This window comes from Sphingomonas rosea (assembly GCF_039538065.1).
In the GTDB taxonomy this organism is placed as follows: Bacteria; Pseudomonadota; Alphaproteobacteria; order Sphingomonadales; family Sphingomonadaceae; genus Sphingomicrobium; species Sphingomicrobium rosea.
The window spans coordinates 330,537-560,519 of sequence record NZ_BAABBR010000001.1 but is presented as its reverse complement, the minus strand read 5'-3'; the positions used below and the strand labels follow the sequence as shown (position 1 = coordinate 560,519).

Here is a 229,983-nt window from a genome sequence, read left to right as displayed (position 1 = left end):
GCGCCTCACCGTCCTTCTCGATCCCGGCAGCTTCGAGGAGGTCGACGCCTTCGTCGAACATAATGCGACCGAGTTCGGCATGGCCGACCAGCGCTTTCCCGGCGACGGCGTGGTCACGGGCAGCGGCACGATCAACGGCCGGCTTGTTTACGTCTTCGCGCAGGACTTCACCGTGTTCGGCGGCTCGCTGTCGGAACGCCACGCGCAAAAGATCTGCAAGATCATGGACGCGGCGATGAAGGTCGGCGCGCCGGTGATCGGCCTCAACGATTCGGGCGGCGCGCGCATCCAGGAGGGCGTCGCCAGCCTCGCCGGCTATGCCGAGGTGTTCCAGCGCAACGTGCTTGCCAGCGGCGTCGTGCCGCAGCTCAGCCTCATCATGGGCCCGTGCGCGGGCGGGGCGGTCTATTCGCCGGCGATGACCGACTTCATCTTCATGGTGAAGGATTCGAGCTACATGTTCGTCACCGGACCCGACGTCGTGAAAACCGTCACCAACGAGGTCGTCACGCAGGAAGAACTCGGCGGGGCGATCACGCACACGACCAAGAGCAGTGTCGCCGATCTCGCCTTCGAGAACGACATCGACGCGCTGCTGGGCGTGCGCGAATTCTTCGACTTCCTGCCCTTGTCGAACCGCGTTCCCGTCCCCGAGCGGCCGACCGAGGATGCGTGGGACCGCGAGGACGGCAGCCTCGACACCTTGATCCCGCCCTCGGCCAACCAGCCCTACGACATGCACGAGCTGATCCGGAAGGTCGCCGACGAGGGCGATTTCTTCGAGCTCCAGCCCGCGCACGCCGCCAACATCATCATCGGCTTCTGCCGGATCGAGGGACGCACCGTCGGGGTCGTCGCCAACCAGCCGACCGTGCTGGCCGGCGTCCTCGACATCAACTCGTCCAAGAAGGCCGCGCGCTTCGTCCGCTTCTGCGACGCGTTCGAGATTCCGATCCTGACCTTCGTCGACGTGCCGGGCTTTCTCCCCGGCGTCGGCCAGGAACATAACGGCATCATCAAGCATGGCGCGAAGCTGCTGTTCGCCTACGCCGAGGCGACCGTGCCGAAGATCACCGTCATCACTCGAAAAGCCTATGGCGGCGCCTATGACGTCATGGCTTCGAAGCATCTGCGCGGCGACTTGAACTATGCCTGGCCGACCGCCGAGATCGCGGTGATGGGGGCCAAGGGCGCGGTCGAGATCATCTTCCGCAAGGACATCGGCGACGCCGGGGCGATCGCGCAGCGCACCAAGGAATATGAAGAGCGTTTCGCCAATCCGTTCGTAGCGGCGAGCATGGGCTTCATCGACGACGTCATCCAGCCGCGCGAGACCCGTCGGAAAGTGGCGCTGGGCCTCCGCAAGCTGCGGGACAAGCAGCTCGAGAACCCGTGGAAGAAGCACGATAACATCCCGTTGTGACTTCCATTAGCCTTTGTCTCGCTGGAGCAGTGGTCATTCTCGTCAGCACGTTTGAACTTGTATGCCTCGTGTCAGGAAGACGCGCTCGCATGCGAGTTTCGTCATTTGTCTTTCGTGAGGTTCGGCGATCGATCGCTGTTGCGGTTAACGCCGTTCTGATTGCCGTTGGCTTCGGTCTGCTAATTGCGGGACTATATCTATGAAACTCGGACGCCTGAATCATGTCGGGATCGCGACCCCGTCGATCGAGCGGAGCCTCGACATGTATCGCCGCGTCTTCGGCGCGGAGCCTGTTTCGCCGGCGTTCGACCTTCCCGCGCAGGGGGTGAAGGTGTGCTTCGTCGATGCGCCCAACATGCAGGTGGAACTGATCGAGCCGCTCGGCCCCGACAGCCCGATCGCGAAATTCCTCGAGAAGAACCCCGAAGGCGGCCAGCATCACGTCTGCTTCGAGGTCCCCGACATCGAGGCCGCGCGCGCGCATTTCGACGGGCTCGGCACCCGCATCCTCGGCCCCACCCGGATCGGCGCGCACGGAACGCCGATCTTCTTTCTCCACCCCAAGGACATGGGCGGGGTCCTGACCGAGATCATGGAAAGCCCGCGTCAGGCGCATTGAGCGGGGTTTTCCGTGCCATCGCTTGGGTCTAGTGCGCGGGCCATGTCGAACGAACGCCAAGACGCCTGGAAGACCCTCGCCGCCAAGGAATCGCGTGGGCAGGACCTCAGCCGCACCACGCCCGAGGGCATCACCTTGAAGACCGTTTACGGTCCCGAGGATGCGGCTGGGATCGATCCCGGCTACCCTGGCGTGGCGCCCTATACCCGCGGGCCTTATGCGACGATGTATGCCGGCCGGCCGTGGACCATCCGGCAATATGCGGGCTTCTCGACCGCCGAGGAATCGAACGCTTTCTACCGTCGCAACCTCGCCGCGGGCCAGAAGGGGCTCTCCGTCGCTTTCGATCTCGCCACCCACCGCGGCTACGACAGCGACCACCCGCGCGTCACCGGCGACGTCGGCAAGGCGGGCGTCGCGATCGACAGCGTCGAGGACATGAAGCTGCTGTTCGACGGCATCCCGCTCGGCGAGATGTCGGTGTCGATGACCATGAACGGCGCGGTGTTGCCCGTGCTCGCCTTCTTCATCGTCGCGGGCGAGGAGCAGGGCGTCGACCGGGCCGCGCTGACGGGCACGATCCAGAACGACATCCTCAAGGAGTTCGCGGTCCGCAACACCTACATCTATCCGCCCGAACCCTCGATGCGCATCGTCAGCGACATCATCGCCTTCACCAGCCGCGCGATGCCCAAGTTCAACTCCATCTCCATCTCGGGCTATCACATGCACGAGGCCGGGGCGACGGCGGTGCAGGAGCTCGCCTTCACGCTCGCCGACGGGATGGAATATGTCCGCGCCGCGGTGGCGAACGGGCTCGACGTCGACGCCTTCGCGCCGCGCCTGTCCTTCTTCTGGGGCATCGGCATGAACCTCTTCATGGAGGTCGCCAAGATGCGCGCCGCGCGGACCCTGTGGGGCCGGATCATGACCGACCTCGGCGCCAAGTCCGAAAAGTCCAAGCTGCTGCGCACGCACTGCCAGACGAGCGGCGTGTCGCTGACCGAACAGGATCCCTACAACAACATCGTCCGGACGACGATCGAGGCGCTGGCGGCGGTGCTGGGCGGGACCCAGTCGCTCCACACCAACAGCTTCGACGAGGCGATTGCGCTGCCGACCGACTTCTCCGCCCGGATCGCGCGCAACACCCAGCTCATCCTCGCCGAGGAAAGCGGAGTCACCGCAGTCGCCGATCCGCTCGGCGGAAGCTGGTACGTCGAGGCGCTGACCCGCGAACTCGAGGACAAGGCCTGGGCGCTGATCGAGGAAGTCGAAGGCCTCGGCGGGATGACCAAGGCGGTGCAGTCGGGTCTCCCGAAGCGCCGGATCGAGGAGGCCGCTGCCGGTCGCCAGGCCAAGGTCGATACGGGCGAGACGGTGATCGTCGGCGTCAATCGGTACCGCCTCTCGGAAGAAGCCGAGCTCGACATCCTCGAAGTCGACAACGCCAAGGTCCGCGCCGGACAGATCGAGCGGCTGGCGACACTGCGTGCGACACGCGACGAGGGCCGGGTGCAGGCGGCGCTGGAAGCACTCGAAACGGGGGCGCGCGGCGGCGCCAATCTCCTCGAACTCAGCGTCGAGGCGGCCCGCGTTCGCGCGACCCTCGGTGAGATTTCGGATGCGCTTGAGCGGGCGTTCGGTCGCTATGCCACCAAGCCCGAGCCCGTGTCGGGTATCTATGGGCAGCGTGCCGACCAGCGCTGGGAAGAGGCCAAGCAGGGGACCGTGACCGTCACCCAGCGGCTCGGCCGCAAGCCGCGCATGCTGGTCGCCAAGATGGGGCAAGACGGCCACGACCGCGGCGCCAATCTCGTCAGCTCGGCCTTCGGTGACCTCGGCTTCGAGATCGTCCCCGGACCACTCTTCCAGACCCCGCGCGAGGCGGCCGAACTGGCGATCGAGTCGCAAGTCGACGTGGTCGGGGCGTCGAGCCTCGCGGCCGGCCACAAGACGCTCATTCCCGAGCTGATCGGCCACCTCCGCGACATGGGCCGCGCCGACATCAAGGTGATCGCGGGCGGCGTCATCCCCGCGCAGGACTATGCCGAACTCCGCGCCGCGGGCGTCCAGGCGATCTTCGGTCCCGGCACCAATCTCGCCGACGCGGCCGACGAAGTGCTCCGCCTCCTCGGCCACAACAAGCCGCCGCTGGGCGAAGCCGCCGAATGATCTTGCCCGCTTCCCCGGCGCCCGCCATCACTGGGCGCGGGGGGACGGATGATCGACGAGGATGAGACCAGAGAGCACCGGGGCGGCGACGCGGCCGGCCACCCGCTCCATTACGACTTCGCCAAGTTCCTGACGACGTTGTCGCTACTGGCGCTCGGCGGCGTGCTGACGCTGGCGCAGACGGCAAACAAGCTGGTCGCCAAGCCGCCGCTCATCGGCTTCGTCGCCGGCTGCGTCGCGCTTGCCGGCGTGTTCGCCGTCTCGGCCGCGGCACGGGTAGCGGAGGTTGCCACCACCGCGGGACGGCGGCAGATGTCGCCGCGCATCATGCTCAAGACCGCCATCCTGTTTCTGGGGATGGGCGCGGGCGGGTTTCTCGTCCTGTGGTGGAAGAGCATCGGGGGATGAATGAGATGATCAGGGATCTCGATCCGGAGGCGCCGCCGCTCGGCACCGGCCAGAAGGAACAGTCGCTGTTTGCGACCTACGACTTCTGCAAGCATCTTTCCGGCCTCGCGCTGGTGGCGGTGGGCGGCATGCTCGCCCTCGCGCAGGCGGTCGGAGCCAAGCCCAATGCGACGCTGCTTGTGCCCGTGGCGATCATGAGCGCGGTCGCCTTCCTGTGCCTGCTGTTCATGGCGATCACCGCCGGAACGCAGATTCTCGGGCGAACCGAGCGGACGTCGGTCAAACTGGCCTTCGGCATGGTCATGATCAACGTCATGCTCTTCTCGGCCTCGGTTAGCGCGTTCGTGACCGGTTTCCTCAAGAACCTGACGCACTGACCGGCGCCGCTTCTCAAGCCTTCGCTCGGGCGCTAGGCACCGGACCCATGTTCTCCAAGATCCTCATCGCCAATCGCGGCGAAATCGCGTGCCGGGTCATCAAGACGGCGCGGGCCATGGGCATCAAGACCGTCGCGGTCTATTCGGACGCCGACGCCCGCGCGCCCTTTGTGAAGATGGCGGACGAGGCGGTGCACATCGGCCCGCCGCCCGCGGCGCAGTCCTACCTCCTCGCCGACAAGATCATCGAGGCGTGCAAGGCGACCGGCGCCGAGGCCGTCCACCCGGGCTATGGCTTCCTCTCGGAGCGCACCAGCTTCGCCGAAGCGCTGGCGGCCGAGGGCATCGCCTTCATCGGACCGCCGGTGAAGGCCATCGCCGCGATGGGCGACAAGATCGAATCGAAGAAGCTCGCCAAGGCGGCGGGCGTCAACGTCGTTCCGGGCTTCGTCGGCGAGATCGCGGATACCGAGCATGCGGTGCGGATCGCCGGCGACATCGGCTATCCGGTGATGATGAAGGCCTCGGCCGGCGGCGGCGGCAAGGGCATGCGCCTTGCCTATTCCGAACAGGACGTCCGCGAAGGCTTCGAGGCGACCAAGCGCGAGGGGCTGAACAGTTTCGGCGACGACCGCGTCTTCATCGAGAAGTTCATCGAAGACCCGCGCCACATCGAGATCCAGATCCTCGGCGACCAGCACGGCAACATCCTTTATTTGAACGAGCGCGAATGCTCGATCCAGCGCCGCCACCAGAAAGTGGTCGAGGAAGCGCCGTCGCCCTTCGTCACGCCCGAGATGCGCAAGGCGATGGGCGAGCAGTGCGTCGCGCTGGCCCGCGCGGTCGGCTATTACAGCGCGGGCACGGTCGAGCTGATCGTCTCGGGCAAGGACCCGAGCGGCAAGAGCTTCTACTTCCTCGAGATGAACACCCGGCTCCAGGTCGAGCATCCGGTCACCGAGGCGATCACCGGCATCGATCTCGTCGAGCAGATGATCCGCGTCGCCGCCGGCGAGAAATTGCCGTTCACGCAGGCCGACATCGGCATCGACGGCTGGGCGATCGAGAACCGGGTCTATGCCGAGGATCCCTATCGCGGCTTCCTCCCCTCGACCGGGCGCCTGGTCCACTACCAGCCGCCCGTACCGGGCTGGACCGATGACGGCACCGCCAACGGCCGCCGCGGCCTCGACGGCGTGCGCGTCGACGACGGCGTGTTCGAGGGCGGCGAAGTGTCGATGTTCTACGATCCGATGATCGCCAAGCTCGTCACCTGGGCTCCGACCCGCGACGAAGCGGCGAACAAGCAGGTCGAGGCGCTCGACGCCTTCCGGATCGAAGGGCTCGGCCACAACGTCGATTTCCTCTCGGCGATCATGCAGCACCCGCGCTTCCGCTCGGGTGACCTGACCACCGGCTTCATCGCCGAGGAATATCCCGACGGTTTCCAGGGCGCGCCGCTCGACGAGGCGCTGACCGGCGACCTTGCCGCCATCGCCGCCTTCATCGCCACGGTTCACGAGACCCGTGCGGCGCAGATCGACCAGCAATTGAGCCGTCCCGCAGCCGCGGCGCGCGACCATGTCGTTCGGCTCGACGGCGGGGCCGAGCACCGGGTTAGCTTCACGCTCGACAAGGTGGTGGTCGATGGCGGCGAGCCGCGGACCTTCGAGGCCGACTATCAGCCGGGCCAGCGGCAGGTGAGCGCGCGGATCGGTACCCACAGCCGCACCGTGCAGGTGGTCCGGCAGGGCCGTAGCTGGCGGATGACGACGCGCGGGGCGAGCCACAAGGTCACGGTCATGACCCCCGAGGTCGCGGCCCTTGCGCGCCACATGATCGAGAAGATCCCGCCCGATCTCTCGCGCTTCCTCCTCGCACCGATGCCGGGCCTCCTGACCCGCCTCGACGTCAAGCCGGGCGACAAGGTCGAGGCCGGCCAGCCGATCGCGGTGATGGAGGCGATGAAGATGGAGAACATCCTTCGCGCCGAGAAGGCCGCGACGGTTAAGGCGACGCCCGCCGGGGCCGGCGAAAGCCTCGCGGTCGACCAGGTCATCGTCGAGTTCGAGTGAGCGGGGCGGGGGGCTCGCGCTTCCGGAGGCCCGGCCCCGAGTGGGTCTTCCTCCTCGTTGCGGGGCTGACCGGGCTTGCCCTCATCTTCCTCATCACTCCGCTCGCCGGCGGGAACGAGGTACCGAATTTCCAGCGCGCGGTCGGCATCGCCAACGGCGAATGGCGAGTGCGGCCGGTGATGGTGCCGGGTGGTGTCGCCGATTTCCTCGACGCGGGCGCGGCTCGCTTTTCGGAAGGGGCGAAGCCGCCCTACCGATTGTCGGTGGACGAATGGCAACGGCTGCGGGACCAGCCGCTCGGCGCGGATCGCCCGAAGCTGCTTGAGCCCAATGCCATCGCGGTGCTTCATCCGGTCGCCTATTTGCCGCAGATCCCGGTGATCGCCGCGGCGCAGGCGATGGGGGCCAATCCGCTCGGCATCTTCCTCGCGGGTCGGCTCGCAGGACTGCTCGCGGCGCTGGGACTGACCTTCGCGGCGATCCGGATCGTCCCGTTCCACAAGGCCAGCCTCGCCGCGCTCGCCCTGCTGCCGCCGATGGTCTTTCAGCGCAGCACCTTCGATGCCGACCAGTTCAACACCGCGCTGGCCTTGTTCTTCACCGCCTCCGTGCTGCGCGCGATCGCTGCGGATCGAAAGTTCAGTGGCCGCGACTTGAGCCTGATCGTCGGGAGCGCTTTCCTGCTGGCGCAAGCGAAGTCGGCCTATCTGCTGATGCCGCTTCTCGTGCTGGCAATCCCTGCCGAGCGCTTCGCCAGTGCCGGGCAGCGGCGGGTCGTGACCACCCTGGCGACACTTCCCGGGGCCCTTCTCAGCATCGGCTGGATGCTGCTCCTCAAGCTCCAGGCCTTCAGCGCTGCTCGTTACGAAACCTGGTCCGGCATGGTCGAGCCTGACCGGCAACTGGCGATGATCCTCCACGCGCCCTTGGGTTATGCCGCGACCCTGCTCCGGACAATCTTCACGACCGACTTCATTCCGCGCTCGATCCTCGAGATGGCGGGGACCTTCGGGCCGCCGGTGACGATGCAGCCCTTGTGGCTGGTCGCCGTCCTGGTGTTGGCCGTCGTCCTGCTGCTGTCGGAGAGGGCGCTGGACCACTCGCCGGCGCTCCGCCGTTTCCGCCAGATGAGCGCGGGGATCGCGGTGCTGACGGTCGCGCTGATCTTGAGCCTTCTCTATCTCCAGTGGACGCGGGTCGGCGGGCCGGTGGTCGACGGCTGGAGCGGACGCTATCTTTTCCCGCTTGGGCTGGCCCTGCTGGTCCTGTGTCCGCGCCCGAAGGCGGGCTTGTTCGGCGGTCGGCCGGAGCGCTGGCTCGGCGTCTTCGCGGCAATATGCGCCTTGAGCCTGATGGTGACGGTCGTCGCCACCTACCGCTAGTTCAGGCGCTCGTCCCGCCGTCGATCGTGACGCAGGCCCCGTTGACGCCGCTCGCCGCCGGATCGAGCAACTGCATGATCGCGTGGGTGACTTCGTCGACCGTGATGAGGCGGCCGTTGGCGTTGGTCCTCGCCAGCCACGCGCGGGCCTCGTCGATGCTCTTGCCGGTCGCCTTCGAAATCCGCGCGGCGCTGTCGTCGACCATGGGCGTGTCGACGAAGCTCGGGCAGATGGCGTTGACGGTGAGGCCGGTCCTGGCGAACTCGAGCGCGAGGCTCTTCGCCAGCCCGATCGCGCCATGCTTCGAGGCGACATAGGGCGCGGCCATCGCGGCTCCCTTGAGGCCCGCGACCGAGGCCACGATCACCAGCCGCTTGCCCGGCGCCTGCAGGTCCGGGAGCGCCAGCTGCGCCCCGTCGAAGAGCGCGGTGAGGTTGGTTCCGATGATCGCGTCCCACGCCTCGCGCCTGGTGCGAAGGAAAGGCCGGCTGTCGCCGATACCGGCGTTGAGGAGGACGAAGTCGAACGGTCCGTGCGCGTCGCGGGCCGCCGCGAAGGCCGCGGTCTGGGCTTCGGGATCGGTGACGTCGCAGGCGAAGGCGCGGCCGCCGGTCTCCTGCGCCACTGCTTCGATGAGGTCGCCTCGGCGTCCGAGAAGCGAGACTTTCGCCCCGGCCTTGGCCAGGGCCCGCGCCGCGCCGGCGCCGATTCCGGTGCCGCCGCCGGTGATGAGTGCATGCTTGCCAGTCGCCCAGGTCATGGGGAGCACCCTAGCCGGCGCGGGCGCAAAGGAAAGGGCGACCCGGTCGCCCGGGCCGCCCTTCCTTTACTGCCTTGCGGTTTACCTGACGCCGATCGTGTCGGCCGGGGCCGTCGGGTCGCCCGCGACGGTGCCGCCGCTGCGGATTGCGCCCGTCAGCAGGAGGCCGGCGAGGTGCGGGGTCGCCATCGAGGTGCCGCTGATCGTGTTGTAGCCGCCATTGAGCCAGGTCGACTTCACGCCGACGCCGGGCTCGGCGTAATCGATCGGCGGATTGCCATAGTTCGAGAAGGTCGCCCATTTGTCGCCGCTCGAGAAGGCCGAGACGGTGAAGATGTTCGGCCCGTTGGCGCGGCCCGGCGACGAGGTGTTGGCGTCGCTGCTCTCGTTGCCGGCGGCAAGCGCGAAGCGGACCCCTCCCGCCGAGGCATTGATGACCGCCTGGTCGAGCGCGGCCGAGACGCCGCCGCCGAGGCTCATGTTGGCGACGTCGCCCGGGCGGCCGTTCTGCGCGACATAGTCGACGCCCGCGATCACGCCCGAGTTCGAGCCCGAGCCACGGCGGTCGAGCACGCGCACGGCGACGACCTTGGCGCAGGGCGCGACGCCGATCACGCCGATGGTGTTGTCGCAGGCCGCAATGGTGCCCGAGACGTGGGTACCGTGGCCATTCTGGTCGACCGGCGAGGTGTCACGCAGGAAGCTCTTCGAGCGGGCGGTGTCGACGTTGAGGTCGGGGTGGGTGAAGTCGATGCCGGTGTCGATCACCCAGGCGGTGGCGTAGGTGCCCGGCGCGCCGCCGTTGACGCGGGCGATGCCCCATGGGGTTTCCTGCGGCGGCTGGGTCGCGGCGGCGCTGACGCCGCCCTGGCCCTGCACGGTCGGGCCCGCCGTCACGACCTGGTCCTGCTCGCAATATTCGATGTTCGGGTTGTTCTTCTTCATGTTCTCGACGGCCTGCGCCGGAAGATCGGCTGCGAAGCCGCGGATCGCCACCGAGTATACGTGCTTGACGCGCGCGCCGACACTCTGCGCCGAACGGTTGGCTTCGGCCTGGACGTTCCCCCGGTTCACTTCACGCGCCTTGAAGACGCAGATGTAGCTGCCTTCGATCTTGTCGCCGGGACGCTCGGCCGCAGCCGGCGTCGCGACGAGCGCCGCGGGAATCACGGCGGCAGCGGTCAGGAAAAGACTCTTCATGGTCTGGTTTGCCCCTTCTTCAATTCAAATGCGGCCGGCGCCAAAACTGACGCGGACATGAACAGGCTACGCATGATTCGAAGGCTGTCCAGAAGAAAAATCCAGCTAATTCAACGCATTAACAAGGATCAGGTAGGGCGAGTCGAATTGCTCGCGGCCGGTGGTCCGGCCGTGGAGCGGGCAGGCGTTGCGAGCGTGGTTGCGCTAGCGGCCGGCACCTCCCGTAAGGCCCGGAACGGCGGGCGAGGGCGCGGGCTGGAGCGGCGCTTCGTTGCGGCGATGCCGGACGATCCGCGGCGTGATGACGATGTAGAGCTCGGTCTTGGCGCGGGTTGACCGCTCGTTGCGGAAGATCGTGCCGACCACGGGGATGTCGCCGAGGATCGGGACCCGCCCCTTGGTCTTCAGATTGTTCTCCTGGGTCAGCCCGCCGATGACGAAGGTCTCACCGTCGCGCACGCTGGCGCTGGTCTCGGCTTCGCGCTGGCTGATCGTGGGGTAGCCCTGGCTGTAGCCGGTGACCGAGGAGACCACGCCATAGATCTGGCTGGTGACGAAGCCGTCGCTCGACACCCGCGGCGCGATCTGCAGCGTCACCCCGACGTTGACGTATTGCACCTGCTGGCTGACCCCGTTGACGCCCGACAAGGTGATCGAAGTCAGGATCGGCAGGGCGTCGCCCGTGATGATCTTGGCCGCCGAGCCCGACTGGGCGGCGATCCGCGGCCGCGACACGATCCTGCCCTCGCCCTTCTGCACCTGCGCGTAGATGGCGGCCTGAAGGACGCCCGACCTGAACGGGGTCAGCGGATCGTTGCCGAAGCTGGTGTTGCTGCCGAGCGTGATCGTGCCGACCGCGATCTGGCCGTCGCGGTTCGCGATGTCGAGCCCGAGGTTGCGCGCGCCCGTCTCGGTCAGTTCGACGAATTGAGTTTCGAGGATGACCGAGTCGACCGGAATGTCGATCGCGGCGATCTGCGCCTTGATCCGGGCGATCCGGTCCGGCGTGCCGGTGATCCAGACGGCGTTGAGGCGTCGGTCGATGGCGAGACCACGGCCGGCGAAGCTCTGCCCGAGCGGCTGCGCGGTGGTCTGCTGCTGGTTGTTGTTGTTCTGATACTGATACTGGCTGTTGGCATTGGCGATCGAGCCGAAACCCGGCTCGCGCCGGATGAAGACATTGTTCGGCTGGATCGTCTCGCCCTCGACGAGGAGGCCGATGACCTCGCTGACATCCGCATATTTGAGCGGCACCAGTTCGAAGCTGTCACCCTCCACGCCCGGTTCGACGTACGCGGGAAGAGCGGTGGCGGGCGAGACCGCTTCACCTTCGGAACCGATCGGACGCGCGCCGATCGCCTCGTCGCCGGACAGTCGCTGGACGATCACCTGCAGCGTCTTGTCGCCGGCGGGCTGGACGCTGACCTGTGCCGGCGCCGCCGTGTCGAAGCGCCAGAGGAGGCCGGTCTCGCTGGTCTCGAAGGTCGCGGCGCGGACGATGCCACGATAATTGTCGCGCGGCTTGACCCGGGGCGCGCGGAGCGTCGCGCGCATCAGCAATTCGGGCCGCGTCGGATTGTTGTTGAGCGGCGCGGTCTGCGGCTCCTGCGGCGAGAAGCGGATCAGGAAGGAGGCGCGATTGTCGTCGCCCGTGACGAACTTCACTTCCTCGACGACCGAGGGGACCGGCTGGGCGTTGAGCGCGCTGCTGGCCGAGAAGAAAAGCAGGGCAAGACCAAGGCGCGCCGAAGCGCGTCGCGTCGTGATCAGTTCTCTACTCCCACCCCGGGCGCCGACAAGCGCGAGAAAAACGATGCAAGCCGAGGAGGTTACGGTTTTACCCTAACGATGCAAGCGGTTTTAGGTCGTTGAATTGCAACGCTTGGTCGATACCGGTTCGGCCTTTGCCAACGCCTCGGGCTTGTGCCACGGGAGCGGCGAAATCGGTTAACAGGAGCGCGCCGAAGCCCATGAAGACCAGAGCCGCCGTCGCTTTCGCCCCCAAGCAGCCGCTCGAGATCGTCGAGGTCGACCTCGAAGGCCCGAAGGCCGGCGAGGTGCTCGTCGAGATCATGGCCACCGGCATCTGCCACACCGACGCGTACACCCTCGACGGGTTGGACAGCGAAGGCATCTTCCCCTCGATCCTCGGCCACGAGGGCGCGGGCATCGTCCGCGAGGTGGGCGCAGGGGTCACGTCGGTGAAGCCCGGCGACCACGTCATTCCCTTGTACACGCCCGAATGCCGCCAGTGTAAGTCGTGCCTCAGCGGCAAGACCAACCTTTGCACCGCAATCCGCGCGACACAGGGCAAGGGGCTGATGCCCGACGGAACCACGCGCTTCAGCTACAAGGGCGCGCCGATTTTCCATTACATGGGCTGCTCGACCTTCTCGAACTTCACCGTGCTGCCCGAAATCGCGGTCGCGAAAATCCGCGAGGACGCGCCGTTCCAGACGAGCTGCTACATCGGTTGCGGGGTCACCACCGGGGTCGGCGCGGTCGTCAACACCGCCAAGGTCCAGGTCGGCGACAATGTCGTGGTGTTCGGGCTCGGCGGCATCGGCCTCAACGTCGTGCAGGGCGCGCGGCTCGCCGGCGCCAACCGGATCATCGGCGTCGATCTCAATCCCGACCGCGAGGAATGGGGCCGCCAGTTCGGCATGACCCACTTCCTCAACACGCGCGGCATGAGCCGGGACGAGATCGTGGCCAAGGTTGTCGAACTGACCGACGGCGGCGCCGACTTCACCTTCGACTGCACCGGCAACACCGAAGTGATGCGCACGGCGCTCGAAGCCTGCCATCGCGGCTGGGGCACGAGCATCATCATCGGGGTCGCCGAAGCCGGCAAGGAGATCGCCACCCGTCCGTTCCAGCTGGTCACCGGGCGCAACTGGCGCGGCACGGCGTTCGGCGGGGCCAAGGGCCGGACCGACGTGCCCAAGATCGTCGACTGGTACATGGACGGCAAGATCGCGATCGACCCGATGATCACGCACGTGCTGACACTCGACGAGATCAACAAGGGCTTCGACCTGATGCACAAGGGCGAGAGCATTCGCGCCGTCGTGGTTTATTAAAAGGAGGGCATTGCCATGTTCAGTCACGTCATGATCGGCTCGAACGACATCGAGCGCTCGAAGAAATTCTACGATGCCCTGTTCACCGCGATCGGCGGCCGCGAGGGCCGGGTCGATCCCAAGGGCCGGGTCATGTACCTGAAGGACGGCGGCATCTTCATCATCACCAAGCCGATCGACGGCCAGCCCGCCACTCACGGCAACGGCTGCACCCTCGGCTTCAAGGTCGACAATCCCGAGCAGGCGCATGCCTGGCACGAGGCGGGTATTGCTGCCGGCGGCACCCCGATCGAGGACGATCCCGGAATTCGCTCGGGCATGGGGGTCGACCTCTATCTCGCCTATCTGCGCGATCCCGACGGCAACAAGATCTGCGCCATGCACCGGATGCCGCAGACCGCCTGATGCTCGAGGTCGTCAGCGAAGCCCGAAGCCACGGCGGCCGTCAGCTCGTCCTGCGGCACGGCAGCCGGGCAACGGGCACGCCCATGACCTTCTCGCTGTTCCTGCCGCCGCAGGCGGAGCAGGGGCGGGTGCCGCTGGTAACCTATCTGTCGGGGCTGACCTGCACCCACGCCAATGTCACCGACAAGGGCGAGTATCGCGCGGCCTGCGCCGCGCATGGCCTCGCCTTCCTCGCGCCCGACACTTCCCCGCGCGGGGAAGGGGTGCATGACGAGGAAGGCTGGGACATCGGGCTCGGCGCGGGCTTCTACGTCGATGCGACCCAGGCGCCCTGGTCGGCCAACTATCGGATGTGGACCTACGTCACCGAGGAGCTTCCGGCGCTGATCGCGGCGGATTTTCCCATACTCGACATGGGACGACAGGCGATCACCGGCCACAGCATGGGCGGGCATGGCGCGCTCACCGTCGCGCTCCGCCATCCCGGCCGGTTCCGCGCGGTCTCGGCCTTCGCGCCGATCGTCGCCCCCTCCGAGGTGCCGTGGGGCGAGAAGGCCTTTTCGCGCTACCTCGGCGACGATCGGGCGAGCTGGGCCCGCCACGATGCGGTCGCCTTGCTCAAAAGCGGCGCACGAACGGCCGACATTCTGATCGATATCGGAACCGGCGACCCGTTTTTCGCCGAGCAATTGACCCCGGAACGGATTGAAAGGGCCGCCGCGGCGGCGGGCCAGCCGCTCAGCCTCCGACGGCAAGAGGGCTACGATCACAGTTACTTCTTCATCTCGACCTTCATGGCCGAGCATCTCGCCTGGATGACCGAGCGGCTACGCTGAGGTTTCCGGCCCGGATCGGATTAACCTTGCGTGCAAATATGTATCGTATTCGCCACACTAATCTGCTTTGTATTCGGAGCCGAAACAAGAGCGGATGCTGCCTCGTTAGGGAGCACCGGAACATCAAGGGCGCGCGTTCAGCGTCCGTCACAGGGGAGTCAAACGTGACAAATAACACAAAGCTCAAGCTTTTGGGCACCGCTTCGGTTGCCGCAGCGGCCTTTGTCCTGCCGTCGGCCGCGGCCGCGCAGAGCACGACCTGCACGCTCGCCACGGGCACCACTTACAACTGCGTCAACGGCACGACCGCCGTTTCCACCGTCAACGTGACCAGCGGCACCTTCTCCGCCACGGCTCCCCTGACCATCAGCAGCTCGACGGGTAACATCGTCGCGACCGCGACCCCGGTGTCCGGCGGCGTCATCCAGAACGTCGACAACATCAGCACTCAGAACGGTCTGACGCTCAGCAACACCTTCGCCGGCGGCAGCATCCAGCTCAACGCGGCGAACCAGGCCTTCCTGACCTCGGGCATCGATGTCGATGCGATCGATTTCTCCGCCAACGGCGGCCCGGTCACAATCACGACCGGCAACATCACCACCACCGGTGACAACAGCTACGGCGTGATCGGCAGCGGTGGCACGACCACGGCCATCACCACCGGCAACATCTCGACCACCGGCGGCACTGCCTCGCTCGCGGCGTCGGTCGACGGGACGGGCGCGATCACCTTCACCAGCGGCACGGTCAACAGCGCCGGCGGCGGCCTGGTCCTCACCAGCAGCGGCGGCCCTGTCACCCTCACCAGCGGTGCGATCAGCGCCAACTACCAGGGCGCCTATCTGACCGGCACCGGCGTGAGCTTCACCGGCAACGGCGTCACCACGACCAACGGCGATGCCGTGTTCGCGGGCGCGACCACCGGCAACGTCGTGCTGCGCACGGGCGCGGTCAGCGCTGCCAACTCGACCGCGACCCAGAAGGTCGCGATCAACGCCGCCACCACCACCGGCAACATCGACATCGGCACCTGCCCGACCGTCACCACCACGGGCGACCTCACCCCGGGCATCGTTGCCAATTCGAGCAGCGGCAACATCGTCATCAACTGCGGCACCATCAGCACGACGGGCGCCAGCAGCCAGGGCGTGCTCGTTGGCAACAACGCGCAGACCACCGGTACGGTCGGCGTGACCGTCGGCGGCGTCACCACCACTGGCGCCAATTCGAGCGCGATCCAGATCAACTCGGCCGGTCCGGTCACCGTCGCCAACACCGGCACGATCAACGTCAGCGGCGACAACAGCCTCGGCATCGACGTCGCCACCACCGGCACGGGCGCCGTGAACGTCACCACCGGTGTCGTCACCTCGACCGCCGCCAATGTCGCCGCCTCGCCGAGCTTCGGCGCGGTTCGGGTCGTCGCCGCCGGCGCTGCGCCGGTGTCGGTCACCGCCAACGGCAACATCTCGTCGACCAACGGTTCGGGCATCTGGGCCCAGACCGCCGGCGCCGCGACCGTCACGGTCAACTCGGGCGTCACCGTCTCGGCTCCGACCGCCGTCACGCTCGGCGGGACCACCGGCAACACGCTGATCGTCAACGGCACGATCCAGAGCACCACGGCCGGCAACCCCGCCTATGTGGTCGCCGGTTCGGGTCCGCTCGCGCTGACCATCGGCGCGACCGGCACGATCGCGGGTCCGCTCGCCTTCACCGCCGGGAACGACAGCTTCACCAACAACCGCACTGCCGGCTACACCCAGTCGGGCGCGCTCTCGTTCGGTGACGGCAACGACACTTTCACCAACACCACGACCTTCACGCAGAACGCCGCGATCAACTTCGGCATCGGCAACGACGCGCTGGTGAACTCGGGCGTGCTCAACCTCAACGGCACCACCGACTTCGGCGCCGGCACCGACAGCTTCACCAACAATGCCGGCGGGACCGTCAACACCACCGGCGCGTTGACCCTGCTCGGTCTCGAGACGCTGACCAACGCGGGCACGTTCAACAAGACGCAGGCCGTGACCTTCGACGCCGGCAACACCGCCGTCACCAACAGCGGCACGTTCAACCTGACGGGCACGATGGACTTCGGTGCGGGCACCGACAGCTTCACCAACGCGGCTGGCGGAACGGTCAACACCACCGGCGCGACGACCCTGCTGGGCCTCGAGACGCTGACCAATGCCGGCACCTTCAACCAGACGGCGGCGCTGACGTTCGACGGCGGCAACACCACCGTCAACAACAGCGGCATCCGCAACACCGTCGGCGTGACCGACTATGGCGCGGGCACCGACGCCTTCAACAACAGCGGCACGGTCAACGTGTTCGGTGGCGCGGCAAGCTTCGTCGGGCTGGAGGCGTTCAACAACCAGGCGACCGGCCTCATCGACCTGCGCGACGGGGCGGCCAACGACACCTTCACCATCGGCGGCAACTATGTCGCGACGGCGGGCGCGCGTCTCGGCATCGACGTCGTGGGCGTGAACAACCTGCTGACCTCGGACCGCCTGATCATCAACGGCACCACGACCGGCACCACCTCGGTGCTCGCCAACGTGACCAACCCGGTGATCGATCCGATCGGGACCCTGGTGGTCGATTCGCTCAACAACGACATCACCGCCGGTGCCTTCACGCTCGGTGGCACGACCGGCATCGGCCTGATCAACTACGGTCTCGAGACCCGCAGCGGCGACGTCTATTTCGTCGCCCGCCCGGGCCTGGCCGTGGCCGACCAGCTGATCGCCAGCCGTCTCGCCAACGACATCTGGTACCAGTCGGCCGACGCCTACAACGCCTACGCGCTGAGCCGCCGCGTCGACTACGGCAACGAGCGCAAGCACCCGCTCGGCATCTGGGCGCAGCTCTACTCGTCGCGTGACCGTTCGGGCGACCAGGATCGGACCATTTCGGCGTTCAGCACCACGCTGACCACCGATGGCCGCTTCAAGACCCACCGGCGCGGCGCGCAGGGCGGTCTCGACATCGGCCTGCCGAACCTGCTCGTCGGCGTCACCGCCGGTTACGAGCATGCTCGCGGCGACAGCGCCTATGCGACTGCTCTGGAAGCCGAGGGCTACAACTACGGCGCCTATGCGCAGTTCGGCGCGAAGCAGGGGCCGTATGCCGGTGTCCTCCTGAAGCGTGACACCTACGACCTGACGATCACCAACAACGTCCTCGGGATCGCGTTTAGCCGTCCGAAGGGCCGCAGCACGGGTATCGATGGCGAGGCGGGCTTCCGCTTCGGCAACCCGAACGGCGTCAACTTCGACGCGGGCGCCGGCCTCAGCTACGTCCGCTCGCGGGTCGACGACTACAGCTTCGGCGGCGTCTTCTTCGACAACCGGACCAACACCAGCACCCGTGGCCGCCTCCAGGCGCGCGCGACCTTCGCTGGCGTGATCGCTCCGTTCGTCGACGGCAAGGTGTTCCACGAGTTCAGCGATCCGGCCGACCTGCGCGTCGCCTCGGGCTCGCTGAGCTCGGACTTCGCCGACTCGAAGCGCGGCACCTGGGGTCGTGTCGAAGCCGGTATCGGCGGCGGCGCGGGCGGTGGTCCGCTGCTCTCGGCCTGGGTCGACTTCGGCGACGTCAAGGGCTGGGGCCTGCGCGGCGGTTTCCGCTTCTAAGGTTCGGCTCACGCCAAAAAGGAAGGGCGCCGGGAGCAATCCCGGCGCCCTTTCTCATGCGCGTCGACTTCAGGAAGTTGGGCTCAGGGCGCCCAGTGAATGTCGATCGGCTGCTCGGCCTCGGCCAGCAGGCGCCCGATCGGAAGCCGGCTCGACTGCCCGTCGGCGATCGCCTGCTCGAGCAGTTCCTTTTTTTCCGCGCCCTGGATGGTGATGATCAGCGTCCGGGCCGACAGCAAAGCGGCGCGAGTCAGGGTCACGCGGGGCACCGGCGCTTCGGCCGGGAGCGGGTCGGGACGAACGCCGACCGCGCGGCGGGCGTTGGGGGCGTCGAGCGCCTTCTGCATGTCCGGGCCGGCAAAGATCGAGGCGGTATGTCCGTCGGCGCCCATGCCCAGCCAGACGAGATCCGGCGGCCAAGGCAAATCCTGAAGCCGCGCGTCGGCGATGTTGCCGGCCGCGTCGACATCGTCATTCTCGCCACCGATCGGGATGACGCGGGCACCGGCGCGCATGAAGCGCTGGGCCAGCATGCGCGCGTTGCTCAGCTCGTGATCGACCGCGACCAGCCGCTCGTCGGTCGGGACGATAGTCACCTTCTTCCACGGCAGCTTGGCCTTGATCATCTTGTCGAAGATCGGGAGCGGGGTCTTGCCGCCCGGAAGCGCCAGCAGCGAGGCATCGCGCGCGTCGATCGCGCTCTCGATGATGAACCCGACGTCGCCCGACACCGCGTCGGCCATCTCCTCGACGCTGTCATATTCCCACCATTCCGCTTCGATCATCAGCTGCTCCTCGTGCTTGCACGCGCCCTTCGGCCTGTGGAGGGGCGCGGTCAATGGCGGGAGGGGGTCAGATCCGCGTGCCGGTGAGCTTTTGCCGGATCATGCCCGCAAGGAAGGTCGCGTTGCCAAGGAGATAGCGTCCGGCGAGGCGGCGCGGCTCCTGCGCCAGGCGATAGGCCCATTCGAGCCGCATGCGCCGGATCATCGACGGAGCCCGCGGCACCTTGGCGGCGACGAAATCGAGCAAGGCGCCGACGCAGATGATCGGGCGGCTGATCTTGGCGGCGGTTCGCGCGGCCCACAATTCCTGCCGCGGCTGGCCCATGGCGGAAAGCACGAGGTCGGCGCCCGAGGCAGTGATGTCGGCCGCCAGCGCAGCTTCCTCGTCCGGACCGAAGAAGCCGTCGCGGGTGCCGGCAATGGTGAGGTGGGGATATCGTTCCTGCAGCACGTGCCCGGCCTCGGCCGCGACGCCCGGCTTGCTGCCGACGAGGAACAGCGACAGCCGCCGCTTGGCCGCGCCGAGGAGGTGCGGGGTAAAATCGGTCCCGTTGAGGTTGTCGGGAAAGGCGGTGCCGAACAGGCTGCGGCTGGCCCAATCGACCCCCACGCCATCATTGAGGACGAGGAATTCCTTGAGCTGACGCCGGAAGTCGCTGTCGCGGCGGGCGAGATTGACCGTGTGCGCGTTGCAGAAGGTGACGAGCGCGGGTTCGCGCTTGTCGATCGCGTCGAGGATCCGGCTCACCGCCGTGTCGCGGTCCATGACGCTGACCTCGACCGTCCCGATGCGCCGCGACGTGTCGCCGAGGACCTTGCGATAGACGTCCTCGAACCGCGGCATTGCCGAGTCCCAGTTAAACGGGGCGACGCGATCGTGCACGTCCGCGACGCTGACCTCGTCACGGAAGGTGGCGAGCGCTTGCGGCAACCTGGCATAGGAGGCCGGCCAGCTTGCCGGTGCCTGGAAGTCGACCATCTGGCCGTAGCCGAGGCGGCCGAGCGTGTCGGCGAAGGGCGGGATTTCGCTCAGCAGCGGGAACAGGCCCGCGCTCGCTCCCTCGACCGCTGCGAGGCCGAAGCCTTCATAGCTCGACGCGCAGGCGTAGATGCCGCAGCGCCCGATCAGTTCCCGCAACGCATCGTTGCTCGGGGTGATGTGAAGCTCGAATCGGTCCGCGACTCCAAGCGCTTCCGCCCGGCGCCGGAGATCCTCGGGTTCGACGCCCATCGGCTTCCCGGCGATGATCAGCCGCGAGTCGTGCTGCTCCTTGGCGAACCCGGCGAACCATTCGATCAGCCGGATCACCTCCTTGTTGGGGGCGAGGCGGCCGAAATAAATGATGTTGTTGCTCGTGCGGCTGGCGAGCCCGGCGAATTTTTCAACATCGACGGGGTTGGGGATCAGCACCAGGCGGTCGCCGGCGACGGGTGCGAAGGTTCGCTCGTCCTCGGCGCTGCATGCGATCACCGCGCCATATTGCGACAGGGCGGCACGGGTCACCGTCTTCAGGTAGATCTGCTTCAACTGCCGCGCGAAGCTGGTGTGGAAGAAGCCGCCGTGCGTCGTCAGCACCAGCTTCTTGCCATGCGCGATCCGCGTCAGCGCCAGATAGTCCGAGAGGAAATCCACGCCGTGGACGTGAATGATGTCCGCGCCGCGAAGCAGTCGGACGACCGAGGGAGCGACCGGATACCGCCGCGATCCGCGGAAGGGCACACGGTGGATATCGATCCCGCACCATTGCTCCTGCGCGGCCAGCACCTGGTTGTCGGGATCCGCGAAAATGCGGTTGAGCGTGGCCACGCGCACCTGATGGCCGGCCGCGACCTGGCGCAGCGCAAGCTGCTCCACGAAGTTCTCCATCCCGCCCACACCCGGATGGAACTGACGAACGACGTGAACGATCTTCAATGATCCAACCTTGCTTGGGCAACGAAATCGCCCCTACCAGCGTAAGGGCGGCGCACGCCAACTACTCTCCGCGAGGAGATATGTTGCGTCTGACCGATTTGGGCACACGATTCCGGGAATGAACAGGACAGAATCGCGGCCATGAACTTTTTCACGAATGTCCTCAAACACGCTTCGCAGTCGGTTGTTTCCGGCCTCGTCGGCGCCATCGGCTCATTTGCCGCTTCTATCATCATCGCCCGGCTGCTCGGAGTCGAGGGAACCGCGACCGTGGCGATGGCGCTGTGGCTGGTCTTTCTGACGACGACCCTTGCCGACCTCGGGATCAGCGGAACGCTGGCGCGCTTCGCGGCCGAATGCCCGCATGATGACGAGGAAGCTGCCGCACGCCTCATCGCCGGCTACATGATCCGCCTGTTTCTCCTGGCGATCGCCGGCGGGCTGGTGCTCACGGCGGGCATCCTCTGGTTCTACTGGAACGACATTCTCGCCAAATATGCGAGCGGACCGGGGCAGGCCTATGCTTTCTGCGCGCTCGTCCTCGTCTGCTTCGTCATTCACATGCTCTATGCCTTCGCCTACCAGTTCCTGCGCGGGATCAGGGCATTCCGGTCGATTACCCTTTATTCCCTCATAGGAACGGTGCTTCAGATCGGCGGCGCGGTGGGCGGAAGCCTGCTTTATGGCGCGAACGGCGGCTTCGTCGGCTACATCGTCTTCAGCGTGCCGATGATCCTGGGCCTGTCCAAGGTCCGCTGGGTCGGGCGCGTCGCGCCCCCCGCCGAGGCCCCGGCAATCCGGCGCTATGCCGCCAGTTTCTACCTTGCCAGCCTGTTCTCGCCCCTGCTGTGGGTCCGGGCCGATACCCTGATCGTCGACCAAATGGTCGGCGCGGAGGCGGTGGGTCTGTTCACTGCGGCCGGTACCATCGCGGCGCTCCTGCTCCAGATCTGCATGATGATCTGCAATGCGCTCCTGCCCAATATCGTCCATGCCGCCGCCAACCAGTCGACCGACTTCGCGGAGGCCAGCCGCTCGGCCGTGCGCCTCGCCTTGTCGCTGCTTCTTCCGGCGTGCCTGATCGCGGCGGTGGCGGCACCCGAAGCCGTGACGGCGCTTTATGGCCAAGCCTTCGCCGGTGGCCGGCTCGCCGCCTCGATCCTCTGCCTCGCCGGACTGGGCTCGGCGCTGACCCTTGCCGTGGGCAGCGTCCTCAATGCCGGCGACCATAATTCGACCTTGGCCCGCAACGGGATCATCGGCGCGGTGCTGACGATTGCCTGCGGTGTCGCGCTCGCGGCCTATCTCGGTCTCGTCGGCGCGGCGCTCGGACGCCTCATCGCCCAGGGGATCGTGGGACTGCTCAATGCGCGGTCGGCAAACCGCAAGGTGCCGGGTCTCGTCACCTGGGGATGGATGACGAGGATCATGCTCGCGGGCGGCGTGGGCGCGCTGGTGACCGAGGCGCTCGGCTGGTGGCTGGGCGAGGGGCTCGCCATCCTGCTCCTCTCGCTCGCCGCCGGCGGTGTCGCCTATCTCGTCGCCGCCGCATTGCTTCTTCCGCTGGGCGAAGATCAGCGGGCGCGCCTGCGTCCGGGTGCCGCGCGTCTCCCGGCGCCGCTTCGCGGCATGGCGGCATGGCTGCTTCGTCCTGCTTCGGGACAGTGATCGGCGGAACAGCGCGGGCCCCGGCTCGTTACGGCACCGGAAGGCAGGGGAAGCCACGGATGGGAAGTTTCATGTTCAACGTCACTCGTGCGGCCCCGCTGGCCGCGTTGGTCGCTCTCGCGGGCTGCGCCGCCGGCACCCCTGAACTCGGTCGCGGCAGCACTGCCGTCACCGTCAGCCAGGCGCTTCCGGCGCCGGGCATCCAGACCAACGAGCAGGATTTCTCCAATTACCGGATCGGTCCGTCCGACCAGCTCGTGGTCGAAGTGTTCGGTGCGCCCGAGCTTCGCCGCGAAGGCGAGGTGGACGCCGCCGGCAACCTGTCGCTGCCGCTCGTCGGCAATGTCGTCGCGGGCGGCAAGACGCCGACCGAAGTGGCGAGCGTCATCGCCGGGCAGCTGCGTGGCCGTTACATCCGTGACCCGCAGGTCACCGTGAACATCAAGAAGGCGGTTGGCCTCACCGTCACCGTCGATGGCGCGGTTCGCGACCCCGGCAACTATCCGGTCGTCGGCCGCATGACCCTTCAGCAGGCGATCGCCTCGGCCAAGGGCGCGGACGACATCGCCAACCTCGACAATGTCGTGATCTTCCGCCGCGTGGGATCGCAGCAGATGGCCGCGCTGTTCAGCCTGCGCCAGATTCGCGCCGGCCGCGTCGCCGATCCGCAGGTCTATGGCCGCGACGTCGTGGTGGTGGGCGAGAATGCGACCCGCCGCTTCCTCAAGAATCTCAGTCAGGTGCCGTTGGGATCGTTCATTCCCTTCGTCCTCTGACCGCTACCGCCCTCTCAATCTTCAATAGTGCCGCCCCGATCCGAAAGCCGAGGGCGCCAAGGAGTGTTCACTCGTGACCAGCATTCGTCCCGTCATTCTGTCTGGGGGATCCGGGACCCGGCTCTGGCCGCTCTCGCGGGAAAGCTTTCCCAAGCAGCTCCTGCCGATTTCCTCGGCCAGGACCATGCTGCAGGAGACTGCGCTCCGGGTCGTCAACGCCGACTATCGTGCCCCGATCGTCATCGCGGGTGAGGACCATCGCTTCTTCATCCAGCGCCAGCTCGAACAGGCGGGCGTCGACGTCGACGCCATCCTTCTCGAGCCCAAGGGCCGAAACACCGCCGCCGCGGCTTTGCTGGCGGCGATGTGGTCGCTGTCGCGCGGCGAGGACGATCTCTTGCTCCTGCTCCCGTCCGACCATGTGATCGAGGACCATGAGGCGTTCGCGCGTGCCGTCCAGGGGGGCATCGCCGCCGCCGAGCAGGGCGGGATCGTCACCTTCGGCGCCCGCCCGACCGAGGCAAACACGCAATATGGCTATATCGAAGTGAGCGATGCGGTCGGCGTCGGCGCGGCCCACCCGGTCAAGCGCTTCATCGAGAAGCCCGATCGCGCCGCCGCCGAAGACTATGTCAATCGCGGCGGCCATTATTGGAACAGCGGCATCTTCCTGTTCAAGGCCTCGGCACTCGCCGAAGAAGCCGGCCGGCATCTGCCCGACCTCGTTTCGGCGATCTCGGAGTCGCTCGACCAGCAGAGCACCGATGGCAAGTTCGTCCGCCCCGAGCGCAGCGCCTTCGAGCGGGCTCCCAGCATCTCGATCGACTACGGGATCATGGAGAAGACCGACCGCGCCTACGTCGTGCCGGTCGACATGGCCTGGTCCGATGTCGGGTCGTGGGGCGCTGTCTGGCAGATCGCCGAGAAGGACGCGAACGGCAACGCGCTCAAGGGCGAGATCATCGCCATCGACACGAGGGATTCGATCATTCGCGCCGAGGGGACCGTTACGGTCGCCGCCGTCGGCCTCGAGCGGATGGTGGTGGTCGCCGTGCGCGACGCCGTCTTCATCGCGCCCATCGAACGCGCGGCCGAAGTGCGTGAGGTGGTCGAACGGCTCCGCAAGGAGAAAACCCAGCTCGCCATCCTCCCGTCGCGCGTCGAACGTCCGTGGGGCAGCTACGAGACCAAGGACATTGGCGCGCGCTTCCAGATCAAGCACATCCTGGTCGCGCCGGGCGAAACGCTCTCGCTCCAGATGCACTATCATCGTTCGGAGCATTGGGTCGTGGTCTCCGGCACCGCCGAGGTGACCGTCGGCGACGAGGTGAAGCTCCTTCAGGAAAACCAGTCGACCTACATCCCCGCCGGCACGACGCACCGCCTCGCCAATCCGGGCAAGGTGCCGCTCGAGCTCGTCGAGGTGCAGTGCGGTCCCTATCTCGGCGAGGACGACATCGTCCGCATCGACGACCAGTACGGACGCGCCTGACCGGCTAGCGCCGACGCGGGATCCGGCCCCAGACGTGGGACGATTCCACTTCAGTGGCGACGGCATTGCCGTTCTGGTCACGCGCCGGCGCGAAGACCAGTCGCTGCTGTAGAAGGGCGCAGGTCGTGGAATCGAGCGCGCCATTGCCGCTCGTCCGCACCACCCGGCAGCTGCTCGCGCGGCCGTTGGCGCCGATGGCAAGGCGAACCCCGACAGTCCCCTGGAAGCGGCCGCCCTGGTTGTCGCCATCGACCAGGCCCCCTGACAGCAGGCGCGGACCCGCGCTGCGATCGACCGGTGCCGGTGGTGGCGGCGGCGGGGCTGGCGTCGGATCGGGGGTCGGTTCTTCGGTCGTGGTCGCGGTGTCGCTCGGAGGGCTGGGTTCGACCGCGTCCGAGGTCGGCTCGGCGGCCCTTGGCGATGGTGCAGCCGACTGGGTCTCGCGCGGGATGGTCGAGCGGACGACCGGCGGGATGACTTCCGCCGTCTCGGTGCCAGCCTGCGCTTCCTCGGGTTTCAGCTGGCGCGCAACAGGATCGGGTAGGGCCGCGACGATCTTGTCGTAGATGTTCGGCTGGGGGTCGGCCGTCGCAACTTCGGTCGAGGCCGGGGGTCCGGCTTGCCCACTTCCGTCATTCCGTTGGGCGACCTGCCTGTCCGTGCCGAACAGCCCGGCCGCCCACGCGCCGGCGACGAGCAGCAGCAAGGCGAGGACCGAGGCGAACGCCATGAGCCCAGTCCTGCGGCGCTGCGGGCGCTCGGCCACCAGCGCTTCGTGATCCTCGTCGGCGGGGGAGGGGGGTGGGGGCGTTTCGACTGGCCGTTCTTCGACCTCCGTCGGATCTGCCCTCGGCCCGCCGTCGAGCGAAGCATCGTACTCACGCCGACGCTCCGGATTGCTGAGCGCGCGATAGGCGAGGTTCAGCCGGCGGGTCTCCTCGCCCGATCCCGGCACGTCGCGAATGGCGAGAATGCGCGCGCGATAGGCGGCGGTCAGCTCGTCGGCCGACGCGTCGCGCCCGACCTGCAGCACTTCATAATAATCGAGGGGCCGGTCTCGGGTCGCCATGCGAGCCAAACGCACCGTCGGCCAGATGGGTGCGAAAGGGGGGCAGGCCCGGACCGGATGGATCCGGCCTGCCCCGAGCGCGCTAGAGGATGAACATGCTCGTATTGAGATTGTGCAATCCCGTCAGCGCCACGGTGAAATCGGCAACGCCGTCACCGTTCACGTCGCCCTCGACATAGGTGTTCGCCACATCGCTCGTCATGTGGAGTTCGCCGCCATTGCCGGTGAACGCCTTGGCGCCGAGCCAGACGAAATCCTGGTCCCCGGCAATTCCCGGCCTGGCGTCGATGAACGAGAAATCGAGCCGGTCTTCCTTGCCGTTGAAGTCGACGACCCGGTCGCCGTTGGCGTTGCCGATCGAATCGAACACGAAGACGTCGCGCCCCATTCCGCCGATCAGCCGGTCGCTGCCCCAGCCGCCGGTCAGCCAGTCGTTGCCCGAACCGCCGTCGAGCACGTTGGCCTCGCCATTGGCGGTGATGTTGTCGGCAAAGCGCGACCCGACGATATTCTCGACGTCGACGAGGACATCGCCCTGCGCGTCGCCGCCCTGCTGGCTCGCCCAGTAGAGGTTGACGCGGACCGCGCCACTCGAGTTGGCGTAGGAGACGGTGTCGACCCCTTCGCCGCCGCCCAGCGTATCCGCTCCGCCCCGGCCATCGAGGAAGTCGTCGCCCGCACCGCCGCGCAGGATATCGGCGAGGGCGCCGCCACGGAGGCTGTCCTTGAAGGCGCTGCCAATGACGTGCTCGATACCGATCAGCACGTCGCCCTGTGCGTCGCCGCTGAGCTGCGTCGGGCGCTGGAGGTCGATGTCGACGGCCGAAGAGCTGTCCTCATAGCTTGCCGTGTCGACGCCATTGCCGCCGTCGAGCCGGTCGGCGCCGCCGCGTCCCGCCAGCCAGTCGTCGCCATTGCCACCCGACAGGTTGTTGACGAGGGCGTCGCCGAGCAGGCGGTCGTGGAGGGCGGAGCCGGTGACATGCTCGATATTGGCGAGCACATCGCCTTCGGCATCGCCGCCAATCTGCAGCCAGCGCTTGAAGTCGATGTCGACTGCGAATGGCGAGGCGCTGTAATCGGCCCGGTCCGACCCGGGGCCACCGTCGACGACATCACCGCTGGGACTGCCGACGAGGACGTCGTCGCCTTCCTTCGCTTCCATGACGTCGATGGCGGCCGTTCCCTTGAGCGTCTCGGCCACGCCGGTTCCGATCACCTGGTTGTGATAGACGGGCTCGGGGGCCGCGGCGGGAGCCGGCGCCGGGACTGGCGCGGGCGCGGGCGCGGGCGCGGGCGTCGGGGTCGGCTCGGGTGCAGGCGCAGGGGCCGGCGTCGGCGAACTCGTCGTCGGCCAGCTCCAGGTATAGGGCGTGAAATAGTCTTTGAGCGCGGTGAAATAGTTGCTGTCGGCCTGCCCCGGCGCGCCCATGAACATCGAATAGCTGCTCGGCCACCAAGTGCCGCCGCCCCACGCCGTGCCGACGAGGCCGTTGGCATTCATGTAGGCGACCGCGTTCTTGGTCACTTCGAGCCAGCGCGGGTCGTTGCTCGGTGCGCCGAACTCGCCGATCATGCCCTTGAGGCCATTGGCGTTGAGCCAGTCGACGAAGGGCTTCAGCCGATCGACGCCGACCGTCGGATAGGCGCCTTCCTGATCGTAGCTTCCCGAATAGGTGCCGCTGCTGTCGCGGTCGAAATACTGGTGGGCCTGATAGATCAGGCGGCCGGCGGGGTCGTTGATGAAGAAGTCGGCATTATACTGCTGCCAGCTATGGGCGCCCGACCAGGCATTGCCCTCGACATAGACGTTGTGAACGGTGTCGACCGTGCGGATGGCGTTGACCGCGGTCTGGGCGGCATCCTTCCACGCGGTGGCGGTCGGCATGTCGTGGGGCTCGTTCATCAGGTCGTAGCCGACCAGCGAGCTGTAACCCTTCACTTCGGACGCGAGCTTGGCCCAGAAATCGGCGAACTGCGCTGCGCTCGGCCCGTTCGAGGCGCCGATCGCATTGCCATAGTAACGCCCGTAGTTGTGGAGGTCGATGATGACATCCATGCCGAGCGTCGCGGCGTTGCTGAGCAGCGTCTTGAGGAGCCCGAGTTCGGTCGTGCTGAGCGCCCCCCAGGCATTGGGCTGCATCCGTTCCCAGCTAAAGGGAATGCGGACGAGATCCACGCCACGTGCTTGATAATATTGGAGTTCGGACAGCGTCGGCCAGTGATACTGGCTATCGTTGTTGCCGCCGATGCCGCCGCCGAACTCGGCGCCCGAAATGTTTATGCCGATCACTACGCTTCCCCCCCGGGGTAAAGGCCTGCTGGCCCACGACCGGCGATGGTGCGGTCGTGAGGTAGGCGTAGTTTTGCGGCGAACTTCTTAAGGAAGGCCTACGGTGACGCGGTTTTTGACCCTAATCGATGGCGCCTATTCGGTTGGAACGGTGCCGGGGCCAATTAATAACTTGAGGCGGCCCAGTAATTAACGGTTAACAGGGCGCGGTAACTTGCGCCTCTACTTTGTAGCGCACCCGTAACGAAATCGGTTGCGATGGCGAGAATGCCGGTTTCTCGCCAAATCCGTGGCGTTCGCTGCCATCCTGGCCTTGAATGATCACACTTCTTTAACCTTGATCGCGTCAAGGAAGAGTCATAAACTTTCACTGTCCGCCAAATGGTCAGTGTTCATGCGGTGGACTGGAGGGGGTGGAACGATGAAGCACGAGCAGATCGTCGGCGTCGAGGATCAGGTACCTGCCACGTTTGTCCGGACATTTTTCGCCTGTTGCGTCGCGGGTGTCGCGCTCTGGGCGGCCATCATTGCGATGATGTTCTGAGGCAACACTGCCGTCCCAATCCGGGATTCAGTTAAATTAAAGTTTAGCTAAACGAGAAACTTCAGTCGCTTTCGGCGGTTGGACCCACTCTGAAGCGACCGGCAAAGTCGCGTGCCGAATGAGTGGGCGTCAATGAATCTCGAACGAAGCGCATGGAGCCTCACGGAGGCAGCCAAGCACCCCCAGATTGCCGCCCGCCGGCCGCTTCGCGTGCAGCTGTACGCGACCTTGCTGATTCTCGACCTCGCCGTCGTCTCCGCAGCGGTGATCGGTGGCGCACTGCTTCGCTTCGGTGAAGTGATGCCCGACGGCTGGCGTGGTGTGTCGGGCGCGATCCTCGCGCTTTACGCGATCACGGCGGTCGGCCTCGGCGCCTACACCCTCGACGTGCTTCGCAACCCGATGAGCGGCATTGCCCGCGCCACCGGTGCATGGATGCTCGCCTTCGCGCTGCTCTTCCTGCTCTCCTATTTTCTCAAGGTCGATCAGCGGCTGTCGCGCATGATGACGGGCTCGACCTTCGTCATCGGCTTCGCTGCCCTTTGTGCGGTTCGCCAGCTTGCCGGCGACACCATCCGCCGCCGCCTGCAGAACCGCTTCACCAACGACATCCTGCTCGTCGATGGTCCGATGCAAAAGGCGCCCCCGGGCGTGCTGGCGCTCAACGCGGCAGAAGTCGGTATCCGCCCCGACCCGTCGGACGCGGCGATGCTGATCGGCCTCAGCGACATCCTCAAGGGTGCCGACCGCGTCGTCATCTCGTGCAGCCGCGGGACGGCCGGCCGCTGGGCGCAGATGCTCAAGGGCAGCAACATCCAGGGCGAGATCCTCACTCGCGACTATGACGACCTCGCCCCGCTCGGGGTGGCCGAGCTCGAGGGACACACCACGCTGGTCGTCTCGGCCGGGCCGCTCAACTTCCGCCAGCGCGTCGCCAAGCGTGCATTCGACCTCGCGCTCACCGTGCCGGCGCTGATCGTGCTGGCGCCCGTCCTCCTGCTCGTGGCGCTCGCCATCAAGCTCGACAGTCGCGGGCCGATCTTCTTCCGCCAGCCGCGTGTCGGCCATGGCAACCTCATCTTCAAGATCTACAAGTTCCGCAGCATGCGCAGCGAGCGCACCGACGTCGCCGGCAATCGCTCGGCCAGCCGTGACGACGATCGCGTCACCGTCGTCGGTCGCTTCCTCCGCAAGACCAGCATCGACGAGCTGCCCCAGCTCATCAACGTGCTTCTGGGGAGCATGAGCATCGTCGGGCCTCGCCCCCACGCGCTCGGCAGCCTCGCCGGCGACCAGCTCTTCTGGCACATCGACGAGCGTTACTGGCACCGTCATGCGCTCAAGCCCGGGATCACCGGCCTCGCCCAGGTCCGTGGCTTCCGCGGCGCGACCCACACCCGCGAACACCTGACTTCGCGTCTCCAGGCCGACCTCGAATATGTCTCGGGCTGGTCGCTGTGGCGCGACATCTCGATCGTGCTGCGGACAGCCAAGGTGCTGGTGCACCCCGACGCCTATTGAGGATGACGCGCCGCATGGCCGTTCCCTCCACGATCGCCGCGGCGCTCCTCGCGGCCGCCGTCTTCCTGCCATCCGGCTCGCTCGATCGGGCGCAGGTCAACGAGCCGCCCCGCTTTCGCGGCGTGAATCTGGCGTCGGCCGAGTTCGCGCCCGAAAAGCTCCCGGGCGTTGCGGGCAAGGATTACATCTACCCGAACAAGGCGACGGCTGCGCCCTTCGCCGCCATGGGCATGACCAGTATCCGCCTCCCGATCCTGTGGGAGCGGATCCAGCCGAAACCTTTCGCCTCGCTCGACGAGGCCGAACTCGCCCGCCTCGACGCGAGCCTCGCCGACCTGACCGGCTTCCGCCAGGTCATCATCGGCATCCATAATTATGGCCGCTACCATGGCCAGCCGCTGCAGTCGGCCGATGCGCTCGCCGATCTGTGGACCCGCCTTGCGACCCGCTACAAGGACCGGCCGCAGATCGCCTTCGGGATGATGAACGAGCCGCATGACATCAGGGCGACGCGGTGGCGGACGGTGGCCGAGGGCACGCTCGCGGCGATCCGCCGGACCGGCGCGAAGAATCTCGTCCTCGTTCCCGGCGCCAACTGGACCGGCGGGCATAGCTGGTTCGGCGGCGGCGACGGCCCAAACAGCGAGGCCATGGCCGGCCTTGCCGACCCCGCCAACAACTTCGCCTACGAGATCCACCAGTATCTCGACGACGACAGCTCGGGCTCGAAGCCCGGGTGCAGGGGGAAGCGCATCGGCCGTGAACGGCTCGAGCGTGTCACCGGCTGGTTGCGCGATCGCGGAGCGCATGCCGTGCTCGGCGAATTCGGCGGGGACAGCAGTCCGACGTGCCTCGCCGCTCTGGACGATCTCCTCGTTTATCTTCGCGACAATGGCGACGTCTGGATTGGCTGGAACTACTGGGCGGCGGGAGACTGGTGGGGCGATTATCCGCTCAGCATCCAGCCCAAGGACGGCAAGGAACGGCCGCAGGCGACTGTCCTGCGCAAGTACCTCTAGGCGGTCGCGGGCGCGGCCACGGCCTTGGTCGCCCGCGCTTCCTCCCGCAGGAAACCGACCAGAAGCCACAGCAATGCGGCGGTCTTGATCGAGAAAACCGAGGTGCCGCTCACCGTCAGGTTGAGGAACAGGTAGAGCCCGCTCATCAGCGACGCGCGCCGCTGCGCCGCGCCTTCACCGGCACTGATGAATGACAGGAACAGCCACAGCACGATCATGCCGATCAGCGATGAGGCGTAGATGACGAAGGTGTAGCCGCTGTCGAGGAAATTGGCCGCTTCCCCCGCCCGGGCGCCGATCAGCGCGCTCGCGTCGAGTCCCTTCAGGGTTCGCACCGTGAGGCTGAGCCGCCCGACCAGATCGTCCTCGCGCGACGGCGGCGCGACGAGGTCCACCACCACCGCGGCGGCCAGCACCATCGGCACCAAGAGCAACGTCACGATCGAGGGCAGCTTGGGCGCGACATAATAGACGATGGGCGCGACCAGCGCGATCGCGAGCGCGGTGCGGCTGTTGTTGGTCACGAGGATCATCGCGATCAGCAGCGGGTAGGCGAGCTTCACCTTCCACGACAATCGCGGCCACATCACCACCAGGAAAATCGTCAGGACGGTCGCGAAATTGGCAAGGCTGACCTGCTCGAGGAACAGCGACGAGGTGCGGTGCCCGACGAGATTGAGGATCGAGAAGCGGTCATCGAAGCCCAGCGCATTGGCGAACAGGCCGATCTCGTCGAGTTCGAAACGGCTGATCCCGCGGGTGACCTCGAAATAGCGCCCCGGCTCGAGCAGCGCAGCATAGCTTTTGACGTCGATGCACTCGAGCAGGAGGATGACGAAGACGAGCGCCGCGGCGATGGCGAAGACCCGTCGCACCGCGAGTTCGTCCACGCGCGCGCCGAGCATCACGAACAGGCCGATGATGGCGGCGTTGCGGGCCATGTCGGGAAAGGGGAGGCCGCTCATCAGCGACACGGCAAGCGCGTCGAGGACGAAGAAGCCGATCAGCAGCAGGGCCGGAGTATCGATCGGCCGGAAGCCCGAACGGAGTAGGGCGAGGCCGGCGCCGCCCAATACGAGGAACTCGGCTCCCGCGACCATCGCCTTGTTGATCGGCATGCCGCGCGCGCCGAGGAAGGCCAGCAGCGCATTGTAAAGGAGACCGCCGAGCACCAGCCAGATTGCGGCGATGTTGATCGTCGCGACCGGAACCGACTCCGCAACCGCCGCCGGCGGCACCGGGCGCCCGGTGGTCAGGTGCGGGTGCGTCCCACCGAGCCGCTGGAGCGGCGGCAGGCCGGATCGCGGCTGGGCGTTGGTGAGCCTCACCTCAATTAAGCGAGGCCGAGTGCCCCGGGGTTCCTTGGCGCATCAGGCCACCATCAGGATCGCCGGCTCGGCGACGCCTTCGCTGCGCAGCGTGTCGACGATGGCGGTCAGTTCGCGCATCGAGGAGACATGCTCCTTGACGGCGATCACGACATTGTCGGCGCCGGCGCTGATCCGGCCGACCAGCGACGGGGCCGGATTGCCGCAATCGACGACGATATAGTCGAAGCTCGAGGCCAGCGGCTCGAGGCGGTGGAAGATCTGCTCGCGGGTGACCAGGCTCGACCAGTTGCCTGTGTCGGGACCGATGGTGATCGCGGCGAGGTTGGGAACCGGGGTCGCCTGCGGCACCGAATGCGGCGGGTTGGGCGACGACAGCAGCGTTGACAGCCCGCGGCTGGTCGACAGGCCGAAGGTCCGATGCACGCCGGGATTACGGAAATTGGCGTCCACCAGCAGCACCCGGTAACCCGACCGCGCCGCCGTCATCGCGATGTTGCTCGCGAGGAAGGACGCTTCGGTCTCGGTGTGCACGCCGGTGATGGCAAGCCGCTGCGGGGTCCGCTGGATCGCCTGGCCGTGCGCCAGGTTGTTCAGCAGGTCGCGCAATTGCGCGGCAAGCTCGGGATCGAGCTGCGGCCCCTCATAATAAGCGTTTCGGCCCGGCTCCGACCGGACCTCGCCGTCGATCGTCGCCGGAAGGGTGTCGCGGGCGCCGTCGAGCGGCGGCTTTTCGAGTGTCGAGAGACGCATCAGGCCGCCTGTCCTTCGAGAAGCAACGGACCGTCGCCGTCGCGGTTGGCAATGGTGCGCTGGCCGACCGGCAGCGCGATGCGGCCGACCACCGGGGCCCCGAGCAGGCGCTCGATCCCGCCGCGGCTGCGGACCCGCGGATCGCGATATTCGAGCCAGATGGCCCCGGCCGCGCCGAGCAGCGCGCCGAGCATCGTCGCAAGCGCGAGCGTCAGCGGAACGTTGGGTGAGCTCGGAACGATCGGCGCGGTCGCGGTGTCGAGCACCTGTACACCGGTCAGCGGAACCGCGCTCTGCAGTCGCATCCGCGTAAGGCGCGTGTTGAGGTCGTTGAAGGTCTTCTGCGCCGCAGCGAACTCGTTCTGGAGACGCTGGAACTGCGCGAGGTTGTTCGACTGGCCGGCAACGCGGGCACGCTGCTGCGCGGCAAGGTTGCGCAGACGCGCTTCGCTGGCGGCAGCGGCAGCGCGTTCGGCGGCCGCTTCGGCGCCGCGCGCCGAACTCAAGGCGCCGGCGGTCTGCGAGACCTGCGAGTTGAGCTGCGACTGGAGCGTGCCGAGCTCGGCTCGAGTCTTCTTTACGTCCGGATATTCCGGCCCGAAGACCGACTCGAGCTGCGACAGCTGGGCGCTCTTCTCGGCGACCGAGGCTCGAAGACGCTGGATGCCTTCGCTCTTCTCGGCGTCGCCGCGACCCTGCGCGCCTTCGAACGCCGACTGGCGGGCGGCGGCGGCACGGGCTTCGGCGGTGGCAAGCTGGGTCGAGACGTCGGCCATGGCATTGCCTTCGCTCGTCAGGTCGCCGTTGTTCACGATTCCGGTCGCCTTGGTGAAGGCGGCGAGCTCGTCCTGCTTCTTGACCACGTCGGTGCGCGCGGTCTGGAGGCTGTTCTCGAGCCAGGTGGCATAGGCCTTGGCCGGCTCGGTCCGCAGCTTGTACTGCGAATCCACCGACGCACGGGCGAACCCGTTGGCAATCTTGGCGGCGTCCTGCGGATTGCGGGCCTTGGCCTGGATCAGCAGCACGTTGGTGTCACGGCCGGGTTCGACGGTCAGCGACTTGCGCATCTCGTCGCTGATCCACGCCGCATAGGGCTGCTTCTCGTCGGTCTCCTTGCGCCACTTGGCCTGATATTCGGCTTCCTTGGCGACACCCGAGATGAGGGCGGCCTGGCCGGCCACGTGAGGCGAACGGACGAGGTCGGCCTGCGTCGCGACGATCTGGCGATTGTCGGGTGCAGAACCGCCCGCCTTGTCGTCGCTCAGCGGATCGGGCGCGCCGGTATCGAGCAGCAGGCTCGAAGTCGCGGTGTAGGTCCGCGGCGCGACCAGGATGTAGAGCAGGGACAGCACGAGCAGGACGCCGGTCGCGAAGGCGACGAGCTTCCAGCGGTAGCGGATCGCATCGATCCAGTCGTAGAAACTAAGCACGGGCACCGCCGGTCAAGCGAGGGGCGCTCGGCTGCCGGACCTGGCTGAGCGCGAGCAGGAATTGCGGCGCGGTCGCGTCGCGGAAGGTGGCGTGGCCGTCGATCATCTGCACCGTGGGCGCGAGGTCGGCGATCACCGCCGGCGGCTCGCCCGAAGGACGGCCCTGAAGTTTCCAGTCGCGCGCGAAATCGTCGTCGGCATTGTGCCAGGCAACGCGCCGGGCGAATTCGGTCAGCGTCCCCGCAGCGCCGAAGCGGCCCTGCATGATGTCACGGAAGACCTGCGCGTCCTCGGGATTGAGCATCGACCACTCCTCGAACGCCTCGTCGAGGCCGCTTTCGACATGCTCGAGCTCGATCGCATTCGAGCTGGCGGCGAGCGCATTGAGCGCACCGTGCATGCCGAAGAGGCGCGCGTGATAGGGCGAACCGCAGGCCACTTCGCGAATGAGCTCCCGGCTCGAATCGCTGAAGGCGAGATTGCAGCGCTCGGCGCAGCTGTCGAGGAGGTCGTCGATCGCTTCGCCCGAAAGCGGCGCGGTCGAGACGCGGGTGATGTGGCGCATCATCGAGGGGTGGGCCCGGACGATGTCGGCAAAGGCCGAGTTGCCGCCGACCAGCACGAAGCGGACGGGCAGACGCGCATCGGACACCAGCTTCAGGAGCGAGCTGATCTTGTCGTGCATCTCGGGGTCGGTGATCCGGTCGAATTCATCGAGCACCACCACCAGCTGCGAATATTTGAGCATCGAGAGGACGCCCGTCGCCTGATAGGGACTGCTGTCCGCGCCGAAGCTGATCACGCGCTGCTCGAACAGCTCGACCATCGAGGGGTCGACCATCGCCGGCGGTATCTGCTCCAGATAGGAGCGGATAAGCTCGCCAAAGCTCGTGCCGTCGTCGCACGCCGAATAGAGCACCACCACGCCTTCGCGGTCGGCATATTGGCCGAACACCCGCACCAGCGACGTCTTGCCCGAGCCACGTGGGCCCGAGACGATGCCGTGGTTGCGGCGATGGAGAACGCCGCTCAGCAGGCCCTTCACTTCCTGGTCGCGACCGCGCAGATCCTCGGGCTGCCCAACCGGCTGCGAGACGTCGAAGGCCATGTAGACCTGGTCGAGCGCGGTGGTGTCGAGGTGCCGGGGAATGGAAAGCAGGGGCATCATCGCCTCATAGGCGCGATGCTCCGGCTCCCGGTCGCCATCGCGCAACATCAGGCCATCACGCGGTTCGTCGAACGCGGGCGACGAATTCGCCCGGCTCCGGCCGCCAATTTGCTCAGCCGCGAACTGACTGACGCTTTCATACCAACCCATCGGGAGCTTTCCATGGACAAAGGGCGTGCATCGCGATCAATGACGCCTGGTTCCAAACGCGGAGCCGTTAAATTTAGTTCCACCTACGAAAGGTTTCGGGAGTCCCGATGAGGGGCAGTTGAACCGGGCTCGGCGTTGCGGGTTGTCGACGCAAGTAACCGGTGATGGCGTGCCTCGATGGCCACGATGACGATGCGAAAGACCATAGGTAAGGAGGGCGGGGGCCCCGTCGGCCTGGCGGGCGTGTCGACGCGCGTCGTTCAGGTCATTCACTCGCCAGATCCGGGCGGTGTGCTCGCGCTTGCCGACAGCGTCGCGGCCGGCCTTGCTAGGCATGGCTTCGCTTCCGAGACCATCTTCATGACTCCGCGGCCCGGCATGTCGTTCGCCGAGAAGCTCAAGGGCGCGGCAAGCCTCGCAAGGCGCCTGATGCGTGAGCCCGGTACGGCGGTGATCGCCTATCAGGCCGGGCCCTCGATCGTCGCCTCGCTGGCCGGTCTCCTCGTCGGACGCCGCCGCACCATCATTCATCAGACCACCGTTCCCTCGGCGACCAAGGCGCCGGTCCGATGGACGAGCGCGCTTCTCGGCACCCTCGGGCTTTATCCGGTCAACGTCGTCAACACCGCGTACACCGGTGACCAGTTCGGCCGTTATCCGGAGGCCTATCGTCGCCGGATCAAGCTGATCGAGCATGGGGTGGAGCGGCCGACGGTGCGGCAGACCCGCAGCCAGACGCTGGCGAAGCACGCCATCCCCGACGACCGCCGCATCCTTCTCAACACCGCCAGGCTCGACGACCAGAAGAACCAGAGCGTGCTGGTGCGCGCGCTGGTCGCGCTCCGCGATTGCCGGCTGGTGGTGGCTGGGGACGGGCAGGACCGCGCGGCGATCGAAGCACTGGCGGAAAGCCTCGGGGTCGCCGACCGCCTGCATTTGCTCGGCGCGCTGCCCCACGTCGAGGCGCTCGAGCTTTACGGTGCGGCCGACCTCTTTGTCTTCCCCTCGGTCCACGAGACCTTCGGCATTTCGGCGGTGGAAGCCGCGTTGCTCGGCCTGCCGACGCTCGTCGCCGACATCGCCGTCCTGCGCGAGGTGTTGACGATCGCGGGCCATTCGCCCGTCACCTTCCTCGATCCCGATGATAGCGATGCCTGGGCGCGCGCCATCCGCAAGCGGATCGATGCGCCGCTTGCCAGGACCGAGCTCGACCGGTTCGCGGCCGCCTTGGGCGAGCGATACGCACCCGCCCGCATGATCGATGCCTATGTCGCGCTTCTCAAGGGCGAGCGCTGAGCGACACTTGCGCCGTTCGCGGCGATGGCTTCGGGCGCTTCCTCGTCCTCGCGGATCGACCGGCCGAGCATGAACCAGAGCAGCGCCGCGGTCTTGATCGAGAAGATCGACCAGCTGACGGTGAGGTTGAGCGCAACGTAGATCGCGATGGCGAGATGCATGTAACGACCCTCGACCGTCCGCAATTCGCGCCGGAACAGCAGGATCCAGATCGTCGCCGCCACGGGTAGCGAATGGACCATGATGAGGTACCCGAAGCCCGCATCTTCGGCGGCCTTGAGCTTGTCGAGCGCAAGCCCCGCCCAGTTCGCGAGCGTAAAGTCGTGGAACAGCTCGACCGCATGCGCGATCCGGCCCCCGAATGTGTCGAGCCCCGTTTCGAGCCCGAGCAGTACCACCGCCAGGACCATGGCCGCGATCACGACCGGGGCGACGAAGACCGGGGCGAGGCGGGGAATGAAGCGCTTGACCGGCAAGGCGGCGAGGATCGCGAGGCAGGCCACGGTCGCCATCCGGCTGTCGCTTCCGACCAGCAGGAAGAGGGTTCCGGCCACCGCCACCCACGCCATCGTCCGCGGGATCTGCCGCCACCAGCCCGCGAGCCATATGGTCGCGATCACCACGTAATTGCCGAGCGACACCGGTTCGAGGAACACCGAGGACAGGCGGTGGAGGGCGAGATCGGGGAAGAGGAAGCGCGCCTCGGGCCGCACCGCACTGAGGTAAAGCCCGCTGTCGACCCACCAGTCCTGGCTGTCGCTTCCGCGCGTGTGGGCGAAATAGTCGGCGATCGAGAAGACCCGGACGAACCCCTGGACGTCGAGCGCTTCCCACAGGGCGAAAGCGACGATCACCATGTGCAGCCAGAACAGGCGCGGGTGAAAGCCCTCGGTCCGGCTATGAAGACCGAGCAGCACGAAGATCGGCATGATCGCGACGTCGCGCAGATATTTGGGGTCGATCTGCTGGCGGAGGATCGCGAAGAACAGCCAGCTGATCACCATCAGCAGCAGGAGCGCGTCAAATCGTCCCGGCGCTCGACCCGGCCGGGTGAAGGGCAGGAAGAAGGCGGCGGCCAGGATCGCGGCCTCGGCGGCCATCACCGGGAGCGGGCTCAGCCGGAGGGCATTGGTGTCGACGAAGCAGAGCAGGAGGTTGAACAGCGCCGCCGCCCACAGGATCTGCATCTCGGGCATCGCGCCTTTGGTCTGCTCGGCAGGCAAGGGAGAGGAAGCCGCGATCGGCGGCTGATCGATCCGGACCGCTTTCAGTGGCGCTCGCGTGAGCACCTCAGTCGCGCCGTCCCGGCACCGCGGCCGTCCCCGGTCGGTCCGCCAGCATCGCCAGGATGAAGCCGAAGGAGCGGATGAAATAACGGTGGAACAGGCGCCGCGGCTCGGTTCCGAAGCGCCACATCCATTCCATGCCCACCCGCCGCATGAAAAGCGGTGAGCGCTGCTTCAATCCGGTCGCGAACTCGATCGCGGCGCCGACGCACAGGATGAAGGCGTCGCCGAGCGCGGCGCGATGCTCGTACGCCCAGATTTCGGACTTGGGCGCGCCGAGGCCGAGGATGATGTGGGTCGGCGCCTTGGCGCGGATCCGGGCGGTCAGCGCCTCGTTATACGCCGCGTCCTTCTCGAACCCGAAGCGCGGGACCTCGATGGTCAGCGTCGTCTCGTCATAGCCGCGCTCTGCGAGGCGGCGCGTCATGCGTGCAGCCGCTTCCTCGTTGGCGACCAGCATGTAGAGCCGGTGCTGCGCGGGATCCCAACGATCGATCAGCGAAGCGAAGAGGTCCGCGCCGGTCACTCGGCCGGGCAGCGGAATGCCGCTCGCCCGGGCGTAGAGATAGACGGGCGCGCCATCGACCGTGATGCGCCACGCACTGTCATAGGCCTCGCGGAACCGCTGGTCGGTGCGCAGGGTGACGACGTGGTCGACATTGACCGTGGCGAGGAGCTTTGCGCCATCGGGAGCGCGCGGCGTCGCCAGTAACTCCTCGATGAGTTGCTCGCGATCGAGCAGGCTCAGTTCGAGCCCGAAGATGCGCGGCGGTTGCCCGGCGCTATCGCGGCCCTTCGCGGGCTCACCCTGTGTCAACGACGAAGCCTCGGGCTGGCGATGTGGCAGGGACGCGACGATGCACTCACCGACTCGCGGGCAGTGCCAGACGCCTGTTCCTCAGCCATGGTCAGAAGCATGATGTGATCACTCAGGCCCTACAAGCCGCCGAATGCCGGTTCGGTTCCGATGTGGCCCAAGGCGGCACTCGGACAAGGTCGTTCTAGCGACCCGGCTGTCAATGGTCGAGCAAGCGGCGTGGCCCCGGAACCAGATCGGATCCGGTCGCCACGCCCGCGTTGCTGCTTCTCGGATTACAGGAACAGGTCGCTCGCGCTGAGGTGGGTGACGCCCATGACCTCGATGGTGAAGTCGGCCACCCCGTCGCCGTTCGTGTCGCCCGCGACGTAATGATGCCCGCCGGCGTCATACTGGCGGAGTTGCCCGGCCTGGCTGCCGAACGCGGCCTCGTCGATCCAGGTGAACTTCTGGACGCCGGTCGCCAGCGTGCTCGCATCGAACTTCGTGAAGTCGAGCTTGTCGGCCCCGACAGTGAAATCGAGCACCTTCTGCCCGTTGGCGGTCGCCGACGTGTCGAACACGAACGTGTCGTTGCCGAGGCCACCGACGAGCTGGTCGCCGCCGCCGCCACCGTTGATCACGTCGTTGCCGCCAAGGCCGAAGATGGTCTCCTTGGCACCGCTGCCGGTGATCGTCTCGGCGAGATCGGTCCCCTTGAGGACGAGGGTCGAGGCGCTCGTCGCCGTGTCGTCGTTGACGATGGTGGCATAGGCCTGGCCATTGGCGATGGTGGCATTCGAGCCGCCCGACAGGACCAGGCGGAAGCTCTCGTTATACTCGACGAGTGCGTCGTCGATCACCGCGACCTTGACGATCGCGGTCGCCTGGCCGGCCGCGAAGGTGATCGTCCCGGCGGCGGCAACATAATCGAGGCCGGCCTGCGCCGATCCGTCGGCGGTGGCGTAGTTGACCGTCGAAGCCGCCGACAGGTCGCCCGATCGCGTGAGCGTGAAGGTCAGCAGGCCTTCGCTCTCGCCCACACCCGAACCATCGACCGAAATGCTCGGCGCGATTCCGGTCGGCGGCGGCGGGGCGACGTCGTCGCTGACGATCGTCCCGACCCCCTGCGCGTCGGCGATCGTGATGTTGCTCCCGCCGGCGAGGTTTAGGAGCAAGGTCTCGTTGCCCTCGACCAGGGTGTCGTTGACGAGGTTGATCGTCACCGTCGCGGTTGCCGCGCCGGCGGCGAACGAAGCCGTGCCGCTCCTGGCGACATAGTCCGAGCCGGCCAACGCCGTTCCGTCCGCAGTCGCGAAATTGACCGAGGACGCCGCCGAAAGGTCGCCGGTCCGGGTCAACGTGAAGGTAAGGGTGCCGTTCGCCTCGTTGGCGGTGACATCGTTGACCGCGACGCTCGGCTTCACCGGCGCGGGGGCGAGATCGTCGCTGACGATGGTGCCGACCGCCTGGTTGTCGGCGATCGTGGCGTTGCTCCCGCCAGTGAGGTTGAGGAGCAACGTCTCGTTGCCCTCGACCAGCGTGTCGTTGACGAGGGTCACCGTCACGGTCGCGGTGGCCGCGCCGGCGGCGAAGGACACCGTGCCGCTCTTGGCGACATAGTCCGAGCCCGCGATCGCGCTGCCGTCGGCGGTGGCGAAATTCACCGAGGAGGCGCCAGACAGGTCGCCCGAGCGGGTCAGGGTGAAGGTGATCGCCCCGGTCGCCTCGTTGGCGGTGACGTCGGCGATCGCCACCTGCGGCGCGGCCGGCGAAGGCGGCGTGTTGACCGTGTCGTCGCTGATGATGGTCCCGTAGGCCATCACGTCCTTCAGCGTGGCGTTGCTCGCCCCCGACAGGAGCAGCCGCATGCTCTCGTTATATTCGACCAGCGTGTCGTCGATGATCGCGATCTTCACCGTGGCGCTCGCCTGGCCGGCGGCAAAGGTCACCGTCCCTGTCGAGGCGACATAATCCTGGCCCGCCTGCGCCGAGCCGTCGGCGGTCGCGAAATTGACCGAGGAGGCTGCCGACAGATCGCCCGAACGAGTGAGGGTGAACGTGATGAATCCGCCATTTTCATAAGCGCCCTGCGATTCCAGCGCGATCACCGGCGCGACGCCCGTGGAGGGAGGCGGAGGCGGAGGCGGAGGAGGCGTCGTCCCGCCGAACGGATCCTGATACTTGGTGAAGTAATTTTCGAGCAGGTTCATGTACGCCGAATCCGCCGTGCCGGGCGCGGCGGTGAACAGCTTGTAGTTGGTCGCGAACCATGTCCCGCCGCCCCAGGCGATGCCCTCGAGGCCCTGGGCGTTCATGTAATCGAGCGTGATCTTCTGCACTTCGAGCCAGCGGGGATCGTCGCTCGGCACGCCGAACTCGCCGACCTGCCCCTTGAGGCCGTTGGCGTTGAGCCAGTCGACGAAGGGCTTCAGCCGGTCGACACCGATCGTCGGATAGGCATGCTCCTGATCATAGCTGCCGTTGTAGAAGCCCTGATTGTAATTGTCGTAATAGCTGTGGGCGACGTAGATCATCTTCCCCGTGGGGTCGTTGATGATCATGTTGGCGTTGTTGTCGAGCCAGGTGTGGGCCGACGACCAGCCGTCGCCTTCCATGTAGATGATGTTGCTGGTGTCGACCGAGCGGATCGCGTCGGTCGCCGCCTGTGCCGCCGTCTTCCAGGTGGTCGGGGTCGGCATGTCGTGCGGCTCGTTCATCAGGTCGTAGCCGGCGAGCGCCGGATAGTCCTTGAACTCGGTCGCCATCGCCTTCCAGAAGGCGGCGAACTGCTCGACCGTCGGGCCGCCGGGGGCGCCGATGGGAATGCCGTTATACCGGCCGTAGCTGTGGAGATCGATGATCACGTCCATGCCGAGCGAGGCGGCGTTGACCATCATCTGCTTCAACAAGGCGATGTCGCCGCTGAGGTCGAGCGGCCCGCCGAGGCTGTCCTGCAGGCGCTCCCACACGACCGGCACGCGGATGAGGTCCACGCCCTTGGCATTGTAGAACTGCAGGTCGCTGAGGCTTGGGTAATGGTAGGTGGAGTCGGCTGTGCCTCCGGTTCCGTTGAATTCGCCGCCGGAGATATTGAGCCCTATCGTCATTACGCCTCCACAGACAGGCACCGCGGAAGCGATGCGAGGATCGGGCCGACGTCGTCACGTGAGGAGGGGCATGGCAGCAGCAGCGAGGCGTGCGGTCCGATTGCCCTCGACGTCGCTTCGCGCACACCCGATGGTTAACGAAACGCTAAACGGACAATCACTGCTGTAGTTGCGTTATTTCGCCTGTGTATCGCTTGAGGACGGAAAACTGTGGCGGCGAAGAGACATGGAATTGATCGCAAAGGATTTTCCCGGCCCATCGGAAAACGGGCCGGGAATCGCCATCAGAAAATAAACCCGCCGATCCCGCCGATGCGATCGACCTGGATGGTGAAGTCGGCCCAGCCATCGCCGTTCACGTCGCCGGCGACGAGCGTGTGGCCATTCTCCTCATAGACCCGAAGCTCGCCCGCATTGTGGGTGAAGCCGTTCGAGCCGATGTTGCGGAAGGCTTGGTCGCCGCCCGAATTGGTGTTGGCGTCGATCCGGCTGAGGTCGATCCGGTCGTCCCAGTTCCAGTCGGCAATGCGGTCGCCATTGGCCTGGTCGGCCGAGGCGAAGCTGAACGTGTCCGCACCATTGCCGCCGATCAGCACGTCGGCGCCGCCGCCGCCGTCGAGCCAGTCGTTGCCGTCGTTCCCGATCAGGGTGTTGCTGTTCCAGTCGCCGTGGAGTCGATCGTCGTTGCGGCTGCCGGCGACCTGCTCGATCCCCGACAGGCGGTCGCCATGCGCGTCGCCGTAAAGCTGGGAGGCGCGCTCGAGGTCGACGTCGACCGCCGCGCCCGACCAGTGATAGCTGACGATGTCGATACCGCTGCCCCCGTTGAGCGTGTCGGCACCGCCATTGCCGTTGAACCAGTCGTTCCCGCCGGTGCCGCCGTTCCAGTCATTGCCGGGCGTCCCGTTGATAACGTTATAGGCATTCTGGTCGAGCCCCGTGGGTCCGCTCACGACAGGCGCAGGCGCCGGTGCGGGTGCGGGGGCAGGCGCGGGCGCTAGAGTGACCGAGGTCGTCGGCGCGACATAAGCCGTCGCATCGGTATATTTGTCGAAATAGCCCTTGAGCATCTCGAAATAGTTGGTCTGTCCCTTGTCGGGGCTGCCCATGAACATCGAATAGTCCGACGGCCACCAGCTGCCGCCGCCCCACGCCGTCGCGGTCAGGCCGTTGGCCTTCATGTAGTCGACCGCGCGCTTCTCGAGCTCGATCCAGCGCCAGTCGTTGCTGGGTGCGCCGAACTCGCCGATGTAGCCCTTGAGATTATGCTCCTTCAGCCAATCGACGAAGGGGCGAAGCCGGTCGACGCCGGCGTCGGCATAGGCGCCCTCCTGGTCGTAATTGCCGCGATAGGTGCCCGAGGAATCGCGGTCGAAATACTGGTGGGCCTCGTAAATGACGTTGTTGGCGGGGTCGTTGAGGATGAAGTCCCCGTTGATGGCCTTCCAGCTGTGCGCGCCCGACCAGCCGTCGCCATTGACGTAGATGGCCTCGCTCGAATCGACCTTGCGGATCGCATCGACCGCGCTCTGCGCGGCCTGCTTCCACACCCAGTTGTTCGGCATGTCGTGCGGCTCGTTCATGATGCCGTAGCCGACGATCGCCGGAATGCCCTTGAGTTCGCTCGCGAGCTTTTGCCAGAAATCGGCGAACTGCCACGGCTGCACCGCCCAGCTGCCGATCGGATTGCCGTTGTACCGGCCGTAATTGTGCAGATCGATGATGACCTTGACGCCCGCGGTCTGCGCGTCGGCGAGAAACTGCTTCATATGCGCCAGCTCGGTCTGGCTGAGCCCCCCGCCCAGCGTCGGCTGCATCCGCTCCCAGCTGAAGGGAAGGCGGATGAGGCCGACACCCTTGTCGGCATAGAACTTGATCTCGTTTAGGTCAGGATAGTGGTAGTCGACACCATAAGTGCTCCCGCGGCCGAATTCGGCCCCGGATAGGTTGATACCGATCATTGGATTCCCCGCCGCAGATAGTCGATATGTCTGAAAAGCTCCGCCAGCCCGCTTGCCTGACGAGCGTCCGGACTAGATGTCCACCTTGGCCGAGGATAGAAGTCGATACCATGTTGTCGCCGAAGCGTTCATGGAATTAGTCCAACCGTTGCAACCACTTGGTCGGAGCCGAAACGATCTCGTCACGGTCGAGATTGGCGCAGCTCCGTCATCCGGCTCCTGATGCGCCTTCCTGCCGTCGAACCAGTCGGTCGAACAGCCACACCAGCGCCATCGTCGCGCCCGTCAGCGGATAGATGACGCCGAGCACGGCAGCCGTGGCCGCGGCGGCCCCGGTCCGGGCCCCGGCCCTGGGCGCCGGCGGGAGCGTCAGCTTATCCCCGGTCCGGCGCTTCCACCACAGGATGGGCGCCGAAACGCACAGGATCAGCAGGGCGAGGCACCCGGCCAGCATGATCCAGCGATTGGCCGGGCCATATTCCTGGCCCTGATGCGTGGCGATGCCCCATTCGATGAGCTGCGCGCCCCTCCCGAACCCGGCGTAGCCCGCGTCCTGGAGCACCCTGCCGCTGCTCGGTTCGACATAGATGGCGCGGCCGTCCTCCGCCCGCGCGGCCACCTTGCTGAAGCCATAGGGCTGGCCGGACGCCGCCGGGAGGGTGATGGTGAGAGGCGCGGTGAGGCCGCGGCCGGTCGCCAGCCGCAGCGCGCGGTCGACGCCGATGTCCGCCGTCCCGCTCGCCATCGGCCTCGGTCCCGCCTGCAGCGCCCAAGGCAGCGCGTCCTTCTGCGCCGCCGCGCTGCCATGCCCGCCATGGCCGGCACCGTTCTCGAGCTCCCACGGCTGCGGGCCCGGCGCCTTGGGCCGACCGAGGCCATGCGCGGTGACGAGCCGCTGGACCTGCGCGCCCCAGACGACCGACCACGGCATGCCCGTGACCGCGAGGAACAGCACGATCCCGCCCGCCAGGAATCCGGTGGTGGCGTGGAGGTCGCGCCAGAAGCGGCGGCTGCGGGTCGGTCCCCTGAGCGCGATCGCCCGGTTCGCGCCCCGCGGCCACCAGAGCACGAGGCCCGTCACCACGAGCACGATCGCCCAGCCCGCGGCGATCTCGATCAGCGCGTTGCCGACCGGGCCGGTGATGACGAGGCTGTGGAGGTCGCGGACATTCTTCATGATCCCTCCCGCCGCGACCGTTCCCAACACGGCGCCGCTGCCCGGATCGACGAAAGCGGTGCGCGCCGCTCCCCCGACCTCAACCCGCATCCGCCAGGTTTCCCTCGGCGTCCCGGGCAGCTCGACCTGGGTCACCTTGCCCCCTGTCTGCCGTTCGGTCTCGGCGATGAGCCGCGAAATGGCCATGGGCGTGGCGGGGGCGGGCAGCGTGACCCACCCGCCGTAAACCGCCCGCTCGATCTCGGGCTTGAACAGATAAAGGCCGCCGGTCACCGCCAGCCACGCGAGAAAGGGGAGGACGAGCACCCCCGCATAGAAATGCCACCGCCAGAATGCGCGATAGAGGTCGGTGCTCATCGTGCGCCTCCGCTGAGGCGCGTGCGCAGGCCAAGAAACACGGCGCGGCGCTCGACGGGGTAGAAGATCGCGCTTCCCGGGTTCCACGAAATGACCGCCCCGACATCGCCCGCCGCCTTGCGGTTGGCGAGATTGCGGAGGTCGGCGAAGACCTCGCTCCGGCCGTCGATCGCCATCGATCCCGTCAGCCCGAGGAGCGCATAGCCGCCCGTCCGGAAGCTGTTGCGATAGTCGGCGAAGGCACCCTGCGGCACCCACTCGACCGACGGCGCCACGCCCCACTTCTCGGGTCCGAACCGCAGGTCGGTCCGAAGCAGGTGCTTGGGAATGACCGGCAGGCGATTGTCGCCATATTGCCGGTCGCGGTCGAAGCGGAAGTCGTTGAACTGATAGGTGGCGCGCAGCCTCGCCCAGGAGGCGAGCGGTGCCTCGAGTCCGGCCTCGATACCCTGATGGATGGTCCGCCCGGCATTGAAGGTCGATGCCGGAATGTCGGCGCTGACCGTGAACTGCAGCAGCTCGTCCCGGACCCGCGCCCGGTAGAGGCTTACATCGAGCCTCACGTCGCCGATCGACCCGCGCGCGCCGACGTCCGCCGTCCAGGCATGTTGCGCCCGCAGGGGCACGAAAGCGGCGACCTGCGCGAGCTCGATGAAGCCGGGAAGTTCGTGGCTTCGGCTGAGGTTCGCGAACAGCTGCATCCGCTTGCCGGTTTCCCAGAGGAGCCCGAGGCGCGGCGAGAATTGTTCGAAGCGCGCCGACCCGGTCACGGCGATCGGGATCCGCTGCTCCTGCCGGCGCTTGCCATCGGTATAGACCCCGCCGGCGATCGCAGTCAGACCCGCGCCAAGCCCCAGACGTCCCTCGCCATAAACGTCGATCGTCCGCGCCGTCTGGTCGGCCACGAACGTCCGGGCGCCGCTTTTGCCGTCGAGATTGACGAAGCGCTTCGAATCGACTGTCCCGAACCGCGCGGTCACGCCGCCGAGCAGTTGCAGGACGCCGCGCGTCCAGCCGATCCGCCCGAACAATCCGCGATCGACCGAATCCTGTTCGACGACCTGGAAGATCGGGTGGTGGAGGCGCTTCCAGTTGGCGAAGACGCCGCCCTCGAGGTCGACGCTCCCGAGCCGGACCGTTGTCCGGTTCTGCACGCGCAGCGAATCGATGTCGCGGGCCTGGTCGCCGACAAGGCTGCCCGTTTCCGGACGGCTCCGGACGATGTCGTAGGTCAGCGCCCCGGGCAGCTCCTGCCGAAGCCGGTTCGCGCCGACATAAAAGCGGGTCTGCACGGTCGCCGCGGGCTGCCAGCCTAGATTGCCGTTGAATCGTAGCCCCGCGCGCCGGGCATGCGCGCGGTCGCCGTCGCTGCGGTCGCCGTTCACCGCGAGCCAGCCATCGACCTCCTTCCCGGCAACGCCGACCGAAACGAGCCCACGGACCGTGTCGAACGACCCGCCGTCGGCCCGGACCCGGACCCCGGGCGAGGTCCGGCCGGTCGGGGTCACGCCGTTGATGGCGCCGCCGAGCGTCGTTCCGCCGAAGCGGAAGGCGCTGGCGCCGCGATAGACTTCGAGCCGGTCGAGGATCGTCGGATCGAGCTCCTGGAAATCGCCATTGTCGTCGGCGAGGTTGATCGGAATGCCGTCCTGCAGCAGCGTCAGCCCGCGCATGTGATAGCCTCGGCTGATGCCCGAGCCGCGGATCGACAGCCGTACCTCCTGGCCGAACCGGGGCTGCGCATAGACGCCGGACGAGAAGGCCAGCGCGTCGCGCAGCGAGACCGCCGCCTTGTTCCTATATTCCTCGGCGGTGACGAGGTCGGTGCCGCCTGGACGGCCCGTCAGTTCCGACGCGCCTTCGGGAAGCCGCGTGCCGGTGACGACGATCGAGGGGGGCGCCGTCTCGTCGACGGACGCGCCCGGGACCAGCGCCGCGGCGCCAGCCAATAAGGTGATGAGCATGGTTTTTCCTGACTGATGGGGAAAGCCGGCAGGCGAGCCGCCGGCGGACAGGTCAGGGGTGCGCGGGTGGTCCGGTGCTGGGGGGCGGCGGCGCGGCGAGGCCTTGGCCGATGCGGGCGAGATCGACGCTTGCCGCGATCACGGCGACGACCGGCGCCACAGCCAGCATCGGGCCTTGAGTGGGAAGCGGGGCGGTCAGCGCCGAGGCGGCGAAGGTGCAAGGCGCCGAATGATCGGCCTTCTCGCGCTCGTCGCCCGACGGGTGGCCACCGCCATGGCTCGCCGCCATCTTGTGCCCTTCGCCCGGTCCGTGCCGGCCGGCATCGTGAGAGGGCGCTGCCGGCGCTTCCTGCCAGCCCGAACAGAGGACGAGGCGAATGCCGTCCGCATCGATCGCCGGCATCCAGCCCGCGGGCACCAGCGCGCGCATCAGCAGGCCGAGGCCGAGCAGCGCGAGCCACAGACCCCGAAGGTCGATCATGCGGACAGCCCTCGTCACCGGGACGCCATTAGCGCGCCCATGGCCGTGACGCCATGAGACCGATTGACCAGGGGTGGTTGGAAAGCAGCGCCGATGCCGCAAAGCCAGGATGGTGACCCAGCCACTGTGCTGCGAACCGGTCTCCCTGTTAAACAGGCAATTACAGGGAAAAAGTTCGAAACTGCGCTTAAAGCAGGCTCTCAAGACAGATCATCGGCGACGATGTAAGGAAGGAAAAAGGCATTTTTCGGCCAACCATGCGTGCCGGAGAAAAGCCATTCCCTGCTATTCGCCAAAACAAGCATCTAATTCGATGAAACAGGAGCATTATTCGCACTGAGCAGGGCGGTTGAACGCCGAAACAGGCCATTTTGCGAGGCTCCGACCGAGTGGGCTTGCCAACCCGCGAAATCCTCGTTTTCCATCACGATGACTTAGTTGCCCGTTCGTGTTATGTTCCGCTTATGAAGCAGAACGCAACGGCAACGGCGGATACCGATCGTCAGCTGGCGATTATTTATCAAGCGACCAGTTCCCTGCAACCTGATCCGCGTAATGCGCGAACGCATCCCAAGCGGCAGATCACGCAATTGGTGAAATCCATTCAGCAGTTTGGCTTCACCAATCCAGTGCTCGTGGACGAAGCCGGGTTTCTTATCGCCGGCCATGGCCGGCTGAGGGCGGCACAAGAGCTTGGCCTAGCGGAGGTGCCATCGATCACCCTCGGGGGTCTTTCCGAGGCTCAGAAGAAGGCGTTGCGGTTAGCAGACAACAAGATCGCTCTGAATGCCGGCTGGGATTTAGAGATTCTACGACTTGAACTGACTGATCTTGGCAATCTGGACATCGACTTCGACCTGGGCCTCACCGGCTTTGCGAGTGGCGAAATCGACGTCATTCTGAAGGCCGCGAACGATCCAGACGATGAGTGTATTCCGGCCGTACCAGCGGAGCCGCGGACGCGGCCAGGGGACGTGTGGGTGTTGGGTGAGCATCGCATCGGCTGTGGCGACGGCCGCGATCTGGAGTTTCTGAAGCGGCTGATAGGGGAGGGGGCCGCGATCGATGCGGCGTTTTTGGATCCGCCGTACAACGTCAAGATCAATGGGCACGCGAACGCCAAGGGGCGACACCGCGAGTTTGCAATGGCCTCAGGCGAGATGAGCGATGCGGCTTTCCGACAGTTCCTCGAGGAGACGCTCGGAGCGGCCGCAGTGGTTTCGCGGCCAGGCGCTGTTCACTTTGTCTGCATGGACTGGCGCCATCTTGATGACGTCTCGGTGGTGGGACGCTCGGTTTACGGCGAGCTTCTGAACATCTGCGTCTGGAACAAGAGCAACGCAGGAATGGGTTCTCTCTACCGCTCAAAGCACGAGATGGTGTTCGTCTATCGCGTGGGCGATGTGCCCCACGCCAACATGGTCGAGCTCGGCCGGCATGGTCGCAATCGAACCAATGTCTGGGACTATCCGTCAGTTAACTCCATGGCTGGTAGCCGGCGCGAGGACTTGGCGCTGCATCCAACGGTCAAGCCGGTGGCGATGGTGACGGACGCCTACCAGGATGTGACCAAGCGCGGCGACCTGGTGTTCGACATATTCCTTGGGTCCGGTACGTCGCTGATCGCTGCTGAACGGTGCGGGCGACGCTTCCGCGGGTGCGACATCGATCCCGCGTACGTTGACGTCGCCGTTGAGCGTTGGGCGCAGGCAACCGGAGGAACGCCAAAGCTGGAGCGAGCCCAGTGAGTGGCAGGTTTGTCAAAGGACAGAGCGGCAATCCTGGCGGACGTCCCAAGAAGCGGCGCCCGCACGTTTCAGCCTTCGACATCATCTTCGATAAGACGCTGACAGTGATGAAGAACGGTGTCGAGCGTGAGCTTACTCTCGACGAGGCGCTACAACAGCAGACTTACCAGGCGGCGCTCAAGGGCAGCAGAATGGCGGTGCGAGCCGTCTTGAAGATGATCGAAAAGCGTGAAGAAGCTTTGGCAAAGAAGGTCGTCCCTTTAGGGGCGCCGGCCTACAAGTTTCGTCACGAACAGGATCCCCGGAATGCTGATGACGCCATGTTGCTCCTTGGAATCACTGTGCCCGACCCGTCTTGGTCGGGAGATTGCCAGAACGGCACTCGCATGAAGCTGGCGACGTGGGCCGCTCAAGCCGCCTTGAGCCGTCCTGGGCGCCGGCAGCTTACAGAAAAGGATCGGGACGAGATCAAGCGAACGACGCTGAACGCGTCAGATCTTAAGTGGCCGCGTCAGCGTGGGCAAAGCTGATGGAGAACGAGCCAGAGCAGGTTGGTTACGGCAGGCCACCCACCGCGACGCGCTTCCAAAAGGGGCAGAGTGGCAATCCGCGCGGACGACCTCGCAAAGCCAGCGGCAGTGACATCCCGTACGACAGTCTGCTTGGACAGATGGTGACCATTCGCGAGGATGGACGGCAGCGGCGGGTAACTGCCGCCGAGGCCTTTTTGCTTCACCTCACCAAGAAGGGGTTGTCTGGCGACAGTGCGGCTGCCCGAGCGTCTCTCGCCGCGATCGAGAATGCACGATCAAGACGCGGGGCGGAGGAGTTGCAACAGATCAAAATCATTTGGAAAGGCGTTTCTCCGGGCTCCGTCGGCTGCAGTATCGAACCGCTGGGCATTGCAACGAAGCTGAATCGCTATTCTGAGGTGAATGCACGCATCCTGCTCAAGCCGTGGATCGTGCAGCTCGCACTCGATAGGATGCAGGGAGGTGAGCTATCTGCCGACGACCAAATGGCCGTAATGAAAGTCACGCAAAAGCCGGAAAAGGTTGAATGGCCAAGCTGGTGGTCAATGAGGGCACAGTGTCACCAGTTAAGTCGTTGAGACCAACAGGGTCTGGCCGATATTGGCGCCGACGTCGATGAAGGCGCCGGCGCGCTGCTTGAGCACGCGTTTGATGGCCCGCGTCTTCCACTCGGATTCCCAGCTGACGAGCCCGCGCGTTTGCCAGCTGACGTTCGTGACGCGAAGATCGCGCTGGCCCACCCTGACCCCATAGGACGGTCGCGCCATCAACCAGGAGCGGGTCCAGAGCCCGATTGCCTTCGTCCGATTCCCAACGCTACCCCCTGACCACTGCCAGCTGATGCCGACGATCAGCTATTGTTGGGCGATGGGCGGTCGGCTTGGCAAGCAGCGAGCAAGACCTACCTACCCATAGCGGCAGGCGCGGCCGACCTTGCCGCCATTGTCGTAGCGCGGGATGTAGCGAACGCCTGGCACGCGCAGCATCCGGCAGTTGAGGTTCGTGGGGCCCGCCCAGGCCACTGCCAGCAGCCGGCGGTAGCGATCTCGGCCGACCGGTTCGAGCCGCACCGGGCCGAGGCGTAACGCGACGCGCATGGTGAGCTTCGCCCTCGTCGCGGCCGCGCTGTCACAGACGTGATCGCCGAAGCCCTCGCGGCAGGGCCGGCTGTCACTCCGATCGGGCGCATCGATGCCGAGCAGCCGTACTTCCCCCACGTTCGCACAGCGGATGCTGTCTCCGTCGATGACCTGGGGAGCGATGCAGACAATGGTAGCGGGAACGTCAGGTCTCCTAGAATGTCATTCTCGATGCTCTTCCGCCCGAATATTTCGCCCGTGTCGGCCGACACGACGAAGGTAAGGGCGATCAGGATCCGGCTCCGGGAAGCCGAGTATGGCGCGCTGCTGACGCCAATCGGCGGGCAGTGGCGAATAAAGAAGTTTGTGTTCTGTGAGGTCTTCAGGCTGGCGGCCATCGATGATGGCGGCTTTGATGTCCGGCGCAAGGTAGTTGAGCCGCAGCAGACGCGAATATTTGCTTGGCCCAAGTTTCAGCGCCGCCGCGTGTTTCTCGAGATCCCGTGCTGGATCGCTCAGGAGGCCGACCTGCGCCTTGGCGGCCGTGTCCAGCAGCCTCACTAGGTGGGCCGAGCGGTTCGCGCCAGGCACGCATTCATACGGCAAGCTGAGCTTCACTCGATGGGGTGCGAGAACCGCATCAACTTGAATGAGGTGCAGGTCTTCCGGCGATCGCGACATCTCCCGTACGGTTCGGAATAGGCCGATGCCGCTCCAATTCAGGAAAGCATCAAGCGTTCGAAGCGATACCCAGATCCGGACTTCGCGCTTGGCGATCTCGACGCGGCTGAGCAGCGCTTCGAAAACGTGCCGGAGTTCTGCGCCCTTGAAGTCGACCAACCGCGAGGCGGCGACGGGTCCCTTTTGCTGCATCGCAAAGGCCAATTCCGGATCGGCGTAGGCGCGGATGACCGCGACCCGCAACTGCTCCTGATCGTTGAGGAACGCGATGATCGCCGCCTTCACCAGATTCTCGAGTTCGGGCGCCCTGACCCTGACTCGATCTTGCCGCCCGCCCTTGCGAAAACGACGGCTATCGCTCTCATAGTAGCGCTGCGGCCACCGATGGGTCCCGCGAAGCCGCGGGGCCAGCACGCGATCGGTATCGTCAAAGGCGAGCCCGGCCAGGACGTGCAGGCTGAGGTCGGCCTTTCCGCTCTTCTTCGACCGACTGGCAAGCACGTCCTGGATCGCCGTCCAGCGGTCGAGCGAGACGTAGGGCTCGTGATCACCCCGGATCAGCTTCCCTTCCACGCACTGGTATCCGGCGTAGAGCGGGTTCGAAAACATCCGGCAGGCAGAGCCGCCGTACCAGAGCGGACGACGTTCCCCCCGTTGCCGATCGGCGCGAAGTGTCGCACCCAGCCCCTCGTCCTCGAGCGCGCGAAGAAGTCCTCGGATGCTCGGATAATCGTCAAAGCGAGCCCATGCCTCGCGGACAAGCCGCTCTTCGCAGGCCTCAATCGCCAGCCGACCCTTGTGCTTCTTGTAACCGATGGGCGCGGCGCCGCCGATGAAGAGGCCGCTTCGGCGCATCGTGTTCTTCTTGTCGCGGATCCGGTCTCCCATCATCTCCCGCTCGAACTGCGCGAAGGTGAGCAGGATGTTGAGCACCATGCGACCCATGCTGTCGGTGGTGTCGAACGACTGGGTGACGCTGACGAAGGATATGCCGAAATGCTGGAAGGCATCCATCAGGCGAACAAAGTCGGCGAGCGAGCGGGTCAGCCGGTCGATCTTGTAGAAGACGATTGCGTCGATCCGCCCTTCGCGAGCATCGGTTAGCAGGCGGTGTAGCGCTGGCCGTTCGAGGTTGCCGCCCGTGAAGCCTTCATCGTCGTAATGCTGTGGCAGCTCGATCCAGCCCTTGTGAGCTTGGCACTTGATATACGCCACGCAGACCGCCCGCTGCCCTGCCAGTGAGGTCATTTCCTGACCAGTCGGACTTTCCGTACTCTTTCTGGTGTAAATGGCGCAGCGAGTGATGGTTCGTGGTGCGCTCTCGTGTCGCATGGCATGGTCCTCCCGGACGCCTGCGGAGAGGGACCGCTCGCAAGTTTGGAAGAGGCCGGGCGGGCGCTGGCACGGCAACCCGCCCGGGCCTCACCAGCCCCCTCGGGTTGGTTCGAAATTGCGGCTACGTACAGCAGGCCCGTGAGCGAGAATGCTCCCGATCACCGCAACAACGCAAGCGCAATCGTTTCGGCTCAGGGTGTAGAAATTCGGCATGAACTCTTCGGCTTGGAGTCTCGATGTTGCCCACCTGCGGTGGTGGTGCCCTAAGACAAGGCAATTAAGGCGCAAGGAACGTTGCGATCGCGAGAATAGAGACGTTGCCTGCCAAAACCAGCGGTGCCACCGTACCGTCGGCGGCTCGGTGCCCCCCAGTCAAGTCGCCGGGTCGCCGACACGTCCTTTCGGCCTATTGTCAGCTTCTCGACATAGGCTCAATTGGGCGCATGGGCGGTGACGTTGAATGGTTGCGTGATCAGATCAAGCGATGCCACCGCCTCGCGCGTGAGTGCAATGACGAAAAAACGAGCGCAGCTATCCGAATCTTGTGCGCCCAATATGAGGCCTGTTTGCAGGTGCTTGAGGCACCTGCGATTCCGGCGTGCCCAACATCGGAACGGAGTTCGGCTACGGGCGGCAATGCCGAAGAGGGTTGGCAACCCGGCGTTTAAACTCGGAACGCCGGGCCACCGGGCGCAGTAGTGCCCAACGAAAGTTGGCCGCAAGCTGAACGGGCGGGCCGGTGCATACGGTCATGACATGGTATGCGAAGCGCGGTCAGGAGCGGATCGGGTTGGGCGCTTGCCTAGCGTTCCCCGGTTTGTCACGGACTCGCTATCTCTGAAGGAAGGGCGCATAATTTGCGCAGCGCATACTGTTCTTTCAGCAAGTTTGCGCACGAGAGACGAATGCGAGGTTCCGCTGTCACGAGGGAGAGATGTATGCCTTCGGAAGATATCGCGTATTATCAGCAACGTGCCTCGGTGGAACGTGACCGCGCCAAGTCCGCGCCGACCGCCGAAATCGCCGCCATTCACGAGCAGCTATCAGCGCACTACGAGAATGTCATCGCGTCTTTGAGACGCGGAGCGGAAAGCTCAGACGTCGTCGATCCGTTTGATTTTGAGGGGTCGCGGCAAATTCGACCTGGTAGTGGCTCATGAGTCATCGCTCACGATGTCCTTAGGCCGCTGGCTATTCGTAGATGAAAAAATTTCCTGACGACGCGAATTTGCACGATGCTCTGGCGTACCTTCGCGCGGCCATAGTCTTACTTGACCGTGAAGGATTGCAGATGGCTGCATCGCGATTGGCCATGGCCATCGATGAAGTCGAAGATGCAATGGCCGAAGCGCTACTGAAGCGCGAGCGTTCGGGATCCTCAGATTAAATTAAGAGATGCCACAGCTGATACGATCCTAATAGGTACAGTGGGGTCTCTTGCAGCACGACATTCTTATCGGACTAGATCGAACCGCGACGAAGGTCTGTATTGCGACTGGTGGCGTCGTCACCGAACTGCTTTGCGCCCGAGTACTTGGCCGGGCTCAGCGACCCGAGTGGGGTTTATGTCGTCGGAAGATCGTTCGATCCTTGATTTGCGATTAGCCCGCCTCGCCAAGCAGTATCGTGAGGAGGCGAGGCGTGCGGCCGACCCCGCTACCGCGGCTCGCCTGACCGACTTGGCGGATTCGTATGATCGGGCAGCTCGCGAGTATCATTCGCTACCCGACGGGTCATCGTCTCAATCAGCCTGAGGTAATGGTCGGCTAAAGCCTCGTGCTTGAGCGCGATGGCACGAGTAGGAGCTGTCAGGGCCCGACTGCTCTCAATCAGCACGAGTTGGCGATATTGGGCAATCTTATCATCGGACATGCGCTCGGCCTTCGCTGCAAAGCATGCTTCAAAAGATCAGCCACGACGCGCAAAAAAATGGCTAACCGCTCTTGATGTAATGGCTAACCTCTCCAGCTCATGGCGAATTTCCGCCATTTCTGAAGGGTAGTGGAGGCCCGAGCCGGTGTGCCACAATCGCGCAATTACAGACACTTACCGTGGCTAACACTTTGACGGCGACTGATGCATTTTCAGTAGCTTACTATCGGCAATGGCTAACCTAAAACGGCCGTTTAGGATGCATCGACGGCGTACCAGCGCACCCGAAACGGGCGGATTGCTCTCCGATTTGCGGCGTACCGAAACGCGGATCCCTCGTTCAAGAACCCGTCTGCGAGTTCGATGCAGTGAGCGGCTTGCTCTCCGGAGAGTTTCGTTGTCGCAGGTAGATCGAGAGAACAACGAGGACGGCAGTGGAGAGAAACTCGCTCTGCCAATTCTGGAACGATTCGAACCACAACTGAGGGTCGCGCAAGTACGCGAGGGCGCTGACAGCCGCGTCGCCATGCTCGCGAGCCTTGTCCGCTGCAACCTTCGCGCTGTTGGTCCAATGGAGAATGAACGATAGGAGGAAAAGCACGAACAAGGCGGTGCCCAGACTGTGGGCATAGATCCATCGCATGACTGGGCCGCGGCGAAGGATCCTCGGCGCGTCTTGATTCTGCGCAATTTCCTGCAGCGAGCCATCGCGATCGGGTTTGTCCGGATCCCTCGATTCCGACGATCCACGCTGCACCAGGATGCTGGTGAGTACGACATACACGGACATCTGAAGGAACTCGCTTTCCCAATTCTCGAAGACCGAGGACTGGAATGTGGCGCTGCCAAGATACTCCCAGGCGCTCGATACCTGTCGGCCATGGCTTCGCAATTCCTCGTTCTCGACCGTCCAGCCCGAGAGCCACTGGCCGATTATGCTGACGAGAAAAAGCGCGAGTAAGATGATCGTTAAGCCATGATCGGAAATCCAACGCTTCACGATGTGCTCCCATGTCGCCAACTGGCGATGTCGGCACTTGAGCTTCCCCGGGTTCGCGGTCAACGCGCTTGGTATCCCGTCGGCGCGCGCCTACGCGGTGAAAGAGCGCTGCCGGGGGAGGCGATCAAATGGATGTTCATCTCAAACGGCTGACCAGTCGTTTCGAAATCAATGCCGAGGAAGAGCGTGTTATTCGCAGTCTTCCCGACGCGGTGCTTGAATGCGCCGCCGATGAGACAATCGTGCTAGCCGGGGTCGCTCAGAGCTATAGCCGGATCCTGCTTTCCGGTGTGACGGGTCGCCACAAAGGGCTGAAAAACGGATCACGCCAAATCACCGAACTCAATTTTGCCGGTGATCCCATCGACGTGCACAGCTTCACGCTGAAGCGTCTTGACCACGATATCGTCAGTTTTTCGCAATGCACCTTTGCGCGCATTCCCCATCAGAAGCTCTGGGAAATGACCGAGCGATATCCAAGGCTGGCACTCATCTATTGGTTCGGTACGAACCTCGATGCGGCAATCCACCGGGAGTGGGAATTGTCGCTCGGGAAGCGGAGGGCGATTGTTCGCATGGCGCATATGTACTGCGAACTGAACGCCCGGCTTCAGATCGTCGGGTTGAGCGACGGCCGACAATTCCGTTTGCCGCTCAATCAGGCCGAGCTGGGTGAGTGCTTGGGAACGACTGTTGTGCATACCAACCGCACGCTTCGGCAATTGCGTGAGTGCGGATTATGCGACCATCGCGGTGACATCGTGACGATCCATGATCTGGCGAAACTCAGTGCCTTGGCTGAGTTCGACCCTGCATATCTCTATCTCGAGAAGCAGACGATCTGACCATTTTCTCCGATAAGTCTCGAGGTCTCAATTCCAAGGCTTAACTTGGTTTAATGCGCCAAATGCATTGATGGGGTTGGACGCCAGCCGGCTGAACTTTTTCAGAGGGCGCGATGATCGACGACGAAACCTCATACTTTCGACTTCGTGCGGCCGAGGAAGTCCGGATGGCCGAGAAAGCGAAATGCCCTGAAGCTGAAGCGGCACACTGGAAAATGGCACTCAGATATGCCGAGAAAGCAAACCTCGTCGATACGAAGTTAAATACTCTGCTGCTGGAACACGGCGACAACGCTGCGCTCTACGCGCAGGCTCGCGCCCAAGCAGCTCGAGACTTGGGCCTGGAGGCCGACGCACGCGAGTGGCACCAAATTTTTCACGATCTCGAAGTGCTGCGGAAAACTGACTCCGAAATCTTCAGTGGGAACGACAAGCCCACTACCGGACGCGTTTGATAGGTTTTGAGGGTGCGCGCGTGAAGGGCCTCGGCTATTTGATATCAACGCTCAGTGTCTGTCTACTAGGGATAGTTTCGTGGCAAGGCGACCAACCTTTGTGGAAATCTTTAGTCCTGATCGCAGGCATGACTGCATCGATTGCTGGAATGATCCTGCGCTTCCTCTCTCACCGTAAGGACCGAGCGGCGATAGCCTTTGCCCAACGTGAAGCCGCGCAATCATCGTTCCGGCGATCCGGGGCCGGACCACCACATCGGAACGGTGACGACAGGACGAATATCTAGATCACGATTTGTGCTCGGGTTTTCCCTTGCGGCTGGTCTTGGCCATCTTCTCAAGCTCGTTCTCGCTCATCGACGAGGCCATCGACTTCGACGCACCTCGAAGCTTGCTCTTCGGTGTGTCGCCCCGCTTCGCCGAAAGAGCCGCACCGGCGGCTTTCTGTTGAGCTGCTGATTTAGCTGGCATGAGCGATCTCCTCACGTAAACAGCGGCAAAACGCTCCAATGAGGGTTTGGTTCGAGGTGTTGCTAAGTGCGAGTTGGCTACGAATGTCCGCTTCCCACCCATTCGCGACATTCCGTCCGAACGTCTGGGTTCGACCCATTGCGGACATTCGACCGCGCTGTAGCCTAAGCAGATGGACTGGGAAACGAAGCTGCTGAGTGACATAGAGTCAGGCTCCCTGCGCCCTCGGACGCACGAAGTCGCTCGCCGCTTGGCCCGCCATCAGAACTTCGGCGGTGAGTTGGGCAAGGAAGTTGTCGCGGCCTTTGATCAAGGCAGGGCAGCGGGGGACGAGCGCCTCCTTGGCACGCTTTGGCAAAGAATTGAGTCCTTACCTTTAAGCGAGCAAGGGTCGCAAAGGACACTTTTGTCGCTGCTACGACCTGATGAGCCGCTGGATAGCCACTTGGCTGAATACCTCATTGGATGGGCGAGCGACGAAAACGTCCCGCCGAGCGAAATCGAAGCGGCCTTCCGCTAATGTCTGCTTTCCACCCAAAGCGACATTCGAGCTTGCTCAGGAAATGATCATAACCTGCTCATGACAGCGGCTCGCGCTTCAGTCATTTGGTCCCCGCACTTCGCAGGAGACCTGGTTGCCAACCCGTCCTTCGCCGCTCTGGTGGCTCACCGGCTTTCTTGTGACCGGCTTTCCGGTCCTGAACTTCATCTACTGGCCTCAAGTTTTGAAGTCTGGTGTGTTGCCGCCTGATGGTGACAGTATCGGCATCCCGATGTTCGGCAGCATTCTTACCGCGCTGATCGCATCGCCGATGGTCTTCGGCGTCACTTGGCTTTGCTTGCGACGCTACAATCCCGCCGGCCAGCTGTGGTCATGGCGGAAGGATCGGCCCGTTCGTTCGGTTGTAGCCACGGTGCTGTTCGGTGCGGCGTCGCTCGCATTTACCGCTGGTATATTGGAAAGCCTTTGGCGTCCGTCACCGTGGTATGAATATCTCTGGCCTATCTACATCGCTGGGTGGCTGCCGTGGTTCGTCGGCCTCAGAGCGGCGCTGATAGAGCAACTCGATTACGAACCCACCTATTCGGAACGGTAGGTCCGCTTTCCACCCATTTACGACATTTCGCCGAATGTCTGACTTCGACCCATTGCGGACATTCGGCCGCAATGCGAAGTTGGCACGTATGCGCATCTCAGACCTTCGTATGGGTGACGTTTATCGCCACAAGGAAAGCGCTGCTGGGAACATCCTTGCTCAAGTAGGCGAAGGTGGAGACGTGGGCTTCTTCAGAGCGCAGTCGACTACCTCTCTTGCCGAGCAACAGCCGCTATTTCGTTTGGTGATGAACCAACCCGACTTCAGGCGGCACTGGCAGAGACAAGGTAGCTTTCCCGCGCACGAGTCTATGCGCCACCTCGCGTGGTATGGTGATGCGGACATTGGTTCCGAGGTTAGATACAGGGTTCGCCTCGACAACATCGAGATGAGAACGGAAGTCGACGATATGGCGTTCGAGAGGCTGGAGCGATTAGCTGTTTGGGAGACGGCTCACGTTCTGGAGCGTTTGACCCGCCTTATACCGTCACCTTGAATGTCCGCCTCCCACCCATTCGCGACATTCCGTCCGAACGTCTGGGTTCGACCCATTGCGGACAGAGGCGGCTACCGTCAGACTACCCTGAGTGAGACGAGTGACCGCCTTAGCTTTGCAGGCGTCGGCCATCGCCAACGGTTTGCTGTTACTCAGTGCCATTGCATTGTTGTTGATGCAGCCCGAAGGCGCGACCCTTAATTCGAGATGGTTTGGCCTGCAGGTGCTTGTCGCTCTTGCACTGGTCTGGACCTTAGTGCTCACCTCCTTCGTCATCTTAGCGGAGTTACTCCAAAAGCGCGCGGGGTGGTCGCCCGTCGCGACCGTCGTGACGACCATTGCGGTCGACTTCGCGGTGGTCTGGCTGTTGAGCGGCGGGACTGCACCCTGGTCCACTAACCCCTACACCCTCTGGAGGGATGCCTGGACGATCGGTTGGTTGCTAGCCAGCAGTTTGCTCGCCACCGGGCTCTTCAGTTTTCTTTCAGGGCTCGGAGGGAAGGAAGAGCCGCACTGAAGATAGTGCCCCATAGGCCATTGCAATGCTGGATTGAACGTCCGCCTTCCACCCATTGTGGTCATTGGCGGTTAGACTAGCCTGGTGGGGAGGAGGTGTTGATGCGCCCGAGAGTTGCTTCGTTCTTGATCACGGCGTCACTCTTCGTGCCTGCGAACGCAATGGCATGCGAGTATGACCCGTTCCTGTTCCGCTTGCCTGGCGAAACGGTTGCCGACGCAGAGCAGCGCTCAGAGGCAATCATGTCCGAGGACAAGATTGTCAGACGCTACAATCGGGAGGCTGCTGCGTTCGATAACGCGAGCAAGGTCTATTTAGGCAGGGTCACATCCGTTGGCCCCGGTGGACAGGAAAGGTGGGGTCTCAGCGATCAATTTGTGACGATCCGATTGGTCGCCTCCCTGAAGGGCGAAGCGCCCAAACAGCAAAGGCTAGCTGGGGAGAAGGCGGGCAGCCTCTGCAAGGATCGCGGCGACGGCTTGGGCGCATTTTCAAAAGTCGGCGACCTCATCGTCGTCTTCGAAGGCCTTGCCCGGTCCGATGAGCGCCCTCGCGGAATCGACAGTATTCCCGCTAAGTTGATCCGAACCGTTCCGCTTCTCGACGAGCTAAGAGAGCACGGGACAGATCTCGAATGACGCAGCTCTCGCAATGTCCGCTTTCCACCCATTTACGACATTTCGCCGAATGTCTGACTTCGACCCTTTCCGGACGCTCGGTCGGCGGACCTGGCGCCATCTCGTGAATGTCTGCTTGTGGTGGTTTGCGGAACGTCTGCTTTCCGGCGAGCACAGGCGGTGAGCCGACATTCGTTTAGGTAGAGCGAGCCGGCCGCTTAGAGCCCATTGCTGACATTCAGCGCTGTGATCGTCGATCCCGCAAGCGGCCGTCGGTCCAAGCCGGCCGCCGCGCTGGCCTGCCGAGTTCAGGCGAGGCCGTTCAGATAATCGGCGCGCGCCATCTGGCCCGCGGGCCAGATGGCTGCATCGATCAGCGCCATCGTGACGCGCCGCGCCAGCTGGCGCGCAAGTGTGCGATCCTTACTTGGCACCAGTCCCTCGATCGAGCGGCCATGCACAAATACGCTGCGCGTCTCGAACAGGTCGGCAAAGTCGCTGCCAGCCTTCGGGTCGCCGAGAAGCGCTTCGACGCGCTTCGCCAATCGGTCGCTCGGCGACATGCGCTTCCTTTTGGGTCTGCCGGCCTGGTTTAAATCGGATCGCAATCCGAGCGCCGCCTCGATCATCGTCATGTGCGCCATGATCTGGTCCATGCTTTCGCTGAATGCCGCGCGGACCAGGAAATGCTGCCGTGGCGGAGACATGCAACGGCAGATTTGATCAAGAGGAAAGGCAAGCCCTAATCGAGCAGGCGGAGATGATGCTGGTTCGTGCGCCTGTCCTGGCCGTGACTGCACTCATGGCCTTGCTTGCGCTCGGTGAGGAGCCGCGGGTGCTCGAGCTTGCCTATTCTTATTATCTGGGCCGCGGCACGCAGATGACGCCCTTGTGGAGCAATGCCGACGACGCCCGCATTTCCGATCCAATATCGGCGAAATACCCAGCTATTATTCCTACTTTGCGCCCGTGAACTGCGAGCATTGCCGGGGTTCGACGGCCTCTGCCGCGACCTCGGATTTTTGACCTACTGGCAGGAGGCGGGGTTACAACCCGACTTCCGCACCTGGGCGCGGTTAGCCTCAGCCCGCGTCGGACGATTGGCCGGACAGAGGTTGCGCGAGATGAGGGAGGATAGAGTCAGGCGCTCGACCTTGATGTCATCGCCGCCAAAATGCCGCCACACAGAGCGGTTCATCGGAGGCGCGAAGCCATCGTATCAGATCAAGTAATCCGTCCGAGGGATCAGCCAGTCGTGCTCGTAAGTGTTGAATTCGTAGCGCGGCAGATGCCCACCAGGCCAGGTCTGCTGCGACGGCAGCGATTGTTCTTCCCAGCCTTCCGCGGTGATCGCCCTGCCCATGATCGAGCCCTGTCCGCTGACCGCGAACACAAAGTCGGTAACATCGAGAAGGTGACCGTCCGCAACCGTCACGTTGATCGCAAGGTCCGCCGTCGCATCGCCGTCGAAGTAGAGTTCGACGAGCGCATTGTTGCCGGTCTGGACCGCGCGGACTTGGTGGGCGCCGCTGGCCGCGTCGGTGCCAACGAAAGTGAAACTTCCAAGCGCGCTGAAGTCGATCCGGTCGCCCAAACGGAAATCGCGGAGGCTGTCGCGGTCGTCCACCGCCGATTGGTTGAGCGACGTGTAAACGAAGGTGTCGTTGCCAAGCCCGCCGTAGACCTCGTCACCATTCTGGCTGCCGAGGATCCGATCGTCGCCTGCGCCTGAGAAGATGCGGAAGCGACCGTCGGCTTCTGCCGAGCCGTCGAAAACCAGCGTTTCGCCCGCCTGCAGCGTGTTGGCCGACACGACCAGCCTCTGACCGGCGGCGACGTTGCCGTCGTTCATGGTGAGGTCGTAGCCGGCCACTCCGCCGGCGGCACCGAAGCGGTTGTCCGAAGCGCTCAGCAGGACGATGAACTCGACATTGGTCATCTGCGCCGCGCCGAACACCAGCGAACTGCCGCCGGTGAAATTCCCCTGGAAGCCGATCTGGTCGAACAGGCTGCCGCCGCCGTTCACCGTGTCGGATGCGCCGAAGCGGTTCTGGCCGAAGAAGAAGCCGTCCCCGCCCGGACCCGACCCGCCGGTCAGCGTGTCGACGCCGAAGCCGCCGTAGAGGGTGAAGGTGCCGTCGGTCTCGGCCGAGCCGTTGAAGGTGAAATCCTCTCCAGCCCGGAGCTCGTTCGCCTGGAAGATCAGGTTCTTGCCGGCCGCGACCGCCGTGTCGGGCGCGGTGATGGTGTAGTCGTAGAGGTTGTTCGCCGTGTCGCCGAAGCGCGTGTCGCTGCCCGACAGGAGCACGACGAGCTCGACCCCGCTCAGGCCGCCGAGCGTCACCCCGCCGGCATAATTGCCCTGCAGCCCGATCTGGTCGAGCACGCCGTCGCCGCCGTCGACGGTGTCGGCACCGGTATAGGCCGCGCCGAACAGGAAACCGTCGTTCCCGGTCCCGCCCGCGACATTGTCGTCGCCGCCCCGGGTCAGGTCGAAGAAGTCACTTCCGTCCGTCCCGGTGATCGTGTCGTTGCCGCTGCTGCCGGTGATCCTGCCGTCGGGCGCCAGGGTGATGGTGACCGTGTCGGTGTCGGACTTCGCCGCATACTGGCTGGTGATCGTCAGCGTGTCGGTGCCGTTAAAGTTGAGGTTGCCGCGATAGGCGAGGCTGTCGAGCGCGGCGTTGATGGCGGCGCCCGATCCGCTGACCGACAGCGAGCCGGTGCCGTTGGCGCCGCCGACAAAGGTCAGGCCGCTCGTGTTCGTCAGCGTCAGCGTGCCCGAGGTCACCGACAGGGTCACCGTCATGGTGACCCCGGGATCGGTTACCCGAAGGCCGTTGGCGCTTCCCGACGAGAAATAGAGGTAGGTGTCCTCGACCCCGTTCTGTGCGCCGGGAACGCTGTTGTAGAGGTTTGGCGCATAGTCGAAGACGAAGAAGTTCTTCGGATCCGAGCCGACCCCGATCGGATTGGTGTTGACGACGAGGCGGGTCCCGCCGGGGGTTCCGTCGGTGACCCAGGTCTCGGTCCCGACAACGCCGTTATTGGCGCCGAAGTAGAGCTGGTTGCCGACGATGTAGAAATTGTAGGGCGAAGCGCTGTCGATCCCGGGATTGATTTCCTTGAGCTTGACCGTTCCGGCGGTGGTGCCGTCGGTCACCCACAGTTCCGACCCCGAGGCGCTGTCAGTCGCGTTGAAGTAGAACTTGCCCTGGAAGGTGATGCCGTTGGTGAAATAGCCACTGGCCGTGTTTCGGTTGATGTCGAGGACCATCTGCGTGCCCGCCGCGGTCCCGTCGGTAACCCACAATTCCGATCCGCCGCTCACGGTCGTCCCGGAGAAGTAAATCTTCCCCTCCGATGGGATCGCCCAGTTCGGGTTGCCGAAGGTCGAGAGGGAATTGCTGAAGCTGGCGAGCAGCACGGTTCCGGCCGCCGTCCCGTCCGTCGCCCACAGTGCCGAACCGGAGCCCTGGGCCGCGCGGAACACGACGAGGTTGCCGACCTGAAGGAAATCGACCGGATTGGAGCTTCCCGTCCCGACGTTAATGTCCTTGAGCAGGGTCGTGCCGGCGACCGTGCCGTCGGTGATCCACAATTCCTTGCCCGTGGTCCCGTCGCTCGCGCCGAACAGGATCTTGCCATTCAGGGTCGCGGCGGAATTGAGCACGCCCTGGTTGGTGTTCGCATAGACGAACGACTTCAGGAGCACGGTTCCGGCGCCGGTCCCGTCGCTGCTCCACAGCTGGTAGTTGCCGGACTGGTCCTGGAACTCGAACACCAGTTTGTCGCCAAGCACGCGCGGCGGCGTCCCGACATAGGCGTAGGTACCGGGAAGCGTCTTCAGGATGCTGGTTCCGGCGCTGGTCCCGTCGGTCAGCCAAAGGTCGGTGCCGTTCGCCGCATTGGTGGCGGTGAAGGCGAGCTTGCTTCCCCACACGGTAAAATTGGCGGGATTGCCGTTCCCGGCCCCCGCCAGCGTGTCCTTGAGCAGGCTGGTGCCGGCGAGCGTTCCGTCGGAGATCCAGATTTCGCTGCCGCTCGCCGCATCCGTCGCCGCGAATACCAGCTTCGACCCGAATTGGACGATCTGCGTCCCGACATTGGCCTTGAGCATCACCGTGCCCGCCGCCGTTCCGTCGGTCTTCCACAGGTCGGTCAGCGTGTTCGGCCGCGACAGGAAGATCAGTTCCGAACCGAATACCTTGAAGTTCGACAGGTTCGCACTGCCGGCGCCCGGAACCATATCCTTGACGAGCTTGGTGCCCGCGACCGTCCCGTCGGTGATCCAGAGCTCGCGGCCGGTCGCCGCTTCCTCGCGCTCGAAGACGAACTTGTTCGTGCCCGGCAGCAGCGCGCCGTTGAGGTTCGCCGAGCTGTTCTGGCCGTACATGCGGTCGACCAGGCGGACGCTTCCGCCCGGTGTGCCGTCCGTCGCCCACAGCTCAGCCGCGGTCCCGAAGGTCGCGGTGAAGAGGTAGATATTGCCGATCTGTCCGCCCGCCCGGGGATTGGAGCCGATGTCGGTCGTCTTGTTAAGGTCGACGATGGACGTGCCCGCGACCGTGCCGTCCGAGATCCACAGTTCCGGACCCTGAAGCCCGTCGTCGGCCGTGAACAGGATCTTGCCGTCCATCACCGACAGTTCGGGGACCGGGGTCGTATTCGTTCCGTTCGTCCGCGCGAAGTCCTTGAGGAAGACCGTGCCGGCGGCCGTCCCGTCCGTGCTCCACAGGTCCCAGGCGCCGTCGCTGCCCTGGTTGAAGAAATAGGCCTTGGAGCCGACGACGGTGATCGGGGAAATGTCGGAATAGGGGCTGTCGTCCCCGCTCGCCAAATCCTTCAGCCGGACCGTCCCGGCGGCCGTTCCGTCGGTCGCCCAGATTTCGACCCCGATGGTCGGCTCGTAGGCGGTGAAGAGAAGCTTGGTGCCGAGCTGGATAAAGCCCTTGGGCTCGGACGAGCCACCGGCGGCGGTGTTGATGTTTTTGAGCAGGACCGTCCCGGCGGCGGTGCCGTCGGTGATCCACAGCTCGATTCCGTTGGTGCCGTCCGACGCCGCAAATACCGCCTTCGAACCCAGCGGGGTCAGGTAGTTGGCGACGGACGAGGCCGCTCCCGGCGAAATGTCCTTGAGGAGCACGGTGCCGGCGGCGGTACCGTCGGTGACCCACAATTCCTCGGCGTTCGTCCCGTTGTTGGCGACGAACAGGACCTTGGACCCCATGATCAGGAAGTCGTTGGCATAGGAAGACGAGGTGCCCGCGTAGATGTCCTTGAGGAGGATGGTCCCGGCCGCGGTGCCGTCGGTGATCCACAGTTCCTCGCCCTGCGTGGCGGTGGCCGCCTTGAACAGGATCTTGTTGCCGAACTTGAAGAAATCGTTCGGGTAGGAGCTGGCCGTCCCGGCGTTGATGTCCTTGAGAATCCCGGTTCCGGCCACCGTCCCGTCCGAAACCCACAGCTCGTAGCCGCTGGTCGCACTCGAGACCGCGAAGACGGCCTTGGTGCCGATGACCATCGGCTCGGTGTAGAAGCCGAAGCCGCTGATCGTCGTCGACAGGGCCTGGGTCCCGGACGTGGTGCCGTCGGTGATCCACAGCTGGTTGTCGGCGATGAACAGGAGTTTCGATCCGAACGGCTCGAAATTGGTGATGCTGCCCGGATACCCCGACCCGCTGACGGTGTCCTTGACCAGCACGGTTCCCGCTTCGGTCCCGTCGGTCGACCACAATTCCCGCCCGTTCGTGGCGTCCAACGCCCAGAACAGCACCTTGTTGCCGTAGGTGTAGAGATAGCTTGGGTTGGAACTGTTGCTGCCCGTATAAATGTCCTTGAGGAGCCGCGTACCCTCCGGCGTCCCGTCGGTAACCCAAAGTTCGCGGCCGTTCGTGCCGTCGTTCGCCATGAAGACGACGAGGTTGCCGAGGCTGACGTAAAGGCCGAGCTGCGGATCGAGCGTCCCGGGCAGGTCGAGGATCGCCTTGGTCCCGGCCTGTGTCCCGTCGGTGATGTAGAGGACCGGACCCGACGCGCCATCGTTGGCGGTGAACAATGTGCGCTTAACCATGCGATCCCCCCTTTCGCTCATGCTGGGACGATCCTTCAGCGCCACACAGCCACATGCCACGAACATCCATTGACTTGATTCAGAGACGGCAGATTAATTTCTGGCAGTTGCAGAGCAATGAAGCGTCTTGGGTAATCTCAAGTTTACGCTCTTTTCCAGACAATTGTGGGATTGGCGCAACGCTTATGAGGTTTCGGCAGCGAGCGTCCAGCCGTCGCAGGCAAGCACGAATGCAGCAAGAGCGACCGCCCGCGGCCATTCGATCCGGTAAAGCCGCTCGTCCGCCGCGGTGGGTCTGGTGATCGCGCGGAGGCGCCTCAGCGCATCGTCGAGCGCATCGATATCGAGGACCGCACTGAGCTCATCATGATCGCGGCACCCGGCAATCAGCGCCGCAAAGCCGTCTGCGTGTCGCTGGCACCGGCTGATCCAGTCGGCGCTCTGATAGCCTCGGCGGCGCTCCCTCATCACCGCCAGCGGGAGGAGGTCCCCTGCTATGGACCGTGCCAAGCCACGCGGACCGAGCGCGGCGAGCTGATCCTCCGGCAATCGAAGCGAGAATTCGACCAGTCGGCGATCAGCGAAGGGATCGACCGGCCGCAGCCGCCAATGTTCGCGCACGCCGTGCAATAAGGCACCCGGGTTCATGCCCCGCAGATGATAAAGCCGGCGTGCCGGGCCGTCGGCCGGAACGGGCCCGGCCGGGTCTGGCAGTGCGGCGTCGTCCCGCAGGAACCACTTTGCCGGGCGGGACTGCCCACTCACCAATGCCCGCAATCGTCGCCATGGACCACGCGCGAGCGATCGCGCGCTTGCTGACATGCTGAAGGTGTAATTGCCGGTTTGAGCGATCAATAGCCGGTCGGCGCCTACAACACTCGCCTCATCTTGGAGGGACGCAAAAAGGCCCTGGTTGTGGGGGTTAGGCAGGGGCTGGTGATAACGGCTTGGCGCTCCGATCATGGCCGCGACAGGGTCTCCGCGAGCGCGAACGCAGCGATGTTCGACCGCACGAAGCGAGCCCGCCACGGCCGCGGCGAGGACCCCTTCGTTGACCAGCCTGATGTCGCCTACGGGAAGCAGCGCAGGGTCGGGCACGCCCGTCAGTGCGACGTGCCGACTTCCCGCGGCCCGAACATTCGCTGCGATTGCCGTTACAACACTGCTGTCGAGGCCTGCCGACAAGTGGGTCGCTAACACCCGACCGCCGCCCGCCATGGCCGCGACAACGGACTGTTCGAGGAGGCTTCGGTACTCGCGAACCATCGCCTTGGCGGAGGTAAAGCGAAGCGGCGTTTGGTCCGGGTTCCACCAGCGGTAGTGGCTCACCTGCCCTTCGGCGATCGTGACGATCTCACCCGGCCGAACCTGCTCGACGCCCTGGAAAAAGGACCTTCCGAGGTTAGTCCGGAACGAGAGGTCTGCGACTAGTGCTTCAAGATCCGGCCGACGATAGGCCTCATCGAGCCGCCCGAAGACGTCGCTTCGCGTGGCGAAGGCCGCTCCCTCCGCGCCGCGCACGAAATAAAGCGGCTCGAAGCCAAGCGGATCGCGGACGAGCGACAGCTCACGGGCCTCATCGTCCCACACAGCGATGGCGCTCGCGACTTGCGCAAGATTGAGAACCGCGGGCCCGTGAGCGGCCCAGTGGGCGATAAGTCGGTCGCTGAGCGAAAGATCACCGCTTATTCCCGCAAGATCTCCTCGCTGCTCTACGATCCGCGACCAGAGCGTCGAGCAGGCCATGGCACACATGCCCGAGCCGGAGCGAACCAAAACACCATATGAAGGCTCATTCGCAACGAGTTTTCGGGCTACAGCCTCGGCCCGCTGGCGGGTCCAGGTGACTGCTCCGATCATTCCTGAAAGGTAGACTGGAGTTGAAAGTCTAGCTGCCCTTAGCGAATTGGCCTTCGGGCGCATTCGGGTTCGGCCCAGCTTCCGCGCCCCCGGCAATCATTCGACGCAAGGTCGGCTTCACCCACGGCAACCGCCTATTCAGTCCAGTTACGCTCGAACGCATCTTCTCATTGGTCAACGCCTGTGCCTCCGTCGTGCTTATCGTTCACTCCCAGTTCGCGAGGATAGCGTGACATAAGTTCGACGCCAATAACTTCCGATCAATCTGACGCAAACTCGGCAATCGCCAATGTCCGCTTTCCGCCCTAAGCAGACGTTCCGCTTACGAGCTTATCCCATTAATGCCTGTATGGTGCTCAGGCGACTTGAGCCGTCAGGGTGTCAGCGGCTGTAGCCCCTTCGATAAGTTCCGCTGAAAGATGCGCTACGACGCCAGCCGGATCGAAGATTAGGGAGACCGCTGCTCCTAATTCATGGGCGAGACTACCTTCGATCATACGGGTGCCGAAGCCACGTCTACGCGGCTTCGCGACAAACGGGCCACCGCGCTCGCGCCATATCAGCTTTAGCACCTTGCCCTTTTCACTTGGCTCTACAGTCCAACGCACCTCAACTGTGCCGCCGGGCACAGACAAAGCGCCGTATTTCAATGCGTTGGTCGCGAGCTCATGCAGTCCAAGCGTAAGAGAGGTCGTCGTCTGTGAGCGAAGCGTGACGGATGGGCCGTGTAAAGTGATTTGATCCGCCTGCGGGGCAAGAGGGTAAAGAGTTGAGGAGATCAAGTCGCTTAGGTCTGCGCTCTGGACCTCGTTCAAGAGCCGCTGGTGCGCTGCCGCCAACGCGCTGATGCGACCTACCAGCTGCAAGCGGGCGGTCTCAACGTCTCTTTCGCGTCCGGAAAGAGTTAGGTTGATCAGGGCAGAAACCACGGTGAAGGTATTCTTCAGCCGGTGGCTTGACTCATTTGCGAGCAACTTTTCGTGCTCACGTGATTCCTGAAGCGAATGGATAAGCCTGAGATTCTCAAAGGCCGTGGACGCAGCTCTCCCGAGCGCTTCCAGAATTGCAACTTTGTCGGGCTTAGGAGCATCGGTGTTGCGCCAATACGCTCCTAAGGCCGCAATCGCTTCCGGCTTGCCGATTGGAACCATGACGGCGCTCCGGACGAACGTTTCTGCGTAAGCTTCTTTCGGTATACGAGAATCTACAAAGACGTCCGGAACGATCGCTGTTTGGCCCCGCATCATGACCCAGCCAGAAAGGCACTCGTGTAGGGAGAACTCGCGGCCTTGCCATAAAGGTGAAATTGCGTCCTCCGCAACGTAGCGGCAGGATTCACCATCACGAAGGATGATCGCAACTCCGTCAGCTTCGATGAGGTCTCGCGTGAGCGACCTTAGCACCGAAACAAGTGACTCGGTCGTGCGACTTGCCGCCAACTGCTCAATTGCGGCAGCAAGCCTTAGAGTTCTGTCCTGCTGTGACATTCGAGCGCCTCGGCATGCGGGAGCGCTAAGTCTCTCAGTCGGCACCGCGCATGGGCAGATCGAGGCCGATACGCCCTCCTACACTAACAGATGTAGACATACGAATCAAATAACTCAGATTAGGAGATGGCTTGGCTCGGCCCTTCAAGGTCTGCTACGCGACTTACAACGCCCGCTTTCCTTGGCTTTGCTCGCGCGAGGTGACCTGTCAGAAGGTTTCCTACTCACAGCCTTGTGGAGAAGCGCGTGAGGTTATCAATGCTCATCCTCCTGACGGAGGACGAAGCCCTAGTGTCTATATCCGTGCAGAAGGCGCTTGAAGACGCGGGTTTTTCCGTAAGATCCGTGTCGAGCGGTGAAGAAGCAGTAGCGGTCCTAGACGCAGAACACGCCGACTTCCGCGGCATAATCACTGATATTCGCCTTGGCAGCGAGATTGATGGCTGGGACGTCGCGCGCCATGCCCGAGAACTCATCCCCGATGTGCCAGTCGTTTACATGTCTGGAGACAGTGCTCACGAACATACGAGTAAGGGCGTCCCGCAGAGTGTGATGCTTCAAAAGCCATTCGTGCTGGCGCAGGTCATTACGGCCATCTCCTCACTCCTGAACTCGGCCACACCACAGCAGATGCTCGTATCTCCCACGCAGCCGTCTTGACTGCGAATTCCGCCCCACCAAGCGCAGATTTCGCCGAACGTCCGCATTCGACCTGCTGTGGAGTTCGGCCCAACGTCCGCTTTCGACCCATTGCGGACATTCCGCAGGACAGTAAGCTTGCGACATGCGGTTGCGGCGGCTCTTTGTGCTTTGTTTGATCGTGCTGACACCCGCGTGCAAATCAAACAACCAACTTGCTGACGGCTGCTATTATGCGCGTGGCAGACCCGTTTTCACAGTGAGTGGTGAGAGGGGGCGAGTCCTCATTCCCGGTAACATCAAGACCTTCAAGATCGTTCGGCACGGGAACGGGAGGGTGACCTTCTCGCCGGGAATGCTGTTCGACGGCAGGGGTGAAGGCCCGTCCCAAGCAGTTGCCTTCCCCGATGCACCTCCACTTTCGATGAAAGCGGGCACTGCCGTTCCCACCGTGGAGATGCATTGGACCGCCTACGGGGACGAAAGTGTGTCCCTTGGTAAGCCGTGTCTGTAGCGGCTCTGCGAACGTCCGCTTTCCACCCATGTCAGACATTCCGCTGGTTGCGGCCCTGGGCGACCGCAGGTGGTGGAAAGCGGAAAGACAGCTTGCAGGTGAGCACCGGCGAACAGCGGACGTTTGAGGTATTCGCTTGGCGCTGGCTCAGCGCACCCTCAAAGGTCGTTTTGTCGCTTCACCGGGTTTGGAGAAACGAAGTAAAGAAACAGCCCAGACCCTACTGCTCTTGTGAGATCTCAGCCCGCTGAACCGAGTTGCGCAACGTGGCGGCAAGGTCTTCGGGATTGAAGGGCTTATTCAAGATGGCAACGTCCGTCGGCCGTTCCTTGATCTCTTCGGCATCTGCATAGCCCGTTATCAGGACGGCGGGCAGGTTTGGCAGCAATTGCCGGGCCTTTACCAGCAAGTCCGTGCCGCTGAGCTGCGGCATGGCATAATCGCTCAGCAGAACATCAATCGTCTGTCCGTCAGCAGCCAAGATCATGAGGGCTTCCGCTCCGGTCGACGCTTCCTTGATGTCATGACCAAGCTCGCGCAGCAGCGCTGCCGTGGTCTCACGCACCTCGGGGTGATCATCGACAAGCAGTATCGAAAGCTTGCGCCTGTCTTCGACCATCTTGGGCGGCTTGGAGGTGGCGGTATCTTCTTCGATCGATGATGTTTGCGGTAGCCATACGGTGGCCTTCGTTCCTGACTTCCCTTCGCTTGCGATCGAGAAGGTGCCTCCGGATTGCCGTGCAAAGCCATAAACCATGCTGAGGCCCAGACCCGTGCCCTTGCCGACAGGCTTGGTTGTGAAGAAAGGTTCCAGCACCTTGTCCGCGATCTCCGCCGGAATACCGGTTCCCTGATCGGCGACTTCAAGCCTGACGTATGTTCCGGGCTCAAGGTTCAGCTTGTTTCCACGGGCAATGTCCTGCGTGTCCGCTGAAATGGTGATGGTTCCACCGTCCGGCATGGCGTCGCGGGCATTGATGACAAGGTTCATCAGCGCCAGTTCAAGCTGCGAACGGTCGGCGAAGGCACACCAGCTGTCCTCGGGCAGGTGCCAGTCGAGCTCGACCAGGCCACCAAGGGTATGGCTGAGAAGGTCGTTCACTTCCTTGTGCAAGGAGGCAATATCGACAGGCGTAGGCTGCAGCTGTTGCTGACGGGCGAAGGCAAGCAGGCGCCGGACAAGCTCGGATCCTTGGTCTGCAGCACGCTTCGTCATGCTGAGGATCTTCAGGTGCTCTTCACTAAGGTTCGCACGCCGCTCAATGAGGCCGATGCCGCCAAGCACTGCCGCCAGCAGGTTGTTGAAGTCGTGAGCGATGCCTCCGGTGAGCTTGCCGATGGCATCCATCTTCTGGGCATGGACCAACTGACTTTCGAGCGCGCGACGCTCGGTCACATCGGTCAGGGTGCCGGCATACTCAAGCGGCACCCCTTCAGGATCACTCAGCAGCACGGCCTGATCGTGAAAATACTTGTAACTGCCGTTAGCGCAGCGCCAGCGATATTCCACCGATAACTTGCTCGTGTGCGCGCGCTCCTCAAGCGCGCGCAGGACGCGCTCCCGATCTTCTTCGTGCAGCCGGTCGCCCCACAGCGTAGGCTCCTGGAGCACCTCGGCGAAGGGGTAGCCGGTGATCGTCTGAAAGTTGCCGCTTACGAAGGTTGGGCAGCGCACGTCACATGTCAGCGGTTCGAGATAGAGCACGATTGGCAGAGACTCGATAATGGCGGCCTGTCGCTGTTCGGCGCGCCTGAGGTCCTGCTCTGCTCGAAGCAGCTCGGCATTGGCGCGCAGGTTGGCGTCGAGCAGTTCCTGTTCCTGCTGAGCCTTGCGCTCGATTTCGCGGGTCTTGGCAAACAAGTCGACGAACACAGCGACCTTGGAGCGAAGCACCATCGGATCGACCGGTTTGAACACATAGTCGACGGCGCCCATCGAGTAGCCGCGGAGGAGGTGCTCCGTTTCCTTGTTCACCGCCGACAGGAAGACGATCGGTATGCGCTTTGTCTGGTCGCGGCTGCGAATGATCTGGGCGGTTTCGTAACCATCCATCCCGGGCATGTAGACGTCGAGCAATATGACCGCGAAGTCGCCCTTGAGAAGGTGGCGGAGCGCCTCCTCACCGGACCGAGCAACGACGATGTCCCCGACGTCTTCAAGCACCGTTTCGATGGCGAGCAGATTGCGCTCGTCATCGTCGACGACGAGCACGCGCGGACGCTCCACGTCGCCGCTTAGGTTTGGCGCAGTAGCTTCCGCGTCGGCCCTGTTTACAGCATTCTGAAGGTTCAAGTTCACTCAGCCGCCTCGACAATCTCTTTGCCACCTGGCGCATCTTCGCGGCCGCGAGCAACCCACACGCGCAGCAAGGCAAGCAGGAGTTCTATGTCCACCGGCTTGGCGATGTAGTCGGACGCCCCCGCATCTAGACACTTTTGCCGATCGCCTTTCATTGCCTTGGCAGTCACTGCAATCAGCGGCACGTCGGCGAGCTGCGGACGGGCACGGATCTGCTGCATCGTCTCGTAACCGTCCATCTCGGGCATCATGATGTCGATGAGAGCTGCATCGATGTCGGGCGTACGCTCCAGTATGGCGATACCCTCCTTACCGCGCTCCGCATGCAGCACCTTCACCCCATGGCTTTCAAGCACGCTGGTAAGGGAGAAGATGTTGCGAATGTCGTCATCGACGATGAGCATCTTCGTACCGGCGAGCTGGGGACCTTCGACGGACGCGTGCCGATCATTGCTTAAGGAAGCAGCGCGTTTTTTGTGCCTCTTCGCCTTGGCGAGTAGGTTGCGGAATACCTCGCTAAGTTCGTCTTGATTGGCAGGCTTTTCCGTCACGCCGACAGCGCCCAGCGACTTGGCGGCATCGCGACGGTCTGCGCCGGAAATAACGTGGATGGGCAGGTCACGGGTTTCGGGATCGTGCTTCAAGAGATCGAGGAGCACGAAGCCGTCGATGTCGCTAAGGCCAAGGTCCAGCGTGATTGCGTTGGGCTTCAGCTTGCGAGCCATCGCCAGCGTCCCTGCACCGGCAGTGGAGACCACACCTTTGAGGCCACTCTCCCGGGCGAGGTCAAGCAGGATGGCGGCAAAGGTGGGATCATCCTCGACGATTAGCACGAAAGGATTATTGCCGAGCGCGTCGCGATCGTCCTGCACCTCGAAGCTTGCCGGGAGGGCCGTCGGTATGTTCGCTCCGCTATTTTCGTAACGAGCGCTGCTGCCGCCCTGAGTTGAAGGCAGCTGAGTTGCCGTAAGCGGTACGAAGAGGGTGAAGGTCGAACCCTCGTTCGGCTTGGAGCGCACCTGCAACTCGCCCCCGAGCAGGCGTGCGATCTCGCGGCTGATCGACAGGCCTAGGCCCGTGCCGCCATACTTGCGGCTGGTAGTGCCATCTGCTTGCTGGAAAGCCTCAAAGATCAGTTTCTGCTTATCGTCTGGGATGCCGATGCCGCTATCAGTGACGGCAATCTCGATTGCCCGCTCACCCTGGCGCAGAACCGGATGGTTGGGGCTCCACCCACTCGTGGCTGCACGTACATCCAGGGTGACGCTCCCGCGCGCCGTGAACTTGAACGCATTGGACAGGAGATTGAGGACGATCTGCTGAAGCCGCTTTTCATCGGTCCGGATCGCTTCAGGCAGCGAGGCATCGAAATTGACGTTGAAATCGAGGTTCTTGTCGGCCGCCAATTGACGGAAAGTGCGCTCCATATGCTGCTTGAGGCTCGACATCGGCAATTCGCCGACTTCGATGCTGACCGTGCCGGACTCAATCTTAGAGAGATCGAGAATGTCGTTGATAAGGCTCAGCAAGTCCGAACCCGCCGAGTGGATGGTGCGGGCAAATTCGACCTGCTTGTCGTTGAGATTACCCTGCTGATTGTCGGTCAGCAGCTTGGAGAGGATCAGCAGCGAATTGAGCGGCGTCCGCAGCTCATGGCTCATATTCGCCAGGAACTCAGATTTGTACTTGGAAGTCAGAGCTAGCTGCTCAGCCTTCTCCTCGATCGCACGGCGGGCCATGTCAATTTCGATATTCTTGGCCTCAACCTGCTTCTTCTCATTCTCAAGCAGCTGCGCCTTCTCCTGCAGCTCCTCATTCGTGGCGTGCAGCTCCTCCTGCTTGGTAGTGAGCTCGGTTTGGCGCGCCTGAAGCTCCTGGGTCAGCAGCTGCGACTGCTTTAGCAAACCTTCGGTGCGCATGGTCGCGGCAATCGTGTTGAGCACGATGCCGACTGATTCCATCAGCTGGTCAAGGAAGCTCTGGTGAGTCTCGTTGAATTCGTTGAACGAGGCAAGTTCGATCACTGCCTTGACGTCGTCCTCAAACAAGGCCGGCAAGATGTTGACGTTCGCTGGTGTCGCATGACCCAGGCCGGAGCCGATGCGGATGAAGTCGGGCGGCACGTTCTTGAGCAGGATCGGTCGCTTGTCCGCCGCCGCCTGACCGACCAGACCTTCGCGGAGGTTGAACTCCTTGCGCAAGTGGTCCGGTCCTTCCGCGCCATAGCTGGCGACCAGCTCGAGCTTGATTTCCTCTTCCTCACGCTTGGCGACGTAGAACACGCCGTACTGCGCGTTCACCAGCGGGGCTAGTTCGGACATGATGAGGTTCGAAACCGTCGCCATGTCGCGCTCGCCTTGCAGCATGCGGCTGAAGCGTGCCAAGTTGGTCTTGAGCCAGTCCTGCTCCGCATTCTTCAAGGTCTGTTCCTTGAGGTTGCGGATCATCTCGTTGATGTTGTCCTTCAGCGCGGCCATCTCGCCCGAGGCCTCCACCGCGATGGAGCGCGACAAGTCGCCCTTGGTCACGGCCGTCGCCACGTCCGCGATCGAGCGCACCTGGTTGGTCAGGTTAGCGGCGAGCTGGTTCACGTTATCGGTAAGGTCGCGCCACAGGCCGGCAGCGCCCGGGACGCGCGCCTGACCGCCGAGCTTGCCTTCGATGCCGACCTCGCGGGCCATGTTAGTCACCTGGTCCGCAAAGGTCGCCAGCGTGTCGATCATGAAGTTGATCGTTTCCGCCAGCGCAGCGATTTCGCCCTTGGCGTCCACCGTCAGCTTGCGCTTGAGGTTACCTTGGGCGACCGCGGTCACAACGTCCGCGATACCGCGGACCTGGTTAGTGAGGTTGGTCGCCATAAGGTTGACGTTGTCCGTTAGATCCTTCCAGGTCCCGCCGACACCAGGCACCTGCGCCTGACCGCCAAGTTTGCCCTCCGTACCTACTTCACGCGCCACGCGGGTCACTTCCGAAGCGAAGCCGTTAAGCTGGTCGACCATGACGTTAATGGTGTTCTTGAGAGCAAGGATTTCGCCCTTCACGTCCACCGTAATTTTGCGGGAAAGATCGCCGCGGGCCACGGCGGTGGTCACGTCGGCGATGTTGCGGACCTGGCCGGTGAGGTTGTCGGCCATGAGGTTCACGTTGTCGGTGAGATCCTTCCACGTGCCGGCGACGCCGCGCACCTGCGCCTGACCGCCAAGCTTCCCTTCGGTGCCCACTTCACGCGCCACGCGGGTCACTTCGGAGGCAAAGGAGTTCAGCTGGTCCACCATGGTGTTGATCGTGTTCTTCAGCTCGAGGATCTCGCCCTTCACATCGACAGTGATCTTCTTGGACAGGTCACCGAGCGCGACGGCGGTGGTCACTTCCGCGATGTTGCGGACCTGACCGGTGAGGTTCGCGGCCATGGCGTTCACGTTGTCGGTAAGGTCTTTCCACGTGCCGCCCACGCCCGGCACTTGCGCCTGGCCGCCGAGCTTACCTTCCGTGCCGACTTCGCGGGCAACGCGGGTCACTTCGGAGGCGAAGCCGTTGAGCTGGTCGACCATCACGTTGATGGTGTCCTTGAGCTCAAGGATTTCGCCCTTCACGTCGACGGTGATCTTCTTGGACAAGTCGCCACGTGCCACGGCGGTCGTCACTTCGGCGATGTTGCGGACCTGCCCGGTAAGATTGCCGGCCATGAGGTTCACGCTGTCGGTAAGATCGGCCCAGGTGCCGGCGACACCCTCCACCTGCGCCTGCCCGCCAAGCTTGCCCTCTGAGCCGACTTCGCGGGCCACGCGGGTCACTTCGGACGCGAACGAGTTTAGCTGATCCACCATGGTATTGATGGTGTTCTTCAGCTCCAGGATCTCGCCCTTCACGTCGACGGTGATCTTCTTGGACAAATCACCCTTGGCCACGGCGGTCGTCACTTCGGCGATGTTGCGAACTTGGCCTGTAAGATTGCCGGCCATGAGATTGACGCTATCCGTCAAGTCAGCCCAGGTTCCGCCGACGCCCGGCACCTGCGCCTGGCCGCCGAGCTTGCCTTCCGAACCCACCTCACGCGCGACGCGGGTCACTTCCGAAGCGAAGCCGTTAAGCTGGTCGACCATGACGTTGATGGTGTTTTTGAGTTCAAGGATTTCGCCGCGCACGTCGACGGTGATCTTCTTCGACAAGTCACCTCGCGCCACGGCGGTGGTCACCTCGGCAATGTTGCGCACCTGGCCCGTAAGGTTCGCGGCCATTAGGTTCACATTGTTGGTGAGGTCGGCCCAGGTCCCCGCGACACCCGGTACCTGCGCCTGACCGCCGAGCTTGCCTTCCGTACCCACCTCACGCGCCACGCGGGTAACTTCCGAGGCGAAGCCGTTCAGCTGGTCGACCATGGTGTTGATGGTGTTCTTAAGCTCGAGAATTTCACCACGCACGTCGACGGTGATTTTCTTGGAGAGATCGCCCTTCGCGACGGCGGTCGTCACCTCGGCGATGTTGCGAACCTGGCCGGTCAGATTGTCCGCCATCAGGTTTACGTTGTCGGTAAGATCCTTCCAAGTGCCGGCGACGCCTTCCACGCGTGCCTGCCCGCCCAGCTTGCCTTCGGTGCCGACCTCACGCGCCACGCGCGTCACTTCGGAGGCAAAGCCGTTGAGCTGATCTACCATCGTGTTGATGGTGTTCTTCAGCTCCAGAATCTCGCCCTTCACCTCCACGGTAATCTTCTTGGACAAGTCGCCGCGAGCCACGGCGGTGGTCACCTCGGCGATGTTACGCACCTGGCCCGTCAGGTTGGTCGCCATAGCGTTCACATTTTCGGTAAGGTCCTTCCAGGTGCCGGCGACGCCGCGAACATTTGCCTGCCCGCCAAGTTTACCTTCTGTGCCTACCTCACGGGCAACGCGGGTCACCTCGGCAGAGAAGGATCCCAACTGCTCGACCATGGTGTTCACGACCTTGCCGATGCGCAGGAACTCGCCGCGCAGCGGGCGGCCGTCGATCTCAACCGTCATGGTCTGCGACAGGTCGCCCTTGGCTACCGCGCCGATGACGCGGGACACCTCGGCGGTCGGTTGGACCATGTCCTCGATCAGTTCGTTGACCGAGCTAATTGCCGTATCCCAGCCGCCGCGGGCGTTCTTGACACGGCCGCGCTGATTGATTTTGCCTTCCTTACCGACGACCTGCGACAGACGCTGGAATTCCTGCGCCATCTCCTGGTTCAGGGTGACGACCTCGTTGAACAGCGACGCGATCTCCGCGTCCGCTCCGTCGGCGTCCTCGGGCATGCGGACAGTGAAATCGCCGCGTCGGAGCGCTCGCAGGGCGGTGACGAGTTGGCGGCGATCGAGAAAGTCGCGAGGGGCTTGAACGTTCACACTCTACTCCGTCGGCGCTGCTCCCCCACCCAGTTTAAGGCAGCCCCCCGGCTGCCGGAGCCGACTACATAGCATCAAGTTCTCTCTACGCCGCGTTAAAGAAAGTTAGGCCTCAAACTTCGTCGCGAAAGCTTGGCGAACGATCGCTCCTCAATGAACGAATTTCGCCTTACGGGTGGTCGCAACGGCAGTCTGAGTGGCCACGAGTGGCACCGTGGAGATGTCGCTCGCAGGGCGACGGAAGTGTCGTCTCCCCTAAAGCGCTTGCACGGCATCAAGCATCTGATCCGCGGCAACTGTTATGCGGTCGGCACCTTGCAAGCGTCGGCTGGGCTAGCGTGCCGCACTATGCCGAGCTGGCCGCGGGCGATCACCTGCTGGTGCTTTGTCATTATCCCTTCCGGAGCAAGAATGACCAGTATCGCCCTCCATCAACCTGCACCGGCATTGCCATGGCAACCAGCAAAGAGCTGTACAGTGGCCTTGCTGGCCCGAGCTCGCCCCGATGAACAAACGTCCGCTTTAGCGCAGCAGTCATCCGCACCTAAGCGTCTGAGTGGGTCCTTGCGGACCTACACCGACCCCGATGAACCAGCGTCCGTTCACGGTCAGCGACGATCGAAGCTTGAGTGTCTGGGAGTGGGTCTTTCCGGACATCCCGAGCAGAACCTACTCGACTGCTGGTCGGAAAGGAGCATGGGTGCTTGCGTGAGTCGCGGCGCTGGATCGGCGCCGCTGCCCTGACCGGCTGACCGGCGGGGCTGTGAGTGGTGGAAGCGGCGTGTGGCCGCTTCGGACCGAAAGGCACTCACATGACCAAGACAGAGGCCCAAACTACCCGACAGAGCCACCGACCGGCGGAAAGTCGTGCCAAATCCCAAATCGTAACAAATGAACCGACGAAGGTGCTTTCAAAACAGGTGGGCTTGGCGGCGCTCTTGCTGCGCGACGAGGGCGCCACGCTTGACCAGATGATCGAGACGACCGGCTGGCTCCCGCACACCACGCGCGCTGCCATGACGGGCCTTCGCAAAAAGGGCTACGTGATCGACAGCGACAAGGTCGATGGGGTGCGCACCTACCGTGCGGTGGCACCAGAATGACCAGTATCGATGAACAGGTCGCCGCGCTGCCCAAGCTTGGCAGGGCAGGGCTCCAGCAGCGGTGGCAAGAGGTCTACAAAAGCGCGCCTCCAGCGGCCTTTACGCCCGACCTCCTGGCCCGCGGCATTGCGCATTGGCTACAAGAGAAAGCTATCGGACGACTAGATCCAGCGCTCGCGCGGCAGCTCAAGACAAACGGCGAGGGCCGGGGTGGCGCGCGGCCAAAGCTGCGACCAGGCAATCGCCTCGTTCGCCGCTGGCGGGGCCGCACTTACGTCGTGGACGTTGTGGAAGAAGGCTATCGCTACGACGAACAGACCTATGGCTCGCTGAGCGAGATCGCGACCCTGATCACAGGCACGCGCTGGTCTGGCCCACGCTTCTTCGGCTTGCCCAAATGAGCAAGGTACGCTGCGCAATCTACACCCGCAAGTCGAGCGACGAAGGGCTGGAGCAGGAGTTCAACAGCCTCGACGCGCAGTACGACAGCTGCAGGGCATACATCCTCAGCCAGAAACATGAAGGCTGGTCGGTCGCCCGCGAGCGCTACGATGATGGCGGCTTTTCAGGCGGCAGCATGGAGCGTCCAGGGCTTAAGGGGCTGCTGGCCGACATCGTCGCCGGCAAGATCGATGTTGTCGTCATCTACAAGATCGACCGGCTCACGCGCAGCCTCGCTGACTTTGCCCGCATCATCGAGGTGATGGAGAAGCATGGCGCCAGCTTCGTCAGCGTCACGCAGTCGTTCAACACCAAAACCAGCATGGGCCGGCTGATGCTTCATGTCCTGCTGTCATTCGCGCAGTTTGAGCGGGAAGTCGGCGCAGAGCGCGTGCGAGACAAGATTGCTGCGTCCAAGGCCAAAGGCATGTGGATGGGCGGCACAGTGCCGCTTGGCTACGATGCCGTCGATCGAAAGCTGGTTATCAACGACGCTGAGGCCGCGACCGTTCAGGCGATCTTCGATGCCTTCGTCGAGCTCGGGTCCGTGCAGGCGACGGTGTACTGGTCACGAGGGCAGGGGCTCACGACAAAGCTCCGCCAGCGCAGCGGCGAGGCGATTGGCGGGACGCCGTTCCACTACGGCGCGCTGCGCTGCTTGCTGAGCAACCGCACCTACATCGGCGAGGTCGAGCACAAGGGTAAGGTTTACCCAGGTCAGCACGAAGCTATTCTTGATCGCGCGCTATTCGAACGTGCTTTGGCGATCCTAGCGACCCGCAGCACGGATAAAATGCGCCGACCGAAGCTGGCCTCGGCCAGCTTGCTTCAGAGAATGATCTTCGATCAGCACGGCCGCAAGATGGGACCGGCGCACACCTGCCGAAATGGGCAGCGCTTTCGCTACTACGTGACGCACGGCAAGCAGATCAAGAAAGGCGGGCCTGCCGCCTACCGTGTTGCTGCCGCGCCGATCGAAAAACATTGCGCTGCCCTCCTATCGGAGCATCTTACGGCCAACGTCACCTCGGTCGAAAGTGAGGGAGCAGCCAAGCTCGGCGGCACGCCCGCTAAAGAGCTGAAGATGACTTTCCTTCGACATCTTCGCCGGGTCGTGATCGGAGATGCTGAATTATCCCTCGAGCTGACCGACGGTGCCACGATAAATCGTGCGCTCGACCGCGTGCGGCACGGCAATGATGCCAAGCTCCTAATTGGCGGCATCCCAGCCTCGACGCCCCCGGCAAGCAATCCGCAGCTCATCATCCTCCTGAAGGATGCGGCTCGTGCTCAGGCGTTCGCGCTGGCCAGGCCTAAGCTCCCGCTCGATCAGCTTGCTGCAAAATTTGGGAGATCGTCCGAGCGCTTCAAACGTCTAATCCGGCTAAGCTATCTCTCGCCAAAGATTGTCGCGACTATCGTGCAGGAACGGCAGCCGCTTGGATTGACCGGCCGACATCTGCAGAACCTCGATGGTCTGCCGCTCTGCTGGCGCGCGCAAGAAGAGATGTTGCTCGACTGAGCCCCACCGAGTTTCAAGACATGCCGTTGCCTCGCCGGAGAAAAAACCGGCAGTCGGGCCTGCTCAGGGCCGGCAGCAAAATCTCTCGAAGTCGGAAGTCGGAAATCGCCGCCGAACAACGGCACTTTTCCGCCACCGTCACGCCACGTACAAAAACGAAAAAGCCAATGTTTACAGAGACTTGGTCGGTGGTGACCCCTACGGGACTCGAACCCGTGTTTCAGCCGTGAAAGGGCCGCGTCCTAACCACTAGACGAAGGGGCCATGCCTGGCGCGGCGTCCCTTTGGCGAAAAGGGCGGCGGGGGTCAAGCGAGTGCGGCATCCTCGAGATGCATTTCGGCCTGGTTGCCGCCGTTCCACGTGTCGCGATGCACCGTCCCGGCCAGCCACAGGGCCCGATCTCCCGGCATGGCGAGCAGCGACTGGCCGAGCGGCGTGTCGGCGGCGCGGAAGGCGATCCACTTGAACCGCGCCCCGTCCGCGCCCGTGGCGATGCCGCGGACGTGACCGTTCCCGACCACACCCACCTGGAGCAGTCGCGATTCGCCCGCCGCGACCCGCGGCTGCGGCCAGCCCACGCCATAGGGCCCGGCCTGGTCGAGCGCGTCGCACAGGCCCGCCTGCACCCCGCGCGGCGCGCAGAGCGTGTCGATGATCATCGCCCGGTTGGCCGTCGCCGCCGCGACGTCCGCCGCCAGCCGCTCGGACAGATAGTCGCGCAAGCTCCCGACGCCGCCCGGCGCGACCGTCACGCCCGCCGCCATCGCATGCCCGCCGCCGCCGACCAGCCGGCCCTCGTCCTTGGCCGCGAGCACCGCCGCGCCGAGATCGACCCCGGTGATCGAGCGCCCCGATCCCTTGCCGATCCCGTCCTCGCCGATCGCGATCACCAGCGCCGGCCGCTCGTGCCGTTCCTTGAGCCGGCCCGCGACGATCCCGATCACGCCCGGGTGCCAGCCCTCGGCCGCGACCGTGATCACCGGCTGCCCTGACTGCGCCTCGGCCGCTTCCATCGCCTGGTCGAGCACGACCTGCTCGATCGCCCGCCGCTCTTCGTTCAGCCGGTCGAGCTCCTGCGCAATTTCGCGCGCCTCCTCGGGGTCGGTGGTCGTCAGCAGCGTGACGCCAAGGTCCGCGCGCCCGACGCGGCCGCCGGCATTGATTCGCGGCCCGAGTGCAAATCCCAGGTCGCGGCACGAGGGTGCGGTCTTGAGGCGCGCCGCCTCGGCTAGCGCCTGGAGCCCGAGGTTCTGCCCCTTGGCCATGACCTTGAGTCCCTGGGCAACAAACGCCCGATTGAGCCCGTGGAGCTTCGCCACGTCGGCCACCGTCCCAAGCGCGACGAGGTCGAGGAGGTCGATCACCCGCGGCTCGGCTCGGCCGGCGAAGAAACCGCCCGCGCGCAGCGTCCGAACCAGCGCCACGCCCAGCAGGAACGCCATGCCCACCGCCGCGAGGTGGCCGTGCGCCAGCCCGGTCTCGCCCTCGTCGAGCCGGTTGGGATTGACCAGGGCATAAGCGAGCGGAAGCGCCGCCGCGCACTGGTGATGGTCGACCACCACCACGTCGAGCCCCACGGCCTTGGCCCCGGCGAGCGGCTCGAACGCCTGCGCCCCGCAATCGACCGTGATGATCAGCCCGGCGCCCTGCGCCTTGAGGCCGAGCAGCGCGGGCAGGTTGGGGCCATAACCCTCGGCCTGGCGGTCGGGGATGTAGACGAGGGGATCGCTGCCGAGCTGTCGCAGCAGCAGCGTCAGCAGCGCGCTGCTGGTCGCCCCGTCGACGTCATAGTCGCCGAAGATCGCGATCCGCTCACCCGAGAGCACCGCCGCGGCCACCCGCTCGGCCGCCTGGTCCATGTCGCGAAACAGGCTCGGGTCGGGCAGCAGGTCGCGGATCGTGGGCGACCGGTAGCGGTCGAGTTCGTGCGGCGCGACCCCGCGGCCGAGCAGCAGCTCGTCGACAAGGGCCTCGCCCCATTTCTCGTCGGATTGCGGCCGGCGCCAGCGCCACGGCTGGCCCGACAGCGACCGTTCCACCCCAAGCGCTGCACTCATGGTGCGGGCGATAGCAGCCGGCGATGCAAAAGACTCGCGTCATTTCGCGGGAGCGAGGGAAGATGGTGCCCGCCCGCCGAGCCCCCCGCGACGGCGATGGTCAAAGCCGCGATCCCGAACCGGCGGCCGAGCGCATTTTCGGTGAGGTCGACCGTCTGGATGTTGGCGAGCGGGAGGATCAGCAGCCGGCGCCGCCACCATCCGGTCCGGATCAGCAGCCGCTCGGCCTCGAGCGCATAGGCCGTCCGCTTCCAGTCGAGCCAGCGCAGCGGTGCCAGCAGGAGGAGCAGGGGAAAGACCGGCAGCAGCGCCACGCAGAAGCTCGTCACATGCGCGCGGTCGACCATCCGCCACGCGGTTTCGGGTCCGGGCGCCTCCCAGCCGAGCGCGTGCAGCACCGGCGCCAGTTCGTCGGGGCGTGCAAGGGGCGCCAGCACATGGTCCTCGCGCTGCTTGCCCTCGCTGGCGTCGCTCGCAAGGCTTTCTACCGCCAGCCGGACCCAGCCCAGCCGCTCGCGCACCGGGCCAGTCGCGATGACCCCGGCCTGGATCCGCCGCAGCGGCAAGGACACATCGGTCCTGGTCAGAAGCCCCCGCCGCCGCCGGAAGGAGCGGCCGGTCAGGGTCAGCGTGAAGCCCCACTCGCGAAGCCCGGTGCGAATGACACCCGTCGCCAGCCCCGCCACCCCGACGATCACGAGGCCGCCGAGTATCGCGCCGATCCGGTGGTCGAGCAGCCATCCGCCCTCGGCCAGGATCGGCTCCCAGAACTTGCGCCGGAAGGGGTCGAAGTCGATCACGTTGCCGATCGTCTGCGTCGCGCCGAACAGCGCCGCGAACAGCGCGAGGCTGAAACTCAGGAGGCCGAGCGTCAGGACGCGGCACGCGTCCATCGCGAACAGCGGCGGCGGCTCGGCCATCGCCTGCGTTTCCACCGCCGCGACCGCTCCGGTCCGCCGCGCCCGGACCAGCTCGCGGAGCGCCTCGGCCCGCGCGAGGGAAATGGCCTCGAGGTCGCCCTCGTCCTTGCCTGCGGTCGAGCTTCCCGTTTCAAGCGTCACGCGCGCCACGCCCGCCAGACGGTGCACCGGCGACTGGCTGATGCTGACGTCCTGGATCCGGTCGTAGGGAATGGTCCGGTGGGTCCGGCTGAGGATCCCGCTGTCGATCCGGATCGCGTCCGCGCCCACCCGGAAGGAGAAACGCCACCAGTGGAGGAGCAGCCCCGCAAGCGTCACCCCCGCGATCCCGCCGAGCATCATCAGCGCGACGAACGTCTGCCCCTTGAAGGCGAAATAGCCACCGGCCGCGATCCCGCCGAACAGGTTGCGGACCGCCTTGCCGAGCCCGCTGAGGAGCGCGATCGGGTGGAGATGCTCGGGGGTCGCCTCGTCCGCGCTCACGACGCGTCGGGGTCCGCCTGGATGTGCCCGCGGATGACCCCCGCCAGTTCGCCCGCACGTTCGGGGCTGAGGCCGGGGAGGGTGACGACGCTGTTATGCGTGCCCGCGGTATGGACGACGAGCGTCGCCGTGCCGAACAGCCGGTCGAGCGGCCCGCGCGCGACGTCGAGATGCTGGACCCGCGCCAGCGGCACGATCGTGTCGGTGTGGAAGAGATAACCCCGCACCACCCGCAACAGCCTGGGCTCGAGCGCGAAACCGAGCCGCCGCCACGACCGCCCCGGCAGCACGCCGACCATGACCACCGCGAGCAGCATCGCGACGACCGGCACCACGACCGCCAGCGGATGGCGCTCGAACAGCACGAGCCACAGCACAAACGCGCCCACCACCAGCGGCACCGCCGCCAGCGCCCGCTGCACGCGCAGCACGCCCAGATAGCCGCGCTCGACCGGCTCGATCCCATCCCCCGCTGTCATAGGCAGACAATACAGCGGGAGCGGGCGGCGTCAAACGTCCTTGCGATGCTCGCCCGAGATCCGGCGCACGGTGCCGCTCGAGGCGCGCATCACGATGCTTTCGGTGGTGATCATGCTCTTGCGGCGCTTGACGCCCTTCAAGAGCGAGCCGTCGGTGACGCCGGTCGCGGCGAAGATGCAGTCGCCCTTGGCCATGTCGTCGAGCTTGTAGATCCGGTCGAGGTCCTCGATCCCCCAGCGGTGCGCGCGGGCGCGCTCGTCGTCGTTGCGGAACAGGAGCTTGCCCTCGATCTGCCCGCCGACGCAGCGCAACGCCGCGGCCGCCAGCACACCCTCGGGCGCGCCGCCCGAACCCATGTAGATGTCGACCGTGGTCTCGGGGTCGGTGGTCGCGATCACGCCCGCGACGTCGCCGTCGGGGATGAGCATGATGCCGCAGCCGATCGCGCGCAGCTCGGCGATGATCTCGGCGTGGCGCGGCCGGTCGAGGACGCAGGCGATGATCTCGTGCGGTTCGACGCCCTTGGCCGCGGCGAGGCTGCGGACATTCTCGGTCGGCGAGCGCTCGAGGCTGACCGTCCCCGGCGCATAGCCCGGCCCGATCGCCAGCTTCTGCATGTAGACGTCGGGCGCGTTGAGCAGGCACCCGGCCTCCGCGATCGCCAGCACCGCCAGCGAATTGGGGCCGGCCTTGGCGGTGATGGTGGTGCCTTCCAGCGGGTCGAGCGCGATGTCGATCTTGGGACCCGTGCCCTGCTCGGACCCGACCTTTTCGCCGATGAACAGCATCGGCGCCTCGTCGCGCTCGCCCTCGCCGATCACCACGGTGCCGTCCATCGGCAGCTCGTTCAGCGCCGCGCGCATCGCTTCCACGGCAGCGGCGTCGGCGGCCTTCTCGTCGCCGCGCCCGACCAGCGCGGAGGCGGCGATGGCGGCGGCCTCGGTCACCCGGACCATCTCGAGAACGAGCACTCGGTCGAGCACGTGGCTGGCATTGATCACGGGCGTGTCTTCCTGTTGTTGATGTGAGGCGGCTCTAGAAGGGAGCGGCTACCCGGGCAACCAAGGAGGCCGCGCAACGATCCGCGCCCCCGCGTCGTTACGCGCCCATGCGCTTCATTCTTCCCCTGCTTGCCCTTGGTACCGCGGCCTGTGGCGGCGACGACAAGGTCGCCGCCAACGAGGCGATGCCGTCGCTGACGACGATGACCGAGCAGCCGGGCGACTGGTCGGCGCTCGCCGGCATGGTCGGCCGCCGCCCCGCCGAAAGCGGCCTTGTCGACAACAACAGCCCGATCAGCGTCGACCTCAACGCCCGCCTCGGCCGCGACGCCGCGGCCTTCCGTAACGCGATGATGCCCGCCGGCCCGCTCGAGCGTCAGGGAGACCTGATGATCGCACGCGCGCCCGACGCCTGGCTCGTCATCCAGCCTGGCGAACATGCCTTCCGCGCGGCGCTCCGCAAGGGGAGCGGCTGGCAGGAATGGCAGACCCCGGGCGCGAGCGTCCCGGCGATCTAGCCCGCCACCATCACTCGTCGCCGGCGGCCTCGTCGACCTCGACCTCGTGCGCCAGCAGCGCCTTGCGCACCCGGATGGCGCGCGCCGCGACCCGCGTCTCGACCAGGAAGATGCCGAGCCCCAGGGCCAGCGTCACCATCGAGCCGATGAACAGGAGCGCGATCGCGGTCCCGACATGAAGGTTGATGAGCGCCGCCGCGAACAGCAGCACCACGACCGCACAGACCAGCACCGCCGAGGCGACCGTCGCGGTGATCGCGCTGCTCACCAGCCGCATCCGCCGGTCGACCGTCCGAAGTTCGCGGATCAGCCGGTCATGCTCGCTGCCGCGGCTGGCGAGGATCAGGGGCTCGAGCGCGCGGCCACGGTCGACGATCCGCGCCAGTCGCGAGGCGCAGACGTTGAGGAACGCCCCGACGCCCGCGAGCAGGAACACCGGCGCCACGGCCAGCTGGATGATCTTGGCGATCGCCGTCGCGCTCGCATCGGTGTCGATCATGCCTTGGCTCCCGCCGCGCGGCACCGGTCGGAGCAGAATTTCACCTGCTCCCAGTCGCGCTCCCACTTCTTGCGCCACGCGAAGGGCAACCCGCAACTCGCGCAGGTCTTGGTCGGCAGGTCGGCCTTCTTGCGCATCTTGGGCATGGCCGCCTTCATGGGTAGCGCCGCCGCGCTAGTCAAACAGCGCGAACACCCGGCCTTGTCATTCCGGCGCCGCCACCCCTAGTCCTTTCCCATGTCATCCATCACCGCAAAGGCGAGCGATTTCGCCCCTCTCGCCGCCATCGCCGTCGTCGCCCTCCAGTTCGCGGGCATGTCGTGGTGGGGGCTGTCGGCGCTGGTGCTGGTCGCGACCGTGCTCGCCGCGGTCCATCATGCCGAGGTGGTGGCCGAGCGGGTGGGGGAGCCGTTCGGCACCCTGATCCTCGCGCTGTCGGTGACGGTGATCGAGACCGGCCTCATCGTCAGCCTGATGCTCGCCGCGCCCGAGGCCTCGACCGCGCTCGCCCGCGACACGGTGATCGCGGCCAGCATGATCATCCTCAACCTGCTGCTCGGCCTCTGCCTCGTCGCCGCCGGCCGCCGCAAGAGCGAGGTGCGCTTCATCCGCACCGGGGCCAATGCCGCCTTGAGCACCATCGCGGCGCTCCTTGTCCTGACGCTCGTGCTTCCGAACTTCACCACCAGCGCGCCCGGCCCGGTCTATAACGCGACCCAGCTCGGCTTCGTCGCGGCGGGCGCGCTGATCCTCTACCTGACCTTCGTCTTCGCCCAGACCGTCCGTCACCGCGATTATTTCGTCCGCCCCGAGGTCGCTACGCCAGAGGACGACCATGGCCCCTCGCGCCGCGCCGCGCAGCGCTCGATGCTGCTCCTGCTCGTCTGCCTCGTCGCGGTGGTGCTCCTCGCCAAGGGCCTGTCGAAGCCGCTCGAGACCACGATCGCCGCCGCCGGCCTTCCGCGCAGCCTCGTCGGCATCGTCATCGCCGGCATCGTTCTCCTGCCCGAGGGCATCGCGGCGGTGAAGGCCGCGCGGCTCGGCCGGCTCCAGACCAGCCTCAACCTCGCGCTGGGCTCGGCACTCGCCACCATCGGCCTCACCATTCCCGCGGTCGCGGTGGTCGCCTATTTCCTCGACCTGCCGCTCGCTCTCGGCCTCCAGCCGCTGGGGATCGTGCTCCTCGCGCTGACCCTGTTCGTCTCGAGCCTCAGCCTCGCGCGCGGACGGGTGACGGTGCTCCACGGCGCCGTCCACCTCGTCATCTTCGCCGCCTACCTCCTGGTGACGATCATTCCCTAGCTCTTGAGGAGCTTCTTGATCCCGCGCGCGGCCTGGCGGAGGCGCTGCTCGTTCTCGACCATCGCGATCCGGACGAAGCCTTCGCCTTCCTCGCCGAAGCCCACGCCCGGCGCGACCGCGACCCCCGCCTCGGCGAGCAGCTTCTTGGAGAATTCCATGCTGCCCATCGCCTGGAAGCGCTCGGGGATCGGCGCCCAGGCGAACATGCTGGCTTGCGGCACCGGGATCTCCCAGCCGGCCCGCCCGAAGCTTTCGACCAGCACGTCGCGACGCTTCCTGTAGAGCGCGCGGGTCTCCGCGACGCAGTCCTGCGGCCCGTTCAAGGCCGCCACCGCCGCCGCCTGGATCGGCGTGAACGCGCCATAATCGAGATAGCTCTTCACCCGCGTCAGCGCCGCGATCAGCTCCCGGTTTCCGACCGCGAAGCCGATTCGCCACCCGGCCATCGAATAGGTCTTGCTCATGCTGGTGAACTCGACCGCCACCTCCTTCGCGCCCTCGACGGCGAGGATCGACGGCGTCGGCTCCTCGCCGAAATAGATCTCGGCATAGGCGAGGTCGGAGATGATCCAGATCTGGTGTTCGCGCGCGAAGGCGACGAGTTGCTCGTAGAAGGCCTTGTCGGCGACATAAGCGGTGGGATTGCTCGGATAGCCGATCACCAGCGCCTTGGGGCGCGGCACCGTGTAGCGCATCGCCAGCCGAAGCCGCTCGAAGAAGTCGGGCCCGGGCGCGGCGGGAATCGAGCGGATCGCCGCCCCCGCGATGATGAAGCCGAAGCTGTGGATCGGGTAGGAGGGATTGGGGGCGAGGATGACGTCGCCCGGCGCGGTGATCGCCTGCGCGAGGTTCGCCAGCCCTTCCTTCGACCCCAGCGTGACGATGATTTCGCTCTCGGGATCCAGTTCCACCCCGAACCGCCGCTGGTAATAAGCCGCCTGCGCCTTCCGCAGCCCCGGAATGCCCTTCGAGGCCGAATAGCCGTGCGCATCGGGCTTGGCCGCCACTTCCGCCAGCTTGGCGATGACGTGCGCCGGGGGCGGGCTGTCGGGATTGCCCATGCCGAGGTCGATCACGTCCTCGCCCTTCGCCCGCATCGCCGCGCGCATCCCGTTCACTTCGGCGAAGACGTAGGGCGGCAGCCGCTCGATGCGATAGAAGTCGGTGTGCATGCGCCGACTGTGCCGTCTCGTGGCAGCACCGGCAACAAGAAGCTCGCCGCGATCATTCCAGCGGCGTTATTATTGCTAACTTTTCATTAACTTAATACGAAAAACGGGCGTATAGTGCCATTTGCCGGATCCGAATCGTCCGGCAGACAAGGGAATTGATCATGCGTCTGTTGCTTGCCGCGTCGGCCCTCCTGACCGGCACCGTCGTCCTGCCTCTCACCGCCAGCCTCGCCAAGCCGAGCACCGGGGTCGCCCAGCCGACCAAGGCCGACACCTGCCTCGCCATGGAGCGCGCCAGCCGCAACAGCACCGGCGGCGACCGCGCGGCCGGGCAGTTCGGCAAGGACCAGCGCGAATTCGTCGCGCTGTTCAACGACCCCGACGGCTTCACCCCCAACTGGCCGATCGTCGGCAAGACCTACTACAGCTACGGCGAGTGGCTGAACGACTCGAAGCTCTACGGCTGCTGAGCCCGCGTCAGTCCCGATAGGCGGGCAGGCTCCATCCGCGCGCGATCGCCAGACCGCGCAGGGCGAAGCCTGCCACCGCCGCGATCAGCGCCGCCGGCCAGCCGGTCAGGCCGAGCATCGCGAACCCGACCAGCAGGCCGGCGCTCAGCGCCGCCGCGGTGACATAGAGTTCGGGCCGCATCAGGATCGACGGCTCGCCCGCCAGCACGTCGCGGATGATCCCGCCCGCGCATGCGGTCAGCACCCCCATGGCGAAGGCCGGCACCGGCGCGATCCCATAGACCAGCGCCTTGGCCGCCCCGTAGGTCGCATAAGCGCCGAGCCCCAGCGCATCGAACCACAGCAGCGCCTGCCCCGCGAACCAGCGCCGGCTCGTCAGCCAGACCAGCCCCGCCGCGCCGATGCAAATCAGCAGCACGAGGTTCCTGTGCACCCAGAAGACCGGCGCCGCGATCAGCAGGTCGCGGATCGTCCCGCCGCCAACCCCCGTCACCACCGCGAAGAAGACAAAGGTCACCAGCGTCTGCTTCTTCTCCGCCGCGAGCAGCGCGCCCGACACCGCGAACACCGCAATCCCGAAGATGTCGAGCGCCTGCATCGCCATCGGCAGCGTCGGAGTGGGAAGGTCGGGAGTCATCGATCGCCTCATGCCCCGCCGCCACCGTGCAAGTCGAGCCACTACGTCGGTCAGCCCGGGCGCCGCTCGGCACGAACGGACCTGGCACTGTCGATCAACCCCTGTCCTACAGCCCCCACTTTGTGCCATGCTCGCCCGCGTGACGAGTGACCGCCTCATCTTGCCGCTCGCGGTCCCGGGACGCGAGCCGGAACGACTCGGCGACCCTGGGACATTCGAGACCTTGTTCAGGAAACGACCCGCCGACCCTGTGACCGTTTTGACCGTCGCGGGGGAAAATCGGACGCGGTCCGCATGACCACCGATGCCCCCACCGCCGCCTTCCCGACGCTCGAGGACTGGCAGCACTGGACCCTCGTCATGGGCCTCGCGCAGCAGATGCTGCTCGAGAGCTGGGCCGACAGCTGGAAGGCAGGCACTCCGGCGCCGGGCCTCAAGATGCCCCAGGCGCCCGATCCGATGGCGCTGATGAGCGCGGGCGCCGACGCGTGGAGCAAGGGGCTCGAGGCATGGGGCCAGATGCTCGGCAGCATGGCTGAGGCCGGCTTGGCGAAGGACAAGCGCTTCGCCGCGCCCGAATGGCGCGACCATCCGGTCTACGACACCATCCGCCAATCCTACCTCGCCATCTCCGACCAGCTGATGAAGTCGGTCGATCAGGCCGACGGACTGGACGAGGAGGCCCGCCAGCGGCTGCGCTTCGTGACCAAAGGCGTGATCGACGCGATGAGCCCGTCGAACTTCGCGCTGACCAATCCCGAGGTCCTGAAGGCAACGCTGGAGTCGCGTGGCGAGAACCTTTTGAACGGCCTCCGCCACATGCTCGACGACATGAAGGCGGGCCAGCTCAGCCAGGTGCCGAAGGGCGCCTATGAGGTCGGCCGCAACCTTGCGACCACGCCCGGCAAGGTCGTCCACGAGACCCCGCTCTACCAGCTCATCCACTATGCCCCGACCACGAAGTCGGTGCTCGAAACGCCGCTCGTCGTCTTTCCGCCGTGGATCAACCGCTATTACATCCTCGACCTGACGCCCGAGAAGAGCTTCGTCCGCTGGTGCGTCGACAACGGCATCTCGCTGTTCATGGTCAGCTGGAAGTCCGCCGACGAGACGCTCCGCGACATCACGCTCGACGATTACGTCCTGCGCGGCCAGGTCGATGCGATCGACACCGTCCGCGACCTTCTCGGCGTCGAGGCGGTCCACACCATCGGCTATTGCGTCGCCGGAACCACGCTTGCCGCGACGCTGGCGCTGCTCGCGGCGCGGGGCGAGGCGGCCAAGGTCGCCTCGGCCACCTACTTCACCGCGCAGGTCGATTTCAGCGAGGCGGGCGACCTCAAACTGTTCCTCGGCGACGAGACGATGGCGCTGCTCGGCCAGCTATCGGCCGAGACCGGCCTCATCGACGGCCGGGTCATGGCCGCGACCTTCAACCAGCTGCGCGGCCGCGACCTCGTCTGGAACTACGTCGTCAACAACTACCTGCTGGGCAAGGAACCGCCGCCCTTCGACCTGCTCCACTGGAACGGCGACGTCACCAACCTGCCGGCAGGCTGGCACCGCGACTATCTCGAGACGCTCTACAAGGCGAACAAGCTGGTCGAGGCGGGCGGGATCGTCGTCGACGGCACGCCGATCGACCTGAGCCGGATCGAGACCCCGCTCTATATCCAGGCCGGCCGCGAGGATCACATCGCTCCGCCGCAAAGCGTGTGGAAGATCATGGACCACGTGCCGGGCGACAAGCGGTTCGTGCTCGCCGGCTCGGGGCACATCGCCGGGGTCGTCAATCCGCCGAGCGCGGGCAAATACCAGCACTGGATCAACGAGGGCGATCCCAAGACCCTCGAGCAGTTCGTCGAGGGCGCGACCGAAGTGAAGGGAAGCTGGTGGCCCGACTGGCTCGCCTGGCTCCGCCGGCAGGCCCCGGCCGAGGTCCCCGCGACCGGCGCCCGCGTGCCCGGCAAGGGCAAGCGCAAGGCGATCGAGGATGCTCCCGGCCGCTACGTCCGGACCCGCTAGGGGTTTAGATGATCCCGCCGCCCAGCATCAGGCGGAGGGCGCCGACCACGATCACGAAGATGCACAGGTTGCGACCCGCCTTGGATGTCCCGCTCATCGCGCCGAGCCCGGCACCGATCACGGCCAGCGGCAGGATCAGCCAGTTGGCCCAGCCGAGGAGCGGCAGGAAGGCGAAGGCGGTCATCACCAGGGCGACAAGACCGATCAGGATCGAAACGAGGTTCAGCATGAAGCGGATGTCGGGAGCGGGGCCCCGCTTGTCCAGTGCCGGCCTCAGTCGTTGGTCGAAGGGGCCCGCCGGTTGAAGGCACTGCTGAGGTAGAGCAGCGCCGCGGTCCAGATGAACCCGAACGCCCAGGCATGCGCCGTCGTGAACGGCTCGCCGTAGAGGAACACCGCGACCAGGAACTGGAGCGTCGGGGCGATGAACTGGAGGATTCCGAGCGTCGAATAAGGCAGCCGCCGCGCCGCCGCGGTGAACAAGAGGAGGGGGATAGTCGAGGCGACCCCGGTGAAGACCAGCAGGATCGTGTCGGTCTGGTCGAGGCCCCAGACCGGCGCGGTGCCGAGGCTCGCCCAGCCGAGCCACAGAACCGCGGGGACGAACAGGATCAGGGTCTCGACCGTCAGCCCCGCCGTCGCGTCGACATGCGCCACTTTCCGCAGGAGGCCGTAGAGCGCGAAGCTCACGCACAGCGTCAGGCTGATCCACAGATGCGCCAGCGCTCCGACCGCGAGGATCGACACCCCGACCGCCGCGATGGCGACCGCCAGCCACTGCCGCCGGCTCAGGGGCTCGCCGAGGACGAAGCGGCCGAGCAGGATGTTCGCCAGCGGGTTGAGGTAATAGCCGAGGCTCCCTGCAAGGATATGCCCGCTGTTCACCGCATAGACGTAGATCAGCCAGTTGATCCCGATCAGCACGCTGGTCGCAGCCAGCAGCTTGAGGCTCGCCCGGTTGCGCAGCGCCGCGCCGACCTCGCTCCACGCCCGGCTGACGGTGAGCAGCGCGCCGAGGATGAGGAGCGACCAGACGATCCGGTGCGCGACGATCGCCACCGCCGGCACGCCGGCCAGCAGCTTGAAGTAGATCGGGAGCAGCCCCCACAGCGCATAGGCGCCGATTCCCAGCCCGAGGCCGGTGCGGGTCTTGTCGGCGGTCGGGGCGGCGGGAGCGTCCATCCGTCGCGCCTTGGCCGCGCAGGGCCAGGGCTGCAACCATTTGTTAACTACTTTCCCCCTTTGTCCAGATGTGCGGGGCGTGACGCTGTGCTAGCATGAGGCCGACGATGCGAACCTTGCCGCTCACTCTTCTTCTGCTCGGTCTCACCGGCTGCGCGACCTTCGACAAACCCAAGCCGCCGCCGCGTCCCGCCGTGGTCGCTTTGCCGCCGACCAAGGCCGACGTCTGGCAAGGGGTGGCGAGCGCGGCCGACATCGACCGGCTCAACCGCCTGCCCATGGCCTGGACCGACGGCCTCAAGGAAGCCCGCCTGCGCTTCGCCGGTGCGGTCCGGGGCGAGGGCGATCTGCTTCGCCCGGCCGCCGGCCTGGCCCGCCCGGCGCCCAGTCCCGGAAGCTACAATTGCCGCTTGGTGCGGCTCGGCAAGACCGATGCCCGCTCACCCGCCTTCGTCAGCTTCAAGCCCTTCTTCTGCTACGTCGACGTCGAGAACGACCTGCTGACCTTCGTCAAGCAGACCGGTTCCGAACGGCCGGCGGGGCGCCTGTGGGACGACGACAATCCGCGTCGCCTCGTCTTTCTCGGCACCGTGGCGCTCGGCAGCGAACCACAGAACAAGCCCTACGGCACTGATCAGCGGCGCGACATCGCGGGGGTGCTCGAACGGATCGGACCGATGCGCTTCCGGCTTCTCATGCCTTGGTCGCGCTCGGGCTCGAAGCTCGACATCTATGAGCTGACGCCGGTCGCGGAGCAGCCCGCGGGGTGAGCATCGCCGACTGGCAGGAGGTTCGCGCGCACCTCGTGAGCGCCGCCTCGGCCGGTCATCCGCTCACCTATTCCGAACTCCTCGAACGCCTCGGACACCGGTTCACCCGGCCCAAGATGCGGGCGCTGTGCCAGACCCTGACCAAGGTCGACGAGGACGCCGAGGCGAGCGGCGAGCCTGAACTGGCGGTGCTGGTCGTGCGTCAGTCCGACGGCCTGCCCGGCCAGGGCTGGTGGACCGGAAGCTGGGAGAAGCACCGCTTCACCGGCGACTGGACCGGTCCCGCGGCGCGCGAGCTGATCGACCGGCTCCAGCGTCAGGCCTTCGCCTACTGGGCCGAGCGCTAGCCCGCGCTCTTGCGCTCGATCGTCGCGCCGACCGCCGACAGCTTTTCCTCGAGCCGCTCGTAGCCGCGATCGAGGTGGTAGACGCGAAGCACCTCGGTCTCGCCTTCGGCGGCGAGGCCGGCGAGGACCAGGCTCATCGAAGCGCGCAGATCGGTCGCCATGACTTGGGCGCCGGTCAGCTTGGGCACGCCATGAACGATCGCCGAGCGACCGCGCACGTCGATGTTGGCTCCCATGCGGCGAAGCTCGGGCACGTGCATGTAGCGGTTCTCGAAGATCGTCTCCTCGAGAAAGCTCTCGCCGTTGGTGCGGCAGAGCATTGCCATGAACTGCGCCTGCATGTCGGTGGCGAAGCCGGGGAAGGGGGCGGTTGAAATGGCGAGCGGCTTCAGCGGGCCGTCGGCGGTGACCTTGATGCCCTTGTCGTGGATCTCGATCACGAGCCCGCACTGGGCAAGCGCGTTGGTGGTCGCGAGCATGTCCTCGGGACGCGCGCCAATGAGGTCGAGGCTGCCGCCGGTGATTCCGGCCGCGCAGGCATAGCTGCCGGCTTCGATCCGGTCGGGCATGACGGCGTAGGTGCAGCCGTGCAGCGCATCGACGCCGTCGATGATGAGGTGCGAGGAGCCGATCCCGCTGATTTTCGCGCCCATCGCGACGAGCAGGTTGCAGAGGTCGACAATCTCGGGTTCGCGCGCGGCGTTGAACAACTGGGTGCGGCCGTTCGCGGTCGCGGCGGCCATCAGCGCGTTCTCGGTCGCGCCGACGGAAACCACGGGGAAGCTGTAGTCGCCGCCCGAAATGCGGCCCTTGGGCGCGCTCGCCTTCACAAAGCCGGCGGCAATCTCGATTTCGGCGCCCATCGCCTCGAGCGCGCGCAGGTGGAGGTCGATCGGCCGGTCACCGATCGCGCAGCCGCCGGGCAGCGAGACGGTCGCCTCGCCTTCGCGGGCGAGCAAGGGCCCGAGTACCAGGATGGAGGCGCGCATCCGGCGAACCATGTCGTAGGGTGCAACGGTCGAGGCGATCTCGCCCGCCTGGAGCGTCATGCGCCGGCCGAACTCGCCCTTCTTGACGCCCTCGATCTTGGTCGAGACGCCAAGGCCGTTGAGCAGGTGTCCGAAGCTGTCGACGTCGGCGAGACGCGGCAGGTTGGTGAGCGTCAGCTTGTCGGCCGTGAGCAGCGCGCACGGAAGCAAGGTGAGGGCACTGTTCTTCGCGCCCGAGATGGGGATGGCGCCTTCGAGGCGCTTGCCGCCCTGGATGAGGATGGAGTCCATCGGCGGCGTTTAGAATATCGCTCCGCCGGCGCAAGTGGGGCCGGCGCGGCGGCCGGTCAGGCCTTTTCGAGCGTGCACTGCAGCGGGTGCTGATTCTCGCGCGCGAAGTCGGTGACCTGGCTGACCTTGGTCTCGGCGACCTCGTAGGTGAAGACGCCGCAGACACCCACGCCCTGCTGGTGCACCTGCAGCATCACGCGAGTCGCGTCGTCGATGCCCATGTTGAAGAAGCGCTGCAGGCACAGGACGACGAATTCCATCGGCGTGTAGTCGTCATTCAGCATCAGCACCTTGTAGTTGCTGGGCTTGCGGGTGCGCGGCCGGGTGCGGGTGACGACCCCGCGCTCGATCTCCTCGATGCCGTCGCCCTTGCCGGGGCGGTCATCTTCACCGGCCATGATGATGCGTTGAATCATTGGACCCTAGATAGGGGAGGGGGCGGGGGGTTGCCAAGGAGGCCCTGCGACCACGTGCCATCTCAAAACGATGGCGGCCGCCACCCTGATACGCAGGGGGCGGCCGCGCTGAAGCCTGACAGGAGGAGGGTTATCAGGCAGTCAGTTCGTTGATCTTGTCGGCCGCGACGGCGGCACGGTTCGAGAGCGGCTGGATCGCTTCGCCGGCGAGCTTGACCGAGGCTTCGGTCAGCTGGCTGAAGTTGGCGACCAGACGGTCGAAGTTCTGCTTGGCGATCTCGCCCTGCAGCTGGAAGAATTCGCTCGGGCTGGTGGCCTGCGCGAGGTTCTTGAGCTCGGCGACGTTCTGCTCGAGGCCCGAACGGGCCCGGCTGATGGCGTCCTCGCCGACGCTCTTGGCGCCGGTGGCGGCGATCTTGCCGGCCTCGACGACCGCCTCGACGTTCGCGCGGGTCAGCTCGGCGAGCTCTTCGGCGGCGCGGCGGCTCTTCTCGATCGCTTCCTGGCCACGGCTGCCGGCCTCGGCGAACATGGTCTGGAAACGGTCGGCGCCCGGAAGCGCGGCGAAGGGCTGGAAGTTGGTCCAGTTCATGTTGTCGAAGTTCACGTTGCTATCCCCTTGTTCGATGGCCGGCTCGTCGCGCACGGGCGCGGGCCGCTTGGTGTTCGTCGTGCCGGCGGCCTTGCGGGCCCGCGGCTTGCGCTCGGTCTTGACCCGGCGCGCATTGACCTTCATGACGGCCTCGAGCACCGCCGGCTCCATCGCCTCGGCAGGCGCTTCGGTAACTTCGGTCTCGATCGTGGCGATCTCTTCGGTCATCATCTCTGTCCTTGTTGCAGTGCACAATATAGTGCGATGCACAATAAATCAAGACCTCTTCGCACTTGCAGCATTGACGCTGCGGCCAGCTCGGCGGCAAGAGCGCGCATGGACCATGCTCTGCGCACCCGCCGCGGCCTTCTCGTCGTGCTCTCCTCGCCCTCGGGCGCGGGCAAATCCACCATCGGCCGCAAGCTGATGGAGGAAGATCCGACGATCACCATGTCGATCAGCGCGACCACCCGGCCGATGCGGCCGGGCGAGGTGGCGGACGTCGACTATCATTTCGTCGACGAGGCGCAGTTCCAGGAGCTGGTCGATACCGACGAGCTGGCCGAATGGGCCTATGTCTTCGGGTATCGCTACGGCAGCCCCAAGGAGCCGATCAAGGATGCGCTGAAGGCGGGCCGCGACACGCTCTTCGACATCGACTGGCAGGGCACGCAGCAGCTCGAATATGCCTTTCGCACCGATCTCGTGCGAATCTTCATTTTGCCGCCTTCGATGGCCGAGCTCGAGCGCCGGCTGACTGGGCGCGGGACCGACGGCGAGGACGTGATCGACTATCGCATGAAGCGCGCGGCAGCCGAGATCGGGCACTGGGCGGAATATGATTATGTCCTCATCAATGAGGACGTCGACCAGTGCACCAAGAAGGTGCAGGCGATCGTCGCGGCCGAGCGGCTGCGGCGCGAACGCCAGCCCTATCTCCTCGATTTCGTCCGCAACCTCGTCGAGAAGCCGAACTAGACGAGGAGCGACAGGAAACGGGCGCCGGCGCGGAAGTCGGCCTCGCGCAGGGCGAGCGCCTTTTCGGCCTCGGCGTCGCTGCCCCATTGCTCAAGCTGCCAGCGGTCCTCGAGGCTGACCGCCTCCCACGCCACATCGACCGACACCGCGCCTTCGAGCAGGGCGAGCCCGGCGACCAGCGATCCGCCGATCGTCACCAGCGGCGACAGGCCGGCGAGCGTGAAGCGATCGAGCGCGGCGACGGCGTGGCCGAGCCGGTCGAGCGTCGCTGGTGGCTGGTCGACCGGCGAAATGCCCTCGGTCACGACGAAGTCGACGTCGTATCGCCGCCGCGCCCATTGCAGCAGCGGGTCCCACGCCTCGGCTTGTCTGGCGACGAGGGCGGCAGGCCGCTCGGCACGATAGCAGAGGAGATCGCTCGCCGCGTAGCGGGCGAGGCCGGCGGCGAAAGCGTCATGCCCGGGACCCACGCGGTCGAGCGCGGCATTGGCGAGCCCGGTCAGCGGCATGGAACGCGGATCGACCGTCTCGCCCGCCTCCTGCCACTCGGCCGCGACCGCCTCGGCGAGGCGCCGGTTCGGCAGGGTGAGAAATTCGCGCGCCGGGGTGCGCAGGGGACGGGCGTCGAGCGTGATCTGCCACGCGCCATCCACCTCGGCGGTGTGGGCCTCCTTCCAGAAGCGCTTCACCGCCGGTCGCCTTTCTCCCACGCCTGGCGCAGCAGCACCGGCCCGAGCAGCGCTTCGACCAGCCCCGCGCCAATCACCACCATGCCGAGCCCCAGCGCGCCGCCCGGCTCGACGAGGTCGCTGAAGACGATTCCCATGCCGAGCAGGAACATCGCGAGGCCCGACAGGCGAAGCAGCGCGAAGATGCGGAAACGCTTGGCCCAGAGGGCGTCCTGCTCCTGGCTCATGCGGCAATCCTGACGAGGTTTTCGGCGATGTCGAACACGTCGGCGGGTGCGGCCGCGAGCGCGTCGGCACCCGAACCATTCAATTCGTCGCGGTCGTGATAGCCCCACAGCGCGCCGATCGCGTGCATGCCGGCGGACTTGGCCATGCCCATGTCCCACGCCGTGTCGCCGATGACGACGCACTGCTCGGGTACCGCGCCGCAGTCGGCCATGGCGGTGAGCGCCATCGACGGGTGCGGCTTCGAGGGATGGCGGTCGGCGGTCTGGAGCGACAAAAAGCGGGCGTGGAGACCGTGCGCGGTGAGGCAGTGCCGAAGCCCGCGGTCGGACTTGCCGGTGGCCACCGCAAGAAGCCAGCCGGCGGCTTCGAGGCGGTCGAGCAACGACAGGATTCCGTCGAACAGGGGCTCGTCGACCTGCTGCTGGCCGCGAAGCGTGACGAAGGACTGGCGATAGGTTTCGGCCATGGCGCTGTGCTGCGCGTCGTCGAGCCCCGGCGCCAATTCGGCCATGGCTTCGACCAGCGACAGGCCGATCACGCGCTGCGCCCGCTGGCGCGGCGGAAGCTCGAGGCCGTGCGCGTCGAACGCCATGCCGAGGGCGCGGTGTATGGTCCCGCCCGAATCGACGAGGGTCCCGTCGCAGTCGAAGATGGCGCAGCGAATCATCGGCGGCCCTTGGGCGGCGCCTTGCCGCGCGACGGTTTGCCGGGAACGGGGGCGCCGCGACCACGCCGCTCGCCCTTGCGCTCCTTGCGCGCGGTCTTGGCGGCAGCCGCGACGCGGCGGGCCTTGACCACCGGGTCCTTGGCGGGGTCGGGCCGGTCGAGCGGCATATTGTCGCCGTCGCGCACCTCGAAACCGAGGGTCGCGAGGCTCTCGGCGAAGTGGGCGGGAAGTTCGGCCGAGACGTCGATGTCCTTGCCGCCCGGTGCATCGATCTTGAGCCGGCGCGCGTGGAGGTGGAGCTTGCGGCTGATCCCACCGGTCAGGAAGGCGTCGGCCCCGCCATATTTGGCGTCGCCGACGATCGGGTGGCCGAGATGTGCCATGTGCGCGCGCAGCTGGTGCGTGCGACCCGTCAGCGGTTGCAGCTCGACCCAGGCGGCGCGGGTGCCGGCGCGGTCGACCACGCGCCAGCGGGTCCGCGCGGCCTGCCCTTCCTCGGAGACGTGCATCTTCTCGCCGCCGGTGCCGGGCTGCTTGGCGAGCGGCGCGTCGATCAGGCCCTCGTCCTGGCCGAGGTCGCCGACCACGATCGCCCAATAGACCTTGCGCGCCGTCCGGCCGGAGAAGCTTTTGGAGAAGAAGGCCGCCGACCGCGCCGAGCGCGCAACCAGCAGGACCCCGCTGGTGTCCTTGTCGAGCCGGTGGACGAGTTTGGGCCGGTTGCCTTCCTCGTCGGCAAGCCCGTCGAGGAGCCGATCGAGATGCTGATCGGTCTTGGTTCCGCCTTGGGTCGCGAGGCCGGGGGGCTTGTTGAGGACTAAGGCGTCGGGCGTCGTCTCGATCACCATCTCCTGAACGAAGTTGCGCTCGTCGTCGGTGAGCGGCTCGAGCACGCGCTGCGGCCGGGCGGCGCGCTGCGGGGTCGCGTCGGCCGAGGGAATGCGGATGACCTGGCCGGCCTCGATCCGGTCGCCCGGCGTGGCCTTCTCGCCATTGACGCGAAGCTGGCCGGTGCGGGCCCAGCGCGAGACGAGGTTGAAGCTGACTTCCTCGCCCATGTGACGCTTGAACCAGCGATCGAGGCGAATGCCGTCGTCGTCGGGAGCGACGGTGAAGGTGCGGGTTTGGGCCGGGGACATGGTCCGCCCCCTAGCCGCTCGGGCTAGAGCGTGTCGAGGAGGTGGAGCACCAGGCCCACCAGCCCGCCGACGATGGTGCCGTTGATCCGGATGTACTGGAGGTCGCGGCCGACCGCGGATTCGAGCCGTTCCGTGACCGTCCGAGCGTCCCACCCGCGGATGGTTTCGCTGACGAGGCCGACCATCGACCCGCCATAGCTTGCGGCCATGCCGGCGACGGCGCGGCGGACGAACTGGTTGACGGCCTTGCGGATCCGGGGGTCGCCCTCGAGGGTGGCGCCCGCCGAGCGCATGATCTCGCCCATCCGGCCCGCCATCACCGCGTCGGGGTCGCGCGCGCCGGCAATGAGGGCGGCGCGGGCCCGTTGCCACAGCCGGTCGAGCCACTGCGCGACCGAGCGATTGGCGAGGAGCTCCTCCTTCCAGGCCTCGACCCGGGCGCGGGTCTCGGGCTTGTGCTGGAGGTCCTGCGCCAGCTGGGCGAGCGCCTCGGCCATCTTCGCGCGGACCGGATGATCGGGGTCCTCGCTCATGTCGACGGTGAGCTTGCGCAGCCCGTCGAGAATCGCGTCGGCGAGCTTTTCGTCGAGCGCGGCGAGGCGGAGCACCCAGCTCGCCTTCTTGCGGACCATCTCGCGGATCAGCGGCTCGTTCGCCTCGAGCGCGCGGGCGAGGGTGCGGATTCCCGCCTCAAGCATCGGAACGTGGCGATTGTCCTCGATCGCCGAGGCGAGCGCCGCGCCGAGGAGGGGCGAGACCTCGGTCCGGGCGATGCGCTGGGCGATGGCGCCCTTGACGATCCCGCCCAGCCGCTCGTCATCAAGGCCTTCGAGAACGTCGGCGATCAGCCGCGAGGCGCCCCGCCGGATACGGTTGCCCTCGCCGCTCGGGGTGCGGAGGAACCGGCCCGCCGCGCCCGCGACGTCGATGTTCCGCATCCGCCGCGCCACCACGCGGGCGACGAGGAAATTGTCGCGGATGAAATTGGCGAGGGTGAGCCCGATCCGGTCCTTGTTGCGCGGGATGATCGCGGTGTGCGGGATCGGCAGGCCGAGCGGGTGGCGGAAGAGGGCGGTGACCGCGAACCAGTCGGCCAAGCCGCCGACCATTGCCGCCTCGGCAAACGCCTTGACGAACGACAGCCCCGGATAGCGCGCTTCATAGGCGCGCGTGAGGAGATAGGTCGCGGCCATCACGACCAAGAGGCCGGTCGCGACGACCTTCATGCCGGCGGCGCCCGGCTGGGCGGGGTTGAAGCGGGTGAGCGGTCCGGAACGTGTCATCCGAACCGCTCAATAGACGAACCCTCGATCAGGTTCACTCCGCCGGCTGCGGCATGGCCCCGGGTGCACGCGGTTCATCGACAGCATCGGGCACCTCGTGCGCGGTGGCGCGCAGCGACTTGCCGAACTTGCGGCCGATCCAGGTCTCGATGTCGATCGCGAGGCTGAAATAGGCCGGGACAAGGAGCAGCGTCAGGAAGGTCGACATGAGGAGGCCGCCGATCACGGTGACGCCCATCGGCGCGCGCCAGCTGCCGTCACCGGTCAGGCTCAACGCGATCGGGATCATGCCGGCAACCATGGCGACGGTGGTCATGACGATCGGCTGGGCGCGCTTGTGCCCGGCCTCGATGATCGCCTCGTCCTTGGTCATGCCATGGTCCATCATCTCGACCGCGAAGTCGACCAGCAGGATCGAGTTCTTGGCGACGATGCCGAACAGCATCAGCAGGCCGATGAACACCGGCAGGCTGAGCGGCTGGCCCGTGACCTTGAGCGCAATCACCGCGCCGAGCGGCGCGAGCAACAGCGACCCCAGGTTGACCAGCGGCGCGAGGAAGCGGCGATAGAGCAGCACCAGCACCGCGAAGACGAGCGCGATTCCGGCCATCACCGCGAGGACGAAGTTCTGGATGAGCTCGCTCTGCCACTTCTGGTCGCCAAGCGTCAGTCGCTGCACGCCCGGCGGCAGGTTCTTGACCGACGGCAGCTGCTCGATCTGCTTCCAGGCATCGCTGCTGACGGTGCCGGGGGTGAGGTCCGCGCCGATGCCGATGCGATACATCTGGTTGGTGCGGTTCACCGTCACCGGGCCCGAGCCGAACGAGATTTCGGCGACCGACTTCAACGGCACCGAGCCGCCGCTGGCGGTCGGCACCGGCAGATTCTCGAGGGTTGCGATGTCGCGGCGTTGAGACTTGTCGAGGCTGACGATGATCGGGACCTGGCGATCGGACAGCGAGAAGCGCGCGCTGTTCTGGTCGATGTCGCCGATGGTCGCGATGCGGATGGTCTGGGCCAGCGCCTGGGTGCTCACGCCGAGGTCGGCGGCAAGATCGAAGCGCGGCTTGATCCGGATTTCCGGCCGGACCACGTCGCCGTTGACGCGCGGAGCGACCAGCACCGGGACCGACTGCATCTCTTCCGAAATCCGGTTCGCGGCATCGGCGATCTTCAGCGGGTCGTCACCGCCCAGATAAAGGGTGATCGGCCGGCCGCCGCCGCCGGGGCCGCCACTGTTCTGGCTGAGGATGTTGACGCGCGCGTCGGCGATCGCCCCGAGCTGCGGGGCGAGCTCGCGCTCGATCTCGAAGCTCTTCTTGGTGCGGTCCTTCTTGTAGATGATGTTGACGAAGGCCGACGAGGTGAAGCTGCGCTGGAAAACGCGGTCGACGTTCGGATTGGCCGTGACGATCTCGCTGACGCGCTTGGTGATCGCCTTGGTCTGGTCGAGCGTGGTGCCCGGCGCGAGGCTGATCCGGACGGTGCTGTTGGGCACGTCGAGCTGCGGCTGGAAGGTCATCTTCAGCGTCGAGAGGCCGAAGCCGGTCGCGATCATGATGAGGAAGCCGACGCCGATCATCCACACGCGGTGGTCCTTGAAGCGGGCGAGGCGCTGCACAAAGAAGCCGCGCCGTTCCTTGCGCGCTTCCGCGACCTTGCTGTCGTCGATCGTCCAGCGGAGCGCGCTCAGGTAGCGATGCATCCACTTGCCCGAGGCATGCTCCTGGATCCCGCCGCTGCGCAGGAAATAGGCGGCCATGAGCGGGGTAATCATGCGCGCGACGAGCAGGCTCATGAAGACCGCGAGCACGACGGTGTAACCGAAGTTGCGGAAGAACTGGCCCGAGATGCCGGGCATGAGCGCGACGGGCAGGAACACCGCGACGATCGACATGGTGGTGGCAAGCACGGCGAGGCCGATCTCGTCCGCCGCGTCGATCGAGGCCTGGTAGGCGCTCTTGCCCATGCGCATGTGCCGGACGATGTTCTCGATCTCGACGATCGCGTCGTCGACCAGGACGCCCGCGACCAGCGCCAGCGCGAGCAGCGAGAGGAAGTTCAGGTTGATGGACATGAGGTCCATGAACCAGAAGGCCGGGATCGCCGAGAGCGGGATCGCGATCGCGCTGATGACGGTCGCGCGCACGTCGCGAAGGAACAGGAACACCACCAGCACCGCGAGGACGGCGCCCTCGATCAGCGCGTCGATCGAGCTGTGATACTGCCCCTTGGTGTAGTCGACCGTGTTGCTGATCTCGATGAAGCGGATCCGCGGATCCTCCTTCTCGATCTTGCGCAGTTCGGCCCAGGTGTTGTCGTAGGCGGTGACGTCCGAGGCGCCCTTGGCGCGGGCGACGTTGAAGCTGACCACGGGACGCCCGCCGAGCTCGGTCGCCGAGCGCGGTTCGGCCGAGCTGTCGCGGACCTGTGCGATGTCGCCGAGGCGCACGAAGCGTCCGCCGGGGAGCGAGATGTTGGTGTTGGCAAGCGCGACCGCGCTCTTGGCATTGCCGAGGACGCGCACCGTCTGTTCCGAGCCGGCGATCTCGGCGCGTCCGCCCGGCGCATCGACGTTGATCGAACGCAGCTGCTGGTTGACCTGCGCCGCGGTGATCCCCTGCGACTGCAACGACGCGGGGTCGAGGATGACGCGGATCTGGCGGTCGACGCCGCCCTCGCGGCTGACCTGCGCAACGCCGCTCTGGGCGAGCAAGCGGCGCGAGACCGTGCTGTCGACGTACCAGCTCAGGTCCTCGAGGCTCATGTCGGTCGCCTCGACCGCGATGAACACGAAGCCGTCGCCGCCGATATTCACGCGGCTGACCTGCGGCTCGAGGATGCCGTCGGGAAGATCGCCGCGAATCTGGTCGACCGCGGCTTTGATGTCGTTGACCGCGCGGTCGGTCGGCGTGCCGATCTTGAACTGGATGAAGGTGTTGCTGTTGCCCTCACGAACGTCCGAATTGATCTCGTCGACGCCATCGACCCCGCGCACCGCGGCCTCGACCTTCTGCGTGACCTGGTTGACCATCTCGGACGGGGCGGCGCCCGGCTGCGAGATGCTCACGTTCGCCGCCGGGAAATCGATGTCCGGGTTGTTCGTGATTTCCATCGTCGCGAACGAGTAGATGCCGACCAGCAGCAGCGCGATGAAGAGCACGATCGGCGGCACCGGGTTGCGGATGCACCAGGCCGAGATGTTGCGGAAACTCATGGGTCTATGCCTGTCCTAGGGTCGCCTAGTTGGCGGCGGCCTGCCGCTTCGGATTGATCTTCTGGCCGGGGTTCAGGAAGGGTCCGGCCGAAAGCACGACCATTTCCTGGCCGCTGAGACCGGCAACGATACTCGCGCCATTCTCGTCGACCACGCCGATCTTCACGCCGCGGCGCTCGACCTCGTTCTTGGCGTTGACGACATAGACGTAATTGCCGTCGCCGTCCGACTGGACCGCGCTCTGCGGCAGCAGCGGCGCGGTGGTTGCGCCCGCCGAGATGCGCGCTTCGGCGAACCCGCCCGGACGAATGCCCTGCGAATAGGGGATGGCGATTCGCACTTCGCCCTGGCGCGACTGGGGATCGATGGTCGGCGCCACCTGCCACACGCGGCCGGTGATGCTGCTGGTCATGCCGATCGGGGTGACGCTGACGGGCATGCCGACCCGGATCGCGGCGAGGTCCTGCTGCGAGAGCCCTGCGCGCATCTCCATTTCGCCACCGGCGGCGAGGCGGAACAGGCCCTGGCTGCCCGCGCCGATCACCTGCCCGACCTCGAGGTTGCGCTGGAGGATCAGGCCGGCGCTCGGCGCACGGATGTCGAGGAGACCGATGCCCGCGCGGGTTGCGCCGAGCTGCGCCTGGGCGACGCGGACCTGCGCCTGCGCCTGGTCGCGCGCGGCCTTCTTGCGGTCGAGATCGGCCTTGGAGACGAAGCCCCGGCCGACCAGCGCCGCCGAGCGGTCATATTCGTTCTGCGCGAGCGCGGCATTGGCGCGGGCCGATTCGACCGCCGCGGCGAGCTGCGCGCTGGTCTGGACCTGGACCGAACGGTCGACGGTCGCGAGCGTCTGGCCCTGGCGGACCCAGGTGCCGGCATCGACGAGGACGGCAGTCACGCGGCCACCCTGGCCCGCGGCGCCGACCGGCTGGTCGCGGCGGGCGGCGAGCGCGCCGGTAGCGGTGATGATCTTGGCGACCTGGCTCTGACCCGGGACGATCACGGTCACGGTCGGGACATTGCCCGCGCCACCCTTGCCGGCAGCCGCCGCGGTATCCGCCGCAGGCGTCGCCTCGTTGTTCGCGCGGTTGAACAGGAACCAGGCGAGCGCGAGCACCAGCACGATGCCGACGATCGCCAGGATCATGTTCCGGCGCCGCCGGGCACCGTCCACCACCACGATCGTGTCATCCCGCTCAAGCCGGGTTTCGCGATTCATTCCTGTTACCTTTTCCATCTCGTGAGGCCGTCCATCGGCGGCAAGCTGTATTAGACCAATAGGTCACCAGTCGCAACCCAAGGCGACCTTCCGACCAACGGCAAGGCGCATTCGACCAACGGCTTTGCTGCCTCCGCCAAAAGGCGATTGCGGTGAGCGCGAAATGCGCGATAGCCTTGGCGTCCACAACGGGAGAGAGTGTTTCATGCTGGCAGATTATGGCTGGTTCGCCTGGATCATCATCGGCTTCCTCGCCGGCGGGATCGCCAAGTTCCTCATGCCCGGCAAGGATCCGGGTGGTTGCATCGTCACCATCCTGCTCGGGATCGGCGGCGCGATGCTGGCCGGTTTCCTCGGCCGTGCGCTCGGTTTCTACCGTGACATCGGCGATGGTGCCGGCTTCGTCGCCGCAATCATCGGCGCGGTGCTGATCCTGTTCCTTTACCGCCTGCTGCTCCGCCGCCGCTGAGCTTGCGGCGTTGAAGCTTCTGCACGCCGATCGCGGCGCCGAGGCACAAGAAGGTCCCGAGGAGGGACAGGAGCATGCCCGGGAAGGAAAAGCCGGTCGCCTCGAGGCGGCCGGCGAGTACCGGCGTGATCAACAGGGCACCGAGCACGGCCCCGGCGGCGCCAAGCCCGACGATCGCGAGGATTTCGCGCGGGGTCTCGGTGCGGAGAATGACGCTTGCGAGCCAGCCGAGGACGGCGCCGGCAAGGATCAGGGCGATCCAGGTGAAGGGCATGGGACGCCCATAAGCCAAGGGGCCGCCCGCTCCAAGAGCGGACGGCCCCTCATGCCCGTGACTTGGTGTGCGGTTTAGCGCACGCGGCCGCGACGGACGAGGTTCACGATCGCGAGCAGGACGATGGCGCCCAGCAGCGAATAGAGGAAGCTCTCGATGGTCAGGCCGTTGTTGAGGCTCGCGCTACCGCCGAGCAGGAAGCCCGCGATGGCGGCGCCGACGATGCCGACGATGATGTTCAGGAAAATGCCCTGCTGACCGTCGGTCCGCATGACGATGCTCGCGAGCCAACCGCAGACGCCGCCGACGATAAGCCAGATAATGAGACCCATGTGCGTTCCCTCCTGTATTTCGTTCCGGCTGAAGCTGCCGGACGTTTCTTGCGGCAACAAGACGCGTCTACCGCGCTCTTGTTCCGAGGGGGGAACGGCAATCTGCTGTATCGGTTCCGTAACGAGGGCCGCCGGCCTGTTTGAGACCGGCGGGTTGAGAAGGGGTCAGTAGCGCTGCTGGCGCTCGTAGACCTGGCGGTAGTGCTGGATCCGGGTGACGCGCAGCCCGGGCATGCCGCTGCGGTCGACCGCACGCTGCCACGACGCGAATTCCTCGAGGCTGAGGCCATAGCGTTCGCACGCCTCGTCGACGCTCAGCAGCCCGCCGGCGACGGCCGCCACGACCTCGGCCTTGCGGCGGACCACCCAGCGGGTGGTCGAGGGCGCGGGAAGCGAGTCCAAGGTCAGCGGCTCGCCGAGCGGGCCGATCACCTGATGCGGACGGAACTTCTGATTTTCTAGCATTGCTTCCTCAGGCGGATCTGGGTGGCGTCGATGTGATGGCCCTCGTTTACCGAAGCCTCTCTCAAGCAATTGTTTCGTCCGCTGGTAAACGGATTCGTCACCATCGCCGGACTGCTCGCGAACGCGCCCCCGAGAACCGCCTCGGCCGTGTCGCGACCGGTCAGCAGGGCGACGACCGCCGCGAGGCGATCGCCCGCCCCGCCGTTCGGTCCGAGAGTGGCAAGCACCACGCCGAGTTCGTCGGCCCGAAAGGCCGCCGCCGGTATGAAATGCCCCTTATGCTCCACCAATCTCCGGCCTTCCTTGTTTCGACCCCACGAAGCAGCACTAGCGAAAGAGGGTGAATGCCGGGTAAAGATGCCCCGGTGACCTTTTCCGCGTTCCAGATCGACAAGCCGGCGTCTTCGGCGAGGATCGTCGTCGCCATGTCCGGCGGCGTGGATTCGTCGGTCGCCGCCATGCTCGCCGCGCGCACCGGGGCAGAGGTGGTCGGAGTGACACTCCAGCTCTACGATCATGGCGAGGCGGTGAAGCGGTCGGGTGCCTGCTGCGCCGGCCAGGACATCTATGACGCCGCGCAGGTCTGCGAGAAGCTCGGCATCGCGCATTACGTGCTCGACTATGAGTCGCGCTTCCGGTCGGGCGTCATCGAGCGCTTCGCCGACGATTATGCCCGCGGCCGCACGCCGGTGCCTTGTTCGCTGTGCAACCAGGGCGTGAAATTCACCGACCTCCACGCCTTCGCCCGGGAACTCGGCGCCGACGCGCTGGTCACCGGCCACTACGTCCGCCGTGTCGTCCGCGCCGGCAAGGCCGAGCTTCACAAGGGCCGCGACGCCGCCCGCGACCAGAGCTACTTCCTCTACGGCACCACCGCCGAGCAACTCGACCTGCTCCGCTTCCCGATCGGCGAATTGCCCAAGAGCGAGGTTCGGGCGCTCGCCGCCCAAGCCGGCCTCGTCGTCGCTGCCAAGCCCGACAGCCAGGACATCTGCTTCGTGCCCGACGGCGATTATGCCGGGCTGGTCAAGCGCCTTCGGCCCGAGACCGAGGCGCCGGGTGACATCGTCGATCTCGGCGGGCGCCTGCTCGGCCGCCATCCCGGCGTCGTCCACTATACTGTCGGGCAGCGCCGCGGACTCGAACTCGGCGGTCAGGCAGAGCCGCTCTACGTCGTCCGGATCGAGCCCGACGCGCGCCGGCTGGTGGTCGGGCCCAAGGCCGCGCTGGCAGTGAGCGAGGCGAGCGTGTCGGACTGGAACTGGCTCGGCGAGGATCAGAGCAAGGTCGAGGTGAAGGTGCGGTCGCTCAGCCGACCCGTCCCCGCGACCCGCGAGGGCGACCGGATCCGCTTCCACCAGCCCGAGTTCGGGGTCGCGCCCGGCCAGGCCGCGGTTCTCTACGACGGGGATCGCCTGCTTGGCGGCGGATGGATCGAAGAGACGGTCGCCGCGGCGCATCTGCCCTACAGCGACGTCGCCTGAGGTGCCGCAGCCGCGCAGCGCCGGAGTCTTGCTCTATCGCCGTCGCGGTCAGCGCATCGAAGTCCTGCTCGGTCATCCCGGCGGTCCCTATTGGGCGCGCAAGGATGAAGGTGCCTGGATGGTCCCGAAGGGCGCGATCGAAAGCGGCGAAGCGGCGCTCGATGCGGCGATCCGTGAATTCGGCGAGGAAGTCGGCCCAGTCCCGCCCGGCAATCCGGTACCGCTCCACACCGTGCGCCAGAATGGCGGCAAGCTGGTCGAGGTATTCGCGCTCGAAGGCGACTTCGATCCGTCCGCGCTCGTCAGCAACGATTTCGAGCTCGAGTGGCCGCCGAAATCCGGGCAGATGAAGCGCTTTCCCGAACTCGACCGGATCGAATGGATGGAGCTCGCCGAGGCCCACCGCCGAATCCTCAAGAGCCAGCAGCCCCTGCTCGACGCGCTCGGCGAAATGCTCTCGGGCTAAAGCTGGAAGCTGCCCTCGATCACCGTTCGGCCCATGCCGTCGAGGAGCACGCGGTCCCCCGCCAGCGTGCATTCGAGCCGCCCGCCGCGCTTGCCTACCTGCGCCGCCGAAAAGTGTGTCCGCCCAAGCCGCTCGGCCCAGAAGGGCACGAGGGCGGTATGCGCCGAGCCCGTCACCGGATCCTCGTCAATCCCGTGATAGGCGGCGAATACCCGGCTCGCGATCGCGGTCTCGTCGCCCGGGGCGGTCACCATCACCAGCCGGTCGATGGCCTTGAGCGCCGCAAAGTCCGGCCGCACCGCGCGGACCGCCGCCTCGTCCTCGAGCAGCACCAGCGCCGCGCCATTGTTGCGGTTGCCGAAATAGACCGGTCCCTCGCAACCGAGCGCGGCCAGCACCCCGGCGCCATCGCCTTCAGCTACGTCCGCCGCGGGCAGACTCAGGCGAAGAAGCTCTCCCGCGCGCTCGACGCTGAGCACGCCCGAACGCGTCTGGAAGCGGACCTTCTCGCCGGTGAGGAGGATGTGACCCGCCGCCAGCGTCGCATGGCCGCACATGTCGACTTCGACCGTGGGCGTGAACCAGCGCAGGTGATAATCGGCCTCGCCATCCTCGATCGCCACCGTGAAGGCGGTCTCGCTGAGGTTGTTCTCGGCCGCGATCGCCTGCAGCGTCTCATCGGGCAGCCAATCGGTCAGCGGCATCACCGCCGCCGGATTGCCGGTCAGCGGGGCAGGGGCGAAGGCATCGACCTGGAAAAAGGGAATGATCATCGCCGCTCCGTCAGATGATGGGGCAGCATGCCCTCGCGGTCGGTATGCCCCTCGGGATCGAGGTGAAGCAGGATCTCGGTGCCGGGGAAGCGCCGCTGCAGGTCCTCTTCGACCCGGTCGAGCTTGTCGTGCGCCTGGCGGACGGTCCAGTCCTCGGGTACCCAGACGTGGAACTGGATGAAGTCGTGGACACCCGAGGTCCGAGTGCGGACGTCGTGAATGCCCTTGAGCTCGGGATAGTCGCCGCAGGCCGCGAGGAAGGCTTCGCGCTTCTCGACCGGCCATTCGGCGTCCATCAGCTGGTCGACACTGTCGCCCGCCGCCTGCCAGGCGCCCCACAGCAGCCACCCCGCGATCGCGACACCGAACGCCGCATCGGCCCCGGGCACACGCAGGAAATGGTCGATGATCAGGGCGGCGATCACCGCGCCGTTGAGATAAAGGTCGGAGCTGTAGTGGAGGTTGTCGGTCTTGATCGCGACCGAGCCGGTCCGGGCGATCACCCGGCGCTGGTACGAGAGCAGCAAGAGCGTGCTGGCGATCGCGAAGATGGAGACTCCGATGCCGATCTCCGGATTGGCGGTTTCGGCGCCGTGAATGAGCCGGTCGATCGCGCGCCAGCCGATGCCGAGCGCGCTGATGGTGATGAGCACGACCTGGCCAAGCGCCACCAGGGCCTCGGCCTTGCCGTGCCCGAAGCGGTGGTCATGATCGGCCGGCAGCGCGGCGATCCGAACGCCGACCAACGTCATGATGCTTGCGATGAGGTCGAGCCCGGTATCGGCGAGGCTTCCGAGCATCGCCGTGGAATCGGTCGCGATCGCCGCCCAGCTCTTCGCGATGAGCAGGGTCAGCGCCATCACGACGCTGGCGATGGCCGCCCGCTGCGACAGGCGTGCGCGCTCGGGTCCGGTCACTCTCACGGGTAGAGCAGTCCTTCGTTCCAGCTGCCGTCGGCCTGCCGAACGAACAGGCGTCGGTGATGGAGCCGGAACTCTCCATCCTCCCAGAATTCGATCCGGTCGGGGACCAGCCGGAAGCCCGACCAATGCGGCGGGCGACCGACCTCGCCCTCCTCGCCGAAGCGCGCCTTGGTCTCGGCGATGCGGTCGAGGAAGGTCTCGCGGCGGTCGAGGGGGCGCGACTGGTCGCTCGCCCACGCACCGATCCGGCTGTTGCGCGACCGGCTCTGGAAATAGGCGTCGGCGTCGGCGTCGCTGACCTGCACCAGAGGGCCCTCGGCCCGGACCTGCTTGCGCAAGCTCTTCCAGTGAATGCAGAGCGCGCCATGCGGGTTGGCGGCGATCTCCTGCCCCTTGCGGCTTTCGAGATTGGTGAAGAAGCCGAAGCCCTCGGGCCCGTGGCGGCGCATCAGCACCATCCGGACCGAGGGACGGCCGTCGGGGGTCGCGGTGGCAAGCGCCATGGCGTCGGGATCGTTGATCTCCTCCGCCTCCGCGAGGGCCATCCATTCGGCGAACAGGGCGAAGGGGTCGGTGCCGGGCATGGCCGCGCCTCTATCCCCTCGGCGCCTTGGCAGGCAAGCGATGCGACCATAGCTAGCGCGCCAACCACTTTGCTCTATGAGGAGCCATGGACCTTTACGCACGACTGGGAGTGAAGAAGGGGGCCAGCGACGCCGAGATCAAGAAGGCGTATCGCAGCCTCGCCAAGCAACTTCACCCCGACAAGAACAAGGACAATCCCAAGGCCGCCGAGCGCTTCAGCCAGGTGACCGCGGCCTATGACCTGCTGTCCGACAGCACCAAGCGCGCCCGCTATGACCGCGGCGAGATCGACGAGGACGGCAATCCCAAGATGTCGTTCGGGAGCGGCTTCGGTGGCGGTGGCGGGAGCTACGGCGGCCGGCCGGGCGCGGGGCCGGCGGGCTTCGAGGGCTTCGGCAATGCCGGCGGCGGTGGCGGTCCCGACCTCTCCGACCTGTTCGAGGGCCTATTCGGCGGCGGCGGCGCGCGCCGCGGCGCCAATCCGGGCGGGGGATCCTTCGCGGGCGGCGGACGCGCGCGGGCTTCGGTCAAGGGCGCGGACGTCGCCTATCGCCTGACGGTACCCTTCATCGACGCCGCGACCTTGAGCCCGCAGCGGGTGACGCTCGCCGATGGCGCGACGGTCGAGATCAAGCTCCCCAAGGGCGTCGAGGACGGCACCAAGATCCGCCTCACCGGCAAGGGCGAGAAGGGGCCGGGCGGCTCGGGCGACGCGATCGTCACCATCGCCCTCGAACCCCACCGCTTCTTCACCCGCGACGGGAGCAACGTCCGGCTCGACCTTCCGGTCAGCCTCAAGGAGGCGGTGCTCGGCGGCAAGGTCAAGGTGCCGACCCCCGACGGTGCCGTCATGCTCAGCGTTCCCAAGGGCGCGAGCTCGGGCAAGGTCTTGCGGATCAAGGGCCGCGGCTTCAGCGACAAGGCCGGCAACCGCGGCGATCTCCTCGTCACCCTGATGGTCGATCTTCCCGCGGCCGACCCCGCGCTCGAACAGTTTGCGTCCTCCTGGTCCGGTGCCGACGGCAACCCGAGGGCGGGACTCGGCGTCTAGACGGACGCATGCTGGAGATTTCACCCCAGAGCCCGGAAGCGCGGCGCAAGCGACTGGCCCGGCTCAAGGCGCGTTTTGGCGAGCAGGTGATGGACCGGGTCCGTCCCGGCACCCGCCCGTTCGCGATCCTCAAGCGGGTCGCGATCGGGGTCTACACCGACGGCTTCATCCACGCCGGCAACCTCGCCTACCTCAGCCTGCTCTCGATGTTCCCCTTCTTCATCCTGGCCGCCGCCATCGCGCAGCTGCTGGGCTCGAGCGACGGCGCGGCGCAGGTGGTCTTCAACGTCCTGCGCTCGCTCCCGCCCGACATTGCCGAGGTGGTGCGCGCGCCGGTCAACGAGGTGCTCACCGCCCGCCAGGGCCCGCTCCTGTGGTTCGGCGCGCTGGTCGGGCTGTGGACCGCGTCGAGCTTCATCGAGACCATCCGCGACATCCTGCGTCGCGCCTACGGGGTCAAATATAGCGCGCCCTTCTGGGAATATCGGCTGATCTCGATCCTGTTCATGCTCGGGCTGGTGCTGCTCCTGATGATCGCGCTTGCCAGCACGGTCATGCTGAGCTCGCTCGAGGCGCTGATCGTCCACCTCGTTCCGGCCTTCGCGCCGGTCTTCGACAGCTACGTCCTCGTGAAGCTCGTCCCGGCGGTCACCCTCTATTTCACCATCTACCTCATCTTCACGGTGCTGACCCCGGCGCGCTACCGCAAGATCAGCTGCCGCAAGTGGCCGGGCGCGCTGCTCGTCACCGGCTGGTGGGTGATGACCGCGGTGCTGCTGCCCAAGGCCATCGCGCTCGCCGGCGGCTACAGCCTCACCTACGGCAGCCTCGCCGGGGTCATGATCACCCTGCTGTTCTTCTTCGTCGTCGGGCTGGGGGTGACGATGGGCGCCGAACTCAATGCGGCACTGGCGGAAACCGGACCGACCGCGCTAGAGGGCGAGCAATACAAGGGCCCGCATGCCGGCGACCTCGAGGTCGAGGAACCGGCGCCGGGCGAAAAAGTCAGCAAGAGTAGCGGGGAGAGCCAGGCGGCATGACGGGTTTGATGGCGGGCAAGAAGGGGCTGATCATGGGCCTCGCCAACGATCGCAGCCTGGCGTGGGGAATCGCCAAGCAGCTGAGCGAGCAAGGCGCGGAGCTCGCCTTTTCCTACCAGGGCGAAGCACTCGAGAAGCGCGTTCGCCCGCTCGCCGAAAGCCTCGGCAGCGACTTCCTCGTCGACTGCGACGTCGGCGACATGGACGCGCTCGACCGCACCTTCGCCGAGATCGAGCAGCGCTGGGGCGGGCTCGACTTCCTCGTCCACGCCATCGGCTTTTCGGACAAGAACGAGCTTCGCGGGCGGTTCGTCGACACCACGCTCGACAACTTCCTGCTGACCATGAACATCTCGGTCTACAGCTTCGTCGCGGTGTCGCAGCGCGCGGCCCGGCTGATGAAGCCCGGCGGAAGCCTCGTCACGCTGACCTATTACGGCGCCGAGAAGGTCATCCCGCATTATAACGTCATGGGCGTCGCCAAGGCCGCGCTCGAGACCGCGACCAAATATCTCGCCGCCGACCTCGGCAAGGACGGGATCCGGGTCAATGCGATCAGCGCGGGCCCGATCAAGACGCTGGCCGCGAGCGGGATCGGCGACTTCCGCTACATCCTGAAGTGGAACGAGCTGAACAGCCCGCTGCGCCGCAACGTCACCATCGAGGACGTCGGCGGCGCCGGCCTCTACTTGCTGAGCGACCTCGCGGCGGGCGTGACGGGCGAGATCCACCATGTCGACGCGGGCTATAACGTGGTCGGCATGAAGGCCGAGGACGCGCCCGACATCGCCACGGTCTGAGCCCCGGCCCCAGCGCGGGCGGGCGGGCGCGACGTTGTCGAAGTGGACAGTGTCCGGGGGGTCCGCGCAGCGCGGAACTTCACGATCATCGCGCATATGCGCCATGGTGCACGCGGGCAAAAATCGGCCCCGGGTAGAAGAACGGACGGTCGAAAGAGCGGGAAGCGGCGAACCGCTGCGGTTAGTCAAGCAGGTGAAATCCTACTTGGCAAGGGCGAGCGGATGCTTTGGTTGACCCGCACCGGGCGCTGACTACACTGGTCCCTTGCCCAAGAGCTTCCTCCTTGCAGTTGGCATCCTGATCCTCAGCGGATGCGCCGACAGCTGCGCCAACGCGATCGTCAGTCGCGCCGATTCTCCGGACGGCCGGCACAGTGCCGTGCTTTTCCAGCGGGATTGTGGGGCGACCACCGGCTTCTCCACCCAGGTCTCGATCCTGGAGCGAGGGGCCGAGCCGAAGGGCGGCGGCAATGTCTTCGTCGCGGATGACGATCACGGCGCGGCGGCGGGCGGCGATTGGGGAGGCCCATGGGCCGAGATGCGCTGGCTCGCGCCCGACCGCCTGCGCATTCGATATGCGGCGAAGTCGCGCCTGTTCGCGCGAAAGGACGAGGTCTCGGGCGTCCGGATCAGCTACCGGCAGGTGACCCGCTGAGTGTGAGCTGTGGGTAGTGAGCGCAATGTCTGCAATGGGTGGATAGCGGACGCTTGCACAGTTACCCTTCGGAGCATGCGTCGTCACTTTCTCGCCGTAGCATTCCTGCTCTCGCTTTCGAGCTGCGGTAGTGCCGCACCGCCCCCACCGAAGCGTCCGGCCTTGTCGGCAATTCTTAAGGAAACGAAATTCCTCCCGGTTGGCGATGACTACACGGGCGCGGACAGACCAGAAGACCGCCGCCCATTACAAGATGCTGTGGATTCCGCGATAAGGGACATCAGCGGCCTTCCCGAACCGCTTGATGCCGATGCGGTTCGAAGTCGCCTATCGACACTGCTTCAGAAGACTGACCTTTACGCTACTGAGGACCGAGACGAGGTCGGACGCTATGTCATCCGTATATGGCGGGCAGCCGGTCTGAAGGGCGACAGCGGTCTTTTCCCGGTCGGTGACGAACGAGCGCTGGCTCGGCCCTAATGAATGCCTGCAATGGGTGGAAAGCGGACAATTACGAGCGCTCGAAGCGCCCATGATGATAAGTCCACCGAACTGCTTGTGGCGACCTACTGGTTTCCTGACCGGCCGCGTTTGTGGGCCGCATGTATGTGATCACGCTGAGACTTGGGGTCGTGATCAGCGAGGGCACTCCGCGACTGCCGGTTTCGAAGAGTTTAGCAACGCCAGCGGGCGTCACTTTCCACACCCGAACCATGTAGCAGCAGCCCGTCGCCCAAGCTGAATAGATGAGGCCGTCGCGGTCTATGTCGACCAGCCCCATTGGAGCGTCGCCAACTGGCACGGCATAATGCATGGGTCGAGCGCATCGGGTGATGCAGTCCACTTTCAGTAGGTAGCCCGCGCTCCGGTCCTCAACGACCCGCACGATTGCTTCGGAGCCATCGCCTACGCCGACTCGCAGCGACGCAGCAACGACCTGTGCAGCAATGATAACGGCGACAGTCATCGGCTTAACTTACTAGCCGCGCTAATGTCCGCAATGGGTCGATGGCGGACATTCGGCGCCATGCGGGGGGCCGAAGACCGGCAGCAACCGTAACGTTGCAGGAACGACTTGGCGGGGTTGGCTCCTTGTCGTAGGTCAGTGATCTCGGTTTCACAGGTTGCGTCGTCATGCGTCAGCGTTTGGTCGATCGGTTGGGCGGTTCTCCGGACCTGACCTTGGGCTGGCAGCTTCTCAGCGGCTCGGTCGTGGGCCTCGCGGCGGCCGCGCTCCGGTTGAGCCTGCCGCTCGCGCCGTTCCAGATCCCGACGCTGCCGACGGTCGCGGCGCTGGCGGTCGTGACCTGCTTCGTGGGTCCCGGGGCGGGGCTGGCGACGGCGGTGGTCGGCGGCGGGCTCAGCCTCGCAGGCATTTATGGCGGCGGGCCGTGGGAAGCGATGGTCGTGCCCGCTTTGTCCTTCACGGTCATCGCGACCACCATCATCGTCACCGCGAGCCTTTATCGCGCGAGCGAGCGGCAGCGGTACCGGCGCGAGCTTGCCGAAGCGCGAAGGGCGGCCGAGGATGCGGTGATCTTCGCGCGCGAGCTCGGGCACCGGCTCAAGAATGCGCTGACGGTGGTGCAGAGCATCGCCCTCCAGACGATCGGGCACGAGGACCCGCGCGCGGTCCAGTTCGCCGAGCGGCTGCGGACGCTGGCCGACGCCAACGCGCTCCTGAGCGAGCATGTCAGCCGGCCGGTCGCCTGCGTGCGCGAAGTGGTGCGGGCCGCGCTCGCCCCGTTCCCGGTCGGCGAGCGGCTGATCACCGAGGTGGTCGCGGCGCCCTTGCCCGACGAACAGGTGGTGTCGATGGCGCTGGCGCTGCACGAGCTGGCCACCAACGCGATGAAATACGGGGCGTGGTCGAACGATCGCGGGCTGGTCCACCTCCTGGTCGAGGAAGCGCCCGAGGGCGGGCTTGCCATGACCTGGACCGAGCGCGGGGGCCCGAGCGTGACCGAGCCGACCCGGCGCGGCTTCGGGAGCCGGCTGCTCGGGCGGGCGGGGCAGGGGAGCGCGTTCCGCTTCCAGCCCGAGGGGCTGCAGTTCAGGACCCGGCTCCAGCGCGCCTGAGGGTGCGCGTTAACCGCGCATATTGTGCCAGGCTTAAGGCTGAGGCAGCATAGGGCTTGTCGAGGCGTGCCGCGGGGGCCGCCGAAAACGGGGGAAAATTCGTGTCGTTTCGTGCTCTTCTGGCGGCTTGCGCCATTGTCGCGGTTCCTGTCTCGGCCGCATCGGCTGCGACTCCCAAGAAGCCGGCGCCGGCCTCTTCGTCCAAGAAGTCGACCGTCAGCGTGGCCAAGCCGGACATGGATCCGATGGTCGCGTTCGCGATGATGAACAAGATCATGGACAAGTTCTTCCCGGCCGGCCCCGAGCCCGAGCCCGCGCGGCTCGCGGCGGCGCGCGAGATGACCCTGCGGATGTTCCCCAAGGGGGCTTATGCGGGCGCGATGACGAGCTTCGCCAACACCATGGCCGACCGCGTGCTGGCGATGAGCGAAGCTGACTTCGCCGATCTCGTGCCCGAGACGGCGGCGAAGAAGGGCGACAAGCCCAAGACTCCGCCGAGCACGTTGTCGCTGCGCCAGACGATGAGCGCCAAGGACCCGACGTTCGACGCCAAGGTCGCGGCGGGCAAGGCGTTCGCCAGCGCGATGTTCACCAAGTTCGGCGACGTGATGGAGCCCAAGTTCCGCGAGGGCATGGCCCGCAGCATGGCGCGCAAGTTCGATGCCCGGCAGATCGCCGAGATCAACGCCTTCCTCGCGACTCCGACGGGCGCGGCCTATGGACAGCAGATGCTCGGCATGTGGTTCGAGCCCGACGTGATGCGCGGGACGATGCAGGCTTTCCCCGAAATGCTGAAGATGATGCCCGACATGGCCAAGGACATGGAGCAGCTCGGCAAGCAGATGGCGCCCGCCGACAAGGCGGCAGCGCCGGCCAAGGCCGACTGACCGGCGCGGCGGACGCTTGGGTCTTGCCCGGCGTCCGCCCCTCCGCGAGGGTGGCGGCATGAGCGACGCCGACCCCTCCGCCGACCACCGTCCGATCTCGCGCCGCTCGCTTGCCGTGGCGGCCTTTTCGACGATCGTCGAATGGTATGACTTCACGCTCTACCTCTATTTCGCGACGGTGCTGGCGCGGCTGTTCTACGGCGGCACCGAGGCGGCGCTGTCCTTCACGCTCGGGAGCTTCGCGCTTGCCTATCTGATGCGGCCGCTGGGCGCGGTGGTGTTCGGGCATGTCGGGGACCGGCACGGGCGGCGCGCGATGCTCTTGTGGTCGGTGGCGCTGATGACCGCGGCGATGCTGGCGACGGCATTGCTTCCGACCCAGGCGAGCATCGGGGTCGCGGCGGGCTGGCTGCTGTTCCTGCTGCGCTGCGTGATGGGGTTCTCGGTCGGCGGCGAATATAGCGGGGTGGTCGCCTACCTCCTCGAGGGAGCCAGGCCTGAGCGGCGCGGGCTGGTCGCGAGCCTCGCTTCGGCGGCGAGCGAGGTCGGGGCGCTGCTTGCGGTCGGGGTGTCGGCGCTGACGGTCGCCTCGATGAGCGAGGCGGACCTCGCTGCCTGGGGCTGGCGGATTCCGTTCTTCGTGGGGGCGGCGCTGGCGGGCAGCGTGTGGATCGCGCGCTCGCACATGGAAGAATCGCCCGAATATGAGCGGCAGGTCGCGGCCGAGACGGTGCCCGAGGCCCCTTGGCGGCACGCATTGGCGAACCACAAGCTCGGCATCTTCCGCGCTTTCTGCATCTCGGCGCTGGGCTCGATCACTTATTATGTCGGGATCACCTACGTGCCCGCGTTCCTGACGACCGCGGGGCGGCTGAGCGAGGCGGACAGCCTGTGGCTCGGGACTGCGGCGGCCGTGGCAGTGATCGCCGTGACGCCGCTGACCGGCATGCTGTCGGACCGGATCGGAAGGAAGCCGGTGCTGGTCGCGGTGGCGATCGCCTCGGCGGTGCTTCCAATCACGCTCTTCTCGGCCATGGCGGGCGGGAGCCACGGGGCGGCGCTGGCGGGCGCGCTCGTCCTCGCCTGCGTGGCCGGCGCGATGAGCGCGGTCGGCGCGGTCGCCACCGCCGAGCAGTTCCCGGGCGAGGGGCGGGTGACGGGGCTCGCCTTCGGCGCGACCGGCGCGACCGCCATCTTCGGCGGAGTGACTCCGTGGCTGGCGCAGCGGCTGGTCGAGCAGACGGGAACCCCGAGCGTGCCGGGGATCATGATCGCCGCGGTCGCGCTCGGGGTGCTTCCGGTCTTCCTGACGCTGCGCGAGACGGCGCCCGCGCGGCGCTAGGCGCTAGCCCGCAAAGGGATCGCGAACGAGGATGGTGTCGTCGCGCTCGGGACTGGTCGAGACGAGCGCCACCGGGCAGCGGATGAGTTCCTCGATCCGGCGGATGTACTTGATCGCCTGCGCCGGAAGATCGGCCCAGCTGCGCGCGCCCGCGGTGCTCTCGGACCAGCCGGGCATTTCCTCGTAGATCGGCGTGACGCGGGCCTGGTCGGCGGCGTGCGGGGGCAGATAGTCGAAGCGCTTGCCGCCGACCTCGTAGCCGACGCAGATCTTCACCGTCTCGAGCCCGTCAAGGACGTCGATCTTGGTGAGCGCGATGCCGGTAATCCCGCTGACCGCGGCGGCCTGACGGACGAGCACGCTGTCGAACCAGCCGCAGCGGCGCTGGCGCCCGGTGACGGTGCCGAATTCGCGGCCGCGCTCGCCGAGGCGCTGGCCGATTGCGTCGGAGAGCTCGGTCGGGAAGGGACCCGAGCCGACGCGGGTCGTGTAGGCCTTGACGATTCCGAGCACGAAGCCCGCCGCGCCGGGGCCCATGCCGCTGCCGCTGCCGGTGGTGCCGGCGACGGTGTTCGACGAGGTGACGAACGGATAGGTGCCGTGGTCGACGTCGAGCAGCACGCCCTGCGCGCCCTCGAACAGGATCCGGCGGCCCTTGCGGCGAGCTTCGTCGAGATCGACCCACACCGGCCGCGCGAATTGCAGCACGAAATCGGCGATGTCGGCGAGGTCGGCCTTGAGGCGCGCGCGGTCGACCGGCGGCTGGTCGAAGCCGGCCCGGAGCGCGTCGTGATGCGCGCAGAGGCGATCGAGAAGGGGGTCCAGCTCATCGAGATGGGCGAGGTCGCAGACGCGGATCGCGCGGCGACCGACCTTGTCCTCGTAGGCCGGGCCGATACCGCGGCGGGTGGTGCCGATCTTGCCCGCGCCGCTGGCGTCCTCGCGCAGCGCGTCGAGGTCGCGGTGGATGGGGAGGATCAGCGGGCAGGTCTCGGCGAGGCGCAGCACGTCGGGCTCGATCCGGACGCCCTGACCGCGCAGCTTCTCGACTTCTTCGCGCAGCCACCAGGGGTCGAGGACGACGCCATTGCCGATGATCGACAGGGTGCCGGTGACGATTCCGCTGGGCAGGAGCGAGAGCTTGTAGACCTTCTCGCCGACGACGAGCGTGTGCCCGGCATTGTGACCGCCCTGGAAGCGGACCACGCAGTCGGCCTGGCTGGCGAGCCAGTCGACGATCTTGCCCTTGCCCTCGTCACCCCATTGGGCACCGATGACGGTAACGTTACCCATCCGAAACCTTTCATGAACGAGGCGATCAGCCGCAATTCAGCCGCGCTCCTATTGTTTGCGAGGCCTGGGGTCCAGCTTGAGGGGTCAAGACAATGGGGATTTCGAGAACAAAGGCCGGGGCGGCGATCCTGGCGACGAGCGCGCTGATCGCGAGCCACGGGGCGTGGGCGCAGATGGCGGGGCGGCTGCCGGCCGAGTGCCGGACGCCCGAGCTTCGCCAGTGCCTTCTGGCGGGGGACAATCGCCGGGCCTGCCTGATGGCGGCGATGCAGAAGATGCCGGACAATTGCCGCAAGGCGATGAGCGACGGCGCGGCCGCTCGATCACCGCTGCCCGCAGGGTGGCGCGAGCTGAGCTATGGCAGCGACTCGCGGCAGACGCTCGACCTCGTCATGCCCGCGAGCGTGGGCGGCAAGGCGCCGGCGATCCTGTTCGTCCATGGCGGCGGCTGGTCGATCGGCGACAAACGGAACGGCGGCGACACCAAGGGCAAGCATTATACGGCGGCCGGCTGGGCCTTCGCGTCGACCAACTACCGCTTGGTGCCGCAGGCGACCGTCGAACAGCAGGCGGCCGACGTGGCGGCGGCGATCGCGCTGCTGCGCCGGCAGCCGGGGATCGATCCCGACCGGATCGTGATCATGGGGCATAGCGCGGGCGCGCATCTCGCGGCGCTGGTGGCGACCGACCCGACCTATCTCAAGGCCGCCGGGGTGCCGATGGGCGCGGTGCGCGGGGTCGTGCTCCTCGATGGGGCGGGCTACGACATCGCCGCGCAGATGGCCGCGCCGCGCAATCCGGTCGAGACGATGTACGTCCAGGCCTTCGGGACCGATCGTGGGCGCCAGCAGGCCCTTTCCCCGACCTTCCATGCGGGCGCGCCCAATGCGGCGAACTGGCTGATCCTGCCGGTCGCGCGGCGGGCCGATTCGGTCGCGCAGAGCCAGCAGCTCGCGGCGGCGCTGCGGAAAGCGGGGGCGGCGGCGACGGTCGCCCCGCAGGAAGGCAAGAGCCACGCCACCATCAACCGCGAGATGGGCACGCCCGGCGACGCGGCGACCGCCGCGGTCGATGCGTTCCTGACGCGGCTGCGCTGAGCGAAACCTTGTTGGCCGGTCGGGGCGGGTGCATGGCGCGGGAATGAGTCATGCAGTGAGCCAGTGGGTCGAGCATTACGGCCTGCTCGGCGTGTTCCTGGCGGCGTTCATCGAGGGCGAGATCGGAGTCGTGCTGGGCGGCGCGATGGCGCATCTCGGCAAGTTGAGCGGGGTGCACGTCATCCTCGTCGCCTGGGTGGCGGCGGTGGTGTCGGCGCAGCTGTTCTTCACCGTCGGCCGCTCGCAGCGCGACAGCGCCTGGGTCCACAAGCTCACCGACAAGCGCGCCTTCGCGCTCGCGATCCGCTGGATCGACCGGCACCCGCGCCTGTTCTGCCTCGGCTATCGCTTCGTCTACGGGATGCGCGTGGTGGGGCCGGTGGCGATCAGCCAGAGCCACCTGTCGGGCCGGACCTTCTTCCTGTTCAACCTCGGCACCGCGCTCGTCTGGGCGAGTTTCGGGGCGGGGCTTGGCTGGCTGTTCGGACCCGAACTCGCGCATGTGGTGCGCAGCTGGCTGACGCTGCCCCACTTCATCGTGGCGAGCCTGGTGGCGCTCGGCCTGTTCGTGGGGGTGATCGGCTGGCGCGGACGGCGAAGCGCCCGCGCCGCCGACCCCGCACCCTAGAAGCGCAGCGGCACCACCTCGCGAACGCCCTCGAGCGCACAAAGCTGGTCGACGACGGGCGCGGGGACCGGATCGTCGATCGCGACCAGCGCGACCGCTTCGCCGCCCGCGGCCCGGCGGCCGAGGTTGAAGGTCGCGATGTTGAGGCCGGCGGACCCGAGCGTCGTCCCGAGCTTGCCGATGAAGCCCGGCGCGTCGTTGTTGACGATGTAGAGCATGTTGCCGTTGAGCTCGGCCTCGACCGCCACGCCGAAGATGTCGACGAGGCGCGGCGCCGAATTGCCGAACAGCGTGCCCGCAACGCAGCGGTCGCCGCTGGGCGTGGTGGCGGTGACGCGCACGAGGGTCTGGTAGTCGCCCTCGCGTTCGTGCCGGACCTCGCGCACGTCGAGCCCGCGCTCCTTCGCGAGGACAGGCGCGTTCACCATGTTCACGGTCTGCGAATAGGTGCCCATGAGGCCAGCGAGGACCGCGCCGGTGATCGGCTTCTGGTTGAGGGCCGCGGCCGCGCCCTCGACCTCGATCGACACGCCCGTGACCTGGTCGCCGAGGACCTGGCCGAGCAGGCGGCCGAGCTTGTCGGCGAGCGCCATGTAGGGCTTGAGGCGCGGGGCTTCCTCGGCCGAGAGCGAGGGCATGTTGATGGCGTTGGTGACGCCGCCCAGCAGCAGGAAGTCGCTCATCTGCTCGGCGACCTGGATCGCGACATTGACCTGCGCTTCGGTGGTCGAGGCGCCGAGGTGCGGGGTCGAGATGAAGCCCGGCGTTCCGAACAGCGGGCTGTCGGTGGCGGGCTCGGTCTCGAACACGTCGAGGGCGGCACCGGCGACCTGGCCCGAATCGAGCGCGTCCTTGAGCGCGGCTTCGTCGATCAGGCCGCCGCGCGCGCAGTTGATGATCCGAACGCCCTTCTTGGTCTTGGCGAGCGCCTCGCGGCTGAGGATCCCGCGGGTCTGGTCGGTCAGCGGCGTATGGAGGGTGATGAAGTCGGCGCGCTTCAGCAGCTCGTCGAGTTCGACCTTCTCGATTCCGAGTTCGAGCGCGCGCTCGGGCGAGAGGAAGGGGTCGAAAGCGATGACCTTCATCTTGAGGCCCAATGCGCGGCTGGCGACGATCGAGCCGATGTTGCCCGCGCCGATGAGGCCGAGCGTCTTGGCGGTCAGCTCGACCCCCATGAAGCGGTTCTTCTCCCACTTGCCGGCCTGGGTCGAGGCGTCGGCCTCGGGCAGCTGGCGGGCGAGCGCGAACATCAGGGCGATGGCGTGTTCGGCGGTGGTGATCGAATTGCCGAAGGGCGTGTTCATGACGACGATGCCGCGGGCCGTGGCGGCGGGGATGTCGACATTGTCGACGCCGATGCCGGCGCGGCCGATGACCTTGAGGTTGGTCGCATGCTCGAGGAGCTTGGGCGTGGCCTTGGTCGAGGAACGGATGGCGAGCCCGTCATAGTCGCCGATGATCGCGGCGAGTTCGTCGGGGGTCTTGCCGGTGATTTCGTCGACCTGGATTCCGCGCTCGCGGAAGATGGCGGCGGCGCGGGGGTCCATCTTGTCGGAGATGAGGACTTTGGGCTGGGTCATGTTGCTGCTCCGTACTCCGGCGATGGCCGGAGCCTGATTCACTGGGGAAGAAGGCACTGGGCTCCGGCGTTCACCGGCGCGCTCGGGGTCAGGCGGTCTGGGCGTAGGCCCAGTCGAGCCACGGCCCGAGCTTCTCGATGTCGCTGGTGTCGACGGTCGCGCCGCACCAGATGCGCAGCCCCGGCGGGGCGTCGCGATAGCCGGCGATGTCGAAGGCGGCGCCCTGCTCCTCGAGGAGCGCGGCCATCTTCTTGATCCGGGCTTCGTCCGCGCCCTCGACCGTCAGGCAGACGCTGGTCTTCGAGCGGCTGGCGGGGTCGGCGGCGAGGTGGCCGAGCCACGGGCGAGCGTCGACGATGGCATCGAGCGCGGCGGCATTGGCGTTCGAGCGGGCGATCATGCCCGGGCCGCCGCCGATCGACTTGGCCCATTCGAGGCTGACGATCGCGTCCTCGACCGCGAGCATCGAGGGGGTGTTGATCGTCTCGCCCTTGAAGATGCCCTCGCTGAGCTTGCCCTTGGAGACGAGGCGGAAGAGCTTGGGGAGGGGCCAGGCGGGGGTGTAGCTCTCGAGCCGCTCGACCGCGCGCGGGCCGAGGATGAGAACGCCGTGCGCGCCCTCGCCGCCGAGCACCTTCTGCCAGGAGAAGGTCGCGACATCGATCTTGTCCCACGGAATGTCGTAGGCGAACACCGCGCTGGTCGCGTCGGCGAAGGACAGGCCTTCGCGGTCTTGCGGGATCCACTCGCCATCGGGAACCCGGACGCCGCTGGTGGTGCCGTTCCAGGTGAACAGGACGTCGTTCGACCAGTCGACCTGGCCGAGGTCGGGAAGCTGGCCGTAGTCGGCGCGGATGATCGCCGGATCGAGCTTCAGCTGCTTGACCGCGTCGGTGACCCAGCCCTCGCCGAAGCTTTCCCAGGCGAGCGTCGTGACCGGCCGGGCGCCGAGCATCGTCCACATCGCCATTTCATAGGCGCCGGTGTCCGAGCCAGGGACGATCCCGATGCGGTGGGTGTCGGGCAGGCCGAGCAGTTCGCGCATGAGGTCGATGCAGGTTTGCAGGCGCTGCTTGCCGAGCTTCGAGCGGTGCGAGCGGCCAAGGCTGTCGGTGGCGAGAAGCGCGGGCGACCAGCCGGGCGGCTTGGCGCAGGGGCCCGAGGAAAAGTGCGGGCGCGCCGGGCGCACCTCGGGCATCGGGGTCGTGGCATTGGTCATTTCTGACTCTCCTTACAGAGAGCACGCGCCGCGTTGGGACGGCGTGGCCCGCCGACGGCTCTACAGGCTGCGGCTCGCCATGCAAGGCCGGTGATTCTGTCGATCGGTCCATGGCGGCAGGCCACTACGGGCTAACTGATGTAAGCGGTTTGGCTCAACTCATCGCTTCATCGTCGCGACTCGTCCCTTCGCGGGAACGAAAAGGTTGAATTCGTTAACCCTAGAGGGTCTTTTCCTGGCTGTCCGATCACGGCGAGGGGCAAAATCGCCGCGATCCGGGCAGGGGCTGGGGAGCTCCTGACAATCTGGCCGTCGCACGCAGCGAGTGATTTTGCTGCGCGGGGCGGCCTGTAACGTGAACGGTTTTGGGAGCTCGGCTCGAACATGGCGCATGCACTGGTGACATCGCAATTGCTGCGAAGCCGCGACCTGTTCGTGCACGATGGCACCAAACTCCGCCGAATCCGCCTTTCCGCTCCCGTCCAGCTCTTCTTCCTTTCCATCGCCATCACCCTCTTCGCGCTGTCGGCCTTCGCCGCGGCGCATTTTGTTGGGGATGAGAAGGCCACGATCGTGGTCAGCGATTCCGACCAGCTCCAGAAGCTTGCCGCCGCCGCCGAGCAGCGCGCGCACGCGATCGAGGAGCGCCAGCGCCTGCTCGCCGCGATGATCGCGGGCGGTGACGTCGACCCCTCGAAGCTTCCCGAGACGAGCGCGCTCCAGCCGTTGCCGCAGGCGATCGCCGCGCCGCTCGACGCCGCCGAAGCCAAGCTGTCGGCGCAGGAAGGAGCAGCCGCCGACCGCCTCGAAGCGCAATATGCGATGACCGCCGCCGAGCTTCGCAAGCGCGGCCTGTCGCCGCAGCGCATCGCGGTGGGTGGTCCGTTCGAGCCCGTCGCCAAGAGCGATCCGACCTTCAAGGCGCTGTTCAACAGCTGGAAGAAGCTCGACAGCCTGCAGGACGGCGTGATCGCGGTCCCGTCGGACAAGCCGGTCAAGACCGCCGACTTCACCTCGAGCTTCGGCGTCCGCAACGATCCGTTCGGCCGCGGCGCCGCGATGCATGCCGGGATCGACCTCGCCGGTCCGCTCGGGACGCCGATCTATGCCACCGCCGACGGCACCGTCGTCGCCGCGGGCTACAACAACGGCGGCTACGGCAACCTCATCAAGATCGACCACGGGCGCGGCATCGAGACCCGCTACGGCCACCTTTCGGCGATCGGCGTCCGCCCCGGCGACCGGATCACCCGCGGCCAGCTGATCGGCCGCATGGGCTCGACCGGCCGCTCGACCGGCAGCCACCTCCATTACGAAGTCCGGATCGACGGCCGCGCGGTCAACCCGATCCCCTTCATGCGCTCGAACGACTACCTGATCGCGCTGAAGAACCGGAACAGCCACAGCATGGACCAGATCGCCCTCGGCGGTCCGGGCGCCCGCTCGCGCTAAGCCATCGCCTTGAGGGTGCGTGCGCCGCGCCCTACATATCCCTCGTGACCAACCTGACCCTGACCGAAGCCGCGGCGCGCCGCGTCGCACAGATCGCCGAGAAGCAGGCCAGGCCGGCCGTGCTCCGGCTCGCCGTCGATGGCGGGGGTTGCGCGGGCTTCACCTACCGCTTCGCGCTGGGCGAGCCCGAGGACGGGGACACCGCAACCGAGACCGCTGGCGTGCGGCTGGTGGTCGATCCCGTCAGCCTCGACCTGCTCGAGGGGAGCGAGGTCGATTATGTCGAGGACCTCGGCGGCGCGGCGTTCAAGGTGAAGAACCCCAATGCCGCGAGCGGCTGCGGCTGCGGGTCGAGCTTCGGGATCTGACGCGCTGGCGGGATGACGCCGGCGGGACGGGCCGCTAAGTCCGCGCCATGAAGATCGCGACCTTCAACATCAACGGGATCCGCGCCCGCCTGCCGCGGCTGCTCGAGTGGCTCGAAAAGGAGCAGCCCGACGTCGCCTGCCTGCAGGAGCTGAAATGCGCCGACGAAGCGCTGCCGGTGCTCGACATCGAGGGCGCGGGCTATCGCGCGGTCTGGCACGGGCAGAAGGGCTTCAACGGGGTCGCGATCCTGGTCCGGGACAAGTCGCCAGACCTGCGGCGGGTCGGGCTGCCGGGCGATCCCGACGACAGCCACAGCCGCTACATCGAGGCCGAGGTGGACGGGGTCGTCATCGCGTCGATCTACCTTCCCAACGGCAATCCGGTGGGCACCGAGAAATTCGATTACAAGCTGCGCTGGATGGAGCGGCTGCGCGAACATGCGGCGGGGCTGCTCGCCGAGGAGCGGCCGGTGGTGCTGGCGGGCGATTTCAACATCATCCCCGAGGACCGCGATACTTTCTCGGTCTCGGCGATGGCGGGTGACGCGCTGACCCAGCCCGAAAGCCGCGCCGCGTGGCGGCGGATCGTCAACCAGGGCTGGACCGATTCGGTCCGTGCGCTGCACCCGGCCGACGACAAGCTCTACACCTTCTGGGACTATACCGCGGGCTGCTGGCAGCGCGACGCGGGTTTCCGCATCGACCACCTGCTCTGCTCGCCACAGGTGACCGACCGGCTGACCGGCGCGGGAATCGACCGCTGGGCACGCGGGCAGGAGAAGTCGAGCGACCACACGCCGGTGTGGATCAGCCTCGGCTAGAGCGCCTTTTCGTAGATGCGGTAGGTCTTGTTGACCTCGGCGCCCGGGAGCTGGGCGATCGACAGCATGCCCTGATTGTCCTCGAGCACCCAGCCGAATTCGCCATGCGTCGCGCCATAGGGGCCGGTGCTGGCGACGCGGTTGCGCTCGATCATCATGAAGGCGAGCTGGGCCGAGAGGCGGCCGCCCTGATATTTCTTCGCGACGCCCATCAGCGGCACGCGCATGCGCTTCACCTTCGGCTTGCGCATCCGCCAGAGCAATTTGACGAAGCCGAAGGGGAACAGCTCGCCGTTGAGGTCGCGGGTGAGTTCGTTGAGGTCGGGAATGGTGATCATGAAGGCGGCGGGCTCGAACACCCCGGCGTCGTTCTTGACCTCGGCGATGCAGACGAGGTCCTCGTAGATGATCGGCTTCAGTTTCTTGCCGGCATAGGCGATCTCGGCCTCGGTCAGGGGCACGAACCCCCAATTGTCCGACCAGGCGTCGTTGAGGAGCTCAAGGATGGTGCGCGAGTCCTCGGCGTAGCGCTTCTTGTCGACCGCGCGGATGCGGATCCGGCCCGAGCGATTGCCGGCGTCGATCAGGCGCTGGATCATCGGGATCATCTTGGCGCGGATGTCGAGCTCGTAGGTGACGAGGTCCTTGGCCTTTTCATAGCCCGCGCCCTCGACGATCGCCTGGTAGGATGGGCGGTGGTGTCCCATCATCGCGGTCGGCGATTCCTCGAAGCCCTGGACGAGGAGGCCCGGCTCGTCCCAGATCGACAGGCTGAGGGGGCCGAGCGAGCGGGTCATCTGGCGGTCGCGGAGCCATTGTTCGGCGGTGGCGATGAGCTTCGGCCCGGCTTCGGTTTCGCCGTCGAGGAGTTCGAACATGCCCCAGTTGCCGGTACCCGCGCCCATATGCTCGAGGACGAGACGGTCGACCTGCGCCGAGATCCGCCCCACGGCCTTGCCCTTGCGTTCGGCCAGCCAGAGCGCGGCCTCGGCATGCTCGAACCAGGGGTTCTTGCCGGGCGTGATCAGCCCCAGCATTTCGTCCTTGAGGGGCGGCACCCAATAGGGATCGTCCTTGTAGACGTCCCAGACGAGGTCGACGAAGCGCTTGCGGTCGGCCTTGGTGAGGACCGGCCGGATGACGAGATCGGACATTATTTGAGCAGTCCTCCGAGGATGCCGCGGAGGAGCTTGTTGCCGAGCTGGCGACCGACCGAGCTGGCGGCCGAGCGGGCGGCGCTCTGCACGGCCTTGTCGAACATGGTGGGGCGGGCGGCCTCGCGAGCCTGGCGCTCGGCTTCGCGGCGGGCGGCGGCCTCTGCCTTTTCGGCCTCGCGCTGCTGGCGTGCTTCCTCGCGCTGGCGAAGCGCATCGGCCTGCGCCTGCTCGCGGGCGAGACGGGCCTGTTCCTTGGCGGCGAGCGCGTCGGCCTTGGCCTGCTCCTTCTCGGCCTGGGCGGCGGCCGCAGCGGCCGCGGCTTCGCCGGCCTTGCCCTTGAGGATCTCCTCGGCGCTCTCGCGGTCGATCAGCGTGTCGTACTTGTTGCCGATCGCGTCAGTGGTGATGAAGATCTGGCGTTCCTCGGGCGTGATCGGGCCGACGCGGGTGGCGGGCGGCTTGATCAGCACGCGCTCGACCGGCGAGGGGCTGCCGTCGGGCAGCAGCAGGGAGACGAGGGCCTCGCCGACCTTGAGTTCCGTGATCGCGCTGGCGACGTCGATCTCGGGATTGGGCCGGAAGGTCTCGGCCGCGCTCTTGACCGCCGCCTGGTCGCGCGGGGTGAAGGCGCGCAGCGCGTGCTGGACGCGGTTGCCGAGCTGACCCGCGACCGTGTCGGGAATGTCGATCGGGTTCTGCGTGATGAAATAGACGCCGACGCCCTTGGAGCGGATCAGGCGGACGACCTGCTCGACCTTCTCGAGCAGCGCGGGGGGCGCGTCGTCGAACAGGAGGTGGGCCTCGTCGAAGAAGAAGCAGAGCTTGGGCTGGTCCTGGTCGCCGACCTCGGGGAGGAGCTCGAACAGCTCGGACAGCAGCCAGAGGAGAAAGGTCGAATAAAGGCGCGGGCTCGCCATCAGCTTGTCGGCGGCGAGGATGTTGACGACGCCGCGGCCGCTCTCGTCGATCTTGAGGAAGTCCTCGAGGGCAAGCGCAGGCTCGCCGAAGAAATGGTCGCCGCCCTGGCTGCGAAGCTGGAGCAGGTTGCGCTGGATGGCGCCGATGGTGGGCTTGGCGACATTGCCATATTCGAGCGTCAGCTCGTCGGCGCGCTCGCCGCAGGCGACCAGCATGGCCTGAAGGTCGTCGAGGTCGAGAAGGAGGAGGCCCTCCTTGTCGGCGACGTGGAAGGCGATGTTGAGCACGCCTTCCTGGACGTCGTTGAGGTTCATCAGCCGGGCGAGGAGCAGCGGCCCCATTTCGCTGACCGTGGTCCGGATCGGGTGGCCGGACTGGCCGAACAGGTCCCAGAACTGGACCGGGCAATCGCGATACTGCCAGTCGGTGATGCCAAGCTCGGCGGCGCGCTGGCTGAAGATTTCGTGGGTCTTGGCGGTCGGCGAACCGGCACAGGAGAGGCCGGCAAGGTCGCCCTTCACGTCGGCGACGAAAGTCGGCACGCCGGCGGCGGCAAAGCCTTCGACCAGGCCCTGGAGGGTGACGGTCTTGCCGGTGCCGGTGGCGCCCGCGATCAGGCCATGGCGGTTGGCCCGCTTGAGTTCGAGCTGCTGAGGGTTGGTGCCGCCGCTGCGTGCGCCGATGTAAATGCTACCCAATGCCGTCTCCCGTCACTCGCGTCGGCGCGGAGCCTAGCGAGGGACGGGAGGATAGGCGAGAGGTCAGCCGGCGATATCGACGCCGATGAAATATTCGGGCGCCGCACCGCGTTTGACGAGGAGCAGGACGGCGCTGCGGCCAGCCTTGCGGGCCGCGTCGACCACTGCAGCGACCTGCGCCGAGCTGGCGACGGCCTGACGGTTGACCGAGATGATCACGTCGCCGCGCTTCAGGCCCTTTTCGGCCGCGTCGCTGTTCGGGTTGACGTTGGTGATGACCACGCCGCGGGTCGAGGCCGGGACCTGCACCGCACGCGCGATGTCGGGGGTCAGCGGCTGGATCGAAAGGCCGAGCGCCTGGCCGGCGGGGACGGCCGGCTGGCTCTGGTCGTTGGGATCGAACGGATTCTGGTCGGGCGCAGTGCCGCCGGCACCGATCTTGGCCAGTTCCTCGTCGGTCGGGCGCTGGGCGACCACCGCGTTCAGGGTCTGGCGGCGACCGTCGCGGACCACCTCGATAGGCACGCGCTGGCCCGGGGTGACCAGCGAGATGAGGTAGGAAGCGGTCTCGTCCGGAGTGACGGGGCGACCGCCGACCGTGAGGATGACGTCGCCCTGCTGGATGCCCGCGCGCTGTGCCGGCTGGCCGGGGACGACCGAACGGACGAGCTCGCCCTGGTTCTTGGGAATGCCGAGCGCCGCGGCGTCGCTTTCCTCGATGCCCTGGAGGCTGATGCCGAGATAGCCGCGCTGCGGGCGCTGGCCCTTGCGCAGGCTCTCGATCACCGGCTTGGCGAGCTCGGCGGGGATGGCGAGGCCGATGCCGACGCTGGCGCCGGTCGGGCTGATCAGCGCCGAGTTGATGCCGATGACGTTGCCATTGAGGTCGAACATCGGGCCCCCGGAATTGCCCATGTTGATGCTGGCATCGGTCTGGATGTAGCGGTCGTAGGCGCCGGCCCCGGTGATGCCGCGGTGCAGCGCCGAGATGATGCCCGCGGTGACGGTGCCGCCGAGGCCATAGGGATTGCCGATCGCCATCACCCAGTCGCCGACCCGGGCGCGCTGGCTGTCGCCCCAGTTGACGTAGGGGAAGTTCGACCCCTCGACCTTGAGGAGCGCGAGGTCGGACGAGGGATCGCGGCCGATGATCCGGGCCGGAAGCTCGCGCCGGTCGGACAGGATCACGGTGACGCTGTCGACCGTGCCGGTGCCGTTGGCACCCTGGATGAGGTGGTTGTTGGTGACGACATAGCCGTCGGCCGAGATGATGAAGCCCGAGCCGAGCGAGCCGGTCGTGCGGCTGGTCGCGCCGGGGCTGTCGGGACTGTCGCCGCCCTGGCCGGGCTGGCCGAAGCGGCGGAGGAAGTCGGCGAGCGGATCGCTCTGCCCGCCGCGGACGGGGACGCGCTGCTTGGTCTGGATGTTGACCACCGCCGGCTGGAGCTTGGCGGCGAGGTCCGCGAAGGACATGGGTGCGCCCGTCGGCGGCATGGCAGCCGGCGAATTCTGGGCGACCTGTGCACCGACGGGTCCGGTTGCGACCGAGAAGGCGCTTCCGCCGATCAGCAGGGCTGCCGCAACACCGTAGGCATAGCGCACTTTGGAAAACTCCCTCGTCGACTTCATAAGATCAGAACTTCCTTTAAGCGAAGAGCCCCAGCCCGATGTGCTAGGTCAAGCGCCTGAACGCATATTGAACCGGATCAGCGCCCACCCCCATTGGTGAACTGCCGCAGGAATTCATTCTGCGGAGAGAGGATCAGGTTCGTCGGACGGTCCTTGCCACCGTCGACGAAGGTCCGCTGATAGGCCTGCATCGCGCGGTAGAAGTCGTAGAACACCGGGTCCTTGCCGAAGCTGGCGGCGTAGGTCTGGGCGGCCTGGGCATCGGCTTCCGCGCGGATGATCTGGGCCTGCTTGGCACCCTCGGCGCGGATCGAGCGGGCCTCCTGCTCGCGGGCGGTCCGCATCCGGTCATAGGCGCTCTGCAGCGGGCTTCCGTCGGGAAGGTCGGCGCGCTTGATGCGAACGTCGATGATCTGGACGCCATATTGGCGGGCGATCTTGTCGAGGCGGCTGCGGATATTCTCCATCGCGCCCTGACGCTCGGGGCTCAGGAGGTCGGCGAAGGGCCGGCGACCGAGCTCGTTACGGAGCTCCGAACCGAGGATCGGACGAAGCGCCTCGCCGACCCGATCTTCCGAGCGGGCGGAGACATACATGCGCAGCGGATCGACCACGCGGTAGCGGGCGAAGGCATCGACCTCGAGCCGGAGCTGGTCGGTCGAGAGCACCATCTGCCGGTCCATGTCGACGTCGCGCACGCGCTTGTCGATCCACACGATGTCGTCGACGAACGGGATTCGGAAGGCGAGGCCGGCACCCGGGGCGCCGATCGGCTGGCCGGGCTTGTAGCGGTTGTAGATGCGGTCGGGCTTGCCGAAGCGGACGATCAGCGCCTGCCGGGTCTCGGGCACGATGCTGACGCTCGACAGCAAGGTGAAGAGAAGGAGGAGGGCGACCACGATCGTGGCGATCGGGCGGCGGGTGGCGAAGCTCATCGGCCGGCTCCCTGGGTGGCGGTGCCCTGGGCGGGCGGATCCTGCAGCGCGGCGGCCGGCGGCCGGGTCTGCTGGAGCGGCAGGTAGGGGGTCACGCCCGGAGCCTCGACGATGGTCTTGTCGACACTCTGGAGGACGCGCTCCATCGTCTCGTAATACATGCGGCGGCGGGTGACGTCGGGCGAGAGCCTGTACTGCTCGTAGACCTTGTCGAAGGCGGTCGCCTCACCCTGGCTGAGCTGGCGCAGCTGGAGCGCATAGGCCCGGGCCTGGTTGATGTCGCTCTGCGCCGCCTGCTGGGCCGCACTGACCGCCTTGAAGGCGTCATTGACCGCGGCGGGCGGGTCGGCCTGCTTGATCGCGACGCCCTGGATGACGACGCCCGAGCGGTAGGCGTTGAGGACGGTCTGCATGTTCTCCTGGACCCGCGCCTCGATGTCGGCACGGCCTTCGCCGATCGCCTCGTTCAAGGTGGTGGCCGAGAGGGCCGCGCGCATGGCGCTTTCGGCGACCTGCTGGATGGTCTGCTCGGGGTTCTGCAGCTCGAACAGGAAGAGCTCGGGGTCACGCACGTTCCAGCGAACCGAATAAGCGATGTCGATGACGTTCTGGTCGCCGGTCAGCATCAGCGTCTCGGACGACACCGAGCCGAGGTCGATGTTGCGGATGTTCTCGACATCGACCTTGCGGACGCGCTCGATCGGGCTCGGAAGGGTGAAGCTCACACCCGGACCCAGCGTGCGGCTGTAGCGGCCGAACTGGGTGACGACGCCGCGTTCTTCGGGCGCGATGCTGTGGATCGAGGTGAAGATCAGCCAGAGGAGGACAAAGGCGCCGACGAACCAGGCGATCAGCGAACCGCTCGGTGGACGGCGACCGATTCCGGCGCCGCCATTGCCGCCGCCGCCACCGCCGAAGCGCGCGCGGCTGCGGGCGATGAGGTCGTCGAGGCCGCCGATCTGGCGATTGCCGCCGCCGGGCGTGAAGGTACCGGGCGATGCCCATGGGCTCGACGGCCCGCTCGGCGGCGGTGCCTTCTCGCCTTCGGATGGCGTCTCGCCACCGCTCGGACCCCAAGGTCCCTTGTTATCCGCCAACAAGCCGCGCGTGTGCACCGGCCACCCCGGGATCATTCTCATGCACACCGATATAGATGCAGGGGCGGCATTTAACAGTGGGGGTGAAACAATGGCCCTTGTGCGGTGTGCGCTTGGGCGTAGGGCAGCGCCGTCATGACCATCGAGACTTCCCTGTTCGGCGCCGATGCCCCGCGCCTGCGTGCCGTCCGCCAGGAGGGCGGCAAGCTCCGCCTCATCGCCGATGCGACCGGGCTCGACGAGGCGGGGCAGGACGACCTCAAGGCGCGACTGACGGCGCTGGCCGAGGCGCAGCCGGGCGTCGACGAGGTGCTCGTCGCGCTGACCGCGGGCAAGGCGGCGGGGCCGAAGCTCATCGCGGTCGGGTCGGGCAAGGGCGGGGTCGGCAAGTCGACCGTGTCGGCCAACCTCGCGATCGCGCTGGCTCGTCTCGGCCACAAGGTCGGGATCATCGACGCCGACATCTACGGTCCCTCGCAGCCCACCCTCCTCGGAACGAGCGAGCGCCCCGAAGCAAGGGACAAGCAATTGATCCCGGTCTCGGCGCAGGGAGTGAAACTCCTGTCGGTCGGGCAGCTCGTCAGTCCGGGCCATGCGCTCGCCTGGCGGGGGCCGATGGCGTCGGGCGCGCTGACCCAGCTGATCGAGGGCGACTGGACGGGGACGGAATATATCATCGTCGATCTTCCGCCCGGCACCGGCGACGTCCAGCTGTCGCTGATCCAGAAGGCGCGGCCCGTGGGCGTGGTGATCGTATCCACCCCGCAGGACCTGTCGCTGATCGATGCGCGCCGCGCGATCGACCTGTTCGGCAAGACCTCGGTCCCGGTGCTCGGGCTGATCGAGAATATGGCGGGCTATCAGTGCCCGCATTGCGGCGAGACGTCCGACCCCTTCGGGCAGGGCGGGGCCGAAGCCACCGCGGCCGAATTTGGCGTGCCCTTTCTCGGGCGGCTGCCGCTATCGGCCTCGCTTCGCGCCGAATCGGATGCGGGGCGGCCCCCGGCGGCGGGCGAAGGACCCGCGGCGGCGGCGTTCCGCCAACTGGCGCAGGCGGTGCTGGCGCAGCTCGACGCCTAGGCGCTCGCCACGGTCATCGCGGGAATGAGGACGGTCGGGGAATCGATTCCCCGGCGAAGCTCGAGGTCGCTCGCGGGGATGAGCGTGCGGAACATGTCCTTGAGGTTCGACGCGATGGTAATCTCGGCGACCGCCTCGCCGATCTTCCCATTTTCGACGAGGAACCCCGCCGCGCCGCGGCTGTAGTCGCCGGTAACGGGATTGACGCCCTGGCCGATGAGCTCGGTGACGAGGATCGCCTTGGGGACCGAGGCGAGCAGTTCCTCGCGGCTGTGGGAGCCGGGCAGGAGCATCAGGTTCGACGGGCCCGCGCCGGGGCTCCCGCCGACCGAGCGGCTGGCATGGCCGGTGGGCTGGATGCCGAGCTGGCGCGCGTCGGTGCTGCTGGCAAGCCAGGTGGTCAGCACGCCGTCGGCGACGAGGTCGAGCGGGCGGCAGGGCAAGCCTTCGCTGTCGAAGCTGCGGCTGCGCAGGCCGCGCTTGCGAAGGGGCTCGTCGCGCAGGGTGATGCCCGGCCCGAAGACCTGCTGGCCGAGCGCGTCGAGGAGAAAGCTGGTCTTGCGCGCGATCGCGCCGCCGGTGACCGCCGCGACGAAATGGCCGAGGAGCGAGGTCGCGACGCGCGGGTCGAAGAAGATCGGATAGGTGCCGCTCTCGATGCGGCCCGGGTTCAGCCGCGCGACCGCCCGTTCACCGGCGAGACGGCCGATGGCCTCGGGCGCGTCGAGGTCCTCGAAATAGCGCGTCGAGTGCGAGGCATAGTCCCGCTGCAACGCGCCCGCGCTCCCGGCCACCACGCTCGCGGACAGGCTGTGATGCGTGCCGCTGGTGGCATGGGCGAAGCCGGTCGAGGTGGCGAGCGCGACGACGCTCGAACCGAAGCCTGCCGAGGCGCCGTTGGTGTTGGTCACGCCTTCGACAGCGCGCGCGGCTTCCTCGGCGGTGCGGGCGCGACTCTCAAGCATCGTGAGGGCCGGGACATGCGGATCGAACAGATCGAGGTCGGGCGCTTCGTTGCGGCCGAGCAGGGCCGGGTCGGCGAGGCCGGTGAAGGGGTCCTCGGGGGCCTGGCGAGCCATGGCGTAGGCGCGCTCGGCCAGTTCGGCGAAGCCGGCGGGATCGAGGCTGGCCGAGGAGACGGTGGCCGAGCGCTGCCCGTCGAACAGGCGAAGGCCGACCTCGAAGCTCTCGCTATGGTCGATGTCCTCGACGATCCCCAGACGGACCGAGATGCCGCTCGAGCGGCTGATACCGATCATCGCGTCGGCGGCGCTGGCGCGGGCCCTGGTCGCGGCCTCGACCAGTTGGGCGGCAAGGTCGGCGGCTTGGGGCTGGCTGAGCATGGCTCCGCCTGTAGCGGCTAGGGAGCGCTGCTCAACCCCACCGCCGCGAAGCCGAGCAGCAGGAGGAGGCCCGTGAAGCGGTTCGAACGGAACAGGGCGAGTGCCTTTTCGCCGTCGTCGGGATCGGCGCGCAGGGCCTGGTTGGCGAGGTGGAGCGCGGCAGGAAGGAGCGCAAGGAAGGCGAGGGGCTCGGGCCGGACCAGCCACAGGGCACTGGCCCAGCCGAGAATCGCGAGCGCGTAGCAGATGGCGACGCCGAGCGCGGCGCGGCGACCGAGCGCGCGGGCCGACGAGCGCACGCCGACGAGCGCGTCATCCTCCTTGTCCTGGATGGCGTAGAGCGTGTCATAGCCGATCACCCAGAAGATGCTTCCGAGCCAGAGGAGGAAGGGGGGCAGCGCGAACGCGCCGGTCACGGCGGGCCAGCCGACCAGTGCGCCCCAGCTGAAGACCAGCCCGAGCCACGCCTGCGGCCACCAGGTGATCCGCTTCATGTAAGGATAGGCAAGGACCGGAAGGACGGCCGCGATCGCGATCAGCTGCGCCACGAGCGGAAGCTGGAAGAGGACGAGGAGGCCGAGCGCGCAAAGGACGGCGATCAATGTCCAGGCGGCCCTGATGCTCACGCGGCCGCTGGCGAGGGGACGCAGCCGCGTACGGGCGACCTGCCGGTCGAGGTCGCGGTCGACGAGGTCGTTATAGACGCAGCCTGCGGAACGCATCGCGAAAGCGCCGAGGAGCAGCCAGCCGAACAGGTCCCAGCGACCTTGCACCCCGGCCAGCGCCACGCTCCACGCGCACGGCCAGTAGAGGAGCCAGGTACCGATCGGCCGGTCGATCCGCATCAGGCTGGCGTAGGGGCGCCACGCGGCGGGCAGGCCGCCGATCAGGCCATGGCGCTCGGAATCCGGGACGAGGTCGGTGGTCACCGGCGAGGGCTTAGCCACAGCCGAACGCCCGCGAAAGCAGGAGCCCGGCGTTTCTCGCTTGATCGGGCCGTCGCTGAACTCCGACTTTCGCCGGAGCGCAGGTCAGGCGGCCTCGCGGTCCGCGTTCTGGGTGTCGCCGCGCTTGCGGGGGTGGCCGGTGGCGACGATCCCGCCCGACAGGGTCTTCACCCAAGGATAGCGCACCGCCACTTCCTCGGTGTAGCCGAGGTTGAAGACGGTCGGGCTCTTCTTCGGGCGCTCGGGCCGGTCGTAGAAGGTGCCCAGCACGCGATCCCAAAGATAGCTGGTGATCCCGTAATTGCCGTTCTCGTCGTGGAAGTGATGCGCCATGTGGCGCTTCTTCATCTCGGCGATGACCTTGCTCTTGGGCTTGTAGGCAAGGTGCTGGATGCAGTGCACGAACTCGTAGACGCAGGTCGTGATGAGCCCCGCCGCGAGCGCCGCAGCCGCGCCGCCGATCCCGCCGATCGCATAGCCGACGGGAATGCTGACGCCGGCGATGGTCGGAAGCGTGGTGTGGAGCGCGCCGAACAATACCTCGAGGTGGTTCGGGTCCTGGTGATGGTCATAGTGGATGCGCTTCCAGGTCGAGGCGAGGAAGGGCACCTTGAACATCCAGTTGCTGTGCAGCACCCAGCGATGGAGGCAGTACCAGACGAGCGGATAGAGGACGACAACCACGCCGGCCGCGGCCACCGTCTGCAACAGGCTCGCCGGGTAAGCGAACCAGGTCACGATGCTGGCGATCGCGAGGCCGATGTAGGCGATGATCGCCGGATACTGGAAATAGGCGATCCAGAGATCCTTGAGGGTCATCCGGTCGAGGTAATGCGACCGCTTCCAGATGCCGGGCTTTGCCGAGCTGCTCACTTGCTTCATGCCTCAATAGATGGGGTGCCGGCACGCGAGATGCCAGTCGCTATGTCCTTACAATGCACCGGCATTGCGGCGACATTGGGACAAAGGACCTATCGCGGAAGGACCTTGAGAAGGCTTTCCGGGGTCAGGTCTTCCCCGAGCTGGACGCCCTTCCAGAAGTAGGTCGGCGTGCCCTTCACCCCGGCGGTGCGCGAGCTGAGGTCGGCGTTGGTGACCCAGTCGTGCGCGGCCTGGTTGGCGAGGCACTGGTCGGCCTTGGCGGCCGTCACGCCCTGGGCGAGGGTGAGCGCCTTGAACCCGCTGACCTCGGCCAGCGCCGCCGAATGGGGCACGGGGCCGGCAAGCTCGGCGTTGTAAAGGGCGGCACGGGTCGCCTCGTTCGCGTCGGCGTCCTTGAGCCGGGCGCGGCTCGCAGCCTGGTCGGCGAACACCGCCTCGATATAGGCGAGGCGCTTCGCGGCAGGAACGCAGCGCGCGAGGACATAGCCGGCGCGATCCTGCGGGAAGATCAGGAACGGGCGGAAGGCGAAGCGCAGCTTGCCCGCTTTCACCAGACTGTCGATCTTCGTCCCCGTCTCGGCGGCGAAATGGCCGCAATGGGGGCAGCCGAAGCTCGCATATTCGGTGAGGATCGGCGCGCCGGGCTTGCCGAAGGTCCAGCCGGCGGCGGTCTCGGTGACGTTCGTCCGCCAGTCCTTCGCGGGGGGCGCCGCGGCGGCGGTCAGCGCGAGGGGAAGCAGGAGAGCGATCAGGCGGTTCATCATTCCTCCGAGCGGATCAGGACGGTTTCGCCGATCAGCAGGAACAGCAGAAACGGCGCCCAGGCCGCGAGCAGCGGCGGATAGGCTCCGACATTCCCCATGGCGACGCCGAAATTGTCGATAACGAAATAGGCAAAACCAAGCGCCATACCGATGACGGCGCGGACCAGAACCTTGCCTGAACGCGCGAGCCCGAAGGCGGCGATTGCCGCGAGCAGCGGCATCAGCACGCTCGAGAGCGGCTGCGAGATCTTGTGGAACAGGCCGGTCCGGGCGGTCGCGGTGTTGACACCCGCCAGCGTCATCTCGCCGATGTTGCGGCTGAGCGTCTCGTAATCCTGCGCATTGGGATCGACCTTAGCGAGGGTGAAGCGCTGCGGTTCGACGCCCTCGAGCGCGCGGACCGACGGGCGGCGCAGGACCGCGCTCATCTGGCTGTCATAGGTCGAGACATTCTCGAGGATCCAGCCGCCCGCGTAGGGGCGCGCCCGCTCGGCATCGACGATCCGCTCGATGGTGTTGTTCTGCCGCTCGAAGATGCGCACGCCGCGCAACTGGACGTTGGGCGCGCGGCCGGTGACGATCCGCGCCTGGACAAGGTCGTCCCCCGCCACCACCCAGACATTGCTGAGGATGCCGCTGTCGGGCGGCACCGCCTTGTAGTCATTGTCCTGCCAGGCCGAGAGCTGGCGGGTCCCCTTCACCACGACCATCTCGTTGAAGAAGAAAGAGAAGGCGGACAGTGCGAGGCTCGCGGCCATCAGCGGCGCAAGGAGCTGGTGGGCGGACAGGCCCGCCGCCTTCATCGCCACCACTTCGCTGCTCTGGTTCAGGGTCGTGAAGGTGATCAGCGCGCCCAGCAGGAAGGAGAAGGGAAAGGCGAAGGAGATGAGCTGCGGCAGGCGATAGCCGACATAGCGCCACAGCTCGGCCTCGCTGTTGCCGGGGACCGCGAGGATCTTGCCCGATTCCGACAGGAGGTTGAGCATCATGAGCACGAGGCTGAGCGACAGCAGCACCGCGAGGCTGCGCGAAATGTAGAGCCAGACCGTGTAGCGGGCGAGCCGCTTCGACGGGAAGAAATTGAGATTGATCATGACGCGGCCGCCGCCTTGCGTCGCAACCGGCGCGGCTTGGGCAGCACCTTCTTGATGACGCTCCACGCCTTGGCGCCGCCGCGTTCGAGCGCGCCGATCGGCTGGCCCCCGGGCTTGGTCGCGAGGGTCAGGTACATCCAGAAGATGCCGGCCGCGAGGATCACGAAGGGCACGTACATGACGAGCTCGGGCGTCCAGTCACCCCGCGCGCCGGCCGATTCCGCCCATTGGTTGACCTTGTGATAGGCCACCACGATCACGATCCCGATAAAGATGCCCAGACTCGACGAGGAGCGTTTGGGCGGGACGGCGAGCGACACCGCGAGCAGCGGCAACAGCGCCATCATGATCACCTCGACCATCCGGAAATGGAGGTTGGCGCGGACCGCGAGATTGCTCTCGCGGCTGGCCGAAGCGCCGCCATAACCTGCGCGAATGAGCTCGGGCAGGGTCATTTCCTCGGTCTCGTCCTGCGCGCGGGCGCGGAAGCTGTCGACGCGGGGAAGCTTGATCGGCAGGTCGTAGGTGCGGAAGGCGAGCGTCCGGGGGACGGTGAACTTGGGATCCTGCTGGATCAGCCGCCCTTCCTCGAGGCGGAGGAGGATCGTGTCGGGATCGTCGGTCGCGAGGAAGCGGCCGTGGGCGGCGGTGGCAACCACCGAGGTGCCCTTGTTGTCGGCCTGGACGAAGAGGCCGTGGAGCATCGTGCCCTTCTTCTCGCTGCGGTCGATGCGCAGGGTGAAGCGATTCGACAGGGTGTTGAACTCGCCGATCTTGAGGCTCGCCCCCAGCGCGCCTGACCGAAGGTCGAAGCGCAGCCGCTCGTAGCCGTAATGCGTCCAGGGCTGGAGCCAGCCGACGATGAACAGGTTGAGGAGCAGGAGCGCCGCGGCATAGCCATAAGGCACGCGCAGCAGGCGCCCGAAGCCCGCACCGACCCCGCGCAGCGCGTCGAGTTCGCTCGACAGGGCGAGGCGGCGGAAGGCGAGCAGGATGCCGAGCATCAGCCCGATCGGGATGCCGAGCGCGAAATATTCGGGGAGCAGATTGGCGAGCATCCGCCACACGACGCTGACCGGACCGCCGGCGTTGATCACGAAATCGAACAAGCGCAGCATCTTGTCGAGGACAAGCAGCATCGCCGCCAGCAGCAGGGTGCCGAACAGGGGAATGGCGATCGCCTTGGCGATGTAGCGGTCGATGAGCGACATGAGCGTAGTTTGTCCTCAACACCATCATTTGGCCGCAAAGCAAGCCTAGATCGGAGAACTAGGTAGTCCTGCCCTCGCCATTTGGCCCGGGCAGGCTTGGGTAGCGTGATGGTGAGAGACGAAACGTCGATGCGATCGCAAGGCAGACACGAGGTGGTGGAAACGGGCACGGCGATGCGCGTCGCGGCCGTGTGCATGCTGGCGGAGGCGCGTTGATGGCCAAGGCTCGAATCGCCCTTCTCAGCAACCCCAAGTCGACCGGCAACCTCCTGCAGCTGCCGCGCATCCGCGCGTTCTGCGCCGAGCATCCCGACATCTTCCATTACGAGGTCGAGAAGGCCGACCAGGTCGGGGACGCCTTGAAGACGATCGCGCTGGTCCGGCCCAAGGTGCTGGTGATCAACGGCGGCGACGGGACGGTACAGGCGGCGCTGACCGAGCTGGTCAACGGCGGCCACTTCGCCGACCAGCGCCCGCCTGTCGCGGTGCTGCCCAACGGCAAGACCAACCTCATCGCGCTCGACCTCGGCGCGCAGGGCGATCCGGTGGAGGCGCTTAAGCGCCTGCTCGAGATGGCCGAGGGCGACCTCACCGACCGGCTGGTGGCCCGCGAACTGATCGCGCTCACCAGCGAGGGCGTGACCCGTCCGGTAATCGGCATGTTCCTCGGCGGCGCGGGGCTTGCCGACACGATGAAATATTGCCGCGAGAAGATCTATCCGCTCGGACTTCCGAACGGGATCAGCCACGCGATCACCGCGGTCGCGGTGCTGATCCGGCAGATGCTCGGGCTCGGCGGCGGGCTGCTGCCCGAGCGGCCGATGCCGATCGAGGTCAAGGTTCGCCGGCAGGGCGCGCTCAGCGGGCGTTTCGCCCTCCTGATGGTGACGACGCTCGAGCGGCTGCTCCTCAACAGCGACCTTCACACCGCGGGCAAGGGTCCGCTCAAGCTGCTCGCGGTCGATCATCGCTCGAGCTCGCTCCTGCGCGGCCTGTTCGCCGGGCTCGGCGGGCGGCTGGGCCGCAAGAAACTGCCCGGCGTCCACGTCGAGGAGGCCGACGAGATCAGCATCGAGGGCGATTCGTCCTCCGTGTTCCTCGATGGCGAAATGTTCACGGCCGGGATCGGCAAGCCGATCACATTGACCCGCGCCGCTCCCCTGTCCTTTGTCCGACTCGCGGCCTGATCCCTCCGCCGCGCTCGAGGCGCTGGTCGCCGAGGAGCTGGACCAGGCGGTGGACCCCCGCGTCTCGGCCATGGCGGAGGCGATCGCGGCCAGGCACGGCGCGGCCTCGCGGGCGGTGCTCTTTTACGGGTCGTGCCTGCGCGACGTCGCGCTCGAAGGGGCGATGCTCGATTTCTACCTGATCGTGTCGGACTATCGCGCCGCCTACGACAAGGGCTGGCTCGCCACCGCCAACCGGCTGATCCCGCCGAACGTCTTTCCCTTCGCGCACGACGGCCTCGCCGCCAAATATGCGGTGCTGAGCGAGGCCGACTTCCATCGCCTCAACGGGCCCGAGACGCGCAGCGTGTCGGTCTGGGCGCGCTTCGCGCAGCCGTCGCGGCTGGTGTGGGCAGCCGATGCCGAGGCACGGGGCAGGGCGATCAGCGCGGTGTCGCGGGCGGCCCCGACCCTGCTCGGCGCGGCCTTGTGCCAGGTTCCCAACGACCAGGAGCCGCTCGCGCTGTGGCGCGCGGCCTTTGCGCTGACCTATGCGGCCGAGCTTCGTGCCGAAAAGGGCAGCCGTGCGACTTCGGTCGTCGACAGCGATCCCGTGCGTTACATGCGGTTTTTCGGACCGGCGATGGCGGCAGCCCGCAACGTGGGCACGCGCTGCAAGGGCTCGTGGCGGCGGCGCCGGGTCGAGGGCAAGATGCTCTCGGTCGTCCGCCTCGCCAAGGCCAGCGCGACCTTCGCCGGCGGCGCGGAATATATCGTGTGGAAGATCAACCGCCACGCCGGCACGGCAATCGAGCTCAGCGAATGGCAGAAGAAGCATCCGCTGCTCACGGGCCTCACCTTGCTGCCGAAGCTCATCGGCAGCGGCGCCATCCGCTAACCGAGCAGGAAGTTGATCCGGGCGCTGGCGATCGGCGTGGCGCGATCCTTCTGCCAGGCGAAGGCCTCGACGTTGGCGATCCGGGCGCCAAGTCGTTCGATCGTCGCCGCCGCGAAGGTGTCGCCGCCGCGGCCGCCGAGAAGGTAATCGATCGTCACGCTGATCGGCTTGGGCGTAACCGGGCGACCCTCGATCGCGCGGGCAAGCTCGCCATAGGCCGCAAATTCCAGCAGCCCGGCGATCGCTCCGCCATGCAGATAGCCCGGGCGCCCGATCACGTCGTCGTGGAAGGGCATGACGAACAGCAACGTTCCGTCCGCTCCGGTTTCGCTGCGGAGCTGGAGCAATTGGGCATAAGGGGGCAGGCCGTCGGACATCGAATGTGCCCTTAGCGCGGCATTGCCCGCTTTTCGCCCCTTTGTTGCGCTCAAGGCCGTGAAACCCTAGCGAGACTGACATGACCGATCGCGACGAACGCAAGAGCAAGATCCTCGGCCTGGTGGCCGAATTCAACAAGAAGGGCATTGCCGTGGCGGAGGACACCCGCTTCGCGCAGGACCTCGAATGGGACAGCCTGACGGTGATGGATTTCGTCGCCGCGGTCGAGGACGAGTTCGACATCATCATCACCATGAACCGCGCCGCCGAGATCGAGACGGTCGGGTCGCTGATCGACGCGGTCGGCGAACTTCAGGGGCAATAAGCATGACCGATCCCGGCCTTGCCATGACCGCCGAGCCCGGAAAGGCCGCGCCCGCTGGCGGCGCATCCGACCTGTTCGACAAGTTCCAGCCGATGATCGACATCCGCGAGAACCTGCTCTCGACCGGGGTCACCGATCCGTTCAGCCTGGTGATGGAGCGGGTCGAGAGCCCGACCGTCGCCATCTGCAACGGCAAGCGGACGATTCTGCTCGGCACCTACAACTACATGGGGCAGACCTTCGACCCCGACGTGCTGGCGGCGGGCAAGCAGGCGCTCGACGAATTCGGCTCGGGCACCACCGGCAGCCGCGTCCTCAACGGCACCTATCAGGGTCACCGCGAGTGCGAGGAGGCGCTCAAGCGCTTCTACGGCATGGACCATGCCATGGTCTTCTCGACCGGCTACCAGGCGAACCTGGGCATCATCTCGACGATGGCGGGGAAGGACGATTACGTCATCCTCGACATCGACAGCCATGCCTCGATCTACGACGGCTGCGCGCTCGGCAACGCCCAGATCGTCGCCTTCCGCCACAATGACGTCGAGGCGCTCGAGAAGCGCCTGAAGCGCCTCCCGGCCGAGGCCGGCAAGCTGGTCGTCCTCGAAGGCGTCTATTCGATGCTTGGCGACGTCGCACCGCTCAAGGAGATGGTCGCCATCTCCAAGGCGCATGGCGCGATGGTGCTGGTCGACGAAGCCCACTCGATGGGCTTCATCGGGCCCAACGGCCGCGGCGTGGCCGAGGAACAGGGCGTGCTCGACGACGTCGACTTCGTCATCGGCACCTTTTCCAAGTCGGTCGGGACCGTTGGCGGCTTCTGCGTCTCGAACCATCCCAAGTTCGAGATCCTCCGCCTCGTCTGCCGTCCCTATGTCTTCACCGCCTCGCTTCCGCCGAGCGTGGTCGCGACCGCCGCCGTGTCGATCGACAAGCTGCGCGATGCCAAGGACAAGCGCGACCATCTTTGGGCCAACAGCCGCCGCCTCCACGGCGGGCTGAAGGAGCTCGGCTTCACCCTCGGCACCGAGACTCCGCAGTCGGCGATCATCGCGGTGATCATGCCCGATCTCGAGAAGGGCGCGGCGATGTGGGAAGCGCTCCTCCAGGAGGGGCTCTACGTGAACCTTGCCCGCCCGCCGGCGACCCCGGCCGGCATGACCCTCTTGCGCTGTTCGCTCTGCGCACTCCACAGCGAGCAGCAGGTCGGCGAAATCCTCGGCATGTTCGAAGCGGCGGGCAAGCGCGTCGGGGTCATCTGACCGTCAGGACGCGCCAGCCTTCGGGCAGATAGTCGACGCTCTGGTAATAGGAAAAGGCGCAGCCCCCGTCGGGGAGGTAGGCGCCGCCCTTCAAGGTGCCGTAGGCGACCGAGCCGAGGAAGATGGGCGCGCCGCTGTCCCCGCTCTTGCAGCGGGGGCCGCGCAGCGTGACCCAGCTGTTGGTGCACAGTCCGCCGCAAAGCTGCCCCGCCGGCGCGAAGTCGGTCAGCTCGACCTCGGAGCAGGCATAGCCGCTGCTCTCGCCGCGCAGGCACAGCCAGTCGCCGACCCGCGTCATCGGCCGGGTCGCCCAGCTCGTGACCGGGCGGACGCTGGTCTTGCCGGTGTCGCTGAAAAGTAGGGGCTCGGCGAGTCCGACCCCGCCGTTGATCTGGATGTCGTTCTGCGCCGCGCCCCATGAGCCGAGCATCGGCAACAGCCGTTCCTCGCCGTCGGGGCCGCGCCAGTTCAGCGTGTCGGGGCAATGGGCGGCGGTGGTGATGCCAAGCTGGCCGCTAGCATTCTTCACCACAAAGCCGGTGGTGCAGCGGAACAGCCGCCCCTCGGAATTGGGCCCCACGACCCGCCCGCCGCCGATCGCCGCGCTGTCGGACATCACCGCGTCGAGCCGTCGCACGCGGACGGGCAGGCCAAGCGTGGCGGTCAGGTCGCGCTCGACCTCGGCCTGCGGGCGCGGATCGACCGACAGCCGCTGCATGACAACGAGGCCTCCGCTCGCCGGATCGACCCCGGCCCCGCGATAGCCGGGAACGAGGCCGGGGAGGCGTCCTCGCTCGGCGTCGAGCAGGCGCAGCGCGGCCGCCCGGGTCGACCCGGCCCCGCCGATGAAGCCCACGGGGATGGGGAGGCCGTCCGACTGTTCGACCGTATCGGGCGGGACGTCGGTGCCGGCGAGGGTCACGACCACGCCCCAGCTTGGGCGATGCACGATGCGGATCGACGCGAGGCGGTCGGCGAAGCGGACCCGCAGGCGCTCGGTCACCGCGATGCTCGCCCGCTGCTGGCGGAGGCGAAGCAGCGCTTCGTCGCCCGTCAGCCCGAAGGCTGTGGCATAGCTCGCCGCATCCTGCTGCAGCGCGTCGTCGGCCGACAGCCGGACGGGCTCCGCGGCGGTGGCTGGGATCGCGGCGGCGAGGAGGGCGAGAAACGCGGCGAGAAGCTTCATCGCGATCCTTCTGCACGGCAGTTTCTGAACAGGCGGTTGTGCGCCGTTCGCCCGAGTCCTAGGATGCCGCATCATGATGGCAGGGACCGACGAGAGCGGCGGCTTCGACGGACGCCGGTTCGGGGCAGCAGCCGGGGCGACCTTGGCGGCACTCATCCTGCTCGGAATGGTCCTTCTTGTCGCGGTGAGCAACCGGGCGCGCGATGACGCGCTCGAGCGCGAGCGTCATGCCTACGACGTGACGCTGCTCGTCCGCACCGTCGACGCGACCGTCGCGCGCTCCGAAGCCGCGCTCGGCCGGTTCGTGCTCGACGAGGACGTGAAGACCTCGGGCAGCATCTACGCCAATGAGTGGCGCCTCGCCGGAACCCAGCTTCGCCAGCTCGAACGGCTGGTCCGCAAGGACCCCGTCCAGGCGCGCCGCGTCGCCACCGTGCAGGCCTTGTACGTCCAGCATGGCGAAAACCTCGGCAAGGTCGCGCAGGCCGCCGCCAGCGCGAAGGGCGAGGGCGGTGTCGCGCTCTTCTACACCTACACGCGCGAGGCGCCGATCAAGCCCAACGAGCCGATCACGCTGACGCTCGGCGCGCAGCTCCGCGCCAAGCTGGCCGAGATCGCGACCTCCGAGCGCGGCGTGCTGCGTAACAGCATGGAGCAGACACAATTCTTCTCCGCGCAGGCCGACCGGCTGACCGACTATCTGTCGTGGCTCGGCGTCATCATCGGTCTCGCCGCGATCGGGCTTGGCGTTCTGGCGGTCCAGGCGGTGCGGCAGAACTACCTCGCCCGGCGCGAGGCGGAGACGCTCGAGCAGGCGGTCGCGATGCGGACCCAGGAGCTGTCGGCGGCGAACGAGGCCTTGCTGCAGGAAGCCGAGGAGCGCGAGGCCGCCGAAGCGCAGCTCCGCCAGATCCAGAAGATGGAGGCCGTGGGCCAGCTCACCGGCGGCATCGCGCACGACTTCAACAACATGCTCGCGGTGGTCGTCGGCGGGATCGACCTCGCCAAGCGCCGGATCGGCGGGCCCAAGCGCGAAATCCTCCAGCATCTCAACAACGCCATGGACGGCGCGACGCGCGCCGCGGCGCTGACCCGCCGACTGCTCGGCTTCGCCCGCGCCGAGCCCTTGCTCCCGGAGCAGACCGACCCCGGCGAACTCGTCCGCGGGATCACCGATCTCCTCGACCGGACGCTCGGCGAGCGAATCCAGGTGCGGGTCGAGACCAACGGGAGCTGGCCGGTCTACGTCGATCCCCACCAGCTCGAGAACGCGCTGCTCAACATGGCGGTCAACGCCCGGGACGCGATGGAAGGCGAGGGCATGCTGACCATCGCCACCAGCGACGTCGCCCTCGACGACGGCGAACTCGGCGGGCTGCCGGGGGGTGACTATGTCCGGATCGCCGTCGCCGACCAGGGCTGCGGGATGAGCGAGGAAGTCCAGCGCCGCGCGTTCGAGCCCTTCTTCACCACCAAGGAAGTCGGCAAGGGGACTGGCCTCGGCCTCAGCCAGATCTTCGGCTTCGCACGCTCGTCGGGGGGCGAGGTCAAGATCGACAGCGCGGTCGGCGTCGGCACGGTGGTCAGCCTGTTCCTGCCGCGCAGCCTCGTCTTGCCCGAAGAGGTGCGGCGCCAGCCGGCGGTCGCCTCCCGCCCGAGTGGCGAGCCGGGCAAGCAGGTGCGCGGCGCCCGGATCCTGCTGTGCGAGGATGACCCCCGGGTTCGCAGCGCGACGGTGGAAGCGCTGCAGGACCTCGATTTCGAGCCCGTCGCCTGTGCCAACGCCGAGGAGGCCTTGAGCGCCTTCGAGGCCCAGGCCTTCGATCTCGTCATCAGCGACGTCATCATGCCCGGCATGACCGGTCCCGAGCTTATCCGGGTCTTGAAGCGGCGCCACCCCGAACTCGCGGTGCTGTTCGTGACGGGCTATGTCGGCGAGGGCGAGGGCGAGGACCTCAAGGGCTATGAGATGCTGCGCAAGCCCTTCACCGTGGGCGCGCTGCAGGACGCGGTCGAGGCGGCGATCGGTCGGACCGAGCTCCGCGCGGCCTAGAGCCGGTCGATCAGCGCGAGGGCGGTCGCCGGATTGCGGACCTTCGCGCCGCCGATGAAATAGATGAAGACGTCGCGCCCGCCCCTGGCCCAGCGCCTCGCCTGCCGCGCCCAGCCATCGAGCGCTGCGGCCTCGTAGCCGGTCTCGACCTCGTCGACGCTGCGCTGGAGACGGGCGTAGCTGAAATCGGCGGTCTGCTCCTCGATCCGCACGAATGCGTCGTGTTCGGCGAAGACCACCGCCATGTTGCGCGCCCGGGCGAGGTCGAGGAAGGCGGGATCGGCGAAGCTCGGGTGTCGGACCTCGAGTGCGTGGCGCAGTTTCACCCCGTCCTGCGCGTCGGGAATCAGGTCGAGGAAGCGGGCGAAGTCGTCGCGCTCGAAGGCCTTGGTGTCGGCGAACTGCCAGTTGATGGGCCCGAGCTTGTCCCCGAGCTCGGTGAAGCCCTGCTCGAGAAACACCGCAATCGACGGCTCGCTGTCGGCGAGGATCTTGCGGGCGGTCGAGAAGCGCGAGGCCTTCAAGCTGAATTGGAAGCCGTCTGGCACCGCGTCGCGCCACTTGCACCAGCTTGTCCGCTTCTGCCGGCCGTAGGCGGTGGCGTTGATCTCGATGCTGCCGAGGTGCGCGGCGGCATATTCCAGCTCGCGGCGCTGCGCGAGGCCGTCGGGATAGAAGGTCCCGCGCCAGGGCTGGTAGGTCCAGCCTCCGACGCCGACCCGGATCGTCACGCCTGCATCAGCGTGGGCAGGAAAGCCTCGTGCGCGGTGCGGAGGTCGGCGAGGCCGACCCGTTGCTCGCCGCCCCGATCGACAAGGTCGAAGACGATGGCATCGCCGCCGGTCACGCCGACCGGAATGGTGAAGAGTTCGGCAGCGTTGGCGAGAGCCTGGACCCGCTCGGGATCGCGGGTGGCGACGACGGCGCGGCCCTGGTCCTCGCCGAACAGCATCGCGGCCGGATTGGCAACCTGGGGCACGACCGTCATCGTGAAGCCCATACTGCCGGCGAGCGCCATCTCGGCCATCGCCACCGCCGCGCCGCCGTCCGAGCAATCGTGGACCGCGCTGACGATGCCCTCGCCGATGAGCTGGCGGAGCGTTTCGCCGAGGCGGCGCTCGACCGCGAGGTCGACCGGCGGCGCCTCGCCTTCGCGGCGGCCGTGGCAGACGTCGAGCCAGAGCGACTGGCCGACATGTCCCTTGGTATGGCCGATGAGGAGCAAGGTCTCGCCCTCATCCTTGAGGCCGATCGCGGCGCTCTTCGACCAGTCGGGCATCAGCCCCACCGCGCCGATCGCGGGGGTGGGGAGGATGGCGCTGCCGCCGCCGGTCGCCTTGCTCTCGTTGTAGAGGCTGACGTTGCCGGAGACGATCGGGAAGTCGAGGGCGCGGCAGGCGTCGCTCATGCCTTCGAGGCAGCCGACGATCTGCGCCATGATCTCGGGCCGCTGGGGGTTGGCGAAGTTGAGGCAGTTGGTGACCGCAAGCGGGGTCGCGCCGACCGCGCTGATATTGCGATAGGCCTCGGCGATCGCCTGCTTGCCGCCTTCATAGGGGTCGGCATAGCAGTAGCGCGGGGTGCAGTCGGTGGTGATGGCGAGCGCTTTGGTCGTCCCGTGGACCCGGACCAGCGCCGCGTCGCCGCCCGACTTCTGAATGGTGTCGCCACCGACCTGGCTGTCATATTGCTCCCAGATCCAGCGCCGCGAGGCGAGGTGGGGGGAGGCCATCAGCTTCATGAGGTCGCCCGCAATGTCGGTGCTCTCCGGCACCTCGCCCAGCGGCTTGACCTGTGCCCAAGCCTTGTACTCCTCGCGGCTCATCGCCGGGCGGTCGTAGAGCGGGGCGTCGTCGGCGAGCGGGCCGAGCGGGATGTCGGCGACCACGTCGCCCTTCCAGACCAGCTCCATCCGGCCGGTGTCGGTGACTTCGCCGATTACCGCGAAGTCGAGCTCCCACTTGTGGAAGATGGCTTCGGCCTCGGCCTCGCGGCCGGGCTTGAGGACCATCAGCATGCGCTCCTGCGATTCCGAGAGCATCATCTCGTAGGGGGTCATGCCGGTCTCGCGGCAGGGGACCTGGTCCATGACGAGCTTGATGCCGACGCCGCCCTTCGACGCCATTTCGACCGAGGACGAGGTGAGGCCTGCGGCGCCCATGTCCTGAATGGCGACGATGGCGTCCGAGGCCATCAGCTCGAGGCAAGCCTCGATGAGCAGCTTCTCGGTGAAGGGATCGCCGACCTGGACGGTGGGGCGCTTCTCCTCGCTGTCCTCGCCGAAGTCGGCGCTGGCCATGGTCGCGCCGTGAATGCCGTCGCGGCCGGTCTTGGAGCCGACATAGACCACCGGATTGCCGATGCCCGCGGCGGCCGAATAGAAGATCTTGTCGGTCTTCGCGACGCCGACGGTCATGGCGTTGACGAGGATGTTGCCATTGTAGGCGGGGTCGAAATTGGTCTCGCCGCCGACGGTCGGAACGCCGACGCAATTGCCGTAGCCGCCAATCCCCGCGACCACGCCGGAGATGAGGTGGCGCATCTTGGGATGGGCGGGATCGCCGAAGCGCAGCGCGTTCATGTTGGCGACGGGCCGCGCGCCCATGGTGAAGACGTCCCGCAGGATCCCGCCGACCCCGGTCGCCGCGCCCTGATAGGGCTCGATGTAGCTGGGGTGGTTGTGGCTCTCCATCTTGAAGATGGCCGCGTCGCCGTCGCCGATGTCGATCACGCCGGCGTTCTCGCCCGGGCCGCAGATCACCCAGGGGGCGGTGGTGGGGAGCTTCTTGAGGTGGATCCGGCTGCTCTTGTAGGAGCAATGCTCGGACCACATGACCGAGAAGATGCCGAGCTCGGTCAGGTTAGGCGCGCGCCCCAGCGCGTGGAGGACGCGCTCATATTCGTCGGGGGAGAGGCCGTGTTCGGCGACGATCGCGGGCGTGATCTCGGACATGCCCGCGCCTGTAGCGGGGCAGGGCGATTTGGCCAACGGGGCGATGGGGCGGCAACGCGAAGTTCTCGACGTTGACATAGGGCGGGGGTTTGCGGGGTTGGTGGTGGTCGAACCTGAACAAGGTCTCGAATGTCACAGGGTCACCGAGTCGTTTTCGGTGACGGGAAGCTGGCGATGTCAAAGAGCCGACGAACCTTTGGGGTTCATTGCAGCAGGTGAAATCCTACATTGCAAGGGCGGAGACGAACGTCTGCTTTCGACCCATTGCGGACATTGCGCTCGCCATGCGAGCATACGCCATGAGAGCGGAACTTAAGGGAATCCACAGCGTCGATGCCGAACTCGAGAGCTACGTTCCCGACAATGACGCTTTCTGTGTGCTTGTGACCGCGCAGATTGGCACATTGGGATCAAAGGAGGCGGACAATTTCAATTTTTACGTTTGCTCGCCTCAGTGGCTCTCGCTGCAGCTGGAGACGGACAAGGTGGTAAGCGGTCGACACCACTTTTTCATGAGTGAGTTCGACCTCGCGTCGCTTGAAGCTTACGTAGTCAAGCGGGTGCGTCAGGCCGAGGGAGCTGACTGGGCAGCAATTGCGGCTAAGCTTGCTCGATGGAGCCACTGGGAGTTCGAGGACTACGCTGGCAGCTAAGCGTCGGCTTTCCACCCAAAAAGGACGTTCGCCGCTGCCGGAGCGTCGTCGGCCCCTCCACCACTCAGCCTCGCGGCTGAGCGGTTCCCCTCCCCATGGCTGCGCCACGGGGAGGTCGCAGGTGGGGCGGCACTTTGGCGACGTCGGCATTCGCTCGAGACGCGGGACGCCTCGTCGGGCTTGGCCGGGGTGCACGCCGCGCAAACAAAAACCCCGGCCGGTGAGGGCCGGGGTTCGGTGAAGGGTGAAGGGGAGCGAAGGGCTCAGGCCTTGCAGCTCTTGCCCTGGTACTTGATGGTCGCGGCCTTGTCGTCGCCGATGGCCTTCGCGGCCGCAGCATCGATCTCGGTGCCGGGGACGTCCTCGGCGCTCTTCTTGATGCGGGCGGCGCCGTTCGAGAGCCAGTCGATGTAGACGACGCTGTTGTCGGCGCAGCGATAGCTCTTGCTGGCGCTGATCGCGGGCGGAAGCTCGACCGGCGCGGCGTTGGCGAGCTCGTTCGCCATGGGATCGGGCGGACCGTTCTCGACGATGGTGTTCTGCTTGCAGGCCGAGAGGGCGAGCGTCGCGGCGAGCGCGACGAGGGTGAGGGAGGTCTTCATGATTCGCCCTTTCGCGAGTGCAACATGAACGGTCAATGGGTGCGCCGTGCGAGGATCTCACTGTCATGGGCTTGCAATGATCGCGCTTCGGCATCAGTTTTGAGGCCATGGGGGTGGGAGGAACCGCGATGCAGCGCATCCGCTACGGGCTGACAGGCCTCGCCTTCGTGTTCCTGATGGTGCTGCTCGGCACGGCGATCGTGCGCAGCGGCGACGAGCCGCAGGCCAATGCCGGCGCAAGCAACGAGGCTCCGTCCGATCCGCTCGCCGATCTCGGCGTGGCGCCGGGGCAGGGCAGCGAGAACGAGGCCGACAAGCCGGCGAACAGCGCGCGCTGATGCGCCGCCTGCTGCTCGGGCTCGTGCTGGGGCTGGCCGGCTGTTCGTCGCCCGCGCCGTCGAAGCCCGCCGACAAGCCCGAGCTTGCGCTGCTGACCAGCCTGCCGATCGTCTTCGCCGAGAGTTTCGGGCTCGAGCCGCCGAAGAGTGCGCTGCGCGCGGCGCTCGAGCGGGATTATCGCCTGAAAGCGGTCGATGGGCCCGAGCAGCTTGCGGCCGGCGGGCTCCTGCTCGCGATCCAGCCGCAGGCGCTGACGGCCGAGCGGCTGGTCGCGCTCGACCGGTGGGTGCGGGCCGGGGGGCGAATGGTGCTGCTCGCCGACCCGCAGCTCCAGTGGGAGAGCAGCCGCCCGCTCGGCGACAAGTTCCGGCCGCCGTTCGTCTATCCCGATACCGGGCTGCTCGCGCATTGGGGGCTGACGCTCGCGCCGGGCAGCGACCCGGCGGGGATGGGACAGCTGGCGGCGACCGGGAGCAATTGCACGGTGGACGCCGGCGCTTCGGTGGCGCGGTGCCGGATCGGGCGAGGGCGGGTGGTCGTGCTGGCCGACGCCGACCTCGCGATGCGCGACACGCCCGGCGACCTCCAGACCGTCACCGACCTGGTCGCGAACGCGCGCTGAGGGTGGGACTCGGAAACCCATGGGAAGCCATGGGATTCGCTGGCTTTTGCTCGCTCACAGACTTATCCACAGCTTCATCATCCAGAACGGGAGGGGAACACGGGCCGAAGAGTGGTGCAGCAAAGTCGCAGAATTCCGCGATAAACCACTTTAGCCCACGGTTTCCCATCAAATCCCATTGAGTCCCATGCATACCCGCGTTACACACAAGTCGTAGCGCGGGGCTGATCCCATTGTTGGTGGGCCGGCCGCCGGAGGCGGCAACCCCGCGTTCCGGCGAACGGGAAGAATCTGTCCACCGCGCAACGGGGAGTGTGCGACGGTGGGTTTGGAGCATCTGTTTCAGGGCAGCGCCTTGAACGGAGTGGACGCGAAAGGTCGCGTCTCCGTGCCCGCCTTCCTGCGCACCGTGATCGAGCGCCGCGGCGATGCCCGCACCATCGTCCTCGCCAAGCACGAGACCTTCCCCTGCCTCAGCGCCTATGACCCCGCCTACGCCGCGCTGAAGCACCAGAAGATCGAGCGCCTCCTCGAGAAGAACGAGCAGCTGCCCGACGCGCAGCTCGCCTATCAGCAGAACAACCTGATGGCCTTCGCGATCAGCGAGGAAGTGCCCTACGACAGCACCGGCCGGATCCTCGTTCCGACCATGATGCGCCGCAAGGGCGGAATCGCCGACCTCGCCCTGTTCCTGGGCGTGGGCGAGACCTTCCAGATCTGGAACCCGCTTACCCTCCTCGAGGATGACCGCATCCCCGAGGACCTGAAGGATGTCTGCCGGTATCGGCTCGAGGAACGGGGGCTCGCATGAGCGAGGTTCCCCCCTCCGTTCCGGGCGCAACCCTGGCCGGCTCGCAAGAGCCGGTCGCGGCGGCGCACAAGCCCGTGCTGGTCGATGAGGTCGTCGAAGCGCTCGCCATCGCCCCTGGCGAGACGCATGTCGACGGCACGTTTGGAGCTGGCGGCTACACCCGTGCCATGCTCCGGGCGGGGGCGGGACGAGTGATTGCCTTTGATCGCGACCCCGATGCGATCGCCAACGGGCCGTCACTCGTCCCGGACTCGCGCTTGACCCTCATTCACGAGCGCTTCTCGCAGATGGCGGCGGTGCTCGACGCCGAAGGGCTCGCCCCGGTCGACGGGATCACGCTCGACATCGGCGTCAGCTCGATGCAGCTCGATCAGCGCGAGCGCGGCTTCTCGTTCCGCGATGACGGCCCGCTCGACATGCGGATGAGCCAGGACGGCCCGAGCGCCGCCGACTTCCTCAACACCGCCGACGAGGCCGAGATCGCGCGGGTGATCCGCACCTATGGCGACGAGCCGCGGGCCAAGAGCCTGGCGCGGGCGATCGTCGCCGCGCGGCCGCTCACCCGCACGGCCGAGCTGGCGGCGGTGTGCCGCAAGGTGCTCGGCTGGCATGCGGGAATGAAGACCGATCCCTCGACCCGCACCTTCCAGGCGATCCGGATCCACGTGAACGCCGAGCTCGAGGAGCTCGAGGCGGGGCTGGAAGCCGCCGAGCGCAGCCTTCGTCCCGGCGGGCGGCTGGCGGTGGTCACCTTCCACAGCCTCGAGGACCGGATCGTGAAGCAGTTCCTCAAGGTGCGGAGTGGGGCCGCACCGGCCGGCTCGCGCCATCGCCCCGCGGTGGCCGCTGGGCCGGCCCCCACCTTCCGCGCCGTCGCCAAGCCGATCTCGGCGGGCGAGGCCGAACTTCTCGACAATCCCCGGGCGCGTTCGGCCCGGCTTCGTACGGCGGTCCGCACCGAGGCCCCCGTCACCCCGCGAAAGGCAGCATGATGGTCCGTGGGTTCCGTGAAATGGGCTGGGTGGCGGCGGTCGCGACCACCGCGCTCGGCTGCTACATGGTCAGTCTGAAGGTGGCGTCCGAGCGGGCCAGCCTCGAATCGGTGCAGAACAAGATCGTGCTGGCGCAACGCGACATCCGCGTGCTCCAGACCGAGATCGGCACGCGCGGCCGGCTCGAGCAGCTCGAGAGCTGGAACGTCAAGGTGCTGGCGCTGTCGGCGCCCAAGGCGCAGCAGTTCCTCGAGGGCGAGTTCCAGTTGGCGACGCTGACCGCGCCCAAGAAGACGCTCGACCCGGCGGCGCCGGTGGTGCTCGCCTCGGCCCCGGCGCCCGAGCCCCGGGCCGCGATCAGCGCGCCCGCGCGCTCCGACGCCGACACCGCGCCGGTCGGCACCGCGAGCGACCTGATGCACGTCGCCAGCTATCGCCGCGAACTTCCGGCCGAGCCGCAAAAAACTGTGGATAAGCCGAAGCTTGCCGCACCCAAGGCGGTGAAGGCGGCGGACAAGCCTGCTACGGCGCAGGCTCCGGCGACCAAGACCGCGGCGGCACCGACGACCGCCCCCAGGAGCAAGCCCAAGCCCGCGGCGATCGACGCCAAGGCCAAGACGGTGCTTGCCGACACCAAGGCCAAGGCCCCGGCGAAGACCGCGCCCAAGCCGACGGCCAAGCCGACTGCCCAACCCAAGGACACCAAAGCCCGGCAATGAACGCTCCGACCCCCGCACTCGTCGCCCGGCCCGAACGGCTTCGCCTGGTCGGTCAGCGGCGGCAGCTGCTGGCGGTCATGCACCAGCGCCTGATGGTCGGCATGCTGGTCTTCATGGCGGTGATCGGGCTGATCGTGACCCGCCTGACCTGGCTCGGCCTGTTCGGGACCCACGCGGGCGCGCAGGGCGGGGTGAGCGCGCTGATCCCCGCACGCGGCGACATCGTCGATCGTGACGGCCAGCCGCTCGCCCGGACGATCGACAGCTGGACCGTCGCGCTGCAGCCCTCGAAGGTGATCGGCGACAAGCGGGCGCTGGCCGAGAACCTCGCCCGGCTCCTGCCGGAAAAGGACGCCGCCGGCTGGCTCGCCGAGATCAACTCCAAGAAGAGCTACATCTATCTGCGCCGCCGCGCGGCCCCGAGCCTCATCCAGGCGCTGAACGGGCTCGGCGAACCGGGCATCGCCCTCAGCCGCGAGCCCGACCGGCTCTATCCGCAGACCGACCTAGCCGCGCACGTGCTCGGCTACACCAACATCGACGGCCATGGCGCGGCGGGCATGGAGCGCGCGTTCGACGCGCAACTGTCCGATCCCGAGCGCCGCGGCGAGCCGCTCACCCTGTCGATCAGCAGCCGCGTCCAGCAGGCGATGGAGCATGAGCTGATCGAGGCGAAGACCAAGTTCAACGCCATCGGCGCGGCGGGCGTATTGCTCGACATCCGCACCGGCGAAGTGCTGGCGATGACCTCGCTGCCGCAGCTCAACCCCAATATCGCGGGCAACATGGACCCAGAGGCGCGGTTCAACCGCGCGACGCTCGGCACCTTCGAGCTTGGTTCGACCTTCAAGCCGTTCACGGTCGCGATGGCGCTCGACACCGGCGACGTGAAGTCGATGGGGCAGATGTACAACTGCCCCAAGGCGCTGCCCCTGCCGGGCGGGCGGCAGATTACCGACACCCATCCGTTCGGGCGCGCCTGCTCGGTCGCCGAGATCATGATGGAAAGCTCGAACATCGGCACCGCGCAGATCGCGGCCGAGGTCGGCGGCGAGCGCCAGCGCGAATTCCTCAAGAAGATGGGCTTCATGGGCAAGGTCGAGGTCGAGCTGCCCGAACGGTCGCGCTCGCAGACCGTGCCGGTGTCGAACTGGAGCACCGCGACCACGATGACGGTCGGCTTCGGCCACTCGATCGCGGTCACCCCGCTCCACCTCGCGATGGGCTATGCGACGCTTTACAACGGCGGGCTCTACCGGCCGGCGACCCTGCTCAAGGTCGGCAAGAACCATCCGGTCGCGCCCGGCCGCCGGGTCTTCACCGAGGAGACGAGCTACAAGATGCGCTCGCTCCTGCGGCTGGTCGTGCTCAAAGGCACCGGCAAGCAGGCCGACGCGATCGGCTATCGCATCGGCGGCAAGACCGGCACCGCCGAGAAGGTCATCAACGGCCGCTACTCCAAGACGGTGAACATCACTTCCTTCGCGGGCGTTTTCCCGATGGACGAGCCCCGCTATGCGATGGTGGTGATGCTCGACGAACCCAAGGCCACCGCCGAAACCTACGGCTTCCGCACCGCCGGCTGGAACGCCGCGCCGACCTTCGGCAAGGTCGTGGCGCGGATCGCGCCGATGCTGGGGGTCCGCCCGGACTTGAAGCGCGATGCCAACATGAGCGAAGTGCTGCCCTTCGTCCGCGAAGAGAAATAAGCCCGATGCTCCTGTCCGATCTTCTCGGGACGCCGCAGACCGGCGAGGTCAGCGGCTTCGCGCTCGATCACCGCAAGGTGTCGGCCGGCACCGTGTTCGGCGCATTTGAGGGCGCGGTGCGCAACGGCGAGGATTTCATTCCCCAGGCGATCGCGGCCGGCGCGGTGGCTGTCGTCGCGCGGCCCGAAGCGAGGGTCGAGGGCGCGGTCCATATCGCCGACCCAGAGCCGCGTCGCCGCTTCGCCGAGCTTGCGGCACGTTTCTACGCGCCTTTCCCCGAGGTGATGGTCGCGGTCACCGGCACCAACGGCAAGACCAGCTGTGTCGAGATGACCCGGCAATTGTGGCGCATGGCGGGGCAGCGCTCGGCCTCGGTCGGAACGCTCGGGGTCACCACCGCCGACGACCAGGTCAAGACCGGCCTGACCACGCCCGACATCGTCACTTTCCTGTCGAACGTCGCGGGGCTGAAGAAGCTCGGCATCAGCCATGTGGCGTTCGAGGCGTCGAGCCACGGGCTCGACCAGTATCGCAGCGAGGGGCTGCCGGTCGCGGCCGCCGCCTTCACCAATTTCAGCCGCGACCACCTCGATTATCACGGCACGATGGAGGCCTATTTCGAGGCCAAGATGCGATTGTTCGACGAGGTCGTCGCGGACGACGGCGCGGCGGTCGTGTGGACCGGCGACCCGAAGAGTGGCGACGTGATCGAGCGGGCCAGGCGGCGGGGCTTGCGGCTGCTGACGGTCGGGCCGGGGGGCGAGACGATCGACCTCAAGGCGCGCAGCGCGAGCCCGCTCGGCCAGACGCTGACGCTCGGCGTCGATGGCAAGGACCATCAACTCAAGCTTCCGCTGATCGGGGCCTACCAGGCGGCGAACGTGCTGGTCTCGGCCGGCCTGGTGCTCGCCACGGGCGGCGACTGGAAGCGGACCTTCACCGGCATGGGCCGGCTGAGCCCGGTGCGCGGGCGGCTCGAGCGGGCGGTGATCACGCGGGCGGGCGCCCCGGTCTATATTGATTACGCGCATACCCCCGATGCGCTCGAGGCGGCGATCGCCGCGCTCCGCCCGCACGTCGAGGGGCGGCTGATCACCGTGTTCGGCGCTGGCGGCGACCGTGACGAGGGCAAGCGCCCCGAGATGGGCCGCGCGGCGGCGACGGGCAGCGACCTCGTCATCGTCACCGACGACAATCCGCGGACCGAGGATCCGGCGGCGATCCGCAAGGCGGTGCTGGCCGGCGCGCCGGGTGCGCGCGAAATCGGCGACCGGCGCGAGGCGATCGCGGCCGCGGTGGCCGAGGCGCGCGAAGGCGACATCGTGCTGCTCGCGGGCAAGGGTCACGAGACGGTCCAGCTGGTCGGCGACCGCAGCCTGCCCTTCGACGACGCGCAGGTCGCACGCGAGGTGGCGGCGTGAGCGCGCTGTGGACCTCCGCCGAAATCGAGGCGGCGACCGGGGGCAGGGCGTCCGCGCCGTTCGACGTCACCGGCGTGACCTTCGACAGCCGCGAGGTCGAGGAAGGCTGGCTGTTCGTCGCCATGCCCGGCACCGTTGCCGACGGCCATGACTTCGTCGCCCGTGCCTTCGCACAGGGCGCGGCCGGAGCGCTGGTGAGCCGGCCGGTCGAGGGACCGCACGTGCTGGTCGACGACGTGCCGCAGGCGCTCGAGGCGCTGGCGATCGCGTCGCGGGCGCGGATGACCGGGTCCGTGCTCGGCGTCACCGGCTCGGTCGGCAAGACGAGCACCAAGGAAGCGCTCGCGGCGGCGCTCGAGCGGCGGCACCGGGGCAAGGTCCACCGGAGCCTCAAGAGCTACAACAACCATACGGGCGTGCCGTTGAGCCTCGCCCGGATGCCGCGCGACAGCGTCTATGGCGTGTTCGAGATGGGGATGAACCACGAGGGCGAGATCCGCGCGCTGGTGGCGCTGGTCCGGCCGCATGTCGCGTTGGTCACCGCCATCGCGCCGGCGCACATCGAGAACCTCGGGAGCATGGACGCGATCGCCGACGCCAAGGGCGAGATCTTCGAGGGTCTCGAGCCCGGCGGCACCGCGATCATCCCGAACGACACGCCCTACCGCGATCGCCTCCTCAAGAAGGCCCGGCGCCATGCCGAGACGATCCTGACCTTCGGGTCGGGCGATGCCGACGTCCATGCGCTCCATGCGGTGCGCGCCGACAATGGCGGGAGCCTCGTCACCGCGCGGCTGGAGAGCACCGATCTTACCTATACCATCGCGCAACCGGGCGAGCATTGGGTGTCGAACAGCCTTGCCGTGCTGGCCGCGGTCGAGGCCGCGGGCGCCGACCTTGCCGCGGCGGGCCTCGCGCTCGGCGACATGGGCGGGTTGAAGGGCCGGGGAGAGCGACACCGCGTTGCGCTTCCGGGCGGTACCGCGCTGCTGATCGACGAAAGCTACAACGCCAATCCCGCGAGCATGGCGGCGACGCTCCGCAGTCTCGGCGAGGAAAAGGTCGAAGGACGCCGGCTGGCGGTACTCGGCACGATGCTCGAGCTTGGCGAGCATAGCGATGCGGCCCATGCCGGGCTCGCTCCCGCGATCCGCGAGGCTCGCGTCGACGAGGTGATTCTGGTCGGCGAACCCGCCCGGCGGCTGCTCGACGCGCTGGGTTCGGACGTTGCCGCCATCCTCGTGCCCGACGCCGCAGCGGCAACCGACGCGCTGCTGGCACGGCTGGCCCCGGGCGACGCGGTGCTGGTCAAGGCATCCAACGGCATCGGTCTTGCGAAACTGGTCGACCGGGTGGCAGGGGGCGCCGCGACATGCTCTACGTAATCGCGGAATATCTGGGTTTCCCCGGAGTCCTCAACCTCATTCGCTACATCACCTTCCGGGCGGGGGCCGCGACCGCGACGGCGCTGCTGATCGGGCTGCTGCTTGGGCCGTGGTTCATCGGCTGGCTGCGCGTCCGCCAGGGCAAGGGCCAGCCGATCCGCGCCGACGGTCCGCAGAGCCATCTCGCCAAGCGCGGTACGCCGACCATGGGCGGGCTCCTCATCCTCGTCTCGGTGACGGTCTCGTGCCTGCTGTGGATGGACCTTGGCAGCCCTTATGTTTGGGCCTGCCTGCTGGTCACCGCCGGCTTCGGCGCGATCGGGTTCCTCGACGACTATGACAAGGTCAAGAAGGCGCATCACGCGGGCATCCCCGGCAAGGTGCGGTTGGCGCTCGAGTTCGTGATCGCGGGCGCGGCGACCTGGCTGATGGTGCGCCATTCGGGGAGCAACCTGTACCTCCCCTTCTACACCGGGCCGGTGATCAACCTCGAATGGTTCTACGTCGTGTTCGGCGCCTTCGTGATCGTCGCCTTCGGCAATGCGGTGAACCTGACCGACGGATTGGACGGGCTGGCGACCATGCCGGTGGTGATCGCGGCCATCGCCTTCACCATCATCGCCTATCTCGTCGGCAACGCGAAGTTCGCGGCCTATCTCGGGATTCCCCACGTGCTCGGCGCGGGTGACCTGACCGTGCTGCTGCTCGCGATCGTCGGGGCGTGCCTCGCCTTCCTGTGGTTCAATGCGCCCCCGGCGGCGGTGTTCATGGGCGATACGGGGAGCCTCGCTTTGGGCGGGGCATTGGGCGCGGTCGCGGTCGCCTCGCACCACGAGTTCGTGCTGGCGATCATCGGCGGGCTGTTCGTGGTCGAAGCGCTATCGGTCGTGATCCAGGTCGCGGTCTACAAGCGCACCGGCAAGCGCGTCTTCCTGATGGCGCCGATCCACCACCATTTCGAGCACAAGGGCTGGAGCGAGCCGACGGTCGTGATCCGCTTCTGGATCATCGCCTTCATCCTCGCGCTGGCCGGCTTGTCGACGCTCAAGCTGCGGTGATCACGGCCGAGGCCTGGAAGAACAAGAAATACGCCGTCTACGGGCTCGCCCGCTCCGGCCTCGCCACCGTGCGCGCGCTGGTGGCGAGCGGGGCGGAGGTGACGGCGTGGGACCGCAGCGAGGAGGCGCGGGCCAAGGCCGAGGGGGCAACCCTGCTCGACCTCGACAGCGCCGACCTGTCCGCCTTCGACAGCCTCGTCGTGTCGCCCGGCGTTCCACTCAACACGCATCCGATCGCGGCGCGAGCGCGGGCGGCGGGGGTGGAGAGCATCGGCGACATCGAATTGTTCGCCCGCGCCCGGCCCGAGCTTCCGCCGCACAAGGTGGTCGGGATCACCGGGACCAACGGCAAGAGCACCACGACCGCGCTGGTCCACCACATACTGCAGACCGCGGGGGTGCCGACGACCATGGGCGGCAACATCGGCCTGCCGATCCTCGCGCAGGATGCGCTGCCGGCGGGCGGGGTCTATGTGCTGGAGCTGTCGAGTTATCAGATCGACCTGACGCAAAGCCTCGACTGCGACGTCGCGGTGCTGCTCAACATCACGCCGGATCATCTCGATCGGTACGAGAGCTTTGAAGCTTATGCAGAAAGCAAACTTCGGCTCTTCTCGATGCAGTCGCCCTGCCGATTCGTAATTGTCGATAACGATACCGATGCAGCCTTCGGAGCGACCGACGAGCAGCGCGATATTGAGATTATTTTCACTGACATGATCGAAGACTTTGGCGCACAGATTTCGATGAATGCGCAATCCGAGTGGCCGACCCTACAGGGCCCGCACAACCGCCTGAACGCTGCAGCTGCGATTGGGGTCAGCTACGCGTTGGAAGTGCCAGCCGCAGATATTGAATTGGGCCTCCGAACCTATCCGGGCCTCCCGCACCGCATGGAACGGGTGCGCGAGATGGGCGGCGTCCTCTTCGTCAATGACAGCAAGGCAACCAATGCCGAAGCGGCCGCGCCCGCTCTGGCGGCATATCCCCGCATCCGGTGGATCGTCGGCGGGCAGGCGAAGACGAAGGAGCTGGGCGACACGGCCAGGCACCTCGACCATGTCGTCCATGCCTACACCATCGGCGAGGCCGGGCCGATGTTCGCCGATTTGCTCGAGGCGCGCGGCATTGCCGTCACCCGCGCGGAAACGCTGGAAAATGCGGTGAAATGTGCGGCGGAGGATTCACAGGCGGGCGAGACCGTTCTACTCTCGCCGGCCTGCGCCTCGTTCGACCAGTTTCGCGACTTCGAGGCACGAGGGGACGCCTTCAGGGCGCTGGTGGGGAAGCTATGAACCTGAGCCTGGCCAAGGCCTTTCCGATCGATACGAGCAACCGCTACGGCCGCGCCGACCGCTCGGCGGTGGGTCGCTGGTTCTGGGAGATCGACCGGGTCCTGCTGCTGCTCGTCGCGGTGCTGATCGCGATCGGCCTCGTCGCCGTCGCCGCCGCCTCGCCCGCCGCGGGCCAGCGCTATTCGGGCGGCAGCGTCACGGTCGCGCCGCTTTACTATTTCTACCGGCAGACGATGTGGTTGGCGGTCTCGCTGCCGATCATGATCCTGATCTCGATGATGCCGCGCGAGCGGCTCAAGCGGCTGTGCCTGATCGGGGCGGCGGTGTGCCTCGTCGCGATGGTGCTGGTCCCGCTGATCGGCCCCGAGAAGAACGGGGCGCGGCGCTGGATCAGCTTCGGCTTCGCCCAGTTCCAGCCGTCCGAATTTCTCAAGCCGCTCTACATCGTCGCGATCGCGTGGCTGCTCAGCCTCAAGGAGAAGGACAAGGGCCTGCCCGTGATGCTCCTGTCCGGCGCGCTGACGGGGCTCGTCGCGGTGCTGCTGATGATCCAGCCCGACTTCGGGTCGACCATCATCTTCGGCACCGTCTGGGTGGTGATGATCGCGCTCGCCGGGGCGAATATCCGGATCCTCGCCGGAATGGGCGTCGGCGGGATCGTCGGCGTGGTGCTGGCCTATTTCCTATACGACGTGGCGACGGTCCGGATCGACGGCTTCCTCTTCGGCGAAGGCGACAATTTCCAGGTCGAAAATGCGATGCGGACGCTGACCGCGGGCGGGCTGTTCGGCATGGGTCCGGGCGGCGGCACCCGCAAGTTCCACCTTCCCGAGCCGCACACCGACTACATCTTCTCGGTGATCGGCGAGGAATTCGGACTGATCGCCTGCATGGCGATCGCCGCCATCTATTGCGCGATCGTGGTCCGGGTACTGGTCAAGCTGCTCGACGAGGACGAGCCCTTCGCGGTGCTCGCCGCCGCGGGCCTCGCCTGCCAGTTCGGGCTCCAGGCGCTGATCAACATGGCGGTCAACGTGCAGCTCGCCCCGTCGAAGGGCATGACGCTGCCGTTCATCTCCTATGGCGGCTCGTCGATGCTGGCGCTGTCGATCGGCATGGGACTGCTGCTCGCCTTCACCCGCCGAAATCCCTATCTGAAGCGCTCCCCTTATGTCGTGAAGTGGAGCGGGGAGCGCCCGACCTTATGAATTTCGTTCTCGCTGCCGGGGGTACCGGCGGCCACATGATCCCGGCTCATGCGCTCGCCGCCGAACTCAAGCGCCGCGGCCACGGGGTCATGCTGCTGACCGACGCGCGCGGCGCCAAGATCCCGGCCTTGTTCGAGGACGTGCCGGTGCACATCCTGCCGGCCGGGCGGCTGAGCAAGACCCCGTGGGGGCTGTTGAAAGGCATGCGCGCCGTGATGGCCGGGCGGCGCGAGGCCAAGGGGCTCTACGCCAAGCACAAGCCGCATGCGGTCGTGGGCTTCGGCGGCTACCCGGCCTTTCCCGCGCTGCTCGCCGCCTCGGCGCTCGGTATCCCGACCGTGCTTCACGAACAGAATGCGGTGCTCGGCCGGGTCAACCGCCTGCTCGCCGGCAAGGCCAAGGCGATCGCCACCGCCAATGAGCGGGTCGAGCGGATGAAGGCCCGCGACCGCGGCAAGGTGGTGCTGGTCGGCAACCCGGTCCGCGACAGCATCGTCCGGCTGGGCGAGCTGCCGTTCCCGGCGTTCGATGACGTCGCGCCCTTGAAACTGCTCGTCACCGGCGGGAGCCAGGGCGCGACGGTGCTGGGGCAGGTCGTGCCCGAGGGGCTCGGCGCGCTCAATGAGGGGCTTCGTCACCGCCTCCAGGTTGTCCAGCAATGCCGCCCCGACGACATCGAGCGGGTCCGCGAGACCTACAAGCGCCTCGGCATTCCGGCCGAGCTGTCGACCTATCTCCAGGACATGGATGCCAAGCTCGGCGAAGCGCACCTGATGATCGGACGCGCCGGGGCCTCGACCATCGCCGAGCTGACCGCCGCGGGGCGCCCGGCGATCCTCGTTCCGCTGCCGATCGCGACCGACGACCATCAGACCGCCAATGCGCGCGAGCTGGCGCGGGCCGGCGGGGCGCGGATGATCCCGCAGCCGCAGTTCACCCCAGCCGCGCTCGCCCGGCAGATCGAAGCGCTGGCCGACGATCCCGAGGCGCTCTCCAATGCCGCGTCGCGCGCGTTGTCGGTCGGCCGCCCGCGTGCCGCGCAGGACCTCGCCGACCTGGTCGAGCGGATCGGGGAGGGCGAGGCGCCGACACTGGTCGGCAGGGTGCAGTCGGAGCAGCCGGCGATCGGCTTCGCGCCGGCGGGAGCCGCGGCATGAAGGCGCTAGGCCGCGACATCGGCACCATCCACTTCGTCGGCATCGGCGGCATCGGCATGAGCGGGATCGCCGAGGTGATGCATCAGCTCGGCTACCAGGTGCAGGGCTCCGACCAAGCCGAGAGCTATGTCACCGAGGGGCTTCGCAAAGCCGGCATCAAGGTGATGATCGGACAGAGCGCCGACAATCTCGGCGATGCGGCGGTGCTGGTCTGCTCGACCGCGATCCGCGCCGACAATCCCGAGGTCCAGGCCGCCGCCGAGCTTCGTCTTCCCCGGGTCCGCCGTGCCGAGATGCTCGCCGAGCTGATGCGGATGCAGAATACGGTCGCGGTGGCGGGCACCCACGGCAAGACCACGACGACCTCGATGATCGCCGCGCTGCTCGACGCCGGCCAGCTCGACCCGACCGTCATCAACGGCGGGATCATCAATGCCTATGGCTCGAACGCCCGGCTCGGCCAGGGCGACTGGATGGTGGTCGAGGCCGACGAATCGGACGGCAGCTTCCTGCGCCTCGACGGGACGATCGCGGTCGTCACCAACATCGACCCCGAGCATCTCGACCATTACGGCAGCTTCGAGAAGGCCAAGGACGCGTTCGTCGAGTTCATCGAGAACGTGCCCTTCTACGGCCTCGCGGTGATGTGCATCGACCATCCCGAGGTCGCGAACTTGCTTAGCCGGATCAAGGACCGGCGCGTGGTGACCTACGGCTTCTCCGCCGCGGCCGATCTTCGCGCCGACAATGTGACGACCAGCGGCGGGGTGACGACCTTCGACGCGCTGGTGCTCGAGCGCTCCGGCGAGCGGCGGCGGATCGAGGGCGTGACCCTGCCGATGCCGGGCCGCCACAACGTCCAGAACGCGCTTGCCGCGATCGCGGTCGGGTTGGAACTAGGGCTGGCCGACACGGTGATCGCCAGCGGGTTCGAGCGGTTCGGCGGGGTCAAGCGCCGCTTCACCCGGGCGGGCGAGGTCGATGGCGCGGTGATCATCGACGATTACGCCCACCATCCGGTGGAGATCCGCGCCGTCCTCTCGGCCGCGCGCGACAGCAGCAGCGAGCGCGTCATCGCGGTCGTCCAGCCGCACCGCTTCACCCGCCTGCGCGACCTGATGGAAGATTTCGCCAACGCCTTCGTCGAGGCCGACGCGGTGCTGGTCGCGCCGGTCTATGCCGCGGGCGAGGCGCCGATCGAGGGCATCGATCACCATGCGCTGGCCGAAGGCATTCGCAGCCGCGGGCACCGGATGGTGCAGACGGTGGAAGGGCCCGGCGACCTCGCGCACGTGCTGCGCGACCTGGCGGCGGACGGCGACCTCGTCGTCTGCATGGGCGCCGGCGACATCACCAAGTGGGCGGCCGGCCTCGCCGACGCGATCCGGCAGGAGCGGGCGAACAAGTGAGCGCGGCCGACACCCTTCCTGCCGTCCGCGGCAAGCTCACCCCCAATGCGCCGCTGGCGCCGCTCGTGTGGTTCAAGGCCGGCGGCGCGGCCGAAACCCTGTTCGAGCCGGCCGACGTCGACGCGCTGGCGGACTTTCTGCGGGAACTCGATCCGGCCGTGCCGGTGATGGGCCTCGGGCTCGGAAGCAACCTCATCATTCGCGACGGCGGCGTTCCGGGCGTGGTGGTGCGGCTCGGCAAGCCCTTCGCCCGCGTGACCAAGCTCGACGAGACCACGCTCCAGTGCGGCGGGGGCGCGAGCGGAATCCTCGTCTCCTCGACCGCGCGCGATTGCGGCATCGGCGGGCTCGAATTCCTCCGCTCGATCCCCGGAACCGTCGGCGGGTTCGTCAAGATGAACGGCGGCGCCTACGGGCGCGAGACCGCCGATATCCTCGTCTCGTGCGACGTCGTGCTGCGCTCGGGCGACCGCCGGACCCTGTCGCCCGCCGACCTCGCCTACACCTATCGCCACAGCGCGCTGCCCGACCAGGCGATCGTGGTCTCCGCCACCTTCCGCGGGCACGTCGCCGAGCCGGACGCCATCCAGGCCGAGATGGACCGCATCGCCGCCAGCCGCGAGGCGAGCCAGCCGCTCCGCTCCAAGACCGGTGGATCGACTTTCAAGAACCCGCTTCCGAAGAAGGCGTGGGAAGTGATCGACGCCGCCGGTTGCCGCGGACTGACCATCGGCGGGGCCCAAGTCAGCGAGAAGCATTGCAACTTCCTCCTGAATCTCGGAAGCGCGACCAGCGCCGACATCGAGAATCTGGGTGAAGAGGTCCGGCGCCGGGTCCGCGAACACAGCGGCACCGAACTCGAGTGGGAAATCCAGCGTGTCGGAGTTAGCGAGCGTGAATAAGGACCTGCATGTCGTCGTGCTGATGGGCGGCTGGTCCTCCGAGCGCGAGGTCAGCCTGATGAGCGGCAAGGGCGTCGCCGCCGCCTTGCGCGAGCGCGGCTGGTCGAACGTCACCGAAGTCGACATGGATCGCAACATCGCGCAGGTGCTCGCCGGCCTTCGGCCCGACATCGTGTTCAACGCCCTCCACGGCCATCCCGGAGAGGATGGAACCGTGCAGGGCATGCTCGACCTGATGCAGATCCCCTATACGCACAGCGGGCTCAGCACCTCGGCGATCGCGATCGACAAGGAGCTGACCAAGCTGCTGCTGGTCCCCGCCGGTGTCCGGATGCCCGAGGGCACGATGGTCCGCTCCGAGACCCTGTTCGAGCGCGATCCGATCCCGCGGCCCTATGTCCTCAAGCCCGTCAACGAGGGCTCGTCGGTCGGAGTCGCCATCGTCACCGACGAGAGCAATTACGGAAATCCGATCGGGCGCGACACCCAGGGACCGTGGAACGACTTCGACGAGCTTCTCGCCGAGCCCTTCATCGCGGGGCACGAGCTGACGGTCGCGGTGCTCGGCGACGAGGCTTTGTGCGTCACCGAACTCAAGCCCAAGGTCGGCTTCTACGATTTCGACAGCAAATATACCGATGGGCTGACCGAACATGTCTGCCCGGCGCAGGTGCCCGACGACATCGCCCAGTCGATGCTCGACATGGCGCTGAAGGCCCATCGCGTGCTCGGCTGCAAGGGCGCCAGCCGGTCGGACTTCCGCTGGGACGACGCCCAAGGCGAGGCCGGGGTCTATCTCCTCGAGGTGAATACCCAGCCCGGCATGACACCGCTCAGCCTCGTCCCCGAACAGGCCCGCCAGCGCGGCATCTCCTATGGCGAGCTGGTCGAGCGGCTGATCGAGGAAGCGCTTCCGTGAACGCGCAGGCCATCCGGCGCACGCCCACCAAGGGCAAGGCAAGGGCGAAGGGCGGCCGCAAGGCCCCCGCGCGCGCCGCGTCGCCATGGCCTGAAGGGAGCGGCAAGCTCGCGCGCTGGGCGTTCGGCGCGCTGGTGCTGGCGATGGTGCTGGTCGCGGTGATCGCGCTCGACCTGCCCGGCAAGGCGCTGCGCGCAACCGGCGCGGCGACGGGCGAGGCCGGGTTCAAGGTTTCCGGCTACCAGATTGTCGGGCTCAAGAACATGGACCGGCGCAAGGTCGACGCGGTGGTCACCGACGAACTGCATCGGGCGACCGAGGAAGCGCCGATCGGCAGCGACGAACCCGCGCAGGCGCTGGTCGATCTCGACCGGATCCGCGACAACCTCCTGCAATTCGGCTGGGTCAAGGACGCGCGGGTCTCGCGCCGCCTGCCCGACAGCCTCGTCGTCGACCTCGTCGAGCGGACCCCCGCCGCGGTCTGGCAGCACCAGGGGCGGCTCAGCCTGATCGACAACGAGGGCGTGGTCCTCGACGCGGTGCCGATCGACAAGATGCCCGAACTGCCGCTGCTGATCGGGCCCGGCGCCAACAGCCAGGCGATCGCCCTCAACAAGATGCTCGACAGCGTTCCTACCCTGAAACCCCAGCTCGCCTCGGCGACCTGGATCGGCGGTCGCCGGTTCGACCTCAGCTTCACCACCGGCGAGACCGTCTCGCTGCCCGAGGGAGCGGCAACGGCGTCGAAGGCGCTGCAGCGCTTCGCCAAGATGGACCGCTCGGTCGGGCTTCTCGGCCGCGACATGGTCCGCTTCGACCTCCGCGTCCCCGGCAAGATGATCGTCCGCGTACCGCCGGGCGCCGAGCCGCCCCCCGCGACCAACGCCGAGGTCGCCAACTGATGGCCAATCGCGAAGAGCCGATCCTGATCGGCGCGCTCGACATCGGGTCCTCGAAGGTCTCGGCAATCGTCTGCACCCTCGACGAGGAAGGCCGCCCGCGCGTGCTCGGCACCGGCCAGCGGCAGAGCCGCGGGGTCAAGCGCGGCTTCGTCACCGACATGGAGGCGACCGAGGTCGCGGTCCGCGAGGCGGTCGAACAGGCCGAGCGGATGAGCAGCCAGAACATCGAGGATGTCTGGGCAAGCTATGGCGCGGGCGGGCTGAGCAGCGACCTCGCCACCGTCGAGGTCGAGATCGGCGGCCATCAGGTCGAGCCGACCGATGTCGAGGAACTGCTTCAGTCGGGCCGCGAGGCGGTCGACCGCGACGGGCAGGTCGTGCTCCACGCCAATCCGGCGCTCTACACCATCGACGATGTCCAGGGCGTCCGCTCGCCAGTCGGCATGCACGCCAGCCGGCTGGGCGTCGACATCCACGTCATCGCCGCCGACGAAGCGCCCCTGCGCAACGTCGACCTCACTATCCGCCAGGCGCATCTGGGCGTGCGTGCGATCGTCGCCTCGCCGGTCGCCGCCGCGCTCGCCTGCCTCAGCCCCGAGGAGCGCGACCTTGGTGTCGCGTTGGTCGAGCTGGGCGCCGAAGTGACCAATGTCTCGCTTCACGCGGGCGGGATGCTGGTCGGTCTGCGCTCGATCCCGATCGGCGCCAAGGACATCACCGACGACATCGCCGCCGCCTTCGGGGTCCGCCGCCGCGACGCCGAGCGGATCAAGTGCTTCCACGGCTCGGCGATGACAAGCCCGCGCGACAATCACGAAGTGGTCGAAGCGCTGCCGATCGGCGCCGAGGACGGTTCCGAGCCGCTTCGCATCAGCCGCGCGCAATTGATGACCGTCATCCGCCAGCGGGTCGAGCGGACCACCGCCGAGGTCGAGGCGGCCTTGAAGGACATGGGCTTCGTCAAGCCGGTCGGCGGGCAGGTGGTGCTCACCGGCGGCGGGGCCGAGCTCAAGAATATCGCCGACTACATGCAGGGCGTGCTCGGCCGCGCGGTGCGGGTCGGCCGGCCGCGCGCGATTACCGGCCTCCCCGACGCGCACAGCGGGCCGGCCTTCTCGAGCCTCGTCGGCCTCGCGCTGCTCGCCAGCCAGGGGAGCGGCGGCGACATCCGCGACCTCGCGCTGCCGCGCAGCAAGCCCGGGCCGCAGGCGACCGGCATGTTCTCGCGGCTGATGACGGCGATCAAGGGCGGGCGCTGATTGTCCCAGCGCGGGACGAATGAGTCCCGCCCGCCACGTTTCGCCTGAAAAGATGCACCGATGTTAACTTTTCCGCTTGTGCGCCCCGCACTGGTGAATCATAGATTCATCCCTCAAGTTTCAACGCGTTGATTTGCGGGGGTCCACCAACATGAGCATCGATTTCGTCCGGCCGGCGGTTGACGAGCTGAAGCCGCGGATCACCGTGATCGGTGTCGGCGGCGCCGGCGGCAACGCCATCGCCAACATGATCCAGGCCGACGTCCAGGGCGTCGACTTCCTCGTCGCGAACACCGACGCGCAGGCGCTTAACGCCTCGCTCGCCGATCGCCGCATCCAGCTCGGCTCGAAGATCACGCAGGGCCTCGGCGCCGGTGCGCGTCCCGAGATCGGCCGTGCTGCCGCCGAAGAGGCGATGGAAGACATCGAGCGCGCCCTCGAAGGCGCGCACATGTGCTTCATCGCGGCGGGCATGGGCGGCGGCACCGGCACCGGCGCCGCGCCGGTGATGGCCAAGGCCGCGCGCGACAAGGGTATCCTCACCGTCGGCGTCGTGACCAAGCCGTTCGCCTTCGAGGGCAACCGCCGCACCCGCGCCGCCGAGGCCGGCATCGCCGAGCTCCAGCAGCACGTCGACACGCTGATCGTCATTCCGAACCAGAACCTGTTCCGGCTCGCCAATTCGGACACGACCTTCAAGGAAGCCTTCATGATGGCGGACGAGGTCCTCCAGCAGGGCGTCCGCGGAATCACCGACCTCATGGTCATGCCGGGCCTCATCAACCTCGACTTCGCCGACGTTCGCTCGGTGATGGGCGAGATGGGCAAGGCGATGATGGGCACCGGCGAGGCGTCGGGCGACAATCGCGCGATCGAGGCGGCCGAGAAGGCGATCTCGAACCCGCTCCTCGACGGCGTCTCGATGAAGGGCGCCAAGGGCGTCATCATCTCGATCACCGGCGGCGAGGACATGCGCCTGATGGAAGTCGACGAGGCCGCCAGCCACATCAAGGAACTGGTCGACCCCGACGCCAACATCATCTGGGGTTCGGCGTTCAACAACGACCTCGACGGCAAGATCCGCGTCTCGGTCGTTGCCACCGGCATCGAGGCCGAAGAGGCGACCAAGCCGGTGCCGAGCACCAGCGGATCGACCCAGAGCAAGGTCTTCACCTTCCCGGGCCGCACCACCGCCGCCGCGACTCCGACCGCCACGGCAGCGCCGATCGCGCCCGTCGCCAAGGCACCCGAGCCGCTCGACCTGTCGGACGAAGCCGATGGCGACGAACTGCTGCTCGATAGCGAGGACATCCTGACGACTCCGGTCGGCACCCCGCCGATCGCGCCGCCGAAGGACGAGGACACCGCGCCGCTCGCCAAGCCGGCAACCGCCTCGGGCGGGACGCTGTTCGAGCGGATGAGCTCGATGGCCCGCGCCGGCGGCAAGGTCGAGGAAGAGCAGACGCCGAGTCTCCGCCGCGAGCCGCTCGACATCCCGCGTTTCCTCAACCGCCAGAACAACCAGTAATTTGCTCTTCCCCCAGCGGGGGGATGCCAGCCGCCTGCGGCTGACGGAGGGGTTCTCGCCTGGCGCGACGGACCCCTTCGTTGCCTCTGCGGCTGCTCGCCTTCTCGGCAACCGGATGGCTTTCAACTCGTCCCCCAAGGCCAACGTCTCGCCGCCGAGGCCTCTTCCCGTCAGCCGGCGCTCAGCTAAGCCTCGTCACGGGATGGGGATGATCAGGAAAACTTGCCTGCTGCTGGCAAGCGCGTTGCTGCTGCAGGGCGCGGCACATGCGCAATATATCGGGGGCCGCCCTCCCGCACCGCCGCCGATGCCGGTGGCCGGCGCGAACGAGACCCCGGAGGCGGCGCTGGCGCGCAATGTCCGGCTGCTCGCGATCAACCCCAAGGACTATAACGCGTTGCTCGGGGCTGGCCGCGCGGCGCTGAGGCTTGGTGATGCGGAGGCCGCGATCGGCTTCTTCGGCCGCGCCGAGGAGATCGGCTCCAACCAGTGGGCGCCCAAGGCCGGGCAAGGCTCGGCGATGGCGCAAATGGGTGAGGGGACGACCGCGCTCGGTTTGTTCGAGCAGGCGCAGCGCCTGGGCGCGACGCAATTCAGCATCGCGCTCGACCGCGGTCTCGCCTTCGACGTCGTCGGACGGCAGGCGGAAGCGCAGAGCGATTATCGCGCGGTGCTGTCAGGCCCCGATGCCGACGAGGCGCGGCGCCGGCTGGCGCTCAGCCTCGCCATTTCGGGGCGCAAGACCGAGGCGCTGACCCTGCTCGATCCGCTAATCGCGCGGCGCGATCCCGCCGCCCGGCGCGCGCGGGCGTTCGTCCAGGCGCTGACCGGCGATCTCGTCGGTGCGCGCCAGGCGATTGCGGCGATGATGCCGGGGCGCAGCGCGGGCTTCGAACCGTTTCTCCAGCGGCTGGCGACGCTCGGTCCCGGGCAGAAGGCCGCCGCCGTGCAACTGGGGATCCTCCCGCCCGAGGGCGCGGCCATGGCGTCGGTCGAGCCCGCTCCGGTGATCGCGGCCCCGACCCCGGTGCGCAGCGCGCCGCCGCGGGCCCGGACCGGCAGCAAGGTCGCCGTGACCTATGTCCCGACCCCCGCACCCGCGCCCGCCACAGCGCCCGACCCGGTCCCGACCACGCGCCTCGCCGATCTCGAGACGACGCTCGTCAGCCTGCCCGCGACGAACGCCGCCCCACCGCCGCCCGCGCCCAAGCCGATCGTCGAGACGCGTCGACCCGCCAAGGCTCCGGTCAAGGTCGCCGAGGCGAAGGTCGCGGACACCGCCTGCACCCCGCTCAGGGGTCGCAAGGGGAGCACGGCCAAGTGCGATCCCAAGCCAGCTGCGCCGGTGAAGCTCGCCAGCATCGACACCGCCTGCCTCAAGCTCAAGGGCACCGCGCGAACCCGGTGCGAAGCCAAGCCCATGGGCCTCGTAGCCGCCGAGAACGATGCGAAGGCCTGCGCCAAGCTCAAGGGCTCGGCCAAGACCAAGTGCGAAACGAAGCTCGCCGCCGCCGACAAAGCCGACGATGACGAGGCGAAGGCCTGCGCCAAGCTCAAGGGTTCGGCCAAAACCAAGTGCGAGACCAAGCTCGCGACCGCCGCCAAGGCCGAGGATGACGACGCCAAGGCCTGCGCCAAGCTCAAGGGCTCGGCCAGGACCAAGTGCCAGTCCAAGCTTGCGGCCAAGGACGAGGAAGAGGCCAAGCCCGCCAAGTCCAGCGGCGGCTCGCGCATCTATGTCCAGCTCGCCGGCGGGTCTAACACCGACCAAATGGTCAAGGAATTCGCCAAGATCCGCGCCAAGAAGGCGAGCCTGTTCAAGGGCCGGGCGCCGGTCGTCGCGGCGATGAAGGGCTGGTCGCGGCTGCTGATCGGGCCGTTCAAGAGCGACGACGAGGCGCAGGAGTTCGTCAACGACCTGCATGCCGCGAAGCTGCAGGGCTTTGCCTGGACCGCGCCGGGCGGAATCAAGTTGGAGAAGCTCGCATCGAAGTGAGCCTTCCCGCCGGCATCGCCGCCCGCCCGTCGGAGAGCCGGGGGCGGGTCCATGCCGAGCCCGACCTTGGGCCCCGCGGCCCCCGCGACGCCTTCCAGCGCGACCGCGACCGGATCGTGCATTCGGTCGCCTTCCGCCGCCTGCGCCACAAGACGCAGGTGTTCGTCGCTCCCGACGGGGACCATTATCGCGTCCGCCTGACCCACAGCATCGAGGTCGCGCAAATCGGTCGCACGGTCGCGCGCGTGCTCGGCCTCAACGAGGACCTGACCGAGGCCTTGTGCCTCGCCCACGACCTTGGCCATCCGCCCTTCGGTCATGCCGGCGAGGATGCGCTCGACGCGGCGATCGCGGATCACGGCGGGTTCGATCACAACGGGCACACGCTGCGGCTCGTGACGAGGCTCGAGACGCCTTATCCCGACTTCGACGGCCTTAACCTTAGCTGGGAGACGCTCGAAGGGCTCGCCAAGCATAATGGTCCGGTCGCCAATCCCCATTGGGCGCTGGCCGAGGTCGACGCCGAGGTCGGGCTCGACCTTCACTCCTTCGCCAGCCTCGAGGCGCAGGTCGCGGCGCTCGCCGACGACATCGCCTATGACAATCACGACATCGACGATGGCCTTCGCGCGGGCGTGCTGCCGCTCGACCTTCTGCTCGAGCAGCCGTTCGTGAAGCGGCACTGGGACGCGATTGGCGCCCGCTGGCCCGATCTTCCGCTCGACCGCAAGGTCAAGGCGCTGGTCCGCGACCAGATCGGCACCATGGTTGGCGATCTTCTGGCCGAGACCCGGCGGCGGGTGGCGGCGAGCGGGGCGGAGACGCTCGCGGACGTCCGTTCGGCCGGCATGGCACTGGCGGGCTTTTCCGACGAACTCGCCGCCGACGAGCGCGCGCTCAAGCGCTGCCTCTACGCCAACCTCTACAACGCGCCCGCGCTCCAGCCGGTGCGCATCGAGGCGCAGCGCGTGGTCGCCAACCTCGCCGCCGCCTATCTCGCCGACCCGCGCCTGCTGCCCGACGCCTGGCACCGCGGCGACTGCGCCGAGACGACCGCCCGTAACGTCGCCGACTATGTCGCGGGCATGACCGACCCCTTCGCCATCGCCCGCCACGAGGCGCTGGTCGGACCCGTGGAGCTGCCGGAGAAATTCTGATGCGCATCGTCCTTATCGGCGCGACCGGGCTGGTCGGCCGGAGCCTGTGGCCGCTGCTCGAGGCGCGGCATGATCTGCTGGTTCTGGGGCGACGGCCGAGCGGGGCGAAGGACGAGCGGCTGGGATCGATGGCGGAATGGCCGGGCTCGCTCGCGGGCGAACGGGTCGACCTGGCGATCTCGACCCTTGGTACGACGCGCAAGGCGGCGGGGAGTTGGGAAGCCTTCGAGGCGGTCGACTGCCATGCCGTTCTGGCCTTTGCGCGGGCGGCACGGGCGGCGGGGGCGCGGCATTTCCTGCTGATTTCCTCGAGCGGCGCCAACGCCCGCAGCCGCAACGCCTATCTCCGGCTCAAGGGCGAGGTCGAGGCGGCGGTCGAGGGAATGGGGTTCGAGCGGGTCGATATCGTTCGGCCCGGCCTGCTGCTCGGCGACCGGCAGGAGCGGCGGATCGGCGAGGCGATCGGCCAGGCGCTCGCGCCCTTGCTCAATCCGCTGCTGGTGGGCCCGCTCGACCGGTTCGCGGGCATTCCCGCCAGCGACGTCGCCCGGGCGCTTGCCACTCTCGCTGAGCAGCAGGCACCCGGGCTCCATGTTCACGACAATCGGGCGATCCGGCGGCGCGCGGCCGCCGGTGCCTGAGGTTTAGCCGAAGGTCCGCGACCACCAGCCCTTACGGGCGGGCTGGTCGGCCAATGCTTCGGGAGCAGCCGCCGTTTCGGCCTCGGCGGGCGCAGACGCGTCGGCGGCAGCAGCGGTTTCGAGCACCGGCTCTGGCGTCGCCTCGGGTTCGGGCGCAGCCTCGACCTTCTTGGCGCGCGAGCGACGCTTGGGCTTGGGCTTCTCCTCGGCGGCCGGAGCCTCCTCGGTGGCAGCTTCGGCCGGCGCCTCGATCACGGGCGCGGGCGCATCGACCTCGGCGGCCTCGGCCTTGCGGGCGCGGGGACGACGGCGGGCCTTGGGCTTCTCCTCGGCGACCGGCTCGGCCTCGGGAGCGGCCTCGACCGCGACGGGGGCAGGGTCCTCGCTCGGGACCGGCTCGACCATCGGGGCCTCGCCGGGCTCGGGCGCGAGCTCGTCGCCGCCTTCCTCGCGGTCGCGGCCACGGCCACCCCGGCGGCGACCGCCACGGCGGCCACGGCGCTTGCGGCCCTCATCGTCATGGCCGTCGCTCTCGGCGGCGATTTCCTCGCGGGGCTCACCGGCGGCATCGTCCTCGCCGTCGTCGTTCGAGGCCTCGCCGTGCGGCGCGGCGTCATCACCGCCCTCAACCTCGGCGCGATCGCCCTGTTCGCCATCACGGCGACGGTTGCGGCCACCACGGCGGCGACGGCGCTTGCGGCGCGGGTCGCGCTCGCCGTCACCACGCTCGGCGCGCTCTTCCTCGGTCTCGTCCTCGGCGAATTCTTCCTCGAATTCCTCCTCGTCGACCTCGGGCTCGTCGGCCTCGATCGCGATCGGGGCGGGCTGCGGGCGGGGCGGGGCGACCGGGCGCGGGCCCGAGCTTTCCACCGCCATGCGGGCGCCCTCGAAGGTCGGGTCGACCAGCACCTCGACCGAGACGCCGTAGCGGGCCTCGATGTCGGCCAGTTCGGCGCGCTTCTTGTTCAGGACATAGACCGCCGCCTCGGAGCCGGCGCGCAGGCACACCTTCTCGCCGCGACCGCGGGCTGCTTCGTCCTCGATCATCCGGAGCGCCGACAGGCCCGCCGAGGAGGCGGTGCGCATCAGGCCCGTACCGTCGCAATGCGGGCAGGCCTTGGTCGAGGCTTCGAGCACGCCGGTGCGCAGGCGCTGGCGGCTCATCTCCATCAGGCCGAAGCTCGAGATGCGGCCGACCTGGATGCGCGCGCGATCGTTCTTGAGCGCCTCCTTCATCGCCTTCTCGACCTTCCGGACATGGCTGTTCTGTTCCATGTCGATGAAGTCGATGACGACGAGGCCGGCCATGTCGCGCAGCCGGAGCTGGCGGGCGATCTCCTGCGTCGCTTCCATGTTGGTCGCGAACGCGGTCTGCTCGATGTTGTGCTCGCGCGTCGAGCGGCCCGAGTTGATGTCGATCGAGACCAGCGCCTCGGTCGGGTTGATGACGATGTAGCCGCCGCTCTTCAGCTGGACGAGTGGATGATACATGGCCGCCAGCTGGTCCTCGACGCCGTAGCGCTGGAACAGCGGGGTCGCCTCGCTGTGCGACTGCACCTTCTTCACATGGCTCGGCATGAGCAGCTTCATGAAGCCGCGCGCCGCCTTGTAGCCGTCCTCGCCCTCGACGAGCACGTCGTCGATGTCCTTGTGGTAGAGATCGCGGATCGCGCGCTTCACCAGGTCGCTGTCACGATAGATGAGCGCCGGGGCCGAGCTTGCCAGCGTCTTCTCGCGGATCTCGTCCCACAGGCGGGCGAGATAATCGAAGTCGCGCTTGATCTCGACCTTGGTCCGCTCGAGGCCCGCGGTACGGACGATGAGGCCCATCGTGCCCGGAAGCTTCAGGTCCGAGATGATCGACTTGAGGCGCTTGCGGTCCGAGCCGTTCGAGATCTTGCGGCTGATTCCGCCGCCATGGCTCGTGTTCGGCATCAGCACGCAATAGCGGCCGGCGAGGCTGAGATAGGTGGTCAGCGCCGCGCCCTTGTTGCCGCGCTCTTCCTTGACGACCTGGACCAGCAGCACCTGGCGGCGCTGGATGACGTCCTGGATCTTGTAGCGGCGGCGCAGGTTCAGGCGCTTGCGGCGGACCTCGTCGGCGGCCTCGTCCTTGCGGTTGCGGCGGCCACCGCGCGGGGCGCGATCGCCATCCTCGGGATCGCCCTGGCTGTCCGAATCCTCGTCCGGCTCCTCGGGGCGATCGTCGTGACCATCGTCCTCGTGGTGCGGATCGAGCGGGCCGTCCTCGTCCTCGTCATGCTCGTCGGCCTCGCCGCGCAGCCGCTCTTCCTCGGCGGCATGCTCGGCCTCTTCGCGCAGCAGGGCTTCGCGATCGGCTTTCGGGATCTGGTAGTAATCGGGATGGATCTCGCTGAAGGCGAGGAAGCCGTGGCGGTTTCCGCCGTAGTCGATGAACGCCGCCTGGAGCGACGGTTCGACCCGCGTCACCTTGGCAAGATAGATATTACCCTTGAGCTGCTTGTGCTCGGCGGACTCGAAGTCAAACTCCTCGATCCGGTTCCCCTGGACGACGGCGACCCGGGTTTCCTCCGGGTGGCGCGCGTCGATCAGCATGCGCGTGGTCATTGAATAGTCTCCGGGCGCGCGCCCTGAACAGGGTCAGGCGGCGCGCGCGAGTTGCGGCCATGGCCGGCGCATCGAGGCCGGCCGGAATGGCAATGAGATGGGGTGCGTCTGCTGACCGAAGCTCCCCGGCGTTGGTCGCCGGCGAACGCGCGTCGCTGCTCACACTGGCAGCATCAAAAAGCGCGTTCTTGAACTTCATGGATCAACTTCAACCTGTACGACGCCGTGGGGACAGCCCTGTCACCGGCCCCCCGGCCTTGTCCCGCCGACCGCTCGCGACAAAAGCGAACTGGCGGACAATGGCCGTCGTAGCAGCCTCCTTGCCGCCAAGCAACGGCACGCTAGGGTCGCGGGCGTGGGCAACAGAACCATCATCCGTGCCACCCTGGTCGGCGCCGCGCTGCTGCTGGTCGGCGCCGCGCTGGCTTTCGCTTGGCAGCGCCGCTCGGGCGAGGATATGCTCGGCCAGGCGGTGGCGGGTGAGGCGCGCGCCGGCGGGCTCAGCCTCGCGCTCAATCCCGCGGTCGCCAACGTGCGCGTGACCGAGGCGCGGGTGCCCGGCCGGCCGCTGATCGTCATCGATGCCGGTCATGGCGGCAAGGACCCCGGCGCGGCGGGCGCGAGCGGCCGCGCGCTCGAGAAGGACGTGACGCTGCAGCTCGCCCGCGACCTGCGCGACCTGCTGGCGAAGAATGGCCGGGTGCGCGTGGCGCTGACCCGCGAGGGCGACACCTACCTGACGCTCGACGACCGCGCCGCCATCGCCCGCCGGCTCGGCGCCGACCTGTTCCTCGCGATCCACGCCGACAGCGCCGCCAACGCACAGGCCCGCGGCGCGACCTTCTATTCGCTGTCCGAAGTCGCGAGCGACGCCGATGCCGCCCTGCTTGCCGCGCGCCAGAACGGGGAGGGGGCGGTCGCCTCCGAGCCCGACGGTTCGCTGCGCGCCCTCCTCGCCGATGTCGCCGCGCGCGACGAGATGGCGGCGAGCGCCGACTTCGCCGTCCGCCTTCTGCGCCAGGCGCAGGGCAACATCCCGCTCCGCCCCGAGCCGCACCGCTTCGCCGCCTTCCGTGTGCTCCGCCGCTCGGACGCGCCCGCCGTGCTGTTCGAGGCCGGCTATATGAGCAGCGCCGCCGACGAGGCGATGCTGCTCGATCCCGCCCAGCGCGCACGGATCGTCGCGGCGCTGGCCCGGGCCATCGAAGCACAGGCGGCAGCGGCACGCTGACACGCCTTTCCCCCGCCCATTCAAGCGAGTAGAGCCCCGCTCATGGACGCCGTCGCGACCCCGTCTTCCTCCCCGCTACTCGAGCGTCACCACCGCGCCGCGGACCGGCTTCGCGACGCCTGGCGCCGCCGCCGGTTCTTCCGCTGGGCGACCTACGGCCTGTTCGGCGGATATTTCCTGTTCGTGCTCGTCTGGGTCGTGTTCGCGACGGGCTTGCAGTCGAGCGAGGAACTGCTCGCGCTCCAGACCAAGCTTCCGACCAACATCCGCGGCGTCGACGGCCAGCCCGTCGGCACCTTCGCGCGCGAGCGCCGGGTCGAGCTGAGTTACGACGAATATCCCCCGCTGGTCGTCCAGGCCTTCATCTCGGCCGAGGACAAGACCTTCTTCACCCATGGCGGGATCGACTATCCGGGCTTGGTCGGCGCGGTCGGCGACTTCGCGGTCAAGAAGGCGACCGGCGGCGCGCGCGCCCGCGGCGGCTCGACCATCACCCAGCAGGTCGCCAAGGGACTGCTGCAGGATTCGAGCTACAACGTCACCCGCAAGATCCGCGAGGCGATCCTCGCATTCCGGCTCGAGAATGTGCTGACCAAACAGCAGATCCTCGAACTCTACCTCAACCAGATATTTCTCGGCCGGAACGCCTATGGCGTGCAGGCCGCGGCGCGCGCCTATTTCGACAAGGACGTCGCCGACCTCACCCTGCCCGAGGTCGCCTATCTCGCGGTGCTGCCCAAGGCGCCGTCGAACTACGACCCCGTCCGCGCGACCGAAAAGGCGCTCGCCCGCCGCAACTATGTGCTGCGCGAGATGGCCAGCAACGGCTACATCACCGAGGCGCAGGCGCAGGCCGCGGCCGCGACAACGCTCGGCACGATCCGCTACGGCTCCAACGCCAAGTTCCGCGAAGTGGGCGGCTACTTCACCGAGGAAGTCCGGCGCGAGATCATCAAGAAATATGGCGAGGACCAGAAGGACGGTCCGAACAGCCTCTACGCGGGTGGCCTGTGGGTCCGCACCTCGATGAACCCGGTGATGCAGGAAGCTGCCGCCGAGGCGCTGCGCGAGGGTCTCGCCCGGTTCGACGGCGGCCGCGGCTGGCGCGACACCGGGGTCAGCGTCGACACCGCCGGCGACTGGCGCGGCCAGCTCGAACGCGCGCCGATCGGCACCGGCTTCCCCGACTGGCGCAAAGCCGTGGTGCTGAGCAAGAGCGGCGGCGCGGCGCGGATCGGCTTCACCGACGGGTCGGAGGGCACGCTCCCCGCCGGCAACGCCGTCCAGCCCAAGCGCGGCGGGGGCGGAAGCGCCTTCTCGAACCTGCGCGACGGCATGGTGATCATCGTCAAGAACGTCGGCGGCAACGTCTATGCGATCCGGTCCATCCCCGAGATCGGCGGCGGGTTCATCGCCGAGGAAGTCCGCACCGGCCGGATCCTCGCGATGCAGGGCGGGTTCGACAATATCGGCGGCGGCCTCAACCGCGCGACCCAGGCGCTGCGCCAGCCCGGCTCCACCTTCAAGCCGATCGTCTATTACACCGCCTTCGCCAACGGCATGACGCCCGCCAGCATCATCGACGACGCGCCCTTCTGCGTCTGGCAGGGCGCGGGCCTCGGCAATAAGTGCTTCAAGAATTTCGATGGCGGCTATGCGGGTCCCAAGACCCTGCGCTGGGGTGTCGAGCAGTCGCGCAACTTGATGACGCTGCGCGCCGCCTCGCAGACCGGCATGGCCAAGATCACCGACACCGCGCGCCGGCTCGGCGTCGGCGACTATCAGAACTACCTGTCCTTCTCGCTCGGCGCGGGCGAGACCACGGTGCAGCGGCTGACCAACGCTTATGCGATCCTCGCCAATCACGGCCGGGCGCTGACCCCGACGCTGATCGACTATGTCCAGGACCGCGACGGCAAGGTCATCTACCGCACCGACAATCGCTGCGCGGTGATGGACGGGCGCTGCAACGCGCCCGACTGGGACGGCGGCGCCATGCCGCGCCCGCCGAGCCGCAGCCGGCAGATCCTCGATCCGCAGGCCGCCTTCCAGATGGTCCACGTCATGACCGGAGTGATCGAGCGCGGCACCGCCACCATCCTGCGCGACCTGAATCGCCCGCTGTTCGGCAAGACCGGCACCACCAATGGCCCGACCAACGTCTGGTTCGTCGGCGGCACCCCCGACGTCGTCGCGGGCACCTACCTCGGCTACGACCAGCCGCGTTCGATGGGCGGCGCGGCGCAGGGCGGGCGGATCGCGGCGCCGATCTTCAAGCAATGGGCGCAGGTCGCGTTCAAGGACACGCCGCCGACCCCGTTCGTCGCGCCCGAGGGCATCCGCATGGTCCGCATCGACCGGATCACCGGCCGCCGCGTGTTCGGCACCTTCCCGGTCCGCGAGGATCCCAAGTCCCCGGTGATCTGGGAAGCCTTCAAGCCCGAGACCGAGCCGCGGCGCACCTATCGCCCGCATGGCGGCGACGACACCGAACTCGCCGAGGGCGCCGCGCCCGCGCCGGTCGCGCGCCGCCGGCCGTCCGCCGCCGCCGCGTCCGCGCCCAGGGCCGCCGCACCGGCCCAGCCGCGGCCCGCCCAGCAGACCCCGCCGGACGACTTCTTGGCAAAGCAGGGCGGTATCTACTAGGAGCATGGCGGCCGTTCGTCCCGAGCGCCGTCGAGGGACGTCAGCGCTTGGCGTGCCTCGACAAAGCTCGGCACGAACGGTGATCAGCTAAGGAATTACTCAGATGCGCGCCGAAGCGCAGGCTCATATCGACCAGGTCAATGCCGCGACCGCGCTCCTGCGCCGCTTCCTCGAGTGGGACCGCGCGCTGCGCCGGCTCGACGAACTCAATGCGCGGGTCGAGGACCCGGACCTGTGGAACGACCCCAAGGCCGCGCAGGAAGTCATGCGCGAACGCCGCCGGCTCGACGAGGCGGTCACAGCCACCCGCAAGATCGAGACCGAGCTTGCCGACACGATCGAGCTGATCGAAATGGCCGAGGCCGAAGGCGACGAAGGCCTCGTCGATGATGGCGTCGCCGCGCTCGCCGAGCTCGCCGCGCGCGCCGAGAAGGACAAGGTCGCGGCGCTGCTCGCGGGCGAGGCCGACGCCAACAACAGCTATGTCGAGGTCAATTCGGGCGCCGGCGGGACCGAGAGCCAGGACTGGGCCGGCATGCTCCAGCGCATGTATTCGCGCTGGGCCGAGCGTCACGGCATGAAGGTCGAACTGGTCGACTATCATTCGGGCGAGCAGGCCGGGATCAAGTCGGCGACGCTGCTGATCAAGGGCGAGAACGCCTATGGCAATCTGAAGGTCGAAAGCGGGGTCCATCGCCTCGTCCGGATCAGCCCCTACGACAGCTCGGCGCGCCGCCACACCAGCTTCGCCTCGGTCTGGGTCTATCCGGAAGTCGACGACGACATCGACATCGAGGTGAACGAAGGCGACCTCAAGATCGACACCTATCGCGCGAGCGGCGCTGGCGGACAGCACGTCAACACGACCGATTCGGCCGTCCGCATCACCCACCTGCCGACCGGCATCGTGGTGCAGTGCCAGAACCAGCGCTCGCAGCACAAGAACAAGGCCGAGGCGATGAAGCAGCTCAAGGCCCGGCTCTACGAGGCCGAGCTGCAGCGCCGCGAGGCCGAATCGAACAAGACCGAGGCGGCCAAGACCGACATCGGCTGGGGCCACCAGATCCGCTCCTACGTGCTCCAGCCCTATCAGCTGGTGAAGGACCTGCGCACCGGCACCACCTCGACCGCGCCGGCCGACGTGCTCGACGGCGACCTCGACCGCTTCATGGCTTCGGCCTTGAGCCAGCGCGTGACGGGCGAGCAGGTCGAGGTCGAGGACGTCGACTAAAATGCGCTTCTCGCGTCCGTTCGTCCCGGGCGGGTTGATGGGCCTGGCGCTGCTCACCGCGTGCCAGTCGCAGCCCTCGGCCACCACCTTTCCCGCCGCCGGCCGCGACGTCGCGCCGATCGTGTCGGACGCTTATTCGACCGAGGATGTGCGCGACCGGGTCGGCGAGTTCGACGCGGTGGTCGCCGCCGCGGGGGTCCGGCAGGGGATGAGCGTCGCCGACATCGGCGCGGGCGAGGGCTATTACACCGTCCGCCTGTCGCCTCTGGTCGGCGCCAAGGGCCGCGTGCTCGCCCAGGACATCGTTCCCGAGGTCCGCGACCGGCTCGCCGACCGGGTCCAGCGCGAGAAGCTCGACAATGTCGCGGTGCGCCTCGGCGAACCGTCCGATCCGCGCCTGCCGCCAAGCAGCCTCGACCGCATCTTCCTCGTGCACATGTATCACGAGGTCACCGATCCCTACGCCTTCCTCTGGCACCTCGCCGGCGGCCTCAAGCCCGACGGCGAAGTGATCGTCGTCGACGCCGACCGCCCAATCAAGCGCCACGGAATCACCCCCGAGCAGCTCGAATGCGAACTCGGCGCGGTCGGTCTCAAGCTCCAGCGCTTCCAGCGGTTGCAGGGCGGGGACAGCTTCGTCGCCGCCTTCCGCCTCGCAACGGCCCGGCCCGAGCCCGCCGCGCTCAAGCCCTGCGCGCCCAAAGCGTGACCATTCCGTTCGACGACTTTCTCGCCGTCGAGATCCACGCCGGCACCGTGATCGCCGCCGAACCCTTCCCCGAAGCGCGCAAGCCCGCGATCAAGCTCACCATCGACTTCGGGCCGGACATCGGCACGAAACGAAGCTCGGCCCAGATCACCGCGCTTTACCAGCCCGAGGAACTCGTCGGGCGGCAGGTGGTCGCTGTCACCAACTTCGCGCCGCGCCAGATCGGCCCGTTCATGAGCGAGGTGCTGGTGCTCGGGCTGAGCGACGCGGAAGGCCGCATCAGCCTCCTCGCGCCCGACCACGAGGTCCCCGACGGCAGCCGCATGCACTGAAATCAGCCGGGCGGGATCAGCACGGTGGCTCCAACGACGATCACGGCGATGGCCAGCGATCCCATCCAGGTGACGCGGTGGATCCGCCCCAGCGTCGTGCGATCGTAGAACCACAGCGATCCGATCAGCCCGCTCCACGTGGCGAAATAGAAAATTATGAAGGCGGTATCGGCCGCCGCCCCTTCGGGGTCCGGATACCAGGGCCAGGAGAGGTGATTGAAGTCACGGCTCAACACCGGGCTCAGCATCGCGAAGCTGCCGATCAACAGGTAGCGCTTGTGGAAGTCGGTCCGCTTCCGCTCGCGCCAGGCCTGCCACAGGCAGAAAGCGAAGACGGGAAGTAGCAAGCGGTTGATGACGACTTCGGCGCTCATCGCCGAGAAGCCGCGGAACGTGGTGACGAAGAGGAATGCCGTGCTGACGACCAGTCCGGCGCCGATAAGGAAGAGCAGCGCGCCGATCGTCCGATGCCGCGCTGTCCGCCGCATCAACACCAGCCAGGCTTGAAGGGCGAGCGACACGCTCCACCCGAGACCGAACAGGCCGTGGATGATCAGCCGCGGCGTGCGGTTGCTCGGCTGCCCGACATCGGTGACGAGATTGTCGGAGAAGGCGATCAGCGACAGCACGAGAAGAAGGCTGGTGATGCCCGGGAAGAAATAGCGCCAGCGCGTCCGGCTTGCGGGCTTTGCTGCCAGGGTGGCCACCTCGGCTCTCCATTCCCGGGAGGGTACGACTGGCGGTCCGCTCCGCTGAAGCCACAGGGTTGCGAGCGGCAAGATTAGGCTGCGGACGGGCGAGCGCTCAAGCGATTTTGCGCGGCGTCGCTGACCACCGCTTTCCCTTGCCGCCACTCGCCCCTATCTCGAACCCGGTAATTTCTTCGAGGACGACCTCCGACATGCGCGTTTTGAAGGCGATCTGGCAGCTTCTCGTCGGGATCAAGGACGCGCTCGTCCTCCTTTTCATGCTGCTCTTCTTCGCCGGGCTCTACGCCTTGCTCTCGGCCCGGCCCGCGCCGACCGTCCATGACGGTGTCCTCGTGCTCAACCTCAAGGCCGGCGTGGTCGAGCAGCCGAGCGAGCAGGGCTTCTCGCTGACCGGGGGCGGGGCCTCGCCCGCGGCGCTGCGCGACGTGCGCGCCGCCATCCTCAAGGCCAAGGACGACGACCGGGTGAAGGCGATCGCGCTCGACCTCGACGGCTTCTCGGCCGGCCAGACGGTGGTCGCCGACCTCGGCGAAGCGCTCGACGAGGTTCGCCGCGCGAAGAAGCCCGTGCTCGCTTACGCGACCGGCTATGCCGACCGCGGCTACCAGCTCGCGGCCCACGCCAGCGAGATCTGGGTCAATCCGATGGGCGGCGTCCAGCTGCGCGGTCCCGGCGGCAACAACCTTTATTATGCCGGACTCCTCGAGAAGCTCGGCGTCACCGCGAACGTCTTCAAGGTCGGCAAGTTCAAGAGCGCGGTCGAGCCGTTCACCCGCTCCGACATGAGCCCCGAGGCGCGCGAGAACGCGCAGGCGCTGGCCGGCGCGATGTTCGAGACATGGGTCGACGACATCCGCAAAGCGCGCCCGCAGGCCAATCTCGAGATGGCGCTCAAGCAGCCGGTGCAGATGGTGCAGGCCGCGCGCGGCGATTTCGCGCTCGCCTCGCAGCAGGCCAGGCTCGTCGACAAGGTCGGTGAGCGCCGTGCATTCGAGCAGCGCCTCGCCGCGCTCGGCGGCGAGGACGAGAAGACCGCCGGCGGCTACAAGGCGATCCGCCTCGACCGCTATGTCGCCTCCGAAGTCCGGACCGACCGCACCGGCGGGCCGATCGGCGTGATCACGGTCGCGGGCGACATCGTCGACGGCAAGGCCGCGCTCGGCACCGCCGGCGGCGACACCATCGCCGAGGCGGTCGAGAAGGGCCTTCGCGGCGGCAAGATCAAGGCGCTGGTCGTCCGGATCGACAGCCCGGGCGGCTCGGCGCTCGCCTCCGAACGCATCCGCCAGGCGCTCCTCGCCGCGCGCGAGAAGAACATCCCGGTGGTCGCCTCGATGGGCAATGTCGCGGCGAGCGGCGGCTACTGGGTGTCGACCGCCGCCCAATATGTCTTCGCCGAACCCTCGACCATCACCGGCTCGATCGGCGTGTTCGGCATCCTCCCGAGCTTCCAGGGCAGCTTGCAGAAGCTCGGGATCAACGCCGACGGCGTCGCCACCACCCCGCTGTCGGGCCAGCCCGACCTCCTGAAGGGGATCTCGCCCGAGGCCGGCCAGCTGATCCAGCTCGGGGTCGAAAGCACCTATGGCAAGTTCCTGACCATCGTCGGCCAGGCCCGCCGCAAGACGCCCCAACAGGTCGACGCGATCGGACAGGGCCGGGTGTGGTCGGGCGGCCAGGCACGCCAGATCGGGCTGATCGACCAGTTCGGCGGGCTCGAGGAGGCGATCGCCAAGGCCGGCGACCTCGCCAAGCTCGACAAGGACGACCGCGGGGTCACCTACCTCGACCGCAAGAAGGGCTGGAAGTCCGAGCTCGCGGGCCTGCTGCGCGGCGACGACGACGCGGATGCGAGCGAGGCCGACGCCTTCGCCGCGCTCCGCGCCGATCCCGAGACCGCGCTCGCCTCGGCGATGAAGGAGGTCCAGTTCCTGCTCTCGGGCCCGACCATCCAGGCGCGCTGCCTCGCCTGCGGTCCGGCCGATGCGGCGCAAGTCACGGCGGCGGCCCCGCCGACCGGCCTCTTCGCACGCCTGCTCTCCTTGCTCTCCTGAGCCCCTTGGGGTATGGGCGCGCTCGTCGATCCGGGGCGAAGTCCCGGCACGCGGCACCGTCAGCAGCTCCCTGTCGTCCTTTCGGCGCGAGGCTCGGTCCGGACCGCTTGCCCCTTCCTCCGGCGACCCGCCTGTTCCGGCATTCGGCCGGCGGGCGGTGTGAACCCAAGGCTTGCCAGGTCCGCCTGATGGAAAGCCGGTCCGTTACGGTCCGGCTGGCGGCATACCGACCGAGCACTAGAAGGACGAACCCTACCCCATGGCCACTGTTGCCAATCCCACGCGCGACGATTTCGCCGCGCTCCTGAACGAGAGCCTCGGCGGCGAGAACGAGGCCTTCGAAGGCCGCGTCGTCATCGGCACCGTCACCGCGATCGAGAACGACCTCGCGGTCATCGACGTCGGCCTCAAGAGCGAAGGCCGCGTTCCGCTGCGCGAATTCGCCGCCCCCGGCCAGAAGGCCGAGCTCAAGGTCGGTGACCAGGTCGAAGTCTTCGTCGACCGCGTCGAGAATTCGCAGGGCGAAGCCATGCTCAGCCGCGACCGCGCCCGCCGCGAAGCCGCCTGGGACAAGCTCGAGGGCGAGTTCGCTGCCGGCAACCGCGTCGACGGCGTCATCTTCGGCCGCGTCAAGGGCGGCTTCACCGTCGACCTCGGCGGTGCCGTGGCCTTCCTTCCGGGCAGCCAGGTCGACATCCGTCCGGTCCGCGACGTGCAGCCGCTGATGGACATCGCCCAGCCGTTCCAGATCCTCAAGATGGATCGCCGCCGCGGCAACATCGTCGTGTCGCGCCGCGCCATTCTCGAGGAAACCCGCGCCGAGCAGCGTTCGGGCCTCATCCAGAGCCTGGCCGAGGGCCAGATCATCGAGGGCGTGGTCAAGAACATCACCGATTACGGTGCGTTCGTCGACCTCGGCGGCATCGACGGCCTGCTGCACGTCACCGACATCAGCTACAAGCGCGTCAACCACCCGTCGGAAGTGCTCGAGATCGGCGCCACCGTGAAGGTGCAGATCATCCGCATCAACCGCGAGACCCAGCGCATCAGCCTCGGCATGAAGCAGCTCGAGAGCGATCCGTGGGAAGGCGCGCAGGCCAAGTATCCGGTCGACGGCACCTTCCAGGGCCGCGTCACGAACATCACCGAATATGGTGCGTTCGTCGAGCTCGAGCCGGGCATCGAGGGCCTGGTCCACGTCTCCGAGATGAGCTGGACCAAGAAGAACGTCCACCCGGGCAAGATCGTCAGCACTTCGCAGGAAGTCGAAGTGAAGATCCTCGAGGTCGACAGCGAGAAGCGCCGCATCAGCCTCGGCCTCAAGCAGGCCCAGACCAACCCGTGGAACGACTTCGCCGAGAAGCACCCGGTCGGTTCGACCGTCGAGGGCGAAGTCAAGAACGCCACCGAGTTCGGCCTGTTCGTCGGCCTCGATGGCGACGTCGACGGCATGGTCCACATGTCGGACATCGCCTGGGGCGTGTCGGGCGAGGAAGCGCTGGCGCTTCACCGCAAGGGTGAGACCGTCCAGGCGGTCGTGCTCGACGTCGACGTCGAGAAGGAGCGCATCAGCCTCGGCATGAAGCAGCTTGAGCGTGGCGGCGTCGCTGCCGGCGCGACCGGCGGCGACAGCACCCGCAAGGGCGAGGTCAAGACCGTGACCGTGCTCGAGGTCATGGAAGGTGGTCTCACCGTCCAGGTCGGCGATGATGGCCCTACCGGCTTCATCAAGCGCTCGGACCTCGGCCGCGACCGCGACGAGCAGCGCCCCGAGCGCTTCCAGGTCGGTCAGAAGTTCGACGCGCAGGTCACCGGTACCGACCGCTCGAAGAAGCCGACCTTCTCGATCAAGGCGATGCAGATCGCCGAGGAGAAGCAGGCCGTTGCGCAGTACGGTTCGTCCGATTCGGGTGCGTCGCTCGGCGACATCCTCGGCGCCGCGCTGGAGCGTGCCAACAAGAAGTAAGCCTGAGGTCGGCCCTTCCCGTTTCCGCTCCGGCGGGACGGGAGGGGCCCCTCCCACGACGCTTCGACAAGCGGCGTTTTCCCATCGTTCGCGGACACTTGCGGTCAGCTTCAACATCTGACAGCTTGGCCCGGCGGATGGGGCTTCCGCGAGTGACGCATCGGGAAATCCGCGGGAAGATCCGCGGAACAATCAAGCGGGGACGTGCGAATGATCCGGTCGGAATTGGTGCAGAAGCTCTGCCACGACTTTCCCGATCTTACCCAGCGTGACATCGAGACGATGGTCACCGGTTTCTTCAACGAGATCACGGCCCAGCTCGCCAAGGGCGGCCGCGTCGAGCTGCGCGGCTTCGGCGCCTTCTCGACCCGCAGCCGCGATGCCCGCACCGGCCGCAACCCGCGTACCGGCGAGCAGGTGGAAGTGGACGCCAAGAAGGTCCCCTACTTCAAGCCCGGCAAGGAAATGCGCGAGCGCCTGAACCTCACCGAGGTCGTCGCCGAGTAACAGTTCCACGATAGGACCGGCGGAAGGCTGGTCCTTCGTCCTAATGACGCGCGGCCCCAGTTCGTCTTGAAGGAATTCGAGAGAGGATCGTCACGTGAGCTGCCAGACGAGGTCGGACCGGATTGCTGAACTGGAGGCGGAGCTGGCCAAGCTTCGCGCCGACAGCGCCGCGACCGCACCCGACGGGGCACTCCTCAAGACCCTCCTCGACGACATCGCCAGGCGCCGAACGGTCGAGCATGAACTCAACCAGGCGCACGAATGGCTGACCCTCGCCCAGGAAGCGGGGATGGTCGCAGCCTACACCTTCGACTTCCATACTGACACGCTGTCTTGGTCGAGCTCGGCCCGCGCACTCTACGGCTTCGACGAGGGGGTCGAGCCGAGCCTCGAATTGTGGATGAGCACCATCCACCCCGACGACATCGCCCTGGTAGAACGCGTGGTCGAGGCGACCATGACCACCGGCGCCCCTGTCGACCAGCGCTATCGCCTGCTCCGTCCCGACGGGTCGATCGCGTGGATCCAGGATCGCGGCCGGGTCATCCTCCACGATGACGGCAGCCCGGCGCGGCTGGTCGGAGTCAACGTCGACGTCACCGAACTGGTCGAACTCGAGCGCCGCGCGAGCGAGGACGGCGAACGGCTTCGTCTCGCCTTGTCCGCCGGCCGCAACGCGTGCTGGGACTGGAACCTTGCCACCAACGAAGTCGTCTGGGACAGCCAGCTCTCAGTCTTCGCCGGCGTCGATGCGTTCGGGGGCGACTTCCAGAGCTTCTGGGATCTCGTCCACGCCGAGGACAAGCCGCTGGTCCGCGCCGCGCTCGACAGGTCGCTGGCGACCGGCAGCGACTATGCGGTCGAGTTTCGCATGGTTCGCCCCGACGGCTCCATCCGCTGGACCCGGACGCAGGGAAAGGTCGTCCATGACAAGGAGGGTAAGCCCGTTCGCGTGGTCGGGATCGACTGCGACATCACCGAGACCAAGCTCGCGCATCTCGCACTGAACGAAGGCCGGCGCTTCCTCGTCTCGGTCCTCGGCGCCTCGCCCGACTGCATCAAGGTGATCGAGCTCGACGGCACGATCAGCTTCATGAACGCCAACGGCCAGCAGCGGATGGAGATCACTGACTTCGACCAGGTTCGCGGCCGGCGCTGGACCGACCTGTGGCCGCCCGAATGCCACCTGCTCCTGACCAATGCGCTGGAGCGCGCCAAGCGCGGCGAACGCACCGGCTTCGATGCCATCTGCCCCACCGCCGCGGGCACGCCCAAATGGTGGGACGTGTCGGTCGCGCCGATCAACGGCGAGGACGGGACGGTCCAGAGCATCCTCGCCATCTCGCGTGACATCACCGACCGCAAGCAGGCCGACGACCAGCTCCAGCTGCTCAACGCCGAGCTTCACCACCGGATCAAGAACAACCTCGCCACGGTCCAGGCGCTGGCCCGCGCCACGATGCGCGGAAGCCGCGACCTCGAGAGCTTCGACCAGTCCTTCTCGAGCCGGCTCGAGGGGCTGGGCAAGACCTATGGCCTGCTCAAGACCGGCGCCAAGGCCGCGAGCCTGCAGGACCTCGTCGACAGCGAGCTCGGCCACTTTGCCGATGGCGGCGAGGGCCGCATCGTTCGGGGCGGACCCGACGTCCAGCTGTCGTCGACCGCCGCCGTGTCGGTCGGCATGATCCTCCACGAGCTCACCACCAACGCCTGCAAATATGGCTGCCTCAACCACCCGTCGGGCCGGCTCGCGGTCTGCTGGACCTTCGACGGCCGTGACGTCCGCCTCGTGTGGGAAGAGGATTGCACCGCCGCGGCGAGCCCGGCGAACGAGAATGGCGGGGGCTTCGGTTCGGTCCTGATCGACCGCCTCGTCCGCCAGCTCAAGGGCACCATCCGCCGCCGCTGGGAACGCGGCGGGCTGGTGGTCGAACTCATCCTCCCCGACATCGAGACGCGCTGACGCGCTCAAGCGGCCAGCGCTTCGGCCGCGCGCTCGGCGCGGCGGATCGCGATCGGCGAGGGAAGGGGGCTCCACAGCCCGGACGCGATAACCAGCGCGGCTGCTTCGCGCTCGATGATCCGGACCCAGCCCCGTCTCGCGCAGGCTTCCGATCCGGCGGTGATCGTCGGACGGTGTGCATGGCGCCGCCGCGAGACGACCATACGTCACCTTGATCCAAATCTATGTCACCGGCCAGCAAAGCGGGGAAATAAACCGAAGGGGTCAAGACCAACCTAGAATGAGCGGGTCCGCCAGTAGCTTCGCGTTTCCGACCGCGAAGAATGTGAAGGGAATCCGTCCTTGACCCAGTCTTCTTTTAGTCTTGCCCATCGTGCCCGCCGTCTTGCACTGCACTCGACCGCCGGTGCGCTTCTCGTGACGAGCACGATCGTTGCGGCACCCGCCGCGGCGCAGACCCCGCCGCCCTCGACCGTGGTCAGCGTCTGCTCGGGCGTCAGCCTCCCGCCGTAGGTGGTGACAGGGATCATGGATCCGGTGCCGACGGGCATCGTCAATCCGATCCAGGGCAATGTGAACCAGACCCTCTCGATCCTGCGCAATCCCTTGATCGGGCTGATCGGGCTGCCGTCCAATCTCTCGATCGACGTCAACGGCCTCCTCACCCAGGCCGCGAGCGGGAGCGACATCGGCCTCAACGTCATCGCCAAGGACGGGACGATCGTCGGCCCGAATGGCACCTGCAACGCCTCCGCGACCAGCTTCATGCTCGACACCCCCGCCGGCCTCGCCATCGGCGGCAACATGATCACCGGCCTCGGCGCGGCGGGACAGCAGGCGAGCGCGGGCGAGATCAACTCGATCGCCTTTGGCAACCGGGCCGTCACCAATGCCGCGGCGCTGCGCTCGATCGCGATCGGCCCCGATGCCGCCGTCGGCGCGGGCGGGACCGGCTCCGTCGCGATCGGCTCGCTGAGCGCGGTCAGCGTCGCCAACAGTGTCGCCCTCGGCGCCGGCTCGATCGCCGCGCGCGGCCCGCTCACCGGCTACACCGCGCCGCTCCTCACCGGCACCTTCAACTCGGTCGGCGAGATCAGCGTCGGCGCGCCCGGCGCGCTGCGCCAGATCACCAACATCGCGCCTGGCACGGCGGCCACCGATGCGGTCAATCTGCAGCAGCTCCAGGCGGTCGCGGCGGCCATTCCGCAGAATGCAGTCACCTACACCGACGCGACCCAGGCCACCGTCGCCTTGGGCGGCGCGGCTGGGACGACCATCACCAATGTCGCGCCGGGCGCGGTCACCGCGACCAGCACCGACGCGGTCAATGGCGCGCAGCTCTACGCGACCAACCAGCAAGTGGCGGCCAACACGACCGCGATCGCCAACCTCAGTGGTCAGGTGACGACCAACACGACCGCGATCGCCAATCTCAGCGGCGCGGTCACCAGCAACACCACCGCCATCACCAACCTCAGCGGGCAGGTCACCGCCAACACCACCGCCATCACCAACCTCCAGACCGCGGTGAGCGTGCTCACTGTCACCGGCGGAAGCCCGGTCCAGTATAGCGATCCCGGTTCGCCGACCGTGCCCAACGGCGGCATGCCGACCAACGACGTCACCATCGTCGGCGCGACCGCGGGCCCGGTCACCGTCCACAACGTTGCCGCCGGCTCCGTGTCGACGACCTCGACCGATGCGGTGAACGGGGCGCAGCTCAATGCCACCAACACGCAGGTCGCGCAGGCCCAGACCACCGCCACGACCGCCCTCGGCCTGGCCCAGAATTCGGTCCAGTACGACAATGCCCAGCGCAGCTCGGTGACGCTCAACAGCGGCGGCGGGGCAACCCGGCTCGGCAATGTCGCCAATGGGGTCGCGGCGAACGACGCGGTCAACCTGTCGCAACTCCAGAGCGCGCTCGGCAACAGCCTGACCAATGCGGTGTCGCTCGCGAACGCCTACACCGACTCGCGCTTCGGCGCGCTGCAGTTCGACCTTCGCGACGCGCGTCGCCAGGCCCGGGCGGGCACCGCCGCGGCGCTCGCGGCCGGCGCCATCCCGCAACCCAACGAGGCCGGCCGGACGATGATCGGCGCGGGCGTCGGCACCTATGCCGGCCGCTCGGCCTTCGCCTTCGGCGCGGCGCATGCGACCGAGGATGGCAAGGCGCTGTTCCGCGTCGGGATCACCTACGACAGCTCGTCCAAGGTCGGAGCCAACGCCGGCGCCGGCTTCCAGTTCTAGTCCCCACGAAGCCGGCGAGACGCTGCGGCCAGGCACCAGCCCGGCCGCAGCGTTTCGCTATTCCGTGTCCTAGACTGCGACCGGCGCCGCGATGTGCGGATGGGGATCGTAGCCGACGACCTCGAAATCCTCGAGCTCGTAGCCGAACAGGTCCTGCCCGCGGTCCTTGATCCGAAGCTGCGGGAGCGGGCGCTGCTCGCGCGTTAACTGCAGCCGCGCCTGCTCGAGGTGGTTCTGGTAGAGATGGACGTCGCCGCCGGTCCACACGAACGTGCCGGGCTCGAGCCCGCACTCGCGCGCGAGCATGTGGGTGAGGAGCGCATAGCTGGCGATGTTGAACGGCACGCCGAGGAACAGGTCGGCGCTCCGCTGATAGAGCTGGAGGTTAAGCTTGCCCGCCGCGACCTGCGTCTGGAACAGGCAGTGGCAGGGCGCGAGCGCCATCTGCGCCAGTTCGCCCGGGTTCCACGCGCTGACGATCTGCCGCCGGCTCGCCGGATCCTTGCGGATCAGCGCGACCAGCTCCTTGATCTGGTCGATGTGGCGCCCGTCCGCCGTCTCCCAGTCGCGCCACTGCTTGCCGTAGACGGGCCCGAGATCGCCCTGCTCGTCGGCCCATTCGTCCCAGATGCTGACCTTGCGCTCCTGCAGCCAGCGCACGTTGGTGTCGCCGTTGAGGAACCACAGCAATTCCACGATGATCGACCGGAGGTGGAGCTTCTTGGTCGTCACCAGCGGGAAGCCCTGGCCGAGATCGAACCGCATCTGCGCGCCGAACAGCGAAAGGGTGCCGGTGCCGGTGCGGTCGGCCTGCGGGACCCCCTCGGCAAGGACCCGGGCCATGAGCTCATGATAGGCGTGCATGGCGCTCACGCTAGCCGCCGGGCGGCGTTTCGCAAAGTGGAGCTTTTCCTCCCGCGACCACACCGAAACGGATACGTCTTCGCTGGCGGCGGCGGCGGCGGCATGGCCATATCGCCTCCATGCTTCAGCGTGCCGAATCTCCCTCCATCCTGGCCGGTTACGAAGCAGGCCGGTCATTTTTCGCACCCTGTTTCGCGGCGGCGCCGACGCTCGAACGATTGTGGGTCGCCCACGTCGACGACGAGGCGCGCTGCATCCACCTCGCCAGCTACGACAGCTCGCTCGACGCCGACGACCTGCCGATCCGCGACATCCTCGGCGACGCGATCCGCCTCGACAGCGCGGGCATCGTCCTCGCCCACAACCACCCCGGCGGCGACTGCGCTCCCTCCACCACCGACCGCGCCGCCACCACGGCGCTCGGGGTCGCGGCAGAAGCGATCGAACTCACCGTCCTCGATCACCTCGTCTTCGGCGACAGCGGCTGCGCGAGCTTCCGGCGGATGGGGCTGCTGTAGGGCCAAATTGCCCGCGCGACTTTCCACCTTCCGCCGCATTGCCTGCCGACGTTGCAGATGGTGGCGAAACCGATAGCCTCACCGAATGGTGCTCACCCTCCTGCTGACCGTCGTGGGTCCGGTCCTGACCCCATCGGCTTTGGTCGCCCAACCCGCAGAAAGGCTTGTCAGCCGCTATACCCGGCTTGTTCAGTGCCGTGAGTACAAGCAGTCGCCGAAGGACCAGGATTGGGCGTCTCAGCGCTGCGCCGGGCTTGGGCGAAACGCGGTTTGGGTGACCTGCATCGACTCCGCGACGTGCCATTATGGCTTCGGACCCCGCCCGCATGTCTCGGGCCCATTCGGAACAGGGCGCACGGTCGCCCCGGTCGAATGGCTTGGGCACTCGCTTCGCGGGAAGTTCGTGCCGCTCGCCGTCATCATCCGACTACCGGGCGCCGATCGCGATGGGCGGGGGCGCCTGGGACTGGTAGTTTTCCGGCTGCGGCGCGACGGAACCTCGTGCGTGGTCGGCGAAGCGTCCGGCAACGTCGACGCCCGGCGCGTCGCTGCTCGCTCGATGATCAGATTTCTCTGCCTTGCGGAGCCACAAACCTCTTAAACGGTCGCCGCTTCATCGTCCGGCGCTGGAGCAGCCTCTACGCCCGGTGCTAGGGCCATCAGCGAGACGCCGCGACCAAGGGTGCTTCGCAGGCGTCGGTGCCCGCGTGCTCAATTTTCCGGCCTCCTGAAACGAGTCGAAAAAGCGGTCGGCCGAGGTTAGGCTTTGTCGGTGATCAAGTCGATCTGACGATCTCGGGCAACGGCGGGTGAAGCGATGTTATTCGTTCAGTGGCTGAATACGCTGGACGACCTGCTGTACGAGCTGATGAGCTGGCTCGTCTTCTTTCCGATCACGCTGTGGCGGATCATTCGCCATCCGCTGAAGACGCTGCGCTATGCCGAAGCGCAGCTGGCGCTCGAGCCGGCCGAACAATATCGCGGCACCGTCAGTCCGCCGATCATGATGATCCTCGCCATCCTGATCAGTCAGGCGCTCGCACTGGCGATCGACGGGACCAACAGCATCGTCGCAAGCAAGCAGGGAATGGCGGGGCTGGTCGGAGACAACACGACCCTGCTGCTGCTGCGCATCTTCCTGTTCGGGATCTTCGCGGTCGCCGCGGCCTCGTGGAAGGTCCATCGCAGCGACACGGCGCTCGATCGCGACAGCCTGAAGCCGCCCTTCTACGCGCAATGCTATCTCGTCGCGCCGTTCGCGCTGCTCCTCGGGATGGGCACGGTCGGCGCGACGCATTATTATGGCGGCGTCCGGACCGCCGGCCTGCTCCTCGCGGCCGCGACCCTGGTCTCCTACGGCCTCGTGCAGACCCTCTGGCTCAAGGCCGAGCTCGGCCAGTCGCTCCTGCGCTCCTTCCTGGACGCCAGCATCATCATGATCATCAGCATCGCGGCCTTCCTCGCGGTCGCGTTTCTGTTCGTGAGCTGAAGGCGAGCGCATGGGCTACCGCGACCGACCGGAACCGAGCCTCGTCGACATCGACCAGCCCGACGGCCCGCACCGCCGGGACCGCGAATCTGAATCCGCCGACCTCGAGGACGCGAGACTGTTCGCGCGGATCGGCTATTATGCGGTGCCGGTGGCGATGATCCACGTCGGAATTCTCTACACCGTACTGTCCGGAGTCTTCCACCTCGAGCTGCCCCGCCTCACCACCAACAATCCGTTCTTCGTCTGGCTGTGGGTAAATGGCGCGTCGGTGGCGGTCGGGATCTGGTTCTGGAGGAGCGGCCGCATTCCGCTGCGCCGCGGGCTGTGGATCCGTGGCCGGACAGCACGGCTCTTGATCCTGTCCTGGCTCGGACTTTCCGTTATCTGGTTCGTCGCCCCGACGATGCTGCGCCGCCTGCTCAAGCTGCTCCCGGCTGCCGGCTGGTAGCATCGCGACCACGCCGCCGGTGGCCCTTCGCCGCCGCAGCGACTAGAGGGCGGCCATGCCGACGCTTCCCTCCGCACCTGCCTCGACCCGCGCGGAGACCGTGGCGACCCTCGCGCTCGCCTGGCCGCTCATCCTCTCGAATCTCGCCGGCAACGCGATCACCACCACCGACGTACTGATGCTCGGCCGGATCGGGCCCGAGGCGCTCGCGGCCGCCGCGCTCTCGGTCAATCTCTACAACCTGCTGCTGTTCACCGGTGTCGGCTTCTCGGTCGCCATCTCGCCGATGATCGCCGCCGCGCTCGGGCGCCGCAAGGGCGCCGCGCGCGACAGCCGCCGGACCTTCCGCATGGGGCTGTGGCTGGTCGGCATCTACGCTGTCGCCGGCACGCTCCTCCTGTCCTTCGCCGAGCCGATCTTCCTCGCGCTCGGCCAGGATCCCGCGCTCAGCCGCGACGCGGGCACCTTCATGGACGTGCTGCGCTGGGCGCTGCTGCCCGCGTTGCTGAGCTTCCTGATGCGCAACCTCCTCACCGCCTTCGGCCGCGCCTGGGTCAGCCTCGTCGTCGCGCTGGGCGGGATCGCGCTCAACGTCGTCCTCAACTACGGGCTGATCTTCGGCCATTACGGCCTGCCCGCGCTCGGCATGCGCGGCTCGGCCTGGGCGACGGTCATCACCAGTCTCGCCATGTTCGTGGCGCAGGCCGTCTCCCTCCGCTTCCTCCCGCGCCTCCGAATGATGCACCTGTTCGGTCGCTGGTGGCGGTTCGACTGGGTGCGCTTTCGCGAGCTCGCCAAGCTCGGAATCCCGATCGGCCTGACCTGGTCGTTCGAGGTCGGGGTCTTCTCCGCCGCGGTCTATCTCATGGGCCTGATCGATACGGTGAGCGTCGCCGCCCACGTCATCGCGCTCCAGCTTGCCGCCTTCATGTTCATGGTGCCCCTGGGGCTCAGCCAGGCCGCGACCGTCCGCGTCGGCTACGGCTTTGGCGCGGGTGATCCGCGCTGGGTGGCGCGCGCCGGCAAGGTCGCGATCGGCTGCGCGCTCGCCTTCTCGGTCGCCTCGGCCGCGATCATGTGGATCTTCCCCGCGCCGCTCGCGCGCCTGTTCCTCAACATGGACGCGCCCGAAAGCCCGGCCGTGCTGGCGACGGCGATCCAGTTCCTGCTCATCGCCGCGGTCTTCCAGCTCGCCGACGGGGCGCAGGTAATCGGCGCGGCGATCCTGCGCGGGATCCACGACACCCGCGTGCCGATGCTGTTCGCGGCCTTCGGCTATTGGGTGGTGGGGATTGGCGCGGGCACCCTGCTCGCGTTCAAGACGCCGCTTGCCGGGCGGGGAATCTGGATCGGGCTCGCGCTCGGCCTTGCCGTGGTCGCGGTGCTGATGCTGTGGCGCTGGTCACGCCGCGAGGCGCTCGGCCTCGTTGCGCCTCAGTCCTCGACCCAGACCGGGGTGCCGACCGCCGTCACCGCGTAGAGCCGCTCGGCGAAGGTCATGGGCAGGCGGATGCAGCCGTGGCTCGCGGGGTAGGGCGGGATCGGCCCGCCGTGGAGCGCGACCCCCCACTGATTGAGGCGCTGCATGAAGGGCATTGGCGCCGCGCTGTAGCGGTTGGAGCGGTGGAAGCGCTGCTTTTCCATGATCGGGAAGCGGCCGACCGGGCTCTCGTGGCCGGTCGAGCCCGACGAGATGGTCGTCACCGCCGCCAGCTCGCCCCCGCGGTAGAGCCAGGCGCGCTGCCGGCCGAGGCTGACGACGAGCTCCGCCGCGCCGGCCCTGGGCGCGGCCGGGTTCCATTTCCATTCGCCGGCCTTCAAGGGCAGCGTCCCGCCGAAGACCCGGGCTTCGGCCAACGCCGCCCGCTCGCTATGGCCCCAGCCGAACTTGGCCGGGGCGGGCGGGGCCTTGGGCGTTGGCGTCGCGCAACCGGCGAGAAGGCCCACGAGGCCAAGCGAAATCAGGAGTTTCCGAGCCATCGTCAGTGCCTTGCTCCGGGCTGAATGAACCGATCCTTGACGTTGCGACGGGCCCCAACCATATGCCCGTCATCGCTTGGCACTCTCGCTTCGGGAGTGCCAGCGACAGCATTTCAACCATAGCAACCATGAGGGGCTAGCACATGGCTTTCAGGCCGCTTCACGATCGAGTCCTCGTCCGCCGCGTCGAGGCCGAAGAGAAGACTGCGGGCGGGATCATCATTCCCGACACCGCCAAGGAAAAGCCGCAGGAAGGCGAAGTCATCGCCGTCGGCACCGGCGCCCGCAACGACCAGGGCACCGTCACCCCGCTCGAGGTCAAGGCCGGCGACCGCATCCTGTTCGGCAAGTGGTCGGGCACCGAGGTCAAGGTCGACGGTGAAGACCTCATCATCATGAAGGAAAGCGACATCCTCGGGATCGTCGGCTGACCTCCAGCGCCTCGCTGCACCGGCAGCGATGTGCGTGACTTTAGTGAACTTCCAAAACTGAAAGGGTAGCCAACATGGCAGCCAAGGACGTGAAATTCAGCCGTGACGCCCGCGAGCGTATCCTTCGCGGCGTCGACATCCTCGCCGACGCGGTCAAGGTGACGCTGGGCCCCAAGGGCCGCAACGTCGTCATCGACAAGAGCTTCGGCGCGCCGCGCATCACCAAGGACGGCGTCACCGTCGCTAAGGAGATCGAGCTCAAGGACAAGTTCGAGAACATGGGTGCGCAGATGCTGCGCGAAGTGGCCTCGAAGACCAACGATCTCGCCGGCGACGGCACCACCACCGCCACCGTGCTCGCCCAGGCGATCGTCCGCGAGGGCATGAAGTCGGTCGCGGCCGGCATGAACCCGATGGACCTGAAGCGTGGCATCGATCTCGCCGTCACCAAGGTCGTCGAGGACATCAAGGGCCGCTCGAAGCCCGTCGCCAACAGCCAGGAAGTCGCCCAGGTCGGCATCATCTCGGCCAACGGCGACCGTGAAGTCGGCGAGAAGATCGCCGAGGCCATGGACAAGGTCGGCAAGGAAGGTGTCATCACCGTCGAGGAGGCCAAGGGTCTCGAGTTCGAACTCGATGTCGTCGAAGGCATGCAGTTCGACCGCGGCTACCTGTCGCCCTACTTCATCACCAACCCCGAGAAGATGTCGGTCGAACTGAACGACCCCTACATCCTCATCCACGAGAAGAAGCTGTCGAACCTCCAGGCGATGCTTCCGATCCTCGAGGCGGTCGTGCAGTCGGGTCGTCCGCTGCTGATCATCGCCGAGGACATCGAAGGCGAAGCGCTGGCGACCCTCGTCGTCAACAAGCTGCGCGGCGGCCTCAAGGTCGCGGCCGTCAAGGCGCCGGGCTTCGGCGATCGCCGCAAGGCGATGCTCGAGGACATCGCGATCCTGACCGGCGGCGAGATGATCTCGGAGGATCTCGGCATCAAGCTCGAGAGCGTCACCGTGGGCATGCTCGGCACCGCCAAGCGCGTCACCATCGACAAGGACAACACCACCATCGTCGACGGTGCCGGCCAGAAGGACGGGATCGAGGGCCGCGTCGCCGCGATCCGCCAGCAGATCGAGATCACCACCAGCGACTACGACCGTGAGAAGCTCCAGGAGCGTCTCGCCAAGCTCGCCGGCGGTGTCGCCGTGATCAAGGTCGGCGGTTCGACCGAGGTCGAGGTCAAGGAGCGCAAGGATCGCGTCGACGACGCGCTGCACGCCACGCGCGCTGCGGTCGAAGAGGGCATCGTCCCCGGCGGTGGTACTGCACTCCTCTACGCCACCAAGGCGCTCGAGGGCCTCAAGGGCGAGAATGACGACCAGACCCGCGGCATCGATATCATCCGCAAGGCGCTCTACGCGCCGGTCCGCCAGATCGCGTCGAACGCCGGTCATGACGGTGCAGTGATCTCGGGCAAGCTGCTCGATGGCAACGACGTCAATCTCGGCTTCAACGCCCAGACCGACACCTACGAGAACCTGGTCGCGGCCGGCGTGATCGACCCGACCAAGGTCGTCCGCACCGCGCTTCAGGATGCGGCCTCGGTCGCCGGCCTGCTCATCACCACCGAAGCGGCGGTGAGCGAGCTTCCGGACGACAAGCCTGCGGCCGGCGGCATGCCGGGCGGCATGGGCGGCATGGGCGGCATGGACTTCTAAGTCCTTCCATTCGGTCAAACGACAGGGGAAGGGGTCGGGCGAAAGTCCGGCCCCTTCTTCTTTTTGGACCGGCGCAAACCATTCGTTAGTCGCTAGCTGTTAATCCCGCGCCCACGATGGTCGAGGGTGTCATGGGCTTTCTGTTTGTCATCTTCTGGCTGTGGGTGGTCATCGCCGGCTTCAAGTCGGTCGGACGCCGCCTGTTCGGCTTCGTGACGGGCGTCTGGGTCGATCGCGACGAGGGTGCGCGCGGCATCTACTACCAGACCCAGCTCTACCAGGGCCCGACGGTGGTCACCAACCAGCCCGGCACCGCGCTGATCGATGCGCCGGCCGACATCTGGAGCCCGGCCGAGCGCCGCTCCTTCGGCCGCAAGCTCGCCGCCATGCCCGCGGTCAGTGCGGACGCCGTGGTCGGCGAGATGCAGCGCGAACTGACCAAGCTCATCCGAAACGCCGGCGACGTCGACAAGAACCTCGCCAAGTGGCGCGGCGAACTCCATCGGATCGAAGCGGCGCAGGCGGACTGGCACGGGCGCGCGGCGCTGGCGGTCGACAAGGGCCGCGATGCGCTGGCCAAGGCGGCGCTCGCCGAAAAGGCCAAGCTCGATCCGCGCGCGGACGGGCTTCGCGCCGACATCGGCCGGATGGAAGAGCTCGGCCGCGGCTATGCCCGCGACATCGGTGCGCTCGAGGCCAAGCTCAGCGAGAGCATGCGCCGCAAGGTGCTGGCCGAAACCCGCCTCGAGGGCGCCGAGGACAGCGTCCGCGCCCGTGAACTGGTGTTCGGCGAGCGCACCGCATCGGCCTTCTCCGATCTCGAACATGTCGAGCGCGCGGCCGATCTGGCGGAGGGACACGCCGAAGCGCTGACGCTCGGCAGCAATCCGGGGCTCGCCGGGGAATTCGCCGCGCTCGAGAAGCAGGACGCGCTCGACCGTGAACTGGCGGCGCTGAAAGCCGAGCGACAGCGCCCGGCCGCATAAGAAAAGGGCCGCCCGGTCGCCCGGACGGCCCTTCCCGAAATTGTCAGAACCGACGCGGCTTACTTGCCGGCGACGTTGTCCTGGCCGTTGGCGACGTCAGCAGCCGCGTCCGAAACGGCATTGGCGCCGTTCGAGACCGAGTTGCCAGCCGCGTCGAGCGCGTTGTCAGCAGCGGCGCTGAGGTTGTCGGTCGCGTTCAGCGCCGAGTTGGTGTCAGCCGCAGCTTCGGTCTCGATGGTGTTCTCGGTCGAGACGTTGTTGTCCGGCGCATTGTCCTGGCAAGCAGCGAGGCCGAGGCCGAGGGTCGCGACGGCGACGAGAGCGATCTTCTTCATATCGGTTTCCATCCCTTTGTTTATCGAAGGCCGCTTCCCCTTGAGACGAAACGGCGCTTCAAAGCGACCCGCCCATTTTTGGGTCAAGCCAGCGCGCGGATTTAGGTGAGGCCGGGGCGCCGTGCAATCGGGAATTGCGACGAACCGATTTTGGGCATGCAAGCGCTTGTAGATATAAAGATATCTTTATATCCTTATGTCCGTGACAACATCCCTTGCCCTCGCCGAGCTGTTTCAGGCCGTTGCCGACCCGAGTCGGCTGCGCCTGCTTGTCTTGCTGCGCGAGATGGAATTGACCGTCGGCGAACTGGCGCAGGTGCTCGGGCAAAGTCAGCCGCGGGTCAGCCGCCATCTCAAGATTCTGTCCGACGCTCGGCTGATCGAACGGCGCAAGGAAGGGAGCTGGGTCTTCTTGCAGCCAGGTCCCGAGACGCTCGTCGATCCGTTGTTCGCGCTGATCGCTGCGGCGGGTGATGAGCCCGCGGAGCGCCAGTTCGAGGCCGATCGTGCGCGTCTCGCCGCCGTTCGCGCCGACCGGGCCGAAGCTGCTGCGCGCTATTTCGCGGCGCATGCCGCCGAATGGGACCAGATCCGCTCGCTCCATGTCGCCGACAGCGAGGTCGAAGCTGCGATCCGCGAGGCGCTTGGCGATGGGGCGATCGGGCAGTTGGTCGACATCGGGACCGGCACTGGCCGGATGATCGAATTGTTCGGGACGCATGCGCAGAAGAGCATCGGGATCGACCGCTCGACCGAGATGCTCCGCCTTGCCCGCGTGAAGCTCGAAAGTGCCGGCGTCCAGGCGGTCTCGCTGCGGCAGGGCGACATGTACGCGCTGCCGCTGCCCGACGGGGAGGCCGATGTCGTCCTCCTCCATCAGGTGCTGCATTATGCGCAGTCGCCCGCGGCGGCGATCCAAGAAGGCGCGCGCCTGCTTCGGCCGGGCGGACGGTTGCTGATCATCGATTTTGCGCCCCACGACCGCGAGGAACTGCGCGACACCGCGCAGCACGCTCGCCTCGGCTTTGCCGACGAGGCGGTGATCGGCTGGCTCCGTGACGTCGGGCTCGAGGCAAGGGTCGTCCGCCACCTCGAGGGCGGTGAATTGACGGTGACATTGTGGGCGGGCGTCCTGCCGGCGCGCCGGGGCACGGAAAGGAAGGCCGCATGAGCAACGCTGCTGTGAACTTGGTCCCGGTGCCGCCCACCGAGCCCGCGCCGCTCTTCGCCCATGCCCGCGGCGACATCGACGTCAGCTTCGAATTTTTTCCGCCCAAGTCGGAGGGGATGAACGAGACCCTGTGGCGCTCGATCCAGATGCTCGAGCCGCTTTGTCCGCGGTTCGTGTCGGTGACCTATGGCGCCGGGGGCACGACCCGCGAGCGGACGCACCAGACGGTCGCCCGGATCGCGAGCGAGACGAGCCTCGCACCCGCCGCGCACCTCACCTGCGTCGACGCCAGCCGGGGCGAGATCGACGACATCGCCCGAAGTTACTGGGACGCGGGCGTGCGGCATATCGTGGCGCTGCGCGGCGATCCGCCCGAGGAGGGCCGTGACTATCAGCCGCACCCGGATGGCTATGCCGACGCGGCGGCGCTGGTGGCGGGCCTGAAGAAGGTCGCACCGTTCGAGATTTCGGTCGCCTGCTATCCCGAGGTCCACCCGCAGGCGGACTGTCCGGAGAGCGATCTCGACAACCTCAAGCGCAAGGTCGATGCCGGCGCCGACCGCGCCATCAGCCAATTCTTCTTTTCAGCCGACAATTTCTTCCGCTTCCGCGACCGCGCCGCGGCCGCCGGGATCGATGCGGAGATCGTTCCGGGCATCCTGCCGGTCAGCAACGTCGCCCAGACCCGCAAGTTCGCCGGTCTCTGCGGAGCCGAGATTCCCGGCTGGATGGACGCGATGTTCGAGGGACTCGACGCGCTTCCTTCTGCGCGTCAGCTTATCGCCGCGACCATCGCCGCCGAACTGTGCGGGCAACTTTATGCAGGCGGCGTCCGCCACTTCCATTTCTACACCTTGAACAGGGCCGAACTCGCTTATGCCATCTGCCACCTGCTCGGCGTCCGTGCGCCGTGCGAAGCCGCGGCGGCGCTGAAGTGAGCGTGCGCGAAGAACTGGTCGCCGCGGCGTCGGAGCGGATCCTGATTATCGACGGGGCTTTCGGAACCGAGATCCAGAACCGCGGGCTCGCCGAAGCCGATTATGCCGGCGATCTTGGCCTCGGCCACGACCAGAAGGGCAATAACGACATCCTCGCGCTCACCCGCCCGGACGTGCCCGAAGCCATCCACCGTGCCTATTTCGAAGCCGGGGCCGACATCGCCGAGACCAACACCTTCTCGGCCAACCGCATCAGCCAGGCCGATTATGGCGCCGAGCATCTGGTGCGCGCCATCAATGTCGAGAGCGCCCGCATCGCCCGCCGCGTTGCCGACGAATATAGCGCGCGCGACGGTCGCCGCCGTTTCGTCGCCGGGGCACTCGGGCCGACCAACAAGACGCTGTCGCTGTCGCCCGACGTCAACGATCCCGGCTTTCGCGAGATCGACTTCGACTATCTGAAGGACGTCTACCGCGAGCAGATCGATGCGCTTGTCGAGGGTGGGGTCGACTTCATCCTGATCGAGACGATCTTCGACACGCTCAACGCCAAGGCGGGGATCAAGGCCGCGCTCGAGGCCGGGGAGGCGCTGGGCCGCGATCTTCCGATCATGCTGTCGATGACGATCACCGATCTGTCCGGCCGCAACCTCTCGGGTCATACGGTCGAGGCCTTCTGGCATGCCGTCCGCCACGCCCGCCCGGTGACCATCGGGCTCAACTGCTCGTTCGGTGCCGAGCAATTGCGTCCCCACGTCCGCACCCTCGCCGACAGCTGCGACGCGCTGGTGATGGTCTATCCCAACGCCGGGTTGCCGAACGACCTCGGTGCCTATGACGAGAAGCCCGAGACGACCGCGAGCCTGGTGGGCGAGTGGGCCAGGGGCGGGCAGGTCAATATCCTCGGCGGCTGCTGTGGGTCCACGCCCGACCATATCCGCGCCATCGCCGATTTCGTGCGCGACCTTCCCCCGCGCGCCCTCCCGCATGTGCCCGTGAAGACCCGTCTCGCCGGTCTCGAACCCATGGTGATCGCCGCGTGAATTCCGCTTCCTTCGGTTCGTCCTTCGTCAACATCGGCGAGCGGACCAATGTCACCGGCTCGGCCAAGTTCAAGAAGCTGATCCTCGCAGGCGACTATGACGCCGCGGTCGAGGTCGCGCGCGACCAGGTCGAGAACGGCGCGCAGGTGATCGACGTCAACATGGACGAGGCGCTGCTCGACGGCGAGCTCGCCATGACAACCTTCCTCAAGCGGATCGCCGCCGAGCCCGACATCGCCCGCGTGCCGGTCATGATCGACAGCTCCAAGTGGAGCGTGATCGAGGCCGGCCTCAAGTGCGTGTCGGGGAAGCCGATCGTCAATTCGATCAGCATGAAGGAAGGCGAGGAGCCGTTCCTCGCCCAGGCCCGTGCCTGCATGGCCTATGGCGCCGCGGTCGTGGTGATGGCCTTCGACGAGGTCGGTCAGGCCGACACCGCCGAGCGCAAGATCGAGATCTGCGAGCGCGCCTACGGGCTGCTCACCGGCATCGGCTTTCCGCCCGAAGACATCATCTTCGACCCCAACGTCTTCGCCGTCGCGACCGGGATCGAGGAACATAACCGCTACGCGATCGACTTCATCGAGGCGGTGGCCGAGATCCGCCGCCGCTGCCCGCACGTCCATTTCTCGGGCGGCCTGTCGAACCTGTCCTTCTCGTTCCGCGGCAACGAGCCGGTGCGCCGGGCGATGCACTCGGTGTTCCTGTACCACGCCATTCCCGCCGGCCTCGACATGGCGATCGTCAACGCCGGCCAGCTCGACGTCTATGACGCGATCGATCCCGAGCTTCGCGATGCCTGCGAGGACGTCATCTTCGACCGCCGTCCCGATGCGACCGAGCGGCTGATCGCGATCGCCGAGCGTTTCCGCGGGACCGACGCGCAGCAAGAGGTGCGCGAGGCCGCGTGGCGCAGCTGGCCGGTCCGCGAACGCCTCGCCCATGCGTTGGTCAAGGGCATCGACGCGCATGTCGTCGACGACACCGAGGAAGCGCGCCGCACGGTGAAGCGTCCGATCGAGGTGATCGAAGGACCGCTGATGGACGGCATGAACATTGTCGGCGACCTGTTCGGCTCGGGCAAGATGTTCCTGCCGCAGGTGGTGAAGTCAGCGCGCGTCATGAAGAAGGCGGTCGCCCACCTGCTGCCCTTCATCGAGGCCGAGAAGGTCGCTGGCGAGAGCGCCGGCAAGGGCAAGGTCGTGATGGCGACCGTCAAGGGCGACGTCCACGACATCGGCAAGAACATCGTCGGCGTGGTCCTCGCCTGCAACGGGTTCGAGGTAATCGACCTCGGCGTGATGACGCCCTGGCCCAAGATCCTCGAGGCGGCGAACGAGAATGGTGCCGACATGATCGGTCTGTCTGGCCTCATCACGCCGAGCCTCGACGAGATGGTGACCGTCGCCGAGGAGATGGAGCGGGCCGGCATGCAGCGGCCGCTCCTGATCGGCGGGGCGACCACCAGCCGGGCGCATACCGCGCTGCGCATCGCGCCCAAATATTCGGGGCCGGTGATCCATGTCCTCGACGCGAGCCGCGCGGTGGGGGTCGCCTCGGCGCTGGTCAGCGACGGCCCGCAGAAGGACGAGCTGATCGGCCGGACCGCGAGCGACTACCAGCAGCTTCGCGAGCAGCGCGAGGGTCGCGGGCAGAGCGACCTGTCGCCGCTCGGCGAAGCGCGCGCCAATCGCTTTGACGGCGATGCGGCCGGGCCGAGTCCCAAGCCATTGCGCCCCGGCCTCCACCGGTTCGACGCGTGGGACATCGCCGACCTCCGGCGCGTGATCGACTGGACGCCCTTCTTCCGCGCCTGGGAATTGCATGGCGTCTATCCCGCGATTCTCGACGATCCGATCGTCGGCAAGGAAGCGCGTTCGCTGTTCTACGATGCCGAGGCGATGCTCGACCGGATCATCGAGGAAGGCTGGCTGATCGCCAGGGGTGCGGTGGGGCTGTGGCCCGCGCACCGCGAAGGCGACGATGTCATCGCCGACGGCAAGCGGCTGCCGTTCCTTCGCCAGCAGGTCAGGAAGCGCGCGGGCCGCGCCAACATGTGCCTCGCCGATTTCATCGCCGAGGCGGACGACTGGATGGGCGGCTTTGCGGTCGCGATCCACGGGATCGAACCGCACCTCGCCCGCTTCCAGGCCGACAAGGACGATTACAGCGACATCCTTCTGAAGGCGCTGGCCGACCGGCTCGCGGAGGCCTTTGCCGAGCGGCTTCACCAGCATGTCCGCACCGAGCTGTGGGGCTATGCGCCCGACGAAAACCTGTCGAACGAGGATCTCATCCGCGAGACCTATCGCGGAATCCGACCCGCTCCGGGCTATCCCGCCTGTCCCGACCACAGCCTGAAGCCGATCCTGCTCGAGCTGCTCGGCGAGGGCGAACCGGCAGGGGTCAGGCTGACCGAGAGCTTCGCGATGCTGCCGGCTTCGGCGGTGTCGGGCTTCTATTTCGCCCATCCCGACAGCGCCTATTTCGGCGTTGCCCGGATCGGGCAGGACCAGCTCGAGGACTATGCGACACGTCGCGGGGTCGATGTCGAGACGGCGGGACGCTGGCTGCGGCCCAACCTCGACTAAAGCCGGTCGAGCCGCCGCTTCGCCAAAGCCGCGCAATCGCGTAGGAGCGGGGACAATGCATCGCCTGTTGCTGCTCCTCGCCCTGCTGTTCGCTTCTCCCGCCGCCGCGCAGCTCGGCACGGGCACGGCGCACATGAAGCCGATGCTGGTCGCCGAAGGGCCGGCCATTCCCGGCCGCGAGGTCGAGCTCGCGATCCTGATGACGCCCGAGGACGGGTGGCACGGCTATTGGGAAAACCCCGGCGACGCGGGCAAGCCGATGACCGTGCAATGGGAGCTGCCGGCCGGCGCGGCGGCGGGGCCGCTGCGCTACCCGGTCCCGACCCGGCTGACGATCGCCGGGCTGATGAACTATGTGTTCAAGGGTCCCTATGCGGTGCTCGCGCGGCTGAAGGTGCCGGCCGACGCGCAAGGCACGCTGCCGGTTCGCGCCGACCTCGATTATCTCGTCTGCACCGATCAATTGTGCGTGCCCGAGCGCGGCTCGGTCGCGCTGAACATTCCGGTGGCGAACGGCCCGCGGGACGATCGCTTCGATGCGTGGCGGGCAAAGCTCCCGCAGCCGCTCGGGGCGCAGGCACGCTATGCGGTCGACGGGAGCACGCTCCGCCTCGGCATTCCGCTTCCGGCGTCGGTCACGGTGGGAACGCCTTATGCTTTCCCGCTCACCGACGACGTCATCCGTTATGCCGAACCACAGCGCTTCTTCCGCCAGGGTGACCTGCTGGTCGCCGAGCTTCCGTTAAAGGACGCGGCCAAGGGAAGGATGGCGGCGGTGGTCGATCTCGGCACCGGCCGAGCGCTTCGGGTCGACGGCGTCCCGGGCCCGGTGCCGAGTGGCGGCCGCGAGATCGGCGGCGAGAGCCAGAGCAGTTTACTTCTGCTGGCCTTGCTCGGAGCGGTGCTCGGCGGATTGATCCTCAACCTCATGCCTTGCGTCTTCCCGATCCTGGCGCTGAAGGCGCTGGCGCTTGCGCGGGCTGGCGGGGAGGAGCGGCACGCCCGGCTCGACGCACTCGGCTATACCGCGGGGGCGATTGTGGGGACGGGCGCGCTCGGCGCGGTGCTGCTGGCGCTTCGGGCCGGCGGGAGCGCGGCGGGCTGGGCGTTCCAGCTGCAGGATCCGCGCACGGTGCTGATCCTCGTGCTGCTCGGCACCGCGATCACGCTGAACTTGCTCGGCCTGTTCAAGCTGCCGGTGCTCGGCGGCGACAGCAATCCGCGCGGCGGTTTCGCGACCGGCGCACTCGCGGCGTTCGTCGCGACGCCTTGCGCGGGGCCGTTCATGGGCGCGGCGCTGGGAACGGCGCTGGTGCTTCCGGCGGCTGGGGCGCTGCTGGTGTTCGCGGGGCTTGGTCTTGGCCTCGCCTTTCCCTTCCTGTTGCTCGCCTTCATCCCCGCGCTTCGTCGGCGGCTGCCGAAGCCGGGCGCCTGGATGCTCCGATTGCAGCGTATTCTCGCAGTGCCAATGGCGCTGTCGGCGGGCGCCGCGCTGTGGCTGCTTTGGCGCCAGGGCGGGGAGAGAGCACTGTGGGTCGGATTTGCCGCGGTCGTGGCGCTCGCGCTCGTTCTGCTGGTCGTCGGGCGGCTCCAGAACCGGGGACGGAGCGCCTGGCCCGTCGGTCTTGCGGGGGCGGCGGGTGCGCTGGCGCTCGCCGCGACCCTGCCACCCGCCGCGCCGGCCGGTGCCCGCGCGCTGGCGGGCGTGACCCCGTGGAGCGAGGCGCGGGTCGCCGAAGCACGCGCGGCCGGGCGGCCGGTGTTCGTCTATTTCACCGCCGACTGGTGCCTCACCTGCAAGGTCAATGAGGCCGGAGCGATCGATCGCGACAATGTCCGCGAGGCATTCAACAAGGCGAATGTCCTCGTGCTTGCCGCCGACTGGACCAACAGCGATCCCGCGATCACCCGTGCGCTCGAGGCGCAGGGGCGGGCGGGTGTGCCGCTCTACCTCTGGTATGGGCGCGGCGCGGCGCAGCCCGAAGAGCTGCCGCAGGTGCTGACGCCGGCGATGCTGACCGATCGGGCGCAGGCGAGCATTGTCGGAGCGCGTTCAACGGGCTAGCGCCTGCGGCGCATGACACCACCCGACCTGTCCGCCATCCGTGCCACCGCCGAGCGTATCCGCGGCGCGGTCGTCGAAACCCCCTTCCTGCAGAGCCGGACCCTGTCCGAGATCATCGGCGCGGAGACGTGGCTCAAGTTCGAGAATCTGCAGTTCACCGCTGCCTACAAGGAGCGCGGCGCGCTCAATAAACTGCTCCAGTTGACCGCCGAGGAGCGCGCCAGGGGCGTGATCGCGGCGAGTGCCGGCAATCATGCGCAGGCAGTGGCCTACCACGGGCGGCGCCTCGGCATCCCCGTGACAATTGTCATGCCGACCAACACGCCGCTGATGAAGGTCGCGCAGACCGAGGGCCATGGCGCGCGTGTCCTCCTCTTCGGTGAGCGGTTCGACGATGCCTATGCCAAGGCGCGCGAGCTCGAGGCCGAGGAGGGGCTGGTCTTCGTCCACCCGTTCGACGATCCCGACATCGTCGCGGGCACGGGCACCATTGCGCTGGAGATTCTGGCGGCGGTGCCCGACCTCGATACGCTCGTGGTCCCGATCGGCGGCGGCGGACTGATCAGCGGGATCGCGATCGCCGCGCGTGCGCTCAAGCCGGGGATCGAGATCGTCGGGGTCGAGGCCGAGCTTTATCCTTCGATGAAGAACGTCGTCGAAGGCGGCTCGCAGAAGATCGGCGGCGACACGCTGGCCGAGGGCATTGCGGTCAAGGAGCCGGGCACGCTCACGCGGGCGATCATCAAGGAACATGTCGACCGGATCGAGCTCGTGTCCGAGCGGGATCTCGAGCATGCGGTGGCGCTGCTGGTGGGGATCGAGAAGACGGTGGTCGAAGGCGCGGGCGCGGCCGGACTGGCGCTGCTTCTCGCCCAGCCCGAGCAGTTCAAGGGTCGCAAGGTCGCGACGGTCCTGTGCGGCGGCAACATCGATACCCATCTTCTCGCCAACGTGCTGATCCGCGAGCTTGTTCGCTGCGGGCGAATCGCCAGGCTCCGGATCGGGGCGCAGGACCAGCCGGGCGCGCTTGCCTCGATCACCGCCTGCTTCCACGCGGGCGGGGTCAACATCATCGAGGTCAATCACCAGCGCATCTTCTCGAAGCTGCCGGCCAAGGACACGGTAATCGAGGTCGAGTGCGAGGCGCGCGACGCGCAGGCGATCGATGCGTTGGTCGAGCGGCTCGAAGGCAAGGGCTTCGTCGTCGAGCGCGCCGAACTCGACTAGGCCGCGCCCTCGCGTTCGCAGGCAGCGATCCGGAGCAGCATCGCGCCGGTCGCGAGGAAGCTGATCGCGAGGATCCACGAGAAGCTCGCGACGAGATCGCTGGTGGTGCCGAATAGCGCGACGATGATGCTCGCCAGTGGCAGGCCGAGGATCAGGATGGCGCCGAGCGCAAGATCGGTCGCGGCGGCAATTCCCGTCCAGCGGCGCACGGGAGACCCGGCCGCCCCATAGGTGGCGATCCCTAGCGCCAGCGCGCGCAGGAGCAGCCAGCCCGTGACCACCGTGATGTTGGGGAGGAAGCGGGTCTCGTCACGGGCGATGAACATCAGGCCGGCCGCCATGGTCGCGAGCCCCGCGGCCAGGGAGGGCAGGCGGGCGATTTGTCGCCCGGTCGCGGCGATGATCTCGCAAAGACCCGCAAGGAGCAGCAACTCGCCGACGACCAGCGCGCCGCTCGATCGGCCCACCTCCGGGAGCAGCAGGGCACCTGCGCCGAGGGCGAGGATGAGCCAGCCACAGAGGGCGCTGGTCCGGGCTCGGCGCTGGTCGGGAGTTGAGGTCATCTCACTTCCGTAACAGGAAAGCGGGCCGAGGGGTTCCCCTCCGCCCCGTTATGCGCGCGTCGGCGAGCAATCGGATTTTCCGCTCGTGATGGCGAAGATTGTTTGTTTGGGTCGATGAGTGGGCGCAGCTAGGGCAAGATTCGAAATTCCATTCGAGGAGGCTTTAAACATGGACGCAAAGACCGGCGATCTCAGCGGCGGCTGCCCATATAATCACGAGAGCAAGTCGCGGTCGCTGCTTGGTCGGCAGAACAAGGACTGGTGGCCCGAGTCGCTGCCGGTCGATGTCCTGACCCAGGGCGGCCTGTCACCCGACCCGATGGGGTCGGACTTCGACTATGCCGAGGCCTTCAACGCGCTCGACTATCAGGCGCTCAAGAACGATCTCACCGCGCTGATGACCGACAGCAAGCCGTGGTGGCCGGCGGACTATGGCCATTATGGCCCCTTCATGATCCGCATGGCGTGGCACGCGGCCGGCACCTACCGCACCGCCGACGGCCGCGGCGGCTCGAACAGCGGCCAGCAGCGCTTCGCGCCGCTCAACAGCTGGCCGGATAATGGCAATCTCGACAAGGCCCGCCGCCTGCTGTGGCCGATCAAGCAGAAGTACGGCAAGAACATCAGCTGGGCCGACCTCTTCATCCTCGCCGGCAACGTCGCGATCGAGAGCATGGGCGGGCCGGTGTTCGGCTTCGGCGGCGGTCGCCGCGACGTGTTCGAGCCCGAGCGGGACATCTACTGGGGTCAGGAAGAGAATTGGGTGCAGGGCGACGAAACCCGCATCCAGCCCGACCGCGAGATGGACCTCGAGAACCCGCTGGCGGCGATCCAGATGGGTCTCATCTACGTCAACCCGGAAGGTCCGGGCGGGAACCCCGATCCGCTCCAGTCGGCGCGCGACATCAAGATCACCTTCGAGCGCATGGCGATGAACCATGAGGAAACCGTCGCGCTGACCGCCGGCGGCCACACCTTCGGCAAGGCGCATGGCGCGGGCGATCCGAGCCATGTCGGCGATGCGCCGGAAGGCGCGGACATCGCGATGATGGGCCTAGGCTGGACCTCGACCCACGAGAGCGGGATGGGCGAGCACACGATCACCAGCGGCATCGAGGGCGCGTGGGTGAACACCCCGACCGAGTGGAGCGAGAACTATTTCCGCCTGCTCCTCGACTATGAGTACGAGCTGGTCCGCTCGCCCGCCGGCGCGCAGCAGTGGCAGCCGATCAATCAGAAGCCCGAGGACATGGCCCCGGCCGCGCACGATCCGTCGATCCGCGTCCCGACCATGATGACCACCGCCGACATGGCGCTCAAGGTCGATCCGGAGTTCCGCAAGATCAGCGAGAAGTTCCGCAACGACCATGAGGCGTTCAAGGACGCGTTCGCGCGCGCCTGGTTCAAGCTGTGCCACCGCGACATGGGTCCGAAGATCCGGTACCTCGGGCCGGAAGTCCCGGCAGAAGACCTCATCTGGCAGGATCCGATCCCCGAAGGCACCAAGCCGTCGGACGCCGACATCGCCGCGTTCAAGGATAAGATCCTCGGCGCCGGCTTCTCGGTCGGGCAGCTGGTCAAGGCGGCCTGGGCCTCGGCGTCGACCTATCGCCGCAGCGACCACCGCGGCGGGGCCAACGGTGCCCGAATCCGTCTCGAGCCACAGCGCGGCTGGACGGTGAACGAGCCCGAGGAACTCGGCGCGATCCTCGCCAAGATCGAGGAGCTTCGCGGCAATCTGTCGGTGGCCGATGCGATCGTGCTCGCGGGCACGGCGGCGGTCGAGAAGGCGGCGCGCGACGCCGGCTTCGACGTCACCGTACCGTTCGAGGGCGGCCGCGGCGATGCCAGCCAGGAGCAGACCGATGCGGACAGCTTCGACGTGCTCGAGCCGATGGCGGACGCGTTCCGCAACTACCTCAAGACCAAGCACAGTGTGCGCACCGAGGAGCTGATGATCGACCGGGCGGCCCTGCTCGGCCTGTCGGTGCCCGAGATGACGGTGCTGGTCGGCGGCCTGCGGGTGCTCGGCGCGACCTTCCAGAACCGCAAGGAAGGCGTCTTCACCAACCGCGTCGGGCAGCTCACCAACGACTTCTTCGTCAACCTGCTCGACAACGAAACCTTCTGGGAGGTCGTCGACACCAGCGCTGACGAAGAGTTCATCGGCTACACCCGCGGTGGCCGTCAGGAGAAGTGGCGCGCAACCCGTACCGACCTCATCTTCGGGTCGAACAGCCAGCTGCGCGCGACGGCCGAGGTCTATGCCGAGAAGGGCAACGAAGAGCTCTTCGTCCGCCACTTCGTCGCGGCCTGGACCAAGGTGATGAATGCGGACCGTTTCGACCTGCTGCCGACCCGCAAGGTCTCGGCCGATCAGGCTGGCGACGGGACCAACCGCGGCGTCTGATCCGCGGATTCAATGTCCAAAGGGAGGGCCGGCGGAGCGATCCGCCGGCCCTTTTCCTATTCGCTGCGGAGCCGGCGCAGTTCGTCGGCGAGCAGGCGGAATTCGGCCTCTCGCGGGCTGCCCTGGCGCCAGATGAGCGCGACGTCGCGGCGGGCGTCGTCCGAAGCGAGCGGATGCGCCTCGACCTGCGTGCCCAGAAGAAGCCCCGCGCTGACGGCCATCTCGGGGACGATCGTAACGCCGAGCTTGTTGTCGACCATCTGGACGAGCGTGTGGAGGCTCGTACCCAGCATCATCGAGGAAGCGCGAAGCTCGGGCCGGTTGCACGCGGCCAGCGCATGGTCCTTGAGGCAATGGCCGTCCTCGAGCAGAAGCATGCGATTGGCGTTGATGTCCTCGGGCCGCACCTCGCCCTCGGTCACCTCGCCCGGCGCTGCCGCGACCATCAGCCGGTCCTCGAACAGGAGTTCGTGCGCGATGTCGCCGCAGGCGAAGGGCATGGCGAGCAGCACGCAGTCGACGGACCCGCGCTGCAGGCTGTCGCAGGCGGCCGCGCTCGGCTCCTCGCGCAGGAACAGCTTCAGCTGGGGGTAGGAAGCGCGCAGGCGCGGCAGGAGCGGCGGCAGGAGGAAGGGAGCGATGGTCGGGATCACCGCCATGCGCAACTCGCCGGTCAGCGGTTCACGCTCGGCCTGCGCCATGTCGGCCAGTTCCTCGGCGGCGCGGAGCACGAGTCTCGCCTTGGCGACGATTCGCAGCCCGAGCGGCGTGAAGCGCATCACCCGGCGCGAGCGCTCGACCAGTGTCGAACCGAGCAGGGTCTCGAGTTCGCGCAGCGAAGCCGAGAGCGTCGACTGGGTGATGAAGCAGGTTTCGGCCGCCCGACCGAAATGGCCATGGTCGTGCAGCGCGATCAGATACTGGAGTTGCCGCAGGGTCGGGAGATAGGCTGTCATTAATCCGCTCACTTGTCATGAGCGCTCTAAGTTGTTGGACCGAACAAAGCAAAAGCGGCATCACGGCGCTAACGGCCTTGCCCTGTTCCCCTGCACGGCACGCCGGGCCGCCGCCGCGACCCACTTCGGTCTGATCCCCTTGGACCGGCTAGCACAGCGGCGGCGGCCACTTTTTCTTGACCCTTACCGTATTATGCGGGTAATACGCCCCCAACTGATTGGGGGAGTGGTCCATGCGTCTGTCGTCGTCTCTGGCCATCGTGGCCGTGCTTGCCGCTACACCCGCACTCGCCGTGCCCGCGGGTTTGTCCGCCCGGGCAAATGCGCTGCTGGCGAATGAGGTGGGCGCCGAAAACCCCGGTGTGGCCGCAGTGATTTCGGACAACGGCAAGGTCGTCTGGAAAGGCGCGGCCGGGCGGGCGACCGTCGACGGTAAGACCGCGCTCCGTCCCGACAGCCTGTTCCGCTACGCCTCGGTCTCCAAGCAGTTCACCGCCGCGCTTATCCTGAGGCTCGTCGACGAGGGCCGGCTCTCGCTCGACGACAATCTCGGCAAGCTGCTTGCGGCCGAGACCCCGGCGGCCTGGCATGCGGTCACCGTCCGCCAGCTGCTCAACCATACGTCGGGCGTGCCGAGCTACACCTCGAAGCCCGGGTGGATGGTCGAGGCAAATACGGCGAGGGCCTATACGACGCAGGGCCTGATCGACGTCACCCGCGACCAGCCGCTCGATTTCGCGCCGGGCACGCAATTCCGGTACAACAATAGCGGCTATGTCCTCCTCTCCGCGATCGCCGAGAAGCTGACGGGCAAGCCCTGGTACGTCGCGCTGCGTGAGCGGATCACGGGGCCGCTGGGCCTCACCTCCATTCGCTGCGGATGCGAGCCGGGGCCGGCGACGGTCGACGGCTTCACCGCGGGTGGCGCTGCGTCGCAGCGGATCGACATGAGCGTTCCGAGCGGGGCAGGGGCGTTGGTCGGCAATGCCGGCGATCTCGCCAAATGGGCCGCCGCGCTGCACGGCGGCCGAATCCTCAGTCCGGCGTCCTACCGGGCGATGATCACCCCGCAGCTGCCGGCCGGTGAGACCGCGCGCTACGGCTTCGGTATCGGGCTCGGCGAGGTGCGCGGCGAGCCGACGATCGGGCATAACGGCGGCATTTACGGCTTTCAGACCGAGACCATCTATCTGCCCGGCCGAAAGCTGTTCGTGGCGGTGCTCGGCAACAGCGACAGCGGGCCGGTCGACAGCGGAATCCTCGCCCGCCGCCTGGCCGCCGAAGCCATCGGTGCGCCGTTGCCGGTGATGAAGGCGCAGGCGTCCGATCTCAACGCGCTGACACCCTATCTCGGCATTTATCGCGATTCGCAGGGCGAGCGCCGCTTCCTCGTTCGCGACGGCAAGCTCTTCACGCAGCGGGCTGGCAGCGGCGTCAACGAGGTATTCGCGGCGGGCGGCAACCGCTACTTCTACGGCCCGCGCTCACTCAGCTATTTCGAGCTGTCGAAGGGCCCGGATGGCACGCCGCGCATGACCTTCTACGCTAATGGCGCGCTCAAGCCCGACGTTGCGACCTGGAGCGGTCCGGTGCCCAAGGACATCGCCCTGTCGCCAGCCCAGATGGATCGACTCGCCGGCACCTATGCGCGCGGACCGGCCGTGATGACCATCGCCCGGAGCGCGGCAGGCCTGACCGCGCAACTGACCGGGCAAACGCCCTTCGCGATCGAGGCCACCGGACCGCTCGAATTCCAGGTTCCCGCCGTGAAGGCACTCCTCACCTTCGAGGAAGCGGATGGAAAGATCGTACGCGTGGTGCTCAGCCAGGCCGGACGCACCATTCCCTTCGAGCGCAACTGATCAGTCGCGCAGCGGGGCGCCCGCCAGTCCCTCGATCTGCGCCACGGCCACCTCACGGATCGCCGAGCGATCAAGCCCGCAGGCGCGTGCGATTTCCTCGCCGGCAAGACTGTCGCCGATTGCGAGCAGGGTCAGGCTGAGCGTCATCCGGTCGACCGGGCGGACGTCGCCGGCGGCGCGCATCACGCGGATGATCCGCTCGATGGTGGCGATCACCGGCTCGAGCGCTTCGCGCTGGCGAGTAAGCGCGACCCAGCCGATCAATTCGCCCGCGCCCTCGCGGCGGAAGGCCTCGAACATGGCGTCGATCACCTGACGCTCGCTGCCTTCGCCGCGGCGACGCTGCTCGATCGCGCTTTCGATCGAACTCGACACCGTGCGGGCGATCTCCTCGGCCAGCGCGCGCTGAAGCCCCGCCGCCGAGCCGAAATGGTGGAGAAGATTGGCATGAGTGCGGCCGACGCGCGCCGCCACCGCCTGCAGTGTGACCGCCGCGGCACCCTCTCGGGTCAGCAGGTCGCGGGCCGCGGCGAGCGCGGCGGCGCGGCTCTCTTCAGGGGATACTCGGCGCCGCTCGAGCGGTTTTATTGACATTCTTGTAAGCAATCATAAGATATAACAGTGTCTCGATTGGAGGACCGGCATGAGTGTGGCAAGTCTTGAGCGTTCGAAGGCAACCCCGGAGGATCTGACGATCACCGTTCGGGACCGCCGATTCGGACGCGAGGAGCAGACCCCGCGCTGGTGGCTCAACAATTCGCCGTTCGAAACCGCGCTTTACAACGCGCTCTCGGCCACCTTCCCCAAGGGAGAGGCCTATTTCATCGAGAGCATCCGCGCATTCCGTGATCACGCCGACGAGAAACTGAGCGGCGAGATTCGCGCCTTCACGACCCAGGAAGTGATTCACAGCCGCGAGCATCTGGCGTTCAACCGGCGCGCGGTGGAAGCAGGCTACGACCTCGCGCCGCTCGAAAAGACCGTCCAGGAAAGCCTCGACCTGTTGAAGGGTCGTCCGCCGATCCTCGACCTGGCGGCGACCATGGCGCTTGAGCATTTCACCGCGATCATCGCGCACGAATTGCTCGCCAATCCGCGCCACCTCGCCAATGCCGACCAGGCGACCGCCGACTTGTGGCGGTGGCACGCGGTCGAGGAGATCGAGCATAAGGGGGTCGCCTATGACACCTGGCTCGCCGCGACCAAGGACTGGAGCCGCTGGAAGCGGTGGAAGGTCAAGTCGCTGCTGATGGTGCTGGTCACCCGCAATTTCGTCCATCACCGCACGCAAGGCGTACTCGAACTGCTCCGGCAGGATGGCATCACCGGGCTTCGCGCCTGGGCCGGCGCCTTGTGGGTGATGTGGGGCAAGCCCGGCATCTTCCGGAAGGTCGGCGCGGCCTGGGTCAGCTATTTCCTGCCGGGCTTCCACCCGTGGAACCACGACGATCGCAAGCTCATCGCCGGCTGGGACGCGACTTACGATTATCGTCAGGAGCCGCCGGCGCGGCGCGTGCGCCGGGCGGCCTAGGCCGCCAGCGCCTCCGACCCGTCGTCGAGATCAAGCGCGAATAGACGGGTGAGCTGTTCGCCGCCGCGCGCGCAGCTGTGCCGCGGGGCTATACGGCCGGTCGGGACGAAACCGAGCTTCTCCAGCACCCGCCCGCTCGCCGGATTGTCGATGAAATGCGAGGCCTCGAGCCGCGTTACGCCGATGGTCCGGGCAATCTCGACGAGCTGCTTGCAGGCTTCGGTCGCATAGCCCTGACCCCAATGGGCCCGCGCGATCCAGTAGCCGAGCTCGACCCCGCCATTGTCGCGCCGAGAAAAACCGGCCGCCCCGATGAGCTCGGGCGCGCCGTCGGTCCGCTTCATCAGCAGGAAGGTCGGCAGCACCGGGTCCTGGGGCGCTTCGAGGAAGGCCCGGGCCTCGTCGTGGCCATAGGGCCAGGGGGCGGTGGCGAGATTGCGGACAATGGCCTCGTCGGCGATCGCGCGGGCGAGCGCGAGCGCGTCCTCGGCCCAGCCGGGTCTCAGCAGCAGTCTCTCGGTACGAGCGAACATCGTGGACCTTCCCTTCCCTCGGCTCCGCTTGGCAGAACCTGATGACAGTTCAGGGAGAAGAAAAAGAAAGGGAGAAGAGGGGGCTTCCCTCTTCTCCCTTCCAGGTCCTCGGATGAAGTCCTGTACCGGGCTGCCCCCTCCTGGGACGGCCCGTCAGCGACCAATCCCTATTCGGCTGCGTCCGCCATCGGCGCCATATTAAGCGCCTCGACGTGGACGAACTTGCGGCCTTGGCGGCCGTCACGGAACGCAACTTTCCCGTCGGTAAGCGCGAAAAGTGTGTGATCCTTGCCGAGGCCGACGTTGGCGCCCGGGTACACGCGCGTGCCGCGCTGACGGATGATGATGTTGCCGGCGACGACCGATTCGCCACCGAACTTCTTCACGCCGAGACGCTTGCTCTCGGAATCGCGGCCGTTACGCGACGAGCCGCCTGCCTTCTTATGTGCCATGGTGTGTTACGCCTTCGGAGTCTTCTTGGCCTTGCCCTTAGCAGGCGCAGCATCCTGAGTCGAGTTGGTCACGTCCTGCGTGGCTTCGGTGCCGGCATCGGCGGGGACGACGCCCTCGCTCGAGGCGACCTTGGTCTCGTCGATCTCGCCCGGGGCGGGAGCGGCCTTGGCCTTCTTCGGCGCGGCCTTCTTGGCGTCGCCATCGGCCTGCTTCTGCTTCTCGCCGCCGATCGAGACGATCTTCAGGATCGTGTGCTGCTGGCGGTGACCGGCCTTGCGGCGGTAGTTGTGACGGCGACGCTTCTTGAAGACGACGACCTTCTCGCCCTTCGCCTGCGCGACGATCTCGGCGGCGACGGTCAGGCCGTCGGTGCCCTTGAGATCGCTACCGTCACCGGCCAGCAGGACATCGCCAAGGGTGATGCTGTCGCCGGCATTGCCGTCCAGCTTCTCGACGACGATCTTGTCTCCCGGTGACACGCGATACTGCTTGCCGCCGGTGCGCACGATAGCGAACATGGGCCTCTTCTCTTTTCTTTGCTCGAAAGCCTGGATTTCTTGACCCATGCGGCAGCGTGGCGCCGGCCCGCGCGGGAAAGCGTGCCCCCTAGGTGACGAAGGCCGCTTCGTCAACCGACGGGATAGGCGGTCGAGGCCTTGCAACGCTCCATCGCGAACTTGGAAGTGACGTTCTTGAGCGGCCCGGCGGCGATCAACTCCTTATAGAAGCGATCGAAATCGGCCATGTCGCGGACCGCGACCCGAAGCCAGTAATCGGTTTCGCCCGCCATCCGGACGACTTCGAGCACTTCGGGCAGCCGCGCGACGCCCGCGAGGAAGCGCTCCTGCCACTCGCTGCTGTGGTCGCGCGCCTCGACCTCGATGAAGACGATGAGGTCGAGACCTAGCGAGCGCGGGTCGACCAGCGCCACGGTCTTTTCGATGACACCGGATGCCCGGAGTTTCTGGATCCGGCGCCAGCAGGGGGTGGGGGAGAGGCCGACCCGCGCGCCGATGTCGGCCACGGGCAAGGTCGCGTCCTCCTGGAGGATCGCGAGAATCCGCCGGTCGGTCTGATCCATTTTCATCATCGCCGCAGATTGAGCAAAAACTTGCAGGATTGCAACGCGGCTTGCAGCGGGCTTGTTATTCCCATCCCCCTCTTGCGGAACCCCGTCCGTGGCGGCAAATTCAAGGTGTTCCGAGCGGAAGCGTCTTGTTCAGAGCACGCAAGATTTTTCCAAATCGGGATAGCCGGCAGCCTTGATGCCACCTGGGTCGAGGCAGCCGGCGTCTCCATGTTGACCCCTTGAGAGACTTGGCCCCGGCGGAACCCTCCCGCCGGGGCCGCTTTTCGTGCAAAACACGACACAGGCTGTTGTTTTCTCGGCACAGTTCCCGCAAAGCGACGCTTTGGATGTCCGATGATCTTGGCGTGGCCTCGTGGAAGATGTCTCTTCCGTGACAGTTGAACGGGGGCGCCGCCGCCCCCGCGAGCACACAGGGGAGCATCACGCATGACGAGCCGCCTTCTTCCGGGTCTGTTGCTGACCATCAGCCCGCTCGGTCTCCTCGCCGCATCCCCGGCAAGCGCCGCGCAGCCCGGCACCGCTGCCCAGCAGCCGCCAGCGCCGACAACCGCCTCCGCCGCGCCCGAGGACCAGTCCGCGACTTCGCCGGAAAGCACCATCGTCGTCACCGGCACCCGCCGCACCGACCGCACGATCGCCGATTCGCCCGTTCCAATCGACGTCATCGGCAGCGAGGCTCTGGCAAGCTCGGGCCTCGGCGAGACCAACAAGATCCTCAACAACCTTGTGCCGTCGTTCAACTTCCCGCAGCCGTCGATCGCCGACGGGACCGACGTCATCCGTCCGGCGTCGCTGCGCGGCCTCGCGCCCGACCAGACGCTGGTCCTGGTCAACGGCAAGCGCCGCCACGTCTCCTCGCTGCTCAACATCAACGGCACGGTCGGTCGCGGAAGCACCGCGGTCGACCTCAACAACATCCCCGGGCTCGCCATCGACCGGATCGAGGTGCTTCGCGACGGCGCAAGCTCGCAATATGGCTCGGACGCGATCGCGGGCGTGATCAACGTGCGGCTGCGCAAGAGCCCGCGGGGCGGCAAGGCGCAAGTCAGCTACGGCAAGTACATCACCCAGCTCGAGGACGTGCCGCAGCTCCTGTCGCTGCAGGATGTCGGCGGGACGGCGGTGGTCAGCACCACCGACAGCCGGGTCCTCGTCGGCAATTATGGCAGCGACCGGAAGGTGCGTGACGGCGCCTTGCTGACTCTGGGCGCGAACATCGGCGTGCCGCTCGCCGGCGGCTATCTCAACGTGACCGGCGAATTCCGGGACCGTGACGCGACCAACCGCGCGGGCTTCGACGTCCGGCCGAATTATATCCGGCCGACCGCGGCGGTCGATCCGCGCGAACTGAGCTTCAACCGGCTCAATTTCCGGCTCGGCGATCCCAAGACGCGCGACGTCAACCTGATCGCCAATGCGGCGGTGCCGATCGGGGCCGACGGTTTTGAAGTCTACAGCTTTGCCACCTTTGCCGACCGCAAGGGCCGCTCGGCAGCCAATTATCGCCAGCAATCGTCGGTCAACAATCGCGACTTCTCGACGATCACGCCGTCGACCACGCCGAGCAACGCCAACTTCACCGCGCTGACACCCGACGGATTCCTTCCGGAGATCGCGTCGCGCTACAAGGACTGGGCCGCCGCCCTCGGCGTCCGCGGCGCACTTGCCGGCTGGAACGTCGACCTATCGGGCGTCTACGGGCACAACCAGATCGACTACCGGACCGAGAACAGCCTCAACACTTCCTACGGCACGACCAGCATTCGCAACTTCGACAGCGGCGGCCTGCGCTTCAACCAGTTCACCGCCAATCTCGACGTCAGTCGCGAGTTCAACGCTGGCTTCTCCAAGCCTTTGTCGGTGGCCTTCGGGGCCGAATATCGCCGCGACAATTTCAAGGAGCGGCCAGGCCAGCGCGAATCCTATGCCGCCGGCCCGCTGTTCATCGCGCCGGTCGCCACCACCGCGGCGAATTGCACGACACTTGGCGGCGTCTATGCCACCGCGACCGGGATTTGCAGCTTCCCGGGCCGGGCCGCGCCGTTCGGCGCGCAAGGTTTCCCGGGCATTCCCGACTATGCCAGGCTCAGCAAGAGCCGCAGTAGCAAGGCGGCCTATGTCGAGCTCGACACCGACCCGCTGCCCGGCCTGACCACGACCATCGCCGGCCGCGTCGAGGATTATTCAGACTTCGGCAGCACCGCGAATGGCAAGGTCGCGCTGCGCTATGAGTTCATTCCGGCGATCGCGATCCGCGGATCGGTCTCGACGGGTTTCCGCGCGCCGTCGCTCCAGCAGCAATATTACACCGGCTTCTCGACCAACTTCATCAATGGCCTGCCGGTCGACATCGTGACCTTCCCGGTCAGTTCGGCAGTGTCGAGCGCGCTCGGTGCCAAGCCGCTCAAGCCCGAGAAGTCGACCAACGTCTCGGCCGGCCTCACCCTCAATCCGCTGCGCGGACTGACAGTCACCGCCGACTATTTCCATATCAAGCTCAAGGACCGGATCGTCCTTACCGAGAATCTCGGCGCGTTCGGTAGTGGCACGTCGGCGCAGAATACCGCGGTCCAGGCGATCCTCACCGCCAACAACCTGTCGGGCTTCGGCGCGGCGCGCTTCTTCATCAATGGCCTCGACACGACGACGAGCGGCCTCGACGCGGTCGGTACCTATCGCTGGAAGTGGGATGGTCTTGGCAGCTGGTCGCTGTCGGCCGCCTACAACCGGACCAAGAACCGCATCGACCGGCGCCTCAACGCGCTCGGGCCGCTGGCGCAGATCCCCGGGCTCGTGCTGTTCGGCCGGGTCGAGGGCATCCGCTTCGAGCAGGGCCAGCCGCGCGACAAGGTCGTGCTGTCGGCCGATGGCAACGTCGGCAAGTTCGGGGTGACCGCCCGCACGACCCGCTTCGGCCGGGTCATCTCGCCGGGCGCGGCAGCGCCGCTGATCAACACGACCAGCGTGACCGATTACGGGCCCGACGATCTGGTGCTGCAGCCCAAGTGGATTTCCGATCTCGAACTTCGCTACTCGGTCGGTCCGGTGCAACTCGCGGCGGGCGCGAACAACCTGTTCGACGTCTACCCGACGCGGCGACCCTTCGGTCCGCGCCCGACCACGGTCGGCGGCAGCTATCCGATCGACGCCTACTACATTCCTTACAGCGGCTTCTCGCCGTTCGGCTTCAACGGGCGCTTCCTCTACGGCCGGGTCAGCATCGACTTCTGATCGGTCGCCCAAAAGAAAGCCCCGCGTCGGTCGTCCGGCGCGGGGCTTTTCTTATGGCCGAAAGGGCGCGGATTTAGTGCCGGTGCTCGGGCCGAAGCTTGTAGCGGCCGGGCTCGAACGCCTCGAACAGATTGTCGATTGCCGGGTGGTCGACCGGCTCGTCCTCATGATCGGGGACGAGGTTCTGCTGCGAAACATAGGCCACGTAGCTGCCTTCGCCATTCTCGGCGAGAAGGTGATAGAAGGGCTGTTCCTTCGCCGGGCGGATTTCGGCGGGGATCGCCTGATACCATTCCTCGCTGTTGGCGAAGACCGGGTCGACATCGAAGATCACGCCGCGAAAATCGAGCAGCCGATGGCGCACGACTTCTCCGATGCCGAAGCTCGCACGGGCGATCGGAGGAGTCGCGATATCGGTCACGGGCAAGGAACGAACGAGGGGACGCATGGCTGCAACTTAGGTGATTGCGTCGGCGCTGCAAGTCGCCTCAGAAGGCGACGCGCTCTCCCTTCCAGTCGAAGAAGCCGCCGCTGTCGGCGGGCGTGAGGCCGTCGAGGACCTCGATCAGGCGCTCGGCGGAGGTGGCGGAGTCGAACAGCCTTTCCGCAGCCACATTGCCCTGGAAGGGCCGGCTCATCGCGGTGTCCACCGTCCCGGGGTGCAGCGCGACGACGACGGCCGTGGGCCGGGTGCGCATGATCTCGATGGCGGCGGTGCGAACGAACTGATTGAGCGCGGCCTTGCTTGCCCGGTAGCCGTACCAGCCGCCGAGGCGATTGTCCGCGATACTTCCGACCCGCGCCGAAAGCAGGGCGACTTTGGCGCCCTCGTCTCGGCTGAGCAGCGGCACGAAGTGGCGCAGGACAAGCGCGGGGCCGATCGCATTGACGAGGAAGCTGCGCATCAGATGGTCTTGGGTCAGGTCACGCAGCGCGCGCTCGGGCCGCAGGTCGCCGTCGTGGAGGAGGCCTGTCGCGACGATCAGGCGATCGATGCGGTCGAACGGCAGTGCGGCCGCGGCATCGGCGATGCTCGCCTCGTCGGTAAGGTCGAAACCGTTGAGGCTGCGCGAGAGGCGGTGGACGGTCTCGCCGCGCGTTTCGAGGCGGGCGGCAAGCGCGGCGCCGATTCCGCCCGAGGCGCCGATCACGATGCTGTTCATGGTGTCGACTCAAAGCCGACCGCCGTCATCGCGCCAAGCTGGCCTGATGCCCAATAAGCGCTAGGCAAGGGCTGGACACGCTGCTAGTGGACCGCCGCGACCCCCGGCCGACCGGCCGGTGCCTTGCTTCTCATCTACGCGGAGAGGTGGCTGAGTGGTCGAAAGCACCGCACTCGAAATGCGGCGTGCCCTCACGGGTACCGTGGGTTCGAATCCCACCCTCTCCGCCAGATGATCTTCTCGACCTAGACCTTCAGCGCGGCCGCTGCCTTTGCCGCGGCGCCGATGTCGGCCAAAGTCATGCCCTTCTTCACCATCCAGCTTCCGCCGATGCAGGCGACCGCGCGTTCGGCCAGATAGTCGGCCGCGCTTGCTTCCGTGATACCCCCGGTCGGGCAAAAGCGGACCTGGCCGAAGGGGGCGGCGAGGGCGCGAATGGCGGGCAGGCCACCCGAGGCTTCGGCCGGAAAGAATTTGAACCGCGTGAGGCCGAGGTCGAGGCCGCGCATGATGTCGCCGGCGGTGGCGACGCCGGGCAGATAGGCGATGCCGCTGGCGGTTGCGGCCTTGGTCAGTGTCTCGGTCAGGCCCGGGGCGACGATGAATTCGGCGCCCGCTTCCTGTGCTTCGCCGAGATGGCGCTCGTTCAGCACCGTGCCCGCGCCGACGATCGCGCCCGGGACCTGCGCCATGGCGCGGATCGCGTCGAGCGCGTCGGGGGTGCGCAGCGTGACTTCGAGCACGGGCAGGCCCGCTTCGACCAGGGTGGCGGCAAGCTCGGCGGGATCATGCTCGCCGCCCATCACCAGCACGGGGATGACGGGCGCGGCCTGCATGACGGCATCGATCAACATGGAAAGGCTTTCGCAAAGGCCGCCGCGGCACCGAAGAGGCCGGGCTGGGGATGGGTGATGAGCTTGACTGGAAGGCCGTCCATGCGCCGCTCGAAGCGGCCCTTGGCGATGAACCGGTCGCGGAAGCCCGAGCGCGGCAGGTGATCCTTGAGGCGGAAACCAAGGCCGCCGCCGATTGCGACCGCGCTCGCGCCTTGAGCCAGGGCAAGATCACCCGCGACCGCACCCAGCGTCAGGCAGAAGCG

General features: G+C 66.9%; 203 protein-coding genes, 2 tRNA genes and 1 pseudogene (2 of these 206 running past the window's edge). 113 read left to right on the top strand and 93 right to left on the bottom strand.

All coding sequences use genetic code 11. The features are described 5' to 3' along the window. The 7 genes from ABD693_RS02740 to ABD693_RS02710 all read left to right on the top strand — a co-directional run. A protein-coding gene (locus ABD693_RS02740) for an acyl-CoA carboxylase subunit beta (RefSeq protein ID WP_344695459.1) crosses the window boundary here: on the top strand, window positions 1-1,423 show its 3' portion. 110 nt of this gene lie to the left of the window's left edge; the window shows 1,423 of its 1,533 coding nt (coding positions 111-1,533); the start codon falls outside the window, past its left edge; the stop codon is at window positions 1,421-1,423. 199 nt (window positions 1,424-1,622) lie between these two features. Beyond that, window positions 1,623-2,042: a methylmalonyl-CoA epimerase gene (mce, locus tag ABD693_RS02735; RefSeq protein WP_344695458.1), complete on the top strand. Its 420-nt coding sequence runs from the start codon at window positions 1,623-1,625 to the stop codon at window positions 2,040-2,042. Window positions 2,043-2,084: 42 nt separating this feature from the next. Next, window positions 2,085-4,217 carry a methylmalonyl-CoA mutase gene (gene scpA / locus ABD693_RS02730; protein ID WP_344695457.1) on the top strand — a complete coding sequence of 711 codons (2,133 nt, stop codon included), beginning with the start codon at window positions 2,085-2,087 and terminating at the stop codon, window positions 4,215-4,217. A 48-nt stretch (window positions 4,218-4,265) separates the two neighbouring features. Further along, a complete protein-coding gene (locus ABD693_RS02725) occupies window positions 4,266-4,625 on the top strand; it encodes a hypothetical protein (RefSeq protein ID WP_344695456.1) in 360 nt (119 codons plus the stop codon). Continuing rightward, window positions 4,622-5,002, top strand: coding sequence for a hypothetical protein (locus ABD693_RS02720; protein WP_344695455.1), 381 nt, complete (start codon window positions 4,622-4,624; stop codon window positions 5,000-5,002). The genes ABD693_RS02725 and ABD693_RS02720 overlap by 4 nt, the downstream gene beginning before the upstream one ends. A gap of 47 nt (window positions 5,003-5,049) precedes the next feature. Next, window positions 5,050-7,077: an ATP-binding protein gene (locus tag ABD693_RS02715; protein ID WP_344695454.1), complete on the top strand. Its 2,028-nt coding sequence runs from the start codon at window positions 5,050-5,052 to the stop codon at window positions 7,075-7,077. Continuing rightward, the gene (locus tag ABD693_RS02710) at window positions 7,074-8,459 is read left to right on the top strand and encodes a DUF2142 domain-containing protein (protein ID WP_344695453.1); all 1,386 of its coding nucleotides are present in this window, start codon (window positions 7,074-7,076) and stop codon (window positions 8,457-8,459) included. The genes ABD693_RS02715 and ABD693_RS02710 overlap by 4 nt, the downstream gene beginning before the upstream one ends. A gap of 1 nt (window position 8,460) precedes the next feature. Here the strand turns inward: ABD693_RS02710 and ABD693_RS02705 are convergent, their stop codons facing one another. The 3 genes from ABD693_RS02705 to ABD693_RS02695 all read right to left on the bottom strand — a co-directional run bounded on the left by ABD693_RS02705 (window position 8,461) and on the right by ABD693_RS02695 (window position 12,084). Further along, window positions 8,461-9,219: an SDR family NAD(P)-dependent oxidoreductase gene (locus ABD693_RS02705; protein WP_344695452.1), complete on the bottom strand. Its 759-nt coding sequence runs from the start codon at window positions 9,217-9,219 to the stop codon at window positions 8,461-8,463. Between the two features lie 81 nt (window positions 9,220-9,300). Further along, window positions 9,301-10,419 carry a S8 family serine peptidase gene (locus ABD693_RS02700; protein ID WP_344695451.1) on the bottom strand — a complete coding sequence of 373 codons (1,119 nt, stop codon included), beginning with the start codon at window positions 10,417-10,419 and terminating at the stop codon, window positions 9,301-9,303. A 204-nt stretch (window positions 10,420-10,623) separates the two neighbouring features. Continuing rightward, window positions 10,624-12,084, bottom strand: a complete 1,461-nt coding sequence (locus tag ABD693_RS02695; RefSeq protein ID WP_344695449.1) for a type II secretion system protein GspD — start codon at window positions 12,082-12,084, stop codon at window positions 10,624-10,626. Between the two features lie 305 nt (window positions 12,085-12,389). On the opposite strand from ABD693_RS02695, the gene ABD693_RS02690 reads away from it, so the two are divergent. The 4 genes from ABD693_RS02690 to ABD693_RS02675 all read left to right on the top strand — a co-directional run bounded on the left by ABD693_RS02690 (window position 12,390) and on the right by ABD693_RS02675 (window position 18,393). After that, window positions 12,390-13,502, top strand: coding sequence for an S-(hydroxymethyl)glutathione dehydrogenase/class III alcohol dehydrogenase (locus ABD693_RS02690; protein WP_344695448.1), 1,113 nt, complete (start codon window positions 12,390-12,392; stop codon window positions 13,500-13,502). A gap of 15 nt (window positions 13,503-13,517) precedes the next feature. Next, window positions 13,518-13,907, top strand: a complete 390-nt coding sequence (locus ABD693_RS02685) for a VOC family protein (protein ID WP_344695447.1) — start codon at window positions 13,518-13,520, stop codon at window positions 13,905-13,907. Beyond that, window positions 13,904-14,743: an S-formylglutathione hydrolase gene (fghA, locus tag ABD693_RS02680; RefSeq protein ID WP_344697556.1), complete on the top strand. Its 840-nt coding sequence runs from the start codon at window positions 13,904-13,906 to the stop codon at window positions 14,741-14,743. The genes ABD693_RS02685 and fghA overlap by 4 nt, the downstream gene beginning before the upstream one ends. Window positions 14,744-14,907: 164 nt before the next feature. Further along, window positions 14,908-18,393, top strand: coding sequence for a hypothetical protein (locus ABD693_RS02675; protein ID WP_344695446.1), 3,486 nt, complete (start codon window positions 14,908-14,910; stop codon window positions 18,391-18,393). A gap of 83 nt (window positions 18,394-18,476) precedes the next feature. On the opposite strand, the gene pgl is transcribed toward ABD693_RS02675, so the two are convergent. Together pgl and ABD693_RS02665 are read right to left on the bottom strand one after the other, a co-directional pair. Next, window positions 18,477-19,178, bottom strand: coding sequence for a 6-phosphogluconolactonase (gene pgl / locus ABD693_RS02670; RefSeq protein WP_344695445.1), 702 nt, complete (start codon window positions 19,176-19,178; stop codon window positions 18,477-18,479). 67 nt (window positions 19,179-19,245) lie between these two features. Beyond that, complete coding sequence (locus tag ABD693_RS02665; protein WP_344695444.1) at window positions 19,246-21,093, bottom strand: WecB/TagA/CpsF family glycosyltransferase; 1,848 nt, start codon at window positions 21,091-21,093, stop codon at window positions 19,246-19,248. A gap of 141 nt (window positions 21,094-21,234) precedes the next feature. Between ABD693_RS02665 and ABD693_RS02660 the strand changes: the two genes are divergently transcribed. The 3 genes from ABD693_RS02660 to ABD693_RS02650 all read left to right on the top strand — a co-directional run bounded on the left by ABD693_RS02660 (window position 21,235) and on the right by ABD693_RS02650 (window position 25,029). After that, on the top strand, window positions 21,235-22,761 hold the full coding sequence (locus ABD693_RS02660) for an oligosaccharide flippase family protein (RefSeq protein ID WP_344695443.1): 1,527 nt from the start codon (window positions 21,235-21,237) through the stop codon (window positions 22,759-22,761). A 71-nt stretch (window positions 22,762-22,832) separates the two neighbouring features. After that, a complete protein-coding gene (locus tag ABD693_RS02655) occupies window positions 22,833-23,537 on the top strand; it encodes a polysaccharide biosynthesis/export family protein (protein ID WP_344695442.1) in 705 nt (234 codons plus the stop codon). Between the two features lie 73 nt (window positions 23,538-23,610). Continuing rightward, window positions 23,611-25,029 carry a mannose-1-phosphate guanylyltransferase/mannose-6-phosphate isomerase gene (locus ABD693_RS02650; RefSeq protein ID WP_344695441.1) on the top strand — a complete coding sequence of 473 codons (1,419 nt, stop codon included), beginning with the start codon at window positions 23,611-23,613 and terminating at the stop codon, window positions 25,027-25,029. A 4-nt stretch (window positions 25,030-25,033) separates the two neighbouring features. Here ABD693_RS02650 and ABD693_RS02645 read toward each other — a convergent pair whose 3' ends face one another. Together ABD693_RS02645 and ABD693_RS02640 are read right to left on the bottom strand one after the other, a co-directional pair. Next, window positions 25,034-26,098 (bottom strand): DnaJ domain-containing protein, encoded by a 1,065-nt coding sequence (locus ABD693_RS02645; protein WP_344695440.1) that lies wholly within the window; start codon window positions 26,096-26,098, stop codon window positions 25,034-25,036. A gap of 82 nt (window positions 26,099-26,180) precedes the next feature. Beyond that, window positions 26,181-28,391 (bottom strand): cellulase family glycosylhydrolase, encoded by a 2,211-nt coding sequence (locus ABD693_RS02640; protein WP_344695439.1) that lies wholly within the window; start codon window positions 28,389-28,391, stop codon window positions 26,181-26,183. Between the two features lie 289 nt (window positions 28,392-28,680). Between ABD693_RS02640 and ABD693_RS02635 the strand changes: the two genes are divergently transcribed. The 3 genes from ABD693_RS02635 to ABD693_RS02625 all read left to right on the top strand — a co-directional run bounded on the left by ABD693_RS02635 (window position 28,681) and on the right by ABD693_RS02625 (window position 31,475). Continuing rightward, window positions 28,681-28,935: a hypothetical protein gene (locus ABD693_RS02635; RefSeq protein WP_344695438.1), complete on the top strand. Its 255-nt coding sequence runs from the start codon at window positions 28,681-28,683 to the stop codon at window positions 28,933-28,935. 210 nt (window positions 28,936-29,145) lie between these two features. Further along, window positions 29,146-30,456, top strand: a complete 1,311-nt coding sequence (locus ABD693_RS02630; RefSeq protein ID WP_344695437.1) for an exopolysaccharide biosynthesis polyprenyl glycosylphosphotransferase — start codon at window positions 29,146-29,148, stop codon at window positions 30,454-30,456. 14 nt (window positions 30,457-30,470) lie between these two features. Beyond that, complete coding sequence (locus ABD693_RS02625; protein WP_344695436.1) at window positions 30,471-31,475, top strand: glycoside hydrolase family 5 protein; 1,005 nt, start codon at window positions 30,471-30,473, stop codon at window positions 31,473-31,475. On the opposite strand, the gene ABD693_RS02620 is transcribed toward ABD693_RS02625, so the two are convergent. The 4 genes from ABD693_RS02620 to ABD693_RS02605 are packed head-to-tail and all read right to left on the bottom strand — an operon-like array spanning window position 31,472 to window position 36,202. Beyond that, window positions 31,472-32,803, bottom strand: a complete 1,332-nt coding sequence (locus ABD693_RS02620; RefSeq protein ID WP_344695435.1) for a hypothetical protein — start codon at window positions 32,801-32,803, stop codon at window positions 31,472-31,474. The two genes, ABD693_RS02625 and ABD693_RS02620, sit on opposite strands and share 4 nt — an antisense overlap. A 42-nt stretch (window positions 32,804-32,845) precedes the next feature. Further along, window positions 32,846-33,556, bottom strand: a complete 711-nt coding sequence (locus ABD693_RS02615; protein ID WP_344695434.1) for a CpsD/CapB family tyrosine-protein kinase — start codon at window positions 33,554-33,556, stop codon at window positions 32,846-32,848. Beyond that, window positions 33,556-34,986 (bottom strand): GNVR domain-containing protein, encoded by a 1,431-nt coding sequence (locus tag ABD693_RS02610; RefSeq protein ID WP_344695433.1) that lies wholly within the window; start codon window positions 34,984-34,986, stop codon window positions 33,556-33,558. Before ABD693_RS02610 ends, ABD693_RS02615 begins: the two co-directional genes overlap by 1 nt. Then, window positions 34,979-36,202 carry an ATP-binding protein gene (locus ABD693_RS02605; protein ID WP_344695432.1) on the bottom strand — a complete coding sequence of 408 codons (1,224 nt, stop codon included), beginning with the start codon at window positions 36,200-36,202 and terminating at the stop codon, window positions 34,979-34,981. Before ABD693_RS02605 ends, ABD693_RS02610 begins: the two co-directional genes overlap by 8 nt. Window positions 36,203-36,481: 279 nt before the next feature. On the opposite strand from ABD693_RS02605, the gene ABD693_RS02600 reads away from it, so the two are divergent. Further along, window positions 36,482-37,600: a glycosyltransferase family 4 protein gene (locus ABD693_RS02600; RefSeq protein ID WP_344695431.1), complete on the top strand. Its 1,119-nt coding sequence runs from the start codon at window positions 36,482-36,484 to the stop codon at window positions 37,598-37,600. Here the strand turns inward: ABD693_RS02600 and ABD693_RS02595 are convergent. The 7 genes from ABD693_RS02595 to ABD693_RS02565 all read right to left on the bottom strand — a co-directional run bounded on the left by ABD693_RS02595 (window position 37,570) and on the right by ABD693_RS02565 (window position 48,732). Then, the gene (locus tag ABD693_RS02595) at window positions 37,570-38,787 is read right to left on the bottom strand and encodes a hypothetical protein (protein ID WP_344695430.1); all 1,218 of its coding nucleotides are present in this window, start codon (window positions 38,785-38,787) and stop codon (window positions 37,570-37,572) included. The two genes, ABD693_RS02600 and ABD693_RS02595, sit on opposite strands and share 31 nt — an antisense overlap. A 103-nt stretch (window positions 38,788-38,890) precedes the next feature. Further along, window positions 38,891-39,703: a WecB/TagA/CpsF family glycosyltransferase gene (locus tag ABD693_RS02590; RefSeq protein ID WP_344695429.1), complete on the bottom strand. Its 813-nt coding sequence runs from the start codon at window positions 39,701-39,703 to the stop codon at window positions 38,891-38,893. A gap of 275 nt (window positions 39,704-39,978) precedes the next feature. Then, window positions 39,979-42,792, bottom strand: a complete 2,814-nt coding sequence (locus ABD693_RS02585; protein ID WP_344695428.1) for a Calx-beta domain-containing protein — start codon at window positions 42,790-42,792, stop codon at window positions 39,979-39,981. A gap of 284 nt (window positions 42,793-43,076) precedes the next feature. Beyond that, window positions 43,077-44,753 carry a cellulase family glycosylhydrolase gene (locus ABD693_RS02580; protein ID WP_344695427.1) on the bottom strand — a complete coding sequence of 559 codons (1,677 nt, stop codon included), beginning with the start codon at window positions 44,751-44,753 and terminating at the stop codon, window positions 43,077-43,079. A 208-nt stretch (window positions 44,754-44,961) separates the two neighbouring features. Continuing rightward, window positions 44,962-46,287: a PepSY-associated TM helix domain-containing protein gene (locus ABD693_RS02575; RefSeq protein WP_344695426.1), complete on the bottom strand. Its 1,326-nt coding sequence runs from the start codon at window positions 46,285-46,287 to the stop codon at window positions 44,962-44,964. Further along, entirely contained in the window at window positions 46,284-48,251 is a 1,968-nt protein-coding gene (locus ABD693_RS02570) for a TonB-dependent receptor family protein (protein WP_344695425.1), read from the bottom strand. Before ABD693_RS02570 ends, ABD693_RS02575 begins: the two co-directional genes overlap by 4 nt. 52 nt (window positions 48,252-48,303) lie before the next feature. Beyond that, complete coding sequence (locus ABD693_RS02565; RefSeq protein ID WP_344695424.1) at window positions 48,304-48,732, bottom strand: hypothetical protein; 429 nt, start codon at window positions 48,730-48,732, stop codon at window positions 48,304-48,306. Window positions 48,733-49,196: 464 nt separating this feature from the next. Between ABD693_RS02565 and ABD693_RS02560 the strand changes: the two genes are divergently transcribed. From ABD693_RS02560 to ABD693_RS02550, 3 genes are read left to right on the top strand one after another with little or no spacing between them, the layout of a single operon-like run. Further along, a complete protein-coding gene (locus tag ABD693_RS02560; RefSeq protein ID WP_344695423.1) occupies window positions 49,197-50,480 on the top strand; it encodes a site-specific DNA-methyltransferase in 1,284 nt (427 codons plus the stop codon). Continuing rightward, the gene (locus tag ABD693_RS02555; RefSeq protein ID WP_344695421.1) at window positions 50,477-51,010 is read left to right on the top strand and encodes a DUF5681 domain-containing protein; all 534 of its coding nucleotides are present in this window, start codon (window positions 50,477-50,479) and stop codon (window positions 51,008-51,010) included. Before ABD693_RS02560 ends, ABD693_RS02555 begins: the two co-directional genes overlap by 4 nt. Further along, entirely contained in the window at window positions 51,010-51,591 is a 582-nt protein-coding gene (locus ABD693_RS02550) for a DUF5681 domain-containing protein (protein ID WP_344695420.1), read from the top strand. The genes ABD693_RS02555 and ABD693_RS02550 overlap by 1 nt, the downstream gene beginning before the upstream one ends. Here ABD693_RS02550 and ABD693_RS02545 read toward each other — a convergent pair. From ABD693_RS02545 to ABD693_RS02535, 3 genes are all read right to left on the bottom strand, one after another. Further along, a complete protein-coding gene (locus ABD693_RS02545; protein ID WP_344695419.1) occupies window positions 51,580-51,753 on the bottom strand; it encodes a hypothetical protein in 174 nt (57 codons plus the stop codon). The genes ABD693_RS02550 and ABD693_RS02545 overlap by 12 nt on opposite strands. Before the next feature lie 165 nt (window positions 51,754-51,918). Beyond that, the gene (locus ABD693_RS02540) at window positions 51,919-52,230 is read right to left on the bottom strand and encodes a thermonuclease family protein (RefSeq protein ID WP_344695418.1); all 312 of its coding nucleotides are present in this window, start codon (window positions 52,228-52,230) and stop codon (window positions 51,919-51,921) included. 84 nt (window positions 52,231-52,314) lie between these two features. Continuing rightward, on the bottom strand, window positions 52,315-54,105 hold the full coding sequence (locus ABD693_RS02535) for a recombinase family protein (RefSeq protein ID WP_344695417.1): 1,791 nt from the start codon (window positions 54,103-54,105) through the stop codon (window positions 52,315-52,317). 941 nt (window positions 54,106-55,046) lie between these two features. Between ABD693_RS02535 and ABD693_RS02530 the strand changes: the two genes are divergently transcribed. Beyond that, entirely contained in the window at window positions 55,047-55,268 is a 222-nt protein-coding gene (locus ABD693_RS02530; RefSeq protein ID WP_344695415.1) for a hypothetical protein, read from the top strand. Between the two features lie 1,052 nt (window positions 55,269-56,320). Here ABD693_RS02530 and ABD693_RS02525 read toward each other — a convergent pair. After that, a complete protein-coding gene (locus tag ABD693_RS02525) occupies window positions 56,321-56,980 on the bottom strand; it encodes a DUF6766 family protein (protein WP_344695414.1) in 660 nt (219 codons plus the stop codon). Between the two features lie 128 nt (window positions 56,981-57,108). Here ABD693_RS02525 and ABD693_RS02520 point away from each other — a divergent pair, with 128 nt between their 5' ends. Beyond that, a complete protein-coding gene (locus tag ABD693_RS02520; RefSeq protein ID WP_344695413.1) occupies window positions 57,109-57,825 on the top strand; it encodes a Crp/Fnr family transcriptional regulator in 717 nt (238 codons plus the stop codon). A gap of 113 nt (window positions 57,826-57,938) precedes the next feature. Beyond that, the gene (locus ABD693_RS02515; RefSeq protein WP_344695412.1) at window positions 57,939-58,280 is read left to right on the top strand and encodes a hypothetical protein; all 342 of its coding nucleotides are present in this window, start codon (window positions 57,939-57,941) and stop codon (window positions 58,278-58,280) included. A 288-nt stretch (window positions 58,281-58,568) separates the two neighbouring features. Here ABD693_RS02515 and ABD693_RS02510 read toward each other — a convergent pair whose 3' ends face one another. Next, window positions 58,569-58,751 carry a DUF3008 family protein gene (locus tag ABD693_RS02510; RefSeq protein ID WP_344695410.1) on the bottom strand — a complete coding sequence of 61 codons (183 nt, stop codon included), beginning with the start codon at window positions 58,749-58,751 and terminating at the stop codon, window positions 58,569-58,571. Window positions 58,752-59,001: 250 nt separating this feature from the next. On the opposite strand from ABD693_RS02510, the gene ABD693_RS02505 reads away from it, so the two are divergent. The 5 genes from ABD693_RS02505 (at window position 59,002) to ABD693_RS02485 (ending at window position 61,499) form a co-directional block, all read left to right on the top strand. Continuing rightward, window positions 59,002-59,271, top strand: a complete 270-nt coding sequence (locus tag ABD693_RS02505; RefSeq protein WP_344695408.1) for a hypothetical protein — start codon at window positions 59,002-59,004, stop codon at window positions 59,269-59,271. 115 nt (window positions 59,272-59,386) lie between these two features. Further along, entirely contained in the window at window positions 59,387-59,848 is a 462-nt protein-coding gene (locus ABD693_RS02500) for a hypothetical protein (protein WP_344695407.1), read from the top strand. Window positions 59,849-59,882: 34 nt separating this feature from the next. Continuing rightward, on the top strand, window positions 59,883-60,344 hold the full coding sequence (locus ABD693_RS02495; protein WP_344695406.1) for a hypothetical protein: 462 nt from the start codon (window positions 59,883-59,885) through the stop codon (window positions 60,342-60,344). A 91-nt stretch (window positions 60,345-60,435) separates the two neighbouring features. Then, window positions 60,436-60,861 carry a hypothetical protein gene (locus ABD693_RS02490; protein WP_344695405.1) on the top strand — a complete coding sequence of 142 codons (426 nt, stop codon included), beginning with the start codon at window positions 60,436-60,438 and terminating at the stop codon, window positions 60,859-60,861. Between the two features lie 161 nt (window positions 60,862-61,022). Continuing rightward, on the top strand, window positions 61,023-61,499 hold the full coding sequence (locus ABD693_RS02485) for a hypothetical protein (protein WP_344695404.1): 477 nt from the start codon (window positions 61,023-61,025) through the stop codon (window positions 61,497-61,499). Window positions 61,500-61,786: 287 nt separating this feature from the next. Here the strand turns inward: ABD693_RS02485 and ABD693_RS02480 are convergent, their stop codons facing one another. Then, window positions 61,787-62,122, bottom strand: a complete 336-nt coding sequence (locus ABD693_RS02480; protein WP_344695403.1) for a hypothetical protein — start codon at window positions 62,120-62,122, stop codon at window positions 61,787-61,789. A gap of 50 nt (window positions 62,123-62,172) precedes the next feature. Here ABD693_RS02480 and ABD693_RS02475 point away from each other — a divergent pair, with 50 nt between their 5' ends. Then, entirely contained in the window at window positions 62,173-62,451 is a 279-nt protein-coding gene (locus ABD693_RS02475) for a hypothetical protein (RefSeq protein ID WP_344695402.1), read from the top strand. Window positions 62,452-62,697: 246 nt separating this feature from the next. On the opposite strand, the gene ABD693_RS02470 is transcribed toward ABD693_RS02475, so the two are convergent. The 3 genes from ABD693_RS02470 to ABD693_RS02460 form a co-directional block, all read right to left on the bottom strand. Continuing rightward, a complete protein-coding gene (locus tag ABD693_RS02470; RefSeq protein WP_344695401.1) occupies window positions 62,698-67,551 on the bottom strand; it encodes a beta strand repeat-containing protein in 4,854 nt (1,617 codons plus the stop codon). Between the two features lie 183 nt (window positions 67,552-67,734). After that, entirely contained in the window at window positions 67,735-69,297 is a 1,563-nt protein-coding gene (locus ABD693_RS02465) for an asparagine synthase-related protein (protein ID WP_344695400.1), read from the bottom strand. A 470-nt stretch (window positions 69,298-69,767) separates the two neighbouring features. Further along, window positions 69,768-70,898: an HWE histidine kinase domain-containing protein gene (locus ABD693_RS02460; RefSeq protein WP_344695399.1), complete on the bottom strand. Its 1,131-nt coding sequence runs from the start codon at window positions 70,896-70,898 to the stop codon at window positions 69,768-69,770. Window positions 70,899-71,156: 258 nt separating this feature from the next. Here ABD693_RS02460 and ABD693_RS02455 point away from each other — a divergent pair, with 258 nt between their 5' ends. Continuing rightward, window positions 71,157-71,558, top strand: a complete 402-nt coding sequence (locus ABD693_RS02455; protein ID WP_344695398.1) for a response regulator — start codon at window positions 71,157-71,159, stop codon at window positions 71,556-71,558. A 713-nt stretch (window positions 71,559-72,271) separates the two neighbouring features. Here the strand turns inward: ABD693_RS02455 and ABD693_RS02450 are convergent. Both ABD693_RS02450 and ABD693_RS02445 read right to left on the bottom strand, forming a co-directional pair. Continuing rightward, entirely contained in the window at window positions 72,272-74,263 is a 1,992-nt protein-coding gene (locus tag ABD693_RS02450) for a response regulator (RefSeq protein ID WP_344695397.1), read from the bottom strand. 83 nt (window positions 74,264-74,346) lie between these two features. Further along, entirely contained in the window at window positions 74,347-79,716 is a 5,370-nt protein-coding gene (locus ABD693_RS02445) for a HAMP domain-containing protein (protein ID WP_344695396.1), read from the bottom strand. Window positions 79,717-80,528: 812 nt separating this feature from the next. On the opposite strand from ABD693_RS02445, the gene ABD693_RS02440 reads away from it, so the two are divergent. The 3 genes from ABD693_RS02440 to ABD693_RS02430 are packed head-to-tail and all read left to right on the top strand — an operon-like array spanning window position 80,529 to window position 82,782. Next, window positions 80,529-80,819, top strand: coding sequence for a DUF3489 domain-containing protein (locus tag ABD693_RS02440; protein WP_344695394.1), 291 nt, complete (start codon window positions 80,529-80,531; stop codon window positions 80,817-80,819). Next, window positions 80,816-81,220 carry a DUF2924 domain-containing protein gene (locus tag ABD693_RS02435; RefSeq protein ID WP_344695393.1) on the top strand — a complete coding sequence of 135 codons (405 nt, stop codon included), beginning with the start codon at window positions 80,816-80,818 and terminating at the stop codon, window positions 81,218-81,220. The genes ABD693_RS02440 and ABD693_RS02435 overlap by 4 nt, the downstream gene beginning before the upstream one ends. Further along, entirely contained in the window at window positions 81,217-82,782 is a 1,566-nt protein-coding gene (locus tag ABD693_RS02430; RefSeq protein WP_344695392.1) for a recombinase family protein, read from the top strand. Before ABD693_RS02435 ends, ABD693_RS02430 begins: the two co-directional genes overlap by 4 nt. A gap of 189 nt (window positions 82,783-82,971) precedes the next feature. On the opposite strand, the gene ABD693_RS02425 is transcribed toward ABD693_RS02430, so the two are convergent. From ABD693_RS02425 to glpX, 5 genes are all read right to left on the bottom strand, one after another. After that, window positions 82,972-83,046: transfer RNA gene (locus tag ABD693_RS02425), tRNA-Glu, on the bottom strand. A gap of 42 nt (window positions 83,047-83,088) precedes the next feature. Further along, entirely contained in the window at window positions 83,089-84,840 is a 1,752-nt protein-coding gene (gene recJ, locus ABD693_RS02420) for a single-stranded-DNA-specific exonuclease RecJ (protein ID WP_344695390.1), read from the bottom strand. Continuing rightward, window positions 84,837-86,243, bottom strand: a complete 1,407-nt coding sequence (locus tag ABD693_RS02415; RefSeq protein ID WP_344695389.1) for a PH domain-containing protein — start codon at window positions 86,241-86,243, stop codon at window positions 84,837-84,839. Before ABD693_RS02415 ends, recJ begins: the two co-directional genes overlap by 4 nt. Next, window positions 86,240-86,722 carry a PH domain-containing protein gene (locus ABD693_RS02410; RefSeq protein WP_344695387.1) on the bottom strand — a complete coding sequence of 161 codons (483 nt, stop codon included), beginning with the start codon at window positions 86,720-86,722 and terminating at the stop codon, window positions 86,240-86,242. The genes ABD693_RS02415 and ABD693_RS02410 overlap by 4 nt, the downstream gene beginning before the upstream one ends. A gap of 30 nt (window positions 86,723-86,752) precedes the next feature. Beyond that, window positions 86,753-87,724 carry a class II fructose-bisphosphatase gene (gene glpX / locus ABD693_RS02405; protein ID WP_344695386.1) on the bottom strand — a complete coding sequence of 324 codons (972 nt, stop codon included), beginning with the start codon at window positions 87,722-87,724 and terminating at the stop codon, window positions 86,753-86,755. A 107-nt stretch (window positions 87,725-87,831) separates the two neighbouring features. Here glpX and ABD693_RS02400 point away from each other — a divergent pair, with 107 nt between their 5' ends. Then, window positions 87,832-88,242, top strand: a complete 411-nt coding sequence (locus ABD693_RS02400; protein ID WP_344695385.1) for a hypothetical protein — start codon at window positions 87,832-87,834, stop codon at window positions 88,240-88,242. A gap of 10 nt (window positions 88,243-88,252) precedes the next feature. Here the strand turns inward: ABD693_RS02400 and ABD693_RS02395 are convergent, their stop codons facing one another. Further along, a complete protein-coding gene (locus ABD693_RS02395) occupies window positions 88,253-88,741 on the bottom strand; it encodes a DUF2721 domain-containing protein (protein WP_344695384.1) in 489 nt (162 codons plus the stop codon). Next, on the bottom strand, window positions 88,738-88,887 hold the full coding sequence (locus tag ABD693_RS02390) for a DUF2256 domain-containing protein (protein ID WP_344695382.1): 150 nt from the start codon (window positions 88,885-88,887) through the stop codon (window positions 88,738-88,740). The genes ABD693_RS02395 and ABD693_RS02390 overlap by 4 nt, the downstream gene beginning before the upstream one ends. A gap of 91 nt (window positions 88,888-88,978) precedes the next feature. On the opposite strand from ABD693_RS02390, the gene ABD693_RS02385 reads away from it, so the two are divergent. After that, window positions 88,979-90,043, top strand: a complete 1,065-nt coding sequence (locus ABD693_RS02385; protein ID WP_344695381.1) for a calcium:cation antiporter — start codon at window positions 88,979-88,981, stop codon at window positions 90,041-90,043. Here ABD693_RS02385 and ABD693_RS02380 read toward each other — a convergent pair. Next, window positions 90,040-91,215: an LL-diaminopimelate aminotransferase gene (locus tag ABD693_RS02380; protein WP_344695380.1), complete on the bottom strand. Its 1,176-nt coding sequence runs from the start codon at window positions 91,213-91,215 to the stop codon at window positions 90,040-90,042. The genes ABD693_RS02385 and ABD693_RS02380 overlap by 4 nt on opposite strands. Window positions 91,216-91,376: 161 nt before the next feature. On the opposite strand from ABD693_RS02380, the gene ABD693_RS02375 reads away from it, so the two are divergent. Further along, on the top strand, window positions 91,377-91,685 hold the full coding sequence (locus ABD693_RS02375) for a hypothetical protein (RefSeq protein WP_344695379.1): 309 nt from the start codon (window positions 91,377-91,379) through the stop codon (window positions 91,683-91,685). 7 nt (window positions 91,686-91,692) lie between these two features. Here ABD693_RS02375 and ABD693_RS02370 read toward each other — a convergent pair whose 3' ends face one another. Continuing rightward, a complete protein-coding gene (locus tag ABD693_RS02370) occupies window positions 91,693-92,322 on the bottom strand; it encodes a trimeric intracellular cation channel family protein (RefSeq protein WP_344695378.1) in 630 nt (209 codons plus the stop codon). A gap of 294 nt (window positions 92,323-92,616) precedes the next feature. Here ABD693_RS02370 and ABD693_RS02365 point away from each other — a divergent pair, with 294 nt between their 5' ends. After that, window positions 92,617-94,347, top strand: coding sequence for a PHA/PHB synthase family protein (locus ABD693_RS02365; protein ID WP_344695377.1), 1,731 nt, complete (start codon window positions 92,617-92,619; stop codon window positions 94,345-94,347). A gap of 4 nt (window positions 94,348-94,351) precedes the next feature. Here ABD693_RS02365 and ABD693_RS02360 read toward each other — a convergent pair whose 3' ends face one another. Continuing rightward, window positions 94,352-94,576, bottom strand: coding sequence for a hypothetical protein (locus ABD693_RS02360; RefSeq protein ID WP_344695375.1), 225 nt, complete (start codon window positions 94,574-94,576; stop codon window positions 94,352-94,354). 44 nt (window positions 94,577-94,620) lie between these two features. Next, window positions 94,621-95,529, bottom strand: a complete 909-nt coding sequence (gene rarD / locus ABD693_RS02355; protein ID WP_344695374.1) for an EamA family transporter RarD — start codon at window positions 95,527-95,529, stop codon at window positions 94,621-94,623. Window positions 95,530-95,636: 107 nt separating this feature from the next. Between rarD and ABD693_RS02350 the strand changes: the two genes are divergently transcribed. Together ABD693_RS02350 and ABD693_RS02345 are read left to right on the top strand one after the other, a co-directional pair. Continuing rightward, window positions 95,637-96,299, top strand: a complete 663-nt coding sequence (locus ABD693_RS02350) for a DUF4893 domain-containing protein (protein ID WP_344695373.1) — start codon at window positions 95,637-95,639, stop codon at window positions 96,297-96,299. After that, window positions 96,296-96,646 (top strand): ribose-phosphate pyrophosphokinase, encoded by a 351-nt coding sequence (locus tag ABD693_RS02345; protein WP_344695372.1) that lies wholly within the window; start codon window positions 96,296-96,298, stop codon window positions 96,644-96,646. The genes ABD693_RS02350 and ABD693_RS02345 overlap by 4 nt, the downstream gene beginning before the upstream one ends. Here ABD693_RS02345 and murA read toward each other — a convergent pair. The 3 genes from murA to ABD693_RS02330 form a co-directional block, all read right to left on the bottom strand. Then, entirely contained in the window at window positions 96,643-97,926 is a 1,284-nt protein-coding gene (gene murA / locus ABD693_RS02340; RefSeq protein ID WP_344695371.1) for a UDP-N-acetylglucosamine 1-carboxyvinyltransferase, read from the bottom strand. The genes ABD693_RS02345 and murA overlap by 4 nt on opposite strands. 56 nt (window positions 97,927-97,982) lie before the next feature. Then, window positions 97,983-98,324 carry an ATP-dependent Clp protease adapter ClpS gene (gene clpS / locus ABD693_RS02335; protein ID WP_344697555.1) on the bottom strand — a complete coding sequence of 114 codons (342 nt, stop codon included), beginning with the start codon at window positions 98,322-98,324 and terminating at the stop codon, window positions 97,983-97,985. Between the two features lie 151 nt (window positions 98,325-98,475). After that, window positions 98,476-99,162, bottom strand: coding sequence for a phasin family protein (locus ABD693_RS02330; RefSeq protein ID WP_344695370.1), 687 nt, complete (start codon window positions 99,160-99,162; stop codon window positions 98,476-98,478). A 108-nt stretch (window positions 99,163-99,270) separates the two neighbouring features. On the opposite strand from ABD693_RS02330, the gene gmk reads away from it, so the two are divergent. Beyond that, complete coding sequence (gene gmk / locus ABD693_RS02325) at window positions 99,271-99,912, top strand: guanylate kinase (protein WP_344695369.1); 642 nt, start codon at window positions 99,271-99,273, stop codon at window positions 99,910-99,912. On the opposite strand, the gene ABD693_RS02320 is transcribed toward gmk, so the two are convergent. From ABD693_RS02320 to ABD693_RS02290, 7 genes are read right to left on the bottom strand one after another with little or no spacing between them, the layout of a single operon-like run. Next, window positions 99,909-100,601, bottom strand: coding sequence for an ATP12 family chaperone protein (locus tag ABD693_RS02320; protein ID WP_344695368.1), 693 nt, complete (start codon window positions 100,599-100,601; stop codon window positions 99,909-99,911). The genes gmk and ABD693_RS02320 overlap by 4 nt on opposite strands. Next, window positions 100,598-100,828, bottom strand: coding sequence for a hypothetical protein (locus ABD693_RS02315; protein ID WP_344695367.1), 231 nt, complete (start codon window positions 100,826-100,828; stop codon window positions 100,598-100,600). Before ABD693_RS02315 ends, ABD693_RS02320 begins: the two co-directional genes overlap by 4 nt. Further along, a complete protein-coding gene (locus ABD693_RS02310; RefSeq protein ID WP_344695366.1) occupies window positions 100,825-101,496 on the bottom strand; it encodes an HAD-IA family hydrolase in 672 nt (223 codons plus the stop codon). Before ABD693_RS02310 ends, ABD693_RS02315 begins: the two co-directional genes overlap by 4 nt. Beyond that, window positions 101,493-102,635 carry a pseudouridine synthase gene (locus tag ABD693_RS02305; RefSeq protein ID WP_344695365.1) on the bottom strand — a complete coding sequence of 381 codons (1,143 nt, stop codon included), beginning with the start codon at window positions 102,633-102,635 and terminating at the stop codon, window positions 101,493-101,495. The genes ABD693_RS02310 and ABD693_RS02305 overlap by 4 nt, the downstream gene beginning before the upstream one ends. 23 nt (window positions 102,636-102,658) lie before the next feature. Beyond that, window positions 102,659-103,918, bottom strand: a complete 1,260-nt coding sequence (locus ABD693_RS02300; protein ID WP_344695364.1) for a DUF445 domain-containing protein — start codon at window positions 103,916-103,918, stop codon at window positions 102,659-102,661. 34 nt (window positions 103,919-103,952) lie between these two features. Next, window positions 103,953-107,135, bottom strand: coding sequence for an efflux RND transporter permease subunit (locus tag ABD693_RS02295; RefSeq protein ID WP_344695363.1), 3,183 nt, complete (start codon window positions 107,133-107,135; stop codon window positions 103,953-103,955). 25 nt (window positions 107,136-107,160) lie between these two features. After that, complete coding sequence (locus tag ABD693_RS02290) at window positions 107,161-108,354, bottom strand: efflux RND transporter periplasmic adaptor subunit (RefSeq protein WP_344695362.1); 1,194 nt, start codon at window positions 108,352-108,354, stop codon at window positions 107,161-107,163. Window positions 108,355-108,559: 205 nt separating this feature from the next. Between ABD693_RS02290 and ABD693_RS02285 the strand changes: the two genes are divergently transcribed. After that, window positions 108,560-108,823, top strand: coding sequence for a GlsB/YeaQ/YmgE family stress response membrane protein (locus ABD693_RS02285; protein ID WP_344695361.1), 264 nt, complete (start codon window positions 108,560-108,562; stop codon window positions 108,821-108,823). Here the strand turns inward: ABD693_RS02285 and ABD693_RS02280 are convergent. The 4 genes from ABD693_RS02280 to ABD693_RS02265 form a co-directional block, all read right to left on the bottom strand. Continuing rightward, entirely contained in the window at window positions 108,768-109,097 is a 330-nt protein-coding gene (locus ABD693_RS02280) for a GlsB/YeaQ/YmgE family stress response membrane protein (RefSeq protein WP_344695360.1), read from the bottom strand. The two genes, ABD693_RS02285 and ABD693_RS02280, sit on opposite strands and share 56 nt — an antisense overlap. A 74-nt stretch (window positions 109,098-109,171) precedes the next feature. Next, window positions 109,172-109,429, bottom strand: a complete 258-nt coding sequence (locus ABD693_RS02275; protein ID WP_344695359.1) for a GlsB/YeaQ/YmgE family stress response membrane protein — start codon at window positions 109,427-109,429, stop codon at window positions 109,172-109,174. Between the two features lie 165 nt (window positions 109,430-109,594). Next, window positions 109,595-109,894 (bottom strand): CtrA inhibitor SciP, encoded by a 300-nt coding sequence (gene sciP / locus ABD693_RS02270; RefSeq protein ID WP_344695358.1) that lies wholly within the window; start codon window positions 109,892-109,894, stop codon window positions 109,595-109,597. Beyond that, the gene (locus ABD693_RS02265) at window positions 109,888-110,184 is read right to left on the bottom strand and encodes a hypothetical protein (protein WP_344695357.1); all 297 of its coding nucleotides are present in this window, start codon (window positions 110,182-110,184) and stop codon (window positions 109,888-109,890) included. The genes sciP and ABD693_RS02265 overlap by 7 nt, the downstream gene beginning before the upstream one ends. 54 nt (window positions 110,185-110,238) lie before the next feature. Here ABD693_RS02265 and mnmA point away from each other — a divergent pair, with 54 nt between their 5' ends. Both mnmA and ABD693_RS02255 read left to right on the top strand, forming a co-directional pair. Then, a complete protein-coding gene (mnmA, locus tag ABD693_RS02260) occupies window positions 110,239-111,378 on the top strand; it encodes a tRNA 2-thiouridine(34) synthase MnmA (protein ID WP_344695355.1) in 1,140 nt (379 codons plus the stop codon). Between the two features lies 1 nt (window position 111,379). Continuing rightward, window positions 111,380-111,844: an NUDIX hydrolase gene (locus ABD693_RS02255; RefSeq protein WP_344695354.1), complete on the top strand. Its 465-nt coding sequence runs from the start codon at window positions 111,380-111,382 to the stop codon at window positions 111,842-111,844. On the opposite strand, the gene ABD693_RS02250 is transcribed toward ABD693_RS02255, so the two are convergent. From ABD693_RS02250 to pdxH, 3 genes are read right to left on the bottom strand one after another with little or no spacing between them, the layout of a single operon-like run. Continuing rightward, the gene (locus ABD693_RS02250; RefSeq protein ID WP_344695353.1) at window positions 111,841-112,617 is read right to left on the bottom strand and encodes a PhzF family phenazine biosynthesis protein; all 777 of its coding nucleotides are present in this window, start codon (window positions 112,615-112,617) and stop codon (window positions 111,841-111,843) included. The two genes, ABD693_RS02255 and ABD693_RS02250, sit on opposite strands and share 4 nt — an antisense overlap. Beyond that, the gene (locus tag ABD693_RS02245) at window positions 112,614-113,540 is read right to left on the bottom strand and encodes a cation diffusion facilitator family transporter (protein ID WP_344695352.1); all 927 of its coding nucleotides are present in this window, start codon (window positions 113,538-113,540) and stop codon (window positions 112,614-112,616) included. The genes ABD693_RS02250 and ABD693_RS02245 overlap by 4 nt, the downstream gene beginning before the upstream one ends. Then, window positions 113,537-114,124, bottom strand: a complete 588-nt coding sequence (pdxH, locus tag ABD693_RS02240; protein ID WP_344695351.1) for a pyridoxamine 5'-phosphate oxidase — start codon at window positions 114,122-114,124, stop codon at window positions 113,537-113,539. Before pdxH ends, ABD693_RS02245 begins: the two co-directional genes overlap by 4 nt. Before the next feature lie 86 nt (window positions 114,125-114,210). On the opposite strand from pdxH, the gene ABD693_RS02235 reads away from it, so the two are divergent. The 7 genes from ABD693_RS02235 to ABD693_RS02205 all read left to right on the top strand — a co-directional run bounded on the left by ABD693_RS02235 (window position 114,211) and on the right by ABD693_RS02205 (window position 121,979). Then, window positions 114,211-115,176: a DnaJ C-terminal domain-containing protein gene (locus tag ABD693_RS02235; RefSeq protein WP_344695350.1), complete on the top strand. Its 966-nt coding sequence runs from the start codon at window positions 114,211-114,213 to the stop codon at window positions 115,174-115,176. A gap of 8 nt (window positions 115,177-115,184) precedes the next feature. Next, window positions 115,185-116,216 (top strand): YihY/virulence factor BrkB family protein, encoded by a 1,032-nt coding sequence (locus ABD693_RS02230; RefSeq protein ID WP_344695348.1) that lies wholly within the window; start codon window positions 115,185-115,187, stop codon window positions 116,214-116,216. Beyond that, the gene (gene fabI, locus ABD693_RS02225) at window positions 116,213-117,016 is read left to right on the top strand and encodes an enoyl-ACP reductase FabI (RefSeq protein ID WP_344695347.1); all 804 of its coding nucleotides are present in this window, start codon (window positions 116,213-116,215) and stop codon (window positions 117,014-117,016) included. The genes ABD693_RS02230 and fabI overlap by 4 nt, the downstream gene beginning before the upstream one ends. 265 nt (window positions 117,017-117,281) lie before the next feature. Next, entirely contained in the window at window positions 117,282-117,671 is a 390-nt protein-coding gene (locus tag ABD693_RS02220; RefSeq protein WP_344695346.1) for a hypothetical protein, read from the top strand. A gap of 1,134 nt (window positions 117,672-118,805) precedes the next feature. After that, window positions 118,806-119,750, top strand: a complete 945-nt coding sequence (locus ABD693_RS02215; protein WP_344695345.1) for an HWE histidine kinase domain-containing protein — start codon at window positions 118,806-118,808, stop codon at window positions 119,748-119,750. 221 nt (window positions 119,751-119,971) lie between these two features. Next, window positions 119,972-120,637: a DUF2059 domain-containing protein gene (locus tag ABD693_RS02210; RefSeq protein WP_344695343.1), complete on the top strand. Its 666-nt coding sequence runs from the start codon at window positions 119,972-119,974 to the stop codon at window positions 120,635-120,637. 58 nt (window positions 120,638-120,695) lie between these two features. After that, the gene (locus ABD693_RS02205; protein ID WP_344695342.1) at window positions 120,696-121,979 is read left to right on the top strand and encodes an MFS transporter; all 1,284 of its coding nucleotides are present in this window, start codon (window positions 120,696-120,698) and stop codon (window positions 121,977-121,979) included. A 3-nt stretch (window positions 121,980-121,982) separates the two neighbouring features. Here ABD693_RS02205 and ABD693_RS02200 read toward each other — a convergent pair whose 3' ends face one another. Beyond that, complete coding sequence (locus tag ABD693_RS02200) at window positions 121,983-123,272, bottom strand: adenylosuccinate synthase (RefSeq protein ID WP_344695340.1); 1,290 nt, start codon at window positions 123,270-123,272, stop codon at window positions 121,983-121,985. A 92-nt stretch (window positions 123,273-123,364) separates the two neighbouring features. On the opposite strand from ABD693_RS02200, the gene ABD693_RS02195 reads away from it, so the two are divergent. Further along, window positions 123,365-124,369 (top strand): alpha/beta hydrolase, encoded by a 1,005-nt coding sequence (locus ABD693_RS02195; protein ID WP_344695339.1) that lies wholly within the window; start codon window positions 123,365-123,367, stop codon window positions 124,367-124,369. Between the two features lie 43 nt (window positions 124,370-124,412). Further along, window positions 124,413-124,997: a DedA family protein gene (locus tag ABD693_RS02190; protein WP_344695337.1), complete on the top strand. Its 585-nt coding sequence runs from the start codon at window positions 124,413-124,415 to the stop codon at window positions 124,995-124,997. Here ABD693_RS02190 and serA read toward each other — a convergent pair. After that, a complete protein-coding gene (gene serA / locus ABD693_RS02185) occupies window positions 124,994-126,577 on the bottom strand; it encodes a phosphoglycerate dehydrogenase (RefSeq protein ID WP_344695335.1) in 1,584 nt (527 codons plus the stop codon). The two genes, ABD693_RS02190 and serA, sit on opposite strands and share 4 nt — an antisense overlap. A gap of 88 nt (window positions 126,578-126,665) precedes the next feature. Next, complete coding sequence (locus ABD693_RS02180; protein WP_344695333.1) at window positions 126,666-127,796, bottom strand: phosphoserine transaminase; 1,131 nt, start codon at window positions 127,794-127,796, stop codon at window positions 126,666-126,668. A gap of 384 nt (window positions 127,797-128,180) precedes the next feature. Between ABD693_RS02180 and ABD693_RS02175 the strand changes: the two genes are divergently transcribed. The 3 genes from ABD693_RS02175 to xth are packed head-to-tail and all read left to right on the top strand — an operon-like array spanning window position 128,181 to window position 130,437. Further along, a complete protein-coding gene (locus ABD693_RS02175; protein WP_344695331.1) occupies window positions 128,181-129,248 on the top strand; it encodes a M23 family metallopeptidase in 1,068 nt (355 codons plus the stop codon). Window positions 129,249-129,292: 44 nt separating this feature from the next. Beyond that, the gene (locus ABD693_RS02170; protein WP_344695330.1) at window positions 129,293-129,616 is read left to right on the top strand and encodes a HesB/IscA family protein; all 324 of its coding nucleotides are present in this window, start codon (window positions 129,293-129,295) and stop codon (window positions 129,614-129,616) included. Window positions 129,617-129,663: 47 nt separating this feature from the next. Continuing rightward, entirely contained in the window at window positions 129,664-130,437 is a 774-nt protein-coding gene (xth, locus tag ABD693_RS02165; RefSeq protein ID WP_344695329.1) for an exodeoxyribonuclease III, read from the top strand. On the opposite strand, the gene ABD693_RS02160 is transcribed toward xth, so the two are convergent. The 5 genes from ABD693_RS02160 to hflK form a co-directional block, all read right to left on the bottom strand. Next, window positions 130,434-131,591: an N-acetyltransferase gene (locus tag ABD693_RS02160; RefSeq protein WP_344695328.1), complete on the bottom strand. Its 1,158-nt coding sequence runs from the start codon at window positions 131,589-131,591 to the stop codon at window positions 130,434-130,436. The genes xth and ABD693_RS02160 overlap by 4 nt on opposite strands. Continuing rightward, window positions 131,591-133,210, bottom strand: coding sequence for a helicase HerA-like domain-containing protein (locus ABD693_RS02155; protein WP_344695327.1), 1,620 nt, complete (start codon window positions 133,208-133,210; stop codon window positions 131,591-131,593). The genes ABD693_RS02160 and ABD693_RS02155 overlap by 1 nt, the downstream gene beginning before the upstream one ends. 63 nt (window positions 133,211-133,273) lie before the next feature. Further along, a complete protein-coding gene (locus ABD693_RS02150) occupies window positions 133,274-134,812 on the bottom strand; it encodes a Do family serine endopeptidase (RefSeq protein ID WP_344695326.1) in 1,539 nt (512 codons plus the stop codon). Between the two features lie 104 nt (window positions 134,813-134,916). After that, window positions 134,917-135,774 carry a protease modulator HflC gene (hflC, locus tag ABD693_RS02145; RefSeq protein ID WP_344695325.1) on the bottom strand — a complete coding sequence of 286 codons (858 nt, stop codon included), beginning with the start codon at window positions 135,772-135,774 and terminating at the stop codon, window positions 134,917-134,919. Then, window positions 135,771-136,913 (bottom strand): FtsH protease activity modulator HflK, encoded by a 1,143-nt coding sequence (gene hflK / locus ABD693_RS02140; RefSeq protein ID WP_425567241.1) that lies wholly within the window; start codon window positions 136,911-136,913, stop codon window positions 135,771-135,773. The genes hflC and hflK overlap by 4 nt, the downstream gene beginning before the upstream one ends. Window positions 136,914-137,006: 93 nt before the next feature. On the opposite strand from hflK, the gene ABD693_RS02135 reads away from it, so the two are divergent. After that, window positions 137,007-137,951: an Mrp/NBP35 family ATP-binding protein gene (locus ABD693_RS02135; protein WP_344695323.1), complete on the top strand. Its 945-nt coding sequence runs from the start codon at window positions 137,007-137,009 to the stop codon at window positions 137,949-137,951. On the opposite strand, the gene ABD693_RS02130 is transcribed toward ABD693_RS02135, so the two are convergent. From ABD693_RS02130 to lptF, 6 genes are all read right to left on the bottom strand, one after another. Continuing rightward, the gene (locus ABD693_RS02130; protein WP_344695322.1) at window positions 137,948-139,294 is read right to left on the bottom strand and encodes a TldD/PmbA family protein; all 1,347 of its coding nucleotides are present in this window, start codon (window positions 139,292-139,294) and stop codon (window positions 137,948-137,950) included. The genes ABD693_RS02135 and ABD693_RS02130 overlap by 4 nt on opposite strands. A 17-nt stretch (window positions 139,295-139,311) precedes the next feature. Beyond that, window positions 139,312-140,223 (bottom strand): 4-hydroxybenzoate octaprenyltransferase, encoded by a 912-nt coding sequence (ubiA, locus tag ABD693_RS02125; protein WP_344695321.1) that lies wholly within the window; start codon window positions 140,221-140,223, stop codon window positions 139,312-139,314. 102 nt (window positions 140,224-140,325) lie between these two features. Next, entirely contained in the window at window positions 140,326-141,123 is a 798-nt protein-coding gene (locus tag ABD693_RS02120; RefSeq protein ID WP_344695320.1) for a sterol desaturase family protein, read from the bottom strand. A gap of 89 nt (window positions 141,124-141,212) precedes the next feature. Next, entirely contained in the window at window positions 141,213-141,884 is a 672-nt protein-coding gene (locus tag ABD693_RS02115) for a thioredoxin domain-containing protein (protein WP_344695319.1), read from the bottom strand. Further along, complete coding sequence (lptG, locus tag ABD693_RS02110; protein ID WP_344695318.1) at window positions 141,884-142,981, bottom strand: LPS export ABC transporter permease LptG; 1,098 nt, start codon at window positions 142,979-142,981, stop codon at window positions 141,884-141,886. The genes ABD693_RS02115 and lptG overlap by 1 nt, the downstream gene beginning before the upstream one ends. Then, window positions 142,978-144,192, bottom strand: a complete 1,215-nt coding sequence (lptF, locus tag ABD693_RS02105) for an LPS export ABC transporter permease LptF (RefSeq protein WP_344695317.1) — start codon at window positions 144,190-144,192, stop codon at window positions 142,978-142,980. Before lptF ends, lptG begins: the two co-directional genes overlap by 4 nt. A 215-nt stretch (window positions 144,193-144,407) precedes the next feature. Here lptF and ABD693_RS02100 point away from each other — a divergent pair, with 215 nt between their 5' ends. Both ABD693_RS02100 and ABD693_RS02095 read left to right on the top strand, forming a co-directional pair. Continuing rightward, entirely contained in the window at window positions 144,408-145,379 is a 972-nt protein-coding gene (locus ABD693_RS02100; RefSeq protein WP_344695315.1) for a diacylglycerol/lipid kinase family protein, read from the top strand. Beyond that, window positions 145,360-146,256 carry a hypothetical protein gene (locus tag ABD693_RS02095; RefSeq protein WP_344695314.1) on the top strand — a complete coding sequence of 299 codons (897 nt, stop codon included), beginning with the start codon at window positions 145,360-145,362 and terminating at the stop codon, window positions 146,254-146,256. Before ABD693_RS02100 ends, ABD693_RS02095 begins: the two co-directional genes overlap by 20 nt. Here the strand turns inward: ABD693_RS02095 and ABD693_RS02090 are convergent. Next, entirely contained in the window at window positions 146,253-146,633 is a 381-nt protein-coding gene (locus tag ABD693_RS02090; protein ID WP_344695313.1) for a PaaI family thioesterase, read from the bottom strand. The genes ABD693_RS02095 and ABD693_RS02090 overlap by 4 nt on opposite strands. An 80-nt stretch (window positions 146,634-146,713) precedes the next feature. Here ABD693_RS02090 and ABD693_RS02085 point away from each other — a divergent pair, with 80 nt between their 5' ends. Continuing rightward, the gene (locus ABD693_RS02085) at window positions 146,714-146,959 is read left to right on the top strand and encodes an acyl carrier protein (RefSeq protein ID WP_344695312.1); all 246 of its coding nucleotides are present in this window, start codon (window positions 146,714-146,716) and stop codon (window positions 146,957-146,959) included. Window positions 146,960-146,982: 23 nt separating this feature from the next. Further along, on the top strand, window positions 146,983-148,221 hold the full coding sequence (gene spt / locus ABD693_RS02080; RefSeq protein ID WP_344697554.1) for a serine palmitoyltransferase: 1,239 nt from the start codon (window positions 146,983-146,985) through the stop codon (window positions 148,219-148,221). On the opposite strand, the gene ABD693_RS02075 is transcribed toward spt, so the two are convergent. Next, window positions 148,214-149,407 carry a chymotrypsin family serine protease gene (locus ABD693_RS02075; RefSeq protein ID WP_344695311.1) on the bottom strand — a complete coding sequence of 398 codons (1,194 nt, stop codon included), beginning with the start codon at window positions 149,405-149,407 and terminating at the stop codon, window positions 148,214-148,216. The two genes, spt and ABD693_RS02075, sit on opposite strands and share 8 nt — an antisense overlap. 73 nt (window positions 149,408-149,480) lie before the next feature. Between ABD693_RS02075 and ABD693_RS02070 the strand changes: the two genes are divergently transcribed. Then, window positions 149,481-151,460 (top strand): response regulator, encoded by a 1,980-nt coding sequence (locus tag ABD693_RS02070; protein WP_344695310.1) that lies wholly within the window; start codon window positions 149,481-149,483, stop codon window positions 151,458-151,460. Here the strand turns inward: ABD693_RS02070 and ABD693_RS02065 are convergent. Beyond that, entirely contained in the window at window positions 151,457-152,191 is a 735-nt protein-coding gene (locus ABD693_RS02065) for a DUF72 domain-containing protein (protein ID WP_344695309.1), read from the bottom strand. The genes ABD693_RS02070 and ABD693_RS02065 overlap by 4 nt on opposite strands. Next, window positions 152,188-154,413 (bottom strand): phosphoribosylformylglycinamidine synthase subunit PurL, encoded by a 2,226-nt coding sequence (gene purL, locus ABD693_RS02060; protein ID WP_344695308.1) that lies wholly within the window; start codon window positions 154,411-154,413, stop codon window positions 152,188-152,190. Before purL ends, ABD693_RS02065 begins: the two co-directional genes overlap by 4 nt. A 299-nt stretch (window positions 154,414-154,712) precedes the next feature. Between purL and ABD693_RS02055 the strand changes: the two genes are divergently transcribed. Continuing rightward, window positions 154,713-155,066: an Imm8 family immunity protein gene (locus tag ABD693_RS02055; RefSeq protein WP_344695307.1), complete on the top strand. Its 354-nt coding sequence runs from the start codon at window positions 154,713-154,715 to the stop codon at window positions 155,064-155,066. A 263-nt stretch (window positions 155,067-155,329) separates the two neighbouring features. On the opposite strand, the gene ABD693_RS02050 is transcribed toward ABD693_RS02055, so the two are convergent. After that, entirely contained in the window at window positions 155,330-155,668 is a 339-nt protein-coding gene (locus ABD693_RS02050; protein ID WP_344695306.1) for a hypothetical protein, read from the bottom strand. Between the two features lie 107 nt (window positions 155,669-155,775). Here ABD693_RS02050 and ABD693_RS02045 point away from each other — a divergent pair, with 107 nt between their 5' ends. The 21 genes from ABD693_RS02045 (at window position 155,776) to ABD693_RS01945 (ending at window position 179,097) form a co-directional block, all read left to right on the top strand. Beyond that, window positions 155,776-156,006 (top strand): hypothetical protein, encoded by a 231-nt coding sequence (locus tag ABD693_RS02045; RefSeq protein ID WP_344695304.1) that lies wholly within the window; start codon window positions 155,776-155,778, stop codon window positions 156,004-156,006. Further along, window positions 156,006-156,629, top strand: a complete 624-nt coding sequence (locus tag ABD693_RS02040; RefSeq protein ID WP_344695303.1) for a DUF4350 domain-containing protein — start codon at window positions 156,006-156,008, stop codon at window positions 156,627-156,629. The genes ABD693_RS02045 and ABD693_RS02040 overlap by 1 nt, the downstream gene beginning before the upstream one ends. Window positions 156,630-157,017: 388 nt before the next feature. Next, complete coding sequence (locus tag ABD693_RS02035; RefSeq protein WP_344695302.1) at window positions 157,018-157,440, top strand: division/cell wall cluster transcriptional repressor MraZ; 423 nt, start codon at window positions 157,018-157,020, stop codon at window positions 157,438-157,440. After that, a complete protein-coding gene (rsmH, locus tag ABD693_RS02030; RefSeq protein WP_344695301.1) occupies window positions 157,437-158,432 on the top strand; it encodes a 16S rRNA (cytosine(1402)-N(4))-methyltransferase RsmH in 996 nt (331 codons plus the stop codon). The genes ABD693_RS02035 and rsmH overlap by 4 nt, the downstream gene beginning before the upstream one ends. Next, on the top strand, window positions 158,429-159,151 hold the full coding sequence (locus ABD693_RS02025; protein ID WP_344695300.1) for a hypothetical protein: 723 nt from the start codon (window positions 158,429-158,431) through the stop codon (window positions 159,149-159,151). The genes rsmH and ABD693_RS02025 overlap by 4 nt, the downstream gene beginning before the upstream one ends. Further along, window positions 159,148-160,860, top strand: coding sequence for a peptidoglycan D,D-transpeptidase FtsI family protein (locus tag ABD693_RS02020; RefSeq protein ID WP_344695299.1), 1,713 nt, complete (start codon window positions 159,148-159,150; stop codon window positions 160,858-160,860). Before ABD693_RS02025 ends, ABD693_RS02020 begins: the two co-directional genes overlap by 4 nt. A 5-nt stretch (window positions 160,861-160,865) precedes the next feature. Then, entirely contained in the window at window positions 160,866-162,281 is a 1,416-nt protein-coding gene (locus ABD693_RS02015; protein WP_344695297.1) for a UDP-N-acetylmuramoyl-L-alanyl-D-glutamate--2,6-diaminopimelate ligase, read from the top strand. Next, window positions 162,278-163,666, top strand: coding sequence for a UDP-N-acetylmuramoyl-tripeptide--D-alanyl-D-alanine ligase (locus tag ABD693_RS02010; protein WP_344695296.1), 1,389 nt, complete (start codon window positions 162,278-162,280; stop codon window positions 163,664-163,666). Before ABD693_RS02015 ends, ABD693_RS02010 begins: the two co-directional genes overlap by 4 nt. Then, on the top strand, window positions 163,654-164,724 hold the full coding sequence (mraY, locus tag ABD693_RS02005) for a phospho-N-acetylmuramoyl-pentapeptide-transferase (RefSeq protein WP_344695295.1): 1,071 nt from the start codon (window positions 163,654-163,656) through the stop codon (window positions 164,722-164,724). The genes ABD693_RS02010 and mraY overlap by 13 nt, the downstream gene beginning before the upstream one ends. Further along, complete coding sequence (gene murD / locus ABD693_RS02000) at window positions 164,721-166,019, top strand: UDP-N-acetylmuramoyl-L-alanine--D-glutamate ligase (RefSeq protein ID WP_344695294.1); 1,299 nt, start codon at window positions 164,721-164,723, stop codon at window positions 166,017-166,019. Before mraY ends, murD begins: the two co-directional genes overlap by 4 nt. Continuing rightward, on the top strand, window positions 166,016-167,227 hold the full coding sequence (locus ABD693_RS01995; RefSeq protein ID WP_344695293.1) for an FtsW/RodA/SpoVE family cell cycle protein: 1,212 nt from the start codon (window positions 166,016-166,018) through the stop codon (window positions 167,225-167,227). The genes murD and ABD693_RS01995 overlap by 4 nt, the downstream gene beginning before the upstream one ends. Continuing rightward, entirely contained in the window at window positions 167,224-168,384 is a 1,161-nt protein-coding gene (murG, locus tag ABD693_RS01990) for an undecaprenyldiphospho-muramoylpentapeptide beta-N-acetylglucosaminyltransferase (RefSeq protein WP_344695292.1), read from the top strand. The genes ABD693_RS01995 and murG overlap by 4 nt, the downstream gene beginning before the upstream one ends. Beyond that, window positions 168,381-169,793, top strand: a complete 1,413-nt coding sequence (gene murC / locus ABD693_RS01985; protein ID WP_344695291.1) for a UDP-N-acetylmuramate--L-alanine ligase — start codon at window positions 168,381-168,383, stop codon at window positions 169,791-169,793. Before murG ends, murC begins: the two co-directional genes overlap by 4 nt. After that, on the top strand, window positions 169,790-170,695 hold the full coding sequence (gene murB, locus ABD693_RS01980; RefSeq protein WP_344695290.1) for a UDP-N-acetylmuramate dehydrogenase: 906 nt from the start codon (window positions 169,790-169,792) through the stop codon (window positions 170,693-170,695). The genes murC and murB overlap by 4 nt, the downstream gene beginning before the upstream one ends. Further along, a complete protein-coding gene (locus tag ABD693_RS01975; protein WP_344695289.1) occupies window positions 170,688-171,614 on the top strand; it encodes a D-alanine--D-alanine ligase in 927 nt (308 codons plus the stop codon). The genes murB and ABD693_RS01975 overlap by 8 nt, the downstream gene beginning before the upstream one ends. Then, window positions 171,611-172,516, top strand: coding sequence for a cell division protein FtsQ/DivIB (locus ABD693_RS01970; RefSeq protein WP_344695287.1), 906 nt, complete (start codon window positions 171,611-171,613; stop codon window positions 172,514-172,516). Before ABD693_RS01975 ends, ABD693_RS01970 begins: the two co-directional genes overlap by 4 nt. Continuing rightward, complete coding sequence (gene ftsA, locus ABD693_RS01965; protein ID WP_344695286.1) at window positions 172,516-173,775, top strand: cell division protein FtsA; 1,260 nt, start codon at window positions 172,516-172,518, stop codon at window positions 173,773-173,775. Before ABD693_RS01970 ends, ftsA begins: the two co-directional genes overlap by 1 nt. A gap of 151 nt (window positions 173,776-173,926) precedes the next feature. Then, the gene (ftsZ, locus tag ABD693_RS01960; RefSeq protein ID WP_344695285.1) at window positions 173,927-175,303 is read left to right on the top strand and encodes a cell division protein FtsZ; all 1,377 of its coding nucleotides are present in this window, start codon (window positions 173,927-173,929) and stop codon (window positions 175,301-175,303) included. A gap of 202 nt (window positions 175,304-175,505) precedes the next feature. Next, on the top strand, window positions 175,506-177,299 hold the full coding sequence (locus ABD693_RS01955) for an SPOR domain-containing protein (protein ID WP_344695283.1): 1,794 nt from the start codon (window positions 175,506-175,508) through the stop codon (window positions 177,297-177,299). Further along, window positions 177,296-178,456: a deoxyguanosinetriphosphate triphosphohydrolase gene (locus ABD693_RS01950; protein WP_344695281.1), complete on the top strand. Its 1,161-nt coding sequence runs from the start codon at window positions 177,296-177,298 to the stop codon at window positions 178,454-178,456. The genes ABD693_RS01955 and ABD693_RS01950 overlap by 4 nt, the downstream gene beginning before the upstream one ends. Continuing rightward, window positions 178,456-179,097 (top strand): NAD-dependent epimerase/dehydratase family protein, encoded by a 642-nt coding sequence (locus ABD693_RS01945; protein WP_344695280.1) that lies wholly within the window; start codon window positions 178,456-178,458, stop codon window positions 179,095-179,097. The genes ABD693_RS01950 and ABD693_RS01945 overlap by 1 nt, the downstream gene beginning before the upstream one ends. A 3-nt stretch (window positions 179,098-179,100) precedes the next feature. Here ABD693_RS01945 and ABD693_RS01940 read toward each other — a convergent pair whose 3' ends face one another. Continuing rightward, complete coding sequence (locus ABD693_RS01940) at window positions 179,101-181,686, bottom strand: Rne/Rng family ribonuclease (RefSeq protein WP_344695278.1); 2,586 nt, start codon at window positions 181,684-181,686, stop codon at window positions 179,101-179,103. Window positions 181,687-182,041: 355 nt separating this feature from the next. Here ABD693_RS01940 and ABD693_RS01935 point away from each other — a divergent pair, with 355 nt between their 5' ends. The 5 genes from ABD693_RS01935 to ABD693_RS01915 all read left to right on the top strand — a co-directional run bounded on the left by ABD693_RS01935 (window position 182,042) and on the right by ABD693_RS01915 (window position 187,835). Continuing rightward, window positions 182,042-182,917, top strand: coding sequence for an N-acetylmuramoyl-L-alanine amidase family protein (locus ABD693_RS01935; protein WP_344695277.1), 876 nt, complete (start codon window positions 182,042-182,044; stop codon window positions 182,915-182,917). A gap of 42 nt (window positions 182,918-182,959) precedes the next feature. Beyond that, complete coding sequence (locus tag ABD693_RS01930; protein ID WP_344695276.1) at window positions 182,960-185,563, top strand: penicillin-binding protein 1A; 2,604 nt, start codon at window positions 182,960-182,962, stop codon at window positions 185,561-185,563. Between the two features lie 103 nt (window positions 185,564-185,666). Beyond that, window positions 185,667-186,794, top strand: a complete 1,128-nt coding sequence (prfB, locus tag ABD693_RS01925; RefSeq protein ID WP_344695274.1) for a peptide chain release factor 2 — start codon at window positions 185,667-185,669, stop codon at window positions 186,792-186,794. 1 nt (window position 186,795) lies between these two features. Then, window positions 186,796-187,503 carry a class I SAM-dependent methyltransferase gene (locus ABD693_RS01920; RefSeq protein ID WP_344695273.1) on the top strand — a complete coding sequence of 236 codons (708 nt, stop codon included), beginning with the start codon at window positions 186,796-186,798 and terminating at the stop codon, window positions 187,501-187,503. Next, a complete protein-coding gene (locus tag ABD693_RS01915) occupies window positions 187,500-187,835 on the top strand; it encodes a tRNA-binding protein (RefSeq protein WP_344695272.1) in 336 nt (111 codons plus the stop codon). The genes ABD693_RS01920 and ABD693_RS01915 overlap by 4 nt, the downstream gene beginning before the upstream one ends. Window positions 187,836-187,837: 2 nt before the next feature. Here the strand turns inward: ABD693_RS01915 and ABD693_RS01910 are convergent, their stop codons facing one another. Further along, window positions 187,838-188,542, bottom strand: coding sequence for a hypothetical protein (locus tag ABD693_RS01910; RefSeq protein ID WP_344695271.1), 705 nt, complete (start codon window positions 188,540-188,542; stop codon window positions 187,838-187,840). Window positions 188,543-188,736: 194 nt separating this feature from the next. Here ABD693_RS01910 and sppA point away from each other — a divergent pair, with 194 nt between their 5' ends. The 4 genes from sppA (at window position 188,737) to ABD693_RS01890 (ending at window position 195,035) form a co-directional block, all read left to right on the top strand. Beyond that, the gene (gene sppA, locus ABD693_RS01905) at window positions 188,737-190,599 is read left to right on the top strand and encodes a signal peptide peptidase SppA (protein WP_344695270.1); all 1,863 of its coding nucleotides are present in this window, start codon (window positions 188,737-188,739) and stop codon (window positions 190,597-190,599) included. Between the two features lie 259 nt (window positions 190,600-190,858). After that, complete coding sequence (gene rpsA / locus ABD693_RS01900; protein ID WP_344695269.1) at window positions 190,859-192,565, top strand: 30S ribosomal protein S1; 1,707 nt, start codon at window positions 190,859-190,861, stop codon at window positions 192,563-192,565. A 210-nt stretch (window positions 192,566-192,775) separates the two neighbouring features. After that, the gene (locus ABD693_RS01895; RefSeq protein WP_344695268.1) at window positions 192,776-193,072 is read left to right on the top strand and encodes an integration host factor subunit beta; all 297 of its coding nucleotides are present in this window, start codon (window positions 192,776-192,778) and stop codon (window positions 193,070-193,072) included. Window positions 193,073-193,166: 94 nt separating this feature from the next. Then, window positions 193,167-195,035, top strand: coding sequence for a sensor histidine kinase (locus ABD693_RS01890; protein WP_344695266.1), 1,869 nt, complete (start codon window positions 193,167-193,169; stop codon window positions 195,033-195,035). 5 nt (window positions 195,036-195,040) lie between these two features. Here ABD693_RS01890 and ABD693_RS01885 read toward each other — a convergent pair whose 3' ends face one another. Then, window positions 195,041-195,238: a hypothetical protein gene (locus tag ABD693_RS01885; protein WP_344695265.1), complete on the bottom strand. Its 198-nt coding sequence runs from the start codon at window positions 195,236-195,238 to the stop codon at window positions 195,041-195,043. A gap of 310 nt (window positions 195,239-195,548) precedes the next feature. Between ABD693_RS01885 and ABD693_RS01880 the strand changes: the two genes are divergently transcribed. Continuing rightward, window positions 195,549-197,285 (top strand): YadA family autotransporter adhesin, encoded by a 1,737-nt coding sequence (locus tag ABD693_RS01880; RefSeq protein ID WP_344695264.1) that lies wholly within the window; start codon window positions 195,549-195,551, stop codon window positions 197,283-197,285. Window positions 197,286-197,354: 69 nt separating this feature from the next. Here ABD693_RS01880 and ABD693_RS01875 read toward each other — a convergent pair whose 3' ends face one another. Next, a complete protein-coding gene (locus ABD693_RS01875) occupies window positions 197,355-198,149 on the bottom strand; it encodes a thymidylate synthase (RefSeq protein WP_344695263.1) in 795 nt (264 codons plus the stop codon). 119 nt (window positions 198,150-198,268) lie between these two features. On the opposite strand from ABD693_RS01875, the gene ABD693_RS01870 reads away from it, so the two are divergent. The 5 genes from ABD693_RS01870 to ABD693_RS01850 all read left to right on the top strand — a co-directional run bounded on the left by ABD693_RS01870 (window position 198,269) and on the right by ABD693_RS01850 (window position 202,087). Further along, on the top strand, window positions 198,269-198,667 hold the full coding sequence (locus ABD693_RS01870; protein ID WP_344695262.1) for a JAB domain-containing protein: 399 nt from the start codon (window positions 198,269-198,271) through the stop codon (window positions 198,665-198,667). An 85-nt stretch (window positions 198,668-198,752) separates the two neighbouring features. After that, complete coding sequence (locus ABD693_RS01865) at window positions 198,753-199,268, top strand: hypothetical protein (protein ID WP_344695261.1); 516 nt, start codon at window positions 198,753-198,755, stop codon at window positions 199,266-199,268. 216 nt (window positions 199,269-199,484) lie between these two features. Beyond that, window positions 199,485-200,156, top strand: a complete 672-nt coding sequence (locus ABD693_RS01860; protein ID WP_344695260.1) for a hypothetical protein — start codon at window positions 199,485-199,487, stop codon at window positions 200,154-200,156. Between the two features lie 10 nt (window positions 200,157-200,166). Then, window positions 200,167-200,607: a hypothetical protein gene (locus ABD693_RS01855; protein WP_344695258.1), complete on the top strand. Its 441-nt coding sequence runs from the start codon at window positions 200,167-200,169 to the stop codon at window positions 200,605-200,607. 55 nt (window positions 200,608-200,662) lie between these two features. Continuing rightward, window positions 200,663-202,087 (top strand): MATE family efflux transporter, encoded by a 1,425-nt coding sequence (locus ABD693_RS01850; protein WP_344695257.1) that lies wholly within the window; start codon window positions 200,663-200,665, stop codon window positions 202,085-202,087. On the opposite strand, the gene ABD693_RS01845 is transcribed toward ABD693_RS01850, so the two are convergent. Next, a complete protein-coding gene (locus ABD693_RS01845) occupies window positions 202,042-202,587 on the bottom strand; it encodes a L,D-transpeptidase family protein (RefSeq protein WP_344695256.1) in 546 nt (181 codons plus the stop codon). The two genes, ABD693_RS01850 and ABD693_RS01845, sit on opposite strands and share 46 nt — an antisense overlap. Window positions 202,588-202,730: 143 nt before the next feature. On the opposite strand from ABD693_RS01845, the gene groES reads away from it, so the two are divergent. The 3 genes from groES to ABD693_RS01830 all read left to right on the top strand — a co-directional run bounded on the left by groES (window position 202,731) and on the right by ABD693_RS01830 (window position 205,722). Continuing rightward, window positions 202,731-203,018 (top strand): co-chaperone GroES, encoded by a 288-nt coding sequence (groES, locus tag ABD693_RS01840; RefSeq protein ID WP_344695255.1) that lies wholly within the window; start codon window positions 202,731-202,733, stop codon window positions 203,016-203,018. Between the two features lie 74 nt (window positions 203,019-203,092). After that, window positions 203,093-204,736: a chaperonin GroEL gene (gene groL / locus ABD693_RS01835; RefSeq protein ID WP_344695254.1), complete on the top strand. Its 1,644-nt coding sequence runs from the start codon at window positions 203,093-203,095 to the stop codon at window positions 204,734-204,736. A 131-nt stretch (window positions 204,737-204,867) separates the two neighbouring features. Further along, window positions 204,868-205,722 (top strand): PspA/IM30 family protein, encoded by an 855-nt coding sequence (locus ABD693_RS01830; RefSeq protein ID WP_344695253.1) that lies wholly within the window; start codon window positions 204,868-204,870, stop codon window positions 205,720-205,722. Between the two features lie 59 nt (window positions 205,723-205,781). Here ABD693_RS01830 and ABD693_RS01825 read toward each other — a convergent pair whose 3' ends face one another. Further along, window positions 205,782-206,057, bottom strand: coding sequence for a circumsporozoite protein (locus ABD693_RS01825; RefSeq protein WP_344695252.1), 276 nt, complete (start codon window positions 206,055-206,057; stop codon window positions 205,782-205,784). Between the two features lie 202 nt (window positions 206,058-206,259). On the opposite strand from ABD693_RS01825, the gene ABD693_RS01820 reads away from it, so the two are divergent. Genes ABD693_RS01820 through ABD693_RS01795 form a run of 6 tightly spaced genes read left to right on the top strand, consistent with a single transcriptional unit; the run spans window position 206,260 to window position 215,092 of the window. Then, window positions 206,260-207,228, top strand: coding sequence for an ArsR/SmtB family transcription factor (locus ABD693_RS01820; protein WP_344695251.1), 969 nt, complete (start codon window positions 206,260-206,262; stop codon window positions 207,226-207,228). After that, window positions 207,225-208,166 carry a methylenetetrahydrofolate reductase [NAD(P)H] gene (metF, locus tag ABD693_RS01815; RefSeq protein WP_344695250.1) on the top strand — a complete coding sequence of 314 codons (942 nt, stop codon included), beginning with the start codon at window positions 207,225-207,227 and terminating at the stop codon, window positions 208,164-208,166. Before ABD693_RS01820 ends, metF begins: the two co-directional genes overlap by 4 nt. Further along, window positions 208,163-209,209: a homocysteine S-methyltransferase family protein gene (locus ABD693_RS01810; RefSeq protein WP_344695249.1), complete on the top strand. Its 1,047-nt coding sequence runs from the start codon at window positions 208,163-208,165 to the stop codon at window positions 209,207-209,209. The genes metF and ABD693_RS01810 overlap by 4 nt, the downstream gene beginning before the upstream one ends. After that, the gene (gene metH / locus ABD693_RS01805) at window positions 209,206-211,800 is read left to right on the top strand and encodes a methionine synthase (RefSeq protein ID WP_344695248.1); all 2,595 of its coding nucleotides are present in this window, start codon (window positions 209,206-209,208) and stop codon (window positions 211,798-211,800) included. The genes ABD693_RS01810 and metH overlap by 4 nt, the downstream gene beginning before the upstream one ends. Before the next feature lie 55 nt (window positions 211,801-211,855). Next, entirely contained in the window at window positions 211,856-213,865 is a 2,010-nt protein-coding gene (locus tag ABD693_RS01800; protein ID WP_344695247.1) for a protein-disulfide reductase DsbD family protein, read from the top strand. Window positions 213,866-213,877: 12 nt separating this feature from the next. Next, window positions 213,878-215,092, top strand: coding sequence for a threonine ammonia-lyase (locus ABD693_RS01795; RefSeq protein WP_344695246.1), 1,215 nt, complete (start codon window positions 213,878-213,880; stop codon window positions 215,090-215,092). Here the strand turns inward: ABD693_RS01795 and ABD693_RS01790 are convergent. Then, window positions 215,089-215,655: a hypothetical protein gene (locus ABD693_RS01790; protein ID WP_344695245.1), complete on the bottom strand. Its 567-nt coding sequence runs from the start codon at window positions 215,653-215,655 to the stop codon at window positions 215,089-215,091. The genes ABD693_RS01795 and ABD693_RS01790 overlap by 4 nt on opposite strands. A 169-nt stretch (window positions 215,656-215,824) precedes the next feature. On the opposite strand from ABD693_RS01790, the gene katG reads away from it, so the two are divergent. Then, complete coding sequence (gene katG, locus ABD693_RS01785) at window positions 215,825-218,065, top strand: catalase/peroxidase HPI (protein WP_344695243.1); 2,241 nt, start codon at window positions 215,825-215,827, stop codon at window positions 218,063-218,065. A 56-nt stretch (window positions 218,066-218,121) separates the two neighbouring features. Here katG and ABD693_RS01780 read toward each other — a convergent pair whose 3' ends face one another. After that, window positions 218,122-219,021: a hydrogen peroxide-inducible genes activator gene (locus tag ABD693_RS01780; RefSeq protein ID WP_344695242.1), complete on the bottom strand. Its 900-nt coding sequence runs from the start codon at window positions 219,019-219,021 to the stop codon at window positions 218,122-218,124. Between the two features lie 233 nt (window positions 219,022-219,254). On the opposite strand from ABD693_RS01780, the gene ABD693_RS01775 reads away from it, so the two are divergent. Continuing rightward, a complete protein-coding gene (locus tag ABD693_RS01775; protein ID WP_344695241.1) occupies window positions 219,255-220,883 on the top strand; it encodes a serine hydrolase domain-containing protein in 1,629 nt (542 codons plus the stop codon). On the opposite strand, the gene ABD693_RS01770 is transcribed toward ABD693_RS01775, so the two are convergent. After that, on the bottom strand, window positions 220,884-221,477 hold the full coding sequence (locus ABD693_RS01770; protein WP_344695240.1) for a TetR/AcrR family transcriptional regulator: 594 nt from the start codon (window positions 221,475-221,477) through the stop codon (window positions 220,884-220,886). It lies immediately after the preceding gene. Between the two features lie 49 nt (window positions 221,478-221,526). Between ABD693_RS01770 and ABD693_RS01765 the strand changes: the two genes are divergently transcribed. Then, a complete protein-coding gene (locus ABD693_RS01765) occupies window positions 221,527-222,414 on the top strand; it encodes a metal-dependent hydrolase (protein ID WP_344695238.1) in 888 nt (295 codons plus the stop codon). Here ABD693_RS01765 and ABD693_RS01760 read toward each other — a convergent pair. The 4 genes and pseudogenes from ABD693_RS01760 to ABD693_RS01745 all read right to left on the bottom strand — a co-directional run bounded on the left by ABD693_RS01760 (window position 222,411) and on the right by ABD693_RS01745 (window position 224,490). Continuing rightward, window positions 222,411-222,947 (bottom strand): GNAT family N-acetyltransferase, encoded by a 537-nt coding sequence (locus ABD693_RS01760; protein ID WP_344695237.1) that lies wholly within the window; start codon window positions 222,945-222,947, stop codon window positions 222,411-222,413. The genes ABD693_RS01765 and ABD693_RS01760 overlap by 4 nt on opposite strands. 167 nt (window positions 222,948-223,114) lie before the next feature. Then, entirely contained in the window at window positions 223,115-223,399 is a 285-nt protein-coding gene (gene rpmA / locus ABD693_RS01755) for a 50S ribosomal protein L27 (RefSeq protein WP_344695236.1), read from the bottom strand. 162 nt (window positions 223,400-223,561) lie between these two features. After that, a pseudogene (gene rplU, locus ABD693_RS01750) lies at window positions 223,562-223,918 on the bottom strand (50S ribosomal protein L21); the annotation flags it as partial. A 110-nt stretch (window positions 223,919-224,028) separates the two neighbouring features. Next, entirely contained in the window at window positions 224,029-224,490 is a 462-nt protein-coding gene (locus ABD693_RS01745; RefSeq protein WP_344695234.1) for an Lrp/AsnC family transcriptional regulator, read from the bottom strand. A gap of 426 nt (window positions 224,491-224,916) precedes the next feature. Between ABD693_RS01745 and ABD693_RS01740 the strand changes: the two genes are divergently transcribed. Next, window positions 224,917-227,721: a TonB-dependent receptor plug domain-containing protein gene (locus tag ABD693_RS01740; protein WP_344695233.1), complete on the top strand. Its 2,805-nt coding sequence runs from the start codon at window positions 224,917-224,919 to the stop codon at window positions 227,719-227,721. A 73-nt stretch (window positions 227,722-227,794) separates the two neighbouring features. Here the strand turns inward: ABD693_RS01740 and hspQ are convergent, their stop codons facing one another. Together hspQ and ABD693_RS01730 are read right to left on the bottom strand one after the other, a co-directional pair. Next, window positions 227,795-228,169 (bottom strand): heat shock protein HspQ, encoded by a 375-nt coding sequence (gene hspQ, locus ABD693_RS01735; RefSeq protein WP_344695232.1) that lies wholly within the window; start codon window positions 228,167-228,169, stop codon window positions 227,795-227,797. 40 nt (window positions 228,170-228,209) lie between these two features. Next, a complete protein-coding gene (locus ABD693_RS01730) occupies window positions 228,210-228,884 on the bottom strand; it encodes an SDR family NAD(P)-dependent oxidoreductase (RefSeq protein WP_344695231.1) in 675 nt (224 codons plus the stop codon). A gap of 140 nt (window positions 228,885-229,024) precedes the next feature. On the opposite strand from ABD693_RS01730, the gene ABD693_RS01725 reads away from it, so the two are divergent. Beyond that, window positions 229,025-229,114, top strand: a tRNA-Ser gene (locus ABD693_RS01725). A 15-nt stretch (window positions 229,115-229,129) separates the two neighbouring features. Here the strand turns inward: ABD693_RS01725 and eda are convergent. Continuing rightward, window positions 229,130-229,738 carry a bifunctional 4-hydroxy-2-oxoglutarate aldolase/2-dehydro-3-deoxy-phosphogluconate aldolase gene (eda, locus tag ABD693_RS01720; protein ID WP_344695230.1) on the bottom strand — a complete coding sequence of 203 codons (609 nt, stop codon included), beginning with the start codon at window positions 229,736-229,738 and terminating at the stop codon, window positions 229,130-229,132. After that, window positions 229,732-229,983, bottom strand: partial view of a glucokinase gene (locus tag ABD693_RS01715; protein ID WP_344695229.1) — the 3' end only. 720 nt of this gene lie beyond the right edge of the window; only the last 252 of its 972 coding nucleotides appear in the window; its start codon lies beyond the right edge, outside the window; it ends in the stop codon at window positions 229,732-229,734. Before ABD693_RS01715 ends, eda begins: the two co-directional genes overlap by 7 nt.

Coding starts and splice junctions, on each gene's coding strand:
- mce (WP_344695458.1), top strand. CDS start 1,623: ATGAAACTCGGACGCCTGAATCATGTCGGGATCGCGACCCCGTCGATC.
- scpA (WP_344695457.1), top strand. CDS start 2,085: ATGTCGAACGAACGCCAAGACGCCTGGAAGACCCTCGCCGCCAAGGAA.
- ABD693_RS02725 (WP_344695456.1), top strand. CDS start 4,266: ATGATCGACGAGGATGAGACCAGAGAGCACCGGGGCGGCGACGCGGCC.
- ABD693_RS02720 (WP_344695455.1), top strand. CDS start 4,622: ATGAATGAGATGATCAGGGATCTCGATCCGGAGGCGCCGCCGCTCGGC.
- ABD693_RS02715 (WP_344695454.1), top strand. CDS start 5,050: ATGTTCTCCAAGATCCTCATCGCCAATCGCGGCGAAATCGCGTGCCGG.
- ABD693_RS02705 (WP_344695452.1), bottom strand. CDS start 9,219: ATGACCTGGGCGACTGGCAAGCATGCACTCATCACCGGCGGCGGCACC.
- ABD693_RS02700 (WP_344695451.1), bottom strand. CDS start 10,419: ATGAAGAGTCTTTTCCTGACCGCTGCCGCCGTGATTCCCGCGGCGCTC.
- ABD693_RS02690 (WP_344695448.1), top strand. CDS start 12,390: ATGAAGACCAGAGCCGCCGTCGCTTTCGCCCCCAAGCAGCCGCTCGAG.
- ABD693_RS02685 (WP_344695447.1), top strand. CDS start 13,518: ATGTTCAGTCACGTCATGATCGGCTCGAACGACATCGAGCGCTCGAAG.
- pgl (WP_344695445.1), bottom strand. CDS start 19,178: ATGATCGAAGCGGAATGGTGGGAATATGACAGCGTCGAGGAGATGGCC.
- ABD693_RS02660 (WP_344695443.1), top strand. CDS start 21,235: ATGAACTTTTTCACGAATGTCCTCAAACACGCTTCGCAGTCGGTTGTT.
- ABD693_RS02655 (WP_344695442.1), top strand. CDS start 22,833: ATGTTCAACGTCACTCGTGCGGCCCCGCTGGCCGCGTTGGTCGCTCTC.
- ABD693_RS02645 (WP_344695440.1), bottom strand. CDS start 26,098: ATGGCGACCCGAGACCGGCCCCTCGATTATTATGAAGTGCTGCAGGTC.
- ABD693_RS02625 (WP_344695436.1), top strand. CDS start 30,471: ATGGCCGTTCCCTCCACGATCGCCGCGGCGCTCCTCGCGGCCGCCGTC.
- ABD693_RS02615 (WP_344695434.1), bottom strand. CDS start 33,556: ATGCGTCTCTCGACACTCGAAAAGCCGCCGCTCGACGGCGCCCGCGAC.
- ABD693_RS02605 (WP_344695432.1), bottom strand. CDS start 36,202: ATGTTGCGCGATGGCGACCGGGAGCCGGAGCATCGCGCCTATGAGGCG.
- ABD693_RS02600 (WP_344695431.1), top strand. CDS start 36,482: ATGGCCACGATGACGATGCGAAAGACCATAGGTAAGGAGGGCGGGGGC.
- ABD693_RS02595 (WP_344695430.1), bottom strand. CDS start 38,787: ATGCAGATCCTGTGGGCGGCGGCGCTGTTCAACCTCCTGCTCTGCTTC.
- ABD693_RS02585 (WP_344695428.1), bottom strand. CDS start 42,792: ATGACGATAGGGCTCAATATCTCCGGCGGCGAATTCAACGGAACCGGA.
- ABD693_RS02580 (WP_344695427.1), bottom strand. CDS start 44,753: ATGATCGGTATCAACCTATCCGGGGCCGAATTCGGCCGCGGGAGCACT.
- ABD693_RS02575 (WP_344695426.1), bottom strand. CDS start 46,287: ATGAGCACCGACCTCTATCGCGCATTCTGGCGGTGGCATTTCTATGCG.
- ABD693_RS02570 (WP_344695425.1), bottom strand. CDS start 48,251: ATGCTCATCACCTTATTGGCTGGCGCCGCGGCGCTGGTCCCGGGCGCG.
- ABD693_RS02565 (WP_344695424.1), bottom strand. CDS start 48,732: ATGATCGACCTTCGGGGTCTGTGGCTCGCGCTGCTCGGCCTCGGCCTG.
- ABD693_RS02560 (WP_344695423.1), top strand. CDS start 49,197: ATGAAGCAGAACGCAACGGCAACGGCGGATACCGATCGTCAGCTGGCG.
- ABD693_RS02550 (WP_344695420.1), top strand. CDS start 51,010: ATGGAGAACGAGCCAGAGCAGGTTGGTTACGGCAGGCCACCCACCGCG.
- ABD693_RS02535 (WP_344695417.1), bottom strand. CDS start 54,105: ATGCGACACGAGAGCGCACCACGAACCATCACTCGCTGCGCCATTTAC.
- ABD693_RS02530 (WP_344695415.1), top strand. CDS start 55,047: ATGCCTTCGGAAGATATCGCGTATTATCAGCAACGTGCCTCGGTGGAA.
- ABD693_RS02520 (WP_344695413.1), top strand. CDS start 57,109: ATGGATGTTCATCTCAAACGGCTGACCAGTCGTTTCGAAATCAATGCC.
- ABD693_RS02515 (WP_344695412.1), top strand. CDS start 57,939: ATGATCGACGACGAAACCTCATACTTTCGACTTCGTGCGGCCGAGGAA.
- ABD693_RS02510 (WP_344695410.1), bottom strand. CDS start 58,751: ATGCCAGCTAAATCAGCAGCTCAACAGAAAGCCGCCGGTGCGGCTCTT.
- ABD693_RS02495 (WP_344695406.1), top strand. CDS start 59,883: ATGTCTGACTTCGACCCATTGCGGACATTCGGCCGCAATGCGAAGTTG.
- ABD693_RS02485 (WP_344695404.1), top strand. CDS start 61,023: ATGGCATGCGAGTATGACCCGTTCCTGTTCCGCTTGCCTGGCGAAACG.
- ABD693_RS02480 (WP_344695403.1), bottom strand. CDS start 62,122: ATGGCGCACATGACGATGATCGAGGCGGCGCTCGGATTGCGATCCGAT.
- ABD693_RS02470 (WP_344695401.1), bottom strand. CDS start 67,551: ATGGTTAAGCGCACATTGTTCACCGCCAACGATGGCGCGTCGGGTCCG.
- ABD693_RS02465 (WP_344695400.1), bottom strand. CDS start 69,297: ATGGCCTGCTCGACGCTCTGGTCGCGGATCGTAGAGCAGCGAGGAGAT.
- ABD693_RS02460 (WP_344695399.1), bottom strand. CDS start 70,898: ATGTCACAGCAGGACAGAACTCTAAGGCTTGCTGCCGCAATTGAGCAG.
- ABD693_RS02455 (WP_344695398.1), top strand. CDS start 71,157: ATGCTCATCCTCCTGACGGAGGACGAAGCCCTAGTGTCTATATCCGTG.
- ABD693_RS02440 (WP_344695394.1), top strand. CDS start 80,529: ATGACCAAGACAGAGGCCCAAACTACCCGACAGAGCCACCGACCGGCG.
- ABD693_RS02435 (WP_344695393.1), top strand. CDS start 80,816: ATGACCAGTATCGATGAACAGGTCGCCGCGCTGCCCAAGCTTGGCAGG.
- ABD693_RS02430 (WP_344695392.1), top strand. CDS start 81,217: ATGAGCAAGGTACGCTGCGCAATCTACACCCGCAAGTCGAGCGACGAA.
- recJ (WP_344695390.1), bottom strand. CDS start 84,840: ATGAGTGCAGCGCTTGGGGTGGAACGGTCGCTGTCGGGCCAGCCGTGG.
- ABD693_RS02410 (WP_344695387.1), bottom strand. CDS start 86,722: ATGACAGCGGGGGATGGGATCGAGCCGGTCGAGCGCGGCTATCTGGGC.
- ABD693_RS02400 (WP_344695385.1), top strand. CDS start 87,832: ATGCGCTTCATTCTTCCCCTGCTTGCCCTTGGTACCGCGGCCTGTGGC.
- ABD693_RS02395 (WP_344695384.1), bottom strand. CDS start 88,741: ATGATCGACACCGATGCGAGCGCGACGGCGATCGCCAAGATCATCCAG.
- ABD693_RS02390 (WP_344695382.1), bottom strand. CDS start 88,887: ATGCCCAAGATGCGCAAGAAGGCCGACCTGCCGACCAAGACCTGCGCG.
- ABD693_RS02385 (WP_344695381.1), top strand. CDS start 88,979: ATGTCATCCATCACCGCAAAGGCGAGCGATTTCGCCCCTCTCGCCGCC.
- ABD693_RS02380 (WP_344695380.1), bottom strand. CDS start 91,215: ATGCACACCGACTTCTATCGCATCGAGCGGCTGCCGCCCTACGTCTTC.
- ABD693_RS02375 (WP_344695379.1), top strand. CDS start 91,377: ATGCGTCTGTTGCTTGCCGCGTCGGCCCTCCTGACCGGCACCGTCGTC.
- ABD693_RS02370 (WP_344695378.1), bottom strand. CDS start 92,322: ATGACTCCCGACCTTCCCACTCCGACGCTGCCGATGGCGATGCAGGCG.
- ABD693_RS02365 (WP_344695377.1), top strand. CDS start 92,617: ATGACCACCGATGCCCCCACCGCCGCCTTCCCGACGCTCGAGGACTGG.
- ABD693_RS02360 (WP_344695375.1), bottom strand. CDS start 94,576: ATGCTGAACCTCGTTTCGATCCTGATCGGTCTTGTCGCCCTGGTGATG.
- rarD (WP_344695374.1), bottom strand. CDS start 95,529: ATGGACGCTCCCGCCGCCCCGACCGCCGACAAGACCCGCACCGGCCTC.
- ABD693_RS02350 (WP_344695373.1), top strand. CDS start 95,637: ATGCGAACCTTGCCGCTCACTCTTCTTCTGCTCGGTCTCACCGGCTGC.
- murA (WP_344695371.1), bottom strand. CDS start 97,926: ATGGACTCCATCCTCATCCAGGGCGGCAAGCGCCTCGAAGGCGCCATC.
- clpS (WP_344697555.1), bottom strand. CDS start 98,324: ATGGCCGGTGAAGATGACCGCCCCGGCAAGGGCGACGGCATCGAGGAG.
- ABD693_RS02330 (WP_344695370.1), bottom strand. CDS start 99,162: ATGACCGAAGAGATCGCCACGATCGAGACCGAAGTTACCGAAGCGCCT.
- gmk (WP_344695369.1), top strand. CDS start 99,271: ATGGACCATGCTCTGCGCACCCGCCGCGGCCTTCTCGTCGTGCTCTCC.
- ABD693_RS02315 (WP_344695367.1), bottom strand. CDS start 100,828: ATGAGCCAGGAGCAGGACGCCCTCTGGGCCAAGCGTTTCCGCATCTTC.
- ABD693_RS02310 (WP_344695366.1), bottom strand. CDS start 101,496: ATGATTCGCTGCGCCATCTTCGACTGCGACGGGACCCTCGTCGATTCG.
- ABD693_RS02305 (WP_344695365.1), bottom strand. CDS start 102,635: ATGTCCCCGGCCCAAACCCGCACCTTCACCGTCGCTCCCGACGACGAC.
- ABD693_RS02300 (WP_344695364.1), bottom strand. CDS start 103,918: ATGACACGTTCCGGACCGCTCACCCGCTTCAACCCCGCCCAGCCGGGC.
- ABD693_RS02295 (WP_344695363.1), bottom strand. CDS start 107,135: ATGAGTTTCCGCAACATCTCGGCCTGGTGCATCCGCAACCCGGTGCCG.
- ABD693_RS02290 (WP_344695362.1), bottom strand. CDS start 108,354: ATGAATCGCGAAACCCGGCTTGAGCGGGATGACACGATCGTGGTGGTG.
- ABD693_RS02285 (WP_344695361.1), top strand. CDS start 108,560: ATGCTGGCAGATTATGGCTGGTTCGCCTGGATCATCATCGGCTTCCTC.
- ABD693_RS02280 (WP_344695360.1), bottom strand. CDS start 109,097: ATGCCCTTCACCTGGATCGCCCTGATCCTTGCCGGCGCCGTCCTCGGC.
- ABD693_RS02275 (WP_344695359.1), bottom strand. CDS start 109,429: ATGGGTCTCATTATCTGGCTTATCGTCGGCGGCGTCTGCGGTTGGCTC.
- sciP (WP_344695358.1), bottom strand. CDS start 109,894: ATGCTAGAAAATCAGAAGTTCCGTCCGCATCAGGTGATCGGCCCGCTC.
- mnmA (WP_344695355.1), top strand. CDS start 110,239: ATGCCGGGTAAAGATGCCCCGGTGACCTTTTCCGCGTTCCAGATCGAC.
- ABD693_RS02250 (WP_344695353.1), bottom strand. CDS start 112,617: ATGATCATTCCCTTTTTCCAGGTCGATGCCTTCGCCCCTGCCCCGCTG.
- pdxH (WP_344695351.1), bottom strand. CDS start 114,124: ATGCCCGGCACCGACCCCTTCGCCCTGTTCGCCGAATGGATGGCCCTC.
- ABD693_RS02235 (WP_344695350.1), top strand. CDS start 114,211: ATGGACCTTTACGCACGACTGGGAGTGAAGAAGGGGGCCAGCGACGCC.
- ABD693_RS02230 (WP_344695348.1), top strand. CDS start 115,185: ATGCTGGAGATTTCACCCCAGAGCCCGGAAGCGCGGCGCAAGCGACTG.
- fabI (WP_344695347.1), top strand. CDS start 116,213: ATGACGGGTTTGATGGCGGGCAAGAAGGGGCTGATCATGGGCCTCGCC.
- ABD693_RS02215 (WP_344695345.1), top strand. CDS start 118,806: ATGCGTCAGCGTTTGGTCGATCGGTTGGGCGGTTCTCCGGACCTGACC.
- ABD693_RS02205 (WP_344695342.1), top strand. CDS start 120,696: ATGAGCGACGCCGACCCCTCCGCCGACCACCGTCCGATCTCGCGCCGC.
- ABD693_RS02200 (WP_344695340.1), bottom strand. CDS start 123,272: ATGGGTAACGTTACCGTCATCGGTGCCCAATGGGGTGACGAGGGCAAG.
- ABD693_RS02195 (WP_344695339.1), top strand. CDS start 123,365: ATGGGGATTTCGAGAACAAAGGCCGGGGCGGCGATCCTGGCGACGAGC.
- ABD693_RS02190 (WP_344695337.1), top strand. CDS start 124,413: ATGAGTCATGCAGTGAGCCAGTGGGTCGAGCATTACGGCCTGCTCGGC.
- serA (WP_344695335.1), bottom strand. CDS start 126,577: ATGACCCAGCCCAAAGTCCTCATCTCCGACAAGATGGACCCCCGCGCC.
- ABD693_RS02180 (WP_344695333.1), bottom strand. CDS start 127,796: ATGACCAATGCCACGACCCCGATGCCCGAGGTGCGCCCGGCGCGCCCG.
- ABD693_RS02175 (WP_344695331.1), top strand. CDS start 128,181: ATGGCGCATGCACTGGTGACATCGCAATTGCTGCGAAGCCGCGACCTG.
- xth (WP_344695329.1), top strand. CDS start 129,664: ATGAAGATCGCGACCTTCAACATCAACGGGATCCGCGCCCGCCTGCCG.
- ABD693_RS02160 (WP_344695328.1), bottom strand. CDS start 131,591: ATGTCCGATCTCGTCATCCGGCCGGTCCTCACCAAGGCCGACCGCAAG.
- hflC (WP_344695325.1), bottom strand. CDS start 135,774: ATGAGCTTCGCCACCCGCCGCCCGATCGCCACGATCGTGGTCGCCCTC.
- hflK (WP_425567241.1), bottom strand. CDS start 136,913: ATGAGAATGATCCCGGGGTGGCCGGTGCACACGCGCGGCTTGTTGGCG.
- ABD693_RS02135 (WP_344695323.1), top strand. CDS start 137,007: ATGACCATCGAGACTTCCCTGTTCGGCGCCGATGCCCCGCGCCTGCGT.
- ABD693_RS02130 (WP_344695322.1), bottom strand. CDS start 139,294: ATGCTCAGCCAGCCCCAAGCCGCCGACCTTGCCGCCCAACTGGTCGAG.
- ABD693_RS02120 (WP_344695320.1), bottom strand. CDS start 141,123: ATGAAGCAAGTGAGCAGCTCGGCAAAGCCCGGCATCTGGAAGCGGTCG.
- ABD693_RS02115 (WP_344695319.1), bottom strand. CDS start 141,884: ATGAACCGCCTGATCGCTCTCCTGCTTCCCCTCGCGCTGACCGCCGCC.
- lptG (WP_344695318.1), bottom strand. CDS start 142,981: ATGATCAATCTCAATTTCTTCCCGTCGAAGCGGCTCGCCCGCTACACG.
- lptF (WP_344695317.1), bottom strand. CDS start 144,192: ATGTCGCTCATCGACCGCTACATCGCCAAGGCGATCGCCATTCCCCTG.
- ABD693_RS02100 (WP_344695315.1), top strand. CDS start 144,408: ATGGCCAAGGCTCGAATCGCCCTTCTCAGCAACCCCAAGTCGACCGGC.
- ABD693_RS02090 (WP_344695313.1), bottom strand. CDS start 146,633: ATGTCCGACGGCCTGCCCCCTTATGCCCAATTGCTCCAGCTCCGCAGC.
- ABD693_RS02085 (WP_344695312.1), top strand. CDS start 146,714: ATGACCGATCGCGACGAACGCAAGAGCAAGATCCTCGGCCTGGTGGCC.
- spt (WP_344697554.1), top strand. CDS start 146,983: ATGACCGCCGAGCCCGGAAAGGCCGCGCCCGCTGGCGGCGCATCCGAC.
- ABD693_RS02075 (WP_344695311.1), bottom strand. CDS start 149,407: ATGAAGCTTCTCGCCGCGTTTCTCGCCCTCCTCGCCGCCGCGATCCCA.
- ABD693_RS02070 (WP_344695310.1), top strand. CDS start 149,481: ATGATGGCAGGGACCGACGAGAGCGGCGGCTTCGACGGACGCCGGTTC.
- purL (WP_344695308.1), bottom strand. CDS start 154,413: ATGTCCGAGATCACGCCCGCGATCGTCGCCGAACACGGCCTCTCCCCC.
- ABD693_RS02055 (WP_344695307.1), top strand. CDS start 154,713: ATGAGAGCGGAACTTAAGGGAATCCACAGCGTCGATGCCGAACTCGAG.
- ABD693_RS02050 (WP_344695306.1), bottom strand. CDS start 155,668: ATGAAGACCTCCCTCACCCTCGTCGCGCTCGCCGCGACGCTCGCCCTC.
- ABD693_RS02045 (WP_344695304.1), top strand. CDS start 155,776: ATGGGGGTGGGAGGAACCGCGATGCAGCGCATCCGCTACGGGCTGACA.
- ABD693_RS02040 (WP_344695303.1), top strand. CDS start 156,006: ATGCGCCGCCTGCTGCTCGGGCTCGTGCTGGGGCTGGCCGGCTGTTCG.
- rsmH (WP_344695301.1), top strand. CDS start 157,437: ATGAGCGAGGTTCCCCCCTCCGTTCCGGGCGCAACCCTGGCCGGCTCG.
- ABD693_RS02025 (WP_344695300.1), top strand. CDS start 158,429: ATGATGGTCCGTGGGTTCCGTGAAATGGGCTGGGTGGCGGCGGTCGCG.
- ABD693_RS02020 (WP_344695299.1), top strand. CDS start 159,148: ATGAACGCTCCGACCCCCGCACTCGTCGCCCGGCCCGAACGGCTTCGC.
- ABD693_RS02015 (WP_344695297.1), top strand. CDS start 160,866: ATGCTCCTGTCCGATCTTCTCGGGACGCCGCAGACCGGCGAGGTCAGC.
- mraY (WP_344695295.1), top strand. CDS start 163,654: ATGCTCTACGTAATCGCGGAATATCTGGGTTTCCCCGGAGTCCTCAAC.
- ABD693_RS01995 (WP_344695293.1), top strand. CDS start 166,016: ATGAACCTGAGCCTGGCCAAGGCCTTTCCGATCGATACGAGCAACCGC.
- murG (WP_344695292.1), top strand. CDS start 167,224: ATGAATTTCGTTCTCGCTGCCGGGGGTACCGGCGGCCACATGATCCCG.
- murC (WP_344695291.1), top strand. CDS start 168,381: ATGAAGGCGCTAGGCCGCGACATCGGCACCATCCACTTCGTCGGCATC.
- ftsA (WP_344695286.1), top strand. CDS start 172,516: ATGGCCAATCGCGAAGAGCCGATCCTGATCGGCGCGCTCGACATCGGG.
- ftsZ (WP_344695285.1), top strand. CDS start 173,927: ATGAGCATCGATTTCGTCCGGCCGGCGGTTGACGAGCTGAAGCCGCGG.
- ABD693_RS01955 (WP_344695283.1), top strand. CDS start 175,506: ATGGGGATGATCAGGAAAACTTGCCTGCTGCTGGCAAGCGCGTTGCTG.
- ABD693_RS01945 (WP_344695280.1), top strand. CDS start 178,456: ATGCGCATCGTCCTTATCGGCGCGACCGGGCTGGTCGGCCGGAGCCTG.
- ABD693_RS01940 (WP_344695278.1), bottom strand. CDS start 181,686: ATGACCACGCGCATGCTGATCGACGCGCGCCACCCGGAGGAAACCCGG.
- ABD693_RS01930 (WP_344695276.1), top strand. CDS start 182,960: ATGGACGCCGTCGCGACCCCGTCTTCCTCCCCGCTACTCGAGCGTCAC.
- prfB (WP_344695274.1), top strand. CDS start 185,667: ATGCGCGCCGAAGCGCAGGCTCATATCGACCAGGTCAATGCCGCGACC.
- ABD693_RS01920 (WP_344695273.1), top strand. CDS start 186,796: ATGCGCTTCTCGCGTCCGTTCGTCCCGGGCGGGTTGATGGGCCTGGCG.
- sppA (WP_344695270.1), top strand. CDS start 188,737: ATGCGCGTTTTGAAGGCGATCTGGCAGCTTCTCGTCGGGATCAAGGAC.
- rpsA (WP_344695269.1), top strand. CDS start 190,859: ATGGCCACTGTTGCCAATCCCACGCGCGACGATTTCGCCGCGCTCCTG.
- ABD693_RS01895 (WP_344695268.1), top strand. CDS start 192,776: ATGATCCGGTCGGAATTGGTGCAGAAGCTCTGCCACGACTTTCCCGAT.
- ABD693_RS01885 (WP_344695265.1), bottom strand. CDS start 195,238: ATGGTCGTCTCGCGGCGGCGCCATGCACACCGTCCGACGATCACCGCC.
- ABD693_RS01875 (WP_344695263.1), bottom strand. CDS start 198,149: ATGCACGCCTATCATGAGCTCATGGCCCGGGTCCTTGCCGAGGGGGTC.
- ABD693_RS01870 (WP_344695262.1), top strand. CDS start 198,269: ATGCTTCAGCGTGCCGAATCTCCCTCCATCCTGGCCGGTTACGAAGCA.
- ABD693_RS01865 (WP_344695261.1), top strand. CDS start 198,753: ATGGTGCTCACCCTCCTGCTGACCGTCGTGGGTCCGGTCCTGACCCCA.
- ABD693_RS01860 (WP_344695260.1), top strand. CDS start 199,485: ATGTTATTCGTTCAGTGGCTGAATACGCTGGACGACCTGCTGTACGAG.
- ABD693_RS01855 (WP_344695258.1), top strand. CDS start 200,167: ATGGGCTACCGCGACCGACCGGAACCGAGCCTCGTCGACATCGACCAG.
- ABD693_RS01850 (WP_344695257.1), top strand. CDS start 200,663: ATGCCGACGCTTCCCTCCGCACCTGCCTCGACCCGCGCGGAGACCGTG.
- ABD693_RS01845 (WP_344695256.1), bottom strand. CDS start 202,587: ATGGCTCGGAAACTCCTGATTTCGCTTGGCCTCGTGGGCCTTCTCGCC.
- groES (WP_344695255.1), top strand. CDS start 202,731: ATGGCTTTCAGGCCGCTTCACGATCGAGTCCTCGTCCGCCGCGTCGAG.
- groL (WP_344695254.1), top strand. CDS start 203,093: ATGGCAGCCAAGGACGTGAAATTCAGCCGTGACGCCCGCGAGCGTATC.
- ABD693_RS01830 (WP_344695253.1), top strand. CDS start 204,868: ATGGGCTTTCTGTTTGTCATCTTCTGGCTGTGGGTGGTCATCGCCGGC.
- ABD693_RS01825 (WP_344695252.1), bottom strand. CDS start 206,057: ATGAAGAAGATCGCTCTCGTCGCCGTCGCGACCCTCGGCCTCGGCCTC.
- metF (WP_344695250.1), top strand. CDS start 207,225: ATGAGCAACGCTGCTGTGAACTTGGTCCCGGTGCCGCCCACCGAGCCC.
- ABD693_RS01800 (WP_344695247.1), top strand. CDS start 211,856: ATGCATCGCCTGTTGCTGCTCCTCGCCCTGCTGTTCGCTTCTCCCGCC.
- ABD693_RS01795 (WP_344695246.1), top strand. CDS start 213,878: ATGACACCACCCGACCTGTCCGCCATCCGTGCCACCGCCGAGCGTATC.
- ABD693_RS01790 (WP_344695245.1), bottom strand. CDS start 215,655: ATGACCTCAACTCCCGACCAGCGCCGAGCCCGGACCAGCGCCCTCTGT.
- katG (WP_344695243.1), top strand. CDS start 215,825: ATGGACGCAAAGACCGGCGATCTCAGCGGCGGCTGCCCATATAATCAC.
- ABD693_RS01780 (WP_344695242.1), bottom strand. CDS start 219,021: ATGACAGCCTATCTCCCGACCCTGCGGCAACTCCAGTATCTGATCGCG.
- ABD693_RS01775 (WP_344695241.1), top strand. CDS start 219,255: ATGCGTCTGTCGTCGTCTCTGGCCATCGTGGCCGTGCTTGCCGCTACA.
- ABD693_RS01770 (WP_344695240.1), bottom strand. CDS start 221,477: ATGTCAATAAAACCGCTCGAGCGGCGCCGAGTATCCCCTGAAGAGAGC.
- ABD693_RS01765 (WP_344695238.1), top strand. CDS start 221,527: ATGAGTGTGGCAAGTCTTGAGCGTTCGAAGGCAACCCCGGAGGATCTG.
- ABD693_RS01760 (WP_344695237.1), bottom strand. CDS start 222,947: ATGTTCGCTCGTACCGAGAGACTGCTGCTGAGACCCGGCTGGGCCGAG.
- rpmA (WP_344695236.1), bottom strand. CDS start 223,399: ATGGCACATAAGAAGGCAGGCGGCTCGTCGCGTAACGGCCGCGATTCC.
- ABD693_RS01745 (WP_344695234.1), bottom strand. CDS start 224,490: ATGATGAAAATGGATCAGACCGACCGGCGGATTCTCGCGATCCTCCAG.
- ABD693_RS01740 (WP_344695233.1), top strand. CDS start 224,917: ATGACGAGCCGCCTTCTTCCGGGTCTGTTGCTGACCATCAGCCCGCTC.
- hspQ (WP_344695232.1), bottom strand. CDS start 228,169: ATGCGTCCCCTCGTTCGTTCCTTGCCCGTGACCGATATCGCGACTCCT.
- ABD693_RS01730 (WP_344695231.1), bottom strand. CDS start 228,884: ATGAACAGCATCGTGATCGGCGCCTCGGGCGGAATCGGCGCCGCGCTT.
- eda (WP_344695230.1), bottom strand. CDS start 229,738: ATGTTGATCGATGCCGTCATGCAGGCCGCGCCCGTCATCCCCGTGCTG.